Here is a 224,795-nt window from a genome sequence, read left to right as displayed (position 1 = left end):
CGCCAGAGTTCAACCAGCTGGTGCGCAGCGAAGTGAACAAGATGATGGCCGCCGCCAGCGCCAACCGCTGAGCCAGGCGAACACCCCGAACGCCTGCGCTGGAGAATCCAACAGACCTTCCTGACTGGAGTTCCCTCGATGCCCAAGTCCATCGTCGCCGCCCTGCAGATCGGTTCGCTGCCTGGTGGCAAGGCCGCCACCCTGGCGCAGATCCTCGACTACGAGCAGGCCATCCGCGACGCCGGTGCCAGCCTGGTGGTGATGCCCGAGGCCTTGCTCGGTGGCTATCCGAAAGGCGAAGGGTTCGGCACCCAGCTCGGCTATCGCCTGCCTGAGGGACGTGAAGCCTTCGCCCGCTATTTCGCCAATGCCATCGATGTGCCAGGGCCCGAGACCGATACCTTGGCCGGCTTGTCGGCGCGTACCGGAGCGAGCCTGGTGATCGGCGTGATCGAGCGCAGCGGCAATACCTTGTATTGCACGGTGCTGTTCTTCGAACCGCACTCCGGCCTGGTGGCCAGGCACCGCAAGCTCATGCCCACCGGCACCGAGCGGCTGATCTGGGGCAAGGGCGACGGCTCCACACTGCCGGTAATCGAAAGCCGTGCCGGGCGCATCGGTGCGGCGGTGTGCTGGGAGAACTACATGCCGCTGCTGCGCACCGCGATGTACGCCAAGGGGGTGCAGTTGTGGTGCGCGCCGACGGTGGACGAGCGCGAGCTGTGGCAGGTGAGCATGCGCCATATCGCCGCCGAGGGGCGCTGCTTTATCATCAGCGCCTGCCAGGTGCAGGACTCGCCCGCCGCACTGGGCCTGGAGGTGGCCAACTGGCCGGCCGAACGACCATTGATCAACGGCGGCAGCGTGATCGTCGGCCCACTCGGCGAGGTGCTGGCCGGGCCGCTGGTGGGCGAGCGCGGCCTGCTTTGCGCCGAAGTCGATACCGATGAACTGGTGCGTGCGCGCTACGACTTCGACGTGGTTGGCCATTATGCGCGGCCGGATGTGTTCGAACTCAGCGTGGACGAGCGTCCGCGGCCAGGAGTCCGTTTCGTCGGTTCATCCAGCGCAGGCGAGTGATCTGCCAACCTGCCGGTAAAGCTGATTACCAGGCGGGGCCTGCGGCCGTTGGCAGGTCGAGCTTGCCTTTGTCGGTAAAACGCACGGTACCGAGTGGCCCTCCTGCCAGCTTGCCGCGCAACACATAGGGCAGGCCCTGCAGCGAGTCCACCTGGCTCAGGCCGTAGGCCTGGCGCAGGAAGGCGAAGGCGGTGACGCTCACCGGCACCACCAGCACTGCTTCGTCGTAGCGGCCGATATGCCCGCGCTGGTCGCTCACCCCGGCCGCCAGGGGCTGGTCGTTGACTTCCAGGTTGAGGGCGATGCCGTTGAAATCCACCGGGGTTTCGTTCGGGTTCTGCACGCGGATCTTCACCGCCATGCGCAGTTCCAGATCCTGGCCTGGCAAAGGATCGATGCCGATCACGCTGATGTTCAGCGGATCGCGCCCCTGGAACAGGGCGCAGGCGTTCAGGCCAAGGGTCAGCAGCAGGATCAGGCAGATGCGGGCATACATGGGTATCTGGCCTTGTGGCACGGGCGAGTCGGCAGTGTCGCAAATGCGTGGCGGCGATGAAAGCCGGGCATGCCGACGTTGCGGGCCTAACGCGAGCCGAATGTCATGCGCAGGTCTTCCATGAACGCTTGCTGCGCCTCACCGGGTGTTTGCCCGCGATGCCTGGCCAGGGTGAACGGCACCACGAAATCCAGCGCGGTATCCAGCGCCCGCAACAGGCCCTGGGCTTCCCAGGGCGCGGCGCAGTGACACGGCAGAAAGCCGATGTGTCGTCCTGACAGGATGAATGTCAGCGCGCTGTCGATCTGCTCTGCCACCGCCATGCTGTGGCGGCTCTGGAACGGCTCGCTCTGTTTGAGAAAACGATAGGGGTGGCTTACCTGATCGGACTCGAGCAACTGCTCGCGGGTTACCTGGGCCTGGCTGAACAACACGTGTCCCTTGCCGCAGTAAAGCCTCTGGCGCTCCTCGAACAGCGGCAGGTAGTCGAACGCCGCCTGGTTGCCGGAGAAGTAGCTGATGGCGCAGTCCAGGCGCTGCTCCAGCAGCAAGCGTTCGAGTTCGGCCGGTGGCGCGCTGGTCAGTTCCAGGCGCACGCTCTCGTCACGCTGGCGAAACCGCGCGATGGCTTGGGCCAGGCGTAGGCTGACGTCACGGTCCTGGTTCTCGGCCAGGCCTATGCGCACGCTGCCCAGCAAGCGCCCGGCAACACCGTTGGCCTGTTGGCGGAACTGCTCGATCTGCAGCAGCAGGCCGCGGGTCGCCTGCAACAGCAACTCGCCTTTCTCGGTCAGCCGGAAGCCGCCCTTGCCCCGGCTGCACAGGCGATAACCCAGGCGGGTCTCCAGTTTCGCCATCTGTTGGCTGATGCTGGGCTGGCTGAGCCCGAGCACACCCTGGGCGGCGCTGAAGCCGCCGGCCTCGACTACAGTGACGAACAGCCGCAGCAGGTGCAGGTCCGGGTCGTGCAATTGTCCGAGCATCACATTGCTCCTGGTGAATGTCAGCTTCGCAAAGTTGCCATTTTTGCAATGTAACCCGGCAGGCATGCTGGCGGCATCCACCCTTATGCCGAGGTGTCCGCCATGCGTTCGACGTTGTGCCTGCTTTCATTGCTGATCGCCCTGCCGCTGCAGGCCGAAGAGAAGGTCGTCAACCTGTACAGCTGGGCCGACTATGTCGCCCCGCAGACCCTGGAACGTTTCGAAAAGGAGACCGGCTACAAGGTCCGCTACGACACCTTCGATACCACCGAGGTGCTGGAGACCAAGCTGCTCACCGGTGGCAGCGGCTACGACGTGGTGGTGCCGTCGGCCACGGTGCTGGCCCGGGCCCTCAAGGCCGGCGCCCTGCAGCCGCTCGAGGCGCAGGCGATGCCCGGTTATGCCAACCTCGACCCGGACCTGCTGGCCAAGCTGGCCGAGGCCGACCCCGGCAATCGCCATGCCGTGCCTTACACCTGGGGCACCCTGGGGCTGGGGGTGAACGTCGAGGCCGTACGCCAGCGCCTGGGCGATGTGCCCCTGGACAGCCTCGACCTGCTGTTCAAGCCTGAGTACGCCAGCCGCCTGAAGGACTGCGGCATCGCCATGCCCGACTCACCGCAGGAAGTGATCGGCGTGACCCTCAACTACCTGGGCAAGGACCCGTACAGCCAGGACAAGGCTGACCTGGACGCGGCGCAGGCGCTGTTGCAGCAACTGCAACCGTCGATCAGCTACGTGGCCAATGGCCGCCAGGTCAACGACCTGGCCAACGGCAGCGTGTGCCTGGCGCTCACCTACAACGGCGATGCCGCCATGGCCGCCGACCAGGCGCGCCGCGCTGGCAAGCCCTTCGAGCTGATCTACCGCATCCCCCGCGAGGGCACGCTGGTGTGGCAGGACAACCTGGTGATCCCCAAGGACGCACCGCATCCCGAGGCGGCCCGCGCTTTCATCGCTTTCATGCTGCGCCCCGACTCGGTGGCGGCACTGACCAACACGCTGTTCTTCGCCAACGCCAACCAGGCCGCCACCCCGCTGGTGGACGCGGCGATTCGCAACGATCCGGACATCTATCCGTCGGCCGAGGTGCGCCAGCGCCTGTTCGCCGACCGCAGCATGGCGCTGGCCGACCTGCGCCAGCGCAACCGCCTGTGGACCGCCTTCCGCAGCCGCCAGTGAACGACAACGACAGGAGACACACCGTGGACCTCGCCCAGAACAACGACCAGGCCATCACCCGTGACAGCCTCTATGGCACCGCTGCCGAAAGTACCTATGCCGGCATCACCAGCTTTTCACGGCGCCGCTACAGCCGCGACCTGCGGGGTGTCGACGTGGTGGTAAGCGGCGTGCCGTTCGACACCGCCACCAGCAATCGTCCCGGCGCGCGCTTCGGTCCGCGGGCGATCCGTGCCGCCTCGGTGCAACAGGCCTGGGCCCGGCACTGGCCCTGGGCGTTCGATCCGTTCGACCACCTGGCGGTGATCGACTACGGCGATTGTGCCTTCGATAGCGGTACGCCGCAGTCGGTGCCGCAGAGCATCGAGGCGCATGCCGAGCACATTCTCGAGGCCGGCTGCGCCATGCTCACCTTGGGCGGAGACCATTTCATCAGCTATCCGCTGCTCAAGGCCCATGCCCGTCGGCATGGCCCGCTGGCGCTGGTGCACTTCGATGCGCACAGCGACACCTGGCCGGACGAGGAGGGCCAGCGCATCGACCATGGCACGATGTTCTGGCACGCGGCGCGGGAAGGGCTGGTGGACCCGGCGCGCTCGGTGCAGATCGGCCTGCGCACCACCAACGACGACAGCCAGGGCTTCGCCATTCTCGACGCCCGCCAGGTGCATCGCCAGGGCACCGAGGCGATCGTCACTGCCATCCGCCAGCGGGTGGGCGACCGGCCGGTGTACCTGACCTTCGATATCGACTGCCTGGACCCAGCCTTCGCCCCCGGCACCGGCACGCCGGTATGCGGCGGCCTGAGCACGGTGCAGGCGCTGGAGATCCTCGGCGGGTTGCGCGGGATCAACCTGGTGGGGATGGACCTGGTGGAAGTGGCGCCGGCCTATGACCATGCCGATATCACCGCGCTGGCCGGCGCGACCCTGGCGATGGAGATGCTGTGCCTGTATGCCGCGCGGCACAAGGTAGATACAGTCGGTTGACACCAGGGCTGAAGGTAGCCCAAGGGGCACATACTGAAACATCAGGACCCAAATTCATTCTTTTGCGTCGAACCCTGCGCGCCTTAGGCTATCCAACCTTCGAGCGCGCCTTTTCGTAGCGGAGGTGAAGCATGAATCCCACACTGCCAATCCTGGGCCTCGGCCTGGTGCTGGCGTTGCCACTGCAGGCTGCGTCCTTGGCGCCGCCACTGCTTGCCGCCAACGACAGCAACAATCCCTACAACAGCCCGATCATGCGCGCCAACCCCAACAGCCGGCAGGGCAGCGTGCCGGCAATGCCGCCCGTGCGCGGCCCGTCCACGCAACCCAATCCGCGCCCCCCCACCCTCGACAACCGCGGTATCGGCAACGGTGAAAACCTGCGCCGCGAGCAGCAGACCCCGAACCTGGAACCCACCCGGCCACCACGCGATTCACCACGCGCGCCGTGAGCCCTTGCGAAGGAAGCGAGCATGACGCCACGCATCTGGTTGACCACCCTGGCAGCAGCCAGCCTGTTCCCCTTGTTGGCGCAGGCCGCCGCTGAGCAGCAGTACTCCAGCGAGGCGGGCCCGCTGACCGTCAGCACTGTCGCCGATGGTCTGCGCAATCCCTGGGCGCTGGCCTTCCTGCCCGGCGGAAAGGACATGTTGGTCACCGAACGTCCAGGCAATCTGCGTATAGTCAATGCTGAGGGCAAGGTAGGGCCGCCGCTGTCCGGCGTGCCCAAGGTGTGGGCCGAAGGGCAGGGTGGGCTGCTTGACGTGGTGCTCTCGCCTGAGTTTGCCAAGGACCGAACCGTTTATCTGTCCTATGCCGAAGAGGGCAGCGATGGCAAGGCGGGTACCGCCGTCGGTCGTGGCCAGCTGACCCAGGACCAGTCGCGCCTGGAGAACTTCACGGTGATCTTCCGCCAGCAGCCCAAGTTGTCCGAAGGCAATCACTTCGGCTCGCGGCTGGTGTTCGACCGTGACGGCTACCTGTTCATCGCCTTGGGCGAGAACAACCAGCGTGCCACGTCGCAGGACCTGGACAAGCTGCAGGGCAAGATCGTGCGCATCCTGCCCGACGGCGAGGTACCCAAGGACAACCCCTTCGTCGGCCGCGACAACGTACGCCCGGAGATCTGGTCGTTCGGCCACCGCAACCAGCAGGGCGCGGCGCTCAACCCCTGGACCGGCATGCTCTGGACCCACGAGCACGGCCCGCGTGGCGGCGACGAGATCAACATCCCCAAGGCGGGCAAGAACTATGGCTGGCCGATCGCCACCCACGGCATCAACTACTCGTTGCTGCCGATCCCCGAGGCCAAGGGCAAGCACGTCGACGGCATGGTCGACCCCCATCATGTATGGGAAAAGTCGCCGGGCATCAGCGGCATGGCGTTCTACGACAGCCCCACGTTCAAGGCCTGGGACCACAACCTGTTCATCGGCGCGCTGGCGACACAGGAGTTGATCCGGCTGAAACTCGATGGCGACAAGGTCGTGCATGAAGAGCGGCTGTTGGCTGACCTGAAAGCCAGGATTCGTGACGTGCGGGTAGGGCCGGATGGCTATCTGTACGTGCTGACCGATGCCAAGGATGGCGCCTTGTTGAAGGTGGGGCTGACAGAGGGCTGATCGTCCCGGCGTAAGCCCTGGTGCAAGCTATTGCAGTTGCCCTGGGGCAATGTTGTGGGAGCGGGCTTGCCCCGCGATGGCGTACCATGCGCGGCATGACTCCCGAATCCCTTTATCACAAGGCGCTGGCCGAGCGCGGTTACGTTCCCGATGCCGCCCAGGCAGCCGCTGTGGCGGCCTTGCAGGCCTGCTTCGACTCCCTGCTTCAGGGCCAGCCGACGCAAGGCCTGTATCTCTGGGGCCCGGTCGGCCGGGGCAAGACCTGGTTGATGGACCTGTTCCATCGCAGCTTGGAACTTCCGGCACGGCGCCAGCATTTCCACCACTTCATGGCCTGGGTCCACCAGCGCCTGTTCCAGCTCAATGGTACCGCCGACCCGCTCGCGGCCCTGGCCCGGGCGCTGGCCGAAGAGATACGGGTGTTGTGTTTCGACGAGCTGTTCGTCAGCGATATCGGCGATGCGATCATCCTTGGCCGTCTGTTCCAGGTGTTGTTCGATCACGGTGTGGTGATCGTCGCCACCTCCAACCAGCCGCCTGACCAGTTGTACCGCGATGGCTTCAACCGCGAGCGGTTCCTGCCGGCCATCGCCGCCATCGAGCAGCACATGCGCGTGCTGGCGGTGGCGGGGGAGCAGGACCACCGACTGCGTCCCGGCGTGCAACAGCAACGCTATTGGGTCGACAAGCCAGGGTGGCCGAGCGCGCTCGAGGCGGTGTTCCAGCAGCTGAGCCCGAACGATCCAGGCAGTGATCAGCCGTTGCAGCTCGGCTCCCGGCGTATCGGCGTGCTGCGCCGCAGCACGCACGCCATCTGGTGCCGCTTCGCCGACTTGTGCGAGCAGCCCCTGGCCGCCATGGACTTCATGGCATTGTGCGACCGCTTTCCGGCGATCCTGATCAGCGCTATTCCGGCCCTGGGTGGCGTCCAGCAGGCCGGGCGCATTGCCCGCGGCACCGAGGACGGGGCCGCCCGCGTCGAGGCCGGGGATCGCCAGTTGCCGACGCTGGCGCCGAAGGATGATAGCGTGCGGCGCTTCATCGCCCTGGTGGACGAATGCTACGACCGTCGGGTGTTGTTGTACCTGGAGGCCGAGGTGCCGCTGGAAGCGCTCTACACTCAAGGGTATCTGGCGTTCCCGTACCAACGGACCCTGAGCCGGCTACGGGAGATGCAACTGCAACGCTTCGCCTGAAGGAGCCGACCATGGAGCCGCTGTCGCATCATCTGCTGACCCAGGCCTACAACAATGGCTGGGCCAACCACCGCCTGTACAAGGCTTGTCTGCAACTGACCCAGGACGAGTTCGTCGCCCCCCGCTGCAGTTTCTTCCCGTCGATCAAGGCCACCCTCAACCACCTGTTGACGGTCGACTGGTTCTACCTGGATGCGCTGGAGTGCGAGCAGCGCGGCCAAACGCCGGACCCGGATGGCGAGCGCTTCTTCCAGCCCGAGCAGCCCTTCGCCACCTGCACCGACCTGCAGGCCCAGCAGGCCCAGGCCGACCAGCGGCTGATCGCCTATTGCCGGCAATTGCGCGACGACCAGTTGCGGCGCTACGTGAGCATCGTGCGACCGGACCGGGTGCAACTGGAGCAACGTTTGCGCCTGCTGTCGCACCTGTTCGAGCATCAGATCCATCATCGTGGCCAGGTACACGCGATGCTCAGCGACACGGCGATCAGGCCACCGCAGTTGGACGAATTCTTCTGCGAAGAAGAGGCCTCACTGCGCTCCGGGGATTTTGCCGCGCTGGGTTGGAGCGAGGCGCAGGTCTGGGAGCAACCCTAAGGGACGCTCAGGCTGTTTCGGCACCTGTCAGATCGTGGGCGGCCTGCACCAGCTGCTCCAGCTGGTGATGCACCATGGCACGGTCCAATTGCGCCAGGGCCTGGCGATTCCACAGTATTTGCATGCCGGTGAGTGGGTCGACACCGATCACAGGCTTGCAGGTGTCCTGACAGAACAGGTTCTGCTCGCCCCAGCGTACGTCGTCGATTGCGGGCAGTTCGATGAACATCAGCAAGTGATCCGCCGGGTGCTCGCTGACGTTGCACACAAAAGAACCCACCTGCAGGCTGATCACCGGGTCGAAGGTCAAGGGTGGATCCAGCTTCAGGGCAGCATACAGCTGGGTCAATGCATAATCGTAGTTCGTGCCTGACATGGCGAGTTCTCGATAATGAAGGGGGCCGTCACGGTAGTGTGGGCACGCCCTGGTGGATACCGGTCGCTGTCGCCAATTTTTAGTTGTTGGCTGTCAGCAGAGGCGTTGTGGGGACTGCCACATTCATTCTTCGCCAGACCATCTATTTCCTACAGAAAGTGGCGAAATGCCACTTGCTCCTGCGAACTATCCCTGCATTCATTTCAGCGGGCACGCCTTAGTCTACCGCCTCGTCTTCATCGATACGGTCAAGTCCACAGAGGCTGCTCCAGTTCTGTAGGCGTTGCGATTCGTTCGGTGTTCAAAAGGTCTACGGGAAGCAAGGCCTGGTGTGAGAGGGATTTCTCCAGTTGAGGGCTGGTGTGTGCAGGGGCGGCAGTTGGATGTTGTCGGGGCGGGGTTCACGTCCTTGGGGCAGGAAGGTTTTTACGCCATCCTGGCGGGTGAGTTGGCCCTGCGCGAAAAGGACGACATCATTCATCTACGGGCTGGTGAGCTGCTGTTCGTCAAACGCGGCACTTATCTGGTTGCGACCCAGGCGCAGGGCTGTCAGGTGCTTTGGCTGCCGCTGGACGTGAACTTCGTGCAAGCCTTTGTGCAAAGGCATGGCACTGACCTCGCCCGGCTTGAACGTCACGAGGAGGCGTGCGTGAACACCCTCCGGCTCCAGCCTTGCGCAATGGCGCAGGAATGCGTGGCCAGACTGGCGGCACTTGGTGGCGAAGGGGCAGCTTCAATGCTGGCGATGCTGCGCCTGGAGGAGTTGCTGTTGCTGTTGGTCTTCGGTCCGCAGGGGCGGACGTTGCTGGCGGCTTTGCGGCAACAGGGCAATCGCCATGTCGATCGCCTGCATGCCTTCATGGAGCAACACTACCTGCGCGAGTGGCGACTGGACCAGTATGCCGAGGCTTTCGGCCTGGGCCTGACGGCCTTCAAGTGTTTGTTCGCCAGCTTCTACAAATGCCCGCCCCGAGCCTGGATCACCGAGCGCAGGATCGTCCATGCGCACCATTTGCTGCTTAACACGCGCATGAGCATTGTCGACATCGCCATGGAAAGCGGCTTTTCCAGCCAGTCGTATTTCAGCCAGAGCTACCGCCGGCGGTTCGGCCGCACCCCCAGCGATGCTCGCCGTGGCTGACAACTCTTCTGTTCCCTCCGTTGCCCGGATGATGCGTGTATGAACACACTTTTGCAGCAAATGGCCCGACGCTTGGGCATGGCGCCCTGGTTGGCCAGTGAGCGCGGTGACTACCAACTGTGCATCGAGGGGCATCCCCTGTCGCTCGAGCCGCAAGGCACGCGACTGCTGATTCGCAGTTCACTGTCCTCGCTGGCCGGCCAAGGCGCCAGCCTCGACCCGCAAGCCTTGCGCCGCATGATGGGCATGCTGACGGTGTGGGCTCAGCATTGTCCGCAGCGACTGGCGCTGACACCTGCGGGAGAGCCGCTGCTTGAAGCGCAGGTAGACCTGGCGCAGGGCGATCTCGACATCGTCGATCATGTGCTGGGTGCTCAGGTCGACCTTATCGATCTTCTGTGCGGGCAACCTGCGGATCAAGCACCTGTGACCCACGGAGGAGCTCGGATATGGCTGCCTTGAAATCGCTCGCCGCCGGTTTGACTGCGTTGCTGGCCAGCGTTGCGGTCCAGGCTGAGCCACTGGATTGGCCCCAGGAGCCGTTCCACTACGTTGCCCAGGGCGAGAGCCTGCGTGACCTGCTGGGCAATTTCGCCGCCAACTACCAGGGGGCGGTCGTGGTCAGCGACAAGGTCAGGGACCAGGTCAGCGCCACGTTCGAGCAGCCGGACCCGGAGGCGTTTCTCGAACAGGTCGCCGTGCTGTTCAACCTGGTCTGGTACTACGACGGCGCAGTGCTCCATGTCGACAAGTCCAGCGAAATGCAGACACGCCTTGTCCACCTGGAAAACGTGCGCGAGCCACAAGTTCGCACTGCCCTGCAGGAGGGTGGCGGCTGGACGTCGCGCTTCGCCTGGCGCGCTGCGGCGGATGGGCGGTTGGTGTATGCCTCGGGCCCACCGCGTTACCTCGACCGTGTCGAGCAGACCGTGAAGGCGCTGGAGCAACAGGCGGTATTGCAGGACGCACTCGGTGGCAGCCTGAGTGTCGAGGTGATCGCGCTCAGGCACGCGGTAGCTGAAGACCGTGAAATTGATTACCGCGACCAGAAGATTGCGGTACCCGGTGTGGCCACGCTCCTCTCTCGAGTGTTGACGAACGCCGATGTGCGGGTGGTCGAAGGTCAGGCGGTGGCGAAGGGGGCGCCTGTACGCAGCGGTCAAGCCGTTGTCCAGGCCGAAGCGTCGCTCAATGCCATCATCGTGCGTGACCATCCAGAGCGCATGCCCATGTACCGGCGCCTGGTAGCGGCGCTGGACCGGCCGGCGGCACGCATCGAGGTTGGGCTGACGATCCTGGACATCAACGCCGAGCATCTGGCTGAGCTCGGGGTGGAGTGGCAGGTCGGCATTGGCACTGGCAAACACCAGCTGATCGACATCCGCACCAGCGCAGGCCAGGCGCAGGGAACGCTGGCCGGCAGCCTGGTCGACGGTCGGGGGGTGAACCGGCTGCTGGCCAAGGTGATGCTCATGCAGGGAGAAGGCCGCGCCCAGGTTGTGTCGCGGCCGACCTTGCTGACCCAGGAAAACACCCTGGCGGTGCTGGACCACAGCGAAACCTATTATGTCCGGGTGCTGGGCGAACGCGTCGCCGAGCTCAAGGCGATCACCTACGGCACCCTGTTGAAAATGACTCCACGCCTGATCCGCAGTGCGGACCGGCCGGAAATCAGCCTGAGCCTGCATATCGAGGACGGTAGCCAGAAGTCCAACAGCACGGGCCCCGATGGCATACCCACGATCAGTCGCACGGTCATCGACACGCTGGCCCGGGTCGACCTGGGGCAGAGCCTGATGATCGGTGGTATCCACCGCGACGAGACGAGTGTAAGCCTGCGCAAGGTCCCGCTATTGGGAGACATTCCGTTCCTGGGGGCGTTGTTTCGCTATCAGTCCAGCAGCACGCGCCGATCGGTTCGACTGTTCCTGATCGAGCCGAAGCTGATCGATTCCGGGCTTGCAAGTGTCGGTAATGGTTCGGACGCAGTCCCTGCCGGTGATGAGCGCTCTTGAAATGAGTTACCAGCTGCGGGTCTACAGTGGCCTGAATGCGGGGGCCGAAGTGTCCCTGGCGCCCGGCCGGGTAGTCATCGGCGCCGATCCGGCGCAAGCCGATCTGGTGCTGGTGGACGCGGGAATCGCCGCCGTTCACCATGATGATCCTGCCACTGCCGCCCCTGCTGCTGGACCTGCTGATCGCGCTGAACATCACCATCGCCGTGGTGCTGCTGATGATGTCGGTGTATGTGGTCTCGCCATTGCATTTCTCGGTGTTCCCCTCGGTGCTGCTGGTCACCACGCTGTTTCGCCTGGCGCTGTCGATCAGTACCACGCGGATGATCCTGCTGGAAGCCGATGCCGGGCAGATCGTGCAGACTTTCGGCGACTTTGTGGTGGGTGGCAACCTGGTGGTGGGCTGCATCCTGTTCCTGATCATCACCATCGTGCAGTTCCTGGTCATCACCAAGGGCGCCGAGCGGGTAGCGGAAGTCAGCGCGCGGTTTTCCCTCGACGCCATGCCGGGCAAGCAGATGAGCATCGACGGCGACTTGCGCGCCGGGGTCATCGACGTCAACGAGGCCCGTGAGCGCCGTGGCGAGGTGGAGAAGGCCAGCCAGATGTTCGGTGCCATGGATGGCGCGATGAAGTTCGTCAAGGGTGATGCTATCGCCGGGCTGGTGATCATTATCGTCAACCTGCTGGCTGGCCTGGCCATCGGCGTGATGCAGAAGGGCATGGGCGCGGCTGATGCGCTGCAGGTCTACGCGGTGCTCACCGTCGGCGACGGCATGGTCAGCCAGGTGCCGGCGTTGTTGATCGCCATCACCGCGGGAATCATCGTCACCCGCGACGGTCAAGGTGCCCATGACCTGGGGGCGAACATCGGCAGCCAGGTCATGGCGCAGCCCAAGGCGCTGCTGATCGGTGGCGCCTTGCTGGGGTTGTTCGCACTCATCCCGGGCTTCCCGACAGTAACGTTCTTCATGCTCGCGTTGATGGTCGGCGGCGGAGGCTGGTGGGCGATTCGCCAGCGGCGGGTCGAAGAGGCAGGCCAACAGCACGGCGGCGGTCTGCCGGCGTTGCTGGCCAATGGTGCCGGCGCTCCCGCGCTGAAACCCGCTGGCAAGGCGAAGGCGGGCGGCGATCCGCAGGTCTTTGCCCTGACGGTGCCCTTGCTCATCGATGTGGACAGCGAGTTGCAAGCCGCCCTGGAAGCCGCTTCGTTGAACGATGAACTGGCACGGGTCCGCCAGGCGCTCTATCTGGACCATGGCGTGCCGTTCCCTGGTATCCGCCTGCGTTTCAATAGCGCGCTCGGCCCTGGGGAGTACCGCATCCTGTTGCAGGAAGTGCCGGTGGCGCGAGGCAGGCTGAAGCCTGGGTGTCTTCTGGTTCAGGAGAAGCTCAGCCAGTTGGAGCTTGTCGGCGTGCCCTACGTAGAAGGCGAAGCGCTCTTGCCTGGACGTGCGAGCCTTTGGGTGGAGCAGAGCGAGCGTGATCGCCTGGCGCGTGCCGGCTGTGCCTTCCTGGCGGTCGACCAGGTGCTCGCCTGGCACCTGTCCCATGTGCTGTGCGAATACGCTGGGGATTTCATCGGCATCCAGGAAACCCGCTACCTGCTGGAGCAGATGGAGCAGGGCTATGGTGAGCTGGTCAAGGAGGTTCAGCGGATCCTGCCATTGCAGCGAATCACCGAGGTCTTTCAGCGGCTGGTGAGCGAGGGCATATCGATCCGCAACATGCGTTCGATCCTCGAGGCCATGGTGGAGTGGGGGCAGAAGGAAAAGGACGTGGTGCAGCTGGTCGAATATGTGCGCAGCAGCCTCAAACGCTATATCTGCTACAAGTATGCCAGTGGCCACAACCTGCTGCCGGCCTACCTGCTCGATCCGTCGGCCGAAGAGATGATCCGCAACGGCATCCGGCAGACCAGCGCCGGCAGCTACCTGGCCTTGGAACCTGCGCAGAGCGATGCCTTTCTCGCCCAGCTAAAGGCAGCGCTGGGCAACCTGCATGAAGCCCAGGCAAAGCCCGTGCTGGTGGTGTCCATGGACATCCGACGCTATGTGCGCAAGTTGGTCGAAGGCGTTTGTTCAGACCTGCCTGTGCTGTCCTTTCAGGAGCTCACGACGCAGATCAACATCCAGCCACTAGGGCGCATTGGTTGACGCCATTCTGGCGTCAGAAACCATACCCCTGAACTACAAAATCGCGACCGGGCCTGACGGAATGGTCGCCACCACCTCAATAGACTTCATCTGTCGGTACCTCAGCCTGGTCATGGCCAGCCTTACCTTGAGACGGGGTACCCAGCCAACCGGAAACAGATGATGAACAGCTCTATCGACGCATTCAACCGCCTAGCCCCCTTGCCGCCTGTTGATCGCGTGGCACCCCCGCAGATCTGGGTCGATATCCAGAGGGTGGAGTGCTTTCTCGACCAGAAAGCGATCACGGCTGCGGATGATCATGGCCTGCCATTGAGCCGCGAGCAGCGGCGGCAGGTCATCGAGACCTTGCTGGGCCCCGAAGGGCAGGCGCGATTGGCGCAAAGCCGGTCCTACTTCGACAGCCTGCTGCCCGATCCTCTGCCCGACGACCCAGCCGATGCCCTGATCCAGTTGCTGCAAGCCTATGCGGCGTGGTTGCCGGGCGCTCCCCTGCAGTTGGTGAACCTGGGCGAACGGCTAAGCATGGACGAGCTGGTGATGGCGGCGATGGGTTTACGCATGCGCAAGCAGAAAACCGAGCGTACAGAGCTGAGTGAGCAGCTGAAAAGCCTCACCGCAGAGCTGAAGATCTTCAGCGTGATCCAGTCCAAGGTCAACGTGGTCATGGCAGACAAGGGCACCTTCGATCTTCAGGACCCGGGCTTCAACCTCTTCGACCCGAAGTTGTACGACCTGGATGCGGCTGCCTGGGAAACCAGCCCTGAACATCGATTACTTGCTTCGTACGGCACTGCCGCGGTGACGGTACAGCAGTTCCTGGCAGCCAAGCCCACCGGCCTGTCGCCCGATAGCAGTGTTCATCGGCGACACAGGGTCAGCGGACCGATGGATGACCTGAAAGCGGAATACACCTGGCACAAGGACAACAACCCGCTTGCCAACTTCTCCCAGGCCTTGAGCGATCGCACGCGTATCGTCAATGACAGGGTGACCGAGAAGACCACCCTGCTCAATGACGCGGGGTCGCGCTACACCACCTCTACCGAGGTGATGATGAAGTTCGTCGAGACGTGGTTCTCGATGCTGTCGAAGATTATGCAGAACTGAGGTGATTGATGAGTGCAGCTCAACCGACAGGCGCCGATGCCAGCGAGACCGAGGCGATTGAAAGCTTCTTCGCCGAGGGCGGCACGTTCGCCATGTTACGCGGGATTGGCGCGGCACAGCTTGAAACGCTCTATGCCCAGGCATTCGGCTTCTACCAGGCGGGGCGGTTGGAGGATGCCTTGACGATGTTCAAAGGGCTGGCGGCGCTCGACCACTACGACGCCCGGGCATTTCTCGGGGTGGCAGCCAGTTACCAGGGGTTGCAGCGTTATCAGGAGGCACTGCCGGCCTACGCCTACGGCGCAATGCTCGCGCCGCAGGACCCGCGCTTTTGCTTGCATGCCGCTGAATGCCAACAGCATCTGGGTGATCTGGTTTCGGCGCGCAGCGGCTACGAACATGCCCAGGCCTTGGCCGAGAGCGTTGAACATGGCGGCTTGGCGAGCAGGGCGCAGGCGCTGCTCGAGGCATTGCGACAGAAGGAGGCTACACGCCGTGCGAATTGAACATTTTGGCGCTGAACCACGGGAGATCGCGGCTGCAAGCGAGATTGAAGCGCCCGTGACTGGCACTGCCGTCCGCTTGCCAGGCGATACCGGCAGGGTCCCGGTGGACATGCCAGCGCAGCCTGATCGTAGTATCAGGCTGGACCCTCCGTTGATTGAGGAATCCTTGGCGACAGCACGACACCTTCATGGCCTGCTCGATAAAAGTGTCGACCCTGGCCACCTCATGCAGCCGGCATTGGCCACGGTACCCGATGTCGGGGCATTGATCCTCGGGCAGCTTGCCGGAGAGATCTCCGATGCCGAGCTGGATATCCGCCTCACTGAATTGCTGAGCCGGTTGGGCGCCCGCCAGACCGAACTCAATTTGCAGCAGGTTCGGCAGATGACCGAGCAGAACCGCCAGCAGATGGCGCTCAACGCGCAGAAATTGGCAGAGGTGAACCAGCGTCACCAGGACGCCGGCACGGCGAGCGTATTCGACAAGGTCTTCGGCTGGGCGGCGGCCATCGTGTCCATCGTGGTCGGCACGGTGCTGGTTGCGACCGGGCTGGGCGCCGTGGCGGGCGCCCTGATGATCGCCGGTGGCGTCATGGGGATAGTGTCCATGTCGTTGAAACAGGCGGCCGAGGACGGGCATATCTCAAAAGAAGTGATGAAATACCTCGGGCCTGTGCTGATGGCTGTGGAAGTCGCGCTGGCGCTTGCCTCGGTGGTGCTGACCGTTGGCGGCAGCCTTGCGGTGGTTGCCGCCAAACTGGCCGGCAAGGTGAGTGGCAAGGCTGCACAGGTTGCCCTCTCGGTGGGCCAGAAAATCCAGAGTGTGGCCTCCAGCGGGAGCGCCTCGGTTGCCAGCGCAGGTTCCCAAGCCAAGCTGCAGATGACCATGACCGGTGTCAGCATGGCGACCGCCACGCTGTCGAGCGCGAGTGAGGCGGCCAGTTCGTTCATGCAAGGACTGGCGCTGCGCAGCGAGGCGCAACTGGCCGAAACACGCCTGGTGCTCGAGCAGGGCCACGCTTATCTCGAGCAGCTGGCCAAGGAACTTGACCAACTACTCGCAAAGAAGCAGCAACGCTTCGAGCAACTGCTGGAAATGCTGAGCGCACGCCACAACGCCTGCGCGGATATCGCCTGTCTAAACGTCATCGCCTGATCAAGGAGCAATCATGAGTCTGTCTATTACCAACATCGATCAATCGCCCGCCGTGGAAGCTCCGTCATCGCTCATCAAGGGGCACAATGCCCCGAAGCCCTTGTGGGCGATGCTGGCCATGCCCAACCCGGCAGCGCAAGAGAAGACCGGCGAGCGGCCAGGGCAAATCGGCCTGGATGCGCCACAGACGATGCCCTGCAGGCAGGATGTGCATTGCCTGCTGGCCATTCTCAGCGCTGCCATGCAGGTGCGCGACGGTAACGCCCAAGGGCGCAGAACACAGGCCGAGGTCAGCGTGCAGGCCGGCAAGGAGCAGATCGGCTGGATGAGAAACGCCAGCAACGCGCTGTTCGCTTCGGCGGCCGTCAGTGGCGCATTGGGCATGTTCACCCTGACCAGCGGCACTACCGGCATGGCCAGAAACCTGAGGGATGCAAGCGCGATCAAGGGGCTGGAACAAGCCAGTCATGCGGCCAGATACGCTCAGCCTGGCGAGGTGGCAGTGGCTTGGAAGCAGCAGATCGGCGCGAACCGGATTGAGGTCAAGCATCTGCAGAACGGCATCGATACCCGTAACACTGGCCTGCACACACTCAATGGCGTGGCGCAAAGCGGGGCTGCGTTCGGCACCGGCATCGCCCATGCCATGAAGTCGCTGCAGGATGCGAGGGCCAAGGAACAGGAGCTTGAAGCAGCGGTTGCTGGCAACCAGAAGGAGCTGTTCCAGCGCAACACCGATGACCTGGCGAAAGTGATCGACCAGGTGCGTCAGCTCATTCAGGAGATCCTGCGTAACGACAGCCAAGGATTCAGGGCTGCAGGGGTCATGGCTTGAGCTCGCCGGGAAGCATGCAGGCGCGCGTGAGTCAGGGCGTAGGTTTTTTTCAAGAATTTGATAGAGGTTTTTAAAGTGCCAGACGCGATTTCCATGGGTGGGGTACATCAGCTTTACTCCAGCCCAGTCAATGAGCGCAGTGACTGCGCACAGCTCAGAACCACCGAGTCCGCCCAGCGGCTGGCTCACCACGAAGCATCGCTAACACATGGCATCCTGATGCGTCTGTTCATTGCCGTTGCTGAATTTCTTGGCTTTCGCACCGGTGTGGCGAAGGATGCCAAACAGGCTACGACGCCGGCGCCGGGTGTGATGAGTTCATTGAACGAGGGAATGGCCAATGGGCTGTCTGAGGTGACGAGGTCGCAAGCCAGAGGCATAACGGCCAAGCTGGAAGAAGTCTCGCTTGAACAGTTCATGGCCAATTACCACATACACCTGGAGGGCAGCAATATCATGCGCAGCACCAGTTGCCTGTTCTCTAATATCAGCTCGCTTGGGCGCCTCGTCCCCGAGTTGCAGGTAGATACAGGCATCAACAAGCTCAAGTTCGCCCAGGAATTTTCGTTCATCGAATCGAATTCCGAGAGCAATACCAAGCTGATGCAGAGGGATCCAGAGGCCGCGGGCAAGGTACTCGAAGCGGTCGGATTCCTCGCCGCGCAATTCGCCGAGTTCCCTGATCCTGATCAGGTTGGGGCCGCCGCAGTGGTCGCGTTCGTCAAGGATGTCGAAACACAGTTCATCGAGCGGTTTGCGCAACAGCCTACGCTGCCAGCGGCAAGCAACAACGAAGAGGCGAACGGGGCGGCGCGGGTTACGGAGCCGGCACTGGCCGCCAGTAGCCTGGACGATGCATTCCAGGCGCAGGCCATCGAGCGGGTTGCGCCAACCGAGATACCGACCGATGGCGCAATTGATGCTGCCAAGGCTTTGAAGGAGGTGACGTTCGGTTTAGGCGCTGACGGCAAGCTACCGAAGCTCGATGACTTCCACGCGGTGATGAGGTCACTGCAGGATCCTGTGGGCCCGCTGTCACGACTGTTCGGGCATTTCGAGTCGCTGGTAGGGCAGGGCAGTGCGTCCGAGCAGAAGATCGCCGCGATGGTGCTGGAGCACACGGCGCTGGGGCAGACTCATACCTTCGGCGAGCTTTTCGGGCATCTGAAGCAGGAGCCCGTGCCGCTTGCAGGTTTCCGGGCGATGGCGATGACGGATACGCTGGAGAGAAGGTGTACCTCCGCCGTTCGCCAACTCGAGGCGCTGCCCGTGGCTCGCGGGGCCTAGTAGGGTGTTTCACAACTAACTGGTGGTATTTGCAAAACACCACATTAGCGGCACCACTGGCTTGGGGCTTCAGCGCCCCAGCCAGTCGATCAGCGCCTTGTGGAACCGCTCGGGTTGCTCGATCTGCGGGGCATGTCCGAGCCCTTCGAAGGTCACCAGGTCCCCCTTCGGAATCAACCCGGCCACCTGCGGTCCCAGGGTCTTGTACCTGCCCAGCATGGCCTTCACCTCGGGGGTGGCGATATCGCTACCGATGGCCGTGGTGTCCTGGTCACCGATCAGCAACAGCGTCGGCATCTTCAGGTCCTTGAACTCGTGCACCACCGGCTGGGTGAAGATCATGTCGTAGATCAACGCCGAATTCCATGCCACCGCCTCGTGCCCCGGGCCCTTGTTCAGCCCCACCAGCATCTGCACCCAGCGTTCGTACTCGGGCTTCCAGCGCCCGGCATAGTAGGTAGCGCGCTCATAGTTGCGCACGCCCTCGGCGTCGAGCTTCAGCTCCCGGGCATACCATTGATCCACGGTGCGATAGGGCACCCCCAGGGCTTTCCAGTCCTCCAGGCCGATGGGATTGACCATGGCCAGGCGTTCCACCTGCTGCGGGTACATCAGGGCGTAGCGAGTGGCGAGCATGCCGCCGGTGGAGTGGCCGAGTACGATGGCTTTGTTCACCCCCAGGCTGGCCAGCAACGCATGGGTGTTGTCGGCCAGTTGCTGGAAGCTGTATTGGTAATGTGCGGGTTTGCTCGAGGTGCAAAAGCCGATCTGGTCCACGGCGATGACCCGATAGCCGGCCTGGCTCAGCGCATCGAGGGTGGTTTGCCAGGTGGCGGCGCAGAAGTTCTTGCCGTGCATCAGCACCACGTTGTGGCCGTTGGCCGTGCCCTTGGCGGGCACGTCCATGTAGCCCATCTGCAAGGCCTGGCCCTGGGACTGGAAGTCGAAGTGCTGCAACGGATACGGGTAGGCGAAGCCTTCGAGTTGCTTGCCGTAGGTTGGCGGTTCGGCGGCGATGGCCGCGCCGGTAATCAGACAGGCCAGGGCCAGGGCAGTTGCGCGCAGCATGACAGCACTCCGTCCAGTTGGGGAAAGAGCGACTGTAGCAGCCGCTGGCGGTTACCCGCCGTGAAAGGTGTTACCCAGTATGAAACCAGCCCAGGGTGACCATCGCCACCACGATGTAGCGCCCACCCTTGGCGAGGGTGACCAGCAGCACGAAGCGCCAGAAGGGTTCGCGCATGATCCCGGCGATCAGGGTGAGCGGGTCGCCGATCACCGGCATCCAGCTCAGCAGCAACGACCATTGCCCCCAGCGCTGGTAGCGCTGCTGGGCGTGCTCCAGCTGGCGGGCGCTGAACGGGAACCAGCGCTTGTCGCGCAGGTGCTCGATGGCCCGGCCCAGCAGCCAGTTGACGATGGAGCCCAGCACATTGCCGAGCGTGGCGACCAGCAGCAGGGTGGCCCAGGCTTGCGGGTCGCGAAGCAGCAGCCCGACCAGCACCGCCTCCGATTGCAGTGGCAGCAGGGTCGCGGCGCCGAAGGCGCTGAGGAACAGCGCCCAAAGGCCGAGCATCAGTAGATGGCGACCACGGTGTCGCGGTCGTCCTGGGTCACGCCGATGACCTGGTAGGCGTCCTTGTGGTCACCCATCTCCATGCCCGGCGAGCCCATGGGCATGCCGGGCACGGCCAGGCCCTTGAGGTCGGCGCGGTTGGCCAGCAGGCGTACCTGCTCGGCCGGCACATGGCCTTCGACGAACTTGCCGTTGATTACCCCGGTGTGGCACGAGGCCAGGCGTGGCGCCGCGCCCAGGCGCTGCTTGACCGCGCTCATGTCCGGCTCGACATGGTCGTTGACGGTGAAGCCATTGTCGCTCAGGTGCTTGATCCATTCCTTGCAGCATCCGCAGTTGGGGTCGCGGTAGACGTCGATGGTCTCGGCGGCCTGGGCCAGGCCGGTGATGGCCAGCAGGCCGAGGGTGAGCAGGTGTTTGCGCAGCATGGTGAAGCTCCTGTGAAACTAGACATATCTGGTTGATCAGCGCCGACTCTGTAGGAGCGGCTCATAAAGGACCGGCGTCAAACCTTAGAAACGCAGGCGGACCCCGGCCACCCACCGGGTCTGGCCGCTGTCCTCGTCATTCGCTCGGGCCTGCTCGGCGCGGTTGCCGTGCAGGCGGTTGAAGCTGACCCCGACATAGGGCGCGAACGCCCGGGTGATCTCGTAGCGCAGGCGCAGGCCCACCTCGCTTTCTGCAAGCCCCGCGCCTTGCTCGCGCCCGGCGTCGTTGCGCCCGAAGAAGTTGGCTTCGACGGTCGGCTCGAGGACCCAGCGATTGCTCAGCAGCATAGCGTAAGCGACCTCCAGGCGCAGCGCGGTCTGCTGCCGCTCGCCGGCGTAGGCGGTGGCTTCCAGCTCCAGGCCGTAGAGCGGCGTGCCCTGGATGCCGAAGGCGGCCCAGGCCTGGCCGCTGGCGGGCTTGAAGTCCTGGCGTACACCGCCGACCAGCTCCCACCAGGGGCTGATGGCATGGCCCCAGAGTGCCTGCAGCTCGGCCTTGTGGGTCTTGCCCTGTTCACGTTCACCCTCGCTGCGCAGCCACAGGCGGTCGATATCGCCGCCGACCCAGGCGGTGGCGTTCCAGTTCAGGGCGCCACTGTTTTCGAAGTTCTGGTACTCCAGCTGGTCGACGATCACTGCCCAGTTGGTTGCCCGGTCGTGCACCTGATGCCCCGGCAGCGGCGGGAAGGCGGCGCGGCGGTCGGCGTCGGTGACTACCGGCAAGGGTGTGCGTGGTTGGTCGGGGGGCGTCGCCGCGTGGTTCATCAGGCTGTGGTCCATGGGCATGCTGCCATGGTTCACCTGGCCGTGATCCATTGGCATGGTGCCATGGTTCATGTGGTCCATACCCGTGGCCAGTGCCCGTTCACTGACCAGCAAGGCCAGCAGCGCGACACCGGTGGCGAAGCTGCGGTTGCGGTTCTCATTCATCGACCCGTACCTCGCGGAACATGCCGGTCTCCATGTGGTAGAGCAGGTGGCAGTGGTAGGCCCAGCGGCCCAGGGCGTCGGCGGTCACACGGTAGCTGCGCCGGCTGCCGGGAGGGATGTCGAGGGTGTGCTTGCGTACCAGGAAGCGCCCTTGTTCATCTTCCAGGTCGCTCCACATGCCATGCAGGTGGATGGGGTGGGTCATCATGGTGTCGTTGACCAGGGTGATGCGCACCCGCTCGCCATACTTCAGACGCAGCGGCTCGGCATCGCTGAACTTGATGCCGTCAAACGACCAGGCGAAGCGTTCCATGTGCCCGGTCAGGTGCAGTTCGATGTCCCGCGATGGCTCGCGTCCGTCCGGATCGGGGTAGGGGCTGCGCAGGTCGGCGTAGGTCAGCACTCGGCGGCCGTTGTCGCGCAGGCCGATGCCTGGGTCGGCCAGGTTGGCGCGGGGCGCCATGGTTTGCATGTCCACCAGCGGGTTGTCGGTTTCGCTGGCTGGATGGCTTTGCATCATGGCCATGGCCGAGTGGTCCATGCCCGCCATGCTGCCGTGGTCCATCCCCGGCATGTTCGCATGGTCCATCTGGCCCATGCCGCCATGCCCCATGTCGTCCATGCTCAGCACCGGGCGTGGATCCGGCTCGGGCACTTGAGCTTGCAATCCGGCGGCGCGGGCCAGGGTGCCACGGGCGAAGCCGGTGCGGTCCATGCTCTGGGCGAACAAGGTATAGGCGGGCAGGTCGCCCACGGTGACCAGCACATCGTAGGTCTCGGCCACGGCGATGCGCAGCTCATCCACGGTCACCGGGGTCACCGGCAGGCCATCGGCGGCGATCACTGTGAGTGTCAGGCCGGGAATGCGGAAGTCGAAATAGGTCATCGCCGAGGCGTTGATCAGGCGCAGGCGCACGGTCTCGCCGGGCTGGAACAGGCAGGTGAAGTTGCCGTCCGGTGGCTGGCCATTGAGCAGGTAGGTGTAGCCGGCGGCGCTGATGTCGGCGAGGTCGGTGGGGCTCATGCGCATCTTCGCCCAGGCCCAGCGGTTGTCGAGGGTGTTGCGCCAGCCGCTTTCGGCGACATCGTTTATGAAGTCACCCACCGTGCGCTTGTGGTAGTTGAAGGCGTCGGACTGTTTCTTCAGCGTGGCCATCAGCGCTTCCGGCGCCTGGTCCGACCAGTCGCTGAACAGCAGCACATGATCGCGCTGGTAGCTGTGCTGCTCAGGTTCGCGGGGATCGATGACGATGGCGCCGTACACGCCGGCCTGCTCCTGCAAGCCGGAGTGGCTGTGGTACCAGTAGGTGCCGCTCTGGCGCAGGGTGAACTGGTAGAGGTAGTCGCCACCAGGTTCGATGCCGGCGAAGCTAAGGCCCGGCACGCCGTCCATGTTGGCTGGCAGGATGATGCCGTGCCAGTGGATCGAGGTGGCCTGGTCCAGGCGGTTGCGCACGCGCAGGGTGACGGTGTCGCCCTCGCGCCAGCGCAGCTGCGGGCCGGGCAGGCTGGCGTTGATGGTCTGCGCGGTGCGCGGGCGGCCGGTGATGTTGACCGGGGTCTGGCCGATGAACAGCTCGAACTGCTGTCCACTCAGGTCGTGCAGCGGCAAGCGCCCCTCTGCTGCCTGGGCCAGCGGGCGCCACAGGCCAAGGCCGGCCAGGGCGGTGGCGGCGCCCAGGCCCTTGACGAAGGTGCGGCGGGTTGGAGTCGGTGGCATGGCGTGCTCTCGCTACGAAATTGCCACCATCCTTGCCGCCAGCGCCTGTCAGCCACCTGAGGCGTGGATTACAGATTTGTCAGGCAGCGGCCTCGGCGCCTTCCAGGTCGCGCATCAGCAAGCCGAATTCCAGGGACACCTGCTCGGGGATCGGCAGGTAGACCACATGGCCATCGCCCGGCGCCACCTCGATGGCCTGCTGCTGACGGTCGCACAGGCGGTGCAGGTCGAAGTGGTAGTTGCCGCGCGGAGTCATCAGTTCCAGATGGTCGCCCACGGCGAAACGGTTCTTCACCTTCACTTCGGCCAGGCCGTCCACGCGCACCCCGGTCAGCTCGCCGACGAACTGCTGGCGCTCGGACAGCGAATTGCCGCGCTGGTAGTTCTGGTACTCGTCGTGCACGTGGCGGCGCAGAAAGCCTTCGGTGTAGCCGCGCTGGGCGAGGGATTCGAGGTTGACCATCAAACCGCGGTCGAATGGCCGCCCGGCCACTGCGTCGTCGATGGCCTGGCGGTAGGACTGCACGGCGCGGGCGCAGTAGAAGTGCGATTTGGTACGACCTTCGATCTTCAGCGAATGCACGCCCATATGTGCCAGGCGCTCGACGTGCTGGATGGCGCGCAGGTCCTTGGCGTTCATGATGTAGGTGCCGTGTTCGTCCTCGAATGCCGGCATCTCTTCGCCCGGACGGTTGGACTCCTGCAACAGGAATACCTGGTCAGTGGGGGCGCCGATGCCCAGCGTGGGTTCGAATTCGCGGACGATGTCGCCGGTGGCGTTCTCGGTGGCCGGGGTCGCCTCATATTTCCAGCGGCAGGCATTGGTGCAGGTGCCCTGGTTGGCATCGCGCTTGTTCAGGTAGCCCGACAGCAGGCAGCGTCCGGAGTAAGCCATGCACAGCGCGCCATGCACGAACACCTCCAGTTCCATTTCTGGTACTTGCTGGCGGATCTCCTCGATCTCTTCCAGCGACAGCTCCCGCGACAGGATCACCCGGGTCAGCCCCATGCCCTGCCAGAACTTCACGCTGGCCCAGTTCACCGTGTTGGCCTGCACCGAGAGGTGGATGGGCATCTGCGGGAAGTGCTGGCGAACCAGCATGATCAGCCCAGGATCGGACATGATCAGCGCGTCCGGACCCATCTCGATCACCGGCGCCAGGTCCTTGAGGAAGGTCTTGAGCTTGGCGTTGTGCGGGGCGATGTTGACCACTACGTAGAAGCGCTTGCCCTGGGCCTGGGCCTCCTGGATGCCGAGGGACAGGTTGGCGTGATCGAACTCGTTGTTGCGTACCCGCAGGCTGTAGCGCGGCTGGCCAGCGTAGACCGCGTCGGCGCCATAGGCGAAAGCATAGCGCATGGTCTTGAGGGTGCCGGCGGGGGCTAGCAGTTCGGGCTTGGCGGAAGAGGTCATGTGCGCACCGGGGGCAAAAGGCGCGGATGCTAAGTCGGCGCCGCCGTGCAGGTATTGATCTGGATCAACGGCACTTTTACCGATGCGCTGTGCACTAAATGGTTGAGCCCACGAGGAACGCCGATGAACGAGACCGTCCTGCAGAACAAAGCCCTGACCGTGTTGTTGGCCTTGGTGACCATCGCCTTCATCTGGATCATGTTGCCGTATTCCGGCGCGATCTTCTGGGCAGTGATCCTCGGCATTCTCTTCGCACCGCTGCAACGCCACTTGTTGCTGCGCTGTGGCGGGCGACGCAACCTGGCCACGGCGGCGGCCCTGGCCACCTGCCTGCTGGTGGCGGTGCTGCCGGTGATCATCATCAGCGCCCTGCTGGTACAGGAGGGGGCAGCGTTGTACCAGCGCATCGAGAGTGGCCAGCTGGATATCGCCGGCTATATCGAACGGGGCAAGGATATGTTGCCGGCCTATGTCCAGCATTTCCTCGACCGCATGGGCATGGGCAACCTCGATGGCCTGCGCGACAAGATCACCAAGTGGGCGACCCAGGGCAGCCAGTTCCTTGCCGGCCAGGCCTTCAGCTTCGGCCAGGGCACCTTCGAGTTCCTGGTGAGCTTCGGCATCATGCTGTACCTGCTGTTCTTCTTCCTGCGCGAGGGGGCGGAGCTGGCGCGCAAGGTGCGCCAGGCGGTGCCACTGCCCGAGCAGCAGAAACGCCGGCTGCAGTTGAAGTTCAAGCGCGTGGTGCGGGCCACGGTCAAGGGCAACCTGCTGGTGGCGATCACCCAGGGTGCGCTGGGTGGCTTGATCTTCTGGATACTGGATATCCCCAGCGCGCTGGTGTGGGCGGTGCTGATGGCGTTCCTGTCGTTGCTGCCGGCGGTGGGCGCGGGGATCGTCTGGGCGCCAGTGGCGGTGTACTTCGTGCTGGTCGGGGCGCTGTGGAAGGGGATCGTGCTGACAGCGTTCGGGGTGCTGGTGATCGGCCTGGTGGACAACCTGTTGCGGCCAATCCTGGTGGGCAAGGACACGCGCATGCCGGATTACCTGGTATTGGTTTCGACCCTGGGCGGGTTGGCGGTGTTCGGGCTCAACGGGTTTGTGATCGGCCCGTTGATCGCGGCGTTGTTCATTTCCAGCTGGGCGATCTTTGCCTCGACCAAGCCGCAGGTGCAGTTGCCGTCTTGAATGGGGCGCAAGGCGCCCCCGGGGTCACCGGAAGCTGTAGGAAACCCCGGTATAAACCCCGAACCCTTCCCCCGGCGTCGAGCGGGCGATGTCCTGCCCGGCATCGTTGTACCCCGGGGTCACCGTCGCCGCGTAACGCTTGTTGGTCAGGTTGCGCAAGTCGAGCCAGGTCTGCCAGTCGCGCTTGGGCGAATCCCAGCCCAGGCGTGCGCCGAGCAGTGCGTAGGCGTCGGCGTGGTAGCTGTTGGCGTAGTCCACCTGCACCTTGGACGCCATCTGCGTGTTGATTCCGGCGTAGAAACCACTCGGCCAGTCGTAGCGCAGTTCGGCCTGGTAGTAGTGCATGGGAATGCCGGGCAGGCGGTTGTCGCCGAACTTGTCGTCGTCACGGTAGTGGAAATCGCTGAAGGTGTAGGCCTGGCGCAGGCTGAGCTTGCCGGTGCCGGATTGTTCCCAGAGGAGGCTGTCCAGGCCGGCTTCGATGCCTTGGTGCACGGTGGGGCTGGCGTTGAACTCCTTGAACGGCAAGCCTTGCACGACTTCCACGTTTAGCAGCTCATGACGTACCTGGGCGTAGTACCAGGCCAGGTTCCAGCGCCCCAGCGCGGAATCACCGCGGGCGCCCAGTTCCAGGGTGGTGGCGGTCTGGTTCTGCATCTTCATCGGCTGGTTGTTTACCGGCGCGCTCCAGACCAGCGACCACGGGTGCGGCGGCTCCACCGAGCGGCTGAGATTGCCGTAGACCTGCAGGTCCGGGCGGATGTCGTAGCGCAGGCCCAGCCGTGGCGCATAATCCCAGTCATGCTGGCTGACCTTGCCGCCACTGCTTGGATAGGTGACGTCGCTTTCACGGCGGGTGTAGATCATCGCCAGGCCCGTGGTCAGCCACAGGTTCGGAATCAGCTCCAGATCGTTGCCTGCATGCAACACAGTGTCCGAGCCCTGGTAGCTGAAGTCGCGGGTGCGGGCCCCGAAATTGTCGCCGCCAGGGCGGGCGAACTGCGAGGCGCCGCTGTTGGGCAGGTGCTTGGTGGTGCGCCAGCCCAGGGTGGTCTTGCTCTCATGGCCGAACAGGGTGTCACGCCGCAAGTAGTTCAGCGTGCCGCTGACATCGGTGTAGGCGACCTTCAGGCGCATCGGGCCTTCGCGCAGGTCCATGGGATAGTCGTGATAGACCAGCCCCGCCTCCAGGCGCGAGTCGTCATCCAGGAAGAAGGTGGTCTTGTTGCCGACCCAGGTGCTGCCCGGTTGCGGGCGGCGGTCATCGCGGGCCAGGTAGGCCGGGTTTGCCGCGCGCGCATCGTGCTTGATCTGATCCTTGGTCAGGCGCCCGGCCAGGTCGTTCTCGGTCTCGCGGTAGCGCAGGTAGAAGCGCGTCTCAAGATTCGGATTGAAGCGATAGCCGACGTTGGCGGCGATGCCCTTGGCGCTGCCGCTGCTGTGCCGCTGGAAGCCGTCGTATTCGGCGTCGGTAAGCGCTACGTAATAGTCGAGGTTGCCCAGCACCTGCCCGGAGCTGATGTGCCGGCGCTGGTAGCCACGGCTGCCGACTTCGTAGCGCACCTGCAAAGGCGCGGCATCGTAGCCGGTGTGGGTCACGTAGTTGATCGCGCCGCCCAGGGCCAGCGAGCCCTGGTCGAAACCGTTGGCACCGCGCAGCACTTCGGCGCGGCTCAGCCAAAGCGGTTCGAACAGTTCATAGGGCGTGCCGCCGGGGCCTGTCAGCGGCAGGCCGTCGAACATCGTGTAGACGCCCGAGCCGTGGGCACCCGGCGCGCGGTTGATGCCCGAACCACGGATCGACAGCTTGATGCCGTCGTTACCCGCTGACTGGGCGAACACTCCCGGCTGGTAGGCCAGCACATCCTGATTGGTCGCCACCCGGCCCTGGCCCACCTTGTCCATGTCCACCAGGTTGCTGGCGCCGGGGATATCACGCAGGTGATCGGCGGCGGCTTCCAGCTCGGACTGTTGATGGTCCTGGATCAGCACCTGGTCGAGCTCGACGCGGTTGGCGGCCTGGGCGGAGCCGGCGACGAACAGGGCCAGCAGGGAGTAGGGCAGGGTGGGGCGCATGGGGACGGGGTTCCAGATCGGGTGCGGGAGTCTGACGCTGCAAAGGGCAGCCGAAGCACAGGGGACGATCTATAGGACCTCAAAAAAACACCCCGCCGAGGCGGGGTGTCTTGTATTGCTGTCAGCCGATCAACCGATCAGTTGCAATCCAGCCTGCTGCACCATCTCCAGCAGCGGCTGCGGGTACACGCCCAGCACGAAGGCAAGGATCGCGATGGCCAGCAGCATCACGCCGCCGGTGCGCTGTTCCCACTTCAGCGGGGCGTCGTGGCGACGCAGGTTCGGCTCGACCAGGTACAGGGTGACCATGACACGCAGGTAGTAGTACACGCCGATGGCGCTACCGATCACCAGGGCGCCGACCAGCCACCACAGGTGCGACTCGACGCCGGTGGCGATGATGTAGAACTTGCCGATGAAGCCTGCGGTCAGCGGGATACCGGCCAGCGACAGCATCATCACGGTCAGTACCGCGGTCAGGTACGGACGGCGCCAGAACAGGCCGCGGTACTCGTACAGGGCGTCGGCGTCACGGCCGGCGTATGGCGAGGACATCAGGGTGATCACGCCGAAGGCGCCGAGGCTGGTGATCACGTAGGTGACCAGGTACACGCCCATGGCTTCCAGGGCCAGGCCCTTGCTGGCGACCAGGGCGATGACCAGGTAGCCGAAGTGGGCGATGGACGAGTAACCGAGCAGACGCTTGAGGTTGCTCTGGGTCAGCGCCAGCAGGTTGCCGATGATGATCGACGCCACGGCGATGACTGCCAGTACGGTGCTCAGCACGCCGCTGCTGGCGGCGGGGGAGAGCATGAACAGGCGCACGACCACGGCGAATACCGCGACCTTGCTGGCGGTGGCCAGGAATGCGGCCACTGGCGCCGGGGCGCCTTCGTACACGTCCGGGGTCCACAGGTGGAACGGTACCAGCGACAGCTTGAAGGCCAGGCCCACCAGCATCATGCCCAGGCCCAACTGCGCCAGCAGGCTCGGCATGCTGGTGGCGGCCAGGGCCTTGCCCAGCTGATCGAAGGTCAGGCTGCCGGCGTCGGCGTAAAGCAGGGCCATGCCGAACAGCAGGAAGGCGGAGCCGGCGGCCGACAGCACCATGTACTTGATGCCGGCTTCAAGCGAGCGCTTGTTGAAGAACGCATACGCCACCAGGCCGTAGACCGGCACCGACAGCAGCTCCAGGCCGATGAACAGGCCGGCCAGGTGGTTGGCGCTGACCAGCACCAGGCCGCCCAGTGCCGACATCAGCAGCAGCAGGTACAGCTCTTCCCGGTTGCCCGGGAAACCTTTGGAGCCTTCGCCGAGGTAGGCGTGGGCGAGGGTGACGCAGGCCAGGGTGGCCACCAGGATGATCGCCATGTACAGGCAGGCGAACTTGTCGATGGTCACAAGCGAAGTGACCGCCAGCGGTGCAACCTTGAGTGCCGGCAGGATCGACAGCAGGGCCAGGTTCAGGCCCACGGTGGACAGCAGGAAGGTCTGCGAGTGGTTGCGCTTCCAGGCGATCGCCAGCATCACCACCACCGTGGTGATGGTGGTGATCAGCATCGGCGCCAATGCGATGAAGTGTTGAGTGGTGAATTCCATAGCGCTCTTACCGGGCCGAAGCGAGTTGAGTGAAAGCGGAACCGAGCCACTGCTGCACACCGCTCATGGTGGCGGCAGAGGTGTCGAGGAACGGCTGCGGATACACGCCCAGCAGGATCAAGAGGCCAGCCAGGCCCAGCACCATGATCAGCTCGCGACTGTCCATGCCGGCCAGCACGGTGTCGGCCTTGGCCGGGCCGAAGTAGGCGCGGTGGATCATGATCAGCGAGTACACCGAGCCGAACACCAGGCCGGTGGTGGCGATCACGGTGATCCATGGCACGTGGGCGAAGCTGCCGATCAGGATCAGGAACTCGCCGACGAAGTTGCCGGTACCCGGCAGGCCCAGCGAGGCGGCGGCGAAGAACAGGCTGATGGCTGGCAGATACGCGATGCGGTGCCACAGGCCACCCATCTGGCGCATGTCACGGGTGTGCAGGCGCTCGTACAGCTGGCCGGACAGAATGAACAGCGCAGCGGCCGACAGGCCGTGGGCCAGCATCTGGATCACCGCGCCTTGCAGGGCCTGCTGGCTGCCGGAGTAGATGCCGATCAGCACGAAGCCCATGTGCGAGACGCTGGAGAAGGCGATCAGGCGCTTGATGTCGGTCTGCGCGAAGGCCAGGAAGGCACCGTAGAAGATACCGATCAGGCCCAGGGTCATGGCGATCGGCGCGAACTCGGCCGAGGCGTTCGGGAACAGCGGCAGGGCGAAGCGCAGCAGGCCGTAGGCCGCGGTCTTCAGCAGGATACCGGCCAGGTCCACGGAACCGGCGGTCGGCGCCTGGGCGTGGGCGTCAGGCAGCCAGGAGTGGAACGGCACAACCGGCAGCTTCACCGCGAAGGCGATGAAGAAGCCCAGCATCAGGATGTATTCGATGCGGGCCGGCAGCTCGGCCTTGAGCAGGTCGCTGTAGTTGAAGGTGATCACGCCGGTGCTGTTGTAGTTGACCAGCACCAGGCCGAGGATCGCCACCAGCATGATCAGGCCGCTGGCCTGGGTGAAGATGAAGAACTTGGTCGCCGCGTAGATCCGCGTCTTCTTGCCATCGGCCGAGCTGTGACCCCAGAGCGCGATGAGGAAGTACATCGGCACCAGCATCATTTCCCAGAAGAAGAAGAACAGGAACAGGTCGAGCGCCAGGAACACACCGACCACGCCGCCGAGGATCCACATCAGGTTGAGGTGGAAGAAGCCGACGTGGCGCTGGATCTCTTTCCACGAGCACAGCACCGACAGCACGCCGAGCAGGCCGGTAAGCAGGATCATCAGCAGCGACAGGCCGTCGAGGGCCAGGTGGATGCTGATGCCGAAGCGCTTGATCCACTCGACCTTGTATTCGAGGGCCCAGGCCGGTTCGGCGCCCGGCGCCGGGGCCAGGGTGTAGTTGCCGTTCGCCCACAGCCACAGGCCGATGCCGAGCAGCAGGGACATGGTCAGCAGCGCGATCCAGCGCGGCAGGGTGGAGCCGAAGCGCTCACCCAGCCAGCACAGGAAGCCGCCGATGAAGGGGATCAGGATCAGCCAAGGCAAAATCATGACGGGTTGGTTTCCTTTGGCAAAGTCGCAAGATTCATGGTCATACCGCGGCCACTACCACGGCACCGAGTACCAGTACGGCACCGACGGCGATCGAAGCGGTGTACCAGCGCAACTGGCCGGTCTCGGTCTTGCTCATGGCAACGTGACCGCCGCGAGCCAGGCGAGGAATAAGGCCGATGCTGCGGTCAACCGGATCCTTGCGCAGGATGTGGCTGATCAGCAGGTAAGGTTTGACGAAGAGCTTGTCGTAGATCCAGTCGAAGCCCCAGGCGGCGAACCACCAGGCCGACAGGACGCGACCGATACCACTGTTGGCGATCGCGGTGACCAGGCGACGCTTGCCCAGGAACAGCAGGGCCGACAGCAGGATACCGGCGATGGCGATGGCGCCCGAGGCGATTTCCAGCGAGTGCTTGGCTTCGCCACCGGCGTGACCGGCGCTTTCAGGCAGCACGCCTGCCAGTGGCGGGTGGATCCAGGCGCCGACGAAGGTCGACAGCACGATCAGCACGCCCAGCGGCAGCCAGTGGCTGATGCCGTGGCCGGCGTGGGCTTCGGTCTTGGCTTCGCCGTGGAAGGCGATGAAGATCAGGCGGAAGGTGTACAGCGAGGTCATGAACGCGCCGACCAGGCCGGCGTACAGCAGGCCGCTGTTGCCGCTGGCGAAGGCTTCCCAGAGGATCTCGTCCTTGGAGTAGAAGCCCACGGTCAGGATCGGCAGGGCGGCCAGGGCGGCGCCACCGACCACGAAGCTGGCATAGGCCAGCGGCAGCTTCTTCCAAAGGCCGCCCATCTTGAAGATGTTCTGCTCATGGTGGCAGGCAACGATCACCGCACCCGAGGCAAGGAACAGCAGGGCCTTGAAGAAGGCGTGGGTCATCAGGTGGAAGATCGCCGCGTCCCAGGCGCCGACGCCCAGGGCCAGGAACATGTAGCCGATCTGGCTCATGGTCGAGTAGGCGAGGATACGCTTGATGTCGGTCTGTACCAGCGCAGCGAAACCGGCCAGCACCAGGGTCACGCCACCGACAACACCTACCAGGTGCAGGACATCCGGCGCCAGCAGGAACAGGCCGTTGGTACGGGCGATCAGGTACACGCCCGCGGTCACCATGGTGGCGGCGTGGATCAGTGCCGAAACCGGGGTCGGGCCGGCCATCGCGTCGGCCAGCCAGGTCTGCAGCGGCAGCTGGGCCGATTTACCGACCGCGCCACCCAGCAGCATCAGAGTGGCCAGGACCATCCAGGTGTCACCGGCCTGGAACTTCTGCGGTGCCAGTACCAGCAGTTCCTGCACGTTCAGCGTGCCCAGCTGGACGAACAGGATGAACAGGCCGATGGCCATGAACACGTCGCCGATACGGGTGACGATGAACGCTTTGAGCGCCGCGTTACCGTTGTTGCGGTTGCTGTAGTAGAAACCGATCAACAGGTACGAGCACAGGCCCACGCCTTCCCAGCCGAAGTAGATGAACAGCAGGTTGTCGCCCAGCACCAGGAACAGCATGCTGGCGATGAACAGGTTGGTGTACGAGAAGAAGCGCGAATAGCCGGCTTCGCCACGCATGTACCAGGAAGCGAACAGGTGGATCAGGAAGCCGACGCCGGTGACCACGCCCAGCATGGTGACCGACAGGCCATCCACGTACAGGGTGAAGTTCGGCGCGAAGCCGTCCACCGACATCCACTGCCACAGCAGCTGGCTGTACGCACCGCCCTCAGGCGGGGCGACGTTGAACTGCCAGATCACGTAGGCAGCGGTGGCCGCCGACAGACCGACCGAGCCGACGCCGATCAGCGCCGACAGGTTCTCCGAGAACCGCCCGCGCGAGAACGACAGCAGCAGGAAGCCGATCAGGGGGAATACGAACGTCAGGAAGATAAGGTTCATCCGCGCATCTCACTGGCAGCATCGATGTCGAGAGTGTGGAAGCGGCGATACAGCTGCAGCAGGATCGCCAGGCCAATGCTGGCCTCGGCGGCTGCCAGGCTGATCACCAGAATGAACATCACCTGGCCGTCGGGCTGGACCCAACGGGCACCGGCGACGATGAACGCCAGGGCAGCGGCGTTCATCATGACTTCCAGGCTCATGAGCACGAAGAGAATGTTGCGGCGGACCATCAGGCCAACCAGACCTAAGCAGAACAGGATGCCGGCGACCGCCAGACCATGCTCGAGAGGGATAGCACCCATGATTTACTCCTTCGCCTCGTTGCGGCCCAGGTGGAAGGCGGTGACGGCTGCCGCGAGCAGCAGCATCGAGGCCAGTTCGACCACCAGCAGGTAAGGGCCGAACAGGCTGATGCCGACCTCTTTGGCGCTGACGGTGGTACCGCTGATGGCAGCGCCCGACGGGGTGACGAACAGCACGTAGAGCAGCTCCAGCAGCAGCAGGGCGGCGAGGATCACCGGCCCCGCCCAGATGCCCGGCTTGAGCCAGCCACGCTCCTGGGCGACCGAGGCCGGCCCGAGGTTGAGCATCATCACCACGAAGACGAACAGCACCATGATGGCGCCGGCGTAGGCGATCACTTCCAGGGCACCGGCGAAGGGCGCACCGAGGGAGAAGAAGATCATCGCCACGGAGATCAGCGAAATGATCAGGTAGAGCAGGGCGTGCACCGGGTTGGTGCCGGTCACCACGCGCAGCGTGGAGACAACGGCGACACCGGATGCGAAGTAGAAAGCGAATTCCATCTTTCTGTCCTTATGGGAGCAAGCTCTTCACGTTGATCGGCTCGGCTTCGTTCTGTGCAGCGCCTTTCGGCTTGCCAGCGATTGCCATGCCCGCAACACGGTAGAAGTTGTAGTCAGGGTTCTTGCCGGGGCCGGAGATCAGCAGATCTTCTTTCTCGTACACCAGATCCTGACGCTTGAACTCGGCCATTTCGAAATCCGGAGTCAGCTGGATCGCGGTGGTCGGGCACGCCTCTTCACACAGCCCGCAGAAGATGCAGCGCGAGAAGTTGATGCGGAAGAACTCGGGGTACCAACGGCCGTCCTCTGTCTCGGCCTTCTGCAGCGAGATGCAGCCGACCGGGCAGGCCACCGCGCAGAGGTTGCACGCCACGCAGCGCTCCTCGCCATCGGGGTCGCGGGTGAGGACGATGCGGCCTCGGTAGCGCGGCGGCAGGTACACGGGTTCTTCGGGGTATTGCAGGGTGTCGCGCTTGCGGAACCCGTGGGAGAACACCATTGCCAGGCTGCGCAGCTGGGTGCCGGTGCCCTTAACGATGTCGCCGATATACTTGAACATGGGTCAAATCCTCACTGGGCCGCGACGGCTGGCGTGTTGTAGAGCACGATCGCAGCGGTCACCAGCAAATTGATCAGGGTCAGCGGCAGGCAGAACTTCCAGCTGAAGTCCATCACCTGGTCATAGCGTGGGCGCGGGATCGAGGCGCGCAGCAGGATGAACAGCATGATGAAGAACGCGGTCTTCAGGGCGAACCACAGGAACGGTACCTGCGGCAGCAGGCCGAACGGGCCGTGCCAGCCACCGAAGAACAGGGTCACCAGCAGCGCCGAGATGAGGATGATGCCGATGTACTCACCGACGAAGAACATGCCCCATTTCATGCCGGCGTATTCGATGTGGTAGCCGTCGGCCAGTTCCTGTTCCGCTTCCGGCTGGTCGAACGGGTGACGGTGGGTCACGGCGACGCCAGCGATGAAGAAGGTGCAGAAGCCGAAGAACTGCGGAATGATGAACCACAGGTTCTGGGCCTGGTAGTCAACGATGTCGCGCATGTTGAACGAACCCACCTGCACCACCACGCCCATCAGCGCCAAGCCCAGGAACACTTCGTACGATACGGTCTGCGCGGAAGCTCGCAGGCTGCCGAGCAGGGCGTACTTGTTGTTCGACGACCAGCCGGCGAACAGCACGGCGTAGACCGACAGGCCGGCCATGGCGAAGAAGAACAGCAGGCCGATGTTCAGGTCGGCCACGCCCCAGCCCGGGGTGATCGGGATGATCGAGAAGGCGATCAGCAGCGCGCTCATGGCGACCACGGGGGCCAGGGTGAAGATCACCTTGTCGACAAAGGGCGGGTTCCAGTCTTCTTTGAAGAACATCTTCAGCATGTCGGCGGCGATCTGGAACATGCCGAACGGGCCGACCCGGTTCGGGCCGTAGCGGTCCTGCCACCAGCCCAGCAGGCGACGCTCGACGAAGCTGAGCAGCGCGCCGCAGACCACCACGGCCAGCAGCACCACGATTGCCTTGACGACCTGAATGATCACGTCGATCACTTCGGGGGTGAACCAGCTCATTGTGCTGCCTCCTGCAGGCCTTCGACGGCTGCACCGAAGATGGCGGGCGGAATGCCGGCCAGGCCTTTGGGCAACGCAACCAGGCCAGCGCCCAGTTCTTCATTGATACGCAGCGGCAGGCGCAGCGACACACCGGCCACGTTCAGGCTCAGCATCGCGCCGTCGTTGACGCCCAGGCGGTCGGCTTCGGACTTGGCCAAGGCGACGTAGGCGGCCGGGATGCGCTCCTGCACCGGAGCGGCGCGCGAGGAGGACTCTTCGCTGCCGAACAGGTGGAAGAACGGAACCGCGGTCCAGGTGCCGCGAGCCGGGTTGAACGCGCCAGGGATGGCGGTGAACCAGCCCAGGCGGTCGCCTTGGGTCTCGATCAGGCGTACGCCTGGGTCACCGGCACGCAGATGGCCACCCACCTCGTCCTGGAACTTGTTCCAGGCTTGCGGCGAGTTCCAGCCCGGCGACCAGGCGAACGGAACCTGCTGACGCGGTTCGGCCGAACCCGAGTAGCCTTCCATGGAGAAGGCGAACGCGGTGTCCTTGTCCTGCGGGGTACGCGGCTCGTGCACGCTGATGTTGGCGCGCATGGCGGTACGACCCGAGTAGCGCAGCGGCTCGCGGGCCAGCTTCATGCCCTTGATGCGGAACGCGGCGGAAGGTGCTGCGTTGACGATGCCGGCCAGTTGCGGTGCGGCTTCGGCGCAGGCGCTGGTGACGTGGTCCAGCTGGGTCCAGTCCACCGGCTTGTTCAGCAGGGTCGCGCGCAGGGCGTGCATCCAGCGCCAGCCTTCGTGGATCTGGATGCTGCTGTCCAGGTATTGCGGGTCGAACACCTGGAAGAAGCGCTGGGCACGGCCTTCCTGGCTGACCAGGGTGCCATCGCCTTCGGCGAACGAAGCCGCCGGCAGCACCAGGTGGGCACGGTCAACGGTCGGGGTTTTCGAGTGATCGGCGACGATCACCACCTTGGCCGCAGCCAGCGCGGCGTCGACCTTGGCGGCCGGTACGCGGGCGTACAGGTCGTTTTCCAGCACGACGATGGCGTCGGCCTTGCCGCTGATCACGGCGTCCAGCGCCGCGTCGACGGACTCACCGCCCATCATCGCCAGACCGAGGCTGTTGGCCTCAGGCACGACCAGGCTCAGCGAACCGTTCTTCTCGCGCAGCTTGAGGGCCTTGGCGATGTTGGCGGCGGCTTCGATCAGCGCAGGGTCGGCCAGCGAAGTACCGGCGACGACCAGTGGGCGCTGGGCAGCGACCAGGGCGTCGGCGATGCGCTGGGCCAGGGCCTTGGCTTCGTCGTCCAGGCCGGCAACGGCAGGCGCGCTCGGGTCGATGGCATGGGCCACGGCGAAACCGATACGGGCGAGGTCGGCGGGAGCGGCGTGTACACACTCTTCGGCAACGTCATCCAGCTTGGTTTCAGCCAAGGATGCGATGAACAGCGGGTACAGCGCGTGCTGGCCGATGTTCTTCACCGCGGCGTCCAGCCAAGGCTGCACGCGCATGGCGTCGGCCATGGCCTCGGCCTTGCCCTTGGTGGCCTGGCGCACGGCCAGGGCGACACGGGCGGCGGTCTGGGTCAGGTCTTCGCCGAGCACGAACACGGCGTCGTGGTCTTCGATGTCGCGCAGGGTCGGCACCGGCAGCGGGCTGTTGTTCAGCACGTCCAGCGCCAGGCGTACGCGGGCCAGCTCACCAGCCTCCATGCCCGAGTAGAAGTACTCGGCACCGACCAGCTCGCGCAGGCCGTAGTTGCTCTCGAGGCTGGCGCGTGGCGAGCCGATGCCGACGATGGTGCGACCGCGCAGCAGGTCGGCGGCCTTGTCCAGGGCGGCGTCGAGGGACAGCTTGCTGCCATCGGCCAGGTGTGGCTGGCGCGGACGGTCCTTGCGGTTGACGTAGCCATAGCCGAAGCGGCCACGGTCGCACAGGAAGTACTGGTTCACCGAGCCGTTGAAGCGGTTCTCGATGCGGCGCAGTTCGCCGTAGCGTTCGCCGGGGCTGATGTTGCAACCGCTGGAGCAGCCATGGCAGATGCTCGGGGCAAACTGCATGTCCCACTTGCGGTTGTAGCGCTCGGAGTGGGTCTTGTCGGTGAACACACCGGTCGGGCAGACCTCGGTGAGGTTGCCGGAGAACTCGCTTTCCAGCACGCCGTCTTCGACGCGACCGAAGTACACGTTGTCGTGGGCGCCGTATACGCCCAGGTCGGTGCCGCCGGCGTAGTCCTTGTAGTAGCGCACGCAGCGGTAGCAGGCGATGCAGCGGTTCATCTCGTGGGCGATGAACGGGCCGAGGTCCTGGTTCTGGTGGGTACGCTTGGTGAAACGGTAGCGGCGCTCGTTGTGGCCGGTCATTACCGTCATGTCCTGCAGGTGGCAGTGACCGCCTTCCTCGCACACCGGGCAGTCGTGCGGGTGGTTGGTCATCAGCCATTCGACGACGCTGGCGCGGAACGCCTTGGACTCCTCATCGTCGATGGAGATCCAGGTGCCGTCGGAGGCAGGGGTCATGCAGGACATGACGATACGACCACGGGTGTCGTTCTCGTCGGTGTACTGCTTGACCGCGCACTGCCGGCAGGCGCCGACGCTACCGAGCGCCGGGTGCCAGCAGAAATAGGGGATGTCGAGGCCGAGTGACAGACATGCCTGTAACAGGTTGTCCGCACCGTTGACTTCGAGCGCTTTGCCGTCTACGTGGATAGTGGCCATTGTTCAAAGTTCTTCGTTGGCCCGCGTGAGCGGGCGTGGCTAATGGAAATCGGTGAGCTTGCGGCCGGCCTCGAGTCGTTCGGGCCGGCCAGCAGGCTGGCGGATGGCACGGACCATCCGCTGTTTCATCTTGTTATGCGCCGACCACGATCGGCTTCGCCAGGTTCGGGCGCAGGGTGCCAGCGCTTTCTGGCGCCACACCGGCCTCGAACTCCGAGCGGAAGTATTTGATGGCACTGCCCAATGGCTCGACGGCACCTGGTGCATGAGCACAGAAGGTACGGCCTGGGCCGAGGAAGTTGACCAGCCCCAGTAGCGTCTCGATGTCTTCGGCGCGGCCTTGGCCGTTCTCCAGTGCGCGCAGCATCTTCACGCTCCACGGCAGGCCGTCACGGCAAGGGGTGCACCAGCCGCACGACTCGCGGGCGAAGAACTCTTCCATGTTGCGCAGCAGCGACACCATGTTGACGCTGTCGTCGACCGCCATGGCCAGGCCGGTACCCATACGGGTGCCGACCTTGGCGATGCCACCGGCATACATCTGCGCATCGAGGTGCTCGGGCAGCAGGAAGCCGGTACCGGCGCCGCCAGGCTGCCAGCACTTGAGCTTGAAGCCGTCGCGCATGCCGCCAGCGTAGTCTTCGAACAGCTCGCGGGCGGTGACGCCGAATGGCAGCTCCCACAGGCCCGGGTTCTTCACCTTGCCGGAGAAGCCCATCAGCTTGGTGCCGTGGTCTTCACTGCCTTCGCGGGCCAGCGACTTGTACCAGTCGTTGCCGTTGGCGACGATGGCCGGCACGTTGCACAGGGTCTCGACATTGTTAACGCAGGTCGGCTTGCCCCACACGCCGACGGCGGCAGGGAAGGGCGGCTTGGAGCGCGGGTTGGCGCGACGGCCTTCGAGGGAGTTGATCAACGCGGTCTCTTCACCGCAGATGTAACGCCCGGCACCGGTGTGCACGAATAGCTCGAAGTCGAAACCGGAACCCAGGATGTTCTTGCCCAGCAGGCCGGCGGCCTTGGCTTCATCGATGGCGCGGTTGAGGTTCTTCGCCGCGGTGGTGTATTCGCCACGCAGGAAGATGTAACCACGGTAGGCCTTAAGGGCGCGGGCGCTGATCAGCATGCCCTCGACCAGCAGATGGGGCTGTTGCTCCATCAGCATGCGGTCCTTCCAGGTGTTGGGCTCCATTTCATCCGCGTTGCACAGCAGGTAGCGGATGTTCATGGATTCGTCTTTGGGCATCAGGCCCCACTTCACGCCAGTGGGGAAGCCCGCGCCGCCCCGGCCCTTGAGGCCGGAGTCCTTGACGCTCTGCACGATGTCGTCGGCGGACATGTCGGCCAGCGCCTTGCGCGCGGCGGCATAGCCGTTCTTGGACTCGTACTCGGTCAGCCAGACCGGCTCGCCGTCGTCGCGCAGGCGCCAGGTCAGCGGGTGGGTTTCGGCGCTGCGCGCAATGCGGTTGGCCGGGCCGAAGGAAGTGATGGTCATACGTAACCCTCCAGCAGCTTGGAGACGCCGGCAGGTTGCACGTCGCCAAAGGTGTCGTCGTCGATCATCAGCGCCGGGGCCTTGTCGCAGTTGCCCAGGCAGCACACCGGCAGCAGGGTGAAGCGCCCGTCCGCGGTGGTCTGGCCGAGGCCGATGCCCAGCTCGCTCTGGATCTGGCTGACCACCGATTCATGGCCGCCGATGTAGCAGACCATGCTGTCGCATACGCGGATGATGTGGCGGCCGACCGGCTGGCGGAAGATCTGGCTGTAGAAGGTGGCCACACCCTCGACGTCGCTGGCGGGGATGCCCAGCACTTCGCCGATGGCGTAGATGGCGCCGTCCGGCACCCAGCCGCGCTCTTTCTGCACGATCTTCAGGGCTTCGATGGACGCCGCGCGCGGGTCCTCGTAGTGATGCATCTCGTGCTCGATGGCCGAGCGCTCGGTTTCGCTCAGGGCGAAACGGTCGGTTTGGATAAGCGTGCTGTTCATGCTTAGCGGTCCACGTCAGCCATAACGAAGTCGATACTGCCCAGGTACGCGATCAGGTCCGCAACCATGCTGCCTTTGATCACCGAAGGGATCTGCTGCAGGTGCGGATAGCTCGGGGTACGGATCCGGGTGCGGTAGCTCATGGTGCCGCCATCGCTCGTCAGGTAGTAACTGTTGATGCCCTTGGTCGCCTCGATCATCTGGAACGACTCGTTGGCCGGCATGACCGGGCCCCACGAGACTTGCAGGAAGTGGGTGATCAAGGTCTCGATGTGCTGCAGGGTGCGCTCTTTCGGCGGCGGCGTGGTCAGCGGGTGGTCCGCCTTGTACGGTCCTTCCGGCATGTTGCGCAGGCACTGGTCGATGATGCGGATACTCTGGCGCATCTCCTCGACACGGACCATGCAGCGGTCATAGGCATCGCCGTTGTGGGCCAGCGGTACTTCGAATTCGAAGTTCTCGTAGCCGGAGTAGGGGCGGGCTTTACGCAGGTCGAAGTCGCAACCGGTGGAGCGCAGGCCGGCACCGGTGGTGCCCCAGGCCAGGGCTTCCTTGGTGTTGTACGCGGCAACGCCGATGGTACGGCCCTTGAGGATGCTGTTCTGCAGGGCGGCCTTGGTGTATTCGTCGAGGCGCTTGGGCAGCCATTCGACGAAGTCCTTGACCAGCTTGTCCCAGCCGCGCGGCAGGTCGTGGGCGACGCCACCGATGCGGTACCAGGCCGGGTGCAGGCGGAAACCGGTGATCGCCTCGATCACGGTGTAGGCGCGTTGGCGGTCGGTGAAGGTGAAGAACACCGGGGTCATGGCGCCGACGTCCTGGATATAGGTGCCCAGGAACAGCAGGTGGCTGGTGATGCGGAAGAATTCGGCGAGCATGATGCGGATCACGTCGACCTTCTGCGGCACCTGGATGCCGGCCAGCTTCTCTACCGCCAGTACGTACGGCAGGTTGTTCATCACCCCGCCGAGGTAGTCGATACGGTCGGTGTAGGGGATGAAGCTGTGCCACGACTGACGTTCGGCCATCTTCTCGGCACCACGGTGGTGGTAGCCGATATCCGGCACGCAATCGACGATCTCTTCGCCGTCCAGCTGCAGGACGATACGGAAGGCACCGTGGGCCGAAGGGTGGTTGGGGCCGAGGTTGAGGAACATGTAGTCCTCGTTGGCGCCCGAACGCTTCATGCCCCAGGCTTCCGGGTTGAAACGTGCCGATTCCTCTTCAAGCTGCTGCTTGGCCAGGGTCAGGCTGTAGGGGTCGAATTCGGTAGCGCGGGCCGGGTAGTCCTTGCGCAGCGGGTGACCTTCCCAGGTCGGCGGCATCATGATGCGGCTCAGGTGCGGGTGGCCGGCGAAGTCGATGCCGAACATGTCCCAGACTTCACGCTCGTACCAGTTGGCGTTGGGCCAGATACCGGTGACGGTCGGCAAGTTGAGGTCGCCTTCGCTCAGCGACACCTTGATCATCACGTCGCTGTTACGCTCGACCGACAGCAGGTGGTAGAACACGCTGAAGTCGGCGGCCGGCAGGCCGCGGCGCTGGGTGCGCAGGCGCTCGTCGACGCCGTGCAGGTCGTACAGCATGCTGTACGGCTTGGCGACGTTGCGCAGGAAGGAAAGTACTTCTTTGAGCTGGGCACGCTTTACCCACAGTACCGGCATGCCGGTGCGGGTTTCCTGGGCGACGAAAGCGTCGGCGCCGAATCGGTTGTGCAGTTCGACGACCACATCCTGGTCGTCAGCCTTGTAAGGCGGAATATAAATAGCGTTGTCCGCTGTCATGGTCTCGGTCGCTTTGGGTCAACGTTAAGAATGAAGCCAGGCCGCCGGCTCCTGGGGGAGCGGGCGGCAGGTCGCTGGATCAGACTTCGTCGGGGCTGCGCAGGTTGGTTACCGCGATACGCTGTTCGCGACGCAGGTCTTTCTGGGCGGGCATCTCGGCACGGTAGATGCCTTGATCGCCAACAACCCAGGAAAGCGGGCGTCGCTCCTGGCCGATCGATTCCTGCAGCAGCATCAAGCCTTGCAGGAACGCCTCGGGGCGCGGCGGGCAGCCAGGCACGTACACGTCCACGGGGAGGAACTTGTCGACCCCCTGAACGACCGAGTAGATGTCGTACATGCCGCCGGAGTTGGCGCACGAACCCATGGAGATGACCCACTTGGGCTCGAGCATCTGCTCGTACAGGCGCTGGATGATCGGCGCCATCTTCACGAAGCAGGTACCGGCGATGACCATGAAGTCGGCCTGACGCGGCGAGGCCCGGATGACTTCGGCGCCGAAGCGGGCGATGTCGTGGGGTGCCGTGAAGGCCGTGGTCATTTCCACGTAGCAGCAGGAAAGGCCGAAGTTGTACGGCCAGAGGGAGTTCTTGCGACCCCAGTTGACCGCGCCACGCAGCACATCCTCGAGTTTCCCCATGTAGATGTTCTTGTGGACCTGGTCTTCCAGCAGTTGATCGGTGACGGTTTCCCGCTCACCGACCGGATACTGCTCGTTAGGTGCGTCCGGATCGATTCTGGTGAGATTGTATTGCATGCCAAAGCCTCATTGTTTCAGCTTCGCTTGCCGCTTGCGGCGACCTTCGGGAGCCCAATCGAGCGCCCCGACGCGCCATAGGTAGACAAGACCTGCCAACAGAATTGCTATGAAAACGAGTGCTTCGACGAATCCGGTCCAGCCGCTTTCGCGGACGGACACAGACCATGCATACAGGAAGAGGGCTTCGATATCGAAGATCACGAACAGCATCGCGACCAGATAGAATTTGGCGGACAGGCGCAGGCGGGCACTGCCAACGGGCAGCATGCCGGATTCGAAGGGTTCGTTCTTGGCGCGACCCCAGGCCTTGCTACCGAGCAGGCTGGACAGGCCGAGCATGAAGGCACACAGGCCGACGACACCCAGGAGGAAGATGGCAAAGCCCCAGTTGTGGGCGATGAGTCCTGCCGAATCGGACATGCTAGAAATCCTTATACAGAGACCCAGCTCTGCAGTCTGAAATAAGTAGAGCGGCGACGTGGTGTCGCAGACGCAGTGACCAAATGTCGCAGCTGAATCAATCGCGCTGATTTTATGGGTAAACCCAGTGCAAGTAAAATTTCCGTTGCAAATTTATTCGTAGGTTTAAGAACAAAAATCTTTCGTAACTGGCTGAAAGCCTTGAGTTTCGGGCATTGCACGCGGATTTGTTAATTATGTTTCTTACCCCGCGTAATGACTGACTAGTTGCGTAATGATAATTAATATCATTTGATATGGGCTGTATTGTTTTAGCTGTTCTGGGCCTTGCAAAGTTCATCAGCCGATCTGCCCACTTGCAAATGCGAAAAACTCTCGTTCTAGCAGCTTCCGATGCTGCGGGTACCGCTCTGGATCAATACTTTGTCGTTTGCGCCGCGGCTGACCGACGCGGCAATGAGCCACTGGCCGAGCCAGTAGGACAGGATGATCAGGTACTCGGCAGCGGCGAACGGGCTGACGAAGCGGTCGATGCCGATCAGGCTGTCGGAGAACACGAAGGCGCAGGCACCCATTGCGGCGACACCGCCACACGCCAGGGCGCGCCAGAGCATGCAGCAGATCGCAAGGGCATACAGCGCCACCGGGATCAGCAGTGGGCCCAGGCCGTGGCTGGCGAGCAGGCCGAACAGCGAGGCGCCCACCAGCAGTGCGAAGGCCAGTGAGGGGTAGGCCGGGCGTTGGGTCAGGCTGCAGTAACCGCGAAGGTACGCCAGGTGGGCGCAAAGGAACGCGGCCAGGCCGAACACGAACAGGTCGCGGGGGATGGCCAGGAGGATGTCGCCGAGTACCGAGAAGGCCAGGCCGATCATGATCCAGCGACGGTAGGGCGTGGTGGGCGTACTGCCCAGCCAGGCGATCAGGCTCAGGACCGGGATGGGTTTGCTCAGGAGGCCGAGCAGGGCGTTGTCGCTGGCCAGTGCGTATATATAGAGGGCAGCGGCTGCGACGGCGATCAGGATCAGGTGGCTTGGACGAGGCATGGGCGGTCCTTGCGGCTGGGTAGCCACAAGCATAGACCTGATCTGCGGTATTGCCTGTGCCCCGCAAAAGGGTCGGTACAGGCAATAAGAAAGGCCCAGGACTTTCACAAGCCCCGGGCCTTCCTGTTCAGCAGTTCACCAGACTCAGTGGAACTGCTCTTCCTCTGTCGAACCAGTCAGTGCGGTAACCGACGAAGCGCCACCCTGGATCACGGTGGTCATGTCATCGAAGTAGCCGGTGCCGACTTCCTGCTGGTGCGCCACGAAGGTGTAGCCTTTGCTGGCGTCAGCGAATTCCTGCTCCTGCAGCTTCACGTAGGCGGTCATGTCGTTGCGGGCGTAGTCGTGCGCCAGGTTGAACATGCCGTGCCACATGTTGTGGATGCCGGCCAGGGTGATGAACTGGTGCTTGTAGCCCATGGCCGACAGCTCCCGCTGGAACTTGGCGATGGTGGCGTCGTCCAGGTTCTTCTTCCAGTTGAAGGAAGGCGAGCAGTTGTAAGACAGCAGTTGGTCCGGGTATTCCTTCTTGATTGCTTCGGCGAAGCGACGGGCTTCGTCCAGGTCCGGCTTGGCGGTTTCGCACCAGATCAGGTCGGCATACGGCGCGTAGGCCAGGCCGCGGGAGATGGCCTGATCGAGGCCGGCGCGGACTTTGTAGAAGCCTTCACGGGTACGGTCGCCGATCACGAACGGCTGGTCGTACGGATCGCAGTCGCTGGTCAGCAGGTCGGCGGCGTTGGCGTCGGTACGGGCCAGGATGATGGTCGGCACACCGGCAACGTCGGCGGCCAGACGGGCAGCCACGAGCTTCTGTACGGCTTCCTGGGTCGGGACCAGTACCTTGCCGCCCATGTGGCCGCATTTTTTCACCGAGGCCAGCTGGTCTTCGAAGTGCACGCCGGCGGCGCCCGCTTCGATCATGTTCTTCATCAGCTCGTAGGCATTCAGCACGCCGCCGAAACCGGCTTCTGCGTCGGCCACGATCGGTGCGAAGTAGTCGATGTAGCCCTCGTCACCTGGGTTCTTGCCGGCTTTCCACTGGATCTGGTCTGCGCGGCGGAAAGAGTTGTTGATGCGCTTGACTACGGTCGGCACCGAGTCGACCGGGTACAGCGATTGGTCGGGGTACATCGACTCGGCCGAGTTGTTGTCGGCGGCAACCTGCCAGCCGGACAGGTAGATGGCCTGGATGCCAGCCTTGACCTGTTGCACAGCCTGGCCGCCGGTCAGGGCGCCCATGCAGTTGACGAAATCTTTTTCAGGGCGGAAGGACGGGTGGGCACCTTGGGTGACCAGCTTCCACAGTTTTTCCGCGCCCTGGCGAGCCAGGGTGTGCTCCGGCTGCAGGGAGCCACGCAGGCGAACGACATCGGCGGCGGTGTAGGTACGGGTCACGCCTTTCCAGCGCGGGTTCTCGGCCCAGTCTTTCTCGAGGGCTGCAATTTGCTGTTCGCGTGTCAGTGCCATGGAAATAAACCTCGTCGCATCGATCTTGAGTGTAATTGTGCTGATGCTCGGATACGCGGGTCAGAGGGCCAGGCTGTGCTGTCCGGGGGAGTGCGGCGGCGAACGGGGAAGTGCGAAGGGGAAGGGTGGGCAGGCCAGGCGAAGGTGTGCCCTGCAGGTTGGCTCGTGGATGCCTTGCTGCGGTGCGACGCGATTGCCAGAACTGCGGTGATGCGCTTCCGTCCCTCGGGACAACTTCTTCGTTGCAGTCGCAATCCCGTCGAACCGCCTTGTGGGCCGTATGGACACGAGGTGCCTCCACGGTGGGAGGAGCGCACCTCGAAGACCCTTGCCAGGGCCTCTGATTAGCGGGAGCGAGGCCATCATGCCCTTGGCGAAAAGAGCCTGTCAAACATTTTGTAGTGCTTTTTTATGCTTACTACATCTTTGGTCTAATGCGACTTGGCGGTCAGTTTCAAGGCCCTTGGTCGAGGCCTTGAATTACCTGGGGTCAGTCGAGAAGGTCGACTTTGACCCGCAAAGTCATGTTTTCACCGCGCTGGGTGCTGTAAGTGAGGCTTGACGCGCTACGCTCGGACTGGCTCTGCTGGTTGAACCCGGCCAGGGTGATCCACTCGCCGAGCTTGCCGGTAACGGTCGTGTCGGTGCTCTGCACTTTCACTACATCGGCACGTTCCTGGCTCATTCGATCGTTATTGGTGCTGATTTGCAGGCGAACCGTATCGCCGCTAAGGCGTGGCGTGACGTAGAAACCCTGGGTCACGTTGCGGTATTCGGTGTTGTTCTGGATACGCCCGTAACCATCGGTGGAGCTACTGGTGACAGGGATGCTATGGCCCACCTGGATCAGTGCCGGCTGGCCGTCGCTGGCCTGCACCTGCTGCATGCCGCCTTCGCGGTTGGCTGTGCCGTAGCGGATCACGCGGGCGTTGCCGCGGTTGTCCTGGAAGTTGCTGTCGTTGTTGTCGACGCTGATCAGAAGGCGTTTGGGCGCGGTATCGAGCTGTTGCAGCAGGGCGCGCAGGTCGTCGATGCGTTCCTGGCTGGCGTTGACGATCAGCTTGTCCTCGAAGGTGCTGACGCTGCCGTCCTTGCCAAGGAAGGACTGGGCGGCGGGCAGCAGTTCGGCGCTGCTGCGATGTTGCAGGGCAATGACCTCGGTGGCGGCCTGGGCCGTAAGGCTGGCGGCCAGCAGCAGCGAGGCGAGGAGGGGGCGTAGCGGCATGTCCATGATCTCCGCGGGTGGAATGGACATGATGGCAAATTTGTCGGCATCTTGCTGGTCGTGGATCACAGCGGCATGCACAGGTCGGCTTTTCAGTGGTTGCAGTCAGGTAAATTCCGTAACATCGCGGCCCTCGACTTCAGGCTCATTCCTCAGGCGCTCCCACACAACGATCTGCGCCGAGGCTGCTCACAGGACCCCCATGAAACCCGCACGCCTACGCGCCGACCTGCTCGCCGGCCTCACCACTTCGTTCGCCCTGGTACCGGAGTGCATCGCTTTCGCCCTGGTAGCCCACCTCAACCCGCTGATGGGCCTGTACGGCGCCTTCATCATCTGCACCCTGACCGCGCTGTTCGGCGGCCGCCCGGGGATGATCTCCGGCGCCGCCGGTTCGATGGCGGTGGTCATCGTCGCCCTGGTGGTACAGCACGGCGTCCAGTACCTGCTGGCCACGGTGCTGCTGGGCGGGCTGGTGATGATCCTGTTCGGCGCGCTGCGCCTGGGCAAGCTGGTACGCCTGGTGCCGTACCCGGTGATGCTCGGCTTCGTCAACGGCCTGGCTATCGTCATCGCCCTGGCCCAGCTGGAGCACTTCAAGGAAGGCGAGCACTGGCTCAGCGGTGCGCCGCTGTACCTGATGATCGGCCTGGTGGCGTTGACCATGCTGGTGGTCTATGTGCTTCCCAGGCTGACCCGCGCCGTGCCGCCGGCTCTGGTGGCAATCCTCGGCGTCGGCCTGCTGGTCTATCTGCTGGGCCTGCCAACCCGCACCCTCGGCGATATGGCGCACATCGCCGGCGGCCTGCCGACACTTACGCTGCCGGACATCCCCTGGAACCTCGAGACCCTGAAGATCATCGCGCCCTATGCGGTGCTAATGGCCATGGTCGGCCTGCTGGAAACCCTGCTGACCCTCAACCTCACCGACGAGATCACCGAGAGCCGTGGCTACCCGGATCGCGAGTGCGTGGCCCTGGGTGCGGCCAACATGGTCTCGGGCCTGTGCGGCGGCATGGGTGGCTGCGCGATGATCGGCCAGACCGTGATCAATCTCAGCTCCAATGGCCGTGGCCGACTGTCGGGCGTGGTAGCGGGGGTGATGATCCTGCTGTTCGTGCTGTTCCTGTCGCCGTTGATCGAGCGTATTCCGCTGGCGGCGCTGGTCGGGGTGATGTTCGTGGTGGCCCAGCAGACCTTCGCCTGGGCGTCGCTGCGGGTGCTGCACAAGGTGCCGGTGAGCGATGTGCTGGCGATCCTCGCCGTGACCGTGGTCACGGTGTTCACCGACCTGGCCACGGCGGTGCTGTTCGGTATCGTCATCGCGGCCATCAATTTTGCCTGGCAGCACGCGCGCGAGCTGTATGCCGACAGTCATGAGGACGCCGAGGGCAGCAAGCATTACCAGGTGCACGGCACGCTGTTCTTCGCCTCGACCACACCGTTTCTCAACCAGTTCGACCCGGCCAACGACCCGGCGAAGGTCACGCTGGATTGCCAGCACCTGAGCTTTGTCGATTATTCGGCGATCGCGGCGCTGAAGACCCTGCGCGAGCGCTATGCCAAGGCGGGCAAGCAGTTGCGGGTGGTGCACCTTTCCGAGCGCTGCAAGAAGCTGTTGAAGCGGGCGGGGGAGCAGCATTGAAGGCAATGGTCGCCTGCACCGATCCTATCGCCGGCAAACCGGCTCCCACAGGATTGTCACTGCACTCAAGAACTTTGCAGTACCTGTGGGAGCCGGCTTGCCGGCGATAGCGCCGTTATAGGAGAAAGGCTTACTCCCCGCGATTCTTCTTCACGATGCCATCGGCAATGCTTGCCGGCGCCTCGGCGTAGCGGGTGAACTCCATCGAGAAACTCGCCCGGCCCTGGGTCATCGAGCGCATCGAGGTGGCGTAGCCGAACATTTCGCCCAGCGGCACCTCGGCACGGATCACCTTGCCGGCCGGGGTCTCGTCGCCATCCTGGATCATGCCCCGGCGCCGGCTCAGGTCGCCGAGGATATCGCCCTGGTACTCCTCGGGCGTCACCACCTCGACCTTCATCACCGGCTCCAGCAGCACCGCGCCACCTTTCTGCGAAAGCTGTTTGGTGGCCATGGAGGCGGCAATCTTGTAGGCCATCTCGTTGGAGTCGACGTCGTGGTACGAGCCGTCGAACACCGCCGCCTTCAGGTTGATCAACGGGTAGCCGGCAAGCACGCCGTTCTTCATCTGCTCCTCGATGCCTTTCTGGATCGCCGGGATGTACTCGCGCGGCACCACGCCGCCGACGATCTCGTTGATGAACTCCAGGCCTTCCTTGCCTTCGTCGCCCGGGGCGAAGCGGATCCAGCAATGGCCGTACTGGCCGCGCCCGCCCGATTGGCGCACGAAACGCCCTTCGATCTCGCAGGTGTTGCGGATCTTCTCGCGGTACGCCACCTGCGGCTTGCCGATATTGGCCTCGACGTTGAACTCGCGGCGCATACGGTCGACGATGATGTCCAGGTGCAGCTCGCCCATGCCGGAGATGATGGTCTGGCCGGTTTCCTCGTCGGTCTTGACCCGGAACGACGGGTCCTCCTGGGCCAGCTTGCCCAGGGCAATGCCCATTTTTTCCTGGTCGGCCTTGGTTTTTGGCTCCACTGCCACGGAAATCACTGGGTCGGGGAAGTCCATGCGTTCGAGGATTATCGGCTTGTCCATGTCACACAGGGTGTCGCCAGTGGTCACGTCCTTCATGCCGATCAGTGCGGCGATATCACCGGCGCACACGTCCTTGATCTCGGCGCGCTGGTTGGCGTGCATCTGCACCATGCGGCCGATGCGCTCCTTCTTGCCCTTGACCGAGTTGAGCACCGCATTGCCCGAGCTGAGCACGCCCGAATATACCCGGGCGAAGGTCAGGGTGCCGACGAACGGGTCGGTGGCGATCTTGAAGGCCAGGGCCGAGAACGGCTCCTTGTCGTCGGCGTGGCGTTCCAGGTGCTTCTCTTCATCGTCCGGGTCGGTGCCCTTGATCGCCGGGATTTCGGACGGGGCGGGCAGGTAGTCGATCACCGCGTCGAGCATCAGCGGCACGCCCTTGTTCTTGAATGACGAGCCGAGGATGGTCGGGACGATTTCGTTGGCGATGGTGCGTTGGCGCAGGGCGGCCTTGATCTCGTCGACGGTCAGCTCTTCACCTTCGAGGAATTTCACCGTCAGTTCGTCATTGGCCTCGGCGGCGGCTTCGATCATGTGCGCGCGCCATTCGTCCGCCAGTGCCTGCAGTTCGGCGGGAATCTCTTCTTCGCGGTAGCTGGTGCCGTTGTCTGCGTCGTTCCAGTAGATGGCTTTCATCTTCACCAGGTCGATCTGGCCGATGAAGTTTTCCTCGCTGCCGATGGCCAGCTGGATCGGTACCGGGTGGTGGCCCAGGCGCTGGTTGATCTGCTTTACAACGCGTAGGAAGTCCGCGCCCTGGCGGTCCATCTTGTTGATGTAGGCCAGGCGCGGCACATGGTATTTGTTGGCCTGGCGCCACACCGTCTCGGACTGCGGCTCGACCCCGTCGGCGCCGCTGAACACCACTACCGCGCCATCGAGCACGCGCAGCGAGCGCTCCACCTCGATGGTGAAGTCGACGTGGCCGGGGGTGTCGATGATATTGAAGCGGTACTTGTGCTCGAACTGCTTGGTCGAGCCCTGCCAGAAGGCCGTGGTGGCCGCCGAGGTGATGGTGATGCCGCGCTCCTGCTCCTGAGCCATCCAGTCCATGGTCGCGGCGCCGTCGTGCACCTCGCCCATCTTGTGGTTGACCCCGGTGTAGAACAGGATCCGTTCGGTGGTGGTGGTCTTGCCGGCATCCACGTGAGCGACAATGCCGATATTGCGGTACAGCTCGATGGGAGTCGTGCGGGCCATGGCGGGTCACCTGCGGGTGAGGATTCTCCCAAGGTAGCAGAGCGGGAGAATCCTGCCGGGGCGACCGTCAGTCGGCAAGCACCTGCAGCTGCCATTGGCCCTCGGCTTCACGCGCCAGGCCGCTGGCCGGCAGCAGGGCCAGCAGGCGTTCGTGCAGGGCCGCGTCGGTGAAGGCCTTGAGGGTAGCCATGTCCAGCGCGCCGACGGTGATCAGTTCGGCCTTGGTGTAGGACAGCCAGGCCTTCTTCAGCACCATCAACACGTCGCTGCCGGCGGTGCTGGCAAAGCGTCGGTGCAGGGTGCGGCCTTCCAGTTCGAAGCTGTGGCGGTGGCTGTAGCTGCCCTCGTCGCCATTGCCCTCGACGCAGCGGTGGCAGCGGCAGGAGCCGTCGCCGAAGGCGTTACGCAGGTAGGCGTTGAAGTCCACGACGGGCTTGAGGGTCAGGCGTTTGTCGACCTCGAACAGGTCGGCGATCAGGGGTTGTTCTGCGCTCACTCGGTATCCTCGCGTGGTGTGGCGTGCATCGGCGGGCACCCTAACAGATCGGCGCCCGCGAGGCCATGTCGGCCAGGTCGCAGGGCCTCCCGTGGAAGCGGGCCTGCCCCGCGATGAGCCGATAGAGACAACCCCGAGCGTCTGCCGTACTCTTGTCACCCATTTCCAGCCCCATACCCCGAGGTAACCCCGCTTGAGCAGCAAATACCCCTACATCGCCACCGTGACCGTCAGCGCCGAAGACCGTGGGGGCGATACCGAGGCTTCGGAGAACAGCAACATGCGCGTGGGCCTGGAGGCGGTAACCGAAGTGCTGAAGAAGGTGCATTTCGTCGGGACACTCGCGGCACCGGAAAAAGGCGCCACGCACATCTGCGTCACGTTGGAAAATGGCCTTACTTACTACGGCCTGATCGTCAACGGCCATGCCGAACTCGAAGGCGGCTGGATCGCCTTCGAATGCGACATGCCCACCCCCGAAGAGCTGGGCCTGTAAGCCTTACCCCAGTTCAGCCAGGCACTGCTCGAGAATATCCAGTCCTTCCTCGAGCAGCTCGGCCTCGATGGTCAGTGGCGCCAACAGGCGGATGATATGCCGCGCCTTGCCACTTGGCATCAGCAGCAACCCCTTGGCACGCGCCGCCTCCAGCACCTTGGTCAGTTGCGCCGGTGCCGGGCTGCCATCGCCGTTGACGAACTCCAGCCCGCGCATGGCGCCGACCCCGGTCAGGCGGCCGAGCGAGCTGGGCAACCCTGCAGCTTTCCAGCGCGCATGGCGTGCGACGATGGCCTGTTCCTGGCGTTCGCCCCAGGTGGCGAGGTTGTCGTCGGTCATCTGCGCAATGCTCGCCAAGGCCGCCGCACAGGCGATCGGATTGCCCGAGTAGGTGCCGCCCAGGCCGCCCTTGGGCAGCGAGTCCATGATCTCCCGGCGGCCGACCACCGCGCCCAGGGGCATGCCACCGGCGATGCTCTTGGCCAGCAGCAGCAGGTCCGGCTCGATACCCAGTCGGGGGAAGGCGAAACGCTGCCCGGTGCGGCCAAAGCCGGACTGGATCTCGTCGACGATGATCAGTATCCCGTGGCTGTCGCAAAAGCGGCGCAAGGCCTGGGCGAAGCTTGGATCAAGGGCGAGGAAACCACCTTCACCCTGCACCGGCTCGAAGATGAACGCCGCCACGTCCTCCACCGCCAACTCCACGCTGAACAGGCGTTCCATGGCCTTGAGCGCCTGTTCGCAGCTCACCCCGGTGTCCGGGCTGGGGTAGGGCAGGTGATAGACCGGGCCTGGCAGTTCCCCCACGCGTTGCTTGTACGGGGCTACCTTGCCATTGAGGTTGAGGGTGGCCAGGGTGCGGCCATGGAAGCCGCCGTCGAAGGCGACGACGGCGCGCTTGCCAGTGGCGCCCCGGGCGACCTTCAGCGCGTTTTCCGCCGCTTCCGCGCCGCTGTTGGTGAGCATGCCGGCCAACGGGTAGCTGACCGGGACGAATTCACACAGGCGCTCCATGAGCTCCAGGTAGGGGCCGTGGGGCGCCGCGTTGAAGGCGTAGTGGGTCAGGCGCGTGGCCTGCTGCTGGATCGCTTCGACTACCGCCGGATTGCAGTGGCCCAGGTTGAGCACGCCAATGCCGCCGACGAAGTCGATGTAGCGCTTGCCGGTGATATCCCAGACTTCGGCATTGCGACCATGGGAAAGCGTGATCGGGTGAACGATGGCAATGGACTGGCTGATGCTTGGCTGATTCATGTGCGCGGCGCCTGTGATTCGATGGCGTGAATATCGAAGCGTGCAGGGGGTATCCGCAAACGATTTATTGGATTGCCGTCATTCCTTTGATTCATGAATTTCTGCAGAGCGTTGCCTAGCGCTGAAATCGCGCCAAAGAAAAAGGCGGCTGTCCCTTAAGGGGCAGCCGCCTTTTGCTGATTCGCTTCGAGCCTTCGACCGTTGGGATCAGTGGCGACGCTTGTGCTTGCGGTTGTTGTCGCCCATGTGGTTACCGATGGCGCCACCAGCCGCGCCGCCCAGGCCGGCACCGATGGTCGAACCGTTGGAGCCGCCAAGTTTGCCGCCGATCAGCGAACCGCCCGCCGAGCCCAGGCCGCCGCCGATGGCCGCCTCGGTACGGTTGCCCTTGCGCGCGCCTACCGCGCTGCCGGCCGCGCCACCGAGGCCGGCGCCGATCGCCGCGCCGGCGCTGCCGCCGATCTGTTTGCCCACGACGTTGCCAAGGGCGCCACCCAGGCCGCCGCCGATGGCCGCGGTGCCGTCACCGGCGAAAGCGCCCTGGCAGAGCAGCAGGCCGAGAGCGAGGGAAGGCAGAGTCAGACGCATGTTATGAACCTCAGGGGAATCATCAGGGGTAGATTGCCGCACGCTCGCGGCGAGTCAGGGTTGCAAGGACGCTTCAGCGGTAGTAGCGGTCACGGTACTGGCGGTCGTCATCGTCGCGGTCATGGCGATGGTGGTGACGGTGGCCGCGGTCACGGTCGCGCCAGCCATCGTCATCGTCGTGGTAATGATTGCTGTAGCAGCCGCCGAGCAGCAGCAGGGTGGCGATCATGGAAAGGCTTGCAAGGCGTTTCATCACGTTATAGGTCCTTGATCCGCAACGGTTTACGCGGTACCTCCTGAGACACGAGGCGATCAGTTTGGTTCTTTGTCGCGCAAGATTTTATTGCGGCGGCGATGAACGGCAGCGGTGATTCACCTAGTGTGATGTTTTGCAAATACGACCAAAAATCGCCGCGAGTTATGGTCGTTATTTGTGAAACACCACACTCGTGCCCCGGCAGTGCTAGAGTCACCTTCTTTTTTTGTCCCGAGGATGGAACATGCGAGCAATTCTGCCGATCACCGTGGCGCTGCTGCTGGCGGGCTGTGCATCGTCGACCATGGAAGCGGCGCGCAACGGCGCACCCACCGCGCAGTTGGATTCGCACAAGACGCCGGATCTGGTGGCACAGTGCATTCAGTTCAGCTGGCAGGAAGAAAACACCTTCGGGGTCGACGCCAGCGGCTACCTGGAGGCCCGCAAGCAAGGTGGTTTCACCGTGTACACCCGCGAGGCCGAGTCGTTCGTCGACGTCTATGCCCAGGCCGGCGGCACGCGGGTGGACTACTACGCGCAGAAGAACGACGGCATGGCCCTGCGCCGACGCGCGGCAGCCGCCACCTGCCTGTAGGCTGTACTCGGCCAGCGGCGCAGGGTCACATCGGCAGCAGCCGGTCCTGAATCACTTCCTTCATCACCAGCGTCGAACTCAGGCGCTTCACATTGGGAATGCTGGTCAGTTGCTCGTCATACAGCTTCTGGAAGGCCGGCAGGTCCCTGGCCACCACGTGCAGCAGGTAGTCGGGGTCGCCGAACAGGCGCTGGGCCTCGACGATCTGCGGGATCTCGGCCAGCGCCGCCTCGAAGTCCGCCACCGGCTGGCGGGTCACCTCGCGCAGGGTCACGAATACCAGCGCGGCGAAATTCAAGCCCAGGGCCGCCGGGGCCAGGCGGGCGTGATAACCGAGAATGGCGCCTGTGTCCTCCAGTGCCTTGAGGCGCCGGTGGCAGGGCGACAGGCTCAAGCCCACGCGCTCGGCCAGTTCGGTCACCGACAGGCGCCCGTCTTTTTGCAGCTCGGCAAGGATCTTGCGATCGATTCGATCCATTAGGAAGATTCTTCCATTGTTTGGCTTGTTCCGGGAAATATACGAAATAAAATCCCCGGGCGATATCCGTAGTCTTTCTTCATCGAAACCTGTGTGAAAGGAAGGCTCGAAATGGCCATGAGTGTACTGACGGCGTTCTGGGCCGTTTCCCTGCTGTTCGTGATCACCCCCGGCGCCGACTGGGCCTACGCCATCTCGGCCGGCATGCGTGGGCGTTGGGTCGTGCCGGCGGTGGCGGGCATGTTGTCGGGGCATCTGCTCGTCACCCTGGTGGTGGCAGCCGGGGTCGGTAGTCTGATCGCCGGTCACCCGCTGGCGTTGACCTTGCTGACCCTGGCTGGGTGCGTGTACCTGCTGTGGCTGGGCGGCAACCTGCTGCTGAGCCCGGCGGTGCCCGAGGCCGGCGCGGCTGGTGGGCAGGACTCGGGGTCGCGCTGGGCATTCAAGGGCCTGTGCGTCAGCGGCCTCAACCCCAAGGTGTTCCTGCTGTTCCTGGCCTTGCTGCCGCAGTTCACCGACCCGCAGTCGAGCTGGCCGTTGCCTCTGCAGATCCTGCTGCTGGGCTTGGTGCACCTGGGCAGTTCGCTGGTGATCTACCTGATGGTCGGCTACGGCGCCAAGGCCGTGCTACGCACCCGGCCTGCCGCGGCGCAGGCCGTGGGGCGGTTGTCCGGCGCGGTGATGATCCTGATTGCCGCGGGGCTGATTGCCGGGCAGTTGCGTTGAGCCTTTCAGGCACGGCGGGTTGGGCTATGCTGACGGCCCCCACAAACCGGACCTGATCCTCATGAAATACGCCGCCGCACTTCTGCTCAGCCTGTTGGCGCTCGTGGCCCACGCCGCGCAACCCGGCGAAACCCTCGCGCCCTGGACGTTGCTCGATCAGTACGACCAGCCCTACAGCCTGGGGGCCGATACCCGCATCCTGCTGGTCGCCCGCGACATGGACGGTGCCAAGCTGGTCAAGGCGGCGCTGGCCGAACAGCCCAAAGGCTACCTGGAGGCGCGGCACGCCGTGTTCGTCGCGGATATCCAGCGCATGCCGGCGTTGATCAGCAAGCTGTTCGCCATCCCTGCCATGCGCGACTACAGCTACCGGGTACTGCTTGACCGCAAAGGTCGGGTTGCCAGCCGCTATGCCGGGGATGAGGGCAAGGTGCTGTGGCTGGCGCTGGATCACGGCGTGGTGGCAGCGCGCAACAGCTACGCCGATGCCGATGCCCTGAAGGCGGCGTTGGACCAGGCTGGCCGATGAACCGGCCTGCCCGGTAGCTCAGGCGAAGGCCTGGCGCAGCAGTTGCGGCAGCACCTCACCTGCCTTGCCGGGCAGCATGAACGCCCGCGGATGCTCGCAGGGCACAGGCTGCGGATTGATATGCACCACCGTCGCCCCTGCCGCCAGTGCCATGCGAGGTATCGAGGCCGCCGGCTGTACCAGGCCTGAGGTGCCTACCGACAGCAGAACATCGCACTGTCGCGCGGCGGCGAAGGCCTGCTCCAGCACGGCCTCGGGCAACCTCTCGCCAAACCACACCACCCCGGGGCGCAACGGCCCGGCGCAGCAAGCGCAGCGCGGCGGCTCGATGCGGCGGCCGTTTACGGCATCCTCGGGCAGTGCCACGGGCTCATCCGCCGGGCGCGCGCAGTCCAGGCAGCGAAAGGCATTCAGCCGCCCATGCAAGTGCAGCACGGCACGGCTGCCCGCGCGTTCGTGCAGGTCGTCGACGTTCTGCGTCACCAGGGTCAGCTTCGGCACCTGCGCGGCCAGCGCGGCGATGGCCAGGTGACCCGCGTTGGGCTCGGCCTTGGCGATCCCGGCGCGGCGCATCTGGTACCAGCCCCAGACCAGCGCCGGGTCGGCGCGAAAGCCCTCGGCGCTGGCCAATTGCGCCGGATCGAAGCGCGCCCACAGGCCGCTCAGCTTGTCGCGAAACGTGGCGATGCCACTTTCCGCGGACACCCCGGCACCGGTGAACACCACCACGTGGCGGGCCTGGGCAAGCAGCGTCGGATCGAATGGCATGAGGGCTTCCATGGTGCGGTGCAGGGCGGCCGGTCACTGTGCCAGTGGGCCGCGGGTCGGACAAGATCCGAGTGAACCCTCGGCGCGCGCGGAAGACCAAGCCAGTACAGCCAATAGGAGAAGACTCATGGAAATCGGAACAATCTGGTTCGTTGTCGCGCTCGTCGTTATCCTGCTGGAAATCTGGGCGATCTGGCACATCATCGGCAGTGATCGACGCGCCGAGCGCAAGATGCTGTGGGTGGTATTCGTCGTTTATGCACCTTTCCCAGGCTTGTTGTTCTGGGCTTGGCGCGGACCACGGGCAGTGAAGGGCAGGGCGGTCCTGCAGGAAAAATAGGCGCCAATCAAGGCGTGGCTGGGGCTTGACCTCGACTTAACCTGAGGTTTGATACTCGGCCGCTCTTTCCATTGATGGAGCGATACCATGACCCAGCCAGCCGCCTTTGCCCTGAGCAACCCAGAAGGGCTCTACGACCCCAGTGGCAATGCCTATTCCCACGTCGCCGAGGTACGCGCGGGCAGCCGCCTGCTGTACATCGCCGGCCAGGGCGGCGAGGACCTGCAAGGCAAATTGTCGGCACGTTTCGACGAGCAGGCGCGCCAGGCCCTGGTGAACCTGAAGATCGCCTTGGCTTCACGTGGGGCAACGCTCGAGCACGTATGCAAGCTCACCCTGCTGGTGGTTGACCATTCCGAGGCACGGCTGCGCCAGTGGGTGGCCGAGGCCGAGCATGCCTGGGGCGGCCGGATGACCCCGACCTGCACCTTGATCCCGGTGCCCCGCCTGGCGCTGGACGGCATGCTGGTGGAAGTGGACGCGGTGGCGGCCCTGCCGCAGGCGTGACAAACCCGCATCCATCGTCTTGGCGGCGAGCCGCGAGGGTGGATGCGATACCGCCTCTGCTGCAAACGCCTGGGCGCCCAGGTAGACTCGCGCTCCCGCATTCATCGAGCCTGTTTCATGACCCTCCCTGTCGAGCTGCTCCAGACCGGCCCCGAGCATGCCGACCTGGTGCGCAACCTCTACCAATTCTACGCCTACGAGTCCTCGGACTGGGAGCAGGAAGATGTCGAGGCGGACGGGCGCTTCTACCTCCACGAGCCGCACTTCACTCGCTATTGGCAAACCCCGGGCTGGAGCGCCAGCCTGATACTGGTGGACGGTTTCATCGCCGGCTTCCTGCTTATCGAGCGCAGTGAACTGACCGGCATCGACGCCTGGGAGCTGGCCGACCTGTTCGTGCTCAAGAAATATCGCCGCCAGGGCGTGGGCCTGGCGGTAGCGCGGCGCACGCTGTGCCAGGGTCAAGGCGACTGGTTGGTGCGGTGTTATCGCGAGGATGCCCCGGCCCTGGCGTTCTGTCAGGCAGTACTGGGCGACCTGCCACGTCCCGTGCGGGAGATTGTCCTGGATGACGAGCCGTTGTTGTGCAACTTCCTGGTGACTCAGCGACTGCACTGAAGGTCTGCGGGTCGAGCACAGCAAGGTTTGCGTTCTCACGGCCAGCGATTATCGCGGGCGGTGATGGACATGTGAGAAAGTGGCCGATCAGCGAACGGAATGTACTGATTGGACCACAATGCTTTGTCCACCCCGTGGCTTCTCTTCTAGAATCCGTCCATGCCCGGGCGCCATGCCGGGGCAATCGCCCGAGAGCCCCATGAGTTCCAGTACACCGTTGTCCGGAGTCAACCAGCCGCTGCGCGGTATCGCCCTGGTGGTGGTGGCTACCTTCCTGTTCGCCAGCCACGACGGTTTGTCGAAATTCCTCGGCGGGATCTACCCGGTCATCATGGTGGTGTGGGTCCGTTACCTGGTGCACACCTTGCTGATGGCCGGGATCTTCCTGCCCAAGGCTGGCCTGGCGGTACTGCGCACCCGCCGGCCATTGCTGCAGACCCTGCGTGCGCTGAGCCTGCTCAGCACCAGCCTGCTGTTCACCGCCGGGCTGCAGTACCTTCCGCTGGCGGAGGCGACCTCGGTCAACTTTCTCGCCCCGGTGCTGGTCACCGCATTGTCGGTGCCGCTACTCGGGGAGCGGGTGACCCCGGGACAATGGCTGGCCGTGGTCATGGGCTTTGTCGGGGTGCTGGTGGTAGTGCACCCAGGCGGCGCGATGTTTACCCCGGCAATCCTGTTTCCCTTCGGTTCGGCCCTGGGTTTTTGCTTCTACCAGTTGCTGACGCGCAAGCTGGCGGCCCATGACAGCCCGACCACCAGCAATTTCTACGCGGGCGTGTGCAACACCCTGATCATGACGGCGCTGGTGCCGTTCTTCTGGCAGACGCCGCAGTGGCCGCATGTACCGCTTATGCTGGCGCTGGGCGGCTGCGGGATGACCGCCCACCTGCTGTTGACCCAGGCGTTCCGCTACGCGGCACCAGCGTTGCTGGCGCCGTTCAGCTATTGCCAGATCGTGTTCGCCGGGTTGCTGGGCTTGGTGGTGTTCGGGCAGATACCGGACAGCACCAGCCTGGTCGGCATCGCGGTGATCTGCCTCAGCGGCCTGGGGGCTGCCTGGATGCAGCGGCGGCGTTGAACGCCCCTTATCCCACGCGTCCTTCGTGCTGCTTGCGGTACGCCCCCGGCTGTACACCGACAGCCTTGGCGAACGCCCTGGTGAAGGCCGCCACTGACTGATACCCGGCCTGCGCGCCTACCTGCTCGACGGTATTGCCGGCCTTGAGCAACTGGCAGGCATGACGCATGCGCAGGGCCAGCAGCACCTGCCCGGGGGATTGCCCGGCCAGTTCGTTGAAGCGCTTGAAGAACGCCGAGCGCGACAGCCCCGCGCAGGCCGCCATGGCCTCCAGCGTCCAGGCCTGGCCTGGCGCCTCGATCAAGCGCTCCAGCAACCCGGCGAAAGCCGGCTGGCGGGCGAGGGCGACCAGCCCGCCCAGCGCCTGGCCGTCGTGTGCCTGCTGGCGCAGCACATAGAGGAACAATAGGTGGGTCAGGCGTTCGAGCAGCGCCTGGGACGGCTGCGGGCGCCGGCATTCCTCGAGGATCAGCCCGAACAGCGCCCGTGCCGCGCTGCCGGCGGGGTCGCTGGCGCGCAGCAGGATCCAGTCCGCCAGCCCGTCGACGATCAGCGACGACAACCCCGACTGGAAGTGGAAGAAACCGCATACCAGCCCGACGCCATCCCCGGCTTCCAGGTCCAGCGCCTGCATGCTCCGGCGCGGCTGGGCACAGGCGTCGGCGGCATTCTCGTCGCCGGACAATCGATAGGCCAGGTCACGCAACAGGAACACCGCATCGCCGCTCTCCAGGCGCAGCGGCTGCGCCTGGCCGTCGATGTGCAGCCAGCAATGGCCTTGCACCACCAGGTGGAAACTGGCCCGGCCCAGGCCCTGGGTGCTGGCGTGCCAGCCGCCGCAGTAGCGGCCCACATGGAACAGGCTGGCATCGAGCTCCAGGCTCTCTAATAACCAATCGACGAGGGGGCTGGAAGAAATCATCTAATGCAAGGACTCTGGAGCAAGGAAAGGCGACTGATGAATATGGATGCTACTTCTTATAACCAACAGACTGTAGCGACCTACATCAAAGGAGACCACTCCATGTCCGCGCGCATCACTCTACACAGCCTGCAGACCGCTCCGGAAGCCGCCCGCCCGTTCCTCGAGAACGCGCAGAAGAACTCAGGCTTCATCCCCAACCTGCTGGGCATCCTGGCCAACGCCCCGGCGGCGCTGGAAACCTACGTCACCGTCTCGGCGCTCAACGGCAAGTCCGAGCTGACCCTGGCCGAGCGCGAAGTGGTGCAGCTGATCGCCGCCACCCAGCACGGCTGCGACTTCTGCGTCGCCGGCCACACCGCCGTGGCGCTGAACAAGGCCAAGCTGCCCCAGGAAGTGGTCGATGCCCTGCGCGCCCGCGGCGAACTGCCCGACGCCCGCTACGAGACCCTGGCCGCGTTCGCCCGGGAAGTGATCGCCACCCGCGGCAATGTCAGCGACGCCACCTACCAGGCCTTCCGTGAAGCCGGTTTCAGCGAAGGCAACGCGCTGGAAGTGATTCTCGGTATCAGCCTCGCAACCCTGTGCAACTTTGCTAATGTGTTCGCCCAGACGCCGCTCAACGACGAGCTTGGCAAATACCGCTGGCAGCCTTCGGTCTGACCGAGGCCTGATGCCGGCGCGCCCGGCGTTTCACAAGGAGTTAGGGACATGCTTGACCATGCATTTGGACAGTGGCTGGATGCCAATGCCGAGGCCATCGACCAGGGCCAGTGCGATCCGCACCTGGTGCTGGCGCAGATCGCCGAGTCGCAGTTGCTGCGTATCGGCGTCGACCCGGCCCTGGGTGGCACGGGCGGCGACGTCAGCGAGGCGGTCGAGGCCATTGCCGCCATCGCCAGCCGTTCGCTGGCCGCGGCCTTCGTCTGCTGGGGCCAGCGCGCCTTCATCGAATACCTGCTGCAAAGCCCCAACCGGGAGCTGTGCAAACGGCTGATGCCCGACTTGCTCAAGGGCGAACTCGCCGGGGCCACCGGCCTGTCCAATGCCATGAAGTTTCTCTCCGGCATCGAGGCCTTGCAGGTGCGTGGCCGCCTCGCGGCCGATGGCTGGAACCTCGAAGGTCGGCTGCATTGGGTGACCAACCTGCGCAAGCGCGGTTTCGTGGTGGCGGCGGCCATCGAGGATGACGCCGGCGGCGCACCGTTCGTGGTTGCCATTCCCTCCAACGCGCCGGGCCTGGAGCGCTCCGACGATCTGCAACTGATGGGTCTGCAGTCGAGCAACACCGCGGCGCTGGCGTTCCACCAGGTGCCACTGGCCCGCGACTGGCTGCTGCATGACAACGCCCGCGAATTCCTGCCCAAGGTGCGCCCGGCGTTCCTGGCGTTGCAGTGCGGCATGGCCATGGGCCTTGCCCGGCGTGCGCTGGATGAAGTGCAGGAGCACCTGCAGAGTCGTGGCTCGTTCCTCGAAGAGGCCCGCCAGGTGCTCAAGGAACGCCTGGAGAATACCGTCGGCGAGCTCAAGCAGGGGTTGCTCGACGGGCGCTTCCAGGGGCAACCGGCCGCCTTGTTCAAGTTGCGCATCACCCTCGCCGAATGTGCCGCCGACGCCGTGCAGCTGGAACTTCAGGCCAGCGGTGGCAAGGCCTACCTGACGGCCTATGGCGAAGGCTTCGCCCGGCGTTGGCGCGAGTCGGCGTTCGTGCCGATCGTCACCCCGAGCCTGGTGCAGCTGCGCGCCGAACTGCAACGCCAGGCGGCCAGCGCATGACCGAGGTGCTGCTCGAAGCCCGTGACATCAGCCTGGGCTACCCGCGCGACGGTGGCTGGCAGGCGGTGCTGGAGCAGTTCGACCTGGCGCTGGCGCCGGGCGAGGTGGTGACCATCCTTGGCCCCAGCGGGGTCGGCAAGTCCAGCCTCTTGCGCGTGCTGGCCGGGCTGCAGCAGGCCCGTGGCGGCAGCGTGCAGCTGCGCGGCGAGCCGCTGCAGGGGCCGCACCCGCGCCTGGCGGTGGCGTTCCAGGACCCGAGCCTGCTGCCCTGGCTGAGCCTGGAGAAGAACGTCGCCTTCGGCCTCGACTTCGCCCGCCAGCCCAAGCTGCCGGCGGCCGAGCGGCGCGCACGGATCGACCACGCCATCGACGCGGTGGGCCTGGCTCACGCCCGAGGCCAGTACCCGGCGCAGTTGTCCGGCGGCATGGCCCAGCGCACCGCGCTGGCCCGCTGCCTGGCGCGCCAGCCCGAGGTGCTGTTGCTGGACGAGCCATTCGGCGCGCTGGACGAGGTGACCCGCGCCGACATGCAGCAACTGCTGCTGCAACTGATCGCCACCCACAATACCGCCGCCGTGCTGATCACCCACGATATCGACGAAGCCCTGCTGCTGTCCGATCGCGTGCTGCTACTGGGCAACCACCCGGCGCGCACCCTCGGCCAGTGGCACATCGACCTGCCGCAGCCGCGCGCGCAGCGGGTCGAGGAACTGGGCGCGCTGCGTATCGAAATCCTCAAGACCCTTCGGCGGGCAAGCCGCACAGCCGAACCCACTCCATCCCCCTTGCCCTCGGAGGCTGTCCATGTGCATGGATGACTGCTGTTCCACCACGTCCCGTCGCGATTTTCTCAAGCTCAGCGCCATGCTCACCGCCGCCGGCGCCGTGCCATTGCTGTCGAGCCTGCAGGCCCGCGCCGCCGCCGAGCCGGACGCGCCGGTGCGCATCGGCTACCTGCCGATCACCGATGCCACGCCACTGCTGGTGGCGCACAACAACGGCCTGTTCGAGGCCGAGGGCATCAAGGCCGAGCGCCCGGTGCTGCTGCGCAGTTGGGCCCAGGTGATCGAGGCGTTCATCTCCGGGCAGGTCAACGTCATCCACCTGCTGTCGCCGATGACCGTGTGGGCGCGCTACGGCAGCAAGGTGCCGGCCAAGGTCGTGGCCTGGAACCACGTCGGCGGCTCGGGCCTGACCGTGGCCCCGGACATCACCGACATGAAGCAGCTCGGCGGCAAGACCGTGGCCATTCCGTTCTGGTACTCGATCCACAACGTGGTGCTGCAGCAGATGCTCACCGACAACGGCCTGAAGCCTGTGTCCAAGCCCGCCACCGCGCAGTTGGCGGACAACGAAGTCAACCTGCTGGTGCTGCCTCCTTCGGACATGCCGCCGGCCCTGGCCAGCAAGCGCATCGCCGGCTATATCGTCGCCGAACCGTTCAACGCCCTGGCCGAGAACCTCAAGGTCGGCCGCGTGCAGCGCTTTACCGGCGACGTTTGGCGCAATCACGCCTGCTGCGTGGTGTTCATGCACGAGCATGACCTGAACAATCGCCCGGAGTGGTCGCAGAAGGTGGTCAACGCCATCGTCAAGGCCCAGCACTGGACCCGCGAGCACCGCGCCGAGGCTGCGGCGTTGCTGTCCAAGGCCGGCCCTAACAAGTACACCCCGCACGAACCTGCGGTACTGACCAAGGTACTGGCGCCATCGGTCGATGACCGTGCCGGCTACATCGCCAGCGGCGCGATCCAGCACCAGCAGTGGGATGAGAAACGCATCGACTTCCAGCCTTATCCGTTCCCCAGCTACACCGAGGAGCTGGTCAAGCGCCTGAAGAACACCCTGATCGTCGGCGAGAGCGATTTCCTTGCCGCCCTCGACCCGGCCCAGACCGCCCGCGACCTGGTGGACGATCGATTCGTGCGCAACGCCATTGCCGAGGTGGGTGGCCCGGCGGCGTTCGGCACTGCCGAGAACTTCCAGCGTAGCGAGGAGTTCGCGGTCTGATGCGCAGGCATTTCGTGCATGGCGCCCTGGGCCTGGCGGGCCTGGCGGCGCTGCTGTTGCTGTGGTGGGCGGGGGTGCGCCTGTTCGGCGCCGCCGATGGCCTGTCGGCGCGCTTCGCGCCCCAGGCCACGCTGCAAAGCCTGATCGAGCTGCTGGGGCAGGGCGAGGTCTACGGGCATATCTGGGTGAGCCTCGAGCGTATCCTCGTCGGCCTGCTGCTGGCGCTGCTGATCGGCGTGCCGCTGGGCCTGCTGGTGGGCAGCTATCGCCACCTGGAGGCGGCGACCACGCCGGCGTTCCAGTTCCTGCGCATGATCTCGCCGCTGTCGTGGATGCCGGTGGTGGTGATGCTGATGGGCGTGGGCGACCAGCCGATCTACTTCCTGCTGGCCTTCGCCGCGCTGTGGCCGATCCTGCTCAACACCGCCGCCGGGGTGCGTCAGCTGGACCCGCGCTGGCTGCAATTGAGCCGCAGCCTCAGCGCCACGCGCTGGGAGACGTTGTGCAAGGTGATCATCCCCGGGGTGATCGGCCATGTGCTGACCGGCGTGCGCCTGGCCATCGGCATCCTGTGGATCGTGCTGGTGCCGTGCGAAATGCTCGGGGTGAGTGCAGGGCTTGGCTATTTCATCCTCGACACCCGCGACCGGCTGGCCTATTCGGAGCTGATGGCGATGGTGCTGCTGATCGGTGCACTGGGGTTCATGCTCGACACGTTGGCGCGGGCGCTGCATCGACGCTGGGTGCATGCCTGAAGAACGAGAGCGCGGGCCTGGATTGGTGGGGGCGGCATAACGCAGCGCCTACAAACTCTGCGTTCAACCAGGATTTCAGGCGCATCCCTGCGCCTGAGCAGGTCAGAAGCTGTACTTGGCGGTCAGCATCAGGTTGCGCGGATCGCCAAAGGTGTCGCCCCCGTAGTTCACCGAGCTGGAAATCGACGAGTAGTACTTCCTGTCGAACACGTTGTTGGCATTGAGCTGCAGGTCCAGGTGCTGGTTGACCGCGTAGCCGGCCATCAGGTCGGTCACCGCATAGGCGCCTTGCTCGAGGCGGTAGCGGCCGCCATCGGCCACGCTGAAATCGTTGTACATGCGGCTCTGCCAGGTGACGCCGCCACCAACGCGCAGTTTTTCCAGCGGGCCCTGGAAGCGGTAGGTGGTGAACAGCTTGAGCTGGTGCTCGGGGGTGTCGGAGGACAGCGGCTTGTTGACGTTGGCGGGGTTCTTGGCGTCCTTGATGGTGTGCACGCGGGCGTAGGTGTAGCCGGCACCGATCTGCCATTGCTCGGTCAGCGCGCCCTGCACCTCGAAGTCGATACCCTGGCTGCGCACCTCGCCGGAGGCTTCGTAGCAGGTGAACTGGCCCGCTCTGCAGACGCTCTTGTCGTTCACCTCGACCGCGCGGTTTTCCTGGTCGATGCGGAACACGGCAAGGCTGGCATTGAGCGCGCCATCGAAGTATTCACCCTTGATCCCTACCTCGTAGTTCTTGCCTTCGATCGGCCGTACCGGCTTGCCGCTGCTGTCCTGGCTGTCCTGTGGCTGGAAGATATCGGTATAGCTGGCGTAGACCGAGTGGTGTTCGTCCAGCTCGTAGATCAGGCCGGCATAGCGGGTGACGTTGCGGGTCACCTTGTAGTCGCCATCGTTGCTGCCGCGCTTGTCGTAGTCGTACCAGTCCAGGCGCCCGCCGAGGATCAGCTTGAGCGGGTCGGCCAGGCTCAGGCGGCTGGTGGTGTACACGCCTTCCTGGTTGATCAGGTAGCGACTGCTGCTGGTGTGCAGGAAGTCGGGCTTGCCGCCGTCGATGGGGTAGTCCATGTCGTAGGGGCTGTAGTTGCGCTCGCTCATGTCGTAGATGCGCTTGCTGGCGCCGACCACCAGCTCGTGGGTGCGCCCGAATGCCTCGAACGGGCCGCTGGCGAAGGTGTCCAGGCCCAGCTGGTTCTCGTCGTGGGCCGACTGGTAGACCGTGCGGCTCAGCGGCTTGGCCAGGTCCCAGCGCGACTGGTAGGAGCCGCGGAACAGCGCGTTCTGCTCGCTGTAGGTGGCGTTGACCTGCAGCTTCCAGTCATTGGCCAGGCGCTGGCGCACCTCGGCGAACAGGGTATTGATCTCCTGGTCCTTGACCTCCCAGTCGGTGGCCGGATTGTAGGAGCGCGGCAGGTCCAGGTGATGGCCGTCGAGGGCAGTGGGGATCGCGCCCCAGAATACGTTGGTCTTGTCCTTCTGGTGGGAGAGGCCGAGGGTGAGGGTGGTGTCTTCGCTCAGGTCGGCCTCGGTGATCGCGTAGAACAGCCCGTGGTCCTCCTGCTGGCCGTCACGGAAGCCGTTGGCGTCCTGGTACGAGGCCACCACGCGGCCGCGCAGGGTGCCGCTGTCGTTGAGCGGGCTGGAGGCGTCCAGTTCGCCGCGGTAGTTGTCCCAGCTGCCGGCGGCGCCGGTGAGGGTGACTTTCTGCTCCGCCAACGGGCGCTTGCGCACCAGGTTGATGGCCGCCGAGGGCGTGCCTGACCCGGTGACCAGGCCGGTGGCGCCGCGCACCACTTCCACCCGGTCGAACATCGCCAGGTTCGGCTGGGCGCCGACCACCCAGCCGGTGTAGGCGCTGGGGATGCCGTCGTACATGATGTTGTCGACGTCGAAGCCACGGGCCTTGTAGGTCTGCCGGCCCGGGCCGTTGGACTGGTTGAGGAACAGGCCCGGGGTGTACCTGGCGACGTCGTTGATGCTGGTCATGCCTTGGTCGTCCATGCGCTGGCGGGTGATCACCGTCACCGCCTGAGGCGTTTCGCGCATGGTCAGCGGCAGCTTGGTGGCGGTGGACATGGCGCCAGTGGTGTACGACTTCGACCCCTCGGTGGTGCTGCCCAGGCTGCTGTCGTCGATGGCCGTGGCGCCCAGCTCGATCACGGCGGGGGCCTGTTCGGCTGCCAGCGCGGGGGTGAGGGTCGCCATGCAGATGGCCATGGCCAGCAGGTTGCGGGAGGGCGCGAAACGGTGGGGCGAGGGGAGCGATGACATGCCGAGCTTTATCCTTATTACTAGTGCTTATGAGAACGATTAGCAATAAGTATGTCGGGATTGCCCGATCAAGAACAGGGCGTATGAATTGAAAATGATGAAATTTTCACATTTTTCCATTCGAATAGATTGGTTTGCCCACAGCCACACCTATCGATCGGTGCCACCTGCGCCAATCCGTTTACCTTGTTGCCTGCCTATTTCCAGCGCCTGGCCGTCTCGTTGCTTGCCGTGCCGTGCCTGGCCCACCAGCTCGGGGATCAGCGGACCCTCGGGCAGATGACGCCAGAAGCGTCCGGGCAGATGCTGGCGCAACGCGCCGGGGTTGAGCCGGGCGGGGTTGAAGGTGTGCCGGTAGTAGGCCAGCCACAGTTCGGCCCCCGGGTCGTCGGCGTTGCGCGCCCATTGCCGCCAGTCTTGCGGGCACTGGCGGCGGTAGTCCAGTTGCGCGCCGTCGTAGCGGATGCCGTCGTGGGGCGTGGCGATCAGCCAGCGCTGGCGGCCCAGGCGTTCGGCGAAGTACGCGCTGGCGCTGTCGAGGATGTCATGCGCGGGCTCGTGGTAGGCCACCAGATCCAGTTGCAGCTGCTCGGCCAGCGCCTCGGGCAGTGGCACGAAGCGCACGAAGGCATGCAGGTGATGAGCCTCGCGGCCGACCTGACGGATGCGCCGTTGCAGCTCACTGCCCAGGCGGTCGCCGGCCAGCATCGCGGTGCGATCGCCATGGGCGACGCGCCACAGCACCTCGTACAACAGGTTCCAGCGCTGCTCGCCGCGGTAGCGCCCGGCCTGTTCCAGCTGGGCCAGCAGCGTCGCCGGCACGCGGGCGTGGAACGGACCGGGGCCTGCGGGCAGGGGCGTAGGCACGGCCAGCAAGTCATCCATCCAGGTCTGGCCCCAGGTCACCGTGGCCGGGTCGATGCCGTGGCCGAGCAGCTGGCGGGCCTGGTCGCGCCAGGTGGCGAAATCATCGCCGCAATCCAGCGCGATCATCCCCACAGCCCCATCTGCACAGGCGCCTGGGGTTCACGCAGGCGGGCCCGCAGCAGGCCACTGCGCAGCTCGGCCTGGGCCGGGCGGTAGTCGCTGGTGACGATGAACGGGCGGGCCTTCTCCAGCACGCAGCGCAACTGGATCAGGTCGTCGTAGCGGATGCGCCGCTCCCGGCGCAGGGCGACCAGGCGCTGCACGCTGCGTAGGCCGATACCGGGGATGCGCGCCAGCAACGCCGGCTCGGCGCGGTTGACGTCGAGCGGGAAGACCTCGCGGTTGGCCAGCGCCCAGGCCAGCTTGGGGTCGATGTCCAAAGCCAGGTTACCGGCCTCGCCCAGCAGTTCACCGGCCTTGTAGCCGTAGCCGCGCAGGAGGAAGTCGGCCTGGTACAGGCGGTGTTCGCGCAGCAGCGGCGGTGCGGCCAGGGGCACGCTGGAGGGGCTGTCGGGGATCGGGCTGAAGGCCGAGTAGTAGACCCGTTTGAGCCCATAGCCTTGATACAGCGACTCGGCGTTGCGCAGCAAGGTGCTGTCGTCGGTGGCGTCGGCGCCGACGATCACCTGGGTGCTCTGCCCGGCGGGGGTGAAGCGCGGTGCCCGCGGCTCGCCGGCGACGGCCTGCTGGCCGTGGTGGATCACACCCATCGCCTGGCGGATGGTGCTGGCGCGCTTTTCCGGGGCCAGGCGCTGAAGGCTGGCATCGGTGGGCAGTTCGATGTTCACGCTCAGCCGGTCGGCCAGGCGCCCGGCTTCCTCGATCAGCAGCGGGTCGGCGTCGGGAATGGTCTTGAGGTGGATATAGCCGCGAAAGGCGTGTTCTTCGCGCAGCAGGCGCGCCACCCGGATCAGCTGCTCCATGGTGTAGTCGGCGGAGCGGATGATGCCTGAGCTGAGGAACAGGCCGCTGATGCAGTTGCGCCGGTAGAAGTCCAGGGTCAGGCGCACCACCTCCTCGGGGCTGAAGCGTGCCCGGGGCACGTTGCTTGAGCGGCGGTTGACGCAGTACTGGCAGTCGTACAGGCAGAAGTTGGTCAGCAGCACCTTGAGCAGCGACACGCAGCGGCCATCGGGGGTGTAGCTGTGGCAGATGCCCATGCCATCGGTGGCGCCGAGGCCGTCGCGGCCGCGCGAGCTGCGCTTGGGCGCGCCGCTGCTGGCGCAGGACGCGTCGTACTTGGCGGCGTCGGCGAGGATGCCGAGTTTGGCGATGAGTTGCATGGGGTGTTCCGCTGAATACTGAATATTCATACAGTATTTCGGGATTGGTCTGATGGCAAGGGCTTCTGATCGGCCAGGCGCTGCCAAGTCCCCCATGGAACGCCCGAGCGCTCGATTACAGAATTGTAATCTTCATGCCACCCCCCAGATAACCAATGCTCCCTAAAGTCCCTCGCCAAAGCATTCCGCCGCTTGTCGACGAGGACTTCCGCCGTGCCCATCCCCCGCAAGATCGCCTTGCTCTGCCTGTTGCTGGCCGGCCCTGCCGGCGCCGAGGGCCTGAGCCTGGACCAGGCGCTCGACGCCGCCTTTGCCCAGAACCCGGACTTTGCCGCCATCGGCCGCGAGATCGGCATCGCCGAAGGCGAGCGCCGTCAGGCCGGGCTGATTCCCAACCCCGAGCTGTCGTGGGAGGTAGAGGACACCCGCCGTGACACCAGTACCACCACCGTGACTCTCAGTCAGGCCCTGGAGCTGGGCGGCAAGCGCGGTGCGCGGATCGAGGTCGCCGAGGCCGGCCAAGCGGTCGCTCGCCTGGAGCTCGAGCGTCAGCGCAACAGCCTGCGCGCCGATGTGATCCAGGCTTTCCATGCCGCCTTGCGGGCGCAGACCGCGCTGGAGTTGGCGCAGCAATCGCAGGCGCTGACCGAGCGCGGCCTGCGGTTGGTGGAGGGGCGGGTGCGCGCCGGGCAGTCCTCGCCGGTGGAGGCCACCCGCGCCCAGGTGCAGTTGGCCCAAGCCGAGGCGGCGGTGCGCCGGGCGCGAACCGAACGCACGGTGGCCAACCAAGCCCTGGCGCGGCTGACCGGCAGCGCCGAGGCCCGCTTCGACCGGCTCGACGCCAGCTCGCTCTCGCCAGGCCCGGCGCCCAAGGCCGAACGCCTGCTGGCCACGGTCGAGCAGACCGCCGAATGGCGCCTGGCCGCGGCGCATATCGAGCGTGGCGATGCCAGCTTGGGCTCCGAGAAGGCCCAGCGCATCCCCAACCTGACCGTGAGCCTGGGCAGCCAGTACAGCCGTGAGGAGCGTGAGCGGGTCAATGTGGTGGGGTTGTCCATGCCGCTGCCGCTGTTCGACCGCAACCAGGGCAATGTACTGGCCGCCGCGCGCCGCGCCGACCAGGCCCGTGACCTGCGCAACGCCGTCGAACTGCGCCTGCGCAGCGAAACCCGCAGTGCCCTGGAGCAGTGGGGCACGGCCATGGGCGAGGTGCAGGCGTATGACCGCACCATCCTGCCTGCCGCCCAGCAGGCGGTGGACACCGCCACCCGAGGTTTCGAGATGGGCAAGTTCGCCTTCCTCGATGTGCTCGATGCCCAGCGCACGCTGATCGAGGCGCGCGGGCTTTACCTTGACGCGCTGGCCCAGGCGACCGATGCCCGGGCGCAGGTGGAGCGGATCTACGGCGAGCTTTGAGCCTCGTCCCATCGCGGGGCAGGCCCTGAACTGCAACGACTTTTCCAGCAGGAGCAACAATGACCAACCCACGCAAGCTCGCCATCCTCGCCGCCGCCCTGGCCGTTATCGGCCTCGGTGGCGCGGCCTGGACCGGCACCCTTGGCAAGGCCGGCAGCGGCCAGTCCCAACACGGCGACCACGGCGAAGCCGGCCACGGCCATGACCAAGAGAAGGACGACGGACACGGCCACGGCGAGCCCGCAGGCGAGGAGCATGACGAGGAGGAGGGCCAGCTGCACCTGACTGCCGAGCAGATCCGCGCCGCCGGCGTGCAGCTCGCCACCGCCGGTCCGCGCACCTTGGGCACCGCCATCAGCTTCCCCGGCGAAATCCGTTTCGACGAAGACCGCACCGCCCATGTGGTGCCACGGGTTCCTGGCGTGGTCGAGTCGGTGCAGGCCGAGCTGGGCCAGGCGGTCAAACGCGGCCAGGTGCTGGCGGTGATCGCCAGCCAGCAGATCTCCGAGCTGCGCAGCGAGCAGCAGGCCGCGCAACGGCGCCTGGAGCTGGCCCGGCTGACTTTCACGCGTGAAAAACAGCTGTGGCAGGAGCGCATCAGCGCCGAGCAGGACTACCTGCTGGCCCGCCAGGCGCTGCAAGAGGCCGAGATCGCCGCCGCCAACGCCGGGCAGAAGGTCGCCGCGGTGGCGCCAGCCGGCAAGGGCAACCGCTACGAGCTGCGCGCACCGTTCGACGCAGTGGTGGTGGAAAAGCACCTGACCGTGGGCGAGGTGGTGGACGAGACCAGCAATGCCTTCACGCTATCGGACCTGAGCCGGGTCTGGGCCACCTTCGCCGTGGCCCCGCGTGACCTGGACAAGGTGGTCAGTGGCCGTGGCGTCAGCGTCAGCGCGCCGGACCTCGGCGCCCAGGTGGAGGGCAAGGTCAACTACGTCGGCAGCCTGCTCGGCGAGCAGAACCGCGCCGCCACGGTGCGCGCCACCCTGGCCAACCCCAATGGCGCCTGGCGCCCCGGGTTGTTCGTCAATATCGCGGTCACCGTCGAGCGCTTCGACGCCGCGGTGGTGGTGCCGGAAAGCGCCCTGCAGACCTGGGAAGAGCAGACCGTGGTGTTCGCCCGCACCGATGAGGGGTTCGCGGCCCGCCCGGTCAAGCCCGGCCGGCGTGATGCCGGCCAGGTGGAGATCCTTGAAGGCCTGGCCGCCGGTACCGAAGTGGCCGCCGCCGGCAGCTTCGTCCTCAAGTCCGAGCTGGGCAAAGGCTCGGCCGAACACAGCCACTGACCGGGGACGCCTTCCATGTTCGAACGCCTGATCCAATTCGCCATCGAGCAGCGCCTGGTGGTAATGCTCGCCGTGGTGCTGATGGCCGCCGTGGGCATCCACAGCTACCAGAAGCTGCCCATCGACGCCGTGCCCGACATCACCAACGTGCAGGTGCAGATTAACACCGCGGCGCCCGGCTATTCCCCCCTGGAGACCGAGCAGCGCATCACCTTCGCCATCGAGACCGCCATGGCCGGGTTGCCGGGCCTGAAGCAGACCCGCTCGCTGTCGCGCTCGGGCTTGTCGCAGGTAACGGTGATCTTCGATGACGGCACCGATATCTTCTTCGCCCGGCAACTGGTCAACGAGCGCCTGCAGGTGGCCCGCGAACAGTTGCCCGAAGGCATCGAGGCGGCCATGGGGCCGATCTCCACCGGCCTTGGCGAGATCTTCCTGTGGACGGTCGAGGCCACGCAAGGCGCGCTGAAGGACGACGGCACACCCTATACCGCCACCGACCTGCGGGTGATCCAGGACTGGATCATCAAGCCGCAGCTGCGCAATGTGCCTGGCGTGGCCGAGGTCAACAGCATCGGCGGCCACGCCAAGCAGTACCTGATCGCCCCGGAGCCCAAGCGCCTGGCAGCCTACAAACTGACCCTCAACGACCTGATCGCCGCCCTGGAGCGCAACAACGCCAACGTCGGCGCGGGCTATATCGAACGCAACGGCGAGCAATTGCTGATCCGCGCTCCGGGCCAGGTGGCTTCGGCCGAGGACATCGCCAGCATCGTCATCTCCAGCGTCGACGGCACGCCGATCCGCGTCAGCCACGTGGCCCAGGTCGGCCTGGGCCAGGAGCTGCGTTCCGGCGCCGCCACCGAGAACGGCCGGGAAGTGGTGCTGGGCACGGTGTTCATGCTGATCGGCGAGAACAGCCGCACGGTGTCCCAGGCGGTGGCGGCCAAGCTCGAGGAGATCAACCGCAGCCTGCCCAAGGGCGTGGTGGCGATCACCGTGTACGACCGCACCAACCTGGTGGAAAAGGCCATCGTCACGGTGAAGAAGAACCTCATCGAAGGGGCGATCCTGGTCATCGCGGTGCTGTTCCTGTTCCTGGGCAACATCCGCGCCGCGCTGATCACCGCCATGGTCATCCCGTTGTCGATGCTGTTCACCTTTACCGGCATGTTCAGCAACAAGGTCAGCGCCAACCTGATGAGCCTGGGTGCGCTGGACTTCGGCATCATCGTCGACGGCGCGGTGGTGATCGTCGAGAACGCCATTCGCCGCCTGGCCCATGCCCAGCAGCACCATGGCCGCATGCTCACCCGTTCCGAGCGCTTCCACGAAGTGTTTGCCGCTGCCCGCGAGGCGCGCCGGCCGCTGATCTACGGGCAATTGATCATCATGGTGGTGTACCTGCCGATCTTTGCCCTGACCGGGGTCGAGGGCAAGATGTTCCACCCCATGGCCTTCACTGTGGTGATGGCTTTGCTGGGGGCGATGATCCTCTCGGTGACCTTCGTCCCCGCGGCCCTCGCGCTGTTCGTCACCGGCAAGGTGAAGGAAGAAGAGGGCGTGGTCATGCGCACCGCCCGCCGTCGTTATGCCCCGGTGCTGGAGTGGGTGCTGGGCCGGCGCAACCTGGCCTTTGCCGGCGCCGCCACTCTGGTGCTGCTGTCCGGTGTGCTGGCCAGCCGCATGGGCAGCGAGTTCATCCCCAGCCTCAGCGAGGGTGACTTCGCCCTGCAGGCCCTGCGTGTGCCGGGCACCAGCCTGTCGCAGTCGGTGGACATGCAGCAGCGCCTGGAGAAGACCATCATCGAGCGGGTGCCGGAAGTCGAGCGAGTGTTCGCCCGCACCGGCACCGCCGAGATCGCCTCCGACCCGATGCCGCCGAACATTTCCGATGCCTACGTGATGCTCAAGCCGCGTGAGCAGTGGCCGGACCAGGGCAAGTCGCGTGACGCGCTGATCGCCGAGGTGCAGCAGGCGGCGGCCAGCGTGCCGGGCAGCAACTACGAGCTGTCGCAGCCGATCCAGCTGCGCTTCAACGAACTGATTTCCGGGGTGCGCAGCGATGTGGCGGTGAAGGTGTTCGGTGATGACATGGAGGTGCTCAACCGCACCGCCGCGCAGATCGCCACCAGCTTGCAGCAAGTGACGGGGGCGTCCGAGGTGAAGGTCGAGCAGACCACCGGCTTGCCGGTGCTGACCATCGATATCGACCGCGACAAGGCCGCCCGCCACGGCTTGAACGTGGGCGATGTGCAGGATGCCATTGCCATCGCGGTGGGGGGCCGTACCGCCGGTACCCTGTACGAAGGCGACCGTCGCTTCGACATGGTGGTGCGTCTGTCCGAGGCGCTGCGCACCGATGTCGACGGGCTGTCGAGCCTGCTGATCCCGGTGCCGGCCAGTGCCGCCGCGGGCGCTGCGCAGATCGGCTTCATCCCGTTGTCCCAGGTGGCCACGCTGAACCTGCAGCTGGGGCCCAACCAGGTCAGCCGCGAAGACGGCAAACGCGTGGTGGTGGTCAGTGCCAACGTGCGCGGGCGTGACCTGGGCTCGTTCGTCGAGGAGGCGTCGCAGACCTTGATCGATAAGGTGCAGATCCCACCGGGTTACTGGACCCGTTGGGGTGGCCAGTTCGAGCAGCTGCAATCGGCGGCCGAGCGCCTGCGCGTGGTAGTGCCGGTGTCGTTGCTGCTGGTCATGGCCTTGTTGCTGATGATGTTCAACAACCTCAAGGACGGTCTGCTGGTGTTCACCGGGATTCCCTTCGCCCTCACCGGTGGCGTGCTGGCGCTGTGGCTGCGCGACATTCCGCTGTCGATCTCGGCGGGCGTGGGCTTTATCGCGCTTTCCGGGGTGGCGGTGCTCAACGGCCTGGTGATGATCGCCTTCATCCGCAACCTGCGTGAGGAAGGGCGCGGCCTGCGTGCCGCAGTCGAGGAGGGCGCCTTGACCCGCTTGCGGCCAGTGCTGATGACCGCGCTGGTGGCATCGCTCGGGTTCATCCCGATGGCCCTGGCCACCGGTACCGGTGCCGAGGTGCAGCGGCCGCTGGCGACGGTGGTGATTGGCGGGATCCTGTCGTCGACGGCGCTGACCTTGCTGGTGCTGCCGGCGTTGTACCAGTGGGCGCACCGGCGTGATGAGGCTGAGACTGCGTGAACCTCTATCGCGGGGCAAGCCCGCTCCCACGCAAGTATTCACTGTGTGTGGGCTTGCCCCGCGATGCTTCAACGCCGACGCCACAGCCAGTGGTCCAGGCTCAACCTTCCAGAGCCTTTCAACAGCAGTGGCAACAACGCCACCAGGTAGATCAGCGGCAGCTTGAAGTTGCCAAAGCCCTGGTCGGTGATCGCATACCCCCGCCCCAGTTCCGCCAGGCTTGACCACTGGTTCGGCCAGTGCACCGCCGCGATCGCCACCATCGTCACCACTATCAACACCGCCGAGGCCAGGCGGGTGCCGAGTCCGAGCAACAGGAGCAGAGGGCAGAGCAGCTCGGCCCACATCGACAGTTGCCAGTTCAGGCCCGCCGGCAGCAGGTCGAACGGGAACGGAAAACTGCCTTGCAGGTCGGCGAACCAGTTGGCGCCATTGAACTTCTCCAGGCCCGATTCGAAGAACTCCCAGGCCAGGAACAGGCGCAGCGGCAGGTCGGCGCTCCAGCTGCCGGCCCGGTCGAGGGCCATGAACGGGCGAGTCAGGGTGTTTGTCAGCATGGTGATCTCCTTGGGTCAGTGCGACAGGGCAGGGGCTGCCCGACGTAAGCGTTGGGCCTGCTTGGCGATGAGCTTGAGGGTGATGGCGGCGAACATCAGGGCGAACGCCAGCGGGTACCAACCGCCCATGGGGATGCGCTTGTAGAACGACAGGCAGAACACCGCCGCCAGCACCCAGGTGCCGGTGCTGTGCAGGGCTTTCCACAGGCGTGGGCCGAGCAGGCGCATCGGTGCCTTGAACGAGGTCAGGGCCAGCAACAGAATGAACAGGTAACCCACCGCGCCCGGGATGTTCGCGACGGCGCTGCGCCCGGCCCAGAACAACTCCGGGTAGCGTTGCGCATACAGGTAGATCAGCACGCCATGGACTGTATGCGAGAAGGCGAAAGCCAGGCCCAGGTAGCGCCGTTCACGGAGCAATTGGCGGCTGGCCTGGCTGGGTAGCAGGGTGACCAGCGTCGAGGCCAGGAAGGTCAGCATGAACAGTGCGAAAGAGCTGCGTGCCGTGGCGCGAATGGCGCTGCGCAGGCCATCGGCCCCCAGCGGATGGGCGACAAGCACCACAGCGGTCATCAGCAGGGCCAGGGCCGCGAGGGCGTGGAACAGCTTCCAGCCAGAGGGCAGTGGTAACGCTTTCATGGGCAGGGTTTCCGGCGTGCTCGGCGACGGCGGGTTGCCGTCGCGCTGTGCTGGCCGGAAGTCTGTGCTGGCGGGGTATCGACAGTGTGTCGAGGAGGGCGGTGTTATGTATCGCTGTGTAGTGGCGTTCAGCGGGTACTGGTCAGACGCTGCTGCGCTGCGGCGCAACCATTGATCTCCACCGCCTTCTGCAGGAAGGTCTGACGCTGGCGTGGATCGAGTTCACCCAGCAGCCGGTAGATCTCGGCCTGATAGTCACGCTGGCGGCCCCACTGCAGCTGCAGGCCCTGTGGCCGGCTGCGATTGCAGGCCAGGCGGGTGGCCGGCTGCGGATAGTAGGCGGCATACAGGGTGGCCATGCTCGGGACTGCCTCCAGGGCCTCGCGGTAGGCCGGGCTGGCATTGTAGGCCGTGCACCAGTGGGCGATGGCCAGCGCCGGTGGAGCAAAACCTTGCTTGAGGCTGGCCTCGAGCAAGGGGCAGGCGGCCTCGGCGATCTGGTTGGCCGGCAAATAAGTGGTGTAGTACAGCGCCAGGCGATACTGCGCCACCGGGTGGCCGAGGGCGACGGATTTTTTCAGCAGCGCCACGGCCGTGGGCAGCGTGTGCGCCATGGCCTGGCCCTGGCGACTGAGCTCGGGGTCGCCAATGGCGGTGCGCAACGGGCTGGCGCTATCGACCTGGTTGTCGGCCTGTTCCAGCAGGGGCAATGCCTGGCGGTAGAGCAGGTCGGCATGGGGGTCGATGTTCACTTCCAGGGCCTGGGCGCCGACGGCGGCCAGCAGCAACGGCATCGCCACGGCCAGGCTGGTGCGATGGCTGCGACCCTGATGGCGGGCCGAAAACGAAGGGGCGGCTGGGATGGTCATGGCAGTTACGCGGTTGCCTCGGGCAAATCAGGAGCGACGACAGCGTATTCTATCCATCCGCGCCCCTTCCCCGAAAGCCCGGCGTACGGCCATCAGACCAGCTTGATCGGAGCGACCTTGCGTAGAGCCTGCCTTTCCTGGGCCAGCCCCAGTTTGGCAGTGATCACCTTGGCCAGTGCGTTGTTGCCAAGATCGTTGAAGTGCAGGCGGTCGACGAACAGATGTTCGCTGAAGACCGGCGAGCTGCTGAGCATGCTGTTCATATCATAGCAGGGCACCGGTTCGGCCTGGTTCTTGATACGGCGGAAGAAGGCCATGTGCAGCTGGCTGTCGAAAGTGTCGCCGAGCAGACGATCGAAATTCGATGGCTGTCGGTCGAGCTTGCCGAGCATGGCCTGTTCGGCGCTGGGCACGACCTCGCGGCACCAGGGTAGCAGTGGCTGGAGGATGAAGGTGAGGGTGGTGTGGCCGTCGGCCAGCAGGCGATCCCATTGACGCAGGGTCCGGCTGACGCAATCGGCGGCGCGGATCAGACGCTTGTCGGGGCTGGACAGCGGCTCGATGTCCGGCCAGCGCGGTTGTCGCGCAGGCGCCAGGACCTGGCCCAGGCGCTGCCAGAGCGATTCGCGGCGTGCCTCGCCGGTGGCTTGCACCCCTTCGTTGAAGCGATTGAGAAAGTCCTGGTAGGCCTGTGCCCGATGCGGATCCTGTGCACCGGCCAGAACCTCGGCCAGTGCCTCCTGGGCCAGCGAGTTGAGGCCACTGAGCACCACCACATGGCCGATCTGGCCAAAGCGGTGCTGGTGGGTCAGGAACATCAGCAGCTCCTGCGTGGCATTGAGCCCGCAACCGGCAAGGCTCAGCCAGATCTCCCCGGTCAGCATCGACAGGTACGAGGCCACGGTGTGCTCGTCGGAGCTGGCGCCGATGCCCATGGCGGTGGAGCCGCCGACGAGCAGGTTGACCCGCGCCGTGCCGCCGCGCTCGGCCACCGAGAAACGCTTGCCGGCGCAGTGGCTGTAGCGCATGCCCAACGCGTCGGTATTGATAGTGCCGGAGCGGTAGCCGCGCTCATGCACGTACAGCGTGTGCGGGGCCCGGCGACTGCCCAGTTGCAGGAAGCGCTGGTAATCCTCTGCCAGGGGGTCGGGGGTGCCCATGCTGCCGGGGGTATCGCTGTCGATCGGTGTCATGGGCGTTCCTTCTTGTGAGGGCGGGCTCAGGCAGCCAGCTCCTTGAGGTTGTAGGCCAGGCCGACGGCGGCGATCAGCAGCAGGGCGACGCCCGAGGCCAGGCTGATGAGGCGGTTGCTGCGCGGCGAGGCGATCTTGCCGATGGCGAAGATGTACAGGCTGAGGACGGCGAAATCGATGGCGATCCACAGCAGCGACAGCACCACCATGCTCTTGCCGAACGACTCGGTGATCTGGATGAACTGCGGGAAGAAGGCGATGAAGAAGATGATGTCCTTGGGGTTGGAGATGCCGACCATGAAGCCCTGCAGCAGGCCGCCACGGCCTGGTTGTGCTCCGCTTGTGGCCTGGGTGGCACTCTGGGCCGGGGCCTGCAGCGCTTCGCGAAGGGTGCCCAGGGCGATGTAGCCGATGAACAGGCAGCCCAGCAGGCTCATGCCACTGAGCCAGGCCTTGTCGATGGCAGCACTGGTCAGGATGATCCAGGCGGCCGCACCGATCAGCACCAGTGATGCCCAGTTGGTGCCGACTGCCGTGAATAGGGCCTTGCGCGAGCCCGAGGCGGCGGCGGTGTTGACGATCAGCGCCACCACCGGGCCGGGCGTGGCGATCAGCAGCAGGACGGTTAGGGCATAAGTGGCGGTCAGTGCGGTATTCACGTTCAGTTCTCGGTAAGGCATTCAGCCATTGCGTGGGTGTGGAACGGGCAGCGCGGCGGGCTCGGCGCACCGGGCTCCTGCAGTTGGTACTGCTTCCATTCGAAGTTGTCGTCCTGGCCGAAGAAGCCAAGGGTCTCGGGCATGACGCCGTCGTTGTAGTGACGCACCCGCTCGCGAATCCGCGCCCGGATGCGCTGGCCGCTCTCGGTGCCGGCGCTGGCCACCTCGTCGAAGCTCTCCCGCGGGTTGATGACAAAGGCAATGTGCGGGCCCAGGTTGCGGCTTTTCATCAGGCGATGGGCGGGGAAGCTCATGTTGATGAACAGCGGCATGCCGGCGAAGCAGAATGACCAGCGTGCGTCGTGCGGGTCCTGCGGGATCTCCTCGGGCCATGGCAGCGTGTCGCGGGCGTGGACCTCGCGCAGCACATCCCAGGCCAGTGTCTGCTGCGCCTCAAGCGAGGAGTCGGCGGCCGTTTCGAGAAACACCAGCAACGGGTTGCCGATACGCTGCTTGAGCGGGATCGGCGTGATGGTGGCGATGTAGTCGGCCAGGCCCCCTGCGATATCCTCGGCCAGACGTGCGGCGCGGGCGAAGACGATATGGCAGGTGCGCGCATTGACTGCCTTTCGCCCGAACAGGCAGGGGAAGTCAGGGTTGGCCAAGGTTTCCTTGAAGTGTTCTATGGTCTTGTGTGTCCAGTGGTGTCGGTTCTGGACATGTTCGTCGGCGAGCTCTAGCGCATCCAGGCGATAGCAGATTCCATAACCCGTAAACATGATTTCCCCAGGTAGATCCGAATGTGGCGTTAATAGAACTTTTTCGTCATATCCGTGCAGGTTAGTTATATATAATTGTTATTTACCGGCATTTTCGGAGATGCCCCCTGCGTTGTAAAACGCCTGGATCTATGACCTACTATTAGCTTCACTCATGCTCGGAAGGCGCCATGTCGGAACGGATTCAAGCCTTGCACGCCCTGCGGGCCTTCGAAGTGGCCTCGCGCTATGGCTCTTTCACCCGTGCAGCCCATGAACTCGCCCTTACCCAGGGCGCAGTCAGCCATCACATCAAGACGCTCGAAGCGCTGTTTGGCTGCGATCTTTTCGAGCGTCGCGGGCCCAAGTTGCGCCTGACCGAGCACGGCCGCCTGTTGGCCCAGGAGCTCAAGGTTGGCTTCAAGATCATCGAGAATGCCTGTGCGCTGTTACGCCAGGACCGCTACGGCGTCCGGCTCAAGGCACCGTCCACGCTCACCGTGCGCTGGCTGCTCAGGGCCCTGGACGGCTTCAAGAAGGTTGACAACAGCTGTTCGGTGCAATTGTCGAGCGTGTGGATGGACATCGACGCGGTGGACTTCTATTCCGAGCCTTATGACTGCGCGATCCTGTTGGGTAACGGGCGCTTTGCCGCGGATGTGGAGAGCCTCAAGCTGTTCGATGAATGGCTGGTTCCGGTGTGCCACCCGAGTTACCTTGAGCAGGCGCGGCCGGAGCTCTCGGTGCTTTCCAGCTGCGAATTCCTCCACCCCTCGCCGGACCGCCGCGACTGGCGGCGCTGGCTGGCGCGCATGGATGCACTTGATATCAGCATCGACCAGGGCCAGGTGTTCGACACCCTCGACCAGGGTATTTCGGCTGCCCAGCAGGGGCTGGGCATCTCGGTGGTCGATCTGGTGCTGGCCAGCGCCGATCTTGCCGCCGGCAATCTGGTCACACCATTCCCTCACGCCGTGGCCACCGGCGATGGCTATTACATGACTTGGCTCAAGGCCAGCCCCAAGGCGCATCAGATGCAAAAGCTGCGCGACTACCTGGTGGCCCAGGTGCCGCCACTGTCGCACAAGGACATCAGCTACTTGTACGGCTGAAGTCGTGGGCCGGGAGCACTCGCTCGAGCATGAAGTCGATGAACACCCGCAACTTGGGCGGCATCTGTCGCCCTGAGGGCCACAGCAGGTAGAAGCTGCCGCGCCGCTCCATGAAGTGGTCGAGCACGCTGACCAGGCTGCCGGCCGCCAGCTCCCGGCGCACGCTGAAGTCCGGCAGGCAGGTGATGCCACGGTGGTTGAGGGCGAAGCAGATGCGCGTCTCGACATGGTTGCAGACCATCGAGATGGGAATGGCGTAGTCCTGCTCGGGGTGTTCTCGGCGCAGCGGCCAGGTTTCCAGCTTGCCGCTGTTGGGGAAACGATAGTGCAGGCAGCTGTGCCCGCCGAGCTCGCGGGGGTGCTGCGGCGTGCCGCGTTCGCGCAGGTACTCGGGGGACGCCACCAGGCGATGCTGGAAGTGCCCGAGGAACTTGGCGTTCAGCCTTGAATCCAGCGGCTGGCCGCCGCGCATCACCACGTCGAAACCCTCGCCGACGATATCCACCATGCGGTCGCTGAAGTCCAGATCCAGTTCGATCTCCGGGTAGCGCGCCATGAACTCGGCCAGCGCCGGCATCACCAGCCCGGTCACCTGCGGCAGGCTAACCCGCAGGCGCCCGCGCGGCGTGCCGCTGGCCTGGGACAGTGCCTGCTCGGTGGCTTCGATCTCGGCCAGGATGCGCCGGCTGCGCTCGAGGAACAGCGTACCCTCGGCGGTCAGGGTGATGCTGCGCGTGCTGCGGTGGAATAGGCGCACTCCCAGTTTTTCTTCCAGCCGGGCCACGCGTTTGCTCACGGCTGACGCGCTGATCCCCAGCGATTGGCCAGCGGCGACGAAGCTGCGGGCTTCGGCGACCCGGATGAAGACCATGAAGCCACTGAGGCTGTCCATGCTGTGCTCCGATTGCGGACATTGATGTCCTGACTGAGCGGAATTGTACCCGGCTTTTTCCGTAATACCCCAGCGGCGCAAGATGCCTGCCTGTTCGACAAACCGGAGACCATCATGCATTCACCTTCCTCGGCGGCCTGCGCCGGCGCATCCCCCGCCAGTGCCACGCGCCTGCCCATGAGCGCCTTGCTGGCGCTGGCCCTGACCGGCTTCATCGCCATCCTCAGCGAGACGCTGCCGGCCGGCCTGCTCGACCAGATCGCCAACGGCATGCAGATCAGCCAGGCCATGGCCGGGCAATGGGTCACCGCCTACGCCTTGGGTTCGTTGCTCACGGCCATCCCTCTGGTGACCCTGACCCAAGGCTGGTGGCGCCGTCGGGCACTGCTGCTGGCCATTGGCGGCTTCATCCTGTTCAACGGGCTGACCGCAGTGTCCTCGGACAACACGCTCACCTTGCTCCTGCGATTTTGCACCGGTGCCGCCGCCGGCCTGGCCTGGGGCCTGATCGCCGGTCATGCGCGGCGCATGGTGGCACCGGCCCAGCAGGGCAAGGCCATGGCAGTGGCGATGCTGGGGCAGCCCATCGCCTTGTCGCTGGGCTTGCCCATCGGAACCTGGCTGGGGGCATTGATGGGATGGCGGGCGACCTTCGTGATGGTGACCCTGGCCGCATTGCTGCTGGCCGCCTGGGTGCTGCGGGCAGTACCGGATTTTCCCGGCCAGGCTGAGGGCAAGCGCCCCGCGGCCCTGGCGGTGTTGCGTACCCCGGGTGTGGCACGGGTGCTGCTGGTGATCCTGGCGTGGATACTTGGTCATAACATTCTCTACACCTACATCGTGCCGCTGATTGCCGCGGCGGGCATGGCCGAGGCGGTGGGCCAGGTACTGATGACCTTCGGCCTGGCCTCGCTGGCCGGCATCGCCCTGGTCGGCCTGGGAGTCGATCGGCATCTGCGCGGGCTGGTGTTGCTGTGCCTGGCCGGCTTCGCCCTGGCGACCCTGGCGCTGGGGCAGGTGCAAGGCGCACCCTGGTCGGTGCATGTCAGCGTGGCGCTGTGGGGGCTGACCTACGGCGGCGCGCCGACGCTGCTGCAAACGGCCTGCGCCGATGCGGCGGGCGAGGGCGGCGATGTGGCGCAGTCGATGCTGGTGACCGTGTGGAACAGCGCCATCGCCCTGGGTGGCATCATCGGCGGGCTGTTGCTGGTGGGCGCCGGGGTCGGGGCGTTTGGCGCGGTGGTGCTGGCGCTGGTGGGGTTGGCATGGTTGCTGGTGCTGGGCGGACGCCGAGCCGGGTTCGCCGCCGGCGCCCGCTAGCCCGATGTTCATATCGGCGAATCAGTATTTCTGACGACAGGACAGTTACAATCAGCAGGTGCGAACAAAGCAGCGATTCGAGGTCCCCCCGCAGTGCAATTGCAACAAGGCTTCGTCCTGACCCGCCACTGGCATGACACGCCCGAAGGCACCTGCGTGGAGTTCTGGCTGGCCACCGACCAGGGGCCCCGGCGCGTGCGCCTGGCCCCGCAGCCCTCGGTGGCTTTCCTGCCCGCCGCCCAGGCTGAACACGCCCGCTTGCTGCTGGCCGATGAACAGGGCGTCGAACTCAAGCCACTGCAACTGCGCGACTTCGACCTGCGCCCGGTGATGGGCTTGTACTGCCGCCAGCACCGCCAGCTGATCACCCTGGAAAAACGCTTGCGCGGCGCGGGCATCGAGGTCTTCGAGGCCGATATCCGCCCGCCGGAGCGCTACCTGATGGAGCGCTTCATCACCGCGCCGGTGCGTTTCGATGGCCGCGCCGACGACCAGGGCACCTTGCTCGATGCCCAGCTCAGGCCCGACCCCGGCTATCGCCCAACCTTGCGCCTGGTGTCGCTGGATATCGAGACCAGCGAGCGTGGCGAGCTGTACAGCATCGCCCTGGAAGGCTGCGGCCAGCGCCAGGTCTATATGCTTGGGCCGGCCAACGGCGAGGCTGGCGAGGTGGATTTCGACCTGCATTACTGCAGCGATCGCGCCGAACTGATCACCTGCCTCAACCAGTGGCTTGCCCGCCACGACCCCGATGCGATCATCGGCTGGAACCTGGTGCAGTTCGACCTGCGTCTGCTGCACGAGCACGCACAGCGCCTAAAGGTGCCGCTGTGCATGGGCCGCGACGGTGCGCCGCTGCACCTGCGCGAGCATGGCAGCCGCAGCCATTTCTTCGCCGAGGCGCCTGGACGGTTGTTGATCGACGGTATCGAGGCCTTGCGCTCGGCGACCTGGAGCTTTCCCTCGTTCAGCCTCGAAAGCGTCGCGCAACAGTTATTGGGCGAGGGCAAGGCCATCGACACACCCTACCAGCGCATGGACGAGATCAACCGCCGCTTCGCCGAGGACAAGCCGGCCCTGGCCCGCTACAACCTCAAGGATTGCGAACTGGTTACGCGGATCTTCGCCCATACCCGGCTGCTCGAGTTCCTGCTCGAACGTTCATCGGTCACCGGCCTTGCCGTGGACCGCAGCGGCGGTTCGGTGGCCGCGTTCTGCCACCTGTACATCCCGCACATGCACCGCCTGGGTTATGTCGCGCCCAACCTGGGGAGTGTCGAGGGCGAGGCCAGCCCAGGCGGCTTCGTCATGGATTCGCGGCCCGGCCTGTACGATTCGGTGCTGGTGCTCGACTACAAGAGCCTGTATCCCTCGATCATCCGCACCTTCCTGATCGACCCGGTGGGTCTGGTCGAGGGCCTGCGCCAGCCGGACGACACACATTCGGTGGAGGGTTTTCGCGGCGGGCGTTTCTCGCGCAGCCAGCATTGCCTGCCGGCGATTGTCGAACGGGTGTGGCAGGGCCGCGAGGCGGCCAAGCGTGACGGCAACGCGCCGCTGTCGCAGGCGCTGAAGATCATCATGAACGCCTTCTATGGCGTGCTTGGCTCCAGCGGCTGCCGCTTCTTCGACCCGCGCCTGGCGTCGTCGATCACCATGCGCGGGCACCAGATCATGCGCCAGACCCGGGCACTGATCGAAGCGCGGGGCTTTGATGTGATCTACGGCGATACCGACTCCACCTTCGTCTGGCTCAAAGGCGCCCACGACGAAGAGGGCGCGGCGCGCATCGGCCGCGAGCTGGTGGCCGAGGTCAACCAGTGGTGGCGCCGCCACCTGGCCGAGACCCTGGGTCTGGACTGCGCCCTGGAGCTGCAATACGAAACCCACTACCGGCGTTTTCTCATGCCGACTATCCGTGGCGCCGACGAAGGCAGCAAGAAACGCTATGCCGGCCTGGTGCGGCGTGTCGACGGCAGCGAGGAGATGGTCTACAAGGGCCTGGAATCTGTACGTACCGACTGGTCGCCCCTGGCCCGACAGTTCCAGCAGGAGCTCTATGGCCGGGTGTTTCGCGGCCAGCCCTATCGCGACTATGTGCGTGGCTATATCGAGCGCACCCTGGCTGGCGAACAGGATGAATTGTTGATCTACCGCAAGCGCCTGCGCCGGCCGTTGGCCGACTACCAGCGCAATGTGCCGCCGCACGTGCGCGCGGCGCGGCTCGCGGACGAGTACAACGCCCGTCTCGGGCGACCGTTGCAGTACCAACGCGGCGGCTGGATCAGCTATGTCATCACCACGGCCGGCCCGGAGCCCTTGGAAAACTGCCAGGCACCTTTGGACTACGACCACTACCTGACCCGCCAGTTGCAACCCGTGGCGGATGCCATCCTGCCCTTTGTCGGTGATGACTTCGCTGCGCTGATCGATCGTCAGCTGGCGCTGTTCTGAGTGCGGTGGTAGCGGGCTAGTGCCGGGGCAAGGCAGCTATCCCTAGGCTGGGCCCCCCAGCACAAGGAGTCCACCCATGCCTACCGACAGCGACTCAGCGGTTGCGCCAAGCGACGACACGCTCCGCTTCGAGCAAGCGTTCCAGGATGACCTCATCGCCAAGCGGCTGCCTGACTGGTTGCACGAGCTTGCCGATGCCTCTCTGGCGGCGTTGTGCGCCGCCCTCAAAACCAGCCTTGACTGCCGGCAACGCCTACGGGCGCGCTGGAGGCGTGTGCAGGGCATCGAAGCGTTTGTCGGTGCCGCCTTGCAGGACGCCTTCGACAAACGATTCGCGACAAAGGTGGATGTCGCCACCCTGTGGTTCCGCCACGGGTACCCGGTGCCGTTGCGTGGCCAGTATTTCACTACCCGAGTTCCGGTTTCGGATACTGACTATGCCCAGACTCCATTGGTGGAAGCCGCAATGCGCAATTTCGTCGCCAGCGAGTCGGTGGATACCGGCCAGCCGCGCGGTAATGGCCTGCTAAAGGGGGATGGGGGGCGTCTTGATCAGCCCAGTGCGTCCGAGTTTGCCCGGTTATGCCGCGAGCTGGATGCTGGCGCGCGCTATCAGCGCCATCTGGATGCGGTCTTTGACCCGCCCGGCGAACAAAGCATGCGCGCCGTGCTGGCGGGGTTGCTGCACTCCACGCTGGTGGTCGACGCGTGCAAGGCAAATGTCGACGGAATCCTGAGCGCCGCCGAGCTTGATCTGCTTCTGCGCGTGTGCAGCGATGGCGATCCGCAGGTACCGGGCGACGCGCCGGTGGTTGTCAAGCGACTGCGCGTGCTGGGATGCGCGCTGGAGCAGGTCATCGTGTTCGACGTCATTGATCAGGGCTGGTTGCGCAATACCAGCCAACGCATCTTCTGCTACATCCCAGGTGATCCACACGGCCCCTGGAGCGCCCACCCCGACCTGGAGCATTTTAGCCGCAAGCGGCTGGGTCGCCACTTGCGCGATGGCGCCTACCTGACATTCTTCAGCCGCTTTCTGAGGCGCCGCGACAGCCAGCGCTTCTTTTCGACCGTCATCGAGTTGTACCGGGATGTCGCGATCTGGGCCACCCGCGACCTTCAGGTGCACATGCACCCCATCGCACTCCCGCTGTTCGACCAACTGGCGGCGGCGCGTATCGCGCAGATCAAGGATGACGCCGCAATGATCGCGCCTCCCGTGGCTCAACTGGATCAAGCCGTGCAGCAGGCCCATGACCGGTACCTTGCGGCGCAGGGGTGGTTGCTGGCGGGCCTGGCGGGGTTCTTCATTCCTGCGGTTGGCGCTGGGCTGCTCGCAGTCTTTGCCTGGGATCTACTTACCGAGGTTTTCCATGGCGTGGAGAGTTGGCATGACGGCGATACCTCGGCCGCCCTCGACCATCTGACGCATGTGGCGCGCGATCTGGCCGTGGTGGCGGTGACAGCGGTCGGGGTTTCGGCCGTGCGTCATGCATGGGGGCGTTCAGTGCTGGTCGACAGCCTAGTGCCGGCGCAAATGGAAAATGGCAAGACGAAGCTATGGAACCAGGACCTGGCGGCCTATCGCAGTGAGGCGCCACTGTTGGCTGCGCGGCAGGCGGGCGATGGCGTCCAGCGGCAAGCCGGGCAAGCGTTCATCGAGATGGAGGGGCAGCACTATGCGGTGCAGCAGCGCAGCGAAGATGGCGCGTGGCAATTGTGCCCCCAGGCAGGCTTCGGTCCTGTGGTGCACGGCAACGGCGCGGGCGCGTGGCGGTTAGCCAGTGCGCAGCCGTCATGCTGGCAGGGTGCACGCCTGATGTTCAGTCGATTGGGCAGACCGTTCAACGAGCTTGATGCTGCCAGGGTTGACGCAGCACTGAGTATTCACGGGATTGGCGCGAGCAATCTGCGGGCGTTGCACATGGAAAGCCAGGCGCCTGACCCCTGGCTTTGTGACAGCGTCGAACGCCTGCAACTGGAGGCACGCATAAGCCGGGCGATCACGGATCTGCGCTCTGGTGTGGGTAGCGAGGATCATGAATTGCTGCGGCATGCCCAGCGTTGGCCGCAAATGCTTGGGCTTGAGGGGCCCCGGCTTGCCGAGCAGATTGGATTGTACCGCCGACCGTTGCTGCAGGCGCTGTACGACAGTGGGCAGGAAGCCGATACGGTCGCAATCGCCACGTTGCGACGGGCCTTTACAGGCTTGCACAGACGAGCGGCGCAGGCGTTGCTGCAAGGCGCCGATGCCGACGACTACCGACGCCTGGCCGAGACTGGCAGGATAGCCATGCGCCTTGCCGAGGGTGCGAGGGCGAGCGTCGCACGGATCCGTACGGTGCGGGTCTTGGAGGCCTTGCATTACGACATGCCGCAGTCAGCGGATCTTGCGCGGGTGGTGATCGGGCTGCTCGAAGCGCAGGCGGGTGCTTCCAGGCCCATACGCTGGCGATTGCTGGACGAGCGTGTCGGGGGGCCGGTGCTGGTCGCGGGAGGCGAGCCCGCGATGACAACCAGCCTGTTGCACCTTGATGGCCGGTATGTGCGCCTCGATTCACATGGCAACGCCGTGGGGGCGATTGGTGAATTGTTCGAGGTCATGGCCGCTGCCTACGACGAGGACCAACTCATGGAGCTGGGCCTGGACGCACCTTCTGCCGCCAGCCTGCGCGTGGCGGTGAGGCGGCGCGCGGTTGCCGACCGACCGGCCGTGGAACGCCTGCTGTCACCCAGGCAGCCGGGCGCCATGCGCCCGCCATCGCGGCTGCAGGACGGTCGCTTCGGCTATCTGTTGAACGGCCGCCTGCCCGACAGGGTGTGGAGCAGAGGCAGGCCGCAGGCGCTGGTCGACAGGGCGCACAGCCTGTTTCCAGCCCTGGACCAGGCAGAGCTCGATACGTGGATCAGCGCGGTCCAGGCCTCGGGGCGGCGCGTCGAGGAGATCCTGACGACGCTGCGTGGGCAATCCGAACTGTTGGCCGAACACATGGAGCGTTGGGTTACAAGCGCTTCGCGTGGCGAGGCCCAGGAGCAGCGTCGCTATTTCAGTGATGCGCTTATACGCTGCTGGCAATGCAGTACCTTCGAGGAGTCCGTCGATCGTTCCCCTCCCATCGAGCTTTGGTGGAGCCAGATGGGGACGAGGCCGGGAACGCTGCCAGAGCTGCCGCGGCTGATCCGGTTCAATCGGGTGTCGGTCCTGTCACTCCGGAGTATGGCGCTCGAAGCAGTGCCCGACAGTTTTCTCGAGGCGTTTGGCAACCTGCGAGTGCTGGAGCTGCCTGGCAACAGACTGACCCGTTTGCCAGCGCAACTGCGGTACATGCGACGGTTGGAATGCCTGGACCTCTACAACAACCAGATCGCGCTTGATCCTGGCCAAATTACGGTGCTTGCCGGTTGTGAGGCGCTCACCTATCTCAATCTTTCCTACAACCCGCTGGGGCGAACCTTCTCGGTTGGCGCGATGGCGCGTCTGAGTGAATTGCGCTTGAACAGTTGCAGGATCGGCGCACTGCCGCATGGCGCGCTTGAATGCCCGCGCCTGGTGGCGCTCGATATACGCAACAACCTGATCACCGCGTTGCCCGAAGGCTTCTACCAAGCCCTGCCTTGGACCCGGGGGCGGGTGTGGCTGCAGGGCAACCCCATGACGTCCGAGCAGCATCAGCGGTTGCGGTTAGCCGTGGCTCAGCAGGTGGCACCTGCGCAAGTGATCGAACCTGACATCCTGCCGCGCATGCGCTGGCTCGATGTGATCGGGGATCGGCACCGTGATGAGCTGGGGTCGACCTGGGCGCAGGTGGACGGCAACGAGCGCGGCGAAGCGTTTTTCCACCTGCTCACGGGGTTAACGGAAACGGCCGACTTTCGCAGCCCTGCGGGGGCTCGTGATCTAGCCTATCGGGTACTGGATATGCTCCAGGCGATGGATGCGGATGCCGGGCTATGCAATGAACTGTTCGCCTGCGCCCGCGAGGTCACGTGCCAGGACAGCATTACTCTGCGTTTTAGCGACCTGGAGGTGCGTTTACTGGTGTGGCGGGCGCAGCAGGGCAACGTTGGCGGGAATCGTGAACGGGCCTTGCTCTACCTTGGGCGTCAGTTGTGGCGGCTGGAGGCGGTTGATCGCATCGCCCTGGAAGATGTTCAGGCACAGCGAGCGACGGGCGGCAATCCGGACGAAATAGAGGTGGTCCTGGCGTATCGACTGGCGCTACGCCGCGAGCTGGACCTGCCGCTGCGGATCAACGACATGCTGTTTCGCAACCTCGCGGGCGTCGGTACGCGGCAGGTCGCGCAGGCGCGTGAACGTGTGCTGGCGGCGGAGGGCAGCGAGACGCTGGCACGCTCATTGGCCGAGAGGGATTTTTGGTGCCAGCATTTGCGCCAGGCCTATCAAACCCGCTTCGATGCGTTCGATGCGCCCTATCACGCACGCATGGAGGCTTTGATGGCGGATCGGAGTCTGTCGGAAGCTGTCCGGCTGGGGCAGATCGGCCAAGTACAGGAGGAGCGGATGCTAGCCGAACGCACGAGGATGCTTGAAATGACCCGTCATGCATTGGAGGTGGTTGCCGAGCAGGAAGTGGCCGTTCGCTGAGTTCGCTTCGGACCATGATGGCTTTGGACTATGCTCTAGATCGGGAGCGGTGGTTCCGGAAACTGCGTCAGCAGGAGCCGCGATGATTGCGGAAACCACTGGTTACCTTTGACCCAAGCACATGGATGGATAGTTGGTTTAGGCTCCCGGCCCGGATCTTTCTCCCTGATCTGCAGTCTTTGGTTTATCGAGAGAATAAGGAGATGCGCATGCTCGTTCGGTCACTGACCCTCGCCACCTTGCTCGCCGTAGCCGGCCCTTTGTACGCCGCCGACAGCGATGCCCCGCTGGCCAAGGAACTGGGCAAGGCCAGGCCGTTGGTGGTCATCGCCCCGAGTTCGGCCGACCCGACCCTGCGTGGCCTGGAACAGGCGCTGAAAGATCCCGCTACCCAAGCCGGATTCAAGGAACGTGGGCTGGTGCTGTACAGCGTCGCCAGCATGATGGGCAAGCGCGAGGACAAGAACCTCGAGCAGCAGACCACCATGGCGTTGATCCGTGAGCTCAAGCTGGGCGCCAGCAAAGGCACCAAGGTGATCCTGGTGGGCAAGGACGGCGAACGCCATGTGCTCAAGGACGACGACAGCGGCGAAAAGCTCGATCCGCAAGTTATTTTCAAGGCAGTCGATGAGCTGCCGCCCAGCGAGCAGGCGGTGACCGCGCCGGAGCCGGTAGCCGCTGCGCCAGCCGAGCCAAAGGCCAAGGACAGCAAGGCCAAGCCGAGCAAGCCCGCCAAACCTGCCGCGCCGCCCAAGCCGCTGGAAGACTGAGGCCTCTGTCACGGCCTTCTGCGCCAGCAGAAGGCCGTTCTTGTATCCCTGTGTATCTGCGCCTTGCCTCGACCCACTGCCATACAAAACCACGCCCGCTCCGATACATCGACGACACACCGCTGCGGCTCAATGGCTCCACTTTCCAACCACAGTGGAGCGACACCATGAAAACGACCCGTCAAACCCTTAGCCTGCTCGGCGCCACCCTGCTCGGCGGCATGGTCCTGGGCAACAACGCCTTCGCGGTAGAACCGTTGGCCCAGGGCTACCAGCTGGCCGCCGCCAAGACCCCTGGCGAAGGCAAGTGCGGCGAGGGCAAGTGCGGTGCCAGCGGCAAGGCCACGCAAAGCGAAGGCAAGTGCGGCGAGGGCAAGTGCGGTGCCAGCGGCAAGGCCACGCAAAGCGAAGGCAAATGTGGCGAGGGCAAGTGTGGCGCCAGCGCCAAGGCCGGTGCCGAGGGCAAGTGCGGTGAGGGCAAGTGCGGCGACGCCTCGTTCGCCCGTACCGACAGCAACCATGATGGCAAGGTCTCGCGCGAGGAGTTCCTGGCAGTGGCCAAGGACCGGGCGGCCGACTTCGACAAGATCGACCGCAACCACGATGGCTTCATTTCCGAGCAGGAAGCCCACGATCACCTGGCGGCGATCTACAAGGCCAATGGCAAGGCGATGCCCGACGGGCTGTTCAGCCACCTGACCAGGTCCTGAAGCCTGTCGCGGGGCCAGCCCGCTCCCACCGGCATTTGCCCTGTGGGGGCGGGCTGCCCCCGATGCCGACCCCTGCCATACGGAACCCTCCGATCATGCCCCAACACACCTTGCACACCGGTCTCGGCCTGCGCCGCGGCCTGCTGCCCGACCTGCTGACCATGGAGGCGGGCGCGGTGGACTTCCTCGAATGCGCCCCGGAGAACTGGATCGGTGTCGGCGGCGCCTTCGGCCAGGGCCTGGCGCGTCTGGCCGAGCGCTTTGCCATCGCCTGCCACGGCCTGTCGTTGTCATTGGGTGGCACCGCGCCGCTGGACCTCGGCTTCCTCCAGCGTACCCGGCAGTTCCTCGACCAGCACCAGGTGCGGATGTACAGCGAGCACCTGAGCTATTGCAGCGACGACGGTCACCTCTATGACCTGATGCCGATTCCGTTCACCGACGAGGCCGTCCACCATGTGGCCGCCCGTATCCGCCAGGCCCAGGACATCCTTGGCCGGCGCATCGCCGTGGAGAACATCAGCTACTACGCCGCGCCGTACCAGGCGATGGCCGAGCTGGATTTCGTCCGCGCCGTGCTCGACGAGGCCGACTGCGACCTGCTGCTGGACGTCAACAACGTCTTCGTCAACGCCTGCAACCACCGTTACGACGCCCGGGCCTTCCTCGCCGGCCTTCCCCGCAAGCGGGTGGTGGGCATGCACGTGGCCGGTCACTATGACGAAGCGCCGGACCTGAAGGTCGACACCCACGGCGCGCCGGTCAAGGAGGATGTCTGGGCCTTGTTCGCCGACGCCTGCCAGCGCTTCGGCGCGCAACCCACCGTACTCGAGCGTGACTTCAACTACCCGCCGCTGGCCGAGTTGCTGGCCGAGACGGCGCGCATTCGCGACGTGCAACGTGCCCATGGAGCGTAAGACCATGACCGAAACCCTGCGCCACCAGCAGTTCACCCTGGCCCGCCACCTGCGCGACCCGGTCGGCAACCCGCCGCCGCCAGGTATCGAGGCGCGGCGCCTGAAGGTCTACCGCGAACTGTTCTACGGCGCCATCGAAGGGCTGTTGGCCGGCAGTTTTCCGGTGATGCGCCGGACCCTCGGCGATCAGCGCTGGCATGCCCGGGTGCGTGACTTCTACGCCCATTACCGTAGCCAGACGCCGCTGTTCACCGAAATAGCCGAAGCCTTCATCGACTACCTGCAGGGCGTCGCGCCGGACGCCCCCTGGCAGCTGGAGCTGGCGCACTATGAATGGATAGAAGCGCAGTTGTACCTGAGCGACGCCGAGGATCCGTCCCACGACCCGACCGGCGACCTGCTGACCGGCGAGCCGTTGCTGTCGTGCGTGGCCCGGGTGCTGGCCTACCGCTGGCCGGTGGAGCGTATCGGCCCCGAGTATCAACCCGACCAGGCGCCGGAGCAGCCCACCTTGTTGCTGGTGTACCGCGACGCCGACCTGCAGGTGCGCTTCGCCCGGTTGGCGCCTTTGGCCTGGCAGCTGTTGGTGGGCTTGCCCGGCACCGGGCGCGAGCGCTTGCGGGCGCTGGGGGATCAGCACCTGCAGCAAGGGCTGCAGATGCTGCGACAGTTGCGTGAGCAGGGCATCATCGTCGGTACTCGAGATGCCCTGTAGGCGCGCGCAGATGTTCCGTCAGGCCACCGGGATCAACGGATCGGCTGCCGCCAGCGCTGCCGCGCGGTCGGCCGCCGGCGGATAGATCCATATTGAATTGATCTGCTGCTTGAGCTGCTTGGCCTCGGCCTTGTCCGTCGGCGGCGAGACCGTGCGCTCCCAGCCTTCGGTGTACACCGCGCCCCAGGCGCCCAGGTCCAGGCAGGTGACGTACTTGGGCTGGCTGTAGGTCATCGGTGCCACGCCGATCAGCTCGGCGGCGGCATTGTTGCCGGCGTAGCGGCCCAGCGGAATGGCATGCTGGCAGGACATCACCGCGTGGTTGCCAGCCTCGTCGCAGGCAGCGTAGGCGACATCGCCCGCGGCATACACCGCCGGGTTGCCGATGACCTTGAGGTTGCCATCCACATGCAGGCGGCCCTGGCGGTCGCGTTCGCCGCTGATCTGCTCGGTCAGCGGGTTGGCCTTGAAACCCACGGTCCAGACAACGGTGTTGGCGGCGATGCGTTCACCGTTGTCCAGCAGCACGCCGCCGCCATCCACCGAGGCCACCGTGGCGCCGCAGATCCACTCGATCCCCAGCGCCGCCGATGCCTGTTCGATGGCCGGGCGGATACCGTCGCCGAGGGCGGCGCCGATCTTCGCGCCGCGGTCGACCACGACGATGCGCGGCTTGACCTTGTCGCCCAGGATCGCTCGCAGCCGGCTGGGCAGCTCGGTGGCGGTCTCGATGCCGGTGAAGCCGCCACCGGCCACCACCACGGTATTGCGTGCGGGGCTGTCGGGGCGGGCGGCCAGGGACTTGAGGTGTTCTTCCAGGCGGGTGGCCGAGTCGATCTTGTCGACATCGAAGGCGTGCTGGTCGAAGCCTTCCAGCGCCGGGCGGTTGACCAGGCTGCCGCAGGCCATGATCAGGCGGTCGTAACCCAGCTTGGCCTCGATGCCACCCGCCTGACGGTAGGCCACCTGCTGGTTGGTCTGGTCGATGTGGTAGGCCGTGCCTTTGACGAAGCGCACGTTGACCGCGTCGAACACCGCCTGCAAGGGAGCGGCCATGGTGTGTACGTCGGGTTCGTAGAAGCGTGGGCGGATGTGCAGCTCCGCCTGGGGCGCGAGCACGGTGATCAGCACGTCGTCGCGTTTGTGCAGGTCGAGCAGGCGGGCGGCGCCGAGGGCGCTCCACAGCCCGGCGAAGCCTGCGCCAATGATCAGGATCTGTTTCATGAGGGGCTCCTGGATGCCGCGATTATCGATGTTGTCGCTGCGGCAGTAGAAAAAGGTTACGTCTAGTGAGTGAGCCTGGATTACGGCCCGATAGGCGTGCTGCAGATGCTAAGCGCCCCCCAGGTTTGTCCCTAGGCCAAAGAACCCTGGATTTCGGCCAGCGGCACGCCGCGGGCGAAGCGCGCCCGATAGTCCCGCGGGGTCACCGCCAGGTGACGCTGGAACGCCAGGCGCATGCGCTCCTCGCTGCCGAACCCGCAGTGGCGGGCGACCTGCTCGATATGCTGGTCGGAGTTTTCCAGCAAGCGGCGCGCCGCCTCCAGGCGGAACACCTCGATGGCCTTGGCCGGGGTGCGGCCGGTCTTGTGCTTGTACACCCGGGTGAAGTTGCGTAGGCTCATGCGCGCCTGTTCGGCCAGCCGCTCGACCGTCAGCCGCGGGTCGCCCAGGTGCTCGCTGAGCCATAGGTGCAGGGTCTCGAAGGCGTCGCTGTCCTCGCCCTGGGCCTTGAGCAGTTCGCTGAACTGCGCCTGGCCGCCGGGGCGCTTGAGGAACACCACCAATTCGCGGGCCACCTGCATGGCCACCTCGCGGCCGCAGTCGGCCTCGACCAGGGCCAGCGCCAGGTCGATGCCGGCGCTGACGCCGGCCGAAGTCCATACCTGATCCTGCTGCACGAAGATCGATTCGGCATCCACCTCGATGGCCGGAAAGCGTCGGTGCAGGGCATCGCACATCGCCCAGTGGGTGGCGGCCCTGCGGCCATCGAGCAGGCCGGCGGCGGCCAGCAGGAAGGTGCCGCTGCATACCGAAGCGGTACGTCGGGCGCGTTGGGCGGCCTGGGCCAGCCAGGCGACCAGCTCGGCGTGATCGGGGAGGGTGCGGACGATCTCCGGGGCTCCGGGCACGACCAGCGTGTCGAAGGGCTCGTGCAGCCAGGGCGCCAGTGGCTCGGTGGCGACGGCCAGGCCCTCGGCGGTGGCCACCAGGCCCCCTTCGAGGCTGGCGGTGACCACCCGGTAGCCGGGCAGGCCGCGCGCGGCGCGGGCCTTGGTCGCGGCCCAGAACACCGTCTGCGCGCCGGTGAGGTCGAGCAGGCCCATCTGCGGGTAGGCGAGGAACAGCAAGGTGCGCGGCTGGTCAAGCGCGTGCACGGGCGCTGCGGGAATCTGCGGGATGTCGGTCATGGCGCGCTGCTTGTGGACGGGGCGTAGGCCCTAGTCGAGCAGGTGGCGCGATGATGTTCAAGCACGACGCGATGGCCGTCAGGCCTGGCTCTTGTGGGAGCGGGCTTGCCCCGCGATTGCAGCATCAGCCGCATCGCGGGGCCAGCCCGTTCCGACGCTGTTACCTGGCCGACCTAGAAGCTGTAGTCCACCGTGGCGAAATACGAGCGCGGCGCGCCCAGCAGCCACTGTTCGCCGCTGTAGCTCGACTGGGCGTACTCGCGATCGAACAGGTTGTTCACCTGCAGACCCAGGCGCACGTCGGGCAGCACCTGCCAGCCGATATTGGCATCGACCACGGTGTAGCCCGGCACGCGTTGGTCATTGGCGGCGCTGGTATAGCGGGCGTCCACGTAGCGCAGGCCGATGCCGGTGTCGACGCTTTGCCCGAAGGCTTTGCTCAGCCACAGGTTGGCGGTACGCCGTGGGACGTCCTGCGGGTGGTTGCCAGACCGGTCGTAGGAAACGCCTCGGCTGAGTTGAGTGAAATCATCGTACTTGGCGCGCACCAAGGCGGCGTTGCCCGACAGTTGCCATTGATTGCCCAGAGCTAGCTCCAGGCTTGCCTCCAGGCCATCGGAGGTCTGTTGGCCTGCCTGCTGGCTGCGTTTAGAGACCACGTCGTACACCGGCAGCTTCTTCTTGACGATGTGGTAGGCCGCCAACGTCCATTCGCCGCGTCCGTCCCAGAACCGTTGCTTGAGGCCGAATTCGGTCTGCTTGGCTTCGGTCAGTTCAAGGCGTTGCTCCGGGCGCAGGGTCAGCAGGTCACCGACACCATCCTCGCTGGTGGAGTACTGGCCGTACACCGACAGGTCGTCAGTCAGCGCGTACACCAGGCCGGCGCGCCAGTTGCCGCCACGCAGGCTCTGGTCTTCGCGAGTGTCCTTCACCAGGTCGTTGCGGTCGATGTGGTTCTGGTCGCGGCGTATGCCGATGACCAGCGACAGGCGCTCGGTCAGTTGCGTGCGGTTTTCGGCGAACAGCGAGAAGGTGCTGGTTTTCGACAGCGTCTGCGGGCGCGTCGGATCGGCACTGTGGAACCCGCCGGGCGCCGGCCGCCAAGGGTCGAGCGGGTCGGTGTAGCCATCTTCGTAGGGCGAGTTGCTGTCGATGTTGAAGCGGATCTTGTTGTACTCGGCGCCCACCACGGTCCTGCTGGCCAGGCCGAACAGCGAGTGATCAAAGGTGAAGCTCTGGCGGTCGCCGATCTGCTCCTGGTTGTGCTTGATCTCCAGGAAACTGCCGCGCTGGATCACACCGGCATCCCAGGCGTATTCCTCGGCATTGCGCCAGTGGCGACGGCTCTTGATGTAGTACAGCTGGTTGCTGGCGCTGATGCTGTCGCTGATGGTCCAGTCGCTGGTCAGCCGTGTCCACTCATCGTGGTAGCGCTGCTGGTCATTGCTGACGTTGTAGTTCTTGTTGCGCACGCTGCTGCGCAGATGGCCGTCGATCAGCGGCGTGCCGTAGTAGTTGGCAGGTTGTGCGTCGCCGCGATCGTGGGACAGGGTGAAACTCAGGTCGTCACTGGCATCGAAGCGCAGCGCGCCGGAAAACGCCAGGCTGCGCGAAGCGGTGCGGTCGACCCAGCCGTTGCCCGCCTGCTGGTTCAGGGTGGCGCGGTAGCTCAGGCGCTCGCTCAGGCTGCCGCCGCTGTCCAGCCCCAGTTGCTGGCGGTCCCAGGAGCCATAGCCCAGGCGCAGGTGGTTGCGGATATCACTGCTGAAGGGCTTTTTTGGAATCACGTTGACCGTTGCCCCGGTGGCGCCTTCGCCATACAGCACCGAGGCAGGCCCACGGATCACATCGATACGCTCGACCATCCAGGGATCGACCGGTTAGGTGAGGGTGCCGGCGCCGGCGTACAGGCGCGACCCGTCGAACAGGGTCATCACCGAACTCTGGCCCGTGAAGCCGCGCGCCGACAAGCCGGTGCCGCCATCGCCAGGGGTACCGATGAAAGTGATGCCCGGCGAGCGGGTCACGGCATCCTGCACCGTGGTGTTGTTGCGCTGCTGGATTTGCGCGGCGGTGATGCTGCTAGTGCTCGCCGGGGTTTCCAGGGCACTGAGGTTCAGGCGTGAACCGGCCTGGGTGGGGGTGGCCAGGTCGACGGTCTGCGGGTCGCGGCTGTCGGTGATCGCCGTGGAGGGCAGGGTGAGCGCAGGGCTGGGCTGCTCGTCGGCCAGCGCCGGCAGGGACACGGCCAGGCAGGCCGCCAGGGTGTGAAGCTTGTTGATACGGGACATGTCGTTCCACTGCTGCAGGAAAGAATGGATCCCGGTGGAAAACACGCAACGGCGAAGCGCGCGCAGGCGCGCACGCGAATACCGGCCTGCGCCCGCCCACCGCGGGTTGCCAAGTGAAGCCTCAGGCCGGTCTCCGGGCTTGCGAGGGTCGTGAAGCCTTCACCTTCCCATGCGTGTGCACAGTGGTCTGTCGAAGGGTTCGCTCGCTTACCGTTGCGGGGGCAGCGCCGGACTTGTCGTGGTATCGACTCACCGGCTTCCCGTTTCACCCTGCGCGCGGCGGCGCAGGGCACCTGAAACTGGCGCGCATCTGACCACTGAACGAGCAGGGAGTCAATCGTCTGGAGGGGCGGGCTGAGTGAGGTTGAATGGCGGTTCAGAGCGGTTGCCGTCAGGTAGGCGTTGTCTGCGGGCAGGCCGCGTGGATTGGCGCAGGTCGCGCAGGGAGCTACCATCGGCAGCCAGCCTCCTTATCCAACACCAACAAGCCAAGGACGCGTATGACCGAGCAAGCCCTGTCCCTGCAACAACTCGCCGCCCCCGAAGGCATCTGCTACGGCTGCGGCTGTTCCCACCCCAGCGGCCTGCATGTGCAGAGCCACTGGGACGCCGACGGCATCCACCTGTCGTGCCGACATACCCCCGATCCGACCTTCACCGGCTGGCCCGGCCTGGTTTATGGTGGCCTGCTGGCCATGCTGGTCGACTGCCATTCCAACTGGACCGCCATGGCCTGTCACTACCGTGCCGAAGGCCGCGAACCGGGCAGCCTGCCGCGTATCGACTGCGTCACTGGCCAGCTTGGCCTCACCTACCTCAAGCCCACGCCCATGGGCGTCGAGCTGCTGCTCAAGGCCCGGGTCGAGGGTGAGCTGGGGCGCAAGACCCGGGTGATCTGCGAGGTCTGGGCCGGGGATGTACTGACGGTCACCGCCGATTCGGTGTTCGTGCGGGTCGATACCGAGAAGCTCAAGCGCCAGGCGCATGGCGACGCCTGAACTTGCACCGATGGGGTGGGGCTGGCATTGTCGAACGTGACCCGGCTGCCCGACAGGATGTTGCCATGCCCTACCAGATTCGCCCGGCCCGTGACGAAGACTGCGTGGCCCTGAGCCTCGTCGGTCAAGCGACCTTCGCCCTGGCCAGCCCGCCCGATAGTGCGGTCAGCGCCCAGCAGCAATACATCGCCCATCACCTCCAGCCTGAGCATTTCCAGGCGCACCTGGAGCACCCGCACAAGCGGTTGCTGGTGGTCGAGCGGGGTGGCCAGGTGCTGGGCTACAGCATGCTCGACCTGGCGCCCGGCAAGCTGGGTATTGCCGAAGCCGATCAACTGGCGGAAATCTCCCGCTGCTATGTACTACCCTGCGCCCATGGCAGCGGCGCCGGGCAATTGTTGCTCGCCACCACCCTGGCCCAGGTCGATGGCCAGGCGCGCCTGACAGTCAATGAGCTGAACGCCCGGGCGATCCGTTTCTATCAGCGCAACGGCTTCCGCAAGGTGGGCGAGGCTATCTTCCCTTGCGGCGACGAGCGGCACCACGACTGGGTGATGGTCAGGATGGCCGGAGATCATCTAGATTGAACGCCCCCAACGCGAAGGCACCCCCATGACCGAACTTTCCGCATTTCCCATCACCGGCAAATGGCCGGCGCGACACCCCGAGCGTCTGCAACTGTACTCGCTGGCCACGCCCAACGGGGTCAAGGTCTCGATCATGCTCGAGGAAATCGGCCTGCCCTATGAGGTGCACAAGGTCAGCTTCGAAGCCGAGGACCAGTTGAGCCCCGCGTTCATCTCCCTGAGCGCCAACAACAAGATCCCGGCGATCCTCGACCCCAACGGGCCGGGGGGCCAACCGTTGCCATTGTTCGAATCGGGGGCGATCCTGCAGTACCTGGCCGAGAAGAGCGGCCAGTTGCTGAGCCTGGACCCGGCCCAGCGCTACCAGACCCTGCAGTGGCTGATGTTCCAGATGGGCGGCATCGGGCCGATGTTCGGCCAGGTGGGGTTCTTCCATTTCTTCGCGGGCAAGGAGTACGAGGACAAGCGTCCGCGGGACCGCTACGTCAATGAGTCCAAACGCTTGCTGGCGGTGCTCGACCGCCACCTGCAAGGGCGGGAGTGGATGGTCGATGCATACAGCATCGCCGATATCGCCATCTTCCCCTGGGTGCGTAACCTGGTGGAGCGCTACAACGCGCGGGAGCTGGTGGAATTCGACACGTTCAAGGAAGTGCAGCGGGTGCTGGCGCGGTTCCTCGAGCGCCCGGCCGTGCAGCGTGGCCTGAAGATCCCGGCATGACCTCGTCGGGGGCTGCGCGGCAGCCCCCGTCGCACATCCTCAGAGGACCTGGTTCAACAGCCAGTACAAGCAACCCGCCAGCAGCATCGCCGCCGGCAATGTCAGCACCCAGGCCATCAGCAGGTTGACCAGCGTCTTGCGTTGAATCCCCGAGCCGTTGGCCACCATGGTCCCGGCCACCCCCGAACTCAGCACGTGGGTGGTCGATACCGGCAGGCCGAACATATCCGCCGCGCCGATGGTGCACATCGCCACCACCTCGGCCGAAGCGCCCTGGGCATAGCTCAGGTGGGTCTTGCCGATCTTCTCGCCCACCGTCACCACGATGCGCCGCCAGCCGACCATGGTGCCCAGGCCCAGGGCGATGGCCACCGCCACCTTGACCCACAGCGGGATATAGCGGGTGGCGTCGTCCAGTTGGCGCTTGAACAGCTGCACGTGGCGGGCGGTATCGGCGTCGTAGCGGGCCAGCTGGTGCTTGTCGATCTGGCGGATGGCTTCGCTGGCCAGGTACATGTCGTTGCGCACGTTGGCCATGGCCTCGGCCGGCACGCGCTTGAGCGAGCCATAGCCCTTGACCTCCTCGCCGATCATGCCGGTCAGCGCGGCCAGCGCCGGCAGCAGCTCGGGGCTGGCCTTCGGGGTGGCGACGAACGCGGTCAGCACCTGGCGTGGATCGGCCGGGGCGGGCGCGGGGGCGGCCCGTACCAGGGCCTGGCGGGTTACCTCGGCGACGGCCGAGAACTGCAGGGCCTGCTCGTTGGGCATGGTCTTGTTCAGGGCATAGGCCATTGGTAGGGTGCCGACCAGGATCAGCATGATCAGGCCCATGCCTTTCTGCCCGTCGTTGGAGCCGTGGGCGAAGGACACGCCGGTACAGGTGAGGATCAGCACGCCGCGGATCCACCAGGGCGGCGGCGTCTGGCCTTCTGGCGCCTGGTACAGCTCGCGGCGCTTGACCATCGCGCGCAGGACGAGCAGCAACAGGGCGGCGCAGGCGAAGCCGATCAACGGCGAGAACAACAGGGCATAGCCGACCTTGCTGGCCTGGGCCCAATCCACGCCGCTGGTGCCGTCACGCCCGTGCATTAATGCATTGGCCACGCCCACGCCGATGATCGAGCCGATCAGGGTATGCGAGGACGAGGCCGGCAGCCCCAGCCACCAGGTGCCGAGGTTCCAGATGATCGCCGCCAGCAGCAGGGCGAAGACCATGGCGAAACCGGCCGACGAGCCGACCTGCAGGATCAGCTCCACCGGCAGCAGGGCGATGATGCCGAAGGCCACCGCGCCGCTGGACAGCAGCACCCCGAGGAAATTGCACAACCCCGACCACACCACCGCCACCGAAGCTGGCAGTGAATGGGTGTAGATCACCGTGGCCACGGCGTTGGCGGTGTCGTGGAAGCCATTGACGAACTCGAAGCCCAGGGCGATCAGCAAGGCCAGGCCCAGCAACAGGAAAGGAGTGACGGTGGTGACGACGGTGCCGCTGGCGCTGACGTCCTGCTTGAGGCTCCAGAAGGTGTAGGCCAGGCCCGCCAGCAGCAGGCCGAAGAACAAGGTGAGGGTGGCGCGTCCGGGTTTGTGGGCAAGGGGTGGGCCTGGGGTGCGCAGGCTCAGGTCGGGCTGGCTGGCCAGTGACGGGGTTGCCATGAGGGCTCCGGTTGGCGTAGGGCGGTGGTGCCGAAGGTATACAGCATAGAAACAATTCGTTACCGGGCCGTGACCTCGATCAATGAAGGCCTTAGGCTGGTAGGGAAACGATGTCGCAGGAGTACCTGATGATTCGCTGCAAACGCGTCTACGAGAGCGTCGAGGTGCAGGATGGCCAGCGCGTGCTGGTCGATCGCCTGTGGCCCCGCAATAAGCGCAAGGAAGACCTGCATGGGCAGTGGTTGCGCGAAGTCGCGCCCTCCGATGCACTGCGCAAGGCTTTTCACGCCGGTGAATTGGACTTTGCAGCCTTTGTCCAGCGCTATCAGCAGGAACTGGCCGCCCACCCCGAGCATTGGTATCCGTTGCTGGACCTGGCTGGCAAAGGCAACCTGACCTTGCTCTACGCTGGCAAGGATACCGAGCACAACAATGCCCAGGTCCTGGCCCGGTGGCTGGAGGATGAGCTGGAGCGCCGTGGCCCGGCCAGTTCACCGGTGTGCTATGCCCCTTGAACTGATTCCCGCCAGCGATGACTACCTGACGTTTGCCCGCGACCTCACCCGCCGCGCCATGCTGCCGTACTACCGCGAGTTCGACCTGCTGTGGATCGAGAAAGCCTTCGACGAGGCCTGGGGCTGGCGCGAGCAGTGGCTGGTGGTCGAGGACGAACAGGTAATGGGGTTCTGCAGCCTCAGCCAGGATCGCCAGGCGTTGTTCATTCGCGAGTTGCACCTGTTGCCCGAATATCGAGGCCGCGGCGTGGGCGGCTGGGTGCTGGAGGAACTGGCCGCCTGGGCGGCGCAACGCCGGATGCCATGGTTACGGCTGATGGTGTTCGCCAGCAACCCGGCGCGGCGCCTGTACCAGCGCCGGGGCTTCGTTGAAGTGGGCATGGACGAGTGTTTCGTGCGGATGCAGCGCCCGGTCGCCTGAGCTACTACTGACGCAGCCGCACCATTCGCCCCTGGACCAGCGTCGCCTCCAGCACTTGTCCCTGTAGCGCCAGCAGTTCACCGGCCAGCAGGTTCTGCAGCAGCGCCTTGCCGTCGAAGGTATTGTTCCCTAGCTCAACCTCCCGCAGACCCTCGACCCGCACCACCGCCTTGCCCACCTGTCCCAGGCGATTGCCACTGAGCAGCAGCGGGCCCGGCAGTGGCGTGGCATTGCGCAGGCTGACGGCGTACTCCGGGGTATTGCCGATGCGATTGCCGACCAGGGCCAGGGCCGCCACCTCGCTGGCGTCCACCGCGCTGCCCTGGCTGCTGGCCAGCAGGTTGTCGTCGATCAGCAGCGGCGCCTCGGGCGTGGGCGCCAGGTTGCGCAACTGGATGCCGTTGCCCCGGCTGTCGCCGATACGGTTGCCCGCCAGCCACACGGCGCCGCGCTGGTCGCTGATTTCGATGGCGGCCTTGGCGGCGCCGAGTATCAGGTTGCCCTCGACCAGCGCCCGGGTCTGGCCGCGCAGGCGCACGCCGCTGTTGTTGTCGATGCCCCGCACCTGATTGTGATGCAGGTGCAACTGGCTGTCGCGGGCGTCGATGGCGTATTGCTGCGAGCCTTCGAAGCGGCTGCCGGCGATGGTCGCCTGGCTGTGTTGCAGCTCCACCGCGCTGGACAATTCGCTGAACTGACTGCTTTCGATCAGCAGCGTGGCGGGGCGCGTACCGATGGGTTGCTGGGTACTCAGCGCGGTGCTCAGACCCCGCGACAGGTTGGCGTTGTAGCCCAGGCGTCGGAGCGTCGAGCCGATCACCTGGGTGTGGCTGCCGGCCCAGGCCACCACGAAGGGGCGCCAGGCGCGATCGGTGTTGCCCGGTTTGTCGCCGGCCACGCTCTCCAGTGTCGAACGCTCCAGCCCCAACCAGCCCTGGTTGATCAGCGCGGTGCCGGAAAAACTGTACAGGTAGAGATGGGCGCCCTCGAGCAGCAGCCCGGCATCGGCGCCGATCATCAGCGGGTAGCTGAGCAGGTAGCCATCCTTGTAGGGCCTGAGCACCCGCGGATCGCGCAGCGCGTCATGCAGTTGCGCCAGGGTGATGCTGCCACCGCGCAGCACCACGGCTTGCGGGTGGTGTGCCTGGTAGCCGGCGATGGCGCGGAACAGGCCATTGTTGACGAACGGCTCGAACGGCCAGCTGCCGGCCTGGGACGAGAACATCGGTTGCAGGCTCACGCTGGCGCGGCCTGCGGGAGGCGCTCGACGGGCCTGTTCGAAGCTTACGGCCTGGCGGACCTGGCGACGCAGCTGGTCCAGCTGTTGCTGGTGCTGCGCCTGGGGCAGGGTGTCCATCACCGGCGCTGCCTGGGCGGTCGTCGCCAGCAGCAGGGCGGCCAGGCAGGAGAGGGAAAAGCGGCTGAACGGTGCCATGTAAGCGTCCTTGATCAAGGCAGGGTGGGGTAGGCCGGCTTGAGCAGGCCACCGATCTGGCTGTAGTTGTCCACCTCGCCGTCCTCGCTGTCGTACAGCTGGCGGGCGAGGGCGTGCCCTGGCCGGCGGGCGAGGAACGGGATCAGCCAGGCCAGCTTGTACGGCGCGACTTCGGCCTGGCGCTGCCCTTTGAGCTCGGGCAGGGTGTCCGGGGCGAGCACGCTGCGGGCGGCGAAACTGGCCAGTTGGTCGAGGATGCGCTGGTCGTCGTCGCTCCAGGCCAGGCCATTGGCGCGCGCCGATTCGCTCAGCAGCACCAGCGGCACCAGGGCGTACTGGCTGTAGTTGGCAGCCAGCCTGCTGCGCGCCACCTCCAGCGGCAGGTAGGCCTGGTCGCCCCTGCGCACGGCCTGGGCCAGGCCCCGGCGCAGGTTGCCGTCGGCCCAGCGGATGAAATCGTCGCGGCCCACCAGCATGCCGGCGGCGGCCACCGCCCAGGCGGCCCAGTAGTCGTGGTTGTTGAAGTACACGGTGGTGGACTGGCGGCGCGGGTCGTACTCGCGCATCACCTGTTCGCCAAGCTGGCTGAACCAACGGTGTTGCACGGGAGTGAGGCGGACCTTGTCGTCGGCCGCCGCCTGGGTCAGCAGCACCGCGCCGGCCATGGCCGCCAGCGCCCACTTGCGCGCCGCCATGCCGGTGTTGCTGGCATCCGGATCGAGCAGGGCACCGGCTTGCGCCCAATGCTCCAGCCATTGCTCCTGGCAGGCCAGGGCCATGTTGGCCTCCTGGGGCTTCTTCGCCTTCTGGAAGCGCTTGCCGGCCTGGATCACGCCTGCGATGAACTGTTTGACCTGCCGGGCAATGCGCTCGCTGTCGGCGTCGGGCGTGGCGCGCAAGGTCGACTTGCTGGCGTCGCGTTGATCGTACTTGCTCTGCAGGTGCAGGCTGCCGGTATAGGGTGGTGGCGGTTGCTTGCTGCAGGTCAGGCTGTGGTAGTCGGCGATCAGGGCCGACTGCGCGGTGGCGCGGGCGGGCCAGATGGTTTGCGCAGCATGGCCGGGAAAGGGCAGCAGGGCGATTGCAAGCAGCAGGGGCAACCCTGGCAGCGTTTTCACAGGCACAGGCGCGTCTCCACATCGGTGGCGGCGCTGCCGGCCTTGGTTGGCTCGAGGAATACCGAGAGCAAGTTGGCGCCGGCGAACTCGGGCGCCCGGCTCAGCTCCAGGTAGTACTGGCCGCCACCGACCGCCGCCTCGCGACGGAACCACACCTTGTCGCGGGCGCCGTTGTCGTAATAGACGATGATGTAGAAATCCTTGACGTTCCTGTCGCTCAGGCGGATGTCGAGAAAGCCCTTGGACACCGCCTGCCGGGCACTGCCGGCATTGCTCAGCAGTTCGATACGCTCGCCGACCTGCAGTGCCGGCCGCTGCAGTTTCGTGCCCAGTAGCTCCCTGGACGTCTTGCAGCCACCGTGTATCGCCGGCACCAGTTGGCGATACATCAAGGGCGAGTCCAGGCGGTAGTTGGCCGGCAGTTCCCAGACGATCAGCTTGGGCGGCGCCTCGGGCTTGTAGTCGGCGGACAGCAGATATTCCAGGAGCGAGCCGTCCTCGCCCACGCCGGGCAGCGCGTAGTTGAGCACATCCGCCTGCAGGTACTGTTTCAGGTAACCGTCGAAGTTGAACTGCTTGCTCTCGTCCTCGCGGGCCGCGGCATTGCTGTCGCCGACCAGGATCACCTCGGGGTCGGGCGCTTCGTCGAACAACGCATCGCTGCTATCGGCCATTGGCACGGTCTGGTAGCCGCGTACGTACTGGAACCCGTAGTTGTTGCCGCAGATGTAGCTCAGGGCCAGGTTCAGCGTGCCGTCCTTGGGTACCATCACGCCGGGCTCGGTGCTGTAGCGTTTCTTGCTCAAGCCACTGTAGAACGGCTGGCGGCGGATCTCCTCGGCCATCAACCTGGCCGTGGCCTCGGCGCCGGCCGGGGTCCAGTGGTGGTCGCGGCGGAAGAAGTATTCGCCCTGAGGCGGCTGGCGCACCAGCTGCATCATCGGCGCCACCACCGCGCCGCCCTGGCGCAGTTGCCCCAGGTAGGTGTCGAGGTTGCGGCTGGCCCGCTCGAAGTCGAAACCATGCAACTGGTCGGCGTAGAGCTTGTCGCGGTGCATCAGGCCGCGGGTCGGCTGGACCGCCATGGCCACCTGGATGCCCTGGCGATGGAATGCGTCCATCAGCCGGGCGAACTCCGGGCGCATGGGCGCGGGAATGCCGAAGTCGTTGGTCAGGTCGACCATCGAGCGGAACAGCCAGCGCTCCTTGCCGGGGACGATCTGGCGCATCAGCTTCATGCGCCCTTCGGCATAGTGCTGCGGTTCGGCCAGGGCCGGGCAGACCATGCACTGCAGGTTCTCGCAGCCGGGCCGGGCGGGCTCGGCGGCCTGGCCGGGCAGGACCGTCAGCGCCAGGGTGGCCGCCAGGCCAAGGGGGAGGAAAGTGTTCATGGGCCAGTCATCCTTGCGGCGGTGTATCACTCGGTCGGGTCGATGCTGTTGGCCAGGCTCAGGCTGCGATTGCCTGGCAGCAGCACGTAGCTGTAGGAGCGGCCTTTCTTGAGAAACAACTCGTCGAAGCTGGCCACTTCCTGACCACCGACATAGGCGGCGAAGTCGATCTTGATTTCGTTGACCATGCGCGCGCCGGTCTGGCCCTTGGCCAGGGCCTTGACCACCTCGTGCTTGCCGTCGGCGGTGCGCAGCGTGGCCTGGGCCGGGGTCAGGTTGTAGAAGGCCACCTGGGCCTTCTTCGGCTCATTGACGTACTGGTCGGCGATCACTTGCAACTGCTTGCCGTCGTACACCACGGTGCTGGCGGCGTTGGCCGCCAGGGTCGGTTCGATGGCCGTGGCGCCGATGCCGATCCTGTGCACCCCGGCCGGCACGAAGCGGTAGCCGCTGAGCTGCCCCGGGGCGACTTTCTGCGGGTTGAGCTTGCCGCTGAGAGCCACGTCGATGCTGCGGTCGGACAGGTTGAGCACGCGCACGAAGGCCGAGTCGGCCGGGGCCACGGCGTCGTACAGGTCGGCATTGCCTTCGGCGGCCAGGAGGGAGTGGCTGGCGGCGGTCAGGGCCAGGGCGGTGAACAGGGGCGAAAGCTTCATCAGGTTCTCCTTGGGACGTCAGAAATGCGCGGGCTGGGCGTCGCGGGCAAGCGCGCCGGGGCGATGGGCAAGCAGGGTGCGCAGGGGAAACTCCCAGATCACGGTGTCGATCTGCGGGTTGTGCAACTGGTCGCTGGCGAGAAACTGGTTCATCGCCTCGAACGGCCCTCGGGCCTCCACGGCGACGGACAACAGGTCACGGTTGAGCGCTTCCTTGAGGAAACCGACGAAGTTCCAATCGTCGATCTTGCTGTAGCTGGTGCCCACCAGCAGCAGGCTCTGCGCCTGTTCGGCGAACAGTTCGTCGCTGCTCTGGGCGGCCTTGAGGGTCTCGTACAGTTCGATCGGATTGGCGCCGAACTGTGGCGCCAGGCGGGCATGGTCGAACTGCAGGTAGTTCATCAGGTCGCCCTTGACCGTCTTGTCGCCGGCCTTGTGCGAGACATACACCTGGTCACCGAGCAGGCGCGGGCGCTGGCGTGCCAGTTCATAGGCCGACAGCCGCGCGCCGTCCGGGCTCCAGTGGGTGTCGGACTTGAGGAACAGGCGCGGACCGGCCAGGTTGCGCAGATAGGCGTCACGCAGCGGCACCACATCCAGGCGGCGCAGTTGCAGGTCGGCGACGAAGCGGTCATAGAGGCTGGCCACCCGTGGGTCGAAGGCGCGCTCGGCATGGGTCGCATAGATATCCAGCTTCATCGGCAAGGGCAGCAGCACCAGGTGCTTGCCATGCTCGGCCAGTTGCTGCTCGACCTTGGCGATCTGCGCCAGCTGGCTCGCCAGGTTGGCGTCCAGGTCGTTGGGCACGCGGTACTCCTGGCTGGTGTAGAGCCAGCCGTCCTTGCCCAGCACCACGCCCTGGGTGCCCTCGCCGAACAGCTGGAAGCGTGCGTCGGCCCACAGCTGCACCGAGGGTTCGCGCAGGAACAAGCGCTTGTCGTAGATCTGCTCGAACTTGCGCAACAGCTTGCCGTCGACGAACAGGTTCCAGCTGTCGGTCTGGGCGCGGGCGAAGCTCAGCACAGGCGGCAGCGAATAGAAGAACATCGCCGCCAACGCCAGGGCGAAGATTACACCGTTGGCCTTGCTGGCCGTCTTCATCACCGGGTACACGGCACTCTCCTAGAACTGGAAATACAGGAACGGCGAAAACGAACTGGCCGCCAGGCTGCTCAGCGCCAGCAGGAAGCCCGCCCACAGCAGCAGGCTGTGCAGCACCCCGACATGACGCATGAAGTAGCCTTCCTGGTTGCCGGCGTAGAAGCGCACGTTGTTGATCCCGGCCAGGATCAGCCAGGCGACTGCCACCAGGGCGAAGGCCATGGCCATCTTCGAGGCGCCGAGCACGTACAGCTCCAGCGAGCCGAAGCCGTTCAGGCCCAGCAGCGCCCGGTAGATGTCGAGGCTGTGACGCAGGTCCATGGTGAAGAACAGCGGCATGCTCAGGATGATCAGCAGCGCGGTGCGCAGGTTGCGGCCCAGGCGGTACGGTGTGCTGACCTTGGTGGCCAGGCCGAACTTGCGCTCCAGCACCATGCCGATGCCGAAGAACAGCCCCCAGCAGATGAAGGCGAAACTCGCCCCGTGCCACAGGCCCGACAGCAGCATGGTCCACACCAGCGCCGGCAGGGCGCCGGCCACGCGCTTGCGCACCAGGGGCATGTAGACGTAGTCGCGCAGGAAATGCGCCAGGGTCATGTGCCAGCGCGACCAGAACTCGGTGATGCTTTGCGACACATAAGGCTGGTTGAAGTTTTCCGGGAAGCGGAACCCCATCATCAGCGCCAGGCCCAGGGCCATGTGGCTGTAGCCGGCGAAGTCGAAGTACAGCTGCAGGGTCGACACCACCAGGCCGAACCAGGCATCGCTGAACTGCAGGCTGCCTTCGCCGATGAACAGCACGTTGATCGGCGCCAGGCGGTCGGCAACCAGCACCTTCATGATGAAACCGAGCATGAACCGGCACACGCCCAGCGAGAACAGCTCCAGCGAGTGGCTGCGCTGGCGCAACTGCGGGGCCAGCTGGCTGTAGCGCAGGATCGGCCCCGCCACCAGGTGCGGGAACAGCGCGACGAAGGCGGCGAAGTCGATGAAGCTGCGCGTGGGCGTGGCGTCCTTGCGGTAGATGTCGACGATGTAGCTCAGCGCATGGAACACATAGAACGAGATGCCCAGCGGCAGGAAGATGTTCTCCAGGGTCCAGGTGTCGATGCCCAGCGGCGCCAGCAGCAGGGCCAGCATCTCGGCGCCGAAGTTGGCGTACTTGAAGTAGCCCAGCGTCGCCAGGTTGCCGGCCACGCCCAACCACAGCAGGCGCAGGGCCCACGGTTTGTCCGCGGCGTCCAGGCGTGCCTTGATGCCCAGGCCGAACGCGTAGTTCCAGGCGGTGATGGCGACGAACAGCAGCAGGAAGTCCGGGCGCCACCAGGCGTAGAACACGTAGCTGGCGGCAACGATCACCAGCGAGCGCCACCGCGGCCGGGCCAGGTAGTAGATAGCCAGGAACAGCGGCAGGTAGAGGAACAGGAATACGTTGGAGGCGAAGATCATGCTGGCCCGTCCTTAGTAGCTGATCACCACGCCGACACTCAACTGGTAGTCGTCACCGCTGTCCAGCGCGCTGCCTGCGTTGAGGTAGCTGGCGCTGACCAGGGTGTTGACGTCCAGGCGCTTGCCGTCGAGGGCTACCGGGAACATCTTCCAGTAGTAGTTGAGGTCGATCATCTGGCCGACGTTGTCGCCCTTGCCGTGCAGCCCGGCGTTCAGTTCGCTCTGGCGTCGGGCGCGGGCATCGGCGGCCATGCGGATCGGCAGCGCGCCGCCCTCGTCGCGCAGGTTGAGCTGGGTCACCCGCAGGTCCAGGGCGCTGCGCGCGGTGGGGCGGGTCTCCAGGGCGAAGCCGTAGTAGCTCAGGTTGCGCAGGTCGAGGGCGACGAACGCACTGGTCAGGCGCGTGCTGTACGAGCCCTGGCGGGTGATGCGGTCGGACTGGATCGGGTTGAGCCGGAAGCCGTCGTTGTCGTCGTCCGACTTGTCGGTCAGGCCGCCGCGCAATGCCAGGCGCGGGGTCCAGGGCAGCGTCTCGAAGCGCTTGCCGACCTCGCCCAGCGCCGCCCAGCCTTTGCTGGCGTGGCCGGTGCTGGTGACGCCGTTGCCGGCGGTGTTGTCCATCTTGCCGCCCAGGGCCGCCAGTTCCAGGTGGTAGTCGGTGGCCAGGGGCAGGTTGTCGCCCTTGAAGAACAGTCCGTAGCGCCAGCCCTTGAAGTCGTAGCGATCGTCGACGTCGTGGTCGCTGCGGTCGTTCTCCTGCATCAGGCGCACGCCGACCTGGTTGTTCGGGCTCCAGCGATAGGCGTACTGGCCCATCAGGTACAGCGTGCGCTCTTCGCTCGCGGCCAGCGAATTGACGTCGGTGTTGTAGTTGTGGAATTTCTGCCCGAGCGCGACGAATGCGTCGGAGAAGGTGTCCTGATAGTCGAAGCGCACCGACTCCAGGCTGTCGTCCCACCAGATGCCGTAGTCGTCGGCGAAACGTTGGCGGCCGAACGACAGCGAGAAGCGCGGGTCGTCGCCGATCAGGTTGCGTTTGACGTACAGCTCGCGCAGTTCGGCGTACCAGCCCTCGGGTTGTTCGCGGGCATTGTTGTTGGTCGACTCGTTGGCCAGGTTGCTCGACTGGCTGGAGTCGTAGTTCAGCCACAAGCGGCCATAGACCATCCACCTGGCCCAGCGTTTTTCCGGCGAGTACCAGGCGAACGACGGCTCGTAGCGCAGGCTGTAGAAACTCTCGCGGTCGCGGCCGACCTGGGAGTCCTGCGGCCCGTAGCCGGTCTGCAGGGTGAGCTTGTTGAAGAACTCCGAGGTGATCACCGGTTCGCTGCCGTCGACGGTCGCGACGCGCATCGGCGCGCTGCTGTCGGCGTCGGGGCCGGTGACTTCCTCGGCTGCCAGCACCGTCAGCGGCGCCAGGGCGAGCAGGGCGCCGAGCAGGGGTGGGTGCGCTTTCACAGGGTGGGCTCCTTCAACAGATCGTTGCGCACGGCCAGGGCGCGCTCGATGTCATCCTTGGGCAAGGTCTTGTCCAGCCGTTTGATCAGGCCACGGGCGCGGGTCTCGCCGAGGTCGAGGGCGATGCGGGCGTAGGTGTAGGCCTTGACCGGGTCGTGGCAGATGGCCCGGCCGCGCAGGTGCACGGTGGCCATGCGGTACCAGGCGGCAGTCGAGCCTTGCTCGGCCTGTTGCCGCCAGATGGCCAGGGCGCGCTCCTGGTCGGGCTGGTCGAGGCCGCCCTTGCTGTACAGGTCACCCAGCAGCAGGTGGGCGTCCGGGTAGTGGGCGGCGATCAGCTCGTCGATCAGTGCATGGGCCTTGTACGGGTCCAGGGTCAGCCAGTTATTGACCATGTAGAACTGGGCATCCAATACCTTGGCACGGGTCGGGTCCTTGGCCCTAACCTGGGTAATCAGCGCCTGGGCCTGCTCGGCGTTGTGCTCGGTGGGGTTGGAGATCATGAAGTTGGCCTTGGCCACCAGCGCCGGCAGGTAGCCACGGGCGACGGCGTTGTCCAGCCAGCGCTGGGCTTCGGCGATGCCGTCGGCGCGCAACTGGTCGTCGGCCTTGTCGCGGGCCAGTTGCTCGGCCGTCGGCTCGACCTTGGCGCCCATGGCGCGGCTCTGGCGCTGCTCGCGTTCGGCGTCCAGTTCGGCGCGGGTGGTGCCATGGATGCTGTCCAGCAGCGCGCCGATGCGCTGCACCACCTCCACCGGCAGGCTGGCCATCTCCGGCTCCAGGCTGCGGGCGAAGGCGAGGAAGGCCGGGTCCTGGCGCTCGCCGAGGAAGCGGTAGTAGCGCTCGATGCCGCGTGGGTCGATGCGTGCTGCCTGCTGGTACCAGCGCTCGGCTGCGGCGCGGTCGCCCTGGCGCTCGGCGACCACGGCGCGATACAGCTCAGGGCGGCAGTTGAGCAGGCAGCTCTGTTCGTACAGCGCCAACAGCTCGGCGGCGCGTTCGCCCGGGAACAGCTGCGGATAGACCAGGAATACCTCCAGGCTGGTGCTGGTGCTGCGCGGGTCACGGTCGTTGGGGTAGCGGGCCAGGGCCTGGCGCATCCACGCCTCGTGACTGCGCTGCAGGCGCGGGGTGCGGTCGAGCAGGCGCGCCAGCGAGGCCAGTGCCGGGATCTGGCCGTGGCCGTCGGCGAAGGCCTCCTGGTACAGGCTGACGATGTCCTGGCGGTTGGCACTGTCGCTGTTGGACAGCACATCGCCAAGCAGTTGCTTGGAGGCCAGGTCGCCACGCTCGGCGAGAGCGCGCAGGTCGCTCGTGACGTCGGCGCCCGGGTCCTTGTACAGCGCGTAGCGGATCTGCTCCAGGCTCTGCCCGGCCCAGCCACTGCCGGCGCAGACCAGGCCGAGGCCGGCCAGCAACAGGCGCGGGGCGTTCTTGGCGTTCATGACCTGCCCTCAGTTGCCGCTGCCGAAGGGCAGGCCCAGGTACAGGTCGACCGCCACGGCCTTCTGGTAGGCCGCCGCCGGCAGCGGGCTGTCCGGCTGGATGGTCAAGGCCAGGTTGTGGTTGAGCTCGTCGGAGCGGGCGTCCACCACCTTGCCGCTGAAGTGCTGGTCGAGGCCGAACACCTGCATGTTCACCGAGCGCACGCGGCTGACATCGGCGAGCTTGTCGAACGGCACGTTGGCGCGCACGAACATGGCCTCGCCCTTGGGCAGCAGGTGCATCATCGGCGCGGCCTTGTAGCCATAGCCGTCCAGCGGTTGCGACGGGTACCAGACCTGGCAGTCGCACGGGCTGTTGATCACCGTCTCGACGCTGGCGCGGCCCAGCAACGCCTGCAGGTCGCCCGGGGCAAGGTCGGCCAGGGCCTTCATGTCAGCCGGGCTGGTGAAGCTGGTGGCCAGCTGGGTGGAGATGTTCGCCAGTGGTTGGCCGGTTCGCACCTCGGTGGCGTCGGCCGGTAGCAGGTACTTCACGTAGCCGTTGTCCGGCATGCTGATGACCTGGGCGTTGCTCGCCACCGTGGCCTGCAGTGCCGGAATGCGGAAGAACAGCAGGTAGCCCTTGTAGCCGACGAAGCCCAGCGCGGCCAGGCCGGCAGCGGTGTACAGCGCGGTGCCGGCGATGGCCCTGAGCCGCTCGCCAGGCGTGCGCGCGCGGGCTAGCTGGTGCTTGCGCGCCTTGATGTAGTTTTCCCGCTGCATCACGTTGAACAGGCCGTTGATGTCGGCAACCTCACCCGACAGGTAGGCGCTGATCAGGTAGCGCAGGATGTCGCGCTTCTGCGCGTCGAGGTCGACGAACTGCGCGCCGACCTCCTTGCCGCGCTGGGAGACGATGCGCACCTTGCCTTCGATCGCCAGGTCGACCTGGTTCAGGCGCAGCTGGATCGAGGCGTCGTACAGCGCGCCGATGGTCAGCGGTGCTTCGTGCAGCAGGCCGATGCCGCCCAGCGAGATGTCGGCCAGGTCCGCCTCGAGCGGCTCGCGCCCGGCGCCGGCCAGGCGTACCCGGGCGTTCATGCGGGTGCGCACGTACTGACGCTCGTCGATGGCTTCGTGGACGATGTTGGCCGGGGCCGCGGGGGTATTGGAAGTACTCATGTGCAGGCGCCTTTCCTTAACGTTGCGTGAGTTCTAGAAGCACGGTGATGACCCCGAAGAAGATGGCGATCGAGGAGCACAGCATCGCCTTCGAGGACCAGCGGTTGAGGTTGGCGTCGAAGTCGACGCTGCCGGTGGCCAGGGTGGTCTTCTGCCGCGTCCAGCGTTGCTGGTCCATGTGGAACATCGCGTAGACCTTCATCAGCGAGCCGACGATCTGGTTGTAATAGAGAACGAAGGGGTACATCGGGCTGACAGGGTGCCCGGCGAAGATGAACAGCACGGTCACCAGGCTGCGCGAGATCAGCACCCAGAACAGGTACACCAGCAGGTACTGGATGCCGAACACCAGGCCGGCCACCACCGAAGCGGTCAGGCCCATCAGGCAGGTCCACATCGACACCCGCTGGTCGAGCAGCACGTACAGGGTGAACAGCCCCAGGCGCGTGCGACCGAGCAGGGCGGTGGCGCGGAAGTTCTGCCGCAGCGAGTTGCCGTACCAGCGGAACATCAGCTGGCGGGTGGCGACCCAGAAGCTGTCGCTGGGCGGGTGCTCGACGGTCAGGGTGTGGCTGTCGGGCACGTAGAAGGTGTCCCAGCCGGCGCGCATCAGGCTCAGCCAGCTGGACTTGTCGTCGCCGGTGAGGAACTGGAAGCGGCCCAGGCGCCAGTGCTCGAGGAAGTCCGCCTCGACATCGCGGATGAACGCCGGGTCGGTCATCACCCCGGCGCGGAAGAACGACAGCCGTCCGGTCAGGGTCAGTACCCGATGCGACAGGGCCATCGAGCACATGTTGATATGCCGCTGGACGAAACGCATCGAGTGCCATTGGCGCATCCAGCGGCTGCCCTCGACCTCGCAGAACTCGTTGGTGGTCAGGCCACCGACGTCGGGCAGCACGGCGAACAGCTTGACCGCCCGCTCGACGCAGCCGGGCAGCATCATGGTGTCGCCGTCGACCACGCCGACCACCGCATCTTCCAGCGGCATCTGCCGCGACAGGGCACGGAAGGCGTGGGCCAGGCCATCGCGTTTGCCGGTGCCGCGGGCGCGGACGATGACCAGGCGGATGTCGTCGCGGCCCTGCACCTCGTCGCGCATGATGTCCTTGATGAACTGCTCGTCACCTTTCTCGACGATCGAGGCGATCACCGTGCACGGCACCTTGAGTCGCTGCACTTCCTGGAATACCGACTGGTACACCTTGAAGGTGGTATGGGTGGGGATGCGAAAGCTCGTTACCACCATGAACATGTGCGATGGCAATGCCGCGTCGCCCAGGCGCTCGACCTGGCGGCGCAGGCGCGGGAAGCGCCAGTGCAGGAAGTACATGCCGCGTAGGTAGTGGACGATGGCATTGCCGTAGCGCCACATGCCCAGGATGCCGATGATGAAGATGAACTGGTGATGGCCTGGGTCCAGGTACTGCGGCGCGACCATCTGCGCGGCCAGCGCGATGAGCCCGGCGAGCATTGCCCAGGCACAGAAGGTGGCCGCTGCGCGCAGATAGCCCGGGGCCGCGAAAGGCCGCTGTCGTTGTCGTTCCATGGCGCTGTAGCTCCTTGGGTCGGGGCCCGCCGCAGGGGCGGGCATCGGCGTGCCTTACCAGCAGATGCCGTGGTGTTGGGCGTTGCTGCCGTCGGCCATGAAGCCGACCAGGTCGATCACCTGCTTGCCGGCGTCGAGCGCCTGCACGAAGCGTTCGTCGTTGTTGCCCAGCACGATCACCTCGGCTTCATCGATCACCTGTTGCAGGTCGCTGCGCAGCAGGGCGCTGACATGGGGGATCTGTTGCTCGATGTACTGGCGGTTGGCGCCGAACTGGCGTGCATGGTCGACGTTGGCGTCGAAGATCCGCAGTTCGTAGCCTTTTCCGATCAATTGTTCGGCCAGGGTCACCAGGGGGCTTTCGCGCAGATCGTCGCTGTTGGCCTTGAAGGCCAGGCCCAGCAGGGCGATACGGCGCTTGCCGGCCTGGGTCACCAGGTCGAGCGCGTTCGCCACCTGGTTGCGGTTGCTGGCCATGATCGAGCCGAGCAGCGGGTGCGCCACGTCAAGCTGGCTGGCACGATAGGTGAGGGCGCGGACGTCCTTGGGCAGGCACGAACCGCCAAAGGCGAAGCCCGGGCGCAAGTAGTAGCGCGACAGGTTGAGCTTGTAGTCCTGGCAGACCACGTCCATCACTTCGCGGCCATCGACCCCGGAGGCCTTGGCGATGTTGCCGATCTCGTTGGCGAAGCTGACCTTGGTGGCGTGCCAGACGTTGCAGGTGTACTTGATCAGCTCGGCGACCTCGATCGACTTGCGGATCACCGGCGCGTCCAGGCCTTGGTAGAGCGAGGCAAGCAGGTCGCCGGAACGGCTGTCGAGTTCGCCGATCACGGTCATGGCCGGGAAGTCGTAGTCCTGGATCGCCGTGCTCTCGCGCAGGAACTCCGGGTTGACCGCCACGCCGAAGTCGCGCCCGGCCTGCTTGCCCGAGGCCTGCTCGAGCAGCGGGATGACCACGTTCTTCACCGTGCCCGGCAGTACCGTGCTGCGCACCACCACGGTGTGGCGGCTGGCCTTGTCGCGCAGGGCCGCGCCGATCTCGCGGCACACCGCCTCCATGTACACCAGATCGAGGTCGCCATTGGCCTTGCTCGGCGTGCCGACGCACAGCAGCGACAGCTCGGTGGCGAGGATCGCCGCCTGCACATCGGTGGTACCACGCAGGCGCCCCTGACGCACGCCGTCGAGCAGCAGTTGCTCCAGGCCCGGCTCGACGATGGGCGAGCGACCCTGGTTGATCATGTCGATCTTCGCCTGGGCGACGTCCACTCCCAGAACCTGATGCCCACGCGCCGACAGGCAACCGGCGCAGACCGCCCCCACATAGCCAAGTCCGAAGATACTGATGTTCATAGGTCCCTCTCCCCAGGCGCGGCGCAATGCCGGCCGAGATACTCAGTTCAAGAAGTTATGCAAATGCCAGACGCGCAGGATCAAGCCGCGCTAGATAGGTAGCGGTTCAGGCTGTTTCGTGGTGGTCTTTTTACATCCTAAGGAGTTTTCTGATAGTGCGGCAAGCGTTGTTGGTTAGTTTGTTTGGAATTTTCTTAAAGTTTTCTTTGTTAGTTAAAAAATCCTTCAAAAACAATAATTTAAAGTTTGATGTAAGTTGGGCGTCAAAAAAATGATTATCTAATTGGTGTCGACATAATGGCGTCAAAACGGTGGTTTTCCGTGGTTCTTGCAGTGCCTTGTCCCGCACGGTTTCTGCAGGCCAATTAATGTCATTCAGGTTTTTTCGTGTTGTCCGCCATCGCCGGCAAACCCCTTGCGCGGGCGATGCAAAGCCTGCAGGCGACAGTGCTGAACCCACTGTGATCGCCATGTCATCTGTCCCCCTGATTCAGGGCGTGGCGCAATGATGGCTTGCAACGATTGGATCCAATTGGCATAGTGCCGGACGATTGTGCAGACATTCACTCGGGTGCGGGATGCACCCGTCTTCCATTCATGCAAAGGAGGCAAGCAGATGAACGGATTTGGTCCGCGACTCAGAGAAGAGCGCGAACGCCTGGGGCTGACCCAGCGCATTTTTGGCGATATCGGCGGTGTCGAGCCCAACGCCCAGGGCAAATACGAGAGCGGCGAACGCACGCCGCGCATGGACTACCTCGCGGCGGTCGCGAGCCGGGGCGTGGATGCGCTTTATGTGCTCAGCGGCGTGCACACCCCTGCGCCCCTGGACAGCCTGACCTCTGATGAGAACCGCCTGCTAGGCGCCTTTCGCCGCCTGCCGTCGGCCGACCAGGCTGCAGTGTGGCACCTGCTCAACCGTCTCGCGGGTGAAGAAAATGGCCATGAAGGGCTGCGCATGCGCCGGCCTGACCGGCAGGCATATTTCCATGATGCTTTGCGCTAGTGTCCTGTCTCGGAAATACGTTCTCTTTTGGCGAGTGGCTTGGGTGTTCGGCCAAGGCGCCGCGACGAGTCATAGCAGGGCTATGGCGAGGAGTGGCAACGCGGGCAGGGCGCCCAAGACGCCGCCAAAAGTGAACAGCTTATTTCCGAGACAGGACACTAGGTTCGTGGTGAAAAATTTTGTTAAGGTGGCGGGATCCAATCGCCCCACTAACGAGGTGTCTGCTTGATTAGGGTCCTGGTGGTCGACGATCACGATCTGGTGCGTACCGGCATCACACGCATGCTGGCCGACATCGACGGGCTGCAGGTGGTGGGGGAGGCGGACTCTGGCGAGTCCGCCCTCAAACTGGCCCGCGAGCTCAAGCCGGACGTGGTGCTGATGGACGTGAAGATGCCAGGGATCGGCGGCCTGGAGGCCACGCGCAAACTGCTGCGCAGTCACCCCGACACCAAGGTGGTCGCGGTGACCGTGTGCGAGGAAGATCCGTTTCCCACCCGCCTGTTGCAGGCGGGGGCTGCGGGCTACCTGACCAAGGGCGCCGGGCTCGACGAGATGGTCCAGGCCATCCGCCTGGCCTTCGCCGGCCAGCGCTACATCAGCCCGCAGATCGCCCAGCAGTTGGCGCTCAAGTCGTTCCAGCCCCAGGGGTCGCCGTTCGATGCGCTGTCCGAGCGGGAAATCCAGATTGCGCTGATGATCGTCGGCTGCCAGAAGGTGCAGATCATCTCTGACAAGTTGTGTCTGTCGCCCAAGACCGTCAATACTTACCGTTATCGAATCTTCGAAAAACTCTCGGTCACCAGCGACGTCGAACTGACCTTGCTGGCCGTCCGTCACGGTATGGTCGACGCAAGTCTTTAAGCACACCTCATGTCACAACCTTTTGATGCAAGTGCGTTCCTGGCGACCTGCAGCGGTCGCCCGGGCGTTTACCGGATGTTCGACGGCGAGGCCCGCCTGCTGTACGTGGGCAAGGCCAAGAACCTCAAGAAGCGCCTGGCCAGCTATTTTCGCAAGACCGGTCTTGCGCCGAAGACGGCTGCCCTGGTGGGACGTATCGCCCAGGTCGAGACCACCATCACCGCCAACGAAACCGAGGCGCTGCTGCTCGAGCAGACGCTGATCAAGGAATGGCGCCCGCCCTACAACATCCTGCTGCGCGACGATAAGTCCTACCCATACGTATTCCTGTCTGACGGGGAATTCCCACGCCTGGGTATCCATCGAGGCGCGAAGAAAGCCAAGGGCCGCTACTTCGGCCCGTACCCCAGCGCAGGTGCCATTCGCGAGAGCCTGAGCCTGCTGCAAAAGGCGTTCTCGGTGCGTCAGTGCGAAGACAGCTACTACGCCAACCGCACCCGCCCATGCCTGCAGTACCAGATCAAGCGCTGCAAGGGGCCGTGCGTGGGCCTGGTGACGCCCGAGGAATACGCCGAGGACGTGCGTCACTCGGTGATGTTCCTCGAGGGGCGCAGCCAGCAGCTGGGCAACGAGCTTAATGCCGAAATGGAAAAGGCCGCCATGGCCCTGAATTTCGAGAAGGCCGCCGAGCTGCGCGACCAGATCGCCCTGTTGCGCCGCGTTCAGGACCAGCAGTACATGGAAGGCGGCTCCGGTGATGTCGACGTAGTGGCGGCTTTCGTCAACCCGGGCGGTGCCTGCGTGCACCTGATCAGCGTGCGTGGCGGCCGGGTGCTGGGCAGCAAGAACTTCTTCCCCCAGGTGGGCATCGAGGAGGAGGTGGCCGAGGTCATGGCCGCGTTCCTTTCCCAGTACTACCTCGGCAACGCCGAGCGCGAGCTGCCGGGCGAGCTGATCGTCAACGTGGTGCATGAAGACTTCGCCGCCATCAGCGAGGCGGTGCAGACCCTGCGCGGCCGCGAGCTGAGCATCAGCCACCGGGTGCGCGGCACCCGGGCGCGCTGGCAGCAACTGGCGGTGACCAACGCCGAGCAGGCGCTCAATGCCCGCCTGGCCAACCGCCAGCACATGGCCGCCCGCTTCGAGGCGTTGGCCCAGGTGCTGGGCCTGGATGAAGTGCCGCAGCGCCTGGAGTGCTACGACATCAGTCACTCCAGCGGCGAGGCAACCGTGGCCAGCTGCGTGGTGTTCGGCCCGGAAGGCCCGCTCAAATCCGACTATCGCCGGTTCAACATCGAAGGCGTGACCGCCGGCGACGACTACGCCGCCATGCATCAGGCGCTGATGCGCCGTTATGGCCGGATCAAGGACGGTGAGGGCAAGCTGCCCGATGTGCTGCTGGTGGACGGCGGCAAGGGGCAGCTGAACATGGCCCGCGAGGTGATGCAGGAGCTCGGCCTTACCGATCTCACCCTGCTCGGCGTGGCCAAGGGCGTGACCCGCAAGGCCGGTTTCGAGACCCTCTACCTGAACGACGTGGCCCACGAGTTCACCCTCAAGGGCGACTCGCCGGCCCTGCACCTGATCCAGCAGATCCGCGATGAAGCCCACCGCTTCGCCATCACCGGCCATCGCGCCCGGCGCGGCAAGGCCCGGCGCACCTCGAGCCTGGAGGACGTCGCCGGGGTCGGGCCCAAGCGCCGCCGCGACTTGCTGAAACATTTCGGCGGCCTGCAGGAGCTCAACCGCGCCAGCGTCGACGAGATCGCCAAAGCTCCCGGCATCAGTAAAAAGCTTGCCGAGTCGATTTATGCCAGCCTGCATAGCGAGTAGAATGTCGGGTTCAACTCGCAGCCAGTCGTACCGATGAATATTCCAAACCTGCTCACCGTTCTACGCGTCCTGCTCATCCCGATCTTCATCCTGCTGTTCTATGTGCCCTATCACTGGAGCTACATGGCCGCCAGCACGGTGTTCGCCATCGCCGCCGCCACTGACTGGCTCGACGGCTACCTGGCGCGTCGGCTGCAGCAGAGCACCCCGTTCGGCGCCTTCCTCGACCCGGTGGCCGACAAATTGATGGTCGCCGTGGCCCTGGTGCTGCTGGTGCAGGTGCACGCCAACTTCTGGCTGACGCTGCCGGCGGCGGTGATCATCGGCCGCGAGATCGTGGTCTCGGCGCTGCGCGAGTGGATGGCCGAACTCGGCGCCCGCGCCCATGTGGCCGTGTCGAACCTGGGCAAGTGGAAGACCGCCGCGCAGATGCTGGCGCTGGTGATCCTGCTGGCCAACCCGCCGCTGCTGACCTTCTGGGTGGTGCTGGGCTACGGCTTGCTGCTGGTGGCGGCGGGGCTGACCCTGGTGTCGATGGTGCACTACTTGGTGGCCGCCTGGCCGCACCTGCGCGAAGGTTCGGAGCAGAAGTAAAAGTTTTTTTGAATCAAGGGGTTGACGCCGTTCTGTAAATCGCTAGAATGGCACCCATCACGACGCGGGAATAGCTCAGTTGGTAGAGCACGACCTTGCCAAGGTCGGGGTCGCGAGTTCGAGTCTCGTTTCCCGCTCCAAATATAGATTTACAGCGTTCCACCGAACTCTGTAAGTCGTTGTAAAAAAGGGCCTTAGGGCCCTTTTTTAGTTCCAGCGGAAATAACCGAACCCGGTATCTGGTCGGTTCAAGGTCAGGTTTGAGACCCTGGCTGGAGATGGCCCACCTGGTTAGGGTTGATGCTTCACATCATTGCGCAAGGTGGAAGCATCTGAAATTTGCGTTACGACAGGGCTGACAAGCACATGCGCATGTCGTTTGGTCCAGGTCCGCCGCTATTGGACATTACGCCAGTGTTCCCAGCCACATCGCCCCTAGAATGATGAGCTGCGCCGGCACCAGGTATCGCGCAAAAGCGTAGCCGCCATTGCTGAGCGCCAGCACGCATTTGCTTAGTGTGTTCCCCGTCAGAGCCATCATGCCCGGCACCATCAGCTCAGTCATCTGCAGCCGACCCGCAACCACCAGCGAGGCTGCCGACGCCGTTGCCGCGTGGGCATCGCCCAGGCCGCTGACGAATGCTGCGATACTGGCCCCGTTGTGTCCCAGATGTTCGAGCAGAAACGCTGAGAGCAGTGCGATACCGGTCAGGGCCAGGGTGATTACGAGGGCTGTCCACAGGTTGAAGGCACCTGCGCCGAGGTGCGCGGTAGAATTGCTCGGTGCCGCGCGCCAAGGCGCGAGCAGCAACATGCCATAGATCGCGGTGACCAGCGCGCCGAGGCCGACCGCGGGCAGGAAAGGACCGAGCAGGTGGCGGTCGATGATGCTCAGCACCAAGGCGAACTGGGTGATGGTCGCCAAGTTGGACAATACCGCCGCCGCCGCGTAGGAGCGCGCCGCGGTAGGTTGTCGACTGGCGTCATGGGCTAGCAGGGCAATGGTCGCCGAACCGGAAGCAAAGCCTGAAGCGATGGCACTCAACGGCAGCCCATAGCGCGGGCCCACCAGGCGCATGGCGATATGACCTAACGCCGCCACTGTCATCAGCAGAACGACCAAGGTGCAAATAGTGCGTGGGTTGAGCACGCTGTAGGGGCCCAGGAACCGGTCCGGTGTCAGTGGCAATACCACCAGGGCCACCGTGAGCAACGTCAAGCCATCGCGCAGTTCCTGCTCGCTCAGTCGCTGCAGCACGAAATGATGCAGCTCGCGGCGCAAGGCCAGCAACACGGTCGAGACCACACCTGCGGCAGCGGCAAGCTCAGGCTCGGCAACGCTCAGCGCGCCCAGGACAAGTACCAGTAGAAGAGCGATCTCGCCTGTCACATCTGGTGCCTTCCCAGGCGAGTAGCGGTATTGCAGGCAAAGCAGCAGTATCAGGCCCAGGCTTGCTGTCCCGACCAGCACCGGTCCTGCCAGCAGCATGCTGACATAGCCCAGCAGGGCGGTGATGGCGAACGTCCTCAGCCCGGCGGCGGCAGGTACCTCGTCGCGGCGTTTCTTGCGTTCGCGCTCAAGGCCAACCAGCATGCCGATGCCCAGCGCGACTGCGCCGTGGCCAACACTCAGTGTGTCGACGAGCATGGCGCCTTGGGGCTTTGCTTGCGCTCATTGTCAGGGTCGCCTTGCTCGATCGCCATCAAGGCTGACATGTCGTGGATCTCCACCAGCCTGCCGCGCAGGCTGACAATGCCTTGCGCACGCAGGCGGGCGACCGAACGGCATACGGTCTCCAGGCGCAGGCCCAAGTACGATGCCATGTCCTCGCGCGACATACGTAACATGAAGCCATGGGCGGAATAGCCGCGGTTGACGAAGCGTTTGGACAGCCCGATCAGAAAACTGGCCAGGCGCTGCTCGGCGGTGAGGTTGCACAGCATCAACACACGCTCTTGCTCGCGCACTATCTCCCGGCTCATCAAGCGGTTCAGGCTCTGCTGCAATACCGGGAAGTCACGTGCCAGCGTTTGCAGGCGATGATAGGGCACTGGGCAGACTTCGCTGTCTTCCAGGGCAATCGCGTCGCAGACATGGTGGTCGGTGGCGATGGCGTCGAGGCCGAGCACGTCACCCGGCATCCAGAAGTTGATCACTACCCCCTGGCCTTCGGCGCTGTTGAGGCTGCTCTTGAAGCTGCCACAGCGCACGGCATAGAGCATCGTCAAGGGTGCATTGGCGTTGAACAGCGCAGCGCCTTTGCGAATGCGTAGGCGTGGCCCGATCAACGCGCCCAGGCAGCGTTTGTCATCCAGCGGCAGACCGGTGGGCAGGCACAAGCCGCTGACCCGACAATCGCGACAGAGCGTTACCAGCGGTTTCAGGTGAACCGGTGGCGGCGTGTACGGCGCAGCGGGCTGTTCGAGCAGCGAGACCTTCAGTTGGCCCGACATGTTCAGGCCTCCCTCGTGCAAGGCACATCCGCCCGAGCCGTCACGCCTGGACGGGGCGACCAACCCGCCAGCATGTCCAGCGAATGGGGCGCGTTGAGGCGGGCGTTGAGCCGCGCTACAAACTGTTGGGCTTCAACGGCCGTGTTGAAACTCACTCGCCAGTCGTCCATGCGAACCCAGCAGCGGTTGTGTTCGGTGTGGTTCTCGACGTAGACATTCATGGGGCCTCCAGAGCCTGCATGGGCAAGACAACTGCGGGACTAAAGGCCTCCGTGCCTGCATAGCACTTGGGTCAAGGCGTTATTGCCACTTTCATCACGCCATTGCGCTGGTGGGCGAACAGTTCATACGCGGCCTCGATGTCATCAAGGCGCATGCGGTGCGTGACCAGCGGCGAAACATCGACCCGGCCACTGGCTACAACTTGCATCAACCGACGCATGCGTTCCTTGCCACCAGGGCACAGGCTGGTGATGATGCGGTAGTCACCCAGACCAGCGGCATACGGGCCCAGTGGGATGTGCAGGTCGGCGCTGTACACGCCGAGGCTGGACAAGGTGCCGCCCGGCCGCAGCACCCGCAGCGCAGCCTCGAACGTGGCTTGCGTGCCCAGCGCCTCTATCGCCACGTCCACCCCGCGCCCGGCGGTGAGCGCCATGATCTGCTCGACCACATTGCCCTGCGTGAAATCGACGATGTGGTCGGCACCCATGCGGCGAGCGACACTGACCCGCTCGGCCACGGCATCGACACCAATGATGGTGGACGCGCCGAGCAGCCGGGCCCCAGCGACCGCGCACAAGCCGATCGGCCCCAGAGCGAACACGGCTACTGTGTCGCCCAGGATGACGCCCCCGCGTTCGGCCCCTGAAAAGCCGGTAGACATGATATCCGGGCACATCAGTACCTGCTCGTCGCTCAACTGATCGGGAATCGGCGAGAGGTTGACCATGGCATCCGGTACTCGCACGTATTCGGCCTGGCAGCCATCGATGATGTTGCCGAACTTCCAGCCGCCAATGGCCTTGAAGCCATGCGCGGTGCCAACGCCGTCTTGGGCGCTGCACCCACACAGGCAGGCGTTGCTATGGCCACTGGGGGTGATGGCGCCGGCAATGACGCGCTGGCCCTCATGCAAACCTTGCACCTGAGCGCCGAGTTTCTCGATCACGCCGACTGGCTCATGGCCGACGATGAGCCCCTTGGCCACCGGGTATTCACCGCGCAGGATATGCACGTCTGTGCCGCAGATGGTGGTGGTAGTGATGCGTAACAAGGCGTCCAGCGGGCCGATGTCGGGTATGGGCTTTTCCTCCACCACGATACGGTTCTTTTCGACAAACACCGCTGCTTTCATGAGGGCCATGGCACGCCTCCGGGGTGGTGGTTGTTGTGGCTAGGGGAGTAGCGTGCGCCCGGCAATCGGCGAAACATTGATCCTCGTCAAGGTTGTGTGCTGCGAGACATGCCGTCGGTCCGAGGGGCGTCAGTTGACAAACATCAAGCCTGTAGAGCAGGGCTACAGGATGCTTCGGGTATATATCGCAACCGCAGAGGTGTGCCATGGAAACCCCGCAAAGACTGCTGTTGATCGCATCCCCCCTGATGCGCCGAACCCCTGTCTACGACCGAGCCGCAGCCTTGGCCAAGGCCAAGGGCATGGCACTGCACATCGTGGCTTTCGACTACGTGGAGGGGCTTGCCACGGCAGGGCTGGTCAACCAACAGGCTCTTGCAGTGATGCGCGAAGGCTATGTACAGCAACACCGCGAGTGGTTGGAGACCCAGGCGCTGCCGATTCGGCGCAACGGTGTCACAGTCACCACCGAGGTGGTGTGGGTGCAGCACCCCTTGAACGAGATCCTGGTGCACCTGCGAGAGCAGCGCTTTGCCATGCTGATCAAGGCATTCGAGCATGAGCCATGGTGGGCGCGTGCCATGTTCACTTCCCTGGATATCCAGCTGCTGCGCGAAACCCGCATTCCTTTGCACCTGGTGCACCAGGCCAGCCATGCGTTGCCGCGCAGGATCCTGGCGGCCGTGGACCTGTCCAGGCCCGAAGACCAGTTCGAAGGCTTCAATGACCAGATCATCAGCGAGGCGTTGAAACTGGCTTTGCAGTGCAACGCGCAGATCGAATTGCTGTATGCCTACGACCTGGGTTCGATGTACCTGGACGCCAGCGGTAACCGGGAACACGCGTTCCTGTTCGATTCCAACCTCGCTCAGACGCTGCATGAAGCTCAGAGCGATGCCTTCAAGGCCCTTGCCGAGCGCAATGGCATTGCCGTCGAGCACCGCCACATGCGCATCGGCGACCCGGCCAAGGTCCTGGCCCTGTTCATGGACAACAATGATATCGACCTGCTGGTGATGGGTAGTTATCACCACCATGGCATCGGCTGGTTCATCGGCAGTACTGCCGAGCGGATGTTGCATCGTTTGTCCAGCAGTGTGCTGGTGATCTCCCCCGAGCGTTCCCAAGGGTAGCGCACAAGGCCCGCAAGGGCCTTGTTTTCAGGCTCGCAGGTCAAGCTCGTGGAGGATCTCGCTGACGTCGCCGCCCAGGTAGCGTGAGCTGAATCCCAGCGCCTTGGTCATCCGGTGCATGGCGTAGTTAGTCGACAGGTCCCTGGAAATCATCCACTCATAGCCACTGCGCCGCGCCGCGTCGACCAGGTGCCGCAGCAGACGCGTACCCAAGCCTTTACGCTGCCACTCCTCACGCACCGCTATCGCACACTCGCAGCGCGGGCTGTCAGGTAGGCCGGCGTAACGGCTGATGCCAATCTGCTGCAAGCAGCCGTCGACATGTGCCAGTGCGACATAGGCTCTGCGCTGGAAGTCGTCGACCGGCATCGCTTGCGGGGGCAGGCTGGGCAAGCCGCCGCTGAGCCCAGCGGTCAAGCGCAAGCGCCGAGCCTGGTGGGCGATCGAGCTGAGAAAGCGTCGGTTCCGCTCATGGTCCTCCTGGCGCAGCGGGCGGATCAGCACAGGCGTGCCGTCATCGAGCTTCTCGACCCAGTGCTCACTGGGGGCCGGCTGCTTGGACCGCTGCGTGTTCATCGTGCCTCCCGTTACTCGGATAGATACCTGAAAAGCGTTGTAACGTGGCTCGCCGCGGCGGTTCTGACAATCGTCAAGTTCGGGACACGGCCCCTTTTCTGATCTGCATCAAACGCCAGCGCGGGCGCGCCCGGACAATCCTTAGCATCACATCCCTGCCGCGCAAGCCCGGAGGTCCGCCATGGGTCAATATCGACAAATGCTGGTGTTGCTTGGTGAAGTCGACCCGCATTCCGCCGCGTTGCGAAGGGGGCTGGCGCTGGCGCATGTCAGCGGCGCCAGCGTGCATGTGCTGGGGTTGTTCGAACCGCGTGAGGAACCTCTGCTGCGCGAAGAGCGCCTGAACGAAGCCGATATCAAGCGCCAGTACGATCACTATCGTGAGCAACTGCGGGTCCTGGTCGAACGGCACCGCGGCCACGGTGTGGTGCTGACGGTCGACAGCCTCGCCGTCGACGATATCCGCAGCGACGCCATCGACTACATCAGCGAATTGCAGCCGGACCTGGTCATCAAGGACAGCGACTGCGCCTCGACCCTGGCGCGGTTGTTCGGCACCCCGCTGGACTGTGCGCTGATGCGTGGTTTCCAGGGGCTCACCCTGTTCGTGCCGAGGGCAGCTGTTTCATTACCCCGGCGCGTCATGGTCGCCGTGGATACCAGCTTCAGCGAGACCCCGACAGCCCAGCAGCAGTTCAACCAAGGTCTCATTCGCGTCGCCCAGGCTCTGGCACTGCAGTGCGGTGCCGCTCTGCATCTGTTGTCGGCCTACAACCTGGGCGGGGTATTCGCTGCGGACATGAGCGTCACCCAGGCATGGATTGAAGAGATGCGCCAGGCGCTTCAGGAACCCTTCAACGCCTTGGCTGAAGCCGAAGGCGTGGCGCATGACTGCCGCCACTTCATGCAGGGCGGCCCGGTGCAAGTGATCTGCGAACAGGTCGCCGCCCTGGAAGTCGACGCCGTGGTGATGGGTGTGGTGCAGCCCAAAGGGATGGATAAGCTGTTGGGTGACACCACTGAACGCATCGTCGGCCACCCGCCGTGCAGCGTACTCGCGGTTCACCCTCACGTGTTCGAACCCCTGGAGCCTTGGCCATGCAACTGACCTTTCTCGGCGGCACCGGGACGGTGACCGGCAGCAAATTCCTGTTGACCCGCGACCGCACGCGGATCCTGGTCGACTGCGGATTGTTCCAGGGCTACAAGCAGTTGCGCCTGCGCAACTGGGAGCCTTTGCCGCTGGCACTACGGGCGCTCGATGCGATCGTGCTGACCCACGCCCATCTCGACCATAGCGGCTACCTGCCAGTGCTGGCCAGGGAGGGTTACCACGGCCCGATCTATGCCACCCCGGCAACCTGCGCCCTGGCTGAAGTGCTTCTTCTCGACAGCGCGCGACTGCAAGAAGAACAGGCCGAACATGCCAATCGCCACGGCTACTCCAAACACACGCCGGCGCGGCCACTTTATACCGAGGAGGATGCGAAGCGGGTATTGGCGATGTTGCGGCCGGTGGGACTGCACCAGGCAACGCCGATCGCGGAGGGCATGGACCTGCTGTTGCGTACGGCTGGCCATATCCTGGGCGCTGCGACGGTGCAGATCAGTGCCGAAGGGCAGACCTTGGTCTTCTCGGGTGACCTTGGCAGGCCGCAAGACCCGATCATGCGGGCGCCGGAGCTGATCCGCACGGCAGATGTGCTGTTGGTGGAGTCCACCTACGGTGATCGCCACCACCCGGCAGAATCGACCGAGCGATCTCTGGCCCAGGTCATCAACCAGACACTCCTGCGTCATGGCATCGTCCTGGTGCCTTCATTCGCGGTGGGACGCGCCCAATTGCTGATGTATTACCTCCACAAACTCAAGCGTGATGGGCTGATCCCGGATATTCCGGTTTACCTGAACAGCCCGATGGCCACCGATGCGACCGCCCTTTATCAGCAGTTCCGAAATGAACACCGACTGTCGGCGCAGGAATGCGCCGCGATGTGCCAGGGCACACGGATCATCCACTCGGTCGATGAGTCCCGCCACCTGGACCAGTTGCGCGAGCCGGCAGTGATCATTGCCGCCAGTGGCATGGCCACCGGTGGCCGGGTGCTGCACCACCTGAAGGCACTGGCTCCCAACCCGCGCAACAGCATCCTGTTCTCCGGCTTCCAGGCCGGAGGCACGCGTGGCGCGGATATCGTCGCGGGCGCCCCCAGCGTGCGTTTGCAGGGCGAAGACGTGCCCATCCGGGCGCAGGTGCACACCTTGGAAAACCTGTCCGCTCACGCTGACGCCGACGAGATCATGGAGTGGCTGCGCGGCTTCAGCCGGCCACCGCGGCAGACCTATGTCATCCATGGCGAACCACACGCCGCCGACACCTTGCGCCGGCGGATCAGCCTGGAGCTGGGCTGGCAGGTGTGTGTACCGGACTATCAGGAAACCGTTGCCATCGACCCTGTGCGCTGAGCACGGCGCGGGAGGTAGTCATGAACACGAAAGCGCGAGCGAAACTAAGGGCCTGGATGCATCGGCCCAGGGGCAGCCTTGGCTGGATCGTGGCCATCGCCGCGTTGCTCATGGCAGCCTCTGTCTACCGCGCCGTGAGCCCCAGCTGGCGCATGCCGATGCGTGATCCGGCCGTGCTCCTGAGCCTGCTGGCATTGTGCGCGTTGCTGGGCTGGGTCGTGCAGCGCGGAGTGCGCCGTACGGTCGGCAAAGCGATCTTCAACAGCCGGGAGACGGGCGGGCAGGCCAGACTGGCGTTGCTGCGCGCGATCACCCGGGAATCCAACACGCTGATGGTCATGCTGTTGCTCCTGGCGGTTCTGGGCAGTGCCACGGTATGGCAGGCTGGGCGCGCCGTGGCGCAGATCGTGGGAAACTGCTCGGCGAACCTGCAGGCACAGGTGCAGGTACCCGAAGAGGCGCGGCTTGCGGCGTTGGTTGGCAAGCCCGTGTGTGCCTGCCTGGCGCAAACCTTCCTGGAGCGCAATGGGGTGATCCGCCTGGCGTTGTTCGGGACACCGATGCAGCAGGTGAGTGGCCTGCGGGCGCTGACCGCCGCCGACGAGCAGCGTTGCCTCGCGCGGTTCGACCTGCTACCCGAGACAGGCAATTTGAACACGCCTTGACCACAAAGTGAGTGCTGTTGCCTGGACGCTCAATGAATGAAGGGGGCCGCACATGGCACGGGAGATTGCCATGTGCGGCCACGCCTTGGGCCTGGCGCGGCTCAGAGGGTGAGGCGATGGATGACCTGGCTCGGGTCATCCGGGTCCGCGGCCGTGGTGAAGCCTGCTGCCTTGGCCAGGTCGCGCATTGGCTGGTTGGCAGCCGAGTCAATCGAGTACATCTGCCGAAAGCCCTGAGCCTTGGCGTGATCGATCAGGTGGCTGAGCAGGATTCGGCCTAGCCCATGATGTTGCCAACTGTCGAGTACCGTCACCGCGCACTCGCACTCAGCCTTGTCGGCACCGGCGGCATAGCGCGTAATGCCCACTTCCTGCAATTCACCCTCGACGTGGGCCAGGGCGACGTAAGCAGCTTGGCGGTCCTCGTCGACCTTCATCAACTGGTCGAGCAGGGCGTCACTGGGTTCCTTGACCTGGCAGAGGAAGCGAAAGTGCCGCGATTCGGGCGACAAGCGTTCGATGAAGGCCTTTTCGCGTGTCCGGTCCTTGGCTTGCAGCGGCCGGACCAGCACGTGGGTGCCGTTGTCCAGGGCTTCGACCCAATGCTCGCCGGCAGGTGTCGGAAAGATGGATTTGGAGGGTTGACGTGAAGTCTCGGCGGGGGGCATGGCAATATCCTCGGCAGTGATTGAACTAGGGAAGGTAAGCGTCGGCTGTGGACCTGAAGCAGGCTTGACCGTTGTCAAGGTCGTGCACGACAACACCCTTGATCACGCCGCTGCCCGCCAGCAGCAGGTGAGATGGCTGGCCAGGCAACTGGGCGTTTCGCGCTGGGATTCATTTGGCTTTCCAGTACTTCTGCATTTCCAGAAACAGGAACGAGGCGGTCCAGGTGATCAGCACCAGGCCTGTCAGTGCCTGTAGGCCAGTGAGGTATTTCAGGTGACCGGTGGGCGCGATGTCGCCGAAGCCAATGGTGGTGTAGGTGGTGAAGGAAAAATAAACGCAGTCCAGGAAGCTCCCGTCGAAACTACCGCTGAGCGTTCCCCAGCCCTCGGCATGGGACATCAGGTAATAGGCCAGGGCAAAGCACCAGACCTCCACGGCATGTGCCAACAACGCGCCGAACACCCCCGCGACGATACGGAACCGACTCCACAGCCTCAGGCGCGGTAGCCAGTCATTCAAGCGCAGCAGGCATTCGTAGTGAATGACGACCACCAGGATCACGATCAGCATGTTGATCAGCGTGACAGTGAGCATCGTCGTTACTCGGGTCGGGGCTGCAGGGACACTGCATGCTGATGGTCAACTTGTCGCCGGTGGGGTGAAGGATCTGCAGCAGCAACGTCAAGCCGCCTCGGCGCTGTTTCTGCCCCCGGCCATGATGCGCTCGCGCGCAACAGTGTCCTGCTGCTTGTTTCTATCCCTGCAGCAGGCGAGGCGATTGATAAAGGTCAAACCCGGCGAATCGACGCTGCACCGTTGACAAATGTCAGGCCGCTGGCGGCGCCGCTTCCAATACTCCGGGTCGGGCAGACCACCAAAGAGGCTCTACGCCGGGCAACCCGGAAAGCTCGCCACGGGGGATTCTGGATTTGCCTTTGCAGCAACGTGGCACGATTATCGTCCACGCGATCGCTTGCGTACTGCTCAGCTTGATCCTGCCTGGCATGAGCGCAGGTTCCTGGGCTGCCAGGTTGAGGCGCCTGCCTTGAGCTAGAGCCCGAGTCGCGCACGTCGCATTCCTTGAGGAGTTGAGCATGAACGATTTTACCCCTTGGTCGTCCTTGGCAGGCGGCGCCATGATCGGTTTGGCCGCGGGGCTGTTTGCCGTGGCCAATGGGCGCATTGCCGGTATCAGTGGCCTGATCGGGTCGTTGTTGCAGCGTGGCGCAGAAGGGCGGGGCGAGAAAGCGTCGTTCTTGCTGGGGATCTTCGTCGCGCCGCTGCTGTGGCAGGTGTTTACGACGATGCCACCTGTGCATTTCACCGCCTCGCCCTGGGCGCTAATGGTGGCCGGGTTGCTTGTGGGTATCGGCACACGCTATGGCGCAGGCTGCACCAGCGGCCATGGCGTGTGTGGGCTGGCTCGGTTATCGCCACGCTCTGCGGTGGCAACGCTGTGTTTCATGAGCGCCGGATTTGCCACTGTCTTTCTCCTTCGTCATGTCCTGGCAGGTGCTTAACATGCAGCGATTCATTGGTTTCCTCGCCGGGGCCCTGTTCGGCATGGGGCTGTTGGTGTCGGGGATGGCGAACCCTGCCAAGGTCCTTGGCTTTCTCGACCTTGCTGGGCAGTGGGATCCATCGCTGGCACTGGTGATGGTCGGCGCCATCGGCATGGCGTTGCTGCCCATGACGTGGGCACGGCGGCAAGCCGTGGCGTTGCTGGGAGGACGGATGCAGATGCCAACGCGGCATGACGTCGATCATCGGCTGGTCGGCGGCAGTCTGGTCTTCGGGGCCGGCTGGGGGCTTGCCGGCATTTGCCCTGGTCCTGCGTTGGTGCTGCTGGTGGGTGGGTATTGGCAGGCCTGGCTGTTCGTGGCAGCGATGCTTGCTGGCATGCTGCTGGTCAATGCCTTGGAAGTTTCACGCAACTGAACAAGGCAGTGCACCAAAGAAGTTGTCGCGACTTGAGCGCGAATGTGGCCATGCACGGGCATGCGTGATGGAAAGGTGAGGCCGTGCAGGTTTTGCACGTGGGGCACTGTGTGTGCTCGACCCGGGCTGGGATGCCAATGTCCAAGGCAAATAAGCAATGGCGCCAGAGTGCGCAAGAAACGGAGAGCATCCCCCCGTACCGCACCCGATAGTACCCGCGCACCCTGCAAATCACCTTCAGGACGAGGTACAGATCATGCAACTGGCAGGCAAAGTGGCAATCATCACCGGTGCCAGCTCTGGCATCGGCCGTGCGGCGGCGAAACTGTTCGCCCGGCACGGCGCCAATCTGGTGCTCACAGCGCGGCGTCAGGCTGAGCTCGAGCAGTTGGCGGCGGACATCACGGCAGGCGGACACGGCCGGGTCTTTACGGTGGCCGGTGACATCACCGATGCGGCGCTGGCCAGGGAACTGGTGGACGCGGCAGTGTCGCGCTTCGGTGGCCTCGATATCGCCTTCAACAATGCAGGCACCCTCGGTGAGCTGGCTGCCGTTCCCGAGCTGACGCTGGACGCCTGGCAACATACCTTGCACACCAACCTGACCAGCGCTTTCCTCTGCGCCCAGGCGCAGATTCCGGCGCTGCTGGCCCGTGGCGGTGGCTCGCTGATCTTCACCTCGACCTTCGTCGGCCACGCGGTGGGTATGCCGGGCATGGCTGCTTATGCGGCCAGCAAGGCGGGCCTGGTCGGCCTGGTCCAGATCATCGCGGCGGAGCAGGGTGCCCTCGGGATACGCGCCAATGCGTTGCTGCCGGGCGGTACCGACACGCCGATGGGCCGCAGTGTGATGAGCAGCCCCGAGGCCCAGGCCCATGTCGAAGGGTTGCACGCCCTCAAACGCCTGGCCAGGCCGGAGGAAATCGCCGAGGCGGCACTGTTCCTGGCCTCGGACGCATCAAGCTTCATGACCGGGTCGGCGATGGTGGTGGATGGCGGGATATCGGTGGTGCGCGGCTGAGGCGCGCCATAATATGTCATGCTGGGGCATATCACCCTTTTCGGCATTGCAGGTCCACCGCCTGCTCGGCGCTATGGCGTGCACGTCAACGTCGGTCACAGTGACAATATGAAGGTCCGCGACCCCTTTCTGCACCTGCTCGACAGCCACTGAGCTGTCGAGCAGGCGCGGGCCGTGGCTACTTCAATCGGCCTGCTTGGGCGCAAATCGCAGGATCAGGCAGGCGATGACTGCCGACAGCAACGAGCCCAGCAAGATGCCGATCTTGGCTGCATCGATCTTCTCGGCCTGGCCCGGGAACGCCAGTTCGCCGATGAACAGGCTCATGGTGAAGCCGATACCGCAGAGCATCGCCACGCCGTAGATCTGCAGCCAGCTGGCGCCTTGGGGTTTGCTGGCCAGGCCGGTCTTGACCGCCAGCAGCACGCCACCGAATACACCGAGCTGCTTGCCCAGCAGCAGGCCCAGGGCAATGGCCAGCGGCAGTGGGGCAAAGATGTCGTCAAGGCCCAGGTCGCCGAACGAGACGCCGGCGTTGGCAAAGCCGAAAGCCGGCACGATGAGGAAACCGACCCACGGCGCCAGGCCATGCTCCAGCTTGAGCAGCGGGCTGGCCTCGCGGGCCTCGCTGCTGCCTGTGCTGTACGGGATCAACAGGGCGCCGACCACGCCGGCGATGGTGGCGTGCACGCCTGACAGCAGGGTCACGTACCACAGCGCGGCCACGCCGATCAGGTAGGGCCACAGGCTGACCACGCGCAGGCGGTTGCAGGCCAGCAGGATGGCGATGATGCCGGCGGCACCAGCCAGTGCCAGCAGGTTCAGCGACGAGGTGTAGAACACCGCGATGATTGCCACCGCGCCCATGTCGTCGATGATCGCCACCGACACCAGCATTACCTTCAGTGACAGCGGCGCATGTCGTCCGAGCAGGGCCAGGGCGCCGACGGCGAAGGCGATGTCGGTGGCGGCGGGGATCGCCCAGCCGTTGGACAGCCCGGGTTCACCGCCTGCCACCGCCAGGTATATGAGCGCCGGCACGGCCATGCCCATCAGTGCTGGCAGTGCCGGCAGGCGGCGCTGCTCCCAGCTGGCCAGGCGGCCGTCGACCAGCTCGCGCTTGATCTCCAGGCCTACCAGCAGGAAGAAGATCGCCATCAGACCATCGTTGATCCACATGTGCACGGTCATCGGGCCGAGTTTCTCGGTCAGCACCGGGCCGACGGGCAGGTGCAGCAGGTGCTGGTAGGCGCTGGCCCAGGGACTGTTGGCAATGACGATGGCCAGCGCGGCGGTGAACATCAGCAAGACGCCGCCGGCCGCTTCGGTGGCCAGCAGGTGACGCAGCATGGAGCGCGGCTTGAGGGTAGGAAGGGGTGCAGTCATGTAACGGTCCTCGTTCATGGCATCACCCTCGCAATGGCAGTGGCGTGGCGGACAACGGGCACGGCGGGACGCTGGCTCCGGACTGGGCGGGCCACTGCGGCGAAGGGCGAGAAGAAGGATGGGGAATGCGGCACGGCAACCCACGCCGTGAAGACACGGGGCAGGAAGGGCCATGGGGAATGGAGGCATGCGTGCAACATGGACAAATCTCACGGAAAACAAATGAATGTTCTCCGTATTCGGGAAGGCTCCCGGGCGCACGCAGCACACGCCAGGCGGTCATTCTAGCTATCCGATCGCAGGAATGCGTCAACATTTTGCGTCCAAATGTTGCCAGGTCAAGGTGGGGCAGCCCGGTATCGGCCATGGCCAGAGGGCCCCACGCTTTGGGCCCACTCGTTACCTAGGCTGCCTGCATTCACATCGAAAACCTGTCAGCGCACCCGCTCAAGGCTTTTCAGCGCAAGGTCGAGGGCTTTTTGCATGTCCAGCCGCGCCGACCGCCCGACATCCTTGTCACCGAGCTGATAGTTGCGTTCCGACGGCAGGATGGGAGCGGTGAGGTCCTCGGCATCCATCCGCTCGAAGTCATGCTGGTCACCGATGCTCATGGCGCTGCGGCGCAACAGCATGCGTACCTGTTCGGGCTGCAGGTTCGGGTTGATCGACAACATCGCCGCCACCAGGCCCGTGACCATCGGCGTGGCATAGGAGGTACCGCAATGCACTGCGCCGGGCGGCCCTGCTTCGAGGGTCGAGGCGTGGGCGCAGGCGGCAGCGGTGATGTCCACCCGCATGTCCATGTTCGAGCTGCTGCGCCTGACGGCAAAGGCCGGGTCGTCAACGGCGCGCTCGCCTCCCTGGGCGCGCTGGTGGCCGCCGGCCACCAGCAACTGCTCGGTGATGAACGAGGAGGGTAGGCGGTAATCGTCGGTGCCGGCAAAGGTCGAGCCATTGCCGGCGGAGTTCACCACCAGCACATCGGGGTGCGACTTGCGCAGCCAGAGAAAGAACTCTTCCAGCAATTCCTCGTAGCCGCTCATGGCAAGCCCTGAGCGCAACAAGGAGTCGACTTCTTCACCCTCGGCGTTGCGGGTGCCGACGCGGTGGATGCCCCAGCTCCAGTTGAGCACGCGCACGCCGTCCTCGACGAGGTTGACCGAGGCCGCGATATTGGCCGTGATACCGGCATCGGAGTTGCGCTCGACGATCACCTCGAAACCGCCGCTGGCCGGTTCCAGGCCGCGCAGGAAGCCGGTGTTGCCACCATTGTTCCAGCCGGCGGCAAGAATGCCGGCGACCGTGGTGCCATGCGTGTCTGGCTGGTCCGCGTCGCGGGCGTACAGGCACCGCGGGGAATGGCACACGCACCCAGGTAATCGGCAAAGTCCGGGCTGTCGAAGTCGACATCGCGTTCGATCAGGCCGATGCGCAGCGGCTGTGGCTGGATGACAGCCTGCTTGCCAGGCAGGCGTCGCTGGTAGAAATCGACCGCGTCCAGGAAGCGGTTCGCCGCCCACTCGTCAGAGTCCCGGGGTGGGGTGTGGGGGCGTTCCTGTTCGGCCTGTTCCGGCGCCGACTCTTCGATGACCACCGCATCGACGCTGGCCTCGCTGCTCAGGCGTAGAACCAGGGCATCGCGTTGCTCCAGATTGCGTGCCGGCAGGCGCAACTGATAGAGGTTCAGCGGCGCAATGCTGCCGACGACGTTGGCCCCATATTTGCCCGCCAGGCGTTCGGCCTCCTGGCGACCATCATGACGTTCCTCGATCAACAGACTCACCAGGTTCACATACGTAGTCAGACCGTCCATGTTCCTCGCCACTTCGTCTGGCCCTGCGGCCAGTACGTGACTGTTGCGCAGTGTCAGCCATACAGCGTTGCTGGTGCGCGTGCCATGTTCAAGCCAGAGCGGGCCGCTTTGCCGCTCGCTGCTGTCCAGCCGCAGGCGTAGCCGATCCGCTTCGCGCACCACCGCGCTGGAGGGGATCGTCTTGTCGCCGAGTTTCAGTGTCGGCGGCTGGGCGCTCAGCCCCCGGACGGTCAGGCACCAGTCTTGGCGCCGGGTGTCCAGCAGGTCACCGCAACGCTTCAGGCTTTCGATACGCAAGCCTTCCGACGCCTGTGCCATTGCGCCTGCGAGCAACATGAGCAGGGTGATGAAGGCGGCGAGCAGTACGGCCATGGGGCGGTTTCCTTGCTGAGGGCCTGCAGTTCCGACTGCTGCGCAGCGCGCTTGGTTCAGCTGTCAGAGGTATGGCCTTGCCTTGAGGCCCACGCCACGGCGCACAGTGTCACGCCCGCCACGTTCAGCGAGACCGGATTGAAGGCGTCCACCAGCATCGACGGCTGCATCACCGCCACATCCACCAGCAGCCCAAGCAGCACGCCCGCGGCGACCAGCAACGGCCAGGCCAGGCTCGGCATCAGCAGCAGTGCGGCGAGTACCAGTTCAGCTACGCCGGCAATTTGTGACAGCCAGGCTGCGTGCCCCAGTCCGTGAGCCTGCAACAACAACTGCTCACCGGGGCTGAGCAACAGCAGCTTGGGCACCAGCCCGTGGTAGGCGAAGATGAACGCCAGGCTGGCGCGCGCCAGCCAGTGCACCTGGCGCAGGCGGTTCATGGCTGGCCCTGGAGAAAGCGTCGCTGGTGGTCCGGGCTCGGCAGCAGGCATTGGTCGTGCTTGCCGAACAGGCGATAGCGATTGAGTGCCACACGATCGTACAGCCAGTCCCGTAGTCCCTGCGGGCAGATGCGCAGTACCCGCAGCAGCGGCCAGGCGCCGGGCAGTTGTCGGGTGATTTCGAAAAACGCCGCGGAGCGCACCCAGCAGTTCTGGTCACGGATCACCGCCATGGTGTCGAACGCCGCTAGCGGCAGGCCCGCCCAGGCGAGCAGCGCCTGGCCTTGCGCTGACTGCACCGTGGCCAGGCGGATGCGTTGATGGCGATCATGGCGGATCACGAATTTCGCCCAGCCATTACACAGCTTGCACACACCGTCGAACAGCAAGACGGTTTCTCCTGGCGCAAGCAGTGGCGCAGGGGTAGGGCGTTTCAGGGCAGCGGGCATGGCTTGATTCCGTTCAGGCGGTGGGCCGGTATTGTATAGCGGTCAGGCAGGCGAAGGGGCATGTACGCGCGGTGGGTGGATCACCTGCAAAGGCCCTGGCCTGCACCCCTTGGCCAAAGCCGGTATGATACGCGCCCGTCAGCGGAGTGCCCCATGGCCAAAGACATCGATAATCCGTGCATCTCGCTATGCCAGCTCAACAGCGAGCTGTGCGTCAGCTGTGGCCGGACCCGGGACGAGATCCGTAAATGGCGCGGCATGAAGCGCCCGGAGAAGATGGCGACCGTGCAGCGCGCGGCGGCGCGTATGAAGGCTATCGTCAAGAAGAACGCCAAGCGCCAGGTCATGGCGTCGTGAACGGGTAGTCCGAGGGTTCGAAGCGTTGCTGTGTGTCCATTTGGACGCCACGCAGATGCGCGGTTTCCTCGAACACGGCATACAGCGGGTCGGCGGCATAACCGATCAGCAGCGCGCGGCGCGGTGCACCGCTGGCATTCAAGCTGCCGGCATGTACCAGGTCGACATCGAACACCAGGGCGTCGCCCGCTCGCCCGGAAAGCTGGACGCTGCGTGATTCGTCACTGAAGTCGAAAGGTGGCGCGTCCGGGGCGGGGCGATGGCTGCAGGGGACGATACGGGTGGCTCCGTTGTCCGGGCCGTAATCGTCCAGGTAGACCATCACCCCCACCGTGTCGCCCGGGCGCTGCGCCGACAGGTCACGGTGCAGGCGTTGATGGCCACCCCCGGCAACGGGGGCGCGCCCCTCGACCTGGTAGAGGAAGAACCTTTCGCCGATCAACGCGCCAACCGCTGCCAGCACCTGCGGCAAGCGGCAAACGGCCTGGACCGCTGCTGCGCCATCCAGTTGCGCATGACGCCAGTCCCTGGCGCGGGGCACCGGCCAGTCCTCCGAGGGTTTCACCCCAGCCTCGAATAGCCGACGCAGCTCGTCCAGCCATTGTGTCGGGATCGCCTGGCGGAGCAGGGCATAGCCCGCCTGGTGCAGCTGTTGGTGATGGGGCATGGCACTCTCGCTATCCCTGTCAGTCGTGTGTTGGCCAAGGGTAGTGAGCCTGGCCGGCTTTTGCGAGCGTCACGGGTAGCGTGCACTTGGCCAATCACTTCTAGACTTGCGCACATCACCTGTATCCCGTGGGAGAGGCCCATGCGCAGACTCTGGCAAAAGTACCTGGCACTGCTCGACGCCGACCTCAGCGCCAAAGTGTTCGACAACTTGAAGAACCTGCTGGTGTGCGCGCTGCTGTTCGCCGCAGGCACCGAGGCGATTCACGGTGACCAGCAGATCCTGCTGGGCTTGTGGGTGTCGAGTTTCACTGGCTGGGGGCTGATCCTGGTGTCGGCGCTGCTGTTGCTGCTGAACGTCAGCGATACCTTGCACCGGCTGGCCAAGCTGCCTTACCACACGGCATTGCAGGTGATCCTGTGTTTGCTTTACCTGGTGCTGGCTTCGCGGGTGGTCGAGATCGTCTGGAGCTTCCGGGCGGAGTAGGGGCTGGCGAAGCCATGAAAGATCCTCGCGCGCCCCGTTGCGGCTCGTCAGGCGGTATGCCAAGACATTCGCCGACGAATCCCGGATAATACCCGCCATTTTCGCCCGCTTCCTGGTACCCCCTCGCATGGAAATCAAGGTCAATTTTCTCGACAACCTCCGTCTCGAAGCCAAGTTCGACGACTTCACGGTGATCGCCGACCAGCCGATCCGCTACAAGGGTGACGGCTCGGCCCCGGGGCCGTTCGACTACTTCCTGGCCTCGTCGGCCCTGTGCGCGGCGTACTTCGTCAAGCTGTACTGCCAGACCCGCGACATTCCGACCGAGAATATCCGCCTGTCGCAGAACAACATCGTCGACCCCGAGAACCGCTACAACCAGATCTTCAAGATCCAGGTCGAGCTGCCCGAGGACATATCCGAGAAGGACCGCCAGGGCATCCTGCGCTCCATCGACCGTTGCACCGTGAAGAAAGTGGTGCAGACCGGCCCCGAGTTCATCATCGAGCAGGTCGACAACCTCGACGCCGATGCCCAGGCATTGCTGATGCCGGTGTCGGACACCACCACCTACATCCCGGGCAAGGACCTGCCGCTGGAGCAGACCATCGCCAACATGTCTGCCCTGCTGGCGGAGCTGGGGATGAAGATCGAGATCGCCTCGTGGCGCAACATCGTGCCCAACGTCTGGTCGCTGCACGTGCGCGACGCGCAGTCGCCGATGTGCTTCACCAACGGCAAGGGCGCCACCAAGGAAGCGGCGCTGGCCTCGGCGCTGGGTGAGTTCATCGAGCGCTTGAACTGCAACTTCTTCTACAACGACCAGTTCTGGGGCGAGGACATCGCCAACGCCGCGTTCGTGCATTACCCCAACGAGCAGTGGTTCAAGCCTGGGCCCAAGGACGCGCTGCCGGCCGAGATCCTCGATGATTACTGCCTGCAGGTCTTCAACCCCGACGGCGAGCTGCGCGGCTCGCACCTGTACGACACCAACTCGGGCAACAAGGAGCGCGGTATCTGCTCGCTGCCGTTCGTGCGCCAGTCGGACGGCCAGACGGTGTACTTCCCGTCCAACCTGATCGAGAACCTGTACCTGAGCAACGGCATGAGCGCCGGCAACACCCTGGCCGAGGCGCAGGTGCAGTGCCTGTCGGAGATCTTCGAGCGGGCGGTCAAGCGCGAGATCCTCGAAGGCGAGCTGTGCCTGCCGGACGTGCCGCAGGAGGTACTGGCCAAGTACCCGGGCATCGTCGCCGGCATCCAGGGGCTGGAGGAGCAGGGCTTCCCGGTGCTGGTCAAGGACGCGTCGCTGGGCGGTGAGTTCCCGGTGATGTGCGTGACCCTGATGAATCCGCGCACCGGCGGCGTGTTCGCTTCGTTCGGTGCCCATCCGAGCTTCGAGGTGGCGCTGGAACGCAGCCTGACCGAGCTGCTCCAGGGGCGCAGTTTCGAGGGCCTGAACGATCTGCCGCAGCCGACCTTTGACAGCCTCGCGCTAACTGAACCGAACAACTTCGTCGAGCACTTCATCGACTCCAGCGGCGTGGTGTCGTGGCGCTTCTTCAGCGCCAAGGCCGACTTCGAGTTCGTCGAGTGGGACTTCTCGGGCCACGGCGAGGACTCCAACCAGCAGGAGGCGCAGACGCTGTTCGGCATTCTCGAGGACCTGGGCAAGGAGGTGTACATGGCCGTGTACGACGACCTTGGCGCCACCGCCTGCCGCATCCTGGTGCCGGGTTATTCGGAGATCTACCCGGTCGAGGACCTGATCTGGGACAACACCAACCGGGCGCTGGGTTTCCGTGCCGACATCCTCAACCTGCACAAGCTGGACAACCGCTCGCTGAAGCTGCTGCTCAAGCGTCTGGACAATGCCGAGGTGGACGACTACACCACCATCACCACGCTGATCGGCGTCGAGTTCGACGACAACACGGTGTGGGGCCAGCTGACCATCCTCGAGCTGAAACTGCTGATTCACCTGGTACTGCAGCGCTTCGAGGACGCCAAGGAGCTGGTCGAGATGTTCCTGCAGTTCAACGACAACACCGTCGAGCGCGGGCTGTTCTACCAGGCGCTGAACGTGGTGCTGGAGGTGGTGCTGGACGATGAGCTGGAGATGGCCGACTACGAGGCCAACTTGCGCCGCATGTTCGGCAATGAGCGGATGGACGCGGTGCTGGGCTCGGTGGATGGCAGCGTGCGTTTCCATGGCTTGACCCCCACCAGCATGGGGCTCGAAGGGCTTGACCGTCACCTGCGTCTGGTCGAGAGCTACAAAAAGCTGCACGCCGCACGGGCGAGAGCGGCCGGGTTGAGCAGTTGATCATGTCTTGGATGCCAAGGGCCGCCTAAGCGGCCCTTTCTTTTTGGGACAGCGGCTTGCACCGGGGCTGGAGCAGCTGCTGCACGACCCGGGCTTATCCTGGTCACTTTCCAACTCCAACCGCGACGATGCACCACAGTGGCGCAATCCACAGGGTTGGTCTTAGCTGTTGCGGGCCCGGCGAGCGGTTGCCGCCCGTTGGGAAAAGATCGTCAGGGATAGGCCCAAGGAGGGTTGGATGAACAGGAAAATGCTGGCTGGCGCGATACTGCTGTGGATGTGCTCGATGACGGCGCAGGCCGACTGCGCGGTACTGGGACCCTGGGAGGACCCTTGTGCCGGCCCGGTGCTGGGCCCGACGACCTGCGTGTGCGAGCGCTGATCACAGTGAAAGTGCAGGGAAGCATCAATCATTGACCAGGAGGTTACCCATGAAGAAAGTCATGTTGGCTGTACTGCTGCTGTGGGGCTTTTCCGTGACGGCCCAGGCGTCGTGCCCGGTGTTCGGCCCGGGCACAGACCCTTGCGCGGGACCCGTGTTCGGGCCTTCGACCTGCGAGTGCCCTTGATTCCATGGCCGCCTGAGACGGCAGGCGCGAGCTTGCGCGGCGGATAACGGGCGAAAACCAGGCCGGGCTGGCTGCGCACCGATCACTGCGTATTCGAGGGGCTTGGAACATCTCGCTGATCGTGCAGCCCGGCCAGCACCTCGGCGGCGGTGGTGACATGACCGAAATGGTGCTTCCACAGGTCGATGCCCAACTGCCCGGAGCGGTCCAGCGAGGAACCCATGGTCAGGTCGGTGACCAGTGTCGGGGTAAGCCCCGCATCGAACAGGGCGAAGCCTGCGGCCAGCACGCAGGTCTCGGTCTGCAGCCCGCAGACCAACACACGCTCGACGCCGAGGCTTTTGATGTAGTCGAGTGTCTCGGCGCTCTGGCCGTAGCCATGCTTGATGAACACCTTGTCCGCCTCGACCAGGGCCACGTCCTCGCTGGCCGGGTGCCAACCGAGCTGGCGCTGGAAAGGTGTGACCTGCTCGTCGTGCAGTTCGACCGAAGCGATCGTGGGGATGTGCGCGGACAACACGCGGATGCCGTCCACCAGTTTCTCGGAAGGGCTGAAGGTGGATTGCACATCGACGATGAGCAGGACTTGCTGCATGGCGGTTTCCCGGGCGAGGTTCGAAAGCTGGCGAGTATACCGCCGCACGCCGGTTTATTGCGGCAAGGGCCTCTCTATCAACGTGGCGCGTTCACCTGACAATCCGCTTGAGGGCCTCGCCTGCAATTTCGCGGGTCAGTGACTCTGCACCCATATGCCTTCCCAGGCGCAATGCCTGCCCGGACCACAGGTTGCTGAAATCACTGTTGCCTTGCGGGTCGGTGATCGCGCGCAGCGGCATCAGCGCGCCGCCGGCCAACGGGAAACGCGGGGCGAGGGCGCTCATCGGGCCCAGCTCGCGCATGAGGCGGTTGTTGATGCCGCGGGCCGGGCGGCCGGTGAACAGGTTGGTCAGCGCGGTATCGCTGGCGGGGGCGTTGTCCAGGGCGCGGCGGTGTGCAGGTGACACCTTGGCCTCGGGGCAGAACAGGTAGGCGGTGCCGATCTGCACGGCCGAGGCGCCCAGGGCCAGGGCGGCGAGCAGGCCGCGGTGATCGGCCACGCCGCCTGCCGCGATCACCGGCAGGCTCACCGCATCGACGATCTGCGGCACCAGGGCGAAGGTGCCGATCTGGCTGGTGATGTCGTTGCTGAGGAACATGCCGCGATGGCCGCCGGCCTCATAGCCCATGGCGATGATCGCGTCGCAGCCATGCTGTTCCAGCCAGATCGCTTCCTCCACCGTGGTGGCGCTGGACAGCACCCTGGCGCCTGCCGCCTTGACCCGCTGCAGCAGCGCCGGCGCTGGCAGGCCGAAGTGGAAGCTGACCACTTCCGGGCGCAGTTCCTCCACCAGCTTGCAGCTTTGTTCGTCAAAGGGCGCGCGATTGGACACCGGCGTCGGCGCCTCGAAGTCCGCGCCGACTTCATCGTAGAAGGGCTTTAGCGCCTGTTTCCAGCGAGCGTCTTGCTCGGGGTCTGGCGCCGGCGGTTGATGGCAGAAGAAGTTCAGGTTGAGCGGACCCTGGCAGGCGGCACGGAAGGTGTCGATTTCGCCGCGCAACTGCTCGCTGGAGAGCATGGCGCAGGGCAGGGCGCCCAGGCCCCCGGCATTACCGACGGCGATGGCCATGGCTGAGCCGGTGGCGCCGGCCATGGGCGCCTGGAGGATGGGCAGCTCGATGCCAAGCAAATCGAGGATGCGGCGGTCTTGCCAGGTGCTCATGGGCGACTCCTTGAGTGCGGTGGGATCCAGAGTAGCTACAGGGCCTTGCTGACCTGGATGTCGCTGATCTTGTCAGCGTCGTCGCCATGGATCTTGCGCAGGGCTTCCTGCGCCTGCTCCAGGGAGGCGTCGGGCATCAGGGCGAAATCCCAGCGGCGTTCGCCGTCGAGCTTGTACTTGATCACGTACTTGATGGTCTGGGTCATGCTGGCCTCATCCGAGTTTCGACGACGAGCGACGAATGATCTTGATCTTGTGGGTCAGGCTTGGCTTGCGCGTCACGGAGATCGGGCGGGTGGTCACGGTGTCGATGGTGATGTTCCAGAAACCGGTGCTGGGAACGGTGATCTTCGCCGGGAATTTCTCGAAGTGGCCGCCGTGGTAGGTATGCCGGCCGCCATTCTTGAAGCTGCGGAAGTTGGCGTCGTTCATCAGGCGGATGTTGCAGCGCTGGGAACACTCGATGACGACGATATCGTCCTCGTTCAGGTGTTCGCGCTGGTGTACGAATTTCATGGGGCGCTCCGCAAGGATTGTTTCTGCAAACGCGAAAGATATCACGATGTGAGGTTACACTTGCGCCCGGGCTGACCAAGCCAAGGAGATTTCCGCCAGACGTGGGAGCAAAAACGCCTGGACGTGGTCAGAGGATGACTTTGAAGTTGGAGAGTATGTGCATGAAATGGGTAATAGCGGCAGCGGTGCTGGCATTGGGAGGCTGTGTCAGCGTGACGGAACTCGAGCAGTCCCACGCCACCTTGGACGTGATCTCTGGCAAGACGCCACGTGAATACGCCGACTGCGTGAAGCGCAAGCTGGCTGAAACGCGCGATCCGTTGCAGGAGGAGGTGCGCGGGGAAAACCTGCGCCTGACCGTACCGCAGAAGCTGACGGCTGGCGTGGGCCCGGCGGCGCTGCTCGATATCGACAAGCGCGGCAGCGGCAGCGCGATCAAGGTCTACGAGCGGTTGAACAACTTCCCGCTGCGCCTGGGCGACGTGCGCACTGCCGCAACTCAATGCATATCAGGTTCTTGATCCAGCTCAGTTAATCGGCAATTAGCTGGCGTATTGCCACTTTCCTTCCCGGCGGCACGTTGTCGCAGGCCGGGGAATAGGCCTAGTATTTCTGGGCTTATATCGTTTGAGCCTAAGCTTATAACAAGGAAATGGAGCCTCCGTGATGAAACCCCTGAGCCATGTCGTGATCGGCAGCTTGCTGATCTTGGCCTGGCCCTCGGCGCACGCTGCCGACGGCCAGAAAATCTTCAACCAGGGCGGGCAGAATCCCGCCGCCATGGCTTGCCTCGGCTGCCATGGCCCGGACGGCAAAGGCATCGCCGCCGCCGGCTTTCCCCGCTTGGCCGGCTTGCCTGCCGGTTATCTGAGCAAGCAATTGCAGGACTTTCGCAGTGGCAGCCGCAAGCAGGCGGTGATGGAACCACTGGCCAAGGCCCTGGACGATGCGGAAATCGAAGCGATCAGCGCCTACCTGGCCAAGCTGCCAGCCGATCCCGCACCTGACACGCGGCGTCAGCAGATTGCCACCAATCCGGTGGCTCGCCTGGCCCTCTATGGCGACTGGAGCCGCAAGATTCCCGGTTGCGTGCAGTGCCATGGCCCGGGTGGCAGCGGTGTCGGCGAGCACTTCCCGCCGTTGGCCGGGCAGCCGGCCGGCTACCTGGTGGCACAGCTCAACGCCTGGCGCGATGGCAGCCGCAGCAACGACCCCAACCAGCTGATGGTGGATGTCGCCAAAGCGATGACCGATGCCGAGGTCAAGGCGGTTGCCGACTACTTCGCACAGCCGGCGAGCCAGGAGGCCAAGCCATGAAAACCCTTATGCCAAGCCTGTTGCTGTTGGCCATGGGCGCTGCCCAGGCCACCCCTATCGCCATGGAAGACCAGTCCCAGCTCAAGGTGCCGGGCGTGCAGGCGGCCCCGCAATTCGTACCGCCCGCGGAAAGCGCCATTCCGGACAACGCCTTTGGCAAGATGGTCCGTGAAGGGCATGCGCTGTTCGTCGATACCCGCAGGCTGATGCCCGAAGCCGTCGGCAATGGCCTGAACTGCAGCAACTGCCACCTCGACCAGGGCCGCCTGTTCCATTCCGCGCCGCTTTGGGGCGCCTATCCGATGTATCCGGCGTACCGCAAGAAAAACGACAAGGTCAACACCTTCGCCGAACGCATCCAGGGCTGTTTCAGCTTCAGCATGAACGGCAAGCCGCCGGCGGCCGACAGCCCGCAGATGACCGCGTTGAGCGTCTATGCCTACTGGCTGTCGACCCAGGCGCCGACGGGGGTGGAGATCGCCGGTCGCGGCTACCCGGAAGTGCCGAAGCCCAAGGATGGCTACGACTTCAAGCGCGGCGAGCAGGTGTATGACCAACAATGCGCGATCTGCCACGGCGGTAACGGCGAAGGGCAGAAGGTGGCCGGGGACTACGTGATGCCGCCGTTGTGGGGCAAGGACTCGTACAACTGGGGGGCTGGCATGCACCGGATCAATACGGCGGCGTCGTTCATCAAGTACAACATGCCATTGGGCAAGCCCGGTAGCCTGAGCGACCAGCAGGCCTGGGACGTGGCAGCCTGGATCAATCGCCATGAGCGGCCGCAGGATCCGCGCCTGGTCGAGGGCTCTATCGAGAAGACCCGGCTGAAGTTCCATGCCAATGACGGGGTTAACCTCTATGGGCAGAAAGTCGATGGCGTGTTGATCGGGCAGGGGATCGGCGGTTGAGCCGAAACCCTCGCGGGGCAAGCCCGCCCCCACGCCCGGCAAGGGATGATCGTGGGGGCGGGCTTGCCCCGCCATGACGCCGCCAGGCGCTTAAAATTCACGGCCGTCCGGAACTATCTACACTGGAATATCTCTATGATGGCATCGGCCAGCGCGGGGGGCATTGTAAGGTGACCGCCGCCTGATTAGACTGCGCCGAATTTCGTACGCAAAGCCCTTGTTAAGGACGTATATGATCAAGAAATGCTTGTTCCCGGCAGCCGGTTACGGCACCCGCTTCCTGCCCGCTACCAAAGCCATGCCCAAGGAAATGCTGCCGGTGGTCAACAAGCCACTGATCCAGTATGGCGTTGAAGAAGCGCTGGACGCTGGCCTCAGCGAGATCTCCATCGTCACCGGCCGTGGCAAGCGCGCCCTGGAAGACCACTTCGACATCAGCTACGAGCTGGAAAACCAGATCAAGGGCACCGACAAGGAGAAGTACCTGGTCGGCATCCGTCGCCTGCTCGACGAGTGCTCGTTCTCCTACACCCGCCAGACCGAAATGAAAGGTCTGGGCCACGCGATCCTGACTGGCCGCCCGCTGATCGGCGACGAGCCGTTCGCCGTGGTGCTGGCTGACGACCTGTGCGTCAACCCGGAGGGTGACGGCGTATTGACCCAGATGGTCAAGCTGTTCAAGCAGTACCGCTGCTCGATCGTTGCCATTCAGGAAGTCGACCCGCAGGAAACCAACAAGTACGGTGTGATCGCCGGCGAAATGATCCGTGACGACATCTACCGCGTGACCAACATGGTCGAGAAGCCCAAGCCCGAAGACGCGCCGTCGAACCTGGCGATCATCGGTCGCTACATCCTGACCCCGGACATCTTCGACATCATCGCCAATACCGAGCCTGGCAAGGGCGGCGAGATCCAGATCACCGACGCCCTGCTGCAGCAGGCCAAGGATGGCTGCGTGATCGCCTACAAGTTCAAGGGCAAGCGTTTCGACTGCGGTGGCGCCGAGGGTTACATCGACGCGACCAACTTCTGCTTCGAGAACTACTACAAGACCGGCAAGGCGTACTGAGTTCGCCCGGCAGGTCCAGGAGCCACCCTTCGGGGTGGCTTTTTTGTCTGTGGCAGGTAACGGCGCTATGCTGGGCGCCTGCCTAGGAGACTGAATGCATGGCCTACGATTTTGATCTGTTCGTGATTGGCGCCGGTTCCGGCGGTGTGCGCGCGGCGCGATTCGCCGCGGGCTTCGGTGCCAGGGTGGCGGTGGCCGAGAGCCGTTACCTGGGGGGCACCTGCGTCAACGTCGGCTGCGTGCCGAAGAAACTGCTGGTGTACGGCGCCCATGTGGCCGACGAGCTGGAACAGGCCGCGGGCTTCGGTTGGACCCTCGAGGAGGGCCATTTCGACTGGGGTACGCTGATCGCCAACAAGAACCGCGAGATCGAGCGCCTCAACGGCATCTATCGCAACTTGCTGGTCAACAGTGGCGTCACCCTGCTGCAGGGACATGCCCGGATCACCGGCGCCAATGAAGTGGAGGTCGAGGGCCAGCGCTACACGGCGGCCACCATCCTGATCGCCACCGGTGGCTGGCCACAGATGCCCGACATCCCCGGCAAGGAACTGGCGATCACCTCCAACGAAGCCTTCTACCTTAAGGCATTGCCACGTCGCGTGCTGGTAGTGGGTGGTGGCTATATCGCCGTGGAGTTCGCCGGCATCTTCCAGGGCCTGGGCGCCGCTACCACGTTGCTGTATCGCGGCGACCTGTTCCTGCGCGGTTTCGACGGTTCGGTGCGCACGCACCTGAAGGAAGAACTGGAAAAGCGCGGCATGGACCTTCAGTTCAACGCCGATATCCAGCGCATCGACAAACTCGATGACGGCAGCCTCAAGGCCACCCTCAATGATGGTCGCGAGCTGGTGGCCGATTGCATCTTCTACGCCACCGGTCGGCGGCCGATGCTGGACAACCTGGGCCTGGAAAACACCGGGGTGGAGCTGGATCCGCGTGGTTTCATCCGAGTCGATGAGCAGTTCCAGACCACCGAGCCTTCGATACTGGCCATCGGCGATGTGATCGGCCGGGTGCAACTGACGCCGGTGGCCCTGGCCGAAGGCATGGCCGTGGCCCGTCGTCTGTTCAAGCCTGAGCAGTACCGTCCTGTCGATTACCAGAACATCCCGACCGCGGTGTTCAGCCAGCCGCCGATCGGCACCGTGGGCCTGACCGAGGAGCAGGCGCTGGCCGCCGGGCACAAGGTGCAGATCTTCGAGAGCCGCTTCCGGGCGATGAAGCTGACCCTCACCGACATCCAGGAGAAGACCCTGATGAAGCTGGTGGTCGACGCCGAGACTGACAAGGTCCTGGGTTGCCACATGGTCGGCCCGGATGCCGGTGAAATCATCCAGGGGCTGGGTATCGCCCTGAAAGCCGGGGCGACCAAGCAGCAGTTCGACGAAACCATCGGCGTGCACCCGACCGCCGCCGAAGAATTCGTGTCCATGCGTACCGTCACTCGCTGATACGCCTTATCGCGGGGCAAGCCCGCTCTTACGCCAGGTACCGCCGGGCGTGGGAGCGGGCTTGCCCCGCGATGCTTTTGACCCCGCGCAATCCTTTGCTCAGCCCAATCCCTTCTATTAATAATCCCGCCTTATAGCCAAAACCAATCGCAAGCATGAGCTTTGCCAATGAGCCTTTAACGGGACCAGCGGTTAGGATTCTCTCCGTCAACTGATTTCAACCCATTGAAATTCAATCCATGAAGGAGCGTCTCTCATGCCTATCATCAACAGCCAGGTCAAACCGTTCAACGCCACCGCCTACCACAACGGCGAGTTCGTCCAGGTCAGCGAAGCCGACCTGAAAGGCAAGTGGTCCGTCGTATTCTTCTACCCGGCCGACTTCACTTTCGTCTGCCCGACCGAACTGGGCGACCTGGCCGACAACTACGCCGAGTTCCAGAAACTGGGCGTGGAAATCTACGGCGTGTCCACCGACACCCACTTCACCCACAAAGCCTGGCACGACACTTCGGACACCATCGGCAAGATCAAGTACCCACTGATCGGTGACCCGACCCACGTCATCTCGCGCAACTTCGACGTGCTGATCGAGGAAGCCGGCCTGGCCGATCGCGGTACCTTCGTGATCAACCCGGAAGGCCAGATCAAGATCGTCGAACTGAACGACGGTGGTGTAGGCCGCGATGCTGCCGAGCTGCTGCGTAAAGTCAAAGCTGCCCAGTACGTTGCCGCTCACCCAGGCGAAGTCTGTCCGGCCAAGTGGAAAGAAGGCGAAGCCACTCTGGCACCGTCGCTGGACCTGGTCGGCAAGATCTAAGTCGATGCACACCCCGCGGGCGGTAGACAGCCGCCAAAGCTGAAGCAGTTACCGCCCCGTAAAAACGCCCGGGCGACCTCGCCTGGGCGTTTTTGTATCTGAGTTTTGAAAAAGGAATCGCCCGTATGTTGGACGCCACGCTTAAATCGCAACTGAAAACCTACCTGGAGCGGGTCACCCAGCCGATCGAGATCGTTGCCTCCCTCGACGACGGCGCGAAGTCCCGCGAATTGCACGACCTGCTGGTGGAAATCGCCGGCCTGTCGAACCTGATTACCTTCAGCGCGGACGGCGCCGACACCCGTCGCCCTTCGTTCTCGCTGAACCGCCCGGGGTCTGATATCAGCCTGCGCTTCGCCGGCATCCCCATGGGCCACGAATTCACTTCCCTGGTGCTGGCGCTGCTGCAAGTCGGTGGCCATCCCTCCAAGGCCAGTGCCGAAGTGATCGAGCAGATCCAGGCGCTGGAAGGCGAGTTCACCTTCGAGACCTACTTCTCGCTGTCGTGCCAGAACTGCCCGGACGTGGTCCAGGCGCTGAACCTGATGGCGGTGCTCAACCCCAATGTGCGCCACGTCGCCATCGACGGCGCGTTGTTCCAGGATGAAGTTGAAGCCCGCAAGGTCATGGCCGTGCCGAGCATCTACCTGAACGGCGAAGTGTTCGGCCAGGGTCGCATGGGGCTGGAAGAGATTCTCGGCAAGATCGACACCAATGCCGGCGCCCGCCAGGCCGAGAAGATCAATGCCAAGGACGCCTTCGACGTACTGGTGGTCGGCGGTGGCCCGGCCGGTGCCGCCGCAGCGATCTACGCCGCGCGCAAAGGCATCCGTACCGGTGTTGCGGCCGAGCGTTTCGGCGGCCAGGTGCTCGACACCCTGGCCATCGAGAACTTCATCTCGGTGCAAGAGACCGAAGGGCCGAAGCTGGCCACGGCCCTGGAAGAGCACGTCAAGCAGTACGACGTCGACATCATGAACCTGCAGCGCGGCGAAGCGTTGATCCCGGCCACCGACGGCGGCCTGCACGAAGTACGCCTGGCCGGCGGCGCCTCGCTCAAGGCCAAGACCGTGATCCTGGCTACCGGTGCCCGCTGGCGTGAGATGAACGTGCCGGGCGAGCAGCAATACCGCGCTCGCGGCGTGGCCTACTGCCCGCACTGCGACGGCCCGCTGTTCAAGGGCAAGCGCGTGGCGGTGATCGGTGGCGGCAACTCCGGTGTGGAAGCGGCCATCGACCTGGCCGGTGTCGTTGCCCAGGTGACCCTGATCGAGTTCGACAGCCAGCTGCGTGCCGACGCCGTGTTGCAGCGCAAGCTGCACAGCCTGCCGAACGTCAAGGTGATCACCAGCGCGCTGACCACCGAAGTGGTCGGCGAGGGTGAAAAGGTCACCGGCCTGCGCTACAAGGACCGCAGCACCGAGGCGCTGCATGACCTGGCGCTGGAAGGCATCTTCGTGCAGATCGGCTTGCTGCCCAACACCGACTGGCTCAAGGGCACCGTGGAGCTGTCGCCGCGCGGCGAGATCATCGTCGACGCCAAGGGCCAGACCAGCATCCCGGGTGTGTTCGCCGCCGGTGACGTGACCACGGTGCCATACAAGCAGATCGTCATCGCCGTGGGCGAGGGCGCCAAGGCTTCGCTGGCCGCCTTCGATCACTTGATCCGCACTTCGGCCCCGGCCTGACCGCCTGCGGTTGCAACGCTAGAACGCCGCCATCCCTTGGGGATGGCGGCGTTCTAATTTGTTTCGGCTGTCTCAGGCCGGCTTGCCCAAGGCCTCGTCGGTGGCCTTGCCACGCCCGCCCAGCCACACCAGCAGCAACCCGGTCGCCGCCAGCAGGCCACCGGCCATCGGCACCGCCGCGTAACCCAGGTCCAGGCTGATCACCGCGCCACCCAGAGCCGCGCCCACGGCATTGCCCAGGTTGAACGCGCCGACATTGATCGACGACGCCAGCCCCGGCGCTTCGGCCGCGGCGATCATCACCCGCATCTGCAGCGGCGGAACCACGGCGAAGGTGAATACCCCCCAGACCAGCAGCGCGAGCGCCGCGCCGACATGGCTGCCCAGTACCAGCGGCATCAGCAGCATGATCGCCGCCAGTGCGCCGAGGAAGATCCTTGCGGCACCGTCCAGCGACCAGTCGGCCAGCTTGCCACCCAGGCTGTTGCCCAGGGTGAAGCCGACGCCAATCAGCACCAGGCCGAGGGTGACGAAACTGGCGGAGGCGCCGGTCAGCTCGGCGAGCACCGGCGCGACATAGGTGTACAGGGTGAACATGGCGCCTGCGCCGAGCACGGTGGTGGCCATGGCCAGCAGCACGTTGGGACGGGCGATTACCGCCAGCTCCTTGCGCACATGGGGCACGTTGCCGCGCTCGCCCTTGGGCAGCGCATACCACAGGGCGGCGATGGCCAGCAGGCCGAGCACTGCGGTGCCGGCAAAGGCCATGCGCCAGCCGACCTGCTGGCCGAGCCAGGTGGCGGCCGGCACGCCGCCGATGTTGGCGATGGTCAGGCCCATGAACATGGTGGCCACCGCGCTGGCCTGCTTGTCCCGGGGCACCACGCTGGCGGCCACCACCGCGCCCAGGCCGAAGAAGGCGCCATGGTTGAGGCTGGTGATCAGGCGCGAGACAAGCAGGGTGTAGTAGTCCGGCGACAGCGCCGACAGCAGGTTGCCGAGGGTGAAGATGCCCATCAGCATCATCAGCGCGGCACGCTTGCCGAAGCGGCTGAACAGCAAGGTCATGATCGGCGCGCCGACCATGACGCCGATGGCATAGGCGGTGATCAGCATGCCGGCGCTGGGAATGCTGGCGCCGACGCCGTCGGCGATCACCGGCAGCAGGCCCATGGGGGTGAACTCGGTGGTGCCGATGCCGAAGGCGCCGATGGCCAGGGCGAACAGCACCCGTCCGGGGGAAAGCGTGCTCATTGGGAGCTCCGAAAAAGCGGTTGAAATCAGGGAGGTGGGCCTCCATGCCCGAAGGATATCAGTCCCAGGCCGGCGCCAGGCCGTCCGGGCTGACTTCACGGCCGTCGCGCTCCAGGGTGGCGATGCGCGCCATGTCGTCGGCGTCCAGACGCAGGCTCTGGGCGAGCAGGTTGCTGGCCAGGTTCTCGCGCTTGGTCGATGAAGGGATCACCGCGTAGCCCAGTTGCAATGCCCAGGCCAAGGCCACCTGGGCCACGGTGGCCTTGTGCTTGGCGGCGATTTGCGCCAGCAGCGGATCCTTCAGGACCTTGCCATAGGCCAGGGTCATGTAGGAGGTTGTGGTGATGCCTTGTTCCGCGAGGAAGGCGCTGAGCTTGCGGTTTTGCAGGTACGGGCTGAGCTCGATCTGGTTGGTGGCGATCTCGCCCTGGCCGACCACGGCGATGGCCTGGCGGGTCAGTTCGATGTTGAAGTTGGAGATGCCGATCTGGCGGGTCAGGCCCTGGCGCTTGGCCTCGGCCAGGGCCTGCATGTATTCGGGCAGCTCGACGCCATTGCCTGGTGCGGGCCAGTGGATCAGCAGCAGGTCGACATGCTCGGTGCGCAGCTTGGCCAGGCTCTCGCGCAAGCTGGGGATCAGTTTGTCGGCGGCGTAGTTGTCGACCCAGATCTTGGTGGTGATGAACAATTCGTCGCGCGGCACGCCGCTTTCGGCGATGGCCTGGCCGACCTCGGCCTCGTTCTTGTAGATCTGCGCGGTGTCGATGGCGCGGTAGCCCAGCTCCAGCGCCGACTTGACCGAGTCGATGACGGCCTGGCCGGTGAGGCGGAAGGTACCCAGGCCAAAGGATGGAATGCTCATGGATGTGCTCCTGTCGAGTGAATGCTTGCAGTGTGCGCGGTTCGGCGGGATTGATTAAGGCCTCGGCAAAACAAGGTCCTTTGAGCTGGAGTCATGAATGCGGGGTTGGGTTGTGATCAGAGCGTGACAATAATGGCGTACACGCGTGCGGCAGATACGCTGGATAGCACCGGCTTTGCTGGTGATCGCGGCCAGGCCAGGACTACCTGAGAATGTTGTGATTGAGCAAGTGCGGCTAGGCGGGGTCATGGCAGGATCGACGAAGCTGTGGCCTGCCGTATTTCCAGGAGCAACCTGATTTGTCAGTCAATGCCCTTTACCAGCAGCGGTTCGAGACCGTGCTTGCCTATATCGAGGACAACCTTGAAGGTGACCTGTCGGTGGAAACCTTGAGCGCTGTGGCACATTTTTCGGCGTTTCATTTTCACCGTCAGTTCAGTGCCTATGTGGGTGTCCCGGTTGCCCGTTATGTGCAACTGATGCGCCTGCGCCGTGCCGCGCATCGGTTGCTCGGCCAGCCCGAACACTCGGTGCTGGACGCGGCCCTGGTGGCGGGGTTCGAAAGCCCCGAGGCATTCAGCAGGGCGTTCAGGCGGGCCTTTGGGCATGCGCCCAGCGCGTTTCGCCGCCGGCCGGACTGGCAGGTATGGAATACGGTGTTTGCCATTCCTCATTTTTCCAGGAGCATCACCATGCAGGTACGAATCGTCGATTTCGCCGCCGTGCGCCTTGCCGCGCTCGAACATCGGGGGCCGCCGAGCCAGGTCAGCGAAAGCGTGCGCCGGTTTATCGACTGGCGCATGAGCAGCGGGCAATCGCCCGTGGCCAGCAGCCGCAGCTTCGGCATCCCCTACAATCATCCGGACACTACCGCGCCGGAAGACTTCCGCTTTGCCATCTGCGGGGAAATCCACGAGGCCGTGGTGCCGAACGTTCAGGGCGTGCGGGAGTCGAGCCTGCCTGCGGGGCGCTGCGCGGTGGTGCGGCATGTCGGCTCGCCGGATCATATCGGCGAGACGATCTACCCGATCTATCGTGATTGGCTACCGGGCAGTGGCGAGGAGTTGCGCGATCATCCGCTGTTCTTCCACTACCTGAGCATCTATCCGCAGACGCCGCTGGAACAATGGCAGACGGATATCTACGTGCCGATACGCTGAGCGCCAAGGCCGAGTGCAGACGAGCCCGCTTCTGCAGTCCTTGCAGGGGGGGCTTGTCTGCGCGGCGGCGCCTCGGTCAGTCGTGGATCTTCGCCGGGTCGGTTTGCAACTGCCACAGCCCGGCATGGGCCGCCAGTTGCGCGTCGAGGTCGTACTGGCTGCCGTTGCGCCGGGCCTTCTCATCGGTCTTGAACAGATCGTCGAGCAGGTTCAGCAGGTTGCGCGAGCGGCTCACCGACTCGGGTGTGCTGACATCGGACTCAAGCTTGCCACCCTCGTAGGTGAGCACGCGCTTGGTGCTGGTGGCCTCCTGGGTGGCCTTGGCTTCCTTGAGCACATTGTCGACGAACGACAATTCGGTGGTGCTGCTCGCCGTTTCGCTGAGCGTGTGGTAACGGTAGTTCTTCTCGTCGAACGGATCCGCTTCGGTGAGCTTGGCAGCGGACGACAGGCTCGAATGCCAGGCGGCATCCAGCTTGGCCTCCTGGCGTTGCTGACGGGCGATGGTGGTGCCTTGGCCACTGGTCGAGGTCGATTGCGACACCTGGTAGGCGAAGCGGTCTTCCTCGTCCAGGCGCCGTGCGTTCGGGCGGCTGGACGGTTGCACGATCGAGGCCTTGAAGTCGGCCAGGCCGCTGAGCAACGCACGGCTGTAGGTGTTCACCGCGTCGTTATGGCCCGCCGGGCGCGGGCTGTTGTCGTCGATGCTGTTCAGTTGGCTGAAGGCATCCTTGAGCAGCGAGGTCAGTTGCGCATCGCCCTTGCCGCGCTTCTGCGCCTCGTCGAACTGGGTCAGGTAGTTGTCCAGGGCGGCCTGGCGCTGGGCCTTGCCGCCCAGCAGCGCGCCGCCCTGGGAGTCGAGGTCCAGCTGCACCTGGCCACTCGGGCCATCGAGTTTCAGGCTGCGGGTGGAGCCGTCCAGGCGCAGGTCGAAGGTCTGTTGCCCACCACTGGGCAAGTCCAGCTTGGCATTCATTTGCAGGCCGCTGAACAGGTTCGGATCGAGCTTGACCAGCGAGCCGAGCTGCAGGCTCGGCGGTTGCCGGGTCAAACCATTGATCGCCGACTGGAAACCGTCGGCCAGGGCGGCCAAGCCCTTGAGCTCGTTGGCGTTGAGCTCGCCGCCCTGGACTTCGGCGTCGACCGCCAGGCCCCGCTCACCGTTGTACAAACCCAGTTTCACCGTGGCGCCGGAGGCGGTGGTGAGGCTGAGGGTGACGGTATTGCTGGCGAACTCGCGCAGGCGTGACTGCTGCAGGTTCAGCGGGGTGGTGTCGGTCTCGTTGACCTGCAGGGCTGACTGGGAGACGCGCTGGCCGCCGCTGGCCGCCAGCTGCTCCACCAGGGCGCTGCCCAGGCCCTGGAAGCGGGCGGCGGTGGAGGACGACTTGACCGCGCTGAACATGTACATGCTCAGCTTGTCCAGCCCGTCCTGTTCCCAGGTGTAGCTGGGCTGCGCGTTGTCCAGCGTGCCTCGCGAGGTGTAGGTCTCACTGTCGGGAACGCGGGTGTCCTGGCCCAGGATGACCTGGGTGCCTGGGGCGCTGGCGACGCTCGTGGGCTGGCGAACGATCAGGTTCTGCGTGGGAGCGGGTGGAGTTTGGATCGGCGTGAATCGCAGTGCCGAGGTGATTGGGCTCATCGTCGCTTTCCTTGCGGAGTGAAAAGGATATGCCTTGATATCGGCATGCCATCAGCAAACCTGAGTGAACATTCGGATTTTTCCTCGGCCTATCCGGAATGGTCGTCTTGCCGGCGCAGAAACGAATCGGCCCGCCAGAAGGCGGGCCGGGAGTACTGCAAGCGACGATCAGCGGCGGCGGAACAGCGGCAGCGGTTCGTCGGTGGCGCCCTGGTAGGTCACCGAGAAGTCCTTCAGGCTCTGCAGCGCGTCTTCCGGGTCCTTGTCGGCACGGATGGCGAACGCGTCGAAACCGCAGCGGGCCATGTAGAACAGCTGGTCGCGCAGCACGTCGCCAATGGCGCGCAGCTCGCCCTTGAACTTGTAGCGGTCACGCAGCAGGCGCGCATTGGAGTAGCTGCGCCCGTCGGTGAAGGCCGGGAAGTTCAGGGCGATCACCTGGAAGTGCTCGACGTGCTCGCCGATTTCCTCGGCTTCTTCGTCGCTGTCCAGCCAGATGCCCAGGCCGCCGTCGCGCGCCTTGAGCAGGCTCGGATGGTCGCGCCACAGCTGCAGCGGCACGATGTAGTCGTCGCAGTTGGTCAGTTCGTCGATCGAAACGTCCTTGGGCAGCAGGTGCCAGGTTTCGTCGACGATCTGGTTGTTCTTAATGATTCGCTGCATAGACGCGCTCCTTGAAGGGATCGATGCCGATCCGCTGGTAGGTATCGATGAAGCGTTCGTCTTCAGTGCGTTGCTCGACGTACACATTGATCAACTTTTCAATCACGTCGGCCATGTCGTCCTGGGCGAAGGAGGGGCCGAGGATCTTGCCCAGGCTCGCATCGCGGGCAGCGTTGCCGCCCAGCGAGACCTGATAGAACTCCTCGCCCTTCTTGTCCACGCCAAGGATGCCAATGTGGCCGACGTGGTGGTGGCCGCAGGCGTTCATGCAGCCGGAGATATTCAGGTCGAGCTCGCCGATGTCGAACAGGTAGTCCAGGTCGTCGAAGCGGCGCTGGATGGATTCGGCGATCGGGATCGACTTGGCGTTGGCCAGCGAGCAGAAGTCACCGCCCGGGCAGCAGATGATGTCGGTCAGCAGGCCGATGTTCGGGGTGGCGAAGCCTTGCTCGCGCAGTTCCAGCCACAACGCGTGCAGCTGACGCTGCTCGACGTCGGCGAGGATGATGTTCTGCTCGTGGGAGGTGCGCAGGTAGCCGAAGCTGTAGCGCTCGGCCAGGTCGGCGACCGCGTCGAGCTGCTTGTCGGTCAGGTCGCCCGGGGCGACGCCGGTGGGCTTGAGCGACAGGGTCACGGCAACATAGCCCGGCTTCTTGTGCGCGCGGGTGTTGCGCGAGCGCCAGCGGGCAAAGCCCGGGTGCTCGGCGTCCAACGCGCTGAAGTCGGTGTTGTCCAGGGCCAGGTACTCAGGGTCGACGAAGTGGCGGGCGACGCGCTGTACTTCGGCCTCGGTCAGGGTGGTGTTGCCGCCACGCAGGTGGACCATCTCGGCCTCGACCTTCTCGGCGAACACTTCCGGGGTGAGGGCCTTGACCAAGATCTTGATCCGCGCCTTGTACTTGTTGTCACGACGGCCGTAACGGTTGTACACGCGCAGGATCGCGTCCAGGTAGCTGAGCAGGTCCTGCCAGGGCAGGAACTCGTTGATGAACGCGCCGATCACCGGGGTACGGCCCAGGCCGCCACCGACCAATACGCGGAAGCCCAGCTCGCCCGCGGCGTTACGCACCGGCTCCAGGCCGATGTCGTGCACCTCGATGGCGGCGCGGTCGTCGCTCGAACCATTGACGGCGATCTTGAACTTGCGCGGCAGGTAGGCGAATTCCGGGTGGAAGGTGGTCCACTGGCGGACGATTTCGCACCACGGGCGCGGGTCGACCAACTCGTCGGCGGCGACACCGGCGAACTGGTCGGTGGTGACGTTGCGCAGGCAGTTGCCGCTAGTCTGGATCGCGTGCATCTGCACGGTGGCCAGCTCAGCGAGAATGTCCGGGATGTCTTCCAGCGCCGGCCAGTTGTATTGCACGTTCTGGCGGGTGCTGATATGCGCGTAGCCCTTGTCGTAGTCGCGGGCGATTTTCGCCAGCATGCGGGCCTGGCGTGCGTTCAACTGGCCATAGGGCACGGCGACTCGCAACATCGGCGCGAAACGTTGGATATACAGGCCGTTCTGCAGGCGCAGAGGGCGGAATTCTTCTTCGCTCAGCTCACCGGCCAGGTAGCGGCGGGTCTGATCACGGAACTGCTTGACGCGGTCCTCGATGATCCGCTGATCGTACTCGTCGTATACGTACATATAAGTCCTGTCTCAGGCTGCATGCAGCTAATCGCGCGCACGGCCGCGCACTCCGGGTCGGAGCGGGGAAACGATAGCAGAGTGGGTTTATGCGCTAAAGTGATGTTTTAGCATATGAAAAGAACTATTTGGACTAAGTGAGACTGACTGGCATTTGTCCGCTGCGGTACATCACGGGGCTATAATCCGGGGTTTGCTCCGCAGGGATGTAACAGCATGCTCAAGGCCTTGTGCCAGAGCCTGTGCCTGAGCCTGCCGCTGGCAGCTAGCGCACAGGCCGCTTCGGTGGTGTTTCTCAATCCAGGCTACTCCAACGAAACGTTCTGGGTTGACTATTCACGCTTCATGCAGGCCGCCGCCAGCGACCTCGGCATGACCTTGCGCGTGCAATATAGCGAGCGTCGCGCCGACCTGGCCCTTACTCAGGCCCGTGAGGTGCTGCAAGGACCACAGCGCCCGGACTACCTGGTGCTGGTCAACGAGCTGTACGTTGCCCCAGAGATCATCCGCTTGTCGCGAGGCACCGGAGTCAAGCTGTTCCTGGTCAACAACGGCCTCACCGACAGCCAGGCGCACAGTGTCCAGGCGCAGCCGGACAAATATCCTGAAGTGCTCGGCTCGTTGGTCAGCAACGACGAGGAGGCTGGTTACCAGATGCTCAAGGCGCTGGCGGCGCAACTGCCTGCCGCACCCGGGGCGGTCGACTTGCTGGTATTCGCCGGGGTCAAGACCACGCCGGCCTCGCAGTTGCGCGTGCAGGGCATGCGCCGGGCACTGGCCGAGTTCCCCCAGGTGCGCCTGCGCCAGGTGGTGTACGGCGGCTGGAGCCGCCAGCGTGCCTTCGAACAAGCGCAGATGCTGCTCGAGCGGTACCCCGACACCCGCCTGGTATGGTCAGCCAACGACCAGATGGCATTCGGTGCCATGCAGGCGTTCCAGGCACTAGGCAAGGTGCCCGGGCGCGATGTCCTGTTCAGTGCGGTCAATAGCTCGCCTGAGGCTCTGCGCGCGCGAATCGACGGGCGTTTGAGCGTACTCATGGGTGGGCATTTCACCTTGGGTGGCTGGGCCATAGTCATGCTGCACGATGACGCCCGAGGGCTGGCGGTAGGCCGCGATGGCCAGCGCGAGCACAGCGCGCCGGCTCTGCAACTGATCGACTCAGCCAAGGCGCGGCGCTGGCTCGAGTTGTTGGAGCAGGATGGCCATGGTATCGACTTCCACCGTTTCAGTGCCGAAGGGCGACCGGCAGATTTCCGCTACCCGTTTCTCACGTCACCCGTCGAGTATTGAAAGACCCTGCTTGAGCGAAGGGCATTGCTGGACTTAACTGCTGCTTGTGAAGTGCATTCCCATAACCACTACAAGAGGCAATGCAATGGGAAACTCTACCAAGGTCCGCAAAGCTGACAGCAGTGTCGATGCCTGGGCGATCCTCTGTCTGATCGTGCTGGTGGTGGTCACCGCGGTGTACTGGGTCAGCCATCAATAGCGGATAACTGCTCAAGACCGTGAGAAGCACCTGAACCGCCCGCGGAAGGGATATCCGCGGGCGGATTGCGTTTTGGCAAGCAGTATTGGCGGATTTGCCCTGTGATCAGCGCGCCGTCAGGTGCATCGCCAACTGCACCAGGCCGATCAGCACGAAGATGAAGATCAGCGTGAACACTGTCCCCATCACGATGAAATGGCTGGCCTTGCCATAGGTGAAGTCGCGGGCGCGGTTCTTGCCGCTTTGCACGCCAAACGCCGCGGCAAGGATGCTCTGCAGCATCTGCCAAAAGGTCGGTGGCTTGCCATGTTGGCTGTCGTCCATGAGTGGCTCCTGGGTTCAGAGGCAATCATCGACAGTGTAGGCGACTCAGGCCGATGCGATCGCCGGGCTTGCCTTTTCCTGGTCGTCCTGGGCCACCACCCGCTCGCACAACTCGATGATCTGCTCGCGCATCCAGCGGTTGGCCGGGTCCTGGTCGGTGCTCTCGTGCCAGTAGAGATGGGTCTCCAGCGGCGGAACTTCCACTGGCAGTGGCTGGTGGCGCAACTGGTGGCGGCGGGCGAAACGTTCTGGAACGGTCATCACCATGTCGGTCTGCTGTAGCACCTGGGAGGCCATCAGGTAGTGCTGCGAACGCAGGGCGACACGGCGTTGCACCCCCATTTTGCCAAGGGCCAGGTCCACATAGCCCAGGCCATTGCGGCGGCTGGAGATATGGATATGGGTCATGGCCAGGTAGCCGTCGAGAGTCAGCTTATCGTCGGCTTGGGGGTGACCGGGACGCATGGCGCAGACGTAGCGGTCCTGCATGAGCTTGACGTGCCGAACCTGTGGATCGGTGTTAAGCGGCGCGTCGACGGCGAAGTCCAGGCGCCCGGCGGCCAGCTCCTTTGTGGTTTCGCGGCGCTTGCACAGGAAACTCTCGATCACCAGGGCTGGGGCAAGCCGGCGCAGGCGCTGGAACAGCGGCGGCAGGATCACCGCTTCGGTAAGGTCGGTCATGCTGATGCGGAAGGTCTTGCTCGCCTGCAGCGGGGTGAAGATGCGGCTTTCCTGGACCGAGGTGCGCAGCAGCGACAGCGCGTTGCGTACCGGGCCGATGATGTTCTGCGCCATGGGCGTGGGCACCATGCCTTGGGCGGTGCGCACGAACAGCGGGTCGTTGAATGTCTCGCGCAACCGTGACAGGGCGTTGGAAACCGCCGGCTGGGTGATGCCGACGATCTGCCCGGCGCGCGTCAGGTTGGCTTCGGTGTAGATCGCGTCGAAGACGATGAACAGGTTGAGGTCGACCTTGCTGAGGTTCATGGGCGCCGCTCTTTGTTGGAGTTATGGATCGATCATATATTGGTTATGAATGTTTATACACGAAGAAAATAGACTAGGTGGATGAAGGGTGGCTGTTCTAGGCTCAGGTCCATGTTCTTCATTGACGGAAGGTAGCCCCGATGGATTTCGCCTATTCGCCCAAGGTCCAGGTACTGCGCGAACGCGTCAGCGCATTCATGGATGCATACGTCTACCCGGCCGAGCCGGTGTTCGAGCGCCAGGTAGCCGAGGGCGACCGCTGGCAGCCTACCGCTATCATGGAGGAGCTCAAGGCCAAGGCCCGCGAGGAAGGACTATGGAACCTGTTCCTGCCCGAATCCGAATATGGTGCAGGGCTGAGCAACCTTGAGTACGCGCCATTGGCCGAGATCATGGGCCGCTCGCTGCTGGGGCCCGAGCCGTTCAACTGCTCGGCGCCGGACACCGGCAACATGGAAGTGCTGGTGCGCTACGGCAGCGAGGCGCAGAAGCGCCAGTGGCTCGAGCCGCTGCTGCGCGGCGAAATCCGCTCTGCGTTCGCCATGACCGAGCCGGACGTGGCCTCTTCGGATGCCACCAACATGGCCGCCACCGCCGTGCGCGACGGTGACGAGTGGGTGATCAACGGCCGCAAGTGGTGGACCTCCGGCGCCTGTGACCCGCGCTGCAAGGTGATGATCTTCATGGGCCTGTCCAACCCCGATGGCCAGCGTCATCAACAGCACTCGATGATCCTGGTGCCCACCGACGCAGCCGGCGTGAAGATCGTCCGCCCACTGCCGGTGTTCGGCTACGACGACGCGCCACACGGCCATGCCGAAGTGTTGTTCGAGAACGTGCGGGTGCCTTACGAGAACGTGCTCCTCGGCGAAGGCCGTGGCTTCGAGATCGCCCAGGGCCGCCTCGGGCCTGGGCGCATCCACCATTGCATGCGTTCGATCGGCATGGCCGAGCGCGCCCTGGAGCTGATGTGCAAACGCTCGGTCGAGCGCACCGCCTTTGGCCGGCCGCTGGCGCGGCTGGGCGGCAACGTCGACAAGATCGCCGACTCGCGGATGGAGATCGACATGGCCCGGCTGCTGACCCTCAAGGCCGCCTACATGATGGACACCGTCGGCAACAAGGTGGCCCGCAGCGAGATCGCCCAGATCAAGGTGGTGGCGCCGAACGTTGCGCTGAAGGTAATCGACCGGGCCATCCAGATCCATGGCGGGGCAGGGGTGAGCGGTGATTTCCCCTTGGCCTACATGTATGCGATGCAGCGCACCCTGCGCCTGGCCGACGGACCGGATGAGGTGCACCGGGCGGCGATCGGCAAGTATGAGATTGGCAAGTATGTGCCGAAGGAGATGCTCCGTAGCGAGCGCTAGGGTTTCCTGCCTGGGTCGTGGTGGCTGATATTGACGACAGAAGACCCGCCGCAGCGGGTCCCCTCGTCAACTTTCAGCCCGGCGGACTCAGACCCCCGCCGCCAGCTTCGCACTCACCTGCCGACGACGATACGCGCTGTCGCGGCTGGCCAGCCACCAGTACAGCGGCGAGGTGATCGCCAGCCCCACCAGCCACGACAGGTCGGCGCCGTTGATGTGTGCGGACACCGGCCCGACATACAGCGGCGTGTTCATGAACGGGATCTGCACCACGATACCCACCGCGTAGGCAATCAGCGCCTGGGGGTTGTAGCGACCATAGATGCCACCGTCGATCTTGAAGATCGAGTCGATGTCGTAGTCGCCCTTGTGGATGACATAGAAGTCGATCAGGTTGATCGCCGTCCACGGCACCAGCACCACCAGCAACACCAGCACCATGTCGACGAAGTGGCCGATGAAGTCCGCCGAGGCGAACACCGCCACCACGCAGCAGGCCGCCAGCACGAGCAGCGACAGCACGGCGCGGCTCTTGGCAGTGGGGATCCAGCGGTAGGCGAAGGTCTGTACCAGGGTGATGATCGACAGCACCGCGCCGTACAGGTTGAGGGCGTTGTGGCTGATCACGCTGAGCAGGAACAGCACCAGCATCAGCGGGCCGAGGGTGCCGGTGGCAAGCTTGACCGCGTCCATGGTGTCCATCCCGGCAGGGATCGCCAGCACCGCCACCGCGCCGAAGATGAATGACAGGCTCGAGCCCAGGGCCGAGCCAAGGTAGGTGGTCCAGAAGGTCGAGGACACTTTTACGTCAGCCGGCAGGTAGCGCGAGTAATCCGACACGTAGGGCGCGAAGGCGATCTGCCACAGCGCCGCCAGGGACACGGTGGCCAGCCAGCCGGCCAGGTTGAAGCCGCCGCGGGTGAGGAAGTCGTCGCTCTGCACATGGCTGAAGATGTAGCCGAAGCCGACCACGATGCCGATGCCCAGCACCCAGGTACCGATGCGGTTGAGCACGTGGATGAAGCGGTAGCCGATTATGCCGATGATGCCCGAGCCCAATGCACCGATGACGATACCCACGGACACCGGCACCGTCTCGACCACGCCATGTAGCGACTTGCCGGCCAGGACGATGTTGGAGGCGAAGAAGCCGATGTACATCACCCCGGCGATGACCACCACCAGCAGGGCGCCGAGCGAACCGAACTGGGCGCGGCTCTGGATCATCTGCGGAATGCCCATCTGCGGGCCCTGGGCAGAGTGCAGGGCCATGAGCACGCCGCCTACCAGGTGGCCGACCAGGATCGCGACGATGCCCCAGACCAGATTGAGGTGGAATAGCTGCACGCCGAGTGCGCCGGTGACGATGGGCAGCGGCGCGATGTTGCCGCCGAACCACAGTGTGAACAGATCCCTTACCTTTCCATGGCGGTCTTGCGGTGGCACATAGCCGATCGTGTGTTTCTCGATGAGGGGGGCCGAATTGGCTGCACTGGTCATGACTGACTCCAAGGCAAGGTGGGGCATCGGGGATTGCCCGGGTGCGTGCCGGCAAAGGGCGACGCGTTCTTGTTGGCGCGATGATGCGGGGCGGGCGGGGATCCAGAAATTAGTAAATTTGTGCTCATGAGCCTTAAAAAACCTAAGGCTGGAAAAAGCTTGAATGGGAAGGGCGGCAAGCGCGCTGCCGAGGCGCTTTGGCGCCGGACAAACCACGCCCATGACGCAGCGGCTATGCTTTCCAGTGCGCGGGTTGAGTGGGGAGTACTTCATGGCGACGCTGGAACGGGCCATCGCGATGGCCATCAAGGCACACGAAGGGCAGTTCGACAAAGGTGGGGCGGCTTACATCCTTCACCCGCTGCGGGTGATGGGGCGGGTGATCACTCCTGAGCAGCGCATTGTCGCGGTGTTGCACGATGTGCTGGAAGACACGCCGCTGACCCTGGCCGACCTCGCCCGTGAAGGTTTCCCGCTGAAGATCCTCGCCGCGCTGCTGGCGCTGAGCCGGCGCGAGGGCGAGAGCTACGAGGCGTTCGTCATTCGCCTGGGTGTGGACCCCTTGGCGCGCCAGGTGAAGCTGGCGGACCTGGCCGACAACAGCGACCTTTCGCGCATCCCTTGCCCAGGCCCGGCCGATGTGGCCCGGCTGTGCCGGTACCAGCAGGCCAGCGCCTACCTGCAGACGCTGGCCTGAGGGCCTTTAGCCGCAGGCCTTGAGGTTGACCGGGCCGACGAAGGCGTTGCCGCGCCCCATCACGCATGCCACCTGCTGGTTGCGCTGCAGCTCCCAGGGCTGCGGCGGGTAGGTCTTGTTCCAGGCCTCGAACAACTGGCGGTCCTGTTTGGACAGGCGCAGGTCGTACTGCTTGCTCATGTAGAAGTAGGTGCGCGCGATCATCCCGCGGATCGACGGGCGAGGCATGACCTTCTTGGCCTTGAAGTCGACCTGGGTCAGGCAACTGCCGTACTGGCCATGCTGCTCGGGCAACCAGCCGAAGCTGAAGTTGCTGCGGTCGCCGTTGACCTCGCCGATGCTCGGCACCAGGTTGTGCAGGTCGGCCTCGGCGCGCTGGTAGACCTTGTCGTGGCGCGAGCAGTTCTTGCGCCCGCCGTCCTGCCAACACTGGCGTTGATGGCCGATCTGCCAGGCCGGGACAATGTGTTCCCACTCGATGCGCGAGGCACGGTTGAGGTTCTTGCGCGGCGCATAGCCGCAAGACGCCAGGTCGACCTTGTTGCCCTGGTACTTGCAGCCGCAATAAAACTCGGTGGACTGCGGCGCGTACAGCTTCCAGGCAACCTTCTTGGCCTCTTGGAAGGTGCGTGGGGCGTCGGCGTGGGCGAGGGGGGGGAGCAGCAGCAGGCAGGCAGCGAAAAGCGAAACTCTCATGTGCAATCAGTCTTCCTTCGGCACGGTCCAGAACACCTGCACGCCGCCATCGTCGCGGTGGGCGAGGGTGACGTTGTCGTTCTCGGCGATTTCCTCGAGCAGCGTGGCCCAGTCATCGGGCGATTCGTGCTCCAGGCGGAAGATCAGGGCGGCGCGGCTGCGCTGGGCGGTGGGGCTGTTGATGATCTTCTGGATGCGCTGACCCAGTAGTTCATAACTGCTTGGCGACGCTGAGGCGGGTTTGGCCACGGGGCTGTTCCTTGTTTTGCTGTATGTGCATACAGTATTTCACTGTAAGCCATTTCGCAACAACGGGTAGGATGAAAGCCGTATAAGACCGTGGTAGAGGGATTGGTTCAATCGAAGACATCGCGGCGCCAGCCCGTTCCCACAAAGGTCATGTGTGCCCCGGGGGAGCGGGCTTGCCCCGCGATAGGGTCGGTATCTTCAACATACCAACCCGAAGTGCACGCCGATCAGTATTCCCAGAAGATCCGCTGCAGCTCTTTGCTGTCCTGGGTCTTGGTCATTGCGACCATTGCCAGGATCCGCGCCTTCTGCGGGTTCAGGTCATGGGCCACGACCCAGTCATTCTTGTCGTCAGGTTGTTCGGCATTGCGCAGTACGAAGCCGCCCTGGTTAACGTGGGAGGAGCGGATGATCTGCACGCCGTCCTTACGCAGCTCCTGCAGCGCCGGCACCACGCGCGACGACACCGAGCCATTGCCGGTGCCGGCGTGGATGATCGCCTTGGCGCCGCCCTGGGCCAGCGCCTTGTAGGCGGTGTCGGTCACGTTGCCGTAGCCATAGGCGATATCCACGGCCGGCAGCTTGCTGATGGTCTTGATGTCGAACTCGGAGTTGACGGTGTGGCGCTTGGCCGGCAGGCGGAAGAAGTACGACTTGCCTTCGACCACCATGCCCAGCGGGCCCCACTGGCTCTTGAAGGCTTCGGTCTTGATATTGACCGCCTTGCTCACGTCACGGCCGGACTGGATCTCGTCGTTCATGGTTACCAGCACGCCCTTGCCGCGGGCGTCCTTGCTGCTGGCCACGGCCACGGCGTTGTACAGGTTGAGCATGCCGTCGGCGGACATCGCCGTGCCCGGACGCATCGAGCCGACCACGATGATCGGCTTGTCGGTCTTCTCTACCAGGTTGAGGAAGTAGGCGGTTTCTTCGAGGGTGTCGGTGCCGTGCGTGATGACGATGCCATCGACGTCCTTGCTGTCGGCCAGTTCGGCGACGCGCTTGCCCAACTTGAGCAGGTCGTCGTTGCCGATGCTTTCCGAGGCGACCTGCATCACCTGCTCGCCGCGCACGTTGGCCAGGTCTTTCAGCTCTGGCACGCCGGCGATCAGCTTGTCGATGCCTACCTTGGCGGCCTGGTAGGTGGCGCTGTTGGCCGCGCTGGCGCCAGCGCCGGCGATGGTGCCGCCGGTGGCGAGGATGACCACGTTGGCAAGCTTCTGTTGTTGCGCGGCTTCCTTGGCGGAAACGGTAGTCGGCAGTACCAGCAACAGCGCCAGGGCGCTCGGTGCGAAGGTCTTGATAGCGGATTTCATCATTTCTGCTTCTCTCTTCCACGGTGAGATGTGCGTTAAGTCGCACTGCAGTAAGGCAGATTTCGTACCATCAACTACCGTTCGTCGTATTTCATCTTGAAACCCTTGTCTGGACTGGAGGTACGCGATCCGACCAATTGGTCAAGTTGCGTGAGGTCATTCGGCTGGCCGAACGAGAGTAGGAAATGTGTTCGGTTTTTCGGACGAATTGCGGATAATCCCTCTTGCGTAGCTGCGGCTTCCTACGCGCTGGATTGACAAACCTGCGGCCTGTTTACATAGTTAGTCACCGCAAACGTTTGCGATCCGATAAAAACCACAAGATTCGGAGTCATTTCCATGAAGCTGCCGTTCTCTGGCCGTCCGCTGGCCCTCGCCGTTCTGTCGTCGCTGATATTCTCACCCCTGCCTGTCGCCCACGCCGAGGAGGCGCCCAAGGTCGCCCTGGTGATGAAATCCCTGGCCAACGAGTTCTTCCGCACCATGGAAGACGGCGCCAAGGATTATCAGAAAACCCATGCCAGCGAATTCCAGCTGGTCGCCAACGGCATCAAGAACGAGACCGATACTGGCGAGCAGATCCGTATCGTAGAGCAGATGGTCAACTCGGGCGCCAAGGCGCTGGTCATCGCCCCGGCCGACTCCAAGGCGCTGGTATCGGCGGTGAAGAAGGCCATGGACAAAGGCGTGATCGTGATCAACATCGATAATCGCCTCGACCCCGAAACCCTCAAGAGCAAGGGCATCAGCGTGCCGTTCGTAGGCCCGGACAACCGCAAGGGTGCGCGTATGGTCGGCGACTACCTGGCCCAGCAAAAGCTCAAGGCCGGTGACCAGGTCGGCATCATCGAAGGCGTGCCGACCACCACCAATGCCCAGCAGCGCACCGCTGGTTTCAAGGACGCCATGGAAGCCGCGCAGATGAAGATCGTCTCGGTGCAATCCGGCAACTGGGAGATCGACAAGGGCAACGCCGTTGCCGCCTCGATGCTCAACGAATATCCCGATTTGAAGGCGCTGCTGGCCGGCAACGACAGCATGGCCCTGGGTGCGGTCTCGGCCGTGCGCGCCGCCGGCAAGACCGGCCAGGTGCAGGTGGTCGGCTACGACAACATCAAGGCCATCGAACCGATGCTCAAGGATGGCCGTGTGCTGGCCACCCTCGACCAGGCTGCCAGCGAGCAGGCGGTGTTCGGCATCCAAGCGGCGCTGAAGATGCTCAAGGGCGAGCAGCCCGGCGTGGATGCCGACAATGTCATCCAGACGCCAGTCAAGCTGATTACCAAGTGAAGTGATTTCGCGGGAGCGTGGGAGCGGGCTTGCCCCGCGATGGTGTCGCAAGGTACAGCCTGCCCTGGCGCCTCGCGGGGCAAGCCCGCTCCCACGAAAGCCCGCCTTCTAAACGTGTCATGCTTCGTCCTAGGAGAAAATGGCCATGTCAGTACCGGCCAATGAAACCGTGCTAGCCGTCAGCGGCCTGGGCAAGACCTACGCCCAGCCCGTACTCGGCGATGTCACCCTCGAGTTGCGCGGCGGCGAGGTGCTGGCCCTGACCGGCGAGAACGGCGCGGGCAAGTCGACCCTGTCCAAGCTGATCAGCGGCCTGGAGATCCCCACCACCGGGCAGATGCTCTATCGCGGCCAGCCCTACGCCCCCGGCAGCCGCGCCGAGGCCGAGCGTCTCGGCGTGCGCATGGTGATGCAGGAACTCAACCTGCTGCCGACGCTGACCGTGGCCGAGAACCTGTTCCTCGACAACCTGCCCAGCCGCCTCGGCTGGATCAGCCAGAAGCGCCTGCGCCAGCTGGCCACCGCAGCCATGGCCCAGGTCGGCCTGGATGCCATTGACCCGGACACCCCCGTCGGCGAGCTGGGCATCGGCCACCAGCAGATGGTCGAGATCGCCCGCAACCTGATCGGCGACTGCCATGTGCTGATCTTCGACGAACCCACGGCCATGCTCACCGCCCGCGAGGTGGAGCTGCTGTTCACCCAGATCGAGCGCCTGCGCCAGCGCGGCGTGGCCATCGTGTATATCTCCCACCGCCTCGAAGAACTGCAGCAGGTGGCCCAGCGCATCGCCGTGCTGCGCGACGGCAAGCTGGTGTGCGCCGAGCCGATCCAGCGCTACAACAGCGAGCAACTGGTCAACCTGATGGTCGGCCGCGAGCTGGGCGAGCATATCGACCTGGGCCAGCGCACGATCGGTGCGCCACTGCTCAAGGTCGACAGGCTCAGCCGCGGCGACAAGGTCCGCGAGGTGTCGCTCGAGGTCAGGGCAGGGGAGATCTTCGGTATCTCAGGCCTGATCGGTGCCGGGCGCACCGAGCTGCTGCGCCTGATCTACGGCGCCGACCGCGCCGACAGCGGCCAGGTCGCCCTCGGCCAGCCGCCGGTACCGGTGACCATTGACTCGCCCAAGGCGGCGGTCAAGGCTGGCATTGCGCTGATTACCGAGGACCGCAAGGGCGAAGGCCTGCTGCTGAGCCAGTCGATCAGCGCCAATATTGCCCTGGGCAACCTTGGCGCTGTGTCCCGTGCCGGCGTGCTCGACGCCGACGCCGAGCGTGAGCTGGCCGAGCGTCAGATCGGCGCCATGCGCATCCGCAGCGCCAGCCCCGCCCAGGCCGTGGGCGAGCTGTCCGGCGGCAACCAGCAGAAGGTGGTGATCGGCCGCTGGCTGGAGCGCGACTGCCAGGTACTGTTGTTCGACGAGCCGACCCGCGGCATCGACGTCGGTGCCAAGTTCGACATCTACGGCCTGCTCGCCGAGCTCGCCCGCCAGGGCAAGGCCCTGGTGGTGGTGTCCAGCGACCTGCGCGAGCTGATGCTGATCTGCGACCGTATCGCCGTGCTCAGCGCCGGCCGCCTGATCGACACCTTCGAGCGCGATCATTGGACCCAGGACCAACTGCTTGCCGCCGCCTTCGCCGGCTACCAGAAACGTGATGCCCTGCTGCACGACGCAGCTCCCAGGATGGACGCATGAAAACCACAACAAACACCTCGGACGCCGCGCCAGTGCGCCGCAGCGGCACCTATTTCGGCCTGGGCACCTACCTCGGCCTGGCCGGCGCCTTGCTGGCGATGATCGTGCTGTTCTCGTTGCTGAGCAGCCACTTCCTGTCCTATGCCACCTTCAGCACCCTGGCCAACCAGATCCCCGACCTGATGGTGCTGGCGGTGGGCATGACCTTCGTGCTGATCATCGGCGGCATCGACCTGTCGGTCGGCTCGGTACTGGCCCTGGCGGCCTCGGCCGTCAGCGTGGCGATCCTCGGCTGGGGCTGGGGCGTGCTGCCCGCCGCCTTGCTCGGCATGGCCGTGGCGGCCTTGGCCGGCACCGTCACCGGCAGCATCACCGTGGCCTGGCGCATCCCTTCGTTCATCGTCTCGCTGGGCGTGCTGGAAATGGCCCGTGGCCTGGCGTACCAGTTCACCGATTCGCGTACCGCGTATATCGGCGATGCCTTCGCCTGGTTCTCCAACCCGATCGCCTTCGGCATTTCCCCGGCCTTCATCATCGCCTTGCTGGTGATCGTGCTGGCCCAACTGGTGCTGACCCGTACTGTGTTCGGCCGCTACCTGATCGGTATCGGCACCAACGAAGAGGCCGTGCGCCTGGCCGGTATCGACCCGCGCCCCTACAAGATCCTGGTGTTCGCCCTGATGGGTGTGCTCGCCGGTCTTGCCGCGCTGTTCCAGATCTCGCGCCTGGAGGCCGCCGACCCCAATGCCGGCTCGGGCATGGAGCTGCAGGTGATCGCTGCCGTGGTGATCGGCGGCACCAGCCTGATGGGCGGGCGCGGCTCGGTCATCAGCACCTTCTTCGGCGTGCTGATCATTTCGGTGCTGGCCGCCGGCCTGGCCCAGATCGGCGCCTCGGAGCCTACCAAACGCATCATCACCGGGGCGGTCATCGTCATCGCCGTGGTACTCGACACTTACCGCAGCCGGCGTGCGAACCGGCGGAACTGAAACCATGGCAACCATCAAAGACGTCGCGGCACTTGCAGGTATTTCCTACACCACCGTGTCCCATGTACTGAACAAGACCCGCCCGGTAAGCGAGCAGGTGCGGCTGAAGGTCGAGGCGGCGATTGCCGAGCTCGACTACGTGCCCAGCGCCGTGGCCCGTTCGCTGAAGGCACGCAGCACCGCCACCATCGGCCTGCTGGTGCCCAACAGCGTCAACCCGTATTTCGCCGAGCTGGCCCGGGGTATCGAGGACGCCTGCGAGCGCAACGGCTACTGCGTGATCCTGTGCAACTCCGATGACAACCCGCAGAAGCAGCGCAGCTACCTGCGCGTGCTGCTGGAAAAGCGCATCGACGGCCTGATCGTCGCCTCGGTGGGCGAGGACCAGGACCTGCTCGACAGCCTCAGCGGCGTGCGCACGCCGATGGTCATCGTCGACCGCGCGCTGGAAGGCGTCGAGGCCGACCTGGTGCGCATAGACCACGAGCAGGGCGCCTACCTGGCCACCCGCCACCTGCTCGAGCTCGGGCATCGCGAGATCGCCACCATCGGCGGCCCGGTGGACACCGGGGTCAGCCAGCTGCGCCTGGCCGGGTTCCGCCGAGCGATGGCCGAGGGCGGCGTGCGCGTTGCCCCGGGCCATGTGCTGCACAGCGACTTCACCAGCCTCGGCGGGCATGCCGCCGCGGCGCGCCTGCTCGATGGCGAGCGGCCCACGGCGATCTTCGCCGGCAACGACATGATTGGTTTCGGCGTGCTGCGTGCCGCTGCCGAACGCAATATCGACGTGCCCGGCGAGCTGTCGGTGATCGGTTTCGACGACATCGAACTGAGCCGCTACGTGTATCCGGCGCTGACCACGGTCGGCCAGTCGATCCGCGAGTTGGGCGAGAGCGCCGCCGGGCTGTTGCTGTCGCGCATCGTCACGCCGCGCCGCGACGGCGCTGCCGAACAGCGCATCGTCGCCCCGCGCATCGTGCTGCGCGAATCCACCGGGCCACGCCCGGACCTGTTCAACGATTACCGTTAAGGAATGCCCATGGATGCCAAGGTGGTAGTGGTCGGCAGCCTCAACATGGACCTGGTGGCCCGCGCCCAGCGCCTGCCCCGGGCAGGCGAGACCCTGACCGGCGACAGTTTCTTCACCGCGCCCGGCGGCAAGGGCGCCAACCAGGCGGTGGCCGTGGCCCGGCTGGGCGCCAGCGTGGCGATGGTCGGCAACGTCGGCGACGACGCCTACGGTCAGCAACTGCGCCAGGCGCTGCTCACCGAGGGCATCGATTGCCAGGGTGTGAGCGTGTGCCCGGGTGTGTCCAGCGGCGTGGCGCTGATCGTGGTGGATGCCGCCAGCCAGAACGCCATTGTCGTGATCCCCGGTGGCAACGGCCTGCTCAGCCCCGAGTCGGTGAGCCGTTTCGATGCACTGCTGCAGCGCGCCGAAGTGATCATCTGCCAGCTGGAGGTGCCGAGCACCACCGTGGCCTGGACCCTGGCCCGCGGCCGCGAGCTGGGCCGCACGGTGATCCTCAACCCGGCGCCGGCCAGCGGGCCGTTGCCAGCGGAGTGGTATGCCTACATCGATTACCTGATCCCCAACGAGAGCGAAGCCGAGGCCCTGGCCGGGGTGCGGGTCAACGACCAGGAAAGTGCCCGTCGCGCGGCCGAGCGGCTACGCCAGCTGGGGGCGGGGAAGGTGATCGTCACCCTTGGCGGCGATGGTGCCTTGCTGGTCGACGCCAGCGGCAGCCGGCACTTCCCGGCCCCACGGGTGCAGCCGGTGGACACCACGGCGGCCGGCGACACCTTTGTCGGCGGCTTTGCCGCTGGCCTGGCGCGGGGCTTGTCGGAAGACGAGGCGATCAGCTTCGGCCAGCGCGCCGCCGCATTGTCGGTGACCCGGGTCGGCGCGCAGCCGTCCATTCCCCTGTTGAAGGAGCTGGCGCCATGAAGAAGACGCCGCTGTTGAACATCGCCCTGTCGCGAACCATTGCCGGGCTCGGCCATGGCGACATCCTGGTGATCGGCGACGCCGGCCTGCCGGTGCCGCCAGGCGTCGAGCTGATCGACCTGGCGCTGACGCCGGGTATCCCGGATTTTGCCAGCGTGTTGCGCGTGGTACTGAGCGAGATGCAGGTCGAACGGCATGTGCTGGCCGATGAAGTGTTCCAGGCCCTGCCGCCCGGGTTGGCCGAGGTCGAACGTTTGCACGCGGACGGTGAGCTGGGCCAGCGACAGGCGCTGAGCCATGCCGACTTCAAGACCCTGTGTCGCCAGGCCCGGGCCGTGGTGCGCACCGGGGAGTGCAAGCCCTACAGCAATATTGCCCTGGTGGCTGGCGTCACTTTCTAGACCGAATGCGAGGGCTTGCACCCTCGATCGCCGGCAAGCCGGCTCCCACAGGTCGGGCGCAACCTCGGGCTGCCGCTGTGGGAGCCGGCTTGCCGGCGAAAGGGCCGCGAAGCGGCCCCTTGTGAATCCATCCCCCTAGCAACAAGGAGTGCTGAATGTCCCTCAAGAACCTGCTCCAAGGAGCCGTCCTCATGTCCGCGCTGGCCGCGACTTCCCTCATGGCCGCGCCCCGCGACCTGATCATCGACACCGACCCCGGCGCCGACGACGTCGTCGCCCTGCTGCTGGCCATGGCCTCGCCCGAGGAACTGAAGATCCGCGCCATCACCACCGTGGCCGGCAACGTGCGCCTGGAGAAGACCTCTCGCAACGCTCGCCTGGCCCGTGAGTGGGCTGGCCGCGAAGAGATCCCGGTGTACGCCGGGGCAGGGCGGCCGATGGTGCGCACGCCGATCTACGCCGCCAACGTGCACGGCGAGGAAGGCCTGACCGGCGTCCAGGTCCACGAGCCGAAAAAGCCGCTGGCCCAGGGCAACGCCGTGCAGTACCTGATCGACACCCTGAGCGCCGCCGAGCCTCACAGCATCACCGTCGCCATGCTCGGCCCACAGACCAACCTGGCCCTGGCATTGATCCAGAAGCCGGAGATCGTCAACGGCATCAAGGAAGTGGTGGTGATGGGCGGCGCCCACTTCAACGGCGGCAACATCACGCCGGCGGCGGAATTCAACCTGTTTGCCGATCCGCACGCCGCCGAGGTGGTGCTGGCCAGTGGCGTGAAACTCACCTACCTGCCGCTGGACGTCACCCACAAGGTGCTCACCAGCGACGCGCGCCTCAAGCAGCTCGCCGCGGTCAACAACAATGCCAGCAAGCTGGTGGTGGACATCCTCAACGCCTACATCAAGTTCGACATGGACAACTACGGCATGCCCGGCGGCCCGGTGCACGACGCCAGCGTCATCGCCTACCTGCTCAAGCCCGAGCTGTTCAAGGGTCGCCAGGTGCACATGGTGGTCGACAGCCGCGAAGGCCCGACCTTCGGCCAGACCATTGCCGACTGGTACGGCGTGCTCAAGCAGCCGGCCAATGTGATGTGGATCGAAGAGGGTGACGCGCAGGGCTTCTTCGACCTGCTCAGCGCCCGCCTGGCCCGATTGAAATAGTGTCGTGGTGCGCGTAGCGCTCGAACACCTGGTCGATGAAGCTACGCGCCGCCTCGCTGCCTCGGTCGCGTACCAGCAGGTCGATGGCGATCAGCAATAGCTCTTCGGGGGTTCCCGGGCTGTAGGCACTCTGACCTTCGTCCCACTTGACCTTGATATCGGCGTCGATGCTGTGGCTGCTCATGGGGCGGTTCTCGCTTGGGCCTGGATGATAGGTCGAATACCGCGTCCTGGCGTTCGAAGTGGAGGTGTTTCCTGCGCCACTTCTTGCAGTAAATCATGCCTTGGCGCAAGAGGATCTGCGACTTAGGCATAAGCCATGCGTTTGGTCGAACCTGCGGTTCGGTGCAAAATCCGGTGACGATTGCGTTTCGCATCCACTGGCTGCGTCAGGCAGAATCTTGCGGTTTTGCAACAAACAGTTAGAAGAACTGTCGCATAAGGCAGTTCCCGGATCGATTTAGGAGGATTCATGTTCCGTACCCGCGCTACCCTGGCGACCCTGCTGGTGGCTACCGTCCTGGCAGGTTGCAGCACCGGTGGCTCTTCGGGCGCCAGCGCCCCTGCCGCCCCGGCCGGCAATGACGGCCGCTGCGAAGCCAGTGGCGCCGATTTCACCGTCGGCAAGCCGGCCAGCGCCGAGCTGTTGGAGCAGGCGCGCAAGGCCAGCGGCTCGCAGATGGCACGCATCCTCAAACCGCACGATGTGATCACCCTGGAATACCGCTCCGAGCGATTGAACCTGAATGTTGATGACAAGGGTGTGGTGACCCGCGTCAACTGCGGCTGATTGCCCGCACGCTGTCACCTGGCGCGGGCCGGCCCGCGCCTTCCCGCGCTTATTCCACGCTTGCCGGTTCGCGCCGTTCCTCGCGAGTGAACAACCCTTCTCCCAAAGTGCGCGCGGCTCGCAGATGCCGTGCCGGATCCTGTCCTTCGCTGTCGTCCAGCAACGTCGAACTCAATACTTGAGCGCCGCAGTAATCGAAGATGCCGTGCTCGATCTGCACGCGCATGGCCTCGCCGTAGCCGTGGCGCTCGAAGGTGCCGGCATCGGCCCCGGCAACGCCGATCAGGTGCGCGGTCAAACCGTGCAGGCGCTTCGTGGTACTACCGTCCGCGGCCTGGTAGAAGGCCCAGCCATTGCTGAACACACGCTCGACCCAGCCCTTGAGCAGGGCTGGTAGCGACCACCAGTAGATGGGATAGACCAGCACCAGGGTGTCGGCGCGTTCGATGCGCGCCTGCTCGGCCAGCACATCGGCCGGCGGCTGCCCCAGGCGGCGGTGCACGGCGTGGTCGGCGAGGCTGAAACGCGGGTCGAAACCTTCATGGGCCAGGTCGGCGAACTCGCTGGTGTGACCGGCCGCGCGCAGCCCTTCGGCAACCTGTTGGGCAAGGGCATGGGTGAGGGAGTCGGTGTCGTGGTGACCGATGACGATCAGGGCATGCATGGCAGAATCTCCAGAATCAGGATGCGGGGGCTTCGGGAGCGTTATATACTCCCGGTAAGTTACACTTAGTAAGTTACTTTTGGTAGGTAATCGATGTCAAGCGAGGAAAAGAGCGCGCCGCGCAAACGCCTGTCCCGCGAGGAGCGTCGCCGGCAGCTGCTGGATGTGGCCTGGCAGTTGGTGCGCGAAGAAGGCACCGATGCCCTGAGCCTGGGGCGTTTGGCCGAGCAGGCCGGGGTGACCAAGCCGGTGGTGTATGACCATTTCGAAACCCGCAACGGATTGCTGTTGGCGCTGTACCAGGAGTACGACGCACGCCAGACGGCGATGCTCGACACAGCTCTGGCCGGTTGTCCGGCGGACCTGCCGGGGCGGGCCTGGGTAATCGCCGAGGCCTATGTGGATTGCGTGGCGACCCAAGGGCGCGAGATCCCCGGTGTCAGTGCGGCATTGGCCGGCTCGCCGGAGCTCGAGGCGCTCAAGCGCGGCTATGAAGGGCCCTTCATGGACAAATGCCGGGAAGCCTTGGCGCCGTTCGCGCCGACCGGCGATATCGGCGTGGCCGGCCTGTGGGTGCTGGTGGGGGCAGCGGAGGCGCTGTCCCTGGCGGCGGCGGCCGGCGAATTGCCCGGCGAGGCCGCCAAGCGCGAATTGCAGGCGACCATCGTGGCGATGGTCCTGCGTCAGTAGCTGCCGGCGCGGCGCAGGCCAGCAGTCAAGCCGGCAGGCTCTGGTACGTCTGTTCCTCGCCTGGGCTGCGGGCGAACTGGCGCTTGTACTCGCGGCTGAACTGCGAGGTGCTCTGGTAGCCGACGCGATGCGCAACCTGGGCCACGCCCAGCCCTTCGCCGATCAGCATCTGTTGCGCCTTGAGCAGGCGCAGGCGCTTGAGGTACTGCATCGGCGCGAGGTCGGTGCAGCGCTTGAAATGCTCATGGAAGGTCGACACGCTCATGTTCGCCCGGCCGGCCAGCTCATCCACCCCCAGCGGCTCGGCGTAGTGCTCGCGCAGGTAGGCCAGGGCCGAGGCGATCCGGGCAAAATGTCCCTGTTGTTCGACCAGTGCCCGCAGCACCCCGGCCTGGGGGCCGCGCAGCGCGGTGTAGAGCACCTCGCGCACTCGCGCCGGCCCCAGCACCCTGGCGTCCAGCGGGTCCTGCAGGCACCGCAGCAGGCGCTCGACACTCTCGCGCATGGCCGTGTCCAACGCCGCCGAGGTCATAGACTGCGGGGTCTGTACCTGAACCGCGGCATCCGGCCCCAGGTTCATCGCTTGCACCAGCTCGCCGAGCATGGCGCGATCGATGTCCACCGCCACGCCCAGCAGTGGCGCCTGGGGTGTGGCGAAGGTTTCGCAGAGGAAGGGCACCGACAGCGCCTGCACCAGGTAATGCCCGGCGCCGTACTCCAGGGTGCGCGGGCCCAGGCGCGCCAGCTTGCTGCCCTGGGCGACGATGATCAGGCTGGGTTCGTAGATCTGCGGGCTGCTGGCCACGTAGTGGTCCCAGGTCAGGACCTGGACCTGGGGCAGGGCGGTGGGCACGAACCCGGGGCGCGTGGCGAGGGTGCGGATCAGTGAGCAGAGCGTGGCATTGGCGTCCACGTGGCAAGTCAGGTGCATGGCGAAACCGGGCAGAGAATCGGACAATGTCATCTTCGCAGATTAGCTGGCTGGCGCCAGAGGGGAGCGGGCAGGTCCGGAGAATCAGGCATGCATGCCGGAGAATCGGCCGTGGCCGGGGCAGGCCAGGCTGCGCAAAATGCGCCGCCTGAAACGTTTCACCTGAGAGAGGTCCGCATGTACACCGCCATCGGCTACGCCGCCCAGTCCCCCACCAGCCCCCTGGCCCCCATGAGCTTCCAGCGTCGCAGCCCGCGGGCCGACGATGTCGCCATCGAGATCCTCTACTGTGGCGTGTGTCACTCCGATATCCATCAGGCCCGCAACGAGTGGGGCATCGCCGTCTATCCGCTGATGCCGGGCCACGAGATCGTCGGTCGGGTCACTGCGGTTGGCGCGCAGGTCAGCCGCTACCAGGTGGGCGATCTGGTCGGTGTAGGTTGCATGGTCGATGCCTGCCGTCACTGCGAAGCCTGCCGCCAGGGCGTCGAGCAATACTGCCTGGAAGGCCCGACCATGACCTACGCTACCCCCGACCGGGTCGATGGCAGCAATACCATGGGCGGCTACTCGAGCAGCATCGTGGTCAGCGAGGATTTCGTCCTGCGCATTCCCCAAGGCCTCGACCTGGCCAGCGCGGCGCCGATCCTCTGCGCCGGCATCACCACCTACTCGCCGCTCAAGCACCATGGCGTTGGCCCGGAGCACAAAGTCGGCGTGCTGGGCATGGGCGGGCTGGGCCACATGGGCATCAAGTTAGCCAAGGCCCTGGGGGCGCATGTCACGCTGTTCACCCGTTCGGCGGCCAAGGCCGAGGAGGCCCGGCGCCAGGGGGCAGATGAAGTGATCGTTTCCACCGACGCCGAACAGATGCGCGCCGCGGCCGGCCGCTTCGACTTCCTGCTCGACACCATCCCGGTCCAGCACGACCTCAACCCCTACCTCGAAACCTTGAGGTTCGACGGCGTGCATATCCTGGTCGGCTTGATCGAGCCGGTCGAGCCGCCGTTGCATGCGGCCAACCTGGTGATGAAGCGCCGAGTGCTGGCCGGCTCGTTGATCGGTGGCATCGCAGAAACCCAGGAGGTGCTCGACTTCTGCGCCGAGCACGGAATCAGCTGCGATATCGAGATGCTCGACATCCGCAACATCAACCAGGCCTACGAGCGGATGATCGCGGGTGATGTGAAATACCGTTTCGTCATCGACATGGCCACGCTGAAGGCCTGAGTCGACGCGGCTCGTTATCTGAGGGGCGCCGCATATGCCTGGCGCAGGTCGACGCCCCAACCATCGAGCACGGCCTTGACGTTGTCGGCCGTCATCACCTGGCGGTCGTTCTCAAGCGGCACGCCAGTGCCTGCGAGCATCGCCTCGCCCACCACCCTCCCGCTGGTGCCGGCTTCGAACGACAGTTCGGTGGCGATCTCGCTGTCCCGGTCGCGCATCCCCACGGCACTGCTTACTCCAGCCGCGACCAGGGTGATCGGCAGCCACTCGTAGTAGCGCAGGCTTTGCGCGTCGGCGCTGATACGGGTAATGGCGGGCCTGACCACCAGCGTGTTCGGGCCAGGGGCATCCACTACCGTCATCACCTTGCCTATTTCCTCGCGCAGAACCGCGTCGTAATAGTCGGTGATCGAGGCGAGGGTAGCCTGGGGAATACGCGGGCTCGGTTCGGGTGCCGGGTAGAAGCGGCTGGGCGCCAGGTAGACCTCGATGTAGCGCCCCCGTGGCCATTTAGGGTCGGCCCAGCTCAGTAGGGTACCGCCAGACGGCGCCTGGTGCGGGGTGAGCAGGGCGTAGTCCTTGAGAAACCCGGCCGGGGCCGGCTTGTGGCTGCTGCAAGCCGATAAGCTTAGCGTGCTGGTCAGCATGACCGTCAGCAGATGCCGCTGACTCATGGGCGGCGCTCCTCTTGCGCGACGGCCTGCCAAGCCTGGGGCGGGGGCGCGTCCTGCGAAGCCTGGATCTGCAACTTGCCATGCGCCATCAGCCAGTGGACCAGCTCACGGATGGGCACGGTATGGCTGTATTCGACCCATTCGCCACAGCCCGGATCGTAATGCTCGAAGTAGCGCCGCAGGATGATGTAGCCCAGGTTGTCCGCCAGGCTCAGGCTCTCTTGCTGCACGATCAGTGAGCCCGTCTGGCCGCGGCTGGTGTGGCGCTGGCTGAGGATCAGGGGGGCGGAACCTTCTTGAACGTCGGTGCTGTTGCGGCTGTCGGCTATCTTCATGGGGAGCCCTCGGCGAGTGGAAGGCCCGCAGGGTGCAGGGCAATGTTTGCCAGGTGATGTCCGAATCGTGTCGGGGGTGACGAAATGTTGCCCGATTGAAATAAATGACCCGGGCGCCGCAATGGTTTTAGATACGCCTTTTATCCGGACCTGTACCACCGTGAGCAGACTGCTGATCGTCGATGACGATGTGGAAATCCTCGCCCTGCTTAAGCAATTCTTCGTCCAGCAGGGGTATGAGGTGGACCTGGCCGCCGAAGGCCAGGCGATGTGGGCGGCCATCGAGCGCCAGCGCCCGGACGCGATTATCCTCGACCTGATGCTGCCGGGCGAGGGCGGTCTGAGTCTGTGCCAGAAGCTGCGTGCGCAGGTCGGAGTGCCGGTCATCATGCTCACCGCCATGGCCGAGCTGAGCGACCGTATCATCGGCCTGGAACTGGGCGCCGACGACTACCTGACCAAACCTTTCGATCCGCGTGAACTGCTGGCCCGCCTGCGCGCCGTGCAGCGCCGTGTCGGCGAGCAGGCTTCGCGCGGCGAGGCGGCCAGGCCGGTGATCGGTTTCGCCGGTTGGCACCTGGACGTCACATGCCGCGAGCTGCGTTCGCCCGAGCAGGTGATGATCCCGCTGTCCGGCGCGGAGTTCGACCTGCTGGTGGTGTTCCTCGAACATCCCCAGCGCATCCTTACCCGCGAGCAGTTGATCGACCTGACCCGTGGCCAGGGCCATGACGCCTACGACCGCAGCATCGATGTGCAGGTCAGCCGGCTGCGGCGCAAGATCGAGCCCGACAGCAAGCGCCCGGATCTGATTCGCACCGTGCGCAATGGCGGCTACCTGTTCACCGCCAAGGTCAGCCGCTCGTGATCCGTCGCCTGCTGGGCCGCGATACCTTGCGTAAACGGATTGCCCTGACCATCTTCGTCGCGTTGCTGGCCTCGTTGGCGCTCAATGCCTTGTTCGTCCAGCTGGCGGGTAGCTGGGCGCGCCCGCCCATCGACCGCACCGGCCTGCTCGAACAGATCGCCGTCATCACGCGGGTGATCGAGCGCGCACCGCCGGCGCTGCGCAGCAAACTGGCCCTGGCGGCGAGCACGCCGACTCTGCAGGTGACCTGGAGCACCCAGCGCAGCGATTTCGGCCTACCCGGTCCTGGCGTGCAGTTTACCTCCGGTCAGGTGCCGGCGATGGGGCAGTTGCTGGGGCCGGCACGCGTCATCGAGGTCTACAACCCCGACGACTGGCCCAAGGGCAGCCCCGAGGCTCACTATGTTGCGCTGGTCGCCCTGGCTGATGACAGCTGGTTGTTGTTCGTGCCGCCGGAGCGCAGTTGGGGCCTGAGTGTAACGGCGCGCCTGGCGGTGGTGATCGGCCTGGGGCTGGTGGCGACCTTGTTGGTGGCCTGGCTCGCCACTCGTCAGCTAGCCGCTCCCTTGCAGCGTTTTGCCAGCGCGGCGCGACGTTTCGGTGGCGACCTGCAGGCCCCTCCCATCGACATCGAAGGGCCCGAGGAGATCCGCCAGGCGATCATCGCCTTCAACACCATGCAGGCGCAGATCCAGCACTTCATTCGCGAGCGTACCCACATGCTGGCGGCCATCTCCCACGACCTGCGCGCTCCGCTGACACGCATGCGTCTGCGCAGCGAGTTCATGGAAGACCTGGACCACAAGCACAAGCTGATCCGCGATGTGGAAGAGATGCAGAGCATGATCAACGAAGCCCTGGCGTTCTTTCGCGAAGGCACGCAGCTGGAGCAGCGTACGGCCTACGACCTGTCGGAGCTGTTGCAGACCCTGGTCGACGACTACCGCGACCAGCAGCTCGCCGTCACCTTCAAGGGCCCGGCGCACTTGGTGCATGACGGCCGTCCGCTGGCGACCAAGCGGGTGATCGTCAACCTGCTGGAAAACGCCATGAAGTATGCCCGTGATCCGCAGATCACCCTGAGCCATGCCGGGCACCTCATCGTCATCGAAGTAAGCGACCGCGGGCCGGGCATCCCCGAAGAGGCCTTGCAGCGGGTGTTCGATCCGTTCTACCGGCTGGAAGGATCGCGCAACCGCGACACCGGCGGCGTCGGCCTGGGGCTCTCGGCCGCCCGTGCCAGCGTGCGCGAGCAAGGCGGCGAGCTGACCCTGCGCAATCGCGTGGGTGGCGGGCTGGTGGCCCGGGTCGAACTGCCCGATGGGCGCTGAGCGGGTCAGTACACCCACACCTCGACGCGGCGATTGCGCAGGCGCCCCTGCTGCAGATCGTTGTCGGCTACCGGCAACTCGTCGCCCATGCCTGTCACGTCCCTGGCCTGGACCCCGGCCCGGGCCAATTCGCGACGTACCGCCATGGCCCGCAGCCGCGACAGCAGGGCGGCGCGGCCGGGTGTTTCCTTGGGGTCGCCGAAGCCCACCAGCACCACCTTGCCCTGCAGCTTGCCGGCCTGACGCAGGTAGTCGCCGACCCGTTGCACATCGCGCAGGGCCTTGTTGTCGAGGCTGGCGCTGCCTTCCTGGAAACGGAAGTTGACGCTCAGGCGTTGCGCTTCGCTGGCCAGTGCCCGGTAGCGCGGCGGCATGCCGGCCTGGGCCGGTACCGGCTGTGGCTTGATCTGCTGGGAGACGAACCCCTGGTCGGCGACGATCGCCTGTCCGGCGGGGCTCTGGGCGAACTCCGCCAGGGCCCTGGCCTGGGGCGTGGCGTGGGCGGGCAGGTAGAAAAACAGGCGACGCGACAGCGGGTAGTCTTCGCTGGCCACCAAGGCGCGGCTGGGGAGCAGGGCAGGCGCGTCACCCTCGGCCACCGCCAACACCTTGGTCTGGTGGACCGTGCCCAGGCCGCTGAAGCCGATGGCCTGGCGGTCGGCCATGACCTGGGCGGCCAGCGCATCGGCTGATTCGAAGCGACGCGCCTGGGGGGCCAGCGCCTGGTTGTGCGGGGCAAGCACCAGGGCATTGAAGGTCTCGAAGGTGCCGGAGCGGTCGTCGCGGGCATACAGGTGGATCGCCCCGCCGGGCACGCCCAGCTGCTCCCAGCGCTGCAACTGCCCGGAAAACACCTGCGCCAATTGCGTGGTGGTCAGTTGCGCGAGGGGGTTGTCCGGATGGGTGATCACCGCCACGCCATCCAGGGCGATGACCTGCTCCGAGCCCGCGCCGCGCAGGTTGCCCAGGGCCTGCAACTGTTGCAGCTCGCTGTCACTGATCGGTCGCGAGGCCGCGGCCAGGTCCGCTTCGCCCCGGGCCAACGCGGCGAAGCCGGTGCTGGTGCCGTGGGCGGCGATGTCGATGTGCAAGGGCAGGCCGTTGCGATCGACAGCGTGAAGCGTGGTCTCGTTGGCGGAGACACCAGGCTGGCGCTCGATGGCGCTTGCGCCCTGCGCTTGCAACAGGCCCCGCACCAAGGCTGGGCCAAGCGCGGCGCCGATGGTGTTGGAGCCCTGGATACGCAGTTGCGCCGGCTCGGCGCAAGCCAGGCTCGCAAGCAGGCACAGCAGTAGGGGAAGCAGGCGAGGCATGCCGGAGACCTGTGGCACCGAGTTGCACCGCAGATTACGACAGAGATCTGACTGAAAGATGACAGCGCTGTTTTGGCCAGATGCAGCCTGGGAGCGGCGCTGCGCCGCTCCCAGGCTTGAGGGCTTTCAGCTCAATGGGTCTGCGGCACGATGATACTCGCCGGTGCCTCGGCCGCCCGACGGCGCGCCACGCAGTAGTACAGCACGCTGGGTACCACCAAACCGATCAGCCACGACACGTCCACGCCGCCCAGGTGCGCGACCATGGGCCCGGTGTACAGCTTGGTGTCGATGAACGGCATCTGCACCAGCACGCCGAAGGTGTACACGCCGATGCCTGGCCAGTTCCAGCGCCCGTAGCGGCCATCCGGGTCGGCCAGTGCCGGGATGTCATAGCGTTCCTTGGTGATGAAGTAGTAGTCCACCAGGTTCACCGCGCTCCAGGGCACGAAGAAGGTCAGCAGGAACAGGATGAACGACTTGAACGCGCTGAGGAACGAGTGCTGCCCGAGCAGCGCGACCAGGGTCGCCGCGCCGACGATGCCGAGCACGAACACCAGGCGCTGCACGCGGCTGATCTGCAGGTGGCCACGAAAGCCGCTGATGATCGTGGCGATGCACATGAAGCTGCCGTAGCTGTTGAGGGTCGAGATGGTCACCTTGCCGAATGCGATGCAGAAGTACAGCAGCGCCGCCGTGGTACCGGCACCGCCCAGGCCGACGATATAGGCCACCTCGCGGCCGGAGAACTGGCCACCGGCGATGGCCGCGGCGAACACGCCGAGGATCATCGAGGCCTGGGCGCCGAGCACCGAGCCCAGGCCGGCGGCGAGGAAGGTCTTGAGTGGCGAGGTGTGGCTGGGCAGGTAGCGCGAGTAGTCGGCCACGTAAGGGCCGAAGGCGATCTGCCAGGAGGCGGCCAGCGACACCGCGAGCAGGAAGCTGGCCCAGCTGAAGTGGCGGTTGTCGAGCAACTGGCCGATATCGGCCAGCATCAGGATGCGGCTGAACAGGTAGACGAAGGCGATGATCCCCAGCACGCTGGCCACCCGGCCGATCCAGTGGATCACCCGGTAGCCGGCCAGGGTCGCCAGCACGATCACCCCGGCGAAGATGAGGATGCCGGCGCTGTCGCTGATGCTCAGCAACTGGCCGATGGCCTGGCCGGACAGTACCGTGCCGGTAGCAGTGAAGCCCAGGTACATCAGGCACACCAGGGCCATGGGGATGGCCGCGCCGTAAACGCCGAACTGCACACGGCTGGAAATCATCTGCGGCAGCCCCAGGCGCGGACCCTGGGCGGCATGCAGGGCCATCACCGCGCCGCCGACCAGTTGCCCGAGCAAAAGGCCGATCAACGACCAGAACACGTCGCCGCCCAGCACCACGGCCAGGGCGCCGGTGACGATCGCGGTAATCTGCAGGTTGGCTCCCAGCCACAGGGTGAATTGGCTGTAGACCCGTCCATGGCGCTCAGACTCGGGGATGTAGTCGATCGAGCGGCGCTCGATCACGGGTTTGCTGGACATCGGGAGGCTCCGCTTCGTTGTTTTTGTGAAAGGCGGCGGCTATCGGCGGGACGCAGGGCGGATGGCCGAAGCCCGATATGATCATGTATATACAAGTCTGGTCAAGTGAAGCTTGCACAGGGTGATCGTGTGCTTTCTCCGGCCATCACAGCCGACTGTTACACAAGGCTGCTACGCAACTGTGCTGGTCCGCGGCGGCGTGATGCCCGTATGCTGTAACGAAATATGTCTATAACAAGCCTGAAGAAGGAATGCCTGCAATGCCACTCAAGGACCTGCTGATCGCCCTGGTGGTGATCATCGCCTGGGGCGTCAACTTCGTGATCATCAAGGTGGGGCTCGACGGCCTGCCGCCGATGCTGCTCGGAGCCCTGCGTTTCCTGCTGGTGGCCTTCCCGGCGGTGTTCCTGATCAAGCGCCCGAACCTGCCGTGGCGCTGGCTGATCGCCTATGGCGCGACCATTTCCCTGGGCCAGTTCGCCTTCCTCTTCCAGGCCATGGCCAGTGGCATGCCGCCTGGGCTGGCCTCGCTGGTGCTGCAGTCCCAGGCGTTCTTCACCCTGGGCTTCGCGGCCATGTTTCTCGGCGAGCGGCTGCGCCTGGCCAGTGTGCTCGGCCTGCTGGTGGCCGCCAGCGGCCTGGCGGTGATCGGTAGCGAGGACAGCGGCCACGTGCCGCTGGTGGCGCTGCTGCTGACCCTGTGCGGCGGCGCCATGTGGGGGATGGGCAACATCATCACCCGGCGTTTCGGCCAGGTGGACCTGGTCGCCCTGGTGATCTGGGGCGGGCTGATTCCGCCGCTGCCGTTCCTGGCACTGTCGTGGTGGCTGGAAGGCCCCGAGCGCATTGGCCATGCCCTGGCCAACATCGGCTGGAGTTCGGTGCTGGCCCTGGCGTACCTGGCGTTCGTCGCCACCATGGTCGGCTACAGCCTGTGGAGCAAACTGTTGTCGCGCCACCCGGCGGGCAAGGTGGCGCCGTTCTCGCTGCTGGTGCCGGTGGTGGGCCTGAGCTCCGCGGCACTGCTGCTGGGCGAGCGCCTGAGCGAGGCGCAAGGCTGGGGGGCGCTGCTGGTGATGCTGGGCCTGTTGATCAACGTGTTCGGGCCACGACTGGGGATGCGCCTGCGCACCGCCAGCGCCGGGCGCACCTGAGCGGCGCTCATACCAGCAAGGCCGACCAGGCCGACACCAGCAGCAACCCCGCCAGACCCTGGTTGAACAGGCGCAAGGCCCGCGACGAGCGCAACCAGCGTGCGCTGCCGATGCCCATCAATGCCCAGGCGGTCATGCTGGGTAGGGCGACCAGCAGGAACACCAGGGCCAGCCAGCCCATCGGCAGTGCCGGGGTGGCGAACAGGCCGACCATCGCCACCGCCGTCACCCATACCTTGGGGTTGACCACCTGCAGGGTCGCCGCGCTCAGTGGGCCAAGGCCACTGTCGTTGCCCGCCAGCAAGGGGGCGCAGGCGCTGCGCAGCATCTTCCAGGCCAGCCAGCTGAGCCACAGGGCGCCGGCCCAGCTCATGGCCAACTGCGCCAGGGGGTAGCGCAGCAGCAACGCGCCGAGCCCCATTCCCACCAGCCACACCACCGCCGCCGCCGCGCAGCAGGCCGCCACGATCGGTGCCAGGCTGGCGCGCAAACCGCGCCGGGCACCGTGGGCGAGGATCAACAGGTTGGTCGGCCCGGGGCTGATGCTGGCGGCCAGGGCAAACAGGATGAAGGGCAACAGCGAGTGCGACATGGTCATGGCTCCGTGTGATCGAGGCACCATGGTCGCGGCCAGCGCGGCTTCAGTCTGGAAGGTTTGAGCAGCGCTTGCGGTAGTCCGCCGGGGTCAGCCGGTAGGCGCGGCGGAACCAGCGGCCCAGGTGGCTCTGGTCGGCAAAGCCCAGGGCGGTGGCGACGCTGGCCGGCGTTTCGCCCAGGGCCAGCAGCCGCCGCGCGCGGGCCAGGCGCAGCAGGATCAGGTAGGCATGCGGCGCCAGGCCGAAGGCTGCCTTGAACGCCCGGGTCAGGCGGAAACGGTCGACGCCGCAGACCTGTGCCAGCTCGGCCAGGCCGATGTCCTGGTCCAGGTGCGCATGCAGATAGTCGCGGGCGACCTGGGCGCACAGCGGCAGGCGTGGATCTGGGTCCAGGCGTTTGCGCCAGTGCAGGTGGCCTGTGAGGCAGCTCAGCAGATCGTCCAGGGCGGTCTGGCGGACGATGCGCAGGTCGCTGTAGTGCACCGTCTCGAAGGCCCGGGCGGTGGCGCCGGCCAGGCGCGGATCCTGGTGCAGCAGGGTGCCGAAGCTGGGCAGGGCGCCTGAGGGGGCCTGCTCGAACAGGGCGCGCAGTTCGGTTTCCAGCCAGTTGGCGTCCAGGTACAGGGTCGAATAGGTGAAGCCTTCCACGGTTGGCGCATGGCCGTCGTGCAGGTCGCCAGGCTCGAGCACGAACACCTGGCCGGGCGTGCTGCAATGGCGTTCGCGGCGGCAGTTGAACTGCTGCACGCCCTGTTCGGTCACCCCGACCAGGAAGCTGTCGTGCCAGTGCGGGTCGTAGGCGTGGCCGGTAAAATGGGCGCGGACCGACTCGATGCCGGTGTCGGCGTCCTGTCTGAGATCGATCCAGTTGCTCATGGAGGCGGGCCGTGTGGGTGGTCGATGGATGACCTTAGCGCACAAACGGCCCAGGTGTTTAGAACGATTGTGCAGCCTTCAGCGCTGGGCCAGTGCCAGGTTGAGGCCAAGCCCGGCGAATGAGGCGGCGAAGCCGCGGCGCAACCAGGCCTGCACCTTCGGCGAGTCGATCACGGCGCGGCGGAACAGGTGGGCGAGCAGGCCATAGAGGACGAAGACGACGAAGGTCATGGCCATGAAAACCGCGCTGAGGCTGAGCATCTGCACGGTCGCGGAGCCGGCCTGCGGGACGATGAACTGCGGCAGGAAGGCGAGGAAGAACAGCGTCAGCTTGGGGTTGAGGATATTCAGCAGGCAGGCTTTGATCACCAGTTGGCTGGCGGCGGCGGGGGTGGCGTGCGCGTCCACGGCGAAGGCCGCACGGTCGCGCCAGGTGGCGTAGGCCAGGTACAGCAGGTAGGCGACGCCGGCGAACTTGAGGCCCTGGAAGGCCAGGGCGCTGGTGTGCAGGAGCGCCGAGAGCCCCAGCACCGAGGCCAGCAAGTGCGGGACGATGCCCAGGGTGCAGCCGGTGGCGGTCCACAGGCAGGCGCGTCGCCCGGCCACCAGGGCGCTCGATACAGTGAGGATGACCCCGCTGCCGGGGATCAGCACGATGATCAGCGCGGTGACGAGAAATTCCAGGCTTGGCATGAATGACAGCTCCTTGCGGTCGGGGGTGGATGCACTATACGCCCGGCGACAACGGCTGCAACATGTCGTCCGGGCGCAGCGCGGCGAAACGCTCGCGCAGCCACAGGTGCAACTGGGCCACGGCGGGGGTGAGCTGCTTGCGGTGCGGGCACACCAGGGTCACCGGGGTCAGCTCGCCGGGGTATTCGGGCAGCAGCAGCTCCAGCTCGCCGGCGGCGACATCGGCGCTGACATCCAGCCACGACTTGTAGACGATGCCTTCGCCTTCCAGCGCCCAGCGCCGCACCACGTCGGCATCGTCACTGAACAGCGGCCCGCGCACCTGCACGGTGCGGTTGCCCAGGCGCCATTTGTCGTACACCCGGCTTTGCTGCAGGTATAGCAGGCAGTCGTGTTGCTGCAGGTCCTCGGGGGTCAGCGGGCGGCCATGGCGCGCCAGGTAGTCCGGGGAGGCCGCCAGGACCCGGCGGTTCCACGGCGCCAGGGGCAGGGCAATGTAGTTGGCGTCCTCGTTCTGGCCGTAGCGGATGGCGACGTCCACCGGATCGCGATACAGGTCGGCCAACTGGTCGGAGAGGAAGAAGCGCAGGCCCAACCCCGGATGCTCGCGGCGAAATGCACTGAGCCAGGGCCGCAGCAGGTTGCGGCCCATGTCCGAGGGCGCCGCCACCTGCAACACGCCGCGCAGGCAGCTGTGGCTGCCATGCAGGTCCTCGCGGCCCTGGCGCAGGGCATCGATCACGCGCTGGGCGGTGGGCAGGTACAGCTCGCCTTCGGCGGTCAGGCGCAGGCTGCGGGTGGTGCGGGCGAACAGGCGCACATCGAGCTCGCGCTCCAGGCGCTTGATCGCCGCGGCCACCTGGCCGGGCAGCAGGTCGGCCTCGTGGGCCGCAGCGGTGAAGCTGCCCAGGGCGTTGGCACGGGCGAACAGTTCGAGGTCGTTGATGCGCAGCATTTTCACTCCAGGGATGAAAGTGTTGCTGCATTGTGCTGGTTTTTCTTTGCGGTCGGGAAGATAAGATGCCATTCATTCACGAACCCTTGAGGAATTGCCCTAGATGGACACCGTTGCCCTCGCCAAACGCCGTTACACCACCAAGGCCTACGACGCCAGCCGCAAAATCCCCCAGGCCACCATCGACGCGTTGCTCGAGCAGTTGCGCCACAGCCCGTCCTCGGTCAATTCGCAGCCCTGGCACTTCGTCGTGGCCGACAGCGCCGAAGGCAAGGCGCGCCTGGCCAAGGCCACCGATGCTCGATTCGCCTACAACAGCCCGAAGCTGCGCGATGCCTCCCATGTGATCGTGTTCGCCGCCCGCACCAACATGACCGAAGCTCACCTGCAGGCAGTGCTGGCGCAGGAAGCCGCCGATGGCCGCTTCCGTAACGAGCAGGCCCGCGAAGTCCAGGACCAGACCCGCCGCGGTTATGTCGACCTGCACCGCCATGACTTCAAGGACCTGCAGCACTGGATGGAGAAGCAGGTCTACCTGGCCCTGGGCACCGCGCTGCTGGGCGCCGCCGCCCACGGCCTGGACGCCACGCCGATCGAAGGCTTCGACGCCAAGGCCCTGGACGCCGAACTGGGCCTGCGCGAGCAGGGCTACACCAGCGTGGTGCTGCTGAGCCTGGGCTATCGCAGCGAGGAGGATTTCAATGCCGGTCTGAGCAAGTCGCGGTTGGCGGCGGGGCAGGTATTTACCTTCCTGTGAGTATCGGTAGTGGCGCTTGACCTGGGTCAGCCCTGAATCAGCGGCCCCAGGCGTTCGGCCAGGGCCTGGACCATCGCGCTCACCTTGGGCAGGTGTCCGCGGTTGCGGCGCCAGGCCAGGTTGATCGGCAATCCTTCCATCGCGTACGCCGGCAGTATCTGTTGCAGCGTCCCGTCATCGAGCTGGCGCTGCACCAGCCAGGTCGGCAACTGGGCGATGCCGTGCCCGGCGCTGACAGCTAGCGCCTGGCCTTCGGCATCGCCGATGGCCAGGCGCCCGGGCATGCCGCGCAGCTGCGTCAGGCCCGGGCGGGCGCCGGCAAAGTGCAGGGCCGGTGTGCTGCCGTCTGCGCAGGCATAGAGCACGCAGCCCTGGGCCTGCAGTTGCTGCAGGTCTTGGGGCGTGCCGTGGCGAGCCAGATAAGCGGGGGCGGCGCAGAACACCAGGCGCTGGCTGCCCAGGTAACGGTGCTCGATGCCTGGCTGCCAGGTTTGTGGTCCGCCGATGCGCACGACAATGTCGATGGCGTCCTCGACCAGGTCGACGAAGCGATCGGAGAGGGTGATGTGCGGTTGCAGCCGTGGATGCCGCGCAGCGAAGTCGAGTACGGCAGGGAGGCCGTGCAGACGGCCGAAGGTAGCTGGCAGGTCGATGCGCAGCTTGCCGCAGGGCGTATGGTGTTCATCGTTGAGGGCCAGTTCGGCTTCCTCGATGTCCGCCAGCACGCGGGTGCACGCGCGGTAGTAGTCGGCGCCGCTGTCGGTCAGGGCCAGGCGCCGGGTGGTGCGTTCGAACAGGCGCACCTGCAGGCGTTTCTCCAGGCGCGCGACGCCCTTGCTCACGGCGGAACTGGTGAGGTTCATGCGTTCGGCGGCGGCGATGAAGCTGCCAGCGTTGGCCACGCTGACGAAGAAGTCGATGTCCTTGAGGCGTTCCGAGGCAGACATGGCGAGGTCTTTTATTAATGAATCTGATTCACTTGATAAAGGAATAACTACCAGCAATAGGAACTAAATTCCAGATTAAGCTGGCCTTCCATTCAACCAGGATTGCAGCGGATGTCCACTTCCAGCCTGACCCACGCCACCCTCACGCGCCCAGCGCCGCGTACGGGGTTATCCATCGGCCTCTTCGCCATCGGCGGCTTCGCGGTGCTGACCACCGAATTTCTGATTCTCGGGCTGCTGCCGGCGCTGGCCCGCGACCTTGGCCTTTCGGTTGCGGGTGCGGGCCAGTTGGTCACGCTGTTCGCCGTGACCGTGATGTTGTTCGGGCCGCCGCTCACCGCCTGGCTGTCGGCAGTGCCGCGCAAGGGACTGTTCATCGCCATCCTGCTGGTGTTCGCCGCGTCCAACGCGCTGTCGGCGCTGGCGCCGAACATCTGGGTGCTGGCATTGGCACGCTTTATCGCCGCGCTGGCCTTGCCGGTGTATTGGGGCACCGCCAGCGAAAGCGCCGGGCAATTGGCCGGGGCGGGGCGCGAGGGCTGGGCGGTGTCACGGGTGTACCTGGGCATCACCGCCGCATTTGTCTTCGGCATTCCACTGGGCACGCTGGCCGCCGGGCTGGTCGGCTGGCGTGGCAGTTTCGCGTTGCTCGCCGGGCTGTGCCTGCTGGTGGCGCTGTTGATGTGGGCGTGGCTGCCGACTGTGCCGGCGGCACCCGCCCGTGCGCCGGGGGAGCGGCAGACGGTGATCCTCAAGGACCGCCGCTTCATCGCCCATGTGCTGCTCTCGGCGCTGGTGTTCACCGCCATGTTCACTGCCTACACCTACCTGGCCGAGACGCTTGAACAGCTGGCCGCCGTGCCGGCCGGCGAAGTGGGCTGGTGGCTGATGGGCTTCGGCGTGGTCGGCATGCTCGGCAACGGCCTGGCCGGGCGCATCGTTGATCGGAGCCCGCTGCGGGCGACCTTGCTGCTGTTGGCGATGCTGGCGCTGGGCATGGGCGCGGTCACCCCGTTGCTCGGCACTGCATGGCTGCTGGGGGGCGCGCTGGTGCTGTGGGGCATCGCCTACACCGCGCTGTTCCCGGTCTGTCAGGTGCGGGTGATGCAGGCCGGCGCCAAGGCCCAGGCCCTGGCCGGGACCTTGAACGTGTCGGCGGCCAATGCCGGTATCGCCGCCGGTGCGGCGTTGGGCGGCGCGTCGATCCAGGTCCTGGGCCTGGGCGCCCTGGGCTACGTGGCATGCGGGTTCGCCGTGCTGGCGATGATCGCCACCCTGGCCATGCTGGCGAGCGAGTGAGGCCTACACCGCCCGGGTGTTGAGCAGGCGCACGCCCAGGCCGATGAACAGCGCGCCGCTGGCGCGCTTGAACCAGGCCGCCAGGGGCGAAGCCTTCAGGCGCAGGCCGAAGCGCCAGGCGGTGAAGCAGTAGAAGGAGTGCACCAGGCAGACGATCAGCGAGCCGCTCAGGTACATGGCCGCGAACTGGCCGAAGATCGGCCGCCCAGGCTCGAGGAACTGCGGCAGGAAGGCGCAGAAGAACACCAGGGTCTTGGGGTTGCTCGCCGAGACCAGGAAGGCTTCCACGGCGATCCGCCATTGCGTCTGGGGCGGCGTCGCTACCACCTGCGCCGTCGGCGCGGTGGGGGCGCCTTTGCCCAGCAACTGGCGCAGGCCGAGGTAGATCAGGTAAGCGGCGCCGGCCAGCTTCAGCGCCAGGAACGCCGTGGGCAAAGAGATCAGCAGGGCGCCCACGCCCATGGCCACGGCGGTGATCGTCAGCAGTTGCGCGGTGAGGTTGCCGAACAGGGTCATGCCCATGCCGGACGGGCCGTAGCGCAAGGCGTTGCGCACAGTGAGCAGGACATTCGGGCCGGGGAGCAGCGAGGTGAGCAGGTAGGCGAAGGAGAAGGTCAACCAGAGGTGCAGGGCCATGGAGCGCGTCCTTTGCGCTGGGAAAAACACACAATGCCAGTAATCGGCGCGGACCGCCATTGGGCATCGCTGAGGGAGCGGCTTGCCCGCTCCCAGAGAAGTTGCCCAGGCCGGTTCAGCGTGCCAGGCGCCCGCTGACGAAGTGGGCGACATCGTTGAAGCCCGGGGTCGAGGCATGGCCGGGCGTCACCAGCGAATCGATGAAGGCCTCGTCCTCCGCCGTGACCTTGACCTCCAACGCACCGGCATAGGTGTCCCACTGCGCCTCGGTGCGCGGCCCGACGATGGCCGAGCTGACCAGGCGGTTGTTCAGCACCCAGGCGATGGCGAACTCGACGATGCCCACGCCCTTGGCCTCGGTATAGGCATGGATCTTCTGGGCGATGGCCAGCGATTCCTGGCGCCATTCCACTTCCATGATGCGCTTGTCCTGGCGACCGGCACGGCTGCCTTCGTCGGGGGCGGAGCCTGGCGCGTACTTGCCGCTGAGCACGCCACGGGCCAGCGGGCTGAACGGCACCACGCCCAGGCCATGGTAGGCGGCGGCGGTGAGTTGCTCGGGCTCGGCCTGGCGGTTGACGATGTTGTACAGCGGCTGGCTGACCACCGGCTTGGCCACGCCGAGCCTTTGCGCCACGTTGCAGATCTCGGCGATGCGCCAGCCACGGAAGTTTGACACGCCCCAGTAGCGGATCTTGCCTTGCGCCAGCAGGTCGCCGATGGCGCGCACCGTCTCTTCCAGCGGTACCGAATGGTCCTCGCGGTGCAGGTAGTAGATGTCCAGATAGTCGGTGCCCATGCGCGTGAGGGTGGCCTCGATGGCATTGAAAAGGTGTTTGCGCGACAGGCCGCTGCGGTTCGGCAGGCCATCAACCGGGCCATAGCCGGCCTTGGAGGCGATGATCCACTCGTGACGGTTGCGCGCCACCGCTTCGCCGACGATTTCCTCGGAGCGGCCGCCATTGTAGACATCGGCGGTGTCGACGAAGTTGATGCCCTGGTCCCAGGCCTTGTCGATGATGCGCAGCGAGTCTTCGGTGCTGGTCTGTTCACCGAACATCATGCTGCCGAGCGTCAGGGCCGAGACTTGCAGGCCGGAGTGGCCAAGGGGGCGGTAGATCATTGCGAGTCATCCTTTCCTTACAGTGTGGGTGAACTTGTTTTACACAGTTCACCCCGGTATTGAAAGCTCGCGGTGGCGAAGGCAGGGCGTGTACTCAGCGCGTCGGCAGGCCGAGCAGTTCGCGCCTTGTCTCCAAGGCAATGGTTGCATAACCCTTGCCGGTACCCCGGTTGCGCAACCCGTGGTCATGCTGGGCCGTCACGTCCTCCCAGCACTCGACGGACAGCAGGTGGCAGTAGCTACTGTCGGTTTCGATCTCGAAGTCTATGAAGCGTTCGGTATCGGTCAACAGACTGCCTGTCAGGCTGGCCATGCCGGGGAAGTCGAACTCAAGGTCCAGCAGCAAGGAGCGTGCCCAGTCGATCCCGTGGTTCTCGGCGACGCGCAGCAGAGCAGGCGGTATCTCACGGGTGAGCCAGGGCCTTGCCGACTCTCTGATGCGATGGGCAGTGAGCAGGTTCTGTTCCTGTACGTTGAGTTGTCGCTTCCTGAGCAGTCGCTGGATATTCGGGGAGCTCGAGTTCATCCGTCGACCCCGCCGCAGCAGAGAGCCTGTAGAAATTCCTGTTCGCCGTCTGCCTGCCACCAAGGGATGCGAACCTGGCCGCCTTGTTGCTGAAGTTGGCGCAGGAGCGACAGCAGGGCGTCGATTCGAGGCGCATCCCAGTCGGGCCCCATGCAATAGTCCAGTGTCAGGACGTGCTCACAGACCATCACGCCCAGGTCAGGGAGGGGCTGGCCATCGATGTCGATGCCCTGCGCCAGTACATGAAACGGTTCGACGACACCGTCGCTGACACGCGAGGCATCCTGTGGGCCGGTAAAGGGTATTTCGCGCCCGCTTGTCTTGTCCCACAAGCAACCGCGCTCCACCCTGGCACCGAGGGTGAACAGGCGTGTGAATGCGCTCGGCATGTCGGCGCTTACGGCAAAGTGGAGCTCGATTTCCGGCAGTGTCCCGTCGTCCTGGCTGAAGTAGTCTGCCAAAGGGTGTACTTGTGGCGTCTCTACCAGCGCCGGGGTGCTGGCGAGGAGGTGGGCCTGGTTTTTGTGCCGGTCCAGTTGCACTGGGTCAATCTCCATGCGATGAGGCGAGTCTGCGGCGTACTGTACGGTGAGGACCGTATCGGTGCCACTGCCGGGTCAACGCCAGGTCTCAATCCGGCCAGGCATCGATCAGCTCACGCGCCTCGCGGCTCGACAGCGGCCGCTTCATGCGCTGCGACAGCACGGCCATGGCCCGTGAACAGCCCTTGGCGATCACCGCCTCGACCTGGTCGTCCAGGCACTGCAGGGCGATGAAGTCGCCCTGTTCCGGCGAACCGACGTACTCGATACGGTTCCAGCCGCTGGCATGCCCGAGCACTTCGTAGGTGCGCCCGTGCTGGTAGGTCCAGAACAACGGCACGTCGTCGTAGCGGCGTCGCTCGCCGAGCATGTTGGCGGCGGCGATCACGCCGTGTTGCTGGGCCAGGCGCCAATGCTCGATGCGCACCGGGCGGCCGGCCAGGGGGAAGGTGGCGACATCGCCGGCCGCCCACAGGCCGTCGGCGGCCTGCAGGTGCGCGTCCACCGTGAGCGAATGGTCTTCGGCCAGGGCCAGGCCCTGGACGAAACGGGTGGCCGGGGTGACGCCGGTGCCCAGCAGCACCAGCGCGGTTTCCAGGCGCTCGCCATTGGCCAGCAGCACGGCCTCGACGCGCTCGTGGCCGTCGAAGCCGATCACCTCGGTCGGCCCGTGGAACTGCACACCCTTGCGCTCATGCAGCTCGCGCAGGGTCTGGCCGATGCGCTCGCCCAACTGCCTGGCCAGCGGGATGGCGTGGCGTGTGACCACATGCACCTGCAGGCCGTACTTGAGCAGGGCGCTGGCGGCCTCCAGGCCGATGAAACCGTCGCCGACGATCACCACCGGCTGGCCCGGCTCGGCCAGGTCGAGCAACTGCGCGGCATCGGTGCGCGAGCGCAGTACGCAGATGCCGGGCAGTTTCACGCCGGGGAGCTGGGGGCGGTTGGGCTTGCCGCCGGTGGCCAGCAGGGCGGCGTCGTATTTCAACTGCTGGCCGTCGGCCAGGCTGATCACGCGCTTGCCGGCATCCAGCGCGCGTACCTTGCCGTGAATGCGCTGCAGCTGGCCTTGGCGCAGGTCGACTGACGCGAGTAGTGAGGACACTTCGTCCACCGGCATTTGCCCGGCGATGACGAACTTGCTCAGGGCCGTGCGATCGTAAGCGTTCGGCTGTTCCTGGTCGATCCACAACAGGCGGCCGGCAAAGCCATGGTCGAGCAAGGTGGCGATGGCGGCGGCCCCGGCGGCGCCGGCGCCCACCACGACAAAGGTGCGCGCGTCGGTGTGGCGCGGCGCTTCAGCCTCGGGTAGTGGCTGCTCGTCCACCCATACCTGGCCGTCCCTGATCTGCACAGCATGCCGGCGCAGACCGGCCAGCGCCGGCGGCTCGCACACCGCGCCGTCGTCCACGGCGAAGGCGGCCTTGTGCCAGGGGCAGATCAGCAACCCACCACAGACCGCGCCTTGTTCCAGTGGCGCGCCCTCATGCGGGCAGTTGGCCTGGTAGGCACGCACCCGCTCGCCCTGGCGTACCAGGACGATTTCTTCGGTACCAACCTGAACGCGCAGGGGACGGAGTTGTTCAAGCTGGTCGAGGCTAGCCACGGCATGGAAGGTCATGGGGATCTCCTCACGGGTTGTGTTCATTTGACGCCTGCACTGGGTGCGGGCTGCGCTCAGCCGACGATTGGACGGTAATCACAATATTTCACAAAAACTTCAAATGAGACTAAATTGACTCAAATCGAATGTGTAAGTACCATTCGCGCCAATTCTAGTTAACGGCTCGGGTGAGTTAATGAGCAATTTGCGTGCAATAGGGATGGTCAGCTGGCTGGCAGTGGCGGTAGCACTGGCCGGCTGCGGAGCTGCTGAAGAACAGCAGGCCGCGACTGAAACGGCATTTCCGGTGGAGACCGTGACGCTGGCCAGCGAACAGCTGGCCCTGGCCTCGACCCTGCCGGGCCGGGTCGAACCGATGCGTGTGGCCGAGGTGCGTGCCCGGGTCGCCGGCATTGTCCTGCACAAACGTTTCGAGGAAGGCGCCGACGTCAAGGCTGGGGATGTGTTGTTCCAGATCGATCCGGCACCGTTCAAGGCTGCCCTGGCGCGTGTCGAGGCCGACCTTGCGCGGGCCCAGGCGGTGCAGCAGGAGGCCCAGGCACGGGTCAAGCGCTATGAGCCGCTGGTCAAGATCGAGGCGGTCAGCCAGCAGGACTTCGACAGCGCCAGCGCCGAGCTGCGCAGCGCCCAGGCGGCCGTGCGCTCGGCTCAGGCCGACGTGCAGACCGCGCGTCTTAACCTGGGCTATGCCACGGTCACCGCGCCGATCTCCGGCCGCATCGGCCGCGCCCTGGCCACCGAAGGCGCCCTGGTCGGGCAGGGGGAGGCCACCTTGATGGCGCGCATCCAGCAGCTCGATCCGATCTACGTCGACTTCACCCAGTCCGCCGCCGAAGCCCTGCGTCTGCGTCAGGCCCTCAAGGACGGCGCGCTCGGCGCTGGCGACGACAAGGCGCTGACCGCCCAGGTGGAAGGCACCGACTACCAGCGCCAGGGCGCGCTGATGTTCACCGACGTGGCGGTCGACCGTGGCACCGGCCAGGTCACCTTGCGCGGTCGCTTCGACAATGCCGACGGCATCCTGCTGCCGGGCATGTACGTGCGCGTGCGCACCCCGCAGGGTACCGACCAGCAGGCCATCCTGGTGCCGCAGCGCGCGGTGCAGCGCGGCAGCGATGGCGAGGCGCGGGTGCTGGTGGTCGGCACCGGCAACCTGGCCGAGGCGCGCAGCGTGCGCACCGGCGGGATGCACGGCTCGCGCTGGCAGATCACCGAGGGCCTGCGCGCCGGTGACCAGGTCATCGTCGGCGGCCCGGCCGGCCTTGCCCCGGGCATGCCGGTGCAGCCGGCCCAGGCGCAACAGACCGCGGCACACTAAGGCGAGGGTAGCGAGATGTCCAAGTTCTTCATCAATCGGCCGAACTTCGCCTGGGTCGTGGCGCTGTTCATATCCCTGGCCGGTTTGCTGGTGATCCCGGCGTTGCCGGTGGCCCAGTATCCCAGCGTGGCGCCGCCACAGATTTCCATCAATGCCGTCTACCCGGGCGCGTCCGCCAAGGTGATGGTCGAGTCGGTAACCAGCATCATCGAGGAGTCGCTCAACGGCGCCAAGGGCCTGCTGTACTACGAGTCCACCAACAACTCCAACGGCGTGGCCGAGGTGATGGTGACGTTCCAGCCCGGCACCGACCCGGATATGGCCCAGGTCGATGTGCAGAACCGCCTGAAGAAGGCCGAGGCGCGCATGCCCCAGGCGGTACTGACCCAGGGTCTGAAGGTCGAGCAGGCCAGTTCCGGCTTCCTGCTGATGTACGCCCTGACCAGCGCCACCGGTGGCCGTGACGACGTCACCAGCCTGGCCGACTATGCCGCGCGCAACATCAACAACGAGCTGCTGCGCGTACCCGGCGTGGGCAAGTTGCAGTTCTTCGCCTCCGAGGCGGCGATGCGGGTCTGGGTCGATCCGCAGAAGCTGGTGGGCTACGGCCTGTCCATCGACGACATCGGCAACGCCATTCGTGGCCAGAACGTTCAGGTACCCGCCGGCAGTTTCGGCAGCACGCCCGGAGCCAGCGAGCAGGAACTGACCGCGACCTTGGCCGTGCAGGGCACCCTGGAAACCCCCGAGGCCTTCGCCGGCATCGTCCTGCGCGCCAACCCGGACGGCTCCAGCGTGCGCCTTGGCGATGTCGCGCGCCTGGCCATCGGCAGCGAGAACTACAATCTCTCGGCGCGCCTGGACGGCAAGCCCGCCGTGGTCGCCGCTGTGCAGCTGGCGCCGGGCGCCAACGCCATCGAAACCGCGACCCTGGTCAAGGAGCGCCTGGCCGAGCTGTCGCAGTTCTTCCCCGACGGCGTCGAATACTCGGTGCCCTACGACACCTCGCGCTTCGTCGACGTGGCCATCGAGAAGGTGATCCACACCCTGATCGAGGCCATGGTGCTGGTGTTCCTGGTGATGTTCCTGTTCCTGCAGAACGTGCGCTACACCCTGATCCCGTCGATCGTGGTGCCAGTGTGCCTGCTGGGAACGCTGATGGTCATGAAGCTGCTGGGTTTCTCGGTGAACATGATGACCATGTTCGGCATGGTGCTGGCCATCGGTATCCTGGTGGACGACGCCATCGTCGTGGTGGAGAACGTCGAGCGCTTGATGGCCGAGGAAGGGCTGTCGCCGGCGGAAGCCACCATCAAGGCGATGGGGCAGGTTTCCGGGGCGATCATTGGTATCACCATGGTGCTGGCGGCGGTGTTCCTGCCGTTGGCGTTCATGTCCGGTTCGGTCGGGGTGATTTACCAGCAGTTCTCCGTGTCGCTGGCGGTGTCGATCCTGTTCTCCGGCTTCCTGGCCCTGACCTTCACCCCGGCGCTGTGCGCCACGCTGCTCAAGCCTGTGGCCCATGGGCACCACGAGAGGGGCGGTTTCTTCGGTGCCTTCAACCGCAGCTTCGCCCGTGTGACCGAGCGCTATTCGCTGATGAACAGTGCACTGGTGGCCCGTGCCGGGCGCTGGATGCTCGCCTATGTCGGCATCCTGGTGGTGCTGGGTTATTCCTACCTGCGCGTCCCGGAGGCCTTCGTGCCCGCCGAGGACCTCGGCTACGGCATCGTCGACGTACAACTACCGCCTGGCGCCAGCCGGGTGCGCACTGACCATACCGCCGAAGCGCTCGAGCAGTTCCTGATGTCTCGCGAGGCAGTGGCCAACTCGATCGTGGTGACCGGTTTCAGTTTCTCGGGCCAGGGAGAGAATGCCGCGCTGGCTTTCCCGACCTACAAGGACTGGTCGCAACGTGGCAAGGGCCAATCGGCGGCAGACGAAATCGTCGCGACCAACGAGCGCTTCGCGGCCAACGGCGACGGTGCCATCACCGCGGTCATGCCGCCGCCGATCGACGGCCTGGGCAACTCCGGCGGTTTCGCCCTGCGCTTGATGGACCGGGGCGGCCTGGGGCGTGAAGCGCTGCTGGCGGCCCGTGACCAGTTGCTGGCTCGAGCCAACGGCAACCCGGTGTTCCTGTACGCGATGATGGAAGGCCTGGCAGAAGCACCACAGTTGCGCGTCCAGATCGACCGCGACAAGGCACGCGCCCTGGGGGTGAACTTCGAGTCGATCAACAGCACCCTGGCCACCGCCTTCGGTTCGGCGGTGATCAACGACTTCACTAATGCCGGGCGCCAGCAGCGTGTGGTGGTGCAGGCCGAGCAGGGCGAGCGCATGACCCCGGAAAGCGTGCTGCGCCTGTACGCACCTAACGCCCGCGGCGAGCAAGTGCCGTTCAGTGCCTTCGCCACCACCCAGTGGGAGGAAGGGCCGGTGCAACTGGTGCGCTACAACGGCTACCCGTCGATCCGTATCGCCGGCGACGCCGCACCCGGCTACAGCACTGGCCAGGCGATGGCAGAGATGGAGCGCCTGGTCGGCGAGCTGCAACCCGGCATCGGCTATGCCTGGACCGGCCTGTCCTACCAGGAGAAGGTCTCCAGTGGCCAGGCCGCCGGCCTGTTCGCCCTGGCCATCCTGGTGGTGTTCCTGCTGCTGGTGGCGCTGTACGAGAGCTGGGCGATCCCGCTGACGGTGATGCTGATCGTGCCGATCGGCGCCTTGGGCGCGGTCTGGGCGGTACTGCTCACCGGCATGCCCAACGATGTGTACTTCAAGGTCGGCCTGATCACCATCATCGGCCTTGCGGCGAAGAACGCCATCCTGATCGTCGAGTTCGCCAAGGAGCTGTGGGAGAAGGGTTACAGCTTGAGCGACGCCGCCATTGAAGCCGCGCGCCTGCGTTTCCGCCCGATCGTGATGACCTCCATGGCCTTCATCCTCGGCGTGGTGCCCCTGGCCATCGCCACTGGCGCCGGCGCGGCCAGCCAGCGTGCCATCGGTACCGGGGTGATTGGCGGCATGCTCAGCGCCACCTTGCTGGGCGTGGTGTTCGTGCCGATCTGTTTCGTCTGGGTGCTCAAGCTGCTCAAGCGCAAGCCGGCCCCTGTGCAACATGCTGTCGAGGTGACGAAGTGATAGTCATGGGTAAATGTGCACTCCCGTTCGCGCTGGCCGTTACCCTGGTCGGCTGCTCCCTGGCACCGACCTACCAGCGCCCGGAGGCGCCGGTGGCGGCTGCCTGGGGCGATGCCGCCGGCCATCATGGCAAGTCGGTGGAGCAGCTGGACTGGCAGGCGTTCATCGTCGATCCGGCCTTGCGTCAACTGGTCACCACGGCACTGGACAACAACCGCTCCCTGCGTCAGACCCTGCTCGACATCGAGCAGGCCCGAGCGCAATACCGTATCCAGCGGGCCGATCGGGTACCAGGCCTGAACGCCGGTGCCTCCGGTAACCGCCAGCACCTGCCGGCGGACCTGTCGAACAACGGCAGGGAAGGGGTCAGCAGCAGTTACCAGGTGGGGCTGTCGCTGCCAGAGTACGAAGTGGACCTGTTCGGTCGGGTCAAGAGCCTGAGCGATGCGGCGCTGGAGCAGTACCTGGCCACCGAGGAAGTCGGCCGTGCCGCGCGCATCGCGCTGATCGCTGATGTCACCCAGGCCTACCTGACCCTGGACGGTGCCGAACGGCGCCTGACGCTGACTCGCCAGACCCTGGCCAGCCGCGAGGACTCGCTGGCCCTGGTCGGCCAGCGGCGCGCCGCTGGCACGGCCACGGCGCTGGACCACCAGGAGGCGCTGGGGCTGGTCGAGCAGTCACGGGCCGAGCTCGAAGGTATCGTGCGCGAGCAGCGCCAGGCCTACAACGCCCTGGCGCTGCTGCTGGGCAGCGCCGAGGCGGCCAAGGCGATTCCCGCCGAGCGGATGCAGGCGCCGATGGTCCTGCAGGACATCGCCCCAGGCGCGCCGTCGGCGCTGATCGAGCGCCGCCCGGACATCCTGGCCGCCGAGCACCGGCTGCGGGCGCGCAATGCCGATATCGGCGCGGCGCGGGCGGCGTTCTTCCCGCGGATCAGCCTGACCGGCAGTTTCGGCACTTCCAGCGCGCAGATGTCCGGGTTGTTCGACGGCGGCTCGCGTAGCTGGACGTTCATGCCGCAACTGTCGCTGCCGCTGTTCGACGCCGGGCGCAACAAGGCCGGCCTGAGCCTGGCCGAGGCGCGCAAGGATTCGGCGGTGGCCGCTTACGAAGGCACGATCCAGAGCGCCTTCCGCGAAGTGGCCGACGCCCTGGCCGCCACCGATACCTTGCGCCGCGAGGAAGCCGCGCGGCGCGCCCTGGCCGACACCAGCCGGGCGACCGTGGCGCTGGCCAAGGCGCGCTATGAGGGCGGGGTGGACAACCACCTGCGCTACCTGGACGCGCAGCGCAACGGCTATGTCAACGAAGCGGCGTTCATCCAGGCCAGCACCCAGCGCCAGCTGGCACTGGTCGATCTGTTCCGTGCCTTGGGCGGTGGCTGGCCGGCCCAAGGTTGAAATGCCTCCTTTGGTTGGGAAGTCCAACCGCTTGGCCCCAGGTGTCCCTGCCTTGGGGCCTTTTTTTGCCCGCGATAGGGCCGAGCAGGCGAGCGTTAATCGCGCAACAGATCCGGACTGTTGAAGTTGCTCAACCGCGCATCGTCCCCGGCACACGCCAACCCCTGCACATTCGCCTGCAGCAAGGCCTTCTGCAAACTCCGCTCACCCGCCTGCCAGGCGTGCTCCAGCAATGGCAACACGCGCCGGGGCAACACACTGAACATCGGCTGCCAATACCCACCCTGGCGCACCATGGCCGCGCTGTCATGCGCCTCGGCCAGGCGCAGCAGGTCCTCGACCAGCGCCCGGTCGATGCGCGGCGCATCGCAGGCCAGCACTACCACCCATTCGTGCCGGGCTGCCCTGAGCCCGCTGATCACGCCGGCCAGCGGACCGGGAAAGTCCGCTTCGGCGTCGGTGACGAGCTGGTCGGCGTAGATTGCGTAGGCCGCCTGGTTGCGGTTGCAGGAGATCACCAGGTCATCGCTCAACGCCCGCACAGCGCGCTGCACATGCGCCACCAACGGCTCGCCGCGCCAGGGCACCAGCCCCTTGTCGCGCCCGCCCATGCGCTGGCCACGGCCGCCGGCGAGGATAAGGATGGAGCAGGGGGGAAGAACGTCGGGCATGAAAAAGGGTTCCGGGCAGTCAATGCCGGGAACCCTCCCATTTACCGCAGGGCTTGTCCAGTCAGGCCTGGTGGCTGGCCACCTGCGCCGCCTTGGTCTTGCCGCGCCTGGCCAGGCGCATCACCACGACGAAGAACACCGGCACGAACACCACGGCGAAGGTGGCGCTGAGCATGCCGCCGATCACCCCGGTGCCGATGGCTTGCTGGCTGGCCGAGCTGGCGCCGCTGGCGATGGCCAGTGGCACCACGCCAAGGATGAACGCCAGCGACGTCATCACGATCGGGCGCAGGCGCAGGCGCGCGGCCTGGATCGCCGCGTCCGCCGCATCGACGCCCTGGTCCACCAGGTCCTTGGCGAACTCGATGATCAGTATGGCGTTCTTCGCCGACAGGCCGATCAGGGTGATCAGGCCGACCTTGAAGAACACGTCGTTGGGCAGGCCGCGCAGGGTCACCGCGAGCACCGCGCCGAGCACCCCCAGCGGCACCACCAACAGCACCGCGGTGGGAATCGACCAGCTTTCGTACAGCGCGGCCAGGCACAGGAACACCACCAGCAGCGACAGCGCCATCAGCAGTGGCGCCTGACTGCCGGACAGGCGTTCCTGCAGCGACAGGCCGGTCCACTCCAGGCCGGCACCTGCCGGCAGTTGCGCCACCAGGCGCTCGATCTCGGCCATGGCCTCGCCCGAGCTGTAGCCGGCCGCCGGCTCGCCGGAGATCGACACCGCCGGGTAGCCGTTGTAGCGGGTCAGCTGTACCGGGCCGGACTGCCAGCGGGCACTGACGAAGGCGCCCAGGGGCACCATCTTGCCGCTGCTGTTGCGCACGTGGATCTTCAGCAGGTCCTCGACCTGGCTGCGCCGGTCGCCTTCGGCCTGCACCACCACCCGCTGCATGCGGCCCTGGTTGGGGAAGTCGTTGACGTAGTTCGACCCCACCGCGGTGTCGAGCACCGCGCCGATATCGGCAAACGACACGCCCAGGGCGTTGGCCTGGCGGCGGTCCACTTCCAGCTCGACCTGAGGGCTCTCCGCCAGAGATGCTTCGCGCACGTTGACCAGCACCTTGCTCTTGCGCGCCGCGTCCAGCAGTTGGTCGCGAGCTTCCATCAGCCCGGTGTGGCCCATGCCGCCGCGGTCCTGCAGGCGGAACTCGAAACCGGTCGACTCGCCCAGGCCGTCCACCGGCGGCGGCAACACCGCATAGGCGATGGCGTCCTTGAGCTGGGTGAAGGCCATGGTGGCGCGCTCGGCGATCGACTGCGCGCTGTCGTCGCCACCGCGTTCGGACCAGTCCTTGAGCGTGGTGAAGGCCAGCGCCGCGTTCTGCCCGCTGCCGGAGAAGCTGAAACCGAGGATCAGCGTGGTGTTGGCCACGCCGGGCTCTTCGGCGTTGTGCGCCTCGATCTGCTGCCCGACCTCGATGGTCCGTGCCTGGCTGGCGCCCGGCGGCAGCTGGATGTCGGTGATGGTGTAGCCCTGGTCCTCGGTAGGCAGGAAGGCGGTGGGCAGCTGGCTGAAGCCGTACACCAGCACGCCGACCAGCGCGGCATACACCAGCAGATAGCGACCGCTGCGGGCCAGGGCGTGGGTCACCCAGCGCTGGTAGCCATTGCTCATGCCTTCGAAGCGGCGGTTGAACCAGCCGAAGAAACCCTTGCGCTCATGATGCTCGCCTTTCTCCAGCGGCTTGAGCAGGGTGGCGCACAGGGCCGGGGTCAGGCTCAGGGCGAGGAACGCCGAGAACAGGATCGACACCGCCATCGACACCGAGAACTGCTGGTAGATCACCCCCACCGAACCTTGCATGAAGGCCATCGGCAGGAATACCGCTACCAGTACCAGGGTGATGCCGACGATGGCGCCGCTGATCTGGCCCATGGCCTTGCGCGTGGCTTCCTTGGGCGGCAGGCCTTCCTCGGCCATGATCCGCTCGACGTTTTCCACCACGACGATGGCGTCGTCCACCAGGATACCGATGGCCAGCACCATGCCGAACAGGGTCAGTACGTTGACCGAGAAACCCAGCACGTTCATCACCGCGAAGGTGCCCATCAGCGCCACCGGCACCACCAGGGTCGGAATCAGCGTGTAACGGAAGTTCTGCAGGAACAGGAACATCACCGCGAACACCAGCACCATGGCCTCGAGCAGGGTGTTGATCACCTGCTTGATCGAGACCTTGACGAAGGGCGAGGTGTCGTAGGGGATGTCGTACTTCACCCCGGCCGGGAAGTAGCGCGCCAGCTCGTCGAGCTTCTGCTTGACCAGGGTCGCGGTTTCCATGGCGTTGGCGCCGGGCGACAACTTGACGCTGAAGGCGCTGGTGGCCTTGCCGTTGAGGCGGGTGCCGTACTGGTATTCCTGGGCCCCGATCTCGACCCGCGCCACGTCACCGACAGTGACCGTGGAACCGTCGGTGTTGGCGCGCAGGACGATGGCGGCGAACTCCTCTGGGGTGCTCAGCTGGCCCTTGACCACCACGTTGGCGGTAATCTCCTGGGTCGGTCGGCTCGGCAGGTCGCCAATGCTGCCGGGGGCGACCTGGGCGTTCTGCGCGGCGATGGCCTCGGCCACGTCATTGGGCGTGAGGTTGAAGCCAACCAGCTTGGCCGGGTCGATCCAGATGCGCATGGCCCGTTCGGAGCCATACAGCTGCGCCTTGCCGACACCCTTGAGGCGACGGATCTCGTTCATCACGTTGCGCGCGAGGATGTCCGACAGGGCGATCTCGTCGAGGCTGCCGTCCTCGGAGGTGAGGGTGGCCAGCAACAGGAAACCGGTGGACACCTTCTCGACCTGCAGGCCTTGCTGGGTGACCGGGCGCGGCAGGCGCGACTCGATTACCTTGAGGCGGTTCTGCACGTCCACCTGGGCCATGTCCGGGTTGGTGCCAGGCTGGAAGCTGGCGGTGATGGTGGCGCTGCCCAGGCTGCTCTGCGATTCGAAATAGAGCAGGTTGTCGGCACCGTTGAGCTCCTGCTCGATGATGCTGACCACGCTCTCGTCCATGGTCGCCGCCGAGGCGCCGGGGTAGACGGCGTAGATTTCCACCTGCGGCGGGGCCACGTCGGGATACTGGGCCACCGGCAACTGCGGGATGGCCAGGGCGCCGACCAAGAGGATGAACAGGGCGACCACCCAGGCGAACACCGGGCGGTCGATGAAGAACTGCGGCATGGATCAGGCCCTCATTGGCCGTTGTGTTGGGCGACTGCGGTGGCGCCTGGTTGTTCGTCGACTTGCACCTGGTCGCCGGCCTTGACGTGTTGCAGGCCCTCGACCACCACGCGGTCACCTGGGGCCAGCCCCTCGCTGACGATCCAGCGGTCACCCTGGGCGCTGCCCAGGGTCACCTGGCGTTCGCTGATGCGGTCCTGCTGGTCGACCAGCAGCACCTTGGGCACACCGGCGCTGTCGCGCAGGATGGCGCGTTGCGGCACGCTGATGCCTTGAGGCTGCACGGCCTGGTCCAGGCGCACGCGCACATAGCTGCCGGGCAGCAGGTCGAGGTCCGGGTTGGGGAACTCGCTGCGCAGGGTGATCTGGTTGGTGCTCGGGTCGACGCTGATATCGGAGAACAGCAGCTTGCCGGCCAGCGGGTAGGCGCTGCCATCGTCCTGGATCAGCGTGGCCTTGACCTGGTCGCGGCCCACCTGCTGCAGCTCGCCGGCACGCAGCGAGCGGCGCAGGGCGTTGAGTTCGCGGGTCGACTGGGTGACGTCGGCGTGGATCGGGTTCAACTGCTGGATGGTGGCCAGCGGCGTGGTCTCGCTCTGGCCGACCAGCGCGCCCTCGGTCACCAGGGCGCGGCCGATGCGCCCGGAGATCGGTGCGGTGACGGTGGCGTAGCCCAGGTTCAGGCGCGCGCGTTCCAGCGCCGCCTTGGCTTCGCCGACCGCGGCGTCGGCCTGGAGGAAGGCGGCGCGGGCGTTGTCGTACTCCTGGCGGCTGACGGCCTTGTCGTCGACCAGTTCGCGGTAGCGTTGCTCCTGCAGGCGCGCCTGGTACAGCGTCGCCTCGGCCTTGGCCAGGGTGGCGCGGGCGCTGTCGAAGTCGGCCTTGAACGGCGCCGGATCGATCAGGAACAGCACATCGCCCTGTTTGACGTCGCTGCCTTCGCGGTACACCCGCTTGAGCACCACCCCGGCCACCCGGGCGCGCACCTCGGCGGTGCGAGGGGCAAGGATGCGGCCGCTGAGTTCGGTGCTGATGGCCAGCGGCTGCACGGCAAGGGTTTCGACCCGGACCTGGGAGGGCGGGGCCTTTTCTTCCTGCTCGGCGGCGTCGTTGCAAGCGGCCAGGGAAAGGGTCATCAGCGCCAGCAGCGCCAGAGGGCGCAGGCGCAAAGCACGGAGCGTGGACATACGGATCTTCCAGGTTTGATCCAGCGTATGCTAAAGCAGCCGTTCGGGTGGCGGCTGTTAAGCTGTGTTGGGCGTGTGTGAAAAAGTGTGAACAATCGGCGGTGGCCCGCCCGGGATTCTATATCCTGCCTTACTTCAATCTTTCGTCAAATCCCCTTATGCCGAACATTCTCCTGGTCGAAGACGACAGCGCGTTGTCCGAACTGATCGCCAGCTACCTGCAACGCAACGATTTCCATGTCCGGGTGATTGCCCGCGGCGACCATGTTCTGGACGAATTCCGCCGGCAGAAGCCGGACCTGGTGATACTCGACCTGATGCTGCCGGGCCTGGACGGCCTGCAGGTATGCCGCCTGCTGCGCCAGGAGACGCAGAGCCTGCCGATCCTCATGTTGACCGCCCGCGACGACAGCCACGACCAGGTGCTGGGGCTGGAGATGGGCGCCGACGACTACGTCACCAAGCCGTGCGAGCCCCGCGTGTTGCTGGCCAGGGTGCGCACGTTGCTGCGCCGCAGCAGCGTCAACGAGCCGCGCCTGGACTGCGACCTGATCCAGATCGGCGGCCTGTGCATCGACCTGGCCGAGCGCACGGTCAACTGGCGCGGCGAAGAAGTGGAGCTGTCGAGCGGCGAATACAACCTGCTGGTGGTGCTGGCGCGCAACGCCGGCGAGGTGATGAGCCGTGACCGCATCCTCCAGCAATTGCGCGGTATCGAGTTCAACGGCACCGACCGCTCGGTGGACGTGGCCATCTCCAAGCTGCGCCGACGTTTCGACGACAGCGCCGGCGAGGCGCGCAAGATCAAGACCGTATGGGGCAAGGGCTACCTGTTCAGCCGCGTCGAGTGGGAGTACTGATACGCCATGCTGAAGATCCTGGTGCGGTTGTACCTGGTGATCATCGTCGCCTATGCCGGGGCGATCGCGCTGATTCCCGACACCATCGTCGGCTTGTTTCACGATCGCTTCATGGCCTACAACCTCGACCAGGCCAAGGGCGTGCAGACCCTGATCGTGCGTCAGTTCCAGCAGACGCCGCGGGAGCAGTGGCCGACGGTGGAAAAGGAACTGGCCGCGGCGTTCAAGCCGTTGGAGGTGCGCTTGCTGCGCATGGACGACGCCGAGCTGAGCAGCGAGGAAAAGGCCCGGCTCGAGCATGGCCTGTATGTGGTGCGCATGGCCGACTGGGGCTACTACGAAACGGCGCTGGCGCCGCTGGACCAGGACTGGCTGGTGCGCCTGCACTCGCCGGACGACCCGTTGGACATCAACGTGCTGTCCTGGGGCGTGACCGTGCTGATCGGCGCGGCCATGCTCGGCTGCCTGCTGCTGTGGGTATGGCCGCACTGGCGCGACCTCGAGCGCCTGAAGGACACTGCCCGGCGCCTCGGGCGCGGCGAGATGTCCGAGCGTACGCATATCTCGCCGCGCTCGAACATCGGCGAGCTGGCCGGGGTGTTCGACACCATGGCCAGCGACCTGGAGCGCCACGTCAACCAGCAGCGCGAACTGCTCAACGCGGTGTCCCACGAGCTGCGCACACCGCTGACCCGCCTGGACTTCGGGCTGGTACTGCTGTTCGACGAGGTACCGCCTGCCAGCCGCAAACGCCTGCTGGGGCTGGTGGGCCATGTGCGCGAGCTGGACGAGTTGGTGCTTGAGCTACTGTCCTACAGCCGCCTGGAAAGCGCCGACCAGGCCCGCGAGCGGGTCGAGGTGTCGTTGCTCGAGCTGGTGGACAGCGTGCTCGGTGGTTTCGCCGAAGAACTCGACGATCGCGGCATCCAGTGGGAGGTGCAATGCGACGCCGACCTGCCACGCTTCGTCCTCGATCCGCGACTGACTGCCCGCGCGGTACAGAACCTGGTGCGCAACGCCATGCGCTACTGCGACGAAAGCCTGCTGCTGCGCCTGCGCCTGGAAGAGGATGGCGCCTGCCTGGTGACGGTCGAGGACGACGGCATCGGCATTCCGGTCGAGGAGCGTGAGCGGATCTTCCAGCCGTTCTACCGGCTGGATCGCAGCCGTGATCGCAATACGGGTGGTTTCGGCTTGGGCTTGGCGATCAGCCGGCGGGCCATCGAAGGGCAGGGCGGTACGCTCACAGTGGCGCAATCTGCGTTGGGTGGGGCGCAGTTCAGGATTCGCTTGCCAGCCGGTTAGTCCACCGGACGAAGCGGTCCTTGCCCGTGTGCTTGGCTTCGTACAGTGCCTGGTCCGCCCGGATCAGCGCCGTGCTCAGGGTATCGCCGCTATCGATCCGGGCCAGGCCGATGCTGATGGTCACCGGGTGTGCCCCGAGGTCCTCGCGCACCCGCTGGCACAACCTCGCAACTTGCTGCTCGGCGCCTGTTTCATCCAGCCCCTGGAAGAAGATCGCGAATTCCTCACCGCCCAGCCGGGCGATCTCGTAGCCGATCATCGCCGCCTTTATGTGCGCCGCCACGCGCTTGAGCACCTCGTCGCCGATGTCATGGCCGAAGCGGTCGTTGACCTGCTTGAAATTGTCGATGTCGATCATCGCCAGGTACTGTTCGCCGGCCTGTCGCAGCTGCTTTTCGGCCTTGGCCATGAACGAGCGACGGTTGGGGATGTCGGTCAACGCGTCGATATAGGCCTGCTCCAGCAGTACCTTGGTCAGGTAGAAGTTGTGCAGCTTGGCCTGGCGGATACGCAGGTAGCTGTAGATCACCAGCCCGCTGAGGCACACCGCGTAGCTGACCAGCATCGCGCCTTCGAGCTCCAGGGCTTCGATACGGGTGTGGAAGAAGGGGTTGAGCATGACCCAGGTGATGCCCATGGCGCAGAAGAATGACCAGCGTCGCACCGGCAGCACCGACACGGTGTACAGCACGGTGGAGACCCCAAGTACCAGCCATACCGGTCGCAGGGCGATGGGGATGCCCTCGATCACCAGGCGCATGGCCAGGGTGATCACCGTCACGAACAGCAGGTTGAGCACGTCGAAATGCTGGCTCCTGCGGGTGAAAGCCAAGACCACGGTGAGGCTGCACAGCAAGGCGATGAACACCCCGGACAGCCAGGTGAAGCCCTGGCCGCCGAGGTAGCTGACGATCAGGTCGAAGACCAACCAGATGGCAATGCCGATGCAGAAGATCAGCAGGCAGAAACGGCGCATGGCCTCGAATTCGTGCTGGCGGAACTCGGCACGCAGGGCGGCGGGGGCGACCTGTTGGCGGATGTGGGCTTCGAGGGTCTTGTACATGCTGGAGGATGCCCTCGGCTATTGTGCTGTTCTTGCCGGCCTCGCGAAGAGATCCGTTCAGGTTCTGGTTTCAATCTATGGAAAGCGTCCCTCTGGCCCAGGGCCGATAGCGAAGGGCGAACACGGCTTCGGCGTGGCAGTCTCCGCTCAGCGCCGGCTGCGCAGGTTCGGCGCGGAACGCTTGGCCAGGTTTGCTGACCTGGCGAAATGCCTCGCGCACGATGCCCACCCGGCAGGGCAGGGCCTGTTCGTAGCCTTGGCGTACCAGCGGCGCCAGGCGGCCTGTGCCGGCGCCGTCCTGCCACCAGACGTTCAGGCCAAGGCTGGCCAACTGCTCCAGCCACGCGCCATTGACCCGCGGCGACAGCTGGCCGGAGCTGAACGCGCTGATATGCAGGGGCTTTTCCAGTTGCCGGTTAAAAGCCTGCAATTGAGTATGCAGCGCATCGCGCCTGGCCGGGTCGCGAAAGTGCAGGTCGTCCAGTTCCATGGGCAGGTACCAGCCGGCCACCGGCAGCGCCCATTCGGCCTTGAGCTGCTGGTATTGGGTGAGCGAGCGTCCCAGCTGCGCCTTGAAGTAACTGTTCAGGCCTTCGCCGTCGAGCTGTTCGAGGCGCTGGTAGTAGGCCGGATCCATGTACAGGCCGAGCACCAGCTCGAGGCCTTGGGCCCGCGCTTCGCGCAGGCTCCCGGCCAGCCAGCCCTTGGAGCCTCCAAAGTCGCTGTCGCCGTAGGCGCTCCACTGCACGATCAGGGTCTTGCCGCCCTGGGCCACGGTGGCTCGCCACAGGTTTTGCCACTGCGCCGGGGTGACGTTCGCGTCACGGTTGAGCGGTTGGTAGAACAGGCGCTGGTCGGCCTGGGCGGGTAGCCACAGGATCAGCAGGCAGAGAGCCAGGAAGCTACGCATCAGAAGTTCATCTCCACACCCAGCAGCACGCCGTTGCCGCGTTCGTAGAGGTTGCCGCCCAGTGCCTGCTGGTACTCGGCGCGTACTTTCAGCGAGCCGCGATAGGCGTTGTAGCGGTCGTCGTCGAACCACCACTGCCAACGTACGCCGACCCCGGCGCGGGCGTCCTGGCGCCAGTCGTTGCTTGGGTCCTGGCTGGCAAACTCGAGGAAGCCGTAGGGCATGATCGTCTGCGGCGACTGGCTGGGCAGTTTCCACGCATGGCCCTGCTGGAAGCGCGACAGCCAGGCATGGTCGCCGGCGCGGGTCCACCAGGCGGCGTCGAGGTAGAGGAAGCGCTCGTCCCAGTCGTCCTCGTCGATACGCCAGTCGTTGCGGTACTTGCCCTGATCCAGGAACGAAGCCGTGGCGCGCAGCAGCAGGTCGTTGCTCGATTCGGCGTTGTGACGCAGGTCGCCCCAGTTGCCGCCGACCTTGGCCGGGCTGAGCAGTTCGCCCAGGCTCAGGCCGCTGTAGTGCGTGCTGTCGATCTGGCGCTGGTGGTACAGCTCGGCGTACAGGTTGAGGTTGGCCTGGCCGAGCGGCTTGTAGCGCAGGCCAACACCGGTGCCCATGCTCTGCGCGTAGTCGGTGCGGCTCTGGCCACCGAACAGCACGCGGCCATACACCGACAGGGTGCTGCCATTGCGGCTGGGCTCTTCGCCCAGGGCGTGGTCCCACATCGCCAGTTGCACGTTCTGCGAGCGGGCCCGGCGCGAGGTGCCGCTGCGTTCGCCGGTGTCGAGGAACTTGTCGTTGGTCGAGGTGCCGGCGGGCGACCAGGTGCTGGCCAGGGTGATGCTGTCGCGGCGCGACAGGGTTTCATGGGCGCGGCGCTGGCGGTACTTGCGCGCCTCCAGGCTGCCGTACTCATCGTCGCCGTCGACCAGGTTGCGCTCCACGTCCAGTACCCGGCGCAGCTCGCGGCGGGCCGAGGCACTGTCCTCGACCTCGTCGTAGCGCAGAGCCAGGGTCTCGCCCAGGCGGTAGTCCTCGGGGAAGTCGCGGGTGGCGCGCTCCAGGTAGGGTATGGACTGGCGGCGTTGCTGCTTGTCCGCCGAGCCTGCCAGGCGCATGCCGTAGTCGGCGCGGTAACGCGGCTGGTCGGGCGCCAGGCGCACGGCCTCGGCCAGCCAGGCGCTGCTCTGGGCGCTGTCGCCAGCCTGCTGGGCGGTACCGGCGGCGGCGTAGTAGTGATCGGCGCGCGGAGCATGACGCAGCGCTTCGCGCTGGAAGGCCAGGGCCTGCTGCGGGTCGCCCTGGCGCTGGGCAATGGCGGCGCCCAGCGCCCAGTCGTCGGCACTCTGGTGCGCCGCCGCATCCCAGTGGCGGCGGGCGGCGTTGGCGTCACCGGCGTTCAGCGCGCCACGGGCGGCGGTCAGGCGCGCATTGTCGGTCCAGGCGCTGGCCGGCAGGCTATTCCAGATCGGCAGCGCCGCCTGGGAGTCGCCGGAGGCTTCCAGGGCGTAGGCCAGGGGCAGGCGACTGCCGCTATCGCCCAGGCGTTCGGCTGCCTGGTAGTAGACCACCGCTTCGCCTGGCTGATCAGGCATGGCGCAGCGCCCCAGGGCGCGATACTGCCCGGCTTCGACCGGGGTGGCCGGGATGGCCTTGCGCACGGCGTCGCACTGGCCGGCTTCGGCCAGGCGGCCCAGTAGCTGGCCACGGGTGACGGCATCGACTCGTGGCACCAGGGCAAGCATGCGCGGACTGTCCAGCGGGCCGTCGTTGCGTGCGTAGAGGTTGCCCAGGCGTTGCAGCAGCGAGGGCGTCAGCCTGCCCTGATGACGCGCGTAGGCGTTGTCGAGCAGCTGCCGGGCGCGCTCGCTCTGGCCGCTTTCGAGCAGCATGAAGCTGGCTTGTTCCAGGGCGGCGAGATCGCCAGTCTGTCGGTAGCGTTGCTCCCACTGCGCCGCGGTGCGCGGTTGCGCAGGCTGCGCGGGGTCGCCATACAGGCGCTGCCTGAGGATGGCATAGCTGCGCGGATTGTCGCGGGCCTGGCATTGGCCGAGCTGCTCGCGGGCCAGCTTCAGGTCCTTGTGGGACAGCCAGTCGACGGTCTCCAGGCACGGGCGTTGCAGTTCATTGCTCAGCTGGCGCACCAGCGGCGCATCATCACCTTCACGGGCCAGCTCCCACAGCTGCTGGCGCTGCTCGGGGTGCTGCAGTTGCTCGGCGGGCAGGCTCTGCAGCCAGCGCTCGGCCTGCTGGTTGTGGCCCATGGCGATGGCGCGGTTGGCCATGGCCAGGCGGGCGCGGGTCGCCGCGTCCTGGGAAGGTGCGCTGGCCAGGAGTGAGTTCAGGCCCTTTTCATCGAGCTGCTGGATATACGCATTGGCCAGGCGCTGCCAGTCCTGCGGGGGCAGTTGGCCCTGGTCGGCCAGCGGCTGCAACTGGTCGATGGTCTCTCCCCAGTTGTGCAACTGCTCGGCGAAGTTGGCCCGGGTCATGCGCAGCACCATGCCATCGTCGCGTACCGGCAGATGGTTGAGCCACTCCAGGGCCTTGGCCGCGCCGCCGAACTTGGCCAGGCTGACGCTGTAGGCCTGCCACAGGCGCACGCGCTGCTGGCCCTGGCTGTCGGCGAGCCAGGCCTCCACCTGGCTCGCGGCCGGCGGGTCCTGTTCGATCCAGGTCAGGCGCAGCTCCAGCAGGGCATCGGCGTGTTCGGGATTGTCGTCGAGGTCTTCGGCGATGGCCTCTGCTTCCTTGTAGCGACGCTGATGGGCCAGGGCTTCGGCCAGCAAGGCGCGGGCTTCGTTGTTGTTCGGCACGCGCCCCAGCACGTGGCGGGTCAGGCGCTCGACCTCGGCCCAGTTGTCCTTCTGCGCCTCCCGATAGCCACGCTCCATGAACGGGTAGCTGGTGAAGCGCTGGAAGTCGGTCATCGGCTTGGTCGGCGCGGCCAAGGCGGAAGAACACAGCAGCAGGCTGGCGATGGTCAGGGAAAGACGGGGCGTCATGCCACCTCCCGGGTCAGGTCGTAGGCGGCCTGCTGTTCGCTGGCCTGCTCGGCGAGGGCTTGCTGCAGCACCTCCTCGGTGATGATGCCGCGGGCGATCAGGTGTTCGCCCAGGCTCTGCTGCTCAGGGTTGAAGTCGATCAGGGCCTGGTTGAACAGGGTCACCGGCACCATGCCGCGCACCTGCAGCAGCGAACCGAGCATCACCTGGTGGGTGCCGACCCTCTCCAGCAGCGCGGCATCGTCCTGGTGACGTTCGAGAACCTCGAGCATTTCCCGGGTCTCGGGTTTCTGCCAGGGGCTCGGGTAGTGATAGCGCAGGCCCAGGGTCACGCGCCCCTGCGGCGCCAGGCGGGCACGCACCGGGCGCTTGAGCTGGCGGCTGATGACCCCCAGCGAGACCTGGCTGACCGGGCTTTCGCTGGCCAGCACCAGGGTGTCGCCGTCTTCGTCCACCGGCAGCACGCCGTAGTGGGTGGCGAGCTTGCGCGGCAGCTTGGCGATCAGCGCCGGGGCGATCTTGAACGGATTGAGCGGTGCCCAGGGCAGGTCCAGTTGCTCGGCCAGGGTCTCGACCAGCTGCTCGCTGGTGAGCCAGCCGCGCAGCAGCAGCTCGCGGCCGAGGCGTCGGCGTACCGGGCTGGTGATGGCCTGCTCCAGCTGTTCTTCGCTGATCAGGCCTTTCTCCACCAGGCGATGGCCCAGCGGGGTGCGTGCCGGGGCGGCGAGGGCAGGGAACTCGTGGGTGGTCTTGTCCCAGGCCACCCGCCGCGAATCGCCCATCTCCATCACCTGGCGCAGGGCGCGCAGGTTGGCGAAGAAGTTGACGAAGTTGCTCCACATCATCCGTGGTGCCGAGAGCAGGCCTTCGAACACGCCGTAGTAGCGGGTTACGAACCAGAATCGCTGGAACAGGCGGTTGAACAGCAGCAGGCCGTTGAGCCACAGCAAGGTGCTGAGCAGCGTGCTGTCGCTGAGGATCGACATGAACCGCCACGACTCCGGCGCGATCACCGTGACCAGCCACATCGCCAGCAGCACCAGCAGCAACAGGTTGACCAGGAAGCTCAGCAGGTAGGCGAACAGCCCGCGGCGGTCGCGCCAGAGGAAGTAGTTGAGCGCGCCCTTGCGGCTCCAGCCGAGGTTGCTGGTGCCCTGGAACACGATGCCGACGATCCACCGCGATTTCTGGCGGATGGCGTGCTGCCAGTCACGGGGGAAATGCTCGCGTACGCAGATCACCTGGGCGAACTCGCGGCTCATGCCGGGGCGCCACTCCTGTTTGAGGGCCAGCGCCGGGTCGGTAATGGAATAGCGGGCGAAGATGCATTTCATGCCTTTCTGCTTGAGGCGGAAGCCGATGTCGTAGTCTTCTGTGAGGCTCTGCACATCGAAGGCGATGCCGTCGCCGTCCTCCAGCAGCGCGCTGATCGCCCGGCGGCTGAAGCAGGTGCCGACCCCGGCGCTGGGCACCTGGCCGGTGAGCGCCTCGCGCACGATGACGTCCTTGCCGTGGTTCTCGGCGAACTCGTCGACGTAGTGGCCGGCGGTGAAACCCTTCCATTCCGGGGCGTAGGGGTACACCGGGATCTGGATCATGTCCTTGTTCGGCAGCAGGTAGTTGAACAGGCGCAGTTCCATGGGCGAGATGACGTCCTCGGCGTCATGCAGGATGAAACCGGCGAACTCGATGCGCGCGTCCTGCTGGAAACGCAGGATGGCGTCGATGATGTTGTTCAGGCAGTCGGCCTTGCTGGTGGGGCCGGGACGGGCGCAGACCACCTTGTGCACGTTGGGGTAGTGCAGGCACACGGCGTCGACGTCGGCCTGGGTCTGCGGGTCGTTGGGGTAGGTGCCGACGAATATCTGATAGTTCTCGTAGTCGATGGTGGAGGCGGCCAGGCGCGCCATCTCGCCGACCACGCCGACCTCGTTCCAGGCCGGCACCATGATCGCCAGGGGCTTTTCCGGCACCTCGAACAGGCGCTTCTCATCGGCCTTGTCGAACTTGTCGTAGATGCGGAAACGTCGGATCAGCTTGCGGCCCCAGTAGCACAGGTCGATGAACAGGTCGTCCAGGCCCAGCAGGAACATCAGCGTCGCCAGGACGATGGCAAGGATCTTCAGGCCGAACAGGACGTAGGTGAGGAAATCGATGAAGGCCAGGCTCATGCGTTGTCCCGTGCGGCGGATTGCTCGGCGAACCAGCGGCTCAGGCGTTCGGCGATGCGCTCGCTGGCGTGGCCGTCGCCGAAGGGGGTGTAGACCTGGGCCATGCGCTCATAGGCAACCGGGTCGTCGAGCAGTTGGCTGGTCTCCTGGACGATGCGCTCGGTGAGCGTGCCGACCAGCTTGACCGTGCCGCCCTTGAGCACAGCGGGGCGCTCGGTGACCTTGCGCAGCACCAGCACCGGCTTGCCCAGCGCGGGGGCCTCTTCCTGCACGCCGCCGGAGTCGGTGAGGATGATGTGCGCGCGGTTCATCAGCCAGACGAAGTGCGGGTAGTCCTGGGGCGCGACCAGATGGATGTTGTCGCGTCCCGAGAGCACGCTGTACACCGCGTGCTGCACCTGCGGGTTGAGGTGCACCGGGTAGAGGAACTGCACGTCCGGGTAGCGCAGGGCCAGTTCGGCCAGGGCCAGGCAGATGCGTTCGAAGCCGCTGCCGAAGTTCTCCCGGCGGTGGCCGGTGATCAGCACCATGCGCTGGTCGTCGCGCAGCACATTGAGCGGGGAGTCGGCGGCGGGGCGCCAGTTGTCCTTGTTCAGCTTGTCGCGCATCCACAGCAGGGCGTCGATCACCGTGTTGCCGGTGACCTCGATGTGCTCGGGCGGCACCCCTTCGCGGATCAGGTTGGCGTCGGAGTCGCGGGTGGGGGTGAAGTGCAGGTCGGCGAGCACGCCGGTCAAGCGCCGGTTGGCTTCCTCGGGCCAGGGCTGCTGCAGGTTGCCGGTGCGCAGGCCGGCCTCGACATGGCCGATGGGAATGTGACGGTGGAAGGCGGCCAGCGAGGCGATGAAGCTGGTGGTGGTATCGCCGTGGACCAGGACGATATCGGGCCTGACCTGTTCATAGGCCTGGTCGAGCTTGTCCAGCAGGTCGCGGGCCAGGCCGTTGAGGGTCTGGTTCTGGGTCATCACCTGCAGGTCCTGGTCGACCTCGAGGCCAAAGGCGGTGAGGACCTGTTCGAGCATTTCGCGGTGCTGGCCGGTGGAGCAGATCTGCAGGTCGACCTCGGGCCAGTCGCGCAGGACGCGGGCCAGCGGGGCCATCTTGATCGCTTCGGGGCGGGTACCGAATACCATCATCACGGTGTAAGCCATCGTGTAGTTCCTCGTTCGATTCCCTGGACGAAGTTGTACGACGTGTCGCTGCTTGCAGTCATAGATACAAGCAGTGGATCACAGGGTTGTCCAATGCGCGGCATGCCTGCGGCGAGTGCCGGGCAGGCCGTGGCCGAGCGGGCGCGGGGCATGGGTAATGCCGGTGGTGGAAGGCGCCGGACGCCAGGGGTGGGTGTTGCGGAAACGTTTATGCTAATTTTTCTTGATTGAACGGTCAGTCAATAAAGTATTTCTGACTTTTTCTTGCGGCTTTCTTCTTGTAGTTTTGCAGGTCTTTTCTTCAGGGAGCTGAACATGCAAGGCAAGGCGCGCAAGGTCGTCCAGGCCATCCTTTACGAGGCCATCGCCGTGGCCTGCGTGGCGCCGGTACTGGAGCTGGCATTCGGCGCGGGCATGGCGCAGTCGACGGTATTGTCGATCCTCATGTCGGGCATCGCGATGAGCTGGAACATGGCCTACAACTGGGCCTTCGAGCGCTGGGAGGCGCGCCAGCACCAGCGCAGCCGCACCTTGCTGCGGCGCCTGCTGCATGCCTTGGGTTTCGAGGGCGGGCTGGTGCTGATCCTGCTGCCGCTGGTGGCGTACTGGCTGGATATCGGCCTGTGGGCGGCGCTGGTGACCAACCTGGCGTTGTTCGTGTTCTTCTTCGTCTATGCGTTCGTGTTCCAGTGGGGTTTCGACAAGGTTTTCGATGTGCCGGTTTCGGCGCAGGAAGTGGCGAAGGGCTGCTGATATCGGGGGCTTTTCGCACAAGCCCCTGGGATTCCCCTTTGTATCGCTCATCGCCAATAATCCTCCATCCACCCTTGCCAGGCTCGCATCAATGCCGCGCCCGATCATCCTGCCGCTCGCCGAGAACTATCGCCATGGCGAGCACATCGCCCCGCACTGCCATGACCGCGCCCAGCTGATCCATGCCATCAGCGGCGTGGTCACGGTCAGTGCCCGCGAGGGCAACTGGGTGGTCCCCCCCGGGCGCGGTGTGTGGGTGCCGGCGGCCGTCGAACACGAACTGCGCATGGCCGGCGTGGTGCGCATGCGCACCCTGTTCGTCGACCCGGGCGCGCGCCCGGACCTGCCGCGCCAATGCCAGGTGATCGAGATCTCGCCGTTGCTGCGCGAGCTGATCATCCGTGCCATGGACATCGCCCCCGATCATCCGGCGCAAGGCCGCGAGGCGCGGATCATGCAACTTATCCTCGACGAGATCCGCGTGCTGCCGGTGTTCGCCCTGCATGTGCCAAGCCCGCATTCGGCGCATCTGCAAAGGTTGTGCGAGGCGCTGCGCCAGGCGCCGTCCGAGGACTGGGGCCTGGCCCGCGCCGCGGCCCACAGCGGCCTGAACCCGCGTACCCTGACCCGCGCCTTCCAACGCGAGACCGGCCTGAGCCTGGTGCAGTGGCTGCGGCGCATGCGTCTGTTGGCCAGCCTGGATGCCCTGGCGGCCGGGCAGTCGGTGCTGGAGGTGGCGCTGGACCTGGGCTACGACAGCCCCAGCGCGTTCAGCGCAATGTTCCGTCGCACCCTTGGGGTGTCGCCATCGGTCTACTTCGGCAGGACCGCCGAGCGCTGGTAGGCCAGCCCCGGTGCTTCGTCCCAGCCGCCGCCCAGCGCGGTGAACAGGTTGACCTCGGCCAGCAACTGCGCCAGGCGATCACTGATCAGGCCTTGCTGGGCGCTGAACAGCGAGCGCTGCGCATCGAGGAACGTCAGGCTGCTGTCGATACCGGTGCGGTAGCGGTTCTCGGCCAGGTCATGGTAGCGCTGGCTGGCCTCGACCAGGTCGCGCTGGGCCTGCAGTTGCTGCTGGTAGGTGGTGCGCGCCGCCAGGCCGTCGGCCACCTCCTGGAAGGCGGTCTGGATCGATTTTTCGTAGCGCGCCACCTGCATGTCCTTTTGCAGCTTGGCGTAGTCGAGGCTGGCGCGCAGGCTGCCGGCATTGAACAGCGGCAGGTTCACTTGCGGTTGGAACAGCCAGCTGCCGGTGCCGGCATCGAACAGGTCGGCCAGCTCGCGGCTGCTGCTGCCGGCGTTGGCGGTCAGGCTGATGCTCGGAAAGAACGCCGCCCGTGCCGCGCCGATGTTGGCGTTGGCGGCCTGCAACTGGTATTCGGCCTGGCGGATATCGGGCCGGCGTTGCAGCAGGTCGGCGGGCAGGCCGGCCGGCACCCGGGCGATCTGCTCGTCGGCCAGGGGCAGGGGCGGCAAGTGCTCATCGACCTGCGCGCCGACCAGGCGCTGCAACTGGTTGAGATCCTGGGCGGCCAGGCGGGTATAGCGCGCCACGGCGGCGCGGGTGCTGTCGACGCGGGTGGTGGCCTGGATCTGGTCGAGCGCCGACAGCGTGCCGGTGCGGCGCTGGCGTTGGGTCAGGCGCAGGCTTTTCTCGTCGGCCTGCAAGGTCTGGCGCGACAGGGCCAGCAACTCCTGGTCGGCGCGCCAGGTCAGGTAGGCGCCAGCAACGCTGCTGATCAGGCTGAGCTCGGCGCCGCGCCGGGCTTCGTCGGTGGCCAGGTAGGTCAGCAGGGCCTGGTCGCTGAGGCTGCGCAGGCGGCCGAACAGGTCCAGTTCGTAGGCGCTGATGCCGACGGTGGCCGATTGCTGGGTGCTGATCACGCCCTCGCCACCGGTACGTCGCCGGGGCAGATACTGGCGCGTGCCCTGGGCATTGGCGGCGATCTTCGGCAGCAGTTCGGCGCGCTGGATGCGGTACTGAGCGCGGTACGCTTCGGTATTGAGCAGGGCCACGCGCAGGTCGCGGTTGTTGGCCAGCGCGGTGTCCAGCAGTTGGCGCAGTACCGGGTCGCGGAACACTCCCGGCCAGTCGCGAGGCAGCGCCGTGGTAGACGGTCCGCCTCTGTAGGCGGGGCCGCTCGGGTATTGCTCGGCGCTAGGAGAGGGAGGGCGTTGGTAGTCGGGGGCCAGGCTGCAGCCGGACAGTACAAGAGCAAGCAAGGGCAGGGTGATTCGCGGCATGGCAGGGTCTCTGGGTTCAGGTGCCGGCCATCCAGCGGGCCAGGCCGTGGCGTCCGCTGACACCGAGCTTGGCGGTGGCGCGTTTGAGGTAGGTCTCGATCGAGCTGCTCTTCACGTTCAGGCGCTGGGCCATCTGTGGCACCGTGCCGCCGGTGAGCAGGCCGATGCACACCTCCTGCTCGCGGCTGGACAGGCGGATTGCGTCTTGCTCCAGGCGCTCGGTGAACACCTGGCGCAGCGACCCGGCCTCATCGGGCAGCAGGCCGCCCGGTCGGCGATTGGCCGCCTGCAGGAACAGCTGGGCGTGATGCTCGACCAACGGCAGCAGTGTGTCGGACAGGCGCTTGAGCAGCGACAGCTCGGCCAAAGAAAACATTCCCTCGCTGCGTAACCGTTGGCAGCAGATGACCCAACGTCGGTTGCCGCTGCGCGATACCAGGTTGCACTGGTGCACGGGGGCGTTTATCTGGATCAGCAGCGGGTCTTCCATGCGCATGATGCTTTGCAGCAGGGGGTGTCGCAGAGGCTCCTGAACCGGTGTTTCCTCGGGGCGGCCGGCACTGCCCAGTACCTTGACCTGGCGGATGCTGGCCTGGTCGCTGTCGAGGGTCCACTCGCTGAGGTCGAGCCGATGGATCGGCACCTGGTCGCCGATCAGCTGGAGCATCTGTTCGGCGAAGGTGCTATCGCCGGTGCTGGCAACCAGTGCCCCCAGTTGCAGGTACAAGTGCGGGTCGTGGCAGTGTTCGAGGCTGTCGATCAGCTTCATGTGCTTGTCTTCCTTGATCCGGTAACGCGGCGGGTCTCGCGGTCGAGTCCTCTCTGTGCTGGGGCTTGGCGCTATTGAATAGCAGGCTCCGAGCCTGCGTCTGTAGCGGAAAGCGGGGACAGGAAATGCCAATTAATCCGATAAGAAAAGTCGGTGTTTCGCCGCCTATAGACCCTGTGAATCAATGGATTGTCGGACAATTCGTGCTGGTAAGCGGCGAGATCGGCGGCGTTCGCCACGTTCGCGCATGCGAGTAGGCCGCTGTCGGCTGCCCGGTAGCGTCAATGTCCTACAAAAGATTCCGCAGGCTCAGGCCGAGCAAAAACACCCTTGCCATTGTCCGGGTTTGGGGGGCCATACATGGGCTTGGGGGGGTGCTTGAATCCGTGGACGCCCCCTGTTTCAAGGAAGATCCACGCCATGTCCGCCGCCGACACATTCCCCCTGACCTGCGCCCAGCGCGACATCTGGCTCGACCAGATCAGCCATGGCGACTCACCGCTCTACAATGTCGGCGGCTATCTCGCGTTCGATGGCACTGTTGACTGCGACCTGCTGCGGCGCGCGCTGGACCATCTGGTTGGGCTGCACGACGGGCTGCGCATGGTGCTGGTGCCTGAGGCCGGGGAGGATGGCGTGGCCCGCCAGCGCTTCCTGCCCCAGATGAGGGTGCCACTGGACGAGCACGATCTGCGCGGGCAGACGGCGGCGTTCGCAGCTGCGCAGTGCCTGGCCAAGACTTTGCTGCAGCAGCCTTTCACCCTCGACACCGGGCCGCTGCTGCGCATGGCAGTGCTGCACATCGATGCCGAGTGCAGCTTGCTGATGGCGCAGGCTCATCACTTGATCCTCGACGGCTGGGGCCTTGAGCAACTGCTCCATCTGCTGGGTCAGTACTACGGCCTGCTTGAGCAGGGGCAGGTATTGCCAGGCACGGCACCGTCCTACAAGGCGTTCATCGAAGATGACCAGGCCTACCAGGGATCGGCCCGCCAACAACGCGATCTGGCTTACTGGCTGGGGCGCTACGCACAGCTGCCGGATGCGCTGCTGCGGCCCAGAGAGCAGGGGCTGCCCCTTGGCGCCACGCCAAGCCATGCCCTGGAGCGCAGTTTCGATGGTGCCCTGCTGGCCCGAATGCAGAACCTGGCCGACGCGCTGCAAGGGTCGGTAGCCCATGTGCTGCTGGCAGCCTTGCATGTGTGCTGCGCCAGGGCCTGGCAGCGCGACGACTGGGTGGTCGGCCTGCCGGTGCGCAACCGTGGAAGTGCGCGGGCCAAGGCCACGCTGGGCCTGTTCGTTCAGGTAAACGCCTTGCGCATGGACTTCGGCAGGACCTTGAGCTTCGCCGAGTTGGTACGCGGCATCGGCGATGCGCTTAGGCGTGACCTGCGCCACCAGCGCTTGCCGCTGAGCGAGTTAAACCGTGCGCTGGGCTTGTCCCGCGAGGCGCGCGGGCAGTTGTTCGAGATCACCGTGTCCTACGAGCAAGAGCGCCACGACTTGCGTTACGGCAGCCTCGGCGCGCACAGCGTCAAGGTGTGCAACGACCACGAACCCACGCCGTTGTCGCTCTACCTGCGCAGTAACCCGCACAATGGCAAGGCCTGGCTGCACTTGGTGTACAACCAGGCCTGGCTGGCACCCGAGGACGTCGAGGTGTTCAGCACGCGCCTGCTTCATGTGCTGGCCCAAGGGCTCGAGCAACCCCAGGCGGGCATCGACAGCTACGACCTGTTGCTTGCCGAGGAACACCAGCGCCTGCGCCAGTGGAACGCCACCGCCCAAGACCCCGAGGGCCCGACCCTGATTCACCGCCGTATCGAAGCCCAGGCCGCAACACGCGCCGAGGCGACGGCCGCCGTGCATCAGGGGCGCAGCCTGAGCTATGGCGAGCTGAACGACCGCGCCAACCAGCTTGCCGTGCAGCTGCTGGCCATGGGCGTGCTGCCAGAGCAGCGGGTGGCGGTGCTCGCCCGGCGTGGCCTGGACACCCTGGTCGG

210 protein-coding genes, 1 tRNA gene, 4 pseudogenes and 1 riboswitch (2 of these 216 only partly in view) are annotated in these 224,795 nt (G+C 65.2%); of the genes and pseudogenes, 101 read left to right on the top strand and 114 right to left on the bottom strand.

Annotated elements, in window-relative coordinates; translation table 11 throughout:
• On the top strand, positions 1–71 hold the 3' end of the coding sequence (locus LU688_RS18040) for a hypothetical protein (protein WP_023630897.1). The gene continues 193 nt to the left of window position 1, outside the view; the window shows 71 of its 264 coding nt (coding positions 194–264); its start codon lies beyond the left edge, outside the window; its stop codon occupies positions 69–71.
• Positions 72–138: 67 nt separating this feature from the next.
• Positions 139–1,080, top strand: coding sequence for a carbon-nitrogen hydrolase family protein (locus LU688_RS18035; protein ID WP_094011309.1), 942 nt, complete (start codon positions 139–141; stop codon positions 1,078–1,080).
• A 25-nt stretch (positions 1,081–1,105) separates the two neighbouring features.
• Here the strand turns inward: LU688_RS18035 and LU688_RS18030 are convergent, their stop codons facing one another.
• Together LU688_RS18030 and LU688_RS18025 are read right to left on the bottom strand one after the other, a co-directional pair.
• Positions 1,106–1,576 carry an LEA/WHy family protein gene (locus LU688_RS18030; protein WP_023630895.1) on the bottom strand — a complete coding sequence of 157 codons (471 nt, stop codon included), beginning with the start codon at positions 1,574–1,576 and terminating at the stop codon, positions 1,106–1,108.
• A gap of 86 nt (positions 1,577–1,662) precedes the next feature.
• The gene (locus LU688_RS18025) at positions 1,663–2,559 is read right to left on the bottom strand and encodes a LysR family transcriptional regulator (RefSeq protein WP_094011310.1); all 897 of its coding nucleotides are present in this window, start codon (positions 2,557–2,559) and stop codon (positions 1,663–1,665) included.
• Between the two features lie 102 nt (positions 2,560–2,661).
• On the opposite strand from LU688_RS18025, the gene LU688_RS18020 reads away from it, so the two are divergent.
• From LU688_RS18020 to LU688_RS17995, 6 genes are all read left to right on the top strand, one after another.
• Positions 2,662–3,741, top strand: a complete 1,080-nt coding sequence (locus LU688_RS18020) for an extracellular solute-binding protein (RefSeq protein WP_160290570.1) — start codon at positions 2,662–2,664, stop codon at positions 3,739–3,741.
• Between the two features lie 23 nt (positions 3,742–3,764).
• Entirely contained in the window at positions 3,765–4,730 is a 966-nt protein-coding gene (speB, locus tag LU688_RS18015) for an agmatinase (RefSeq protein ID WP_094011312.1), read from the top strand.
• A 131-nt stretch (positions 4,731–4,861) separates the two neighbouring features.
• Positions 4,862–5,182 (top strand): hypothetical protein, encoded by a 321-nt coding sequence (locus LU688_RS18010; RefSeq protein ID WP_094011313.1) that lies wholly within the window; start codon positions 4,862–4,864, stop codon positions 5,180–5,182.
• A 21-nt stretch (positions 5,183–5,203) separates the two neighbouring features.
• A complete protein-coding gene (locus LU688_RS18005; protein ID WP_094011314.1) occupies positions 5,204–6,352 on the top strand; it encodes a PQQ-dependent sugar dehydrogenase in 1,149 nt (382 codons plus the stop codon).
• 95 nt (positions 6,353–6,447) lie between these two features.
• Entirely contained in the window at positions 6,448–7,548 is a 1,101-nt protein-coding gene (gene zapE / locus LU688_RS18000; RefSeq protein WP_094011445.1) for a cell division protein ZapE, read from the top strand.
• 11 nt (positions 7,549–7,559) lie between these two features.
• Positions 7,560–8,144 (top strand): DinB family protein, encoded by a 585-nt coding sequence (locus LU688_RS17995; protein ID WP_094011315.1) that lies wholly within the window; start codon positions 7,560–7,562, stop codon positions 8,142–8,144.
• A 7-nt stretch (positions 8,145–8,151) separates the two neighbouring features.
• Here LU688_RS17995 and LU688_RS17990 read toward each other — a convergent pair whose 3' ends face one another.
• Positions 8,152–8,520, bottom strand: a complete 369-nt coding sequence (locus tag LU688_RS17990) for a CesT family type III secretion system chaperone (RefSeq protein ID WP_023630358.1) — start codon at positions 8,518–8,520, stop codon at positions 8,152–8,154.
• Positions 8,521–8,884: 364 nt separating this feature from the next.
• Between LU688_RS17990 and LU688_RS17985 the strand changes: the two genes are divergently transcribed.
• From LU688_RS17985 to LU688_RS17940, 10 genes and pseudogenes are all read left to right on the top strand, one after another.
• Positions 8,885–9,661, top strand: a complete 777-nt coding sequence (locus LU688_RS17985; protein ID WP_158659598.1) for a helix-turn-helix transcriptional regulator — start codon at positions 8,885–8,887, stop codon at positions 9,659–9,661.
• 39 nt (positions 9,662–9,700) lie between these two features.
• Positions 9,701–10,123 carry a CesT family type III secretion system chaperone gene (locus LU688_RS17980; RefSeq protein WP_023630360.1) on the top strand — a complete coding sequence of 141 codons (423 nt, stop codon included), beginning with the start codon at positions 9,701–9,703 and terminating at the stop codon, positions 10,121–10,123.
• Positions 10,111–11,676, top strand: a complete 1,566-nt coding sequence (sctC, locus tag LU688_RS17975; protein ID WP_094011317.1) for a type III secretion system outer membrane ring subunit SctC — start codon at positions 10,111–10,113, stop codon at positions 11,674–11,676. Before LU688_RS17980 ends, sctC begins: the two co-directional genes overlap by 13 nt.
• Before the next feature lies 1 nt (position 11,677).
• Positions 11,678–11,815 (top strand): annotated as a pseudogene (locus tag LU688_RS28025) (FHA domain-containing protein); the annotation flags it as partial.
• 1 nt (position 11,816) lies between these two features.
• A pseudogene (sctV, locus tag LU688_RS17965) lies at positions 11,817–13,832 on the top strand (type III secretion system export apparatus subunit SctV); the annotation flags it as partial.
• A 162-nt stretch (positions 13,833–13,994) separates the two neighbouring features.
• Entirely contained in the window at positions 13,995–14,942 is a 948-nt protein-coding gene (locus LU688_RS17960; RefSeq protein WP_160290577.1) for a virulence-associated V antigen, read from the top strand.
• Between the two features lie 8 nt (positions 14,943–14,950).
• Positions 14,951–15,448 carry a SycD/LcrH family type III secretion system chaperone gene (locus tag LU688_RS17955; RefSeq protein WP_094011329.1) on the top strand — a complete coding sequence of 166 codons (498 nt, stop codon included), beginning with the start codon at positions 14,951–14,953 and terminating at the stop codon, positions 15,446–15,448.
• Entirely contained in the window at positions 15,438–16,604 is a 1,167-nt protein-coding gene (gene sctE / locus LU688_RS17950) for a type III secretion system translocon subunit SseC family protein (RefSeq protein WP_160290578.1), read from the top strand. Before LU688_RS17955 ends, sctE begins: the two co-directional genes overlap by 11 nt.
• A gap of 13 nt (positions 16,605–16,617) precedes the next feature.
• On the top strand, positions 16,618–17,439 hold the full coding sequence (locus LU688_RS17945; protein WP_160290579.1) for a YopD family type III secretion system translocon subunit: 822 nt from the start codon (positions 16,618–16,620) through the stop codon (positions 17,437–17,439).
• Positions 17,440–17,658: 219 nt separating this feature from the next.
• Positions 17,659–18,726: a hypothetical protein gene (locus LU688_RS17940; protein WP_160290580.1), complete on the top strand. Its 1,068-nt coding sequence runs from the start codon at positions 17,659–17,661 to the stop codon at positions 18,724–18,726.
• A 69-nt stretch (positions 18,727–18,795) separates the two neighbouring features.
• On the opposite strand, the gene LU688_RS17935 is transcribed toward LU688_RS17940, so the two are convergent.
• The 6 genes from LU688_RS17935 to trhP all read right to left on the bottom strand — a co-directional run bounded on the left by LU688_RS17935 (position 18,796) and on the right by trhP (position 24,854).
• Positions 18,796–19,794 carry an alpha/beta fold hydrolase gene (locus LU688_RS17935; protein WP_094011332.1) on the bottom strand — a complete coding sequence of 333 codons (999 nt, stop codon included), beginning with the start codon at positions 19,792–19,794 and terminating at the stop codon, positions 18,796–18,798.
• A gap of 70 nt (positions 19,795–19,864) precedes the next feature.
• Entirely contained in the window at positions 19,865–20,302 is a 438-nt protein-coding gene (locus LU688_RS17930) for a YqaA family protein (protein WP_023629647.1), read from the bottom strand.
• On the bottom strand, positions 20,302–20,730 hold the full coding sequence (locus tag LU688_RS17925) for a DUF411 domain-containing protein (protein ID WP_160290581.1): 429 nt from the start codon (positions 20,728–20,730) through the stop codon (positions 20,302–20,304). Before LU688_RS17925 ends, LU688_RS17930 begins: the two co-directional genes overlap by 1 nt.
• An 84-nt stretch (positions 20,731–20,814) precedes the next feature.
• On the bottom strand, positions 20,815–21,720 hold the full coding sequence (locus LU688_RS17920) for a copper resistance protein B (RefSeq protein WP_038706428.1): 906 nt from the start codon (positions 21,718–21,720) through the stop codon (positions 20,815–20,817).
• Positions 21,713–23,440 (bottom strand): copper resistance system multicopper oxidase, encoded by a 1,728-nt coding sequence (locus LU688_RS17915; RefSeq protein WP_094011334.1) that lies wholly within the window; start codon positions 23,438–23,440, stop codon positions 21,713–21,715. The genes LU688_RS17920 and LU688_RS17915 overlap by 8 nt, the downstream gene beginning before the upstream one ends.
• 79 nt (positions 23,441–23,519) lie before the next feature.
• Positions 23,520–24,854 carry a prephenate-dependent tRNA uridine(34) hydroxylase TrhP gene (gene trhP, locus LU688_RS17910; RefSeq protein WP_094011335.1) on the bottom strand — a complete coding sequence of 445 codons (1,335 nt, stop codon included), beginning with the start codon at positions 24,852–24,854 and terminating at the stop codon, positions 23,520–23,522.
• A 123-nt stretch (positions 24,855–24,977) separates the two neighbouring features.
• Between trhP and LU688_RS17905 the strand changes: the two genes are divergently transcribed.
• Positions 24,978–26,042, top strand: coding sequence for an AI-2E family transporter (locus tag LU688_RS17905; protein ID WP_023631352.1), 1,065 nt, complete (start codon positions 24,978–24,980; stop codon positions 26,040–26,042).
• Positions 26,043–26,066: 24 nt separating this feature from the next.
• Here the strand turns inward: LU688_RS17905 and LU688_RS17900 are convergent, their stop codons facing one another.
• From LU688_RS17900 to LU688_RS17820, 17 genes are all read right to left on the bottom strand, one after another.
• Positions 26,067–28,118 carry a TonB-dependent receptor family protein gene (locus LU688_RS17900; RefSeq protein ID WP_160290582.1) on the bottom strand — a complete coding sequence of 684 codons (2,052 nt, stop codon included), beginning with the start codon at positions 28,116–28,118 and terminating at the stop codon, positions 26,067–26,069.
• 129 nt (positions 28,119–28,247) lie between these two features.
• Positions 28,248–29,717 (bottom strand): NADH-quinone oxidoreductase subunit NuoN, encoded by a 1,470-nt coding sequence (nuoN, locus tag LU688_RS17895; protein WP_038706426.1) that lies wholly within the window; start codon positions 29,715–29,717, stop codon positions 28,248–28,250.
• 7 nt (positions 29,718–29,724) lie between these two features.
• Positions 29,725–31,257: an NADH-quinone oxidoreductase subunit M gene (gene nuoM, locus LU688_RS17890; RefSeq protein WP_160290583.1), complete on the bottom strand. Its 1,533-nt coding sequence runs from the start codon at positions 31,255–31,257 to the stop codon at positions 29,725–29,727.
• A gap of 40 nt (positions 31,258–31,297) precedes the next feature.
• On the bottom strand, positions 31,298–33,151 hold the full coding sequence (nuoL, locus tag LU688_RS17885) for an NADH-quinone oxidoreductase subunit L (protein ID WP_023631350.1): 1,854 nt from the start codon (positions 33,149–33,151) through the stop codon (positions 31,298–31,300).
• Entirely contained in the window at positions 33,148–33,456 is a 309-nt protein-coding gene (nuoK, locus tag LU688_RS17880) for an NADH-quinone oxidoreductase subunit NuoK (RefSeq protein ID WP_023631349.1), read from the bottom strand. The genes nuoL and nuoK overlap by 4 nt, the downstream gene beginning before the upstream one ends.
• Positions 33,457–33,459: 3 nt before the next feature.
• Positions 33,460–33,960 carry an NADH-quinone oxidoreductase subunit J gene (gene nuoJ, locus LU688_RS17875; protein ID WP_023631348.1) on the bottom strand — a complete coding sequence of 167 codons (501 nt, stop codon included), beginning with the start codon at positions 33,958–33,960 and terminating at the stop codon, positions 33,460–33,462.
• 10 nt (positions 33,961–33,970) lie between these two features.
• Positions 33,971–34,519, bottom strand: coding sequence for an NADH-quinone oxidoreductase subunit NuoI (gene nuoI / locus LU688_RS17870; RefSeq protein WP_016488223.1), 549 nt, complete (start codon positions 34,517–34,519; stop codon positions 33,971–33,973).
• Between the two features lie 11 nt (positions 34,520–34,530).
• Positions 34,531–35,538: an NADH-quinone oxidoreductase subunit NuoH gene (gene nuoH / locus LU688_RS17865; protein WP_023631347.1), complete on the bottom strand. Its 1,008-nt coding sequence runs from the start codon at positions 35,536–35,538 to the stop codon at positions 34,531–34,533.
• Positions 35,535–38,249 carry an NADH-quinone oxidoreductase subunit NuoG gene (gene nuoG / locus LU688_RS17860; RefSeq protein WP_038706424.1) on the bottom strand — a complete coding sequence of 905 codons (2,715 nt, stop codon included), beginning with the start codon at positions 38,247–38,249 and terminating at the stop codon, positions 35,535–35,537. The genes nuoH and nuoG overlap by 4 nt, the downstream gene beginning before the upstream one ends.
• A gap of 133 nt (positions 38,250–38,382) precedes the next feature.
• Complete coding sequence (gene nuoF, locus LU688_RS17855) at positions 38,383–39,744, bottom strand: NADH-quinone oxidoreductase subunit NuoF (protein WP_094011338.1); 1,362 nt, start codon at positions 39,742–39,744, stop codon at positions 38,383–38,385.
• On the bottom strand, positions 39,741–40,238 hold the full coding sequence (gene nuoE / locus LU688_RS17850; RefSeq protein WP_012313767.1) for an NADH-quinone oxidoreductase subunit NuoE: 498 nt from the start codon (positions 40,236–40,238) through the stop codon (positions 39,741–39,743). The genes nuoF and nuoE overlap by 4 nt, the downstream gene beginning before the upstream one ends.
• A 2-nt stretch (positions 40,239–40,240) precedes the next feature.
• Positions 40,241–42,022, bottom strand: coding sequence for an NADH-quinone oxidoreductase subunit C/D (nuoC, locus tag LU688_RS17845; protein ID WP_094011339.1), 1,782 nt, complete (start codon positions 42,020–42,022; stop codon positions 40,241–40,243).
• A 79-nt stretch (positions 42,023–42,101) separates the two neighbouring features.
• Positions 42,102–42,779, bottom strand: a complete 678-nt coding sequence (locus tag LU688_RS17840; protein WP_008096180.1) for a NuoB/complex I 20 kDa subunit family protein — start codon at positions 42,777–42,779, stop codon at positions 42,102–42,104.
• A 9-nt stretch (positions 42,780–42,788) separates the two neighbouring features.
• Positions 42,789–43,202, bottom strand: a complete 414-nt coding sequence (locus LU688_RS17835) for an NADH-quinone oxidoreductase subunit A (protein ID WP_011534614.1) — start codon at positions 43,200–43,202, stop codon at positions 42,789–42,791.
• A 380-nt stretch (positions 43,203–43,582) separates the two neighbouring features.
• Positions 43,583–44,245: a lysoplasmalogenase gene (locus LU688_RS17830; protein WP_038706423.1), complete on the bottom strand. Its 663-nt coding sequence runs from the start codon at positions 44,243–44,245 to the stop codon at positions 43,583–43,585.
• Positions 44,246–44,389: 144 nt separating this feature from the next.
• Positions 44,390–45,715, bottom strand: a complete 1,326-nt coding sequence (gene aceA, locus LU688_RS17825) for an isocitrate lyase (RefSeq protein WP_023630475.1) — start codon at positions 45,713–45,715, stop codon at positions 44,390–44,392.
• A 490-nt stretch (positions 45,716–46,205) separates the two neighbouring features.
• Positions 46,206–46,970 carry a secretin GspD/PilQ domain-containing protein gene (locus LU688_RS17820; protein WP_177182911.1) on the bottom strand — a complete coding sequence of 255 codons (765 nt, stop codon included), beginning with the start codon at positions 46,968–46,970 and terminating at the stop codon, positions 46,206–46,208.
• A gap of 172 nt (positions 46,971–47,142) precedes the next feature.
• On the opposite strand from LU688_RS17820, the gene LU688_RS17815 reads away from it, so the two are divergent.
• Positions 47,143–48,585 carry a SulP family inorganic anion transporter gene (locus LU688_RS17815; RefSeq protein ID WP_038706422.1) on the top strand — a complete coding sequence of 481 codons (1,443 nt, stop codon included), beginning with the start codon at positions 47,143–47,145 and terminating at the stop codon, positions 48,583–48,585.
• 130 nt (positions 48,586–48,715) lie between these two features.
• On the opposite strand, the gene fusA is transcribed toward LU688_RS17815, so the two are convergent.
• Both fusA and LU688_RS17805 read right to left on the bottom strand, forming a co-directional pair.
• Positions 48,716–50,827 carry an elongation factor G gene (fusA, locus tag LU688_RS17810; protein WP_094011340.1) on the bottom strand — a complete coding sequence of 704 codons (2,112 nt, stop codon included), beginning with the start codon at positions 50,825–50,827 and terminating at the stop codon, positions 48,716–48,718.
• Between the two features lie 67 nt (positions 50,828–50,894).
• Positions 50,895–51,323: a hypothetical protein gene (locus LU688_RS17805; protein ID WP_160290585.1), complete on the bottom strand. Its 429-nt coding sequence runs from the start codon at positions 51,321–51,323 to the stop codon at positions 50,895–50,897.
• A gap of 193 nt (positions 51,324–51,516) precedes the next feature.
• Here LU688_RS17805 and LU688_RS17800 point away from each other — a divergent pair, with 193 nt between their 5' ends.
• On the top strand, positions 51,517–51,819 hold the full coding sequence (locus LU688_RS17800; RefSeq protein ID WP_046855047.1) for a hypothetical protein: 303 nt from the start codon (positions 51,517–51,519) through the stop codon (positions 51,817–51,819).
• 3 nt (positions 51,820–51,822) lie between these two features.
• Here the strand turns inward: LU688_RS17800 and LU688_RS17795 are convergent, their stop codons facing one another.
• The 3 genes from LU688_RS17795 to LU688_RS17785 all read right to left on the bottom strand — a co-directional run bounded on the left by LU688_RS17795 (position 51,823) and on the right by LU688_RS17785 (position 53,914).
• A complete protein-coding gene (locus LU688_RS17795) occupies positions 51,823–53,073 on the bottom strand; it encodes a 2-aminoadipate transaminase (RefSeq protein WP_094011342.1) in 1,251 nt (416 codons plus the stop codon).
• Between the two features lie 207 nt (positions 53,074–53,280).
• Positions 53,281–53,661, bottom strand: coding sequence for a glycine zipper domain-containing protein (locus LU688_RS17790; protein WP_094011343.1), 381 nt, complete (start codon positions 53,659–53,661; stop codon positions 53,281–53,283).
• A gap of 73 nt (positions 53,662–53,734) precedes the next feature.
• Positions 53,735–53,914 carry a hypothetical protein gene (locus tag LU688_RS17785; RefSeq protein ID WP_031316984.1) on the bottom strand — a complete coding sequence of 60 codons (180 nt, stop codon included), beginning with the start codon at positions 53,912–53,914 and terminating at the stop codon, positions 53,735–53,737.
• A 247-nt stretch (positions 53,915–54,161) separates the two neighbouring features.
• On the opposite strand from LU688_RS17785, the gene LU688_RS17780 reads away from it, so the two are divergent.
• Positions 54,162–54,512 (top strand): hypothetical protein, encoded by a 351-nt coding sequence (locus LU688_RS17780; RefSeq protein ID WP_023632956.1) that lies wholly within the window; start codon positions 54,162–54,164, stop codon positions 54,510–54,512.
• Between the two features lie 25 nt (positions 54,513–54,537).
• Here LU688_RS17780 and LU688_RS17775 read toward each other — a convergent pair whose 3' ends face one another.
• Complete coding sequence (locus LU688_RS17775; protein ID WP_038706418.1) at positions 54,538–54,990, bottom strand: Lrp/AsnC family transcriptional regulator; 453 nt, start codon at positions 54,988–54,990, stop codon at positions 54,538–54,540.
• Between the two features lie 111 nt (positions 54,991–55,101).
• Between LU688_RS17775 and LU688_RS17770 the strand changes: the two genes are divergently transcribed.
• Both LU688_RS17770 and LU688_RS17765 read left to right on the top strand, forming a co-directional pair.
• Positions 55,102–55,716: a LysE family translocator gene (locus tag LU688_RS17770; protein WP_094011344.1), complete on the top strand. Its 615-nt coding sequence runs from the start codon at positions 55,102–55,104 to the stop codon at positions 55,714–55,716.
• 61 nt (positions 55,717–55,777) lie between these two features.
• Positions 55,778–56,245: an FAD/FMN-containing dehydrogenase gene (locus tag LU688_RS17765; RefSeq protein ID WP_094011446.1), complete on the top strand. Its 468-nt coding sequence runs from the start codon at positions 55,778–55,780 to the stop codon at positions 56,243–56,245.
• Between the two features lie 18 nt (positions 56,246–56,263).
• Here LU688_RS17765 and LU688_RS17760 read toward each other — a convergent pair whose 3' ends face one another.
• A complete protein-coding gene (locus LU688_RS17760; protein ID WP_160290586.1) occupies positions 56,264–57,013 on the bottom strand; it encodes an SIR2 family NAD-dependent protein deacylase in 750 nt (249 codons plus the stop codon).
• Positions 57,014–57,140: 127 nt separating this feature from the next.
• On the opposite strand from LU688_RS17760, the gene LU688_RS17755 reads away from it, so the two are divergent.
• From LU688_RS17755 to LU688_RS17740, 4 genes are all read left to right on the top strand, one after another.
• Positions 57,141–57,353, top strand: a complete 213-nt coding sequence (locus LU688_RS17755) for a PLDc N-terminal domain-containing protein (protein ID WP_031315336.1) — start codon at positions 57,141–57,143, stop codon at positions 57,351–57,353.
• Positions 57,354–57,440: 87 nt separating this feature from the next.
• Positions 57,441–57,860, top strand: coding sequence for a RidA family protein (locus LU688_RS17750; RefSeq protein WP_023631062.1), 420 nt, complete (start codon positions 57,441–57,443; stop codon positions 57,858–57,860).
• A 117-nt stretch (positions 57,861–57,977) separates the two neighbouring features.
• Positions 57,978–58,478 (top strand): GNAT family N-acetyltransferase, encoded by a 501-nt coding sequence (locus LU688_RS17745; RefSeq protein ID WP_023631061.1) that lies wholly within the window; start codon positions 57,978–57,980, stop codon positions 58,476–58,478.
• A 199-nt stretch (positions 58,479–58,677) separates the two neighbouring features.
• Positions 58,678–59,556, top strand: coding sequence for a DMT family transporter (locus LU688_RS17740; RefSeq protein WP_023631060.1), 879 nt, complete (start codon positions 58,678–58,680; stop codon positions 59,554–59,556).
• A gap of 7 nt (positions 59,557–59,563) precedes the next feature.
• On the opposite strand, the gene LU688_RS17735 is transcribed toward LU688_RS17740, so the two are convergent.
• On the bottom strand, positions 59,564–60,478 hold the full coding sequence (locus tag LU688_RS17735; protein WP_160290587.1) for an AraC family transcriptional regulator: 915 nt from the start codon (positions 60,476–60,478) through the stop codon (positions 59,564–59,566).
• A 102-nt stretch (positions 60,479–60,580) separates the two neighbouring features.
• On the opposite strand from LU688_RS17735, the gene LU688_RS17730 reads away from it, so the two are divergent.
• Genes LU688_RS17730 through LU688_RS17710 form a run of 5 tightly spaced genes read left to right on the top strand, consistent with a single transcriptional unit; the run spans position 60,581 to position 65,019 of the window.
• Positions 60,581–61,141 carry a carboxymuconolactone decarboxylase family protein gene (locus tag LU688_RS17730; RefSeq protein ID WP_038706414.1) on the top strand — a complete coding sequence of 187 codons (561 nt, stop codon included), beginning with the start codon at positions 60,581–60,583 and terminating at the stop codon, positions 61,139–61,141.
• Between the two features lie 48 nt (positions 61,142–61,189).
• Complete coding sequence (locus LU688_RS17725; RefSeq protein ID WP_160290588.1) at positions 61,190–62,254, top strand: acyl-CoA dehydrogenase family protein; 1,065 nt, start codon at positions 61,190–61,192, stop codon at positions 62,252–62,254.
• Complete coding sequence (locus tag LU688_RS17720; RefSeq protein WP_046855062.1) at positions 62,251–63,072, top strand: ABC transporter ATP-binding protein; 822 nt, start codon at positions 62,251–62,253, stop codon at positions 63,070–63,072. The genes LU688_RS17725 and LU688_RS17720 overlap by 4 nt, the downstream gene beginning before the upstream one ends.
• Complete coding sequence (locus LU688_RS17715) at positions 63,059–64,264, top strand: ABC transporter substrate-binding protein (RefSeq protein WP_160290589.1); 1,206 nt, start codon at positions 63,059–63,061, stop codon at positions 64,262–64,264. Before LU688_RS17720 ends, LU688_RS17715 begins: the two co-directional genes overlap by 14 nt.
• A complete protein-coding gene (locus tag LU688_RS17710; RefSeq protein WP_038706411.1) occupies positions 64,264–65,019 on the top strand; it encodes an ABC transporter permease in 756 nt (251 codons plus the stop codon). Before LU688_RS17715 ends, LU688_RS17710 begins: the two co-directional genes overlap by 1 nt.
• Before the next feature lie 102 nt (positions 65,020–65,121).
• Here LU688_RS17710 and LU688_RS17705 read toward each other — a convergent pair whose 3' ends face one another.
• The 3 genes from LU688_RS17705 to LU688_RS17695 all read right to left on the bottom strand — a co-directional run bounded on the left by LU688_RS17705 (position 65,122) and on the right by LU688_RS17695 (position 69,500).
• Entirely contained in the window at positions 65,122–67,290 is a 2,169-nt protein-coding gene (locus LU688_RS17705) for a TonB-dependent siderophore receptor (RefSeq protein WP_160290590.1), read from the bottom strand.
• A gap of 150 nt (positions 67,291–67,440) precedes the next feature.
• The gene (locus LU688_RS17700) at positions 67,441–68,283 is read right to left on the bottom strand and encodes a TIGR03915 family putative DNA repair protein (protein WP_160290591.1); all 843 of its coding nucleotides are present in this window, start codon (positions 68,281–68,283) and stop codon (positions 67,441–67,443) included.
• Complete coding sequence (locus tag LU688_RS17695) at positions 68,280–69,500, bottom strand: putative DNA modification/repair radical SAM protein (RefSeq protein ID WP_046855067.1); 1,221 nt, start codon at positions 69,498–69,500, stop codon at positions 68,280–68,282. Before LU688_RS17695 ends, LU688_RS17700 begins: the two co-directional genes overlap by 4 nt.
• A gap of 213 nt (positions 69,501–69,713) precedes the next feature.
• Between LU688_RS17695 and LU688_RS17690 the strand changes: the two genes are divergently transcribed.
• The 3 genes from LU688_RS17690 to LU688_RS17680 are packed head-to-tail and all read left to right on the top strand — an operon-like array spanning position 69,714 to position 75,364.
• A complete protein-coding gene (locus LU688_RS17690; RefSeq protein WP_094011352.1) occupies positions 69,714–70,916 on the top strand; it encodes a TolC family protein in 1,203 nt (400 codons plus the stop codon).
• Between the two features lie 59 nt (positions 70,917–70,975).
• Positions 70,976–72,202 (top strand): efflux RND transporter periplasmic adaptor subunit, encoded by a 1,227-nt coding sequence (locus LU688_RS17685; protein WP_094011353.1) that lies wholly within the window; start codon positions 70,976–70,978, stop codon positions 72,200–72,202.
• A gap of 15 nt (positions 72,203–72,217) precedes the next feature.
• A complete protein-coding gene (locus tag LU688_RS17680; protein ID WP_160290593.1) occupies positions 72,218–75,364 on the top strand; it encodes an efflux RND transporter permease subunit in 3,147 nt (1,048 codons plus the stop codon).
• Positions 75,365–75,432: 68 nt separating this feature from the next.
• On the opposite strand, the gene LU688_RS17675 is transcribed toward LU688_RS17680, so the two are convergent.
• The 6 genes from LU688_RS17675 to LU688_RS17650 all read right to left on the bottom strand — a co-directional run bounded on the left by LU688_RS17675 (position 75,433) and on the right by LU688_RS17650 (position 80,060).
• A complete protein-coding gene (locus LU688_RS17675) occupies positions 75,433–75,921 on the bottom strand; it encodes an HvfX family Cu-binding RiPP maturation protein (protein WP_094011355.1) in 489 nt (162 codons plus the stop codon).
• A 15-nt stretch (positions 75,922–75,936) separates the two neighbouring features.
• Positions 75,937–76,560, bottom strand: a complete 624-nt coding sequence (locus LU688_RS17670) for a ferric reductase-like transmembrane domain-containing protein (RefSeq protein ID WP_160290594.1) — start codon at positions 76,558–76,560, stop codon at positions 75,937–75,939.
• A gap of 128 nt (positions 76,561–76,688) precedes the next feature.
• On the bottom strand, positions 76,689–77,354 hold the full coding sequence (locus LU688_RS17665; protein WP_038707575.1) for a hypothetical protein: 666 nt from the start codon (positions 77,352–77,354) through the stop codon (positions 76,689–76,691).
• A gap of 167 nt (positions 77,355–77,521) precedes the next feature.
• On the bottom strand, positions 77,522–78,622 hold the full coding sequence (locus tag LU688_RS17660; protein WP_232888054.1) for a hypothetical protein: 1,101 nt from the start codon (positions 78,620–78,622) through the stop codon (positions 77,522–77,524).
• Positions 78,623–78,648: 26 nt separating this feature from the next.
• Positions 78,649–79,281: a LysE family translocator gene (locus tag LU688_RS17655; protein ID WP_031315284.1), complete on the bottom strand. Its 633-nt coding sequence runs from the start codon at positions 79,279–79,281 to the stop codon at positions 78,649–78,651.
• A gap of 2 nt (positions 79,282–79,283) precedes the next feature.
• The gene (locus tag LU688_RS17650) at positions 79,284–80,060 is read right to left on the bottom strand and encodes a YqcI/YcgG family protein (protein WP_094011357.1); all 777 of its coding nucleotides are present in this window, start codon (positions 80,058–80,060) and stop codon (positions 79,284–79,286) included.
• 170 nt (positions 80,061–80,230) lie between these two features.
• Between LU688_RS17650 and LU688_RS17645 the strand changes: the two genes are divergently transcribed.
• Positions 80,231–81,151 carry a LysR substrate-binding domain-containing protein gene (locus LU688_RS17645; RefSeq protein WP_023630977.1) on the top strand — a complete coding sequence of 307 codons (921 nt, stop codon included), beginning with the start codon at positions 80,231–80,233 and terminating at the stop codon, positions 81,149–81,151.
• On the opposite strand, the gene LU688_RS17640 is transcribed toward LU688_RS17645, so the two are convergent.
• A complete protein-coding gene (locus tag LU688_RS17640; RefSeq protein WP_160290595.1) occupies positions 81,132–82,043 on the bottom strand; it encodes a LysR family transcriptional regulator in 912 nt (303 codons plus the stop codon). The genes LU688_RS17645 and LU688_RS17640 overlap by 20 nt on opposite strands.
• A gap of 114 nt (positions 82,044–82,157) precedes the next feature.
• Here LU688_RS17640 and LU688_RS17635 point away from each other — a divergent pair, with 114 nt between their 5' ends.
• The 7 genes from LU688_RS17635 to LU688_RS17605 all read left to right on the top strand — a co-directional run bounded on the left by LU688_RS17635 (position 82,158) and on the right by LU688_RS17605 (position 93,535).
• Positions 82,158–83,363 (top strand): MFS transporter, encoded by a 1,206-nt coding sequence (locus LU688_RS17635; protein ID WP_232888055.1) that lies wholly within the window; start codon positions 82,158–82,160, stop codon positions 83,361–83,363.
• A 93-nt stretch (positions 83,364–83,456) separates the two neighbouring features.
• On the top strand, positions 83,457–85,817 hold the full coding sequence (locus LU688_RS17630; RefSeq protein ID WP_160290597.1) for a DNA polymerase II: 2,361 nt from the start codon (positions 83,457–83,459) through the stop codon (positions 85,815–85,817).
• A gap of 76 nt (positions 85,818–85,893) precedes the next feature.
• A complete protein-coding gene (locus tag LU688_RS17625; RefSeq protein WP_160290598.1) occupies positions 85,894–90,423 on the top strand; it encodes an NEL-type E3 ubiquitin ligase domain-containing protein in 4,530 nt (1,509 codons plus the stop codon).
• A 209-nt stretch (positions 90,424–90,632) separates the two neighbouring features.
• Complete coding sequence (locus tag LU688_RS17620; RefSeq protein ID WP_023630983.1) at positions 90,633–91,193, top strand: DUF4174 domain-containing protein; 561 nt, start codon at positions 90,633–90,635, stop codon at positions 91,191–91,193.
• Between the two features lie 167 nt (positions 91,194–91,360).
• Positions 91,361–91,903, top strand: coding sequence for an HvfA family oxazolone/thioamide-modified RiPP metallophore (locus LU688_RS17615; protein ID WP_160290599.1), 543 nt, complete (start codon positions 91,361–91,363; stop codon positions 91,901–91,903).
• 95 nt (positions 91,904–91,998) lie between these two features.
• Entirely contained in the window at positions 91,999–92,820 is an 822-nt protein-coding gene (locus LU688_RS17610; RefSeq protein ID WP_094011361.1) for an HvfB family MNIO-type RiPP peptide maturase, read from the top strand.
• 4 nt (positions 92,821–92,824) lie between these two features.
• Entirely contained in the window at positions 92,825–93,535 is a 711-nt protein-coding gene (locus LU688_RS17605) for an HvfC family RiPP maturation protein (RefSeq protein WP_094011362.1), read from the top strand.
• An 18-nt stretch (positions 93,536–93,553) separates the two neighbouring features.
• Here the strand turns inward: LU688_RS17605 and LU688_RS17600 are convergent, their stop codons facing one another.
• The 3 genes and pseudogenes from LU688_RS17600 to LU688_RS17590 all read right to left on the bottom strand — a co-directional run bounded on the left by LU688_RS17600 (position 93,554) and on the right by LU688_RS17590 (position 98,237).
• Positions 93,554–94,759 carry an NAD(P)/FAD-dependent oxidoreductase gene (locus LU688_RS17600; protein ID WP_160290600.1) on the bottom strand — a complete coding sequence of 402 codons (1,206 nt, stop codon included), beginning with the start codon at positions 94,757–94,759 and terminating at the stop codon, positions 93,554–93,556.
• 131 nt (positions 94,760–94,890) lie between these two features.
• Complete coding sequence (locus LU688_RS17595; protein WP_094011364.1) at positions 94,891–95,946, bottom strand: GlxA family transcriptional regulator; 1,056 nt, start codon at positions 95,944–95,946, stop codon at positions 94,891–94,893.
• A gap of 173 nt (positions 95,947–96,119) precedes the next feature.
• Positions 96,120–98,237 (bottom strand): annotated as a pseudogene (locus LU688_RS17590) (TonB-dependent receptor).
• A 107-nt stretch (positions 98,238–98,344) separates the two neighbouring features.
• Positions 98,345–98,549, bottom strand: a riboswitch (cobalamin riboswitch).
• A gap of 188 nt (positions 98,550–98,737) precedes the next feature.
• Here LU688_RS17590 and LU688_RS17585 point away from each other — a divergent pair.
• The 3 genes from LU688_RS17585 to LU688_RS17575 all read left to right on the top strand — a co-directional run bounded on the left by LU688_RS17585 (position 98,738) and on the right by LU688_RS17575 (position 100,543).
• Complete coding sequence (locus LU688_RS17585) at positions 98,738–99,235, top strand: PaaI family thioesterase (protein ID WP_023631478.1); 498 nt, start codon at positions 98,738–98,740, stop codon at positions 99,233–99,235.
• A gap of 65 nt (positions 99,236–99,300) precedes the next feature.
• Entirely contained in the window at positions 99,301–99,822 is a 522-nt protein-coding gene (locus LU688_RS17580) for a GNAT family N-acetyltransferase (protein ID WP_104445159.1), read from the top strand.
• Positions 99,823–99,847: 25 nt separating this feature from the next.
• Positions 99,848–100,543 carry a glutathione S-transferase N-terminal domain-containing protein gene (locus tag LU688_RS17575; protein ID WP_023631479.1) on the top strand — a complete coding sequence of 232 codons (696 nt, stop codon included), beginning with the start codon at positions 99,848–99,850 and terminating at the stop codon, positions 100,541–100,543.
• Between the two features lie 39 nt (positions 100,544–100,582).
• Here LU688_RS17575 and LU688_RS17570 read toward each other — a convergent pair whose 3' ends face one another.
• Positions 100,583–102,199, bottom strand: coding sequence for an inorganic phosphate transporter (locus tag LU688_RS17570; protein WP_094011366.1), 1,617 nt, complete (start codon positions 102,197–102,199; stop codon positions 100,583–100,585).
• 128 nt (positions 102,200–102,327) lie between these two features.
• On the opposite strand from LU688_RS17570, the gene LU688_RS17565 reads away from it, so the two are divergent.
• Both LU688_RS17565 and LU688_RS17560 read left to right on the top strand, forming a co-directional pair.
• Entirely contained in the window at positions 102,328–102,714 is a 387-nt protein-coding gene (locus LU688_RS17565) for a DUF488 domain-containing protein (protein WP_023632656.1), read from the top strand.
• On the top strand, positions 102,704–103,135 hold the full coding sequence (locus LU688_RS17560) for a GNAT family N-acetyltransferase (RefSeq protein WP_104445160.1): 432 nt from the start codon (positions 102,704–102,706) through the stop codon (positions 103,133–103,135). The genes LU688_RS17565 and LU688_RS17560 overlap by 11 nt, the downstream gene beginning before the upstream one ends.
• 4 nt (positions 103,136–103,139) lie before the next feature.
• Here the strand turns inward: LU688_RS17560 and LU688_RS17555 are convergent, their stop codons facing one another.
• The 12 genes from LU688_RS17555 to LU688_RS17500 form a co-directional block, all read right to left on the bottom strand.
• A complete protein-coding gene (locus tag LU688_RS17555; protein WP_094011368.1) occupies positions 103,140–104,570 on the bottom strand; it encodes a right-handed parallel beta-helix repeat-containing protein in 1,431 nt (476 codons plus the stop codon).
• Between the two features lie 14 nt (positions 104,571–104,584).
• Positions 104,585–105,694 carry a polysaccharide lyase gene (locus LU688_RS17550; RefSeq protein ID WP_104445161.1) on the bottom strand — a complete coding sequence of 370 codons (1,110 nt, stop codon included), beginning with the start codon at positions 105,692–105,694 and terminating at the stop codon, positions 104,585–104,587.
• Positions 105,685–107,079, bottom strand: a complete 1,395-nt coding sequence (locus tag LU688_RS17545; protein ID WP_038706392.1) for an alginate O-acetyltransferase AlgX-related protein — start codon at positions 107,077–107,079, stop codon at positions 105,685–105,687. Before LU688_RS17545 ends, LU688_RS17550 begins: the two co-directional genes overlap by 10 nt.
• A 26-nt stretch (positions 107,080–107,105) precedes the next feature.
• Positions 107,106–107,735, bottom strand: coding sequence for an alginate O-acetyltransferase AlgF (locus LU688_RS17540; protein ID WP_094011370.1), 630 nt, complete (start codon positions 107,733–107,735; stop codon positions 107,106–107,108).
• 18 nt (positions 107,736–107,753) lie between these two features.
• Complete coding sequence (locus LU688_RS17535; protein ID WP_177182913.1) at positions 107,754–108,848, bottom strand: alginate O-acetyltransferase; 1,095 nt, start codon at positions 108,846–108,848, stop codon at positions 107,754–107,756.
• Between the two features lie 9 nt (positions 108,849–108,857).
• Positions 108,858–110,285 carry an MBOAT family O-acyltransferase gene (locus LU688_RS17530; RefSeq protein WP_094011371.1) on the bottom strand — a complete coding sequence of 476 codons (1,428 nt, stop codon included), beginning with the start codon at positions 110,283–110,285 and terminating at the stop codon, positions 108,858–108,860.
• Between the two features lie 12 nt (positions 110,286–110,297).
• On the bottom strand, positions 110,298–111,743 hold the full coding sequence (locus LU688_RS17525) for an alginate export family protein (RefSeq protein WP_094011372.1): 1,446 nt from the start codon (positions 111,741–111,743) through the stop codon (positions 110,298–110,300).
• Positions 111,740–113,188: a tetratricopeptide repeat protein gene (locus LU688_RS17520; RefSeq protein ID WP_094011373.1), complete on the bottom strand. Its 1,449-nt coding sequence runs from the start codon at positions 113,186–113,188 to the stop codon at positions 111,740–111,742. The genes LU688_RS17525 and LU688_RS17520 overlap by 4 nt, the downstream gene beginning before the upstream one ends.
• Before the next feature lie 9 nt (positions 113,189–113,197).
• Positions 113,198–114,349 carry a PilZ domain-containing protein gene (locus tag LU688_RS17515; protein ID WP_094011374.1) on the bottom strand — a complete coding sequence of 384 codons (1,152 nt, stop codon included), beginning with the start codon at positions 114,347–114,349 and terminating at the stop codon, positions 113,198–113,200.
• Between the two features lie 16 nt (positions 114,350–114,365).
• A complete protein-coding gene (locus LU688_RS17510; RefSeq protein WP_023632349.1) occupies positions 114,366–115,898 on the bottom strand; it encodes a glycosyltransferase in 1,533 nt (510 codons plus the stop codon).
• A 54-nt stretch (positions 115,899–115,952) separates the two neighbouring features.
• Positions 115,953–117,254 (bottom strand): nucleotide sugar dehydrogenase, encoded by a 1,302-nt coding sequence (locus LU688_RS17505; protein ID WP_038706387.1) that lies wholly within the window; start codon positions 117,252–117,254, stop codon positions 115,953–115,955.
• A 130-nt stretch (positions 117,255–117,384) separates the two neighbouring features.
• Positions 117,385–117,726, bottom strand: a complete 342-nt coding sequence (locus LU688_RS17500; protein WP_143067548.1) for a hypothetical protein — start codon at positions 117,724–117,726, stop codon at positions 117,385–117,387.
• 144 nt (positions 117,727–117,870) lie between these two features.
• On the opposite strand from LU688_RS17500, the gene LU688_RS17495 reads away from it, so the two are divergent.
• The 5 genes from LU688_RS17495 (at position 117,871) to LU688_RS17475 (ending at position 121,691) form a co-directional block, all read left to right on the top strand.
• On the top strand, positions 117,871–118,260 hold the full coding sequence (locus LU688_RS17495; protein WP_023631420.1) for a helix-turn-helix domain-containing protein: 390 nt from the start codon (positions 117,871–117,873) through the stop codon (positions 118,258–118,260).
• Positions 118,261–118,485: 225 nt separating this feature from the next.
• Complete coding sequence (gacA, locus tag LU688_RS17490; protein WP_023631421.1) at positions 118,486–119,124, top strand: response regulator transcription factor GacA; 639 nt, start codon at positions 118,486–118,488, stop codon at positions 119,122–119,124.
• Positions 119,125–119,133: 9 nt separating this feature from the next.
• A complete protein-coding gene (gene uvrC / locus LU688_RS17485; protein ID WP_038706386.1) occupies positions 119,134–120,957 on the top strand; it encodes an excinuclease ABC subunit UvrC in 1,824 nt (607 codons plus the stop codon).
• Between the two features lie 33 nt (positions 120,958–120,990).
• Positions 120,991–121,551, top strand: coding sequence for a CDP-diacylglycerol--glycerol-3-phosphate 3-phosphatidyltransferase (pgsA, locus tag LU688_RS17480; protein ID WP_038706385.1), 561 nt, complete (start codon positions 120,991–120,993; stop codon positions 121,549–121,551).
• Positions 121,552–121,615: 64 nt separating this feature from the next.
• Positions 121,616–121,691, top strand: a tRNA-Gly gene (locus LU688_RS17475).
• A gap of 266 nt (positions 121,692–121,957) precedes the next feature.
• Here the strand turns inward: LU688_RS17475 and LU688_RS17470 are convergent.
• The 4 genes from LU688_RS17470 to LU688_RS17455 all read right to left on the bottom strand — a co-directional run bounded on the left by LU688_RS17470 (position 121,958) and on the right by LU688_RS17455 (position 125,371).
• Positions 121,958–123,199: an MgtC/SapB family protein gene (locus LU688_RS17470; RefSeq protein WP_094011375.1), complete on the bottom strand. Its 1,242-nt coding sequence runs from the start codon at positions 123,197–123,199 to the stop codon at positions 121,958–121,960.
• Positions 123,181–124,005 carry a helix-turn-helix domain-containing protein gene (locus tag LU688_RS17465; protein ID WP_094011376.1) on the bottom strand — a complete coding sequence of 275 codons (825 nt, stop codon included), beginning with the start codon at positions 124,003–124,005 and terminating at the stop codon, positions 123,181–123,183. Before LU688_RS17465 ends, LU688_RS17470 begins: the two co-directional genes overlap by 19 nt.
• A 2-nt stretch (positions 124,006–124,007) precedes the next feature.
• Positions 124,008–124,226 carry a hypothetical protein gene (locus LU688_RS17460; protein ID WP_094011377.1) on the bottom strand — a complete coding sequence of 73 codons (219 nt, stop codon included), beginning with the start codon at positions 124,224–124,226 and terminating at the stop codon, positions 124,008–124,010.
• A gap of 71 nt (positions 124,227–124,297) precedes the next feature.
• The gene (locus LU688_RS17455) at positions 124,298–125,371 is read right to left on the bottom strand and encodes an NAD(P)-dependent alcohol dehydrogenase (protein ID WP_094011378.1); all 1,074 of its coding nucleotides are present in this window, start codon (positions 125,369–125,371) and stop codon (positions 124,298–124,300) included.
• Between the two features lie 197 nt (positions 125,372–125,568).
• On the opposite strand from LU688_RS17455, the gene LU688_RS17450 reads away from it, so the two are divergent.
• Positions 125,569–126,495, top strand: a complete 927-nt coding sequence (locus LU688_RS17450; protein WP_232888056.1) for a universal stress protein — start codon at positions 125,569–125,571, stop codon at positions 126,493–126,495.
• Between the two features lie 27 nt (positions 126,496–126,522).
• Here LU688_RS17450 and LU688_RS17445 read toward each other — a convergent pair whose 3' ends face one another.
• Positions 126,523–127,071, bottom strand: coding sequence for a GNAT family N-acetyltransferase (locus LU688_RS17445; protein ID WP_094011379.1), 549 nt, complete (start codon positions 127,069–127,071; stop codon positions 126,523–126,525).
• Positions 127,072–127,252: 181 nt separating this feature from the next.
• Between LU688_RS17445 and LU688_RS17440 the strand changes: the two genes are divergently transcribed.
• From LU688_RS17440 to LU688_RS17430, 3 genes are read left to right on the top strand one after another with little or no spacing between them, the layout of a single operon-like run.
• A complete protein-coding gene (locus LU688_RS17440; protein ID WP_094011380.1) occupies positions 127,253–128,179 on the top strand; it encodes a universal stress protein in 927 nt (308 codons plus the stop codon).
• The gene (locus LU688_RS17435; protein ID WP_094011381.1) at positions 128,170–129,537 is read left to right on the top strand and encodes an MBL fold metallo-hydrolase RNA specificity domain-containing protein; all 1,368 of its coding nucleotides are present in this window, start codon (positions 128,170–128,172) and stop codon (positions 129,535–129,537) included. Before LU688_RS17440 ends, LU688_RS17435 begins: the two co-directional genes overlap by 10 nt.
• Before the next feature lie 20 nt (positions 129,538–129,557).
• The gene (locus LU688_RS17430; protein ID WP_232888057.1) at positions 129,558–130,202 is read left to right on the top strand and encodes a hypothetical protein; all 645 of its coding nucleotides are present in this window, start codon (positions 129,558–129,560) and stop codon (positions 130,200–130,202) included.
• 101 nt (positions 130,203–130,303) lie between these two features.
• On the opposite strand, the gene LU688_RS17425 is transcribed toward LU688_RS17430, so the two are convergent.
• Both LU688_RS17425 and LU688_RS17420 read right to left on the bottom strand, forming a co-directional pair.
• Positions 130,304–130,870, bottom strand: coding sequence for a GNAT family N-acetyltransferase (locus tag LU688_RS17425; RefSeq protein ID WP_023629267.1), 567 nt, complete (start codon positions 130,868–130,870; stop codon positions 130,304–130,306).
• Between the two features lie 169 nt (positions 130,871–131,039).
• Positions 131,040–131,465: a potassium channel family protein gene (locus tag LU688_RS17420; RefSeq protein WP_023629268.1), complete on the bottom strand. Its 426-nt coding sequence runs from the start codon at positions 131,463–131,465 to the stop codon at positions 131,040–131,042.
• Here LU688_RS17420 and LU688_RS17415 point away from each other — a divergent pair.
• The 4 genes from LU688_RS17415 to LU688_RS17400 all read left to right on the top strand — a co-directional run bounded on the left by LU688_RS17415 (position 131,440) and on the right by LU688_RS17400 (position 133,830).
• A complete protein-coding gene (locus LU688_RS17415) occupies positions 131,440–131,691 on the top strand; it encodes a hypothetical protein (protein WP_123902482.1) in 252 nt (83 codons plus the stop codon). The two genes, LU688_RS17420 and LU688_RS17415, sit on opposite strands and share 26 nt — an antisense overlap.
• A 274-nt stretch (positions 131,692–131,965) precedes the next feature.
• Entirely contained in the window at positions 131,966–132,391 is a 426-nt protein-coding gene (locus LU688_RS17410; RefSeq protein WP_023629269.1) for a YeeE/YedE family protein, read from the top strand.
• A 1-nt stretch (position 132,392) separates the two neighbouring features.
• Positions 132,393–132,809: a DUF6691 family protein gene (locus LU688_RS17405; protein ID WP_094011382.1), complete on the top strand. Its 417-nt coding sequence runs from the start codon at positions 132,393–132,395 to the stop codon at positions 132,807–132,809.
• Positions 132,810–133,065: 256 nt separating this feature from the next.
• Positions 133,066–133,830: an SDR family oxidoreductase gene (locus LU688_RS17400; RefSeq protein ID WP_160291389.1), complete on the top strand. Its 765-nt coding sequence runs from the start codon at positions 133,066–133,068 to the stop codon at positions 133,828–133,830.
• A gap of 183 nt (positions 133,831–134,013) precedes the next feature.
• On the opposite strand, the gene nhaA is transcribed toward LU688_RS17400, so the two are convergent.
• The 4 genes and pseudogenes from nhaA to LU688_RS17380 form a co-directional block, all read right to left on the bottom strand.
• Entirely contained in the window at positions 134,014–135,216 is a 1,203-nt protein-coding gene (gene nhaA / locus LU688_RS17395; RefSeq protein WP_038707571.1) for a Na+/H+ antiporter NhaA, read from the bottom strand.
• 434 nt (positions 135,217–135,650) lie between these two features.
• Positions 135,651–137,401: pseudogene (locus tag LU688_RS17390) on the bottom strand (S8/S53 family peptidase).
• A gap of 56 nt (positions 137,402–137,457) precedes the next feature.
• Positions 137,458–137,841, bottom strand: a complete 384-nt coding sequence (locus LU688_RS17385; RefSeq protein WP_094011385.1) for a DoxX-like family protein — start codon at positions 137,839–137,841, stop codon at positions 137,458–137,460.
• The gene (locus tag LU688_RS17380) at positions 137,838–138,290 is read right to left on the bottom strand and encodes a thiol-disulfide oxidoreductase DCC family protein (RefSeq protein WP_094011386.1); all 453 of its coding nucleotides are present in this window, start codon (positions 138,288–138,290) and stop codon (positions 137,838–137,840) included. Before LU688_RS17380 ends, LU688_RS17385 begins: the two co-directional genes overlap by 4 nt.
• A 153-nt stretch (positions 138,291–138,443) precedes the next feature.
• Here LU688_RS17380 and LU688_RS17375 point away from each other — a divergent pair, with 153 nt between their 5' ends.
• Positions 138,444–138,647, top strand: coding sequence for a DUF1289 domain-containing protein (locus LU688_RS17375; protein ID WP_023631435.1), 204 nt, complete (start codon positions 138,444–138,446; stop codon positions 138,645–138,647).
• On the opposite strand, the gene LU688_RS17370 is transcribed toward LU688_RS17375, so the two are convergent.
• On the bottom strand, positions 138,634–139,314 hold the full coding sequence (locus LU688_RS17370) for a phytanoyl-CoA dioxygenase family protein (protein ID WP_094011387.1): 681 nt from the start codon (positions 139,312–139,314) through the stop codon (positions 138,634–138,636). The genes LU688_RS17375 and LU688_RS17370 overlap by 14 nt on opposite strands.
• A 141-nt stretch (positions 139,315–139,455) precedes the next feature.
• Here LU688_RS17370 and LU688_RS17365 point away from each other — a divergent pair, with 141 nt between their 5' ends.
• The 4 genes from LU688_RS17365 (at position 139,456) to LU688_RS17350 (ending at position 142,695) form a co-directional block, all read left to right on the top strand.
• Positions 139,456–139,800 carry a hypothetical protein gene (locus LU688_RS17365; RefSeq protein ID WP_023630028.1) on the top strand — a complete coding sequence of 115 codons (345 nt, stop codon included), beginning with the start codon at positions 139,456–139,458 and terminating at the stop codon, positions 139,798–139,800.
• Between the two features lie 127 nt (positions 139,801–139,927).
• Entirely contained in the window at positions 139,928–142,126 is a 2,199-nt protein-coding gene (locus tag LU688_RS17360; RefSeq protein WP_023630029.1) for an OsmC domain/YcaO domain-containing protein, read from the top strand.
• A gap of 238 nt (positions 142,127–142,364) precedes the next feature.
• Positions 142,365–142,508 (top strand): PA0050 family protein, encoded by a 144-nt coding sequence (locus LU688_RS17355; RefSeq protein ID WP_023630030.1) that lies wholly within the window; start codon positions 142,365–142,367, stop codon positions 142,506–142,508.
• A gap of 49 nt (positions 142,509–142,557) precedes the next feature.
• Entirely contained in the window at positions 142,558–142,695 is a 138-nt protein-coding gene (locus LU688_RS17350; protein WP_023630031.1) for a PA0050 family protein, read from the top strand.
• An 82-nt stretch (positions 142,696–142,777) separates the two neighbouring features.
• On the opposite strand, the gene LU688_RS17345 is transcribed toward LU688_RS17350, so the two are convergent.
• From LU688_RS17345 to LU688_RS17330, 4 genes are all read right to left on the bottom strand, one after another.
• The gene (locus LU688_RS17345; protein ID WP_094011388.1) at positions 142,778–143,290 is read right to left on the bottom strand and encodes an isochorismatase family protein; all 513 of its coding nucleotides are present in this window, start codon (positions 143,288–143,290) and stop codon (positions 142,778–142,780) included.
• Positions 143,291–143,381: 91 nt separating this feature from the next.
• The gene (locus LU688_RS17340) at positions 143,382–144,455 is read right to left on the bottom strand and encodes an NAD(P)H-dependent flavin oxidoreductase (protein WP_094011389.1); all 1,074 of its coding nucleotides are present in this window, start codon (positions 144,453–144,455) and stop codon (positions 143,382–143,384) included.
• 35 nt (positions 144,456–144,490) lie between these two features.
• Positions 144,491–144,661: a hypothetical protein gene (locus LU688_RS17335; protein ID WP_094011390.1), complete on the bottom strand. Its 171-nt coding sequence runs from the start codon at positions 144,659–144,661 to the stop codon at positions 144,491–144,493.
• A gap of 7 nt (positions 144,662–144,668) precedes the next feature.
• A complete protein-coding gene (locus LU688_RS17330) occupies positions 144,669–144,971 on the bottom strand; it encodes a DUF1883 domain-containing protein (RefSeq protein ID WP_023631136.1) in 303 nt (100 codons plus the stop codon).
• Between the two features lie 161 nt (positions 144,972–145,132).
• On the opposite strand from LU688_RS17330, the gene LU688_RS17325 reads away from it, so the two are divergent.
• From LU688_RS17325 to ahpF, 7 genes are all read left to right on the top strand, one after another.
• Positions 145,133–145,492, top strand: coding sequence for a hypothetical protein (locus LU688_RS17325; protein WP_094011392.1), 360 nt, complete (start codon positions 145,133–145,135; stop codon positions 145,490–145,492).
• A gap of 145 nt (positions 145,493–145,637) precedes the next feature.
• On the top strand, positions 145,638–146,288 hold the full coding sequence (locus tag LU688_RS17320; RefSeq protein ID WP_094011393.1) for a c-type cytochrome: 651 nt from the start codon (positions 145,638–145,640) through the stop codon (positions 146,286–146,288).
• Positions 146,285–147,199 carry a c-type cytochrome gene (locus LU688_RS17315; protein WP_104445171.1) on the top strand — a complete coding sequence of 305 codons (915 nt, stop codon included), beginning with the start codon at positions 146,285–146,287 and terminating at the stop codon, positions 147,197–147,199. Before LU688_RS17320 ends, LU688_RS17315 begins: the two co-directional genes overlap by 4 nt.
• A gap of 232 nt (positions 147,200–147,431) precedes the next feature.
• Positions 147,432–148,271 carry a UTP--glucose-1-phosphate uridylyltransferase GalU gene (gene galU / locus LU688_RS17310; RefSeq protein WP_023631140.1) on the top strand — a complete coding sequence of 280 codons (840 nt, stop codon included), beginning with the start codon at positions 147,432–147,434 and terminating at the stop codon, positions 148,269–148,271.
• Between the two features lie 98 nt (positions 148,272–148,369).
• Positions 148,370–149,725 carry a glutathione-disulfide reductase gene (gene gorA, locus LU688_RS17305; RefSeq protein ID WP_232888058.1) on the top strand — a complete coding sequence of 452 codons (1,356 nt, stop codon included), beginning with the start codon at positions 148,370–148,372 and terminating at the stop codon, positions 149,723–149,725.
• Between the two features lie 256 nt (positions 149,726–149,981).
• Positions 149,982–150,545: an alkyl hydroperoxide reductase subunit C gene (ahpC, locus tag LU688_RS17300; protein WP_023631141.1), complete on the top strand. Its 564-nt coding sequence runs from the start codon at positions 149,982–149,984 to the stop codon at positions 150,543–150,545.
• 125 nt (positions 150,546–150,670) lie between these two features.
• Positions 150,671–152,233: an alkyl hydroperoxide reductase subunit F gene (gene ahpF / locus LU688_RS17295; protein WP_094011396.1), complete on the top strand. Its 1,563-nt coding sequence runs from the start codon at positions 150,671–150,673 to the stop codon at positions 152,231–152,233.
• Between the two features lie 72 nt (positions 152,234–152,305).
• On the opposite strand, the gene LU688_RS17290 is transcribed toward ahpF, so the two are convergent.
• A complete protein-coding gene (locus LU688_RS17290; protein WP_094011397.1) occupies positions 152,306–153,487 on the bottom strand; it encodes an MFS transporter in 1,182 nt (393 codons plus the stop codon).
• Between the two features lie 58 nt (positions 153,488–153,545).
• Complete coding sequence (gene dkgB, locus LU688_RS17285) at positions 153,546–154,349, bottom strand: 2,5-didehydrogluconate reductase DkgB (protein WP_094011398.1); 804 nt, start codon at positions 154,347–154,349, stop codon at positions 153,546–153,548.
• A 299-nt stretch (positions 154,350–154,648) separates the two neighbouring features.
• Here dkgB and LU688_RS17280 point away from each other — a divergent pair, with 299 nt between their 5' ends.
• Positions 154,649–155,509, top strand: a complete 861-nt coding sequence (locus tag LU688_RS17280; protein ID WP_232888059.1) for an AraC family transcriptional regulator — start codon at positions 154,649–154,651, stop codon at positions 155,507–155,509.
• A 76-nt stretch (positions 155,510–155,585) separates the two neighbouring features.
• On the opposite strand, the gene LU688_RS17275 is transcribed toward LU688_RS17280, so the two are convergent.
• The 3 genes from LU688_RS17275 to LU688_RS17265 all read right to left on the bottom strand — a co-directional run bounded on the left by LU688_RS17275 (position 155,586) and on the right by LU688_RS17265 (position 159,450).
• Positions 155,586–157,151: a hypothetical protein gene (locus LU688_RS17275; protein WP_094011400.1), complete on the bottom strand. Its 1,566-nt coding sequence runs from the start codon at positions 157,149–157,151 to the stop codon at positions 155,586–155,588.
• Positions 157,152–157,319: 168 nt separating this feature from the next.
• Positions 157,320–157,814 (bottom strand): DUF934 domain-containing protein, encoded by a 495-nt coding sequence (locus LU688_RS17270; RefSeq protein WP_023629994.1) that lies wholly within the window; start codon positions 157,812–157,814, stop codon positions 157,320–157,322.
• Complete coding sequence (locus LU688_RS17265) at positions 157,798–159,450, bottom strand: nitrite/sulfite reductase (protein ID WP_023629995.1); 1,653 nt, start codon at positions 159,448–159,450, stop codon at positions 157,798–157,800. The genes LU688_RS17270 and LU688_RS17265 overlap by 17 nt, the downstream gene beginning before the upstream one ends.
• A 216-nt stretch (positions 159,451–159,666) precedes the next feature.
• Between LU688_RS17265 and LU688_RS17260 the strand changes: the two genes are divergently transcribed.
• Positions 159,667–160,743, top strand: coding sequence for an ABC transporter substrate-binding protein (locus LU688_RS17260; RefSeq protein WP_094011401.1), 1,077 nt, complete (start codon positions 159,667–159,669; stop codon positions 160,741–160,743).
• Positions 160,744–161,047: 304 nt separating this feature from the next.
• Here LU688_RS17260 and LU688_RS17255 read toward each other — a convergent pair whose 3' ends face one another.
• Positions 161,048–161,266 (bottom strand): DUF2970 domain-containing protein, encoded by a 219-nt coding sequence (locus LU688_RS17255; RefSeq protein WP_094011402.1) that lies wholly within the window; start codon positions 161,264–161,266, stop codon positions 161,048–161,050.
• 45 nt (positions 161,267–161,311) lie between these two features.
• A complete protein-coding gene (locus LU688_RS17250) occupies positions 161,312–162,253 on the bottom strand; it encodes a LysR family transcriptional regulator (protein WP_104445176.1) in 942 nt (313 codons plus the stop codon).
• Between the two features lie 140 nt (positions 162,254–162,393).
• On the opposite strand from LU688_RS17250, the gene LU688_RS17245 reads away from it, so the two are divergent.
• Positions 162,394–163,623 (top strand): acyl-CoA dehydrogenase, encoded by a 1,230-nt coding sequence (locus tag LU688_RS17245; protein ID WP_038706377.1) that lies wholly within the window; start codon positions 162,394–162,396, stop codon positions 163,621–163,623.
• Positions 163,624–163,710: 87 nt separating this feature from the next.
• On the opposite strand, the gene LU688_RS17240 is transcribed toward LU688_RS17245, so the two are convergent.
• Positions 163,711–165,123 carry a purine-cytosine permease family protein gene (locus LU688_RS17240; protein WP_023631216.1) on the bottom strand — a complete coding sequence of 471 codons (1,413 nt, stop codon included), beginning with the start codon at positions 165,121–165,123 and terminating at the stop codon, positions 163,711–163,713.
• 271 nt (positions 165,124–165,394) lie between these two features.
• On the opposite strand from LU688_RS17240, the gene LU688_RS17235 reads away from it, so the two are divergent.
• The gene (locus tag LU688_RS17235; RefSeq protein ID WP_023631215.1) at positions 165,395–165,820 is read left to right on the top strand and encodes a bifunctional (p)ppGpp synthetase/guanosine-3',5'-bis(diphosphate) 3'-pyrophosphohydrolase; all 426 of its coding nucleotides are present in this window, start codon (positions 165,395–165,397) and stop codon (positions 165,818–165,820) included.
• A gap of 6 nt (positions 165,821–165,826) precedes the next feature.
• On the opposite strand, the gene LU688_RS17230 is transcribed toward LU688_RS17235, so the two are convergent.
• From LU688_RS17230 to LU688_RS17220, 3 genes are all read right to left on the bottom strand, one after another.
• Positions 165,827–166,516: an endonuclease gene (locus tag LU688_RS17230; protein WP_094011405.1), complete on the bottom strand. Its 690-nt coding sequence runs from the start codon at positions 166,514–166,516 to the stop codon at positions 165,827–165,829.
• A 6-nt stretch (positions 166,517–166,522) separates the two neighbouring features.
• On the bottom strand, positions 166,523–166,765 hold the full coding sequence (locus tag LU688_RS17225; RefSeq protein ID WP_023631213.1) for a DUF1654 domain-containing protein: 243 nt from the start codon (positions 166,763–166,765) through the stop codon (positions 166,523–166,525).
• Positions 166,766–166,992: 227 nt separating this feature from the next.
• The gene (locus LU688_RS17220) at positions 166,993–168,081 is read right to left on the bottom strand and encodes an asparaginase (protein ID WP_094011449.1); all 1,089 of its coding nucleotides are present in this window, start codon (positions 168,079–168,081) and stop codon (positions 166,993–166,995) included.
• A gap of 339 nt (positions 168,082–168,420) precedes the next feature.
• Here LU688_RS17220 and LU688_RS17215 point away from each other — a divergent pair, with 339 nt between their 5' ends.
• The 7 genes from LU688_RS17215 (at position 168,421) to LU688_RS17185 (ending at position 175,574) form a co-directional block, all read left to right on the top strand.
• Complete coding sequence (locus LU688_RS17215) at positions 168,421–169,371, top strand: sugar ABC transporter substrate-binding protein (protein WP_160291138.1); 951 nt, start codon at positions 168,421–168,423, stop codon at positions 169,369–169,371.
• A gap of 145 nt (positions 169,372–169,516) precedes the next feature.
• Positions 169,517–171,070, top strand: coding sequence for a sugar ABC transporter ATP-binding protein (locus tag LU688_RS17210; protein ID WP_038707570.1), 1,554 nt, complete (start codon positions 169,517–169,519; stop codon positions 171,068–171,070).
• On the top strand, positions 171,067–172,059 hold the full coding sequence (locus LU688_RS17205; protein WP_038706376.1) for an ABC transporter permease: 993 nt from the start codon (positions 171,067–171,069) through the stop codon (positions 172,057–172,059). Before LU688_RS17210 ends, LU688_RS17205 begins: the two co-directional genes overlap by 4 nt.
• A gap of 4 nt (positions 172,060–172,063) precedes the next feature.
• Entirely contained in the window at positions 172,064–173,089 is a 1,026-nt protein-coding gene (locus tag LU688_RS17200) for a LacI family DNA-binding transcriptional regulator (RefSeq protein WP_038706375.1), read from the top strand.
• Positions 173,090–173,098: 9 nt separating this feature from the next.
• Complete coding sequence (gene rbsK, locus LU688_RS17195) at positions 173,099–174,007, top strand: ribokinase (RefSeq protein ID WP_094011406.1); 909 nt, start codon at positions 173,099–173,101, stop codon at positions 174,005–174,007.
• Positions 174,004–174,408 carry a D-ribose pyranase gene (gene rbsD / locus LU688_RS17190; protein ID WP_094011407.1) on the top strand — a complete coding sequence of 135 codons (405 nt, stop codon included), beginning with the start codon at positions 174,004–174,006 and terminating at the stop codon, positions 174,406–174,408. Before rbsK ends, rbsD begins: the two co-directional genes overlap by 4 nt.
• A 155-nt stretch (positions 174,409–174,563) precedes the next feature.
• Complete coding sequence (locus tag LU688_RS17185; RefSeq protein ID WP_046855160.1) at positions 174,564–175,574, top strand: nucleoside hydrolase; 1,011 nt, start codon at positions 174,564–174,566, stop codon at positions 175,572–175,574.
• Here LU688_RS17185 and LU688_RS17180 read toward each other — a convergent pair.
• A complete protein-coding gene (locus tag LU688_RS17180; RefSeq protein ID WP_023632517.1) occupies positions 175,546–175,758 on the bottom strand; it encodes a hypothetical protein in 213 nt (70 codons plus the stop codon). The genes LU688_RS17185 and LU688_RS17180 overlap by 29 nt on opposite strands.
• Positions 175,759–176,046: 288 nt before the next feature.
• Here LU688_RS17180 and LU688_RS17175 point away from each other — a divergent pair, with 288 nt between their 5' ends.
• Entirely contained in the window at positions 176,047–176,364 is a 318-nt protein-coding gene (locus LU688_RS17175; protein ID WP_023632516.1) for an I78 family peptidase inhibitor, read from the top strand.
• A 49-nt stretch (positions 176,365–176,413) separates the two neighbouring features.
• On the opposite strand, the gene LU688_RS17170 is transcribed toward LU688_RS17175, so the two are convergent.
• On the bottom strand, positions 176,414–177,028 hold the full coding sequence (locus LU688_RS17170; RefSeq protein WP_160291139.1) for an NAD(P)H-dependent oxidoreductase: 615 nt from the start codon (positions 177,026–177,028) through the stop codon (positions 176,414–176,416).
• 93 nt (positions 177,029–177,121) lie between these two features.
• Between LU688_RS17170 and LU688_RS17165 the strand changes: the two genes are divergently transcribed.
• Complete coding sequence (locus LU688_RS17165) at positions 177,122–177,718, top strand: TetR/AcrR family transcriptional regulator (protein WP_160291140.1); 597 nt, start codon at positions 177,122–177,124, stop codon at positions 177,716–177,718.
• Positions 177,719–177,743: 25 nt separating this feature from the next.
• Here the strand turns inward: LU688_RS17165 and LU688_RS17160 are convergent, their stop codons facing one another.
• Positions 177,744–178,649 (bottom strand): AraC family transcriptional regulator, encoded by a 906-nt coding sequence (locus LU688_RS17160; RefSeq protein ID WP_038706370.1) that lies wholly within the window; start codon positions 178,647–178,649, stop codon positions 177,744–177,746.
• A 177-nt stretch (positions 178,650–178,826) separates the two neighbouring features.
• On the opposite strand from LU688_RS17160, the gene LU688_RS17155 reads away from it, so the two are divergent.
• The gene (locus LU688_RS17155) at positions 178,827–179,879 is read left to right on the top strand and encodes an NAD(P)-dependent alcohol dehydrogenase (protein ID WP_160291141.1); all 1,053 of its coding nucleotides are present in this window, start codon (positions 178,827–178,829) and stop codon (positions 179,877–179,879) included.
• Positions 179,880–179,893: 14 nt separating this feature from the next.
• Here the strand turns inward: LU688_RS17155 and LU688_RS17150 are convergent, their stop codons facing one another.
• Both LU688_RS17150 and LU688_RS17145 read right to left on the bottom strand, forming a co-directional pair.
• Complete coding sequence (locus LU688_RS17150) at positions 179,894–180,553, bottom strand: DUF3313 domain-containing protein (protein WP_094011412.1); 660 nt, start codon at positions 180,551–180,553, stop codon at positions 179,894–179,896.
• Positions 180,550–180,888, bottom strand: coding sequence for a hypothetical protein (locus tag LU688_RS17145; protein ID WP_160291142.1), 339 nt, complete (start codon positions 180,886–180,888; stop codon positions 180,550–180,552). Before LU688_RS17145 ends, LU688_RS17150 begins: the two co-directional genes overlap by 4 nt.
• A gap of 121 nt (positions 180,889–181,009) precedes the next feature.
• Here LU688_RS17145 and LU688_RS17140 point away from each other — a divergent pair, with 121 nt between their 5' ends.
• On the top strand, positions 181,010–181,756 hold the full coding sequence (locus tag LU688_RS17140; protein ID WP_052062214.1) for a response regulator: 747 nt from the start codon (positions 181,010–181,012) through the stop codon (positions 181,754–181,756).
• A complete protein-coding gene (locus tag LU688_RS17135; protein WP_023631984.1) occupies positions 181,753–183,087 on the top strand; it encodes an ATP-binding protein in 1,335 nt (444 codons plus the stop codon). The genes LU688_RS17140 and LU688_RS17135 overlap by 4 nt, the downstream gene beginning before the upstream one ends.
• A 5-nt stretch (positions 183,088–183,092) precedes the next feature.
• Here LU688_RS17135 and LU688_RS17130 read toward each other — a convergent pair whose 3' ends face one another.
• On the bottom strand, positions 183,093–184,400 hold the full coding sequence (locus LU688_RS17130) for a substrate-binding domain-containing protein (protein WP_110604499.1): 1,308 nt from the start codon (positions 184,398–184,400) through the stop codon (positions 183,093–183,095).
• Between the two features lie 131 nt (positions 184,401–184,531).
• Positions 184,532–185,929 carry a purine-cytosine permease family protein gene (locus LU688_RS17125; protein ID WP_038706367.1) on the bottom strand — a complete coding sequence of 466 codons (1,398 nt, stop codon included), beginning with the start codon at positions 185,927–185,929 and terminating at the stop codon, positions 184,532–184,534.
• A 260-nt stretch (positions 185,930–186,189) separates the two neighbouring features.
• Here LU688_RS17125 and LU688_RS17120 point away from each other — a divergent pair, with 260 nt between their 5' ends.
• Positions 186,190–187,083 carry an EamA family transporter gene (locus tag LU688_RS17120; RefSeq protein WP_038706366.1) on the top strand — a complete coding sequence of 298 codons (894 nt, stop codon included), beginning with the start codon at positions 186,190–186,192 and terminating at the stop codon, positions 187,081–187,083.
• A 7-nt stretch (positions 187,084–187,090) separates the two neighbouring features.
• On the opposite strand, the gene LU688_RS17115 is transcribed toward LU688_RS17120, so the two are convergent.
• From LU688_RS17115 to LU688_RS17100, 4 genes are all read right to left on the bottom strand, one after another.
• On the bottom strand, positions 187,091–187,675 hold the full coding sequence (locus LU688_RS17115; protein ID WP_094011416.1) for a LysE family translocator: 585 nt from the start codon (positions 187,673–187,675) through the stop codon (positions 187,091–187,093).
• 49 nt (positions 187,676–187,724) lie between these two features.
• Complete coding sequence (locus LU688_RS17110; protein ID WP_094011417.1) at positions 187,725–188,555, bottom strand: AraC family transcriptional regulator; 831 nt, start codon at positions 188,553–188,555, stop codon at positions 187,725–187,727.
• Positions 188,556–188,633: 78 nt separating this feature from the next.
• On the bottom strand, positions 188,634–189,248 hold the full coding sequence (locus LU688_RS17105; RefSeq protein WP_038706363.1) for a LysE family translocator: 615 nt from the start codon (positions 189,246–189,248) through the stop codon (positions 188,634–188,636).
• 34 nt (positions 189,249–189,282) lie between these two features.
• On the bottom strand, positions 189,283–190,203 hold the full coding sequence (locus tag LU688_RS17100; protein WP_094011418.1) for a LysR family transcriptional regulator: 921 nt from the start codon (positions 190,201–190,203) through the stop codon (positions 189,283–189,285).
• A gap of 103 nt (positions 190,204–190,306) precedes the next feature.
• Here LU688_RS17100 and nfsB point away from each other — a divergent pair, with 103 nt between their 5' ends.
• Entirely contained in the window at positions 190,307–190,960 is a 654-nt protein-coding gene (gene nfsB / locus LU688_RS17095) for an oxygen-insensitive NAD(P)H nitroreductase (protein ID WP_038706361.1), read from the top strand.
• Between the two features lie 26 nt (positions 190,961–190,986).
• Here nfsB and LU688_RS17090 read toward each other — a convergent pair whose 3' ends face one another.
• A complete protein-coding gene (locus tag LU688_RS17090) occupies positions 190,987–191,907 on the bottom strand; it encodes a LysR family transcriptional regulator (protein ID WP_094011419.1) in 921 nt (306 codons plus the stop codon).
• Positions 191,908–192,018: 111 nt separating this feature from the next.
• Between LU688_RS17090 and LU688_RS17085 the strand changes: the two genes are divergently transcribed.
• A complete protein-coding gene (locus LU688_RS17085; RefSeq protein ID WP_094011420.1) occupies positions 192,019–193,206 on the top strand; it encodes an MFS transporter in 1,188 nt (395 codons plus the stop codon).
• 3 nt (positions 193,207–193,209) lie between these two features.
• Here the strand turns inward: LU688_RS17085 and LU688_RS17080 are convergent, their stop codons facing one another.
• The 5 genes from LU688_RS17080 to LU688_RS17060 form a co-directional block, all read right to left on the bottom strand.
• Positions 193,210–193,842: a LysE family translocator gene (locus LU688_RS17080; protein ID WP_038706358.1), complete on the bottom strand. Its 633-nt coding sequence runs from the start codon at positions 193,840–193,842 to the stop codon at positions 193,210–193,212.
• A gap of 115 nt (positions 193,843–193,957) precedes the next feature.
• A complete protein-coding gene (locus LU688_RS17075) occupies positions 193,958–194,965 on the bottom strand; it encodes an aldo/keto reductase (protein WP_160291143.1) in 1,008 nt (335 codons plus the stop codon).
• Between the two features lie 94 nt (positions 194,966–195,059).
• Complete coding sequence (locus LU688_RS17070; RefSeq protein WP_160291144.1) at positions 195,060–195,491, bottom strand: hypothetical protein; 432 nt, start codon at positions 195,489–195,491, stop codon at positions 195,060–195,062.
• Positions 195,488–196,033 (bottom strand): hypothetical protein, encoded by a 546-nt coding sequence (locus LU688_RS17065; protein WP_232888060.1) that lies wholly within the window; start codon positions 196,031–196,033, stop codon positions 195,488–195,490. Before LU688_RS17065 ends, LU688_RS17070 begins: the two co-directional genes overlap by 4 nt.
• A gap of 88 nt (positions 196,034–196,121) precedes the next feature.
• Entirely contained in the window at positions 196,122–197,654 is a 1,533-nt protein-coding gene (locus tag LU688_RS17060; protein WP_160291148.1) for an FAD-dependent oxidoreductase, read from the bottom strand.
• 178 nt (positions 197,655–197,832) lie between these two features.
• Between LU688_RS17060 and LU688_RS17055 the strand changes: the two genes are divergently transcribed.
• From LU688_RS17055 to LU688_RS17045, 3 genes are read left to right on the top strand one after another with little or no spacing between them, the layout of a single operon-like run.
• On the top strand, positions 197,833–198,975 hold the full coding sequence (locus tag LU688_RS17055; RefSeq protein WP_160291145.1) for a MexC family multidrug efflux RND transporter periplasmic adaptor subunit: 1,143 nt from the start codon (positions 197,833–197,835) through the stop codon (positions 198,973–198,975).
• Positions 198,976–198,990: 15 nt separating this feature from the next.
• Positions 198,991–202,119, top strand: coding sequence for a multidrug efflux RND transporter permease subunit (locus tag LU688_RS17050; protein ID WP_094011423.1), 3,129 nt, complete (start codon positions 198,991–198,993; stop codon positions 202,117–202,119).
• Between the two features lie 5 nt (positions 202,120–202,124).
• Positions 202,125–203,522: an efflux transporter outer membrane subunit gene (locus tag LU688_RS17045; protein ID WP_094011424.1), complete on the top strand. Its 1,398-nt coding sequence runs from the start codon at positions 202,125–202,127 to the stop codon at positions 203,520–203,522.
• A gap of 95 nt (positions 203,523–203,617) precedes the next feature.
• On the opposite strand, the gene mobA is transcribed toward LU688_RS17045, so the two are convergent.
• From mobA to LU688_RS17030, 3 genes are all read right to left on the bottom strand, one after another.
• Positions 203,618–204,193, bottom strand: a complete 576-nt coding sequence (gene mobA, locus LU688_RS17040) for a molybdenum cofactor guanylyltransferase MobA (RefSeq protein WP_104445189.1) — start codon at positions 204,191–204,193, stop codon at positions 203,618–203,620.
• A 61-nt stretch (positions 204,194–204,254) separates the two neighbouring features.
• Positions 204,255–207,377 (bottom strand): efflux RND transporter permease subunit, encoded by a 3,123-nt coding sequence (locus LU688_RS17035; RefSeq protein WP_038706352.1) that lies wholly within the window; start codon positions 207,375–207,377, stop codon positions 204,255–204,257.
• A gap of 11 nt (positions 207,378–207,388) precedes the next feature.
• A complete protein-coding gene (locus LU688_RS17030) occupies positions 207,389–208,564 on the bottom strand; it encodes an efflux RND transporter periplasmic adaptor subunit (protein WP_038706351.1) in 1,176 nt (391 codons plus the stop codon).
• Between the two features lie 158 nt (positions 208,565–208,722).
• Between LU688_RS17030 and LU688_RS17025 the strand changes: the two genes are divergently transcribed.
• Both LU688_RS17025 and LU688_RS17020 read left to right on the top strand, forming a co-directional pair.
• On the top strand, positions 208,723–209,424 hold the full coding sequence (locus LU688_RS17025; RefSeq protein ID WP_038706350.1) for a response regulator: 702 nt from the start codon (positions 208,723–208,725) through the stop codon (positions 209,422–209,424).
• Positions 209,425–209,430: 6 nt separating this feature from the next.
• Positions 209,431–210,729 carry an ATP-binding protein gene (locus LU688_RS17020; protein WP_038706349.1) on the top strand — a complete coding sequence of 433 codons (1,299 nt, stop codon included), beginning with the start codon at positions 209,431–209,433 and terminating at the stop codon, positions 210,727–210,729.
• Here the strand turns inward: LU688_RS17020 and LU688_RS17015 are convergent.
• The 5 genes from LU688_RS17015 to wecB all read right to left on the bottom strand — a co-directional run bounded on the left by LU688_RS17015 (position 210,704) and on the right by wecB (position 219,026).
• Complete coding sequence (locus LU688_RS17015) at positions 210,704–211,792, bottom strand: GGDEF domain-containing protein (RefSeq protein ID WP_094011426.1); 1,089 nt, start codon at positions 211,790–211,792, stop codon at positions 210,704–210,706. The genes LU688_RS17020 and LU688_RS17015 overlap by 26 nt on opposite strands.
• A gap of 70 nt (positions 211,793–211,862) precedes the next feature.
• A complete protein-coding gene (locus LU688_RS17010; RefSeq protein WP_094011427.1) occupies positions 211,863–212,702 on the bottom strand; it encodes a DUF4434 family protein in 840 nt (279 codons plus the stop codon).
• On the bottom strand, positions 212,702–215,704 hold the full coding sequence (locus LU688_RS17005; protein ID WP_160291345.1) for a phage receptor: 3,003 nt from the start codon (positions 215,702–215,704) through the stop codon (positions 212,702–212,704). Before LU688_RS17005 ends, LU688_RS17010 begins: the two co-directional genes overlap by 1 nt.
• Positions 215,701–217,875, bottom strand: coding sequence for a cyclic di-3',5'-guanylate-activated glycosyltransferase NfrB (gene nfrB, locus LU688_RS17000; protein ID WP_038706347.1), 2,175 nt, complete (start codon positions 217,873–217,875; stop codon positions 215,701–215,703). Before nfrB ends, LU688_RS17005 begins: the two co-directional genes overlap by 4 nt.
• Positions 217,872–219,026, bottom strand: coding sequence for a non-hydrolyzing UDP-N-acetylglucosamine 2-epimerase (gene wecB, locus LU688_RS16995; protein WP_094011429.1), 1,155 nt, complete (start codon positions 219,024–219,026; stop codon positions 217,872–217,874). The genes nfrB and wecB overlap by 4 nt, the downstream gene beginning before the upstream one ends.
• A gap of 315 nt (positions 219,027–219,341) precedes the next feature.
• Between wecB and LU688_RS16990 the strand changes: the two genes are divergently transcribed.
• Both LU688_RS16990 and LU688_RS16985 read left to right on the top strand, forming a co-directional pair.
• Entirely contained in the window at positions 219,342–219,779 is a 438-nt protein-coding gene (locus LU688_RS16990) for a PACE efflux transporter (protein WP_046855196.1), read from the top strand.
• 91 nt (positions 219,780–219,870) lie between these two features.
• A complete protein-coding gene (locus LU688_RS16985; RefSeq protein WP_038706346.1) occupies positions 219,871–220,623 on the top strand; it encodes an AraC family transcriptional regulator in 753 nt (250 codons plus the stop codon).
• Here LU688_RS16985 and LU688_RS16980 read toward each other — a convergent pair.
• Together LU688_RS16980 and LU688_RS16975 are read right to left on the bottom strand one after the other, a co-directional pair.
• Positions 220,593–222,023 carry an efflux transporter outer membrane subunit gene (locus tag LU688_RS16980; RefSeq protein WP_160291346.1) on the bottom strand — a complete coding sequence of 477 codons (1,431 nt, stop codon included), beginning with the start codon at positions 222,021–222,023 and terminating at the stop codon, positions 220,593–220,595. The two genes, LU688_RS16985 and LU688_RS16980, sit on opposite strands and share 31 nt — an antisense overlap.
• A 16-nt stretch (positions 222,024–222,039) precedes the next feature.
• The gene (locus LU688_RS16975) at positions 222,040–222,792 is read right to left on the bottom strand and encodes a helix-turn-helix transcriptional regulator (protein WP_104445199.1); all 753 of its coding nucleotides are present in this window, start codon (positions 222,790–222,792) and stop codon (positions 222,040–222,042) included.
• A gap of 420 nt (positions 222,793–223,212) precedes the next feature.
• On the opposite strand from LU688_RS16975, the gene LU688_RS16970 reads away from it, so the two are divergent.
• Positions 223,213–224,795, top strand: partial view of a non-ribosomal peptide synthetase gene (locus tag LU688_RS16970; RefSeq protein WP_160291347.1) — the 5' end (the start) only. It continues 4,759 nt past the right edge of the window; only the first 1,583 of its 6,342 coding nucleotides appear in the window; its start codon is at positions 223,213–223,215; the stop codon falls past the right edge of the window.

The sequence above is a fragment of the Pseudomonas soli genome, from assembly GCF_021283165.2.
GTDB lineage: Bacteria > Pseudomonadota > Gammaproteobacteria > Pseudomonadales > Pseudomonadaceae > Aquipseudomonas > Aquipseudomonas soli.
The sequence above is the reverse complement of the archived record's forward strand: the minus strand, read 5'-3'. Positions and strand labels throughout refer to the sequence as shown.

Coding starts and splice junctions, on each gene's coding strand:
- LU688_RS18035 (WP_094011309.1), top strand. CDS start 139: ATGCCCAAGTCCATCGTCGCCGCCCTGCAGATCGGTTCGCTGCCTGGT.
- LU688_RS18030 (WP_023630895.1), bottom strand. CDS start 1,576: ATGTATGCCCGCATCTGCCTGATCCTGCTGCTGACCCTTGGCCTGAAC.
- LU688_RS18025 (WP_094011310.1), bottom strand. CDS start 2,559: ATGCTCGGACAATTGCACGACCCGGACCTGCACCTGCTGCGGCTGTTC.
- LU688_RS18020 (WP_160290570.1), top strand. CDS start 2,662: ATGCGTTCGACGTTGTGCCTGCTTTCATTGCTGATCGCCCTGCCGCTG.
- LU688_RS18010 (WP_094011313.1), top strand. CDS start 4,862: ATGAATCCCACACTGCCAATCCTGGGCCTCGGCCTGGTGCTGGCGTTG.
- LU688_RS18005 (WP_094011314.1), top strand. CDS start 5,204: ATGACGCCACGCATCTGGTTGACCACCCTGGCAGCAGCCAGCCTGTTC.
- zapE (WP_094011445.1), top strand. CDS start 6,448: ATGACTCCCGAATCCCTTTATCACAAGGCGCTGGCCGAGCGCGGTTAC.
- LU688_RS17995 (WP_094011315.1), top strand. CDS start 7,560: ATGGAGCCGCTGTCGCATCATCTGCTGACCCAGGCCTACAACAATGGC.
- LU688_RS17990 (WP_023630358.1), bottom strand. CDS start 8,520: ATGTCAGGCACGAACTACGATTATGCATTGACCCAGCTGTATGCTGCC.
- LU688_RS17980 (WP_023630360.1), top strand. CDS start 9,701: ATGAACACACTTTTGCAGCAAATGGCCCGACGCTTGGGCATGGCGCCC.
- sctC (WP_094011317.1), top strand. CDS start 10,111: ATGGCTGCCTTGAAATCGCTCGCCGCCGGTTTGACTGCGTTGCTGGCC.
- LU688_RS17960 (WP_160290577.1), top strand. CDS start 13,995: ATGAACAGCTCTATCGACGCATTCAACCGCCTAGCCCCCTTGCCGCCT.
- LU688_RS17955 (WP_094011329.1), top strand. CDS start 14,951: ATGAGTGCAGCTCAACCGACAGGCGCCGATGCCAGCGAGACCGAGGCG.
- LU688_RS17945 (WP_160290579.1), top strand. CDS start 16,618: ATGAGTCTGTCTATTACCAACATCGATCAATCGCCCGCCGTGGAAGCT.
- LU688_RS17940 (WP_160290580.1), top strand. CDS start 17,659: ATGCGTCTGTTCATTGCCGTTGCTGAATTTCTTGGCTTTCGCACCGGT.
- LU688_RS17935 (WP_094011332.1), bottom strand. CDS start 19,794: ATGCTGCGCGCAACTGCCCTGGCCCTGGCCTGTCTGATTACCGGCGCG.
- LU688_RS17930 (WP_023629647.1), bottom strand. CDS start 20,302: ATGCTCGGCCTTTGGGCGCTGTTCCTCAGCGCCTTCGGCGCCGCGACC.
- LU688_RS17925 (WP_160290581.1), bottom strand. CDS start 20,730: ATGCTGCGCAAACACCTGCTCACCCTCGGCCTGCTGGCCATCACCGGC.
- LU688_RS17920 (WP_038706428.1), bottom strand. CDS start 21,720: ATGAATGAGAACCGCAACCGCAGCTTCGCCACCGGTGTCGCGCTGCTG.
- LU688_RS17915 (WP_094011334.1), bottom strand. CDS start 23,440: ATGCCACCGACTCCAACCCGCCGCACCTTCGTCAAGGGCCTGGGCGCC.
- trhP (WP_094011335.1), bottom strand. CDS start 24,854: ATGACCTCTTCCGCCAAGCCCGAACTGCTAGCCCCCGCCGGCACCCTC.
- LU688_RS17905 (WP_023631352.1), top strand. CDS start 24,978: ATGAACGAGACCGTCCTGCAGAACAAAGCCCTGACCGTGTTGTTGGCC.
- LU688_RS17900 (WP_160290582.1), bottom strand. CDS start 28,118: ATGCGCCCCACCCTGCCCTACTCCCTGCTGGCCCTGTTCGTCGCCGGC.
- nuoN (WP_038706426.1), bottom strand. CDS start 29,717: ATGGAATTCACCACTCAACACTTCATCGCATTGGCGCCGATGCTGATC.
- nuoM (WP_160290583.1), bottom strand. CDS start 31,257: ATGATTTTGCCTTGGCTGATCCTGATCCCCTTCATCGGCGGCTTCCTG.
- nuoL (WP_023631350.1), bottom strand. CDS start 33,151: ATGAACCTTATCTTCCTGACGTTCGTATTCCCCCTGATCGGCTTCCTG.
- nuoK (WP_023631349.1), bottom strand. CDS start 33,456: ATGGGTGCTATCCCTCTCGAGCATGGTCTGGCGGTCGCCGGCATCCTG.
- nuoJ (WP_023631348.1), bottom strand. CDS start 33,960: ATGGAATTCGCTTTCTACTTCGCATCCGGTGTCGCCGTTGTCTCCACG.
- nuoI (WP_016488223.1), bottom strand. CDS start 34,519: ATGTTCAAGTATATCGGCGACATCGTTAAGGGCACCGGCACCCAGCTG.
- nuoH (WP_023631347.1), bottom strand. CDS start 35,538: ATGAGCTGGTTCACCCCCGAAGTGATCGACGTGATCATTCAGGTCGTC.
- nuoG (WP_038706424.1), bottom strand. CDS start 38,249: ATGGCCACTATCCACGTAGACGGCAAAGCGCTCGAAGTCAACGGTGCG.
- nuoF (WP_094011338.1), bottom strand. CDS start 39,744: ATGACCATCACTTCCTTCGGCCCGGCCAACCGCATTGCGCGCAGCGCC.
- nuoE (WP_012313767.1), bottom strand. CDS start 40,238: ATGAACAGCACGCTTATCCAAACCGACCGTTTCGCCCTGAGCGAAACC.
- nuoC (WP_094011339.1), bottom strand. CDS start 42,022: ATGACAGCGGACAACGCTATTTATATTCCGCCTTACAAGGCTGACGAC.
- LU688_RS17840 (WP_008096180.1), bottom strand. CDS start 42,779: ATGCAATACAATCTCACCAGAATCGATCCGGACGCACCTAACGAGCAG.
- LU688_RS17835 (WP_011534614.1), bottom strand. CDS start 43,202: ATGTCCGATTCGGCAGGACTCATCGCCCACAACTGGGGCTTTGCCATC.
- LU688_RS17830 (WP_038706423.1), bottom strand. CDS start 44,245: ATGCCTCGTCCAAGCCACCTGATCCTGATCGCCGTCGCAGCCGCTGCC.
- aceA (WP_023630475.1), bottom strand. CDS start 45,715: ATGGCACTGACACGCGAACAGCAAATTGCAGCCCTCGAGAAAGACTGG.
- LU688_RS17820 (WP_177182911.1), bottom strand. CDS start 46,970: ATGTCCATTCCACCCGCGGAGATCATGGACATGCCGCTACGCCCCCTC.
- LU688_RS17815 (WP_038706422.1), top strand. CDS start 47,143: ATGAAACCCGCACGCCTACGCGCCGACCTGCTCGCCGGCCTCACCACT.
- fusA (WP_094011340.1), bottom strand. CDS start 50,827: ATGGCCCGCACGACTCCCATCGAGCTGTACCGCAATATCGGCATTGTC.
- LU688_RS17795 (WP_094011342.1), bottom strand. CDS start 53,073: ATGAATCAGCCAAGCATCAGCCAGTCCATTGCCATCGTTCACCCGATC.
- LU688_RS17790 (WP_094011343.1), bottom strand. CDS start 53,661: ATGCGTCTGACTCTGCCTTCCCTCGCTCTCGGCCTGCTGCTCTGCCAG.
- LU688_RS17785 (WP_031316984.1), bottom strand. CDS start 53,914: ATGAAACGCCTTGCAAGCCTTTCCATGATCGCCACCCTGCTGCTGCTC.
- LU688_RS17780 (WP_023632956.1), top strand. CDS start 54,162: ATGCGAGCAATTCTGCCGATCACCGTGGCGCTGCTGCTGGCGGGCTGT.
- LU688_RS17775 (WP_038706418.1), bottom strand. CDS start 54,990: ATGGATCGAATCGATCGCAAGATCCTTGCCGAGCTGCAAAAAGACGGG.
- LU688_RS17770 (WP_094011344.1), top strand. CDS start 55,102: ATGGCCATGAGTGTACTGACGGCGTTCTGGGCCGTTTCCCTGCTGTTC.
- LU688_RS17765 (WP_094011446.1), top strand. CDS start 55,778: ATGAAATACGCCGCCGCACTTCTGCTCAGCCTGTTGGCGCTCGTGGCC.
- LU688_RS17760 (WP_160290586.1), bottom strand. CDS start 57,013: ATGCCATTCGATCCGACGCTGCTTGCCCAGGCCCGCCACGTGGTGGTG.
- LU688_RS17755 (WP_031315336.1), top strand. CDS start 57,141: ATGGAAATCGGAACAATCTGGTTCGTTGTCGCGCTCGTCGTTATCCTG.
- LU688_RS17750 (WP_023631062.1), top strand. CDS start 57,441: ATGACCCAGCCAGCCGCCTTTGCCCTGAGCAACCCAGAAGGGCTCTAC.
- LU688_RS17745 (WP_023631061.1), top strand. CDS start 57,978: ATGACCCTCCCTGTCGAGCTGCTCCAGACCGGCCCCGAGCATGCCGAC.
- LU688_RS17740 (WP_023631060.1), top strand. CDS start 58,678: ATGAGTTCCAGTACACCGTTGTCCGGAGTCAACCAGCCGCTGCGCGGT.
- LU688_RS17735 (WP_160290587.1), bottom strand. CDS start 60,478: ATGATTTCTTCCAGCCCCCTCGTCGATTGGTTATTAGAGAGCCTGGAG.
- LU688_RS17730 (WP_038706414.1), top strand. CDS start 60,581: ATGTCCGCGCGCATCACTCTACACAGCCTGCAGACCGCTCCGGAAGCC.
- LU688_RS17725 (WP_160290588.1), top strand. CDS start 61,190: ATGCTTGACCATGCATTTGGACAGTGGCTGGATGCCAATGCCGAGGCC.
- LU688_RS17720 (WP_046855062.1), top strand. CDS start 62,251: ATGACCGAGGTGCTGCTCGAAGCCCGTGACATCAGCCTGGGCTACCCG.
- LU688_RS17715 (WP_160290589.1), top strand. CDS start 63,059: ATGTGCATGGATGACTGCTGTTCCACCACGTCCCGTCGCGATTTTCTC.
- LU688_RS17710 (WP_038706411.1), top strand. CDS start 64,264: ATGCGCAGGCATTTCGTGCATGGCGCCCTGGGCCTGGCGGGCCTGGCG.
- LU688_RS17705 (WP_160290590.1), bottom strand. CDS start 67,290: ATGTCATCGCTCCCCTCGCCCCACCGTTTCGCGCCCTCCCGCAACCTG.
- LU688_RS17700 (WP_160290591.1), bottom strand. CDS start 68,283: ATGATCGCGCTGGATTGCGGCGATGATTTCGCCACCTGGCGCGACCAG.
- LU688_RS17695 (WP_046855067.1), bottom strand. CDS start 69,500: ATGCAACTCATCGCCAAACTCGGCATCCTCGCCGACGCCGCCAAGTAC.
- LU688_RS17685 (WP_094011353.1), top strand. CDS start 70,976: ATGACCAACCCACGCAAGCTCGCCATCCTCGCCGCCGCCCTGGCCGTT.
- LU688_RS17680 (WP_160290593.1), top strand. CDS start 72,218: ATGTTCGAACGCCTGATCCAATTCGCCATCGAGCAGCGCCTGGTGGTA.
- LU688_RS17675 (WP_094011355.1), bottom strand. CDS start 75,921: ATGCTGACAAACACCCTGACTCGCCCGTTCATGGCCCTCGACCGGGCC.
- LU688_RS17670 (WP_160290594.1), bottom strand. CDS start 76,560: ATGAAAGCGTTACCACTGCCCTCTGGCTGGAAGCTGTTCCACGCCCTC.
- LU688_RS17665 (WP_038707575.1), bottom strand. CDS start 77,354: ATGCCGTTGCTGCTGGCCGCCGTCGGCGCCCAGGCCCTGGAAGTGAAC.
- LU688_RS17660 (WP_232888054.1), bottom strand. CDS start 78,622: ATGACACCGATCGACAGCGATACCCCCGGCAGCATGGGCACCCCCGAC.
- LU688_RS17650 (WP_094011357.1), bottom strand. CDS start 80,060: ATGTTTACGGGTTATGGAATCTGCTATCGCCTGGATGCGCTAGAGCTC.
- LU688_RS17645 (WP_023630977.1), top strand. CDS start 80,231: ATGTCGGAACGGATTCAAGCCTTGCACGCCCTGCGGGCCTTCGAAGTG.
- LU688_RS17640 (WP_160290595.1), bottom strand. CDS start 82,043: ATGGACAGCCTCAGTGGCTTCATGGTCTTCATCCGGGTCGCCGAAGCC.
- LU688_RS17635 (WP_232888055.1), top strand. CDS start 82,158: ATGCATTCACCTTCCTCGGCGGCCTGCGCCGGCGCATCCCCCGCCAGT.
- LU688_RS17625 (WP_160290598.1), top strand. CDS start 85,894: ATGCCTACCGACAGCGACTCAGCGGTTGCGCCAAGCGACGACACGCTC.
- LU688_RS17620 (WP_023630983.1), top strand. CDS start 90,633: ATGCTCGTTCGGTCACTGACCCTCGCCACCTTGCTCGCCGTAGCCGGC.
- LU688_RS17615 (WP_160290599.1), top strand. CDS start 91,361: ATGAAAACGACCCGTCAAACCCTTAGCCTGCTCGGCGCCACCCTGCTC.
- LU688_RS17610 (WP_094011361.1), top strand. CDS start 91,999: ATGCCCCAACACACCTTGCACACCGGTCTCGGCCTGCGCCGCGGCCTG.
- LU688_RS17605 (WP_094011362.1), top strand. CDS start 92,825: ATGACCGAAACCCTGCGCCACCAGCAGTTCACCCTGGCCCGCCACCTG.
- LU688_RS17600 (WP_160290600.1), bottom strand. CDS start 94,759: ATGAAACAGATCCTGATCATTGGCGCAGGCTTCGCCGGGCTGTGGAGC.
- LU688_RS17595 (WP_094011364.1), bottom strand. CDS start 95,946: ATGACCGACATCCCGCAGATTCCCGCAGCGCCCGTGCACGCGCTTGAC.
- LU688_RS17585 (WP_023631478.1), top strand. CDS start 98,738: ATGACCGAGCAAGCCCTGTCCCTGCAACAACTCGCCGCCCCCGAAGGC.
- LU688_RS17580 (WP_104445159.1), top strand. CDS start 99,301: ATGCCCTACCAGATTCGCCCGGCCCGTGACGAAGACTGCGTGGCCCTG.
- LU688_RS17575 (WP_023631479.1), top strand. CDS start 99,848: ATGACCGAACTTTCCGCATTTCCCATCACCGGCAAATGGCCGGCGCGA.
- LU688_RS17570 (WP_094011366.1), bottom strand. CDS start 102,199: ATGGCAACCCCGTCACTGGCCAGCCAGCCCGACCTGAGCCTGCGCACC.
- LU688_RS17565 (WP_023632656.1), top strand. CDS start 102,328: ATGATTCGCTGCAAACGCGTCTACGAGAGCGTCGAGGTGCAGGATGGC.
- LU688_RS17560 (WP_104445160.1), top strand. CDS start 102,704: ATGCCCCTTGAACTGATTCCCGCCAGCGATGACTACCTGACGTTTGCC.
- LU688_RS17555 (WP_094011368.1), bottom strand. CDS start 104,570: ATGGCACCGTTCAGCCGCTTTTCCCTCTCCTGCCTGGCCGCCCTGCTG.
- LU688_RS17545 (WP_038706392.1), bottom strand. CDS start 107,079: ATGAACACTTTCCTCCCCCTTGGCCTGGCGGCCACCCTGGCGCTGACG.
- LU688_RS17540 (WP_094011370.1), bottom strand. CDS start 107,735: ATGAAGCTTTCGCCCCTGTTCACCGCCCTGGCCCTGACCGCCGCCAGC.
- LU688_RS17530 (WP_094011371.1), bottom strand. CDS start 110,285: ATGATCTTCGCCTCCAACGTATTCCTGTTCCTCTACCTGCCGCTGTTC.
- LU688_RS17520 (WP_094011373.1), bottom strand. CDS start 113,188: ATGAACGCCAAGAACGCCCCGCGCCTGTTGCTGGCCGGCCTCGGCCTG.
- LU688_RS17515 (WP_094011374.1), bottom strand. CDS start 114,349: ATGAGTACTTCCAATACCCCCGCGGCCCCGGCCAACATCGTCCACGAA.
- LU688_RS17510 (WP_023632349.1), bottom strand. CDS start 115,898: ATGGAACGACAACGACAGCGGCCTTTCGCGGCCCCGGGCTATCTGCGC.
- LU688_RS17505 (WP_038706387.1), bottom strand. CDS start 117,254: ATGAACATCAGTATCTTCGGACTTGGCTATGTGGGGGCGGTCTGCGCC.
- LU688_RS17500 (WP_143067548.1), bottom strand. CDS start 117,726: ATGGCGATCACAGTGGGTTCAGCACTGTCGCCTGCAGGCTTTGCATCG.
- LU688_RS17495 (WP_023631420.1), top strand. CDS start 117,871: ATGAACGGATTTGGTCCGCGACTCAGAGAAGAGCGCGAACGCCTGGGG.
- uvrC (WP_038706386.1), top strand. CDS start 119,134: ATGTCACAACCTTTTGATGCAAGTGCGTTCCTGGCGACCTGCAGCGGT.
- pgsA (WP_038706385.1), top strand. CDS start 120,991: ATGAATATTCCAAACCTGCTCACCGTTCTACGCGTCCTGCTCATCCCG.
- LU688_RS17470 (WP_094011375.1), bottom strand. CDS start 123,199: ATGCTCGTCGACACACTGAGTGTTGGCCACGGCGCAGTCGCGCTGGGC.
- LU688_RS17465 (WP_094011376.1), bottom strand. CDS start 124,005: ATGTCGGGCCAACTGAAGGTCTCGCTGCTCGAACAGCCCGCTGCGCCG.
- LU688_RS17460 (WP_094011377.1), bottom strand. CDS start 124,226: ATGAATGTCTACGTCGAGAACCACACCGAACACAACCGCTGCTGGGTT.
- LU688_RS17455 (WP_094011378.1), bottom strand. CDS start 125,371: ATGGCCCTCATGAAAGCAGCGGTGTTTGTCGAAAAGAACCGTATCGTG.
- LU688_RS17450 (WP_232888056.1), top strand. CDS start 125,569: ATGGAAACCCCGCAAAGACTGCTGTTGATCGCATCCCCCCTGATGCGC.
- LU688_RS17445 (WP_094011379.1), bottom strand. CDS start 127,071: ATGAACACGCAGCGGTCCAAGCAGCCGGCCCCCAGTGAGCACTGGGTC.
- LU688_RS17440 (WP_094011380.1), top strand. CDS start 127,253: ATGGGTCAATATCGACAAATGCTGGTGTTGCTTGGTGAAGTCGACCCG.
- LU688_RS17435 (WP_094011381.1), top strand. CDS start 128,170: ATGCAACTGACCTTTCTCGGCGGCACCGGGACGGTGACCGGCAGCAAA.
- LU688_RS17430 (WP_232888057.1), top strand. CDS start 129,558: ATGAACACGAAAGCGCGAGCGAAACTAAGGGCCTGGATGCATCGGCCC.
- LU688_RS17425 (WP_023629267.1), bottom strand. CDS start 130,870: ATGCCCCCCGCCGAGACTTCACGTCAACCCTCCAAATCCATCTTTCCG.
- LU688_RS17415 (WP_123902482.1), top strand. CDS start 131,440: ATGTTGATCAGCGTGACAGTGAGCATCGTCGTTACTCGGGTCGGGGCT.
- LU688_RS17420 (WP_023629268.1), bottom strand. CDS start 131,465: ATGCTCACTGTCACGCTGATCAACATGCTGATCGTGATCCTGGTGGTC.
- LU688_RS17410 (WP_023629269.1), top strand. CDS start 131,966: ATGAACGATTTTACCCCTTGGTCGTCCTTGGCAGGCGGCGCCATGATC.
- LU688_RS17405 (WP_094011382.1), top strand. CDS start 132,393: ATGCAGCGATTCATTGGTTTCCTCGCCGGGGCCCTGTTCGGCATGGGG.
- LU688_RS17400 (WP_160291389.1), top strand. CDS start 133,066: ATGCAACTGGCAGGCAAAGTGGCAATCATCACCGGTGCCAGCTCTGGC.
- nhaA (WP_038707571.1), bottom strand. CDS start 135,216: ATGACTGCACCCCTTCCTACCCTCAAGCCGCGCTCCATGCTGCGTCAC.
- LU688_RS17385 (WP_094011385.1), bottom strand. CDS start 137,841: ATGAACCGCCTGCGCCAGGTGCACTGGCTGGCGCGCGCCAGCCTGGCG.
- LU688_RS17380 (WP_094011386.1), bottom strand. CDS start 138,290: ATGCCCGCTGCCCTGAAACGCCCTACCCCTGCGCCACTGCTTGCGCCA.
- LU688_RS17375 (WP_023631435.1), top strand. CDS start 138,444: ATGGCCAAAGACATCGATAATCCGTGCATCTCGCTATGCCAGCTCAAC.
- LU688_RS17370 (WP_094011387.1), bottom strand. CDS start 139,314: ATGCCCCATCACCAACAGCTGCACCAGGCGGGCTATGCCCTGCTCCGC.
- LU688_RS17365 (WP_023630028.1), top strand. CDS start 139,456: ATGCGCAGACTCTGGCAAAAGTACCTGGCACTGCTCGACGCCGACCTC.
- LU688_RS17360 (WP_023630029.1), top strand. CDS start 139,928: ATGGAAATCAAGGTCAATTTTCTCGACAACCTCCGTCTCGAAGCCAAG.
- LU688_RS17355 (WP_023630030.1), top strand. CDS start 142,365: ATGAACAGGAAAATGCTGGCTGGCGCGATACTGCTGTGGATGTGCTCG.
- LU688_RS17350 (WP_023630031.1), top strand. CDS start 142,558: ATGAAGAAAGTCATGTTGGCTGTACTGCTGCTGTGGGGCTTTTCCGTG.
- LU688_RS17345 (WP_094011388.1), bottom strand. CDS start 143,290: ATGCAGCAAGTCCTGCTCATCGTCGATGTGCAATCCACCTTCAGCCCT.
- LU688_RS17340 (WP_094011389.1), bottom strand. CDS start 144,455: ATGAGCACCTGGCAAGACCGCCGCATCCTCGATTTGCTTGGCATCGAG.
- LU688_RS17335 (WP_094011390.1), bottom strand. CDS start 144,661: ATGACCCAGACCATCAAGTACGTGATCAAGTACAAGCTCGACGGCGAA.
- LU688_RS17330 (WP_023631136.1), bottom strand. CDS start 144,971: ATGAAATTCGTACACCAGCGCGAACACCTGAACGAGGACGATATCGTC.
- LU688_RS17325 (WP_094011392.1), top strand. CDS start 145,133: ATGAAATGGGTAATAGCGGCAGCGGTGCTGGCATTGGGAGGCTGTGTC.
- LU688_RS17320 (WP_094011393.1), top strand. CDS start 145,638: ATGAAACCCCTGAGCCATGTCGTGATCGGCAGCTTGCTGATCTTGGCC.
- LU688_RS17315 (WP_104445171.1), top strand. CDS start 146,285: ATGAAAACCCTTATGCCAAGCCTGTTGCTGTTGGCCATGGGCGCTGCC.
- galU (WP_023631140.1), top strand. CDS start 147,432: ATGATCAAGAAATGCTTGTTCCCGGCAGCCGGTTACGGCACCCGCTTC.
- gorA (WP_232888058.1), top strand. CDS start 148,370: ATGGCCTACGATTTTGATCTGTTCGTGATTGGCGCCGGTTCCGGCGGT.
- ahpC (WP_023631141.1), top strand. CDS start 149,982: ATGCCTATCATCAACAGCCAGGTCAAACCGTTCAACGCCACCGCCTAC.
- ahpF (WP_094011396.1), top strand. CDS start 150,671: ATGTTGGACGCCACGCTTAAATCGCAACTGAAAACCTACCTGGAGCGG.
- LU688_RS17290 (WP_094011397.1), bottom strand. CDS start 153,487: ATGAGCACGCTTTCCCCCGGACGGGTGCTGTTCGCCCTGGCCATCGGC.
- dkgB (WP_094011398.1), bottom strand. CDS start 154,349: ATGAGCATTCCATCCTTTGGCCTGGGTACCTTCCGCCTCACCGGCCAG.
- LU688_RS17275 (WP_094011400.1), bottom strand. CDS start 157,151: ATGAGCCCAATCACCTCGGCACTGCGATTCACGCCGATCCAAACTCCA.
- LU688_RS17270 (WP_023629994.1), bottom strand. CDS start 157,814: ATGCAGCGAATCATTAAGAACAACCAGATCGTCGACGAAACCTGGCAC.
- LU688_RS17265 (WP_023629995.1), bottom strand. CDS start 159,450: ATGTACGTATACGACGAGTACGATCAGCGGATCATCGAGGACCGCGTC.
- LU688_RS17260 (WP_094011401.1), top strand. CDS start 159,667: ATGCTCAAGGCCTTGTGCCAGAGCCTGTGCCTGAGCCTGCCGCTGGCA.
- LU688_RS17255 (WP_094011402.1), bottom strand. CDS start 161,266: ATGGACGACAGCCAACATGGCAAGCCACCGACCTTTTGGCAGATGCTG.
- LU688_RS17250 (WP_104445176.1), bottom strand. CDS start 162,253: ATGAACCTCAGCAAGGTCGACCTCAACCTGTTCATCGTCTTCGACGCG.
- LU688_RS17245 (WP_038706377.1), top strand. CDS start 162,394: ATGGATTTCGCCTATTCGCCCAAGGTCCAGGTACTGCGCGAACGCGTC.
- LU688_RS17240 (WP_023631216.1), bottom strand. CDS start 165,123: ATGACCAGTGCAGCCAATTCGGCCCCCCTCATCGAGAAACACACGATC.
- LU688_RS17235 (WP_023631215.1), top strand. CDS start 165,395: ATGGCGACGCTGGAACGGGCCATCGCGATGGCCATCAAGGCACACGAA.
- LU688_RS17230 (WP_094011405.1), bottom strand. CDS start 166,516: ATGAGAGTTTCGCTTTTCGCTGCCTGCCTGCTGCTGCTCCCCCCCCTC.
- LU688_RS17220 (WP_094011449.1), bottom strand. CDS start 168,081: ATGAAATCCGCTATCAAGACCTTCGCACCGAGCGCCCTGGCGCTGTTG.
- LU688_RS17215 (WP_160291138.1), top strand. CDS start 168,421: ATGAAGCTGCCGTTCTCTGGCCGTCCGCTGGCCCTCGCCGTTCTGTCG.
- LU688_RS17210 (WP_038707570.1), top strand. CDS start 169,517: ATGTCAGTACCGGCCAATGAAACCGTGCTAGCCGTCAGCGGCCTGGGC.
- LU688_RS17205 (WP_038706376.1), top strand. CDS start 171,067: ATGAAAACCACAACAAACACCTCGGACGCCGCGCCAGTGCGCCGCAGC.
- LU688_RS17200 (WP_038706375.1), top strand. CDS start 172,064: ATGGCAACCATCAAAGACGTCGCGGCACTTGCAGGTATTTCCTACACC.
- rbsK (WP_094011406.1), top strand. CDS start 173,099: ATGGATGCCAAGGTGGTAGTGGTCGGCAGCCTCAACATGGACCTGGTG.
- rbsD (WP_094011407.1), top strand. CDS start 174,004: ATGAAGAAGACGCCGCTGTTGAACATCGCCCTGTCGCGAACCATTGCC.
- LU688_RS17185 (WP_046855160.1), top strand. CDS start 174,564: ATGTCCCTCAAGAACCTGCTCCAAGGAGCCGTCCTCATGTCCGCGCTG.
- LU688_RS17180 (WP_023632517.1), bottom strand. CDS start 175,758: ATGAGCAGCCACAGCATCGACGCCGATATCAAGGTCAAGTGGGACGAA.
- LU688_RS17175 (WP_023632516.1), top strand. CDS start 176,047: ATGTTCCGTACCCGCGCTACCCTGGCGACCCTGCTGGTGGCTACCGTC.
- LU688_RS17170 (WP_160291139.1), bottom strand. CDS start 177,028: ATGCATGCCCTGATCGTCATCGGTCACCACGACACCGACTCCCTCACC.
- LU688_RS17165 (WP_160291140.1), top strand. CDS start 177,122: ATGTCAAGCGAGGAAAAGAGCGCGCCGCGCAAACGCCTGTCCCGCGAG.
- LU688_RS17160 (WP_038706370.1), bottom strand. CDS start 178,649: ATGCACCTGACTTGCCACGTGGACGCCAATGCCACGCTCTGCTCACTG.
- LU688_RS17155 (WP_160291141.1), top strand. CDS start 178,827: ATGTACACCGCCATCGGCTACGCCGCCCAGTCCCCCACCAGCCCCCTG.
- LU688_RS17150 (WP_094011412.1), bottom strand. CDS start 180,553: ATGAGTCAGCGGCATCTGCTGACGGTCATGCTGACCAGCACGCTAAGC.
- LU688_RS17145 (WP_160291142.1), bottom strand. CDS start 180,888: ATGAAGATAGCCGACAGCCGCAACAGCACCGACGTTCAAGAAGGTTCC.
- LU688_RS17140 (WP_052062214.1), top strand. CDS start 181,010: ATGGTTTTAGATACGCCTTTTATCCGGACCTGTACCACCGTGAGCAGA.
- LU688_RS17130 (WP_110604499.1), bottom strand. CDS start 184,400: ATGCCTCGCCTGCTTCCCCTACTGCTGTGCCTGCTTGCGAGCCTGGCT.
- LU688_RS17125 (WP_038706367.1), bottom strand. CDS start 185,929: ATGTCCAGCAAACCCGTGATCGAGCGCCGCTCGATCGACTACATCCCC.
- LU688_RS17120 (WP_038706366.1), top strand. CDS start 186,190: ATGCCACTCAAGGACCTGCTGATCGCCCTGGTGGTGATCATCGCCTGG.
- LU688_RS17115 (WP_094011416.1), bottom strand. CDS start 187,675: ATGTCGCACTCGCTGTTGCCCTTCATCCTGTTTGCCCTGGCCGCCAGC.
- LU688_RS17110 (WP_094011417.1), bottom strand. CDS start 188,555: ATGAGCAACTGGATCGATCTCAGACAGGACGCCGACACCGGCATCGAG.
- LU688_RS17105 (WP_038706363.1), bottom strand. CDS start 189,248: ATGCCAAGCCTGGAATTTCTCGTCACCGCGCTGATCATCGTGCTGATC.
- LU688_RS17100 (WP_094011418.1), bottom strand. CDS start 190,203: ATGCTGCGCATCAACGACCTCGAACTGTTCGCCCGTGCCAACGCCCTG.
- nfsB (WP_038706361.1), top strand. CDS start 190,307: ATGGACACCGTTGCCCTCGCCAAACGCCGTTACACCACCAAGGCCTAC.
- LU688_RS17090 (WP_094011419.1), bottom strand. CDS start 191,907: ATGTCTGCCTCGGAACGCCTCAAGGACATCGACTTCTTCGTCAGCGTG.
- LU688_RS17085 (WP_094011420.1), top strand. CDS start 192,019: ATGTCCACTTCCAGCCTGACCCACGCCACCCTCACGCGCCCAGCGCCG.
- LU688_RS17080 (WP_038706358.1), bottom strand. CDS start 193,842: ATGGCCCTGCACCTCTGGTTGACCTTCTCCTTCGCCTACCTGCTCACC.
- LU688_RS17075 (WP_160291143.1), bottom strand. CDS start 194,965: ATGATCTACCGCCCCCTTGGCCACTCCGGCCTGCAAGTCTCGGCCCTG.
- LU688_RS17070 (WP_160291144.1), bottom strand. CDS start 195,491: ATGAACTCGAGCTCCCCGAATATCCAGCGACTGCTCAGGAAGCGACAA.
- LU688_RS17060 (WP_160291148.1), bottom strand. CDS start 197,654: ATGACCTTCCATGCCGTGGCTAGCCTCGACCAGCTTGAACAACTCCGT.
- LU688_RS17055 (WP_160291145.1), top strand. CDS start 197,833: ATGAGCAATTTGCGTGCAATAGGGATGGTCAGCTGGCTGGCAGTGGCG.
- LU688_RS17050 (WP_094011423.1), top strand. CDS start 198,991: ATGTCCAAGTTCTTCATCAATCGGCCGAACTTCGCCTGGGTCGTGGCG.
- LU688_RS17045 (WP_094011424.1), top strand. CDS start 202,125: ATGGGTAAATGTGCACTCCCGTTCGCGCTGGCCGTTACCCTGGTCGGC.
- mobA (WP_104445189.1), bottom strand. CDS start 204,193: ATGCCCGACGTTCTTCCCCCCTGCTCCATCCTTATCCTCGCCGGCGGC.
- LU688_RS17035 (WP_038706352.1), bottom strand. CDS start 207,377: ATGCCGCAGTTCTTCATCGACCGCCCGGTGTTCGCCTGGGTGGTCGCC.
- LU688_RS17030 (WP_038706351.1), bottom strand. CDS start 208,564: ATGTCCACGCTCCGTGCTTTGCGCCTGCGCCCTCTGGCGCTGCTGGCG.
- LU688_RS17025 (WP_038706350.1), top strand. CDS start 208,723: ATGCCGAACATTCTCCTGGTCGAAGACGACAGCGCGTTGTCCGAACTG.
- LU688_RS17020 (WP_038706349.1), top strand. CDS start 209,431: ATGCTGAAGATCCTGGTGCGGTTGTACCTGGTGATCATCGTCGCCTAT.
- LU688_RS17015 (WP_094011426.1), bottom strand. CDS start 211,792: ATGTACAAGACCCTCGAAGCCCACATCCGCCAACAGGTCGCCCCCGCC.
- LU688_RS17010 (WP_094011427.1), bottom strand. CDS start 212,702: ATGCGTAGCTTCCTGGCTCTCTGCCTGCTGATCCTGTGGCTACCCGCC.
- LU688_RS17005 (WP_160291345.1), bottom strand. CDS start 215,704: ATGACGCCCCGTCTTTCCCTGACCATCGCCAGCCTGCTGCTGTGTTCT.
- nfrB (WP_038706347.1), bottom strand. CDS start 217,875: ATGAGCCTGGCCTTCATCGATTTCCTCACCTACGTCCTGTTCGGCCTG.
- wecB (WP_094011429.1), bottom strand. CDS start 219,026: ATGGCTTACACCGTGATGATGGTATTCGGTACCCGCCCCGAAGCGATC.
- LU688_RS16990 (WP_046855196.1), top strand. CDS start 219,342: ATGCAAGGCAAGGCGCGCAAGGTCGTCCAGGCCATCCTTTACGAGGCC.
- LU688_RS16985 (WP_038706346.1), top strand. CDS start 219,871: ATGCCGCGCCCGATCATCCTGCCGCTCGCCGAGAACTATCGCCATGGC.
- LU688_RS16980 (WP_160291346.1), bottom strand. CDS start 222,023: ATGCCGCGAATCACCCTGCCCTTGCTTGCTCTTGTACTGTCCGGCTGC.
- LU688_RS16975 (WP_104445199.1), bottom strand. CDS start 222,792: ATGAAGCTGATCGACAGCCTCGAACACTGCCACGACCCGCACTTGTAC.